The following is a 173,572-nucleotide window of genomic DNA, read 5'->3' as shown; positions in this document are numbered from 1 at the left end:
CTTCAACCGAGGCGCGTATTCTACGCTTTCCTCTAAGTCTGTCAAGCGTTTATTTTGAAGTTTTTTCAGAATTTCTCGTTCAACTTCAAACACTTGACTCGCTGCGATCTCTCGTTAGCGGGAGGCGAATTCTACAGCGTTACAACCTGCTGTCAACTGCCTTTTTCAACCGCCTTCGTCGATGACCGAAGCACTTCCGATACTACCTGAAACATCCAACCCATTGATTCTCAAGGAGTTTTCCGTTTCGACTGCGCCGGAAGTGGGGCGAATTATAGAGAGATAATACGGGGCGTCAAGCACTAATTTGAAAGACCTTCCAGGAAAGAAATTTTGCGCAATATATTGCTCACCCACCCCGAGGGTGCGCATCATAGGCCCCCGGTCCGAACCACCGCGCCTTCTTCTTATAAGGAATCCTCCCTCGCAATGAACACCCAGACCCGCAGCCTCGCCGCAACGCTGTTTCCCGTCGGCGTGCTGCTTATCGCAATGGCCTCGATCCAGTCTGGCGCCTCGCTGGCCAAGACCATGTTCCCGCTGATCGGCCCGGAAGGCACCACGACCCTGCGCCTGCTGTTCGCCAGTGTGATCATGCTGCTGTTGCTGCGGCCCTGGCGGGCGAAGCTGAGCGCCAGCACATTGAAGACCGTGATCATCTATGGCGCGGCGCTGGGCGGCATGAACTTCCTCTTCTATATGTCGCTGCAGACGGTACCTCTCGGCATTGCCGTGGCCCTCGAGTTCACCGGACCGCTGGCCGTGGCGCTGTATGCCTCGCGACGCCCGGTGGACTTCCTCTGGATAGGCCTGGCCATCGCCGGCCTGTTGCTGCTGATTCCGATGGGTGAAAGCAGTCAGGGTATCGAGCCGGTCGGTGCCGCTTATGCACTCGGCGCCGGGGTCTGCTGGGCGCTGTACATTCTCTATGGCCAGAAGGCAGGGGCCGAGAACGGTATCCAGACTGCCGCGCTGGGCGTGGTCATCGCCGCGCTGTTCGTCGCCCCCATCGGTATCGCCCAGGCCGGCAGTGCATTGCTCAATCCCGCGCTGATTCCGGTTGCCCTTGGGGTCGCCGTTCTTTCCACCGCACTCCCCTACAGCCTGGAAATGGTCGCCCTGACCCGCCTGCCAGCGCGTACCTTCGGCACATTAATGAGCATCGAACCGGCCTTTGGCGCGCTTTCCGGTCTACTGTTTCTCAATGAGGTACTGAGCCTGGCGCAATGGCTGGCGATCGGCGCGATCATTACCGCGTCGGTTGGCGCGACCCTGTCCATGCGCAAGGAAGGGCCACCCCCGATCGCCGCCGACTGATTGAGAAATATTTTCATTTAAATCTCTGCAAATGATTGTGCCGCCCCGTCTACCGTGTTTAAGCTGTGAACCGTGTTGTTATTTTGAATTTTTCACTCGACGCAGGGACGAACAAGCATCAGGAAGATGCAATTAGAACGAACACGGACACAGATCCGCGCAAGCGTTAAGGACAGGAATGAAACGAATTTTGCTCATCCTAGCTATCCTGGCAGTCGCTGGTTGCGCCGCGACCGCCAAGGACGAGGTCAAGCGTGGCAAGAAGGGGCTGCACATCAACTGCTCCGGCCTCTCTTCTTCCTGGAACAAGTGCTACAGCAAGGCGGCAAGTTCCTGCGGCACCAAGGGCTATAAGGTCATCGCCAAATCCGGGGATGGCGATGAAGAGCCAGGCGACTATCCGTTCGGCATCAACCCCGCCGGCTACACCAGTCGCAGCATGATCGTCATCTGCAAGTGAACAAGGGCAACCCGCGGGTTGCCCTTCTCGTCCGCGTCAACCGACAGCCTGTGTTCTCTCGCGCAGCCACGCCAGCGCCGGCCCCTCCAGCAATGGTTCGAGGCGTCGCCGCACTTCGTCGTGATAACCGTCCAGCCACGCACGTTCCTCACGGCCAAGCTGATCGACGAGCAGGCAGCGAGTATCGATGGGGCACAAGGTCAGCGTCTCGAACTCGAGGAAGTCGCCGAACGCGCTCTTGCCCGACTCACGATTGAACACCAGGTTCTCGATGCGCACTCCCCACTGGCCAGGACGATAGGTGCCCGGCTCGATCGAGGTGATCATGCCCTCCTGCATCGCCGTATGCGGCGCGGCGGCAGCCTGGTAGGCAATGGTCTGCGGCCCCTCATGGACATTCATGAAATAGCCGACGCCGTGCCCGGTGCCGTGTCCATAGTCGACATGCTCGGCCCATAGCGGCGCGCGGGCGATGGCGTCGAGCAGGGGCGAAGGAATACCGCGGGGAAATTTCGCTCGCGACAGTGCGATCACACCCTTGAGCACGCGCGTGCAATCCAGCTTCTGCTCATGGCTTGGCGTACCGATCGGCACCATCCGGGTAATGTCCGTGGTCCCCCCGAGGTACTGCCCACCGGAATCGATGAGCAACAGTCCATCGCCTTCGATGCGCGCATGAGCTTGCGCCGTGGCGTGGTAATGCGGCATGGCGCCGTTGCCATTGAACGCAGCGATGGTGGCGAAGCTCAAAGACACGAAACCCGGCCGTCGGGCCCGCGCCGCACTCAGTTGCTCGTCGATGTCGAGTTCGGTGACCACCCCGCTCGCCTGCGTCGCTTCGAGCCAGGCGAAGAACTCGCAGAGCGCGACGCCATCCTGTTCCATGACCTGGCGAATGTGCAGCAGGTCCGCACGGCTCTTGCGCGATTTGGCGAAGGTGCTCGGATTGATGCCTTCGACCAGGCGCACACCTTCACGCAGGTTGGCCAGCAGCCCGCTGGTAACCTTGGCCGGGTCGACCAGCAGCACGCTGCCGGCGTCGATCCCCGCCAGTCCGGCGGCCACTTCGCTGTAGTCGCGCAATTCGACCCCGTCGGCGGCCAGCGTCTGCCGCAGCCCGGCATCCACCTTGCCCTCGGCGACATAAAGGATTGCCGCGGCCTGGCTGATCAGGGCGAAGGATACGAACACCGGGTTATAGGAGACATCGCTGCCGCGCAGGTTGAACAACCAGGCGATATCGTCGAGGGTTGCGAGGAAATGCCAATCCGCGCCGCGCTCGGCCAGGGTCTGGCGCAGGCTGGCGAGCTTTTCGCCGCGGGTCAGCGTGGCCTGGGGTGGCAAGTGGGCATACACCGGATTGCCCGGCAGCGCGGGCCGGTCGTCCCAGACCTGTTCGAACAGATCCTTGTCCAGCAGCAGACGCACGTCGCGCGCACTCAGACGCTCGCCCAGCTGTCGCGCCGACGCCAGCGCCATCACCGCACCGTCCACCGCCACGGCACCGCCGGCGGGCGTGTTGTCCGCCAGCCAGTCCAGCGGCCCCGGCCGCCCGGGCTGCAGCTTGACCAGTTCGATACCGCTGCCGGCCAGTTCCTGCGCAGCTTGTTCCCAATAGCGGCTGTCGGCCCAAAGGCCGGCGAAGTCCGCGGTCAGTACCAGGGTCCCGACCGACCCCTGAAAGCCGGAAAGCCATTTGCGGCCCTGCCAGTAACCCGGCAGATACTCGGAAAGATGGGGATCGGCGGAAGGCACCAGCAGTGCATCGACCCCTTCGTTGCGCATCACCTGGCGCATTTGCGCCACACGTCTCCTGATCGCATCCTGCGTTGTCGGCTGACTGTTCATGCTTGCTCCTTTATCACCACGACCTTGTATTGCGGCCGCTGATAATGGAACAGGCCTCAGCCCCGGGCAACACCCCAGAACGGCGCCAGGCGCAGTGCTGCGCGGATGGCGGCGGCAGCCTGGTCGATGTCCGACACGCGGGTCAAACGTCCCAGGCTGAGGCGGATGGTCTGCCCGGCAAGGTACGCGTCATGCCCCAGCGCGAGGAGCACATGCGAAGGCGCGCTGCTCCCGGAATTGCAGGCCGAAGTGGACGAGAACGCCAGGCTTTCGCCCAGCGCGGCAAGGTCCGGCGAATCGCCGCTGAAGGTCAGGCTGAGGGTGTGCGGAATGGACTGTTCAGGGCTGCCGTTTAACACCAGACCGGAAATATCCCGCAGTTTTGTAAGAAGACGCTCACGCAAACATCGGATTCGATCCAGCTCTTCATGCTGCACCTCGCCCGCCAGGGCGAATGCCGCGCCCATCGCCGCGATCTGGTGGGTGGCCAGCGTACCGGAGCGCAAACCGCCTTCATGCCCGCCGCCGTGGATCTGCGCCTGCAGCAACGGCCGCGCGCGCTCGCCGACATACAAGGCGCCAATGCCCTTGGGGCCATAGACCTTGTGCGCGGAAAACGACACCACATCCACCGGCCAGCGCCCCAGGTCGATCGCCACCTTGCCCGCCGCCTGCGCCGCATCGACATGCAGCAGGGCGCCCTGCCCGCGCACGATCTCGCCGATCCGCCGAACGTCGGTCAGGGTGCCCAGTTCGTTGTTCACCAGCATCAGCGAAACCAGGAAGGTGTCCGCCCGCAGCGCCGCCGCGACCGCTTCGGGAGTGATCAGTCCCTGGGCATCCGGCGCCAGCCAGGTCACCTCGAAACCCGCGCCCTGCAACTGCCGGGCGGTATCGAGCACTGCCTTGTGCTCGATGCAACTGGTGATGATATGGCCACCACGCCGCCCCTGGGCCAGGCCCTTCAGCGCGAGGTTGTTGGACTCCGTGGCACCGGACGTCCAGACGATCTGCTCGGCGCGCGCCCCCACCAGCGCCGCCACCTGCGCGCGTGCCAGCTCCACGGCCTGGCGGGCCGCCTGACCATAGCGGTGCGAGCTGGAGGCCGGATTGCCGAAATTGCCGGTCGCCCCCAGGCACTTGACCATGACGTCGATGACTCGCTCGTCGATGGGCGTCGTGGCGGCATAGTCGAAATACAGCGGCAGGGTTTCCATGGTTCAAGGCTCTCTGGCAGTTGTCGCCCCGGAAAGCAGGACGCTTCCCGATTCCTTGAGAGATAGTGCCTCAAACAGTATAGAACCAATAATTATCAATTTTCATATTTATATAACTTTTATCTCATTTTATTCGCCACGGCTGGATCGGTATCCGCATCATTCGCCGTGGTATTCATCACCTGCCGCCGATAATCACTCGGCGCCAACCCGGTGACCTTGTGGAACACCTTGCGAAACGCGCCCGGGTCCTGATAGCCGACACCCCAGGCGATCTGGTCGATGCTGCGCCGGGTGAACTCGAGCATGCGACAGGCGCGTCCGACCCGCACCTGCTGGCAGTACTCGGTGGGCTTCAGCCCGGTGGCACCGCGAAAACGCCGCAGGAACGTGCGTTCCTCCAGCCCCGCGCATTCGGCCATCAGGGTCACACTGACCTCCCGCGCGCCGGTGCTCTGCAACCAGTGCTGAACCTTCAGCACGGCCTCGTCGCCGTGGTCCAGGCGCGGGCTGAAACTGCTCCCCGCCGGCTTCACCCACACCGGTTCGACCGCGAGAAAGCGCGCGGTTTCGGTGGCCAGGGTCTGGCCGAGAAAACGCTCGACCAGCTTCAGGCCGACATCGGTCCAGGCCATCAACCCGGCACTGGTGATCACATCGCCATCCTCCAGCAAGGGCAGGTTGGCTTCGACCCGTACCCGCGGAAAACGCTCGGCCAGGGATTGCGCGAAATTCCAGTGGGTAGTGGCCGAACGTCCGTCGAGCAGGCCGCTGGCGGCGATGAAGAACACCCCGACGCACACCGACACCAGCAAGGCGCCATCGCCGTGCCAGTCGCACAGGCGCTGGCGATAGCGTTCGAGCAGCTCGGCGTCGGGCTCCTGGGTCAGGCTCGGTGGCACGATCATCACCCGCGGCTGGTAGCTGTCGCGCGAATGGCTGTCGTGACTGACCTCGAGCACGCCATCAATGTCCTGCCAATGACACACCCGCAGCGGCGCGCGCTGCGCCATGCCGAGGTCGCCGGCCAGGCGGTTGGCCACGCTGAACAGGTCGGTCAGCCCGTAGACCGCGGCCATCTGCGCCCCGGGGTAGACCAGGATGCCGATTTCGGTGAAGTCGCCGTCGCAACTCATTGTCAGTTTTTCCCGTCAAATTGTCGGTCGTGCCAATCCGCAACGACGCCGGGCAAGCCTATAACTATCTGCCATCGCGTCACCACTCTCCGAAATGAGGAAACGTCATGAGCAAAAAGGCCCTGATCATCATCGATATCCAGAACGATTACTTCCCCGGCGGCAAATGGACCCTGGCCAATGCCGACGCCGCCGCCGACAACGCGGCCAAGGCACTGGCCGCGGCGCGGGCACGGGGCGACCTGGTGATCCATGTGCGGCATGAGTTCGAATCCGCCGATGCGCCGTTCTTCGCCCCCGGTTCCGAAGGCGCGCGGATCCATCCGAAACTGGCCCCGCAAGGCGACGAGGCAGTGGTGCTCAAACACAAGGTCAATGCCTTCCTCGACACCCCGCTGCAAAGCCTGCTGGAGCAACAGCGGGTCAGCGAACTAACTGTGGTCGGCAGCATGAGCCACATGTGCATCGACGCGGCGGTGCGCGCCGCCGCCGACCTCGGTTACCCGGTCAAGGTGCTGCACGATGCCTGCGCGACCCGCGACCTGGAGTTCGATGGCGTGACCATTGCGGCGGCCCAGGTGCATGCGTCCTACATGGCGTCGCTGGCGTTCGCCTATGCCGAGGTGCTTTCCACCGAGGCGTGGCTGGCCGCCTGAGTCAGATCACCACATTGCGCACGAAGCAGGCGGCGACCTCGCCGTCATTGCGATAGCCGTGGGTGCGGTTGCTGGCGTAGGTGAAGAACTCGCCGGCAACCAGCCGGCGCGGTTCGCCGTCGATCAGCAGGGTCAGGCAGCCGGCGAAGACGAACACCTGTTCGCTGAAGCCTTCCGGATCGGCGTTGGTCTGGTAGAACTCGCCAGGCTCCAGGCGCCACTCCCACAACTCCACCTCGCGTCGGGCCGGCGCACTGGCGAGCAACACCGCCTTGCTCCCGGGGTGCTCGCCGGCCCAGGCCAGTTCGTTGATGCGACTGGAGTCACGGTTGTCCGGCGCCTTGATCAGGTCGCTGAAGGCCACACCGAGGGCCTCGGCGATCAGGTCGAGGGTCGACAGGCTGACGTTCTTTTCCCCCGCCTCGATCGCCACCAGCATCCGCCGGCTGACCCCGGACGCCTGCGCCAGGGCGCTCTGACTCAGGCCGGCGTCGTGGCGCAGGCGGCGCACGTTCTGGCTGACATGCTGGAGCACCGAGGCGCGATTGGAATCTTTATCCACTGGAATGCTCACTGAAGAGAGTTTGCGCAGTATACTGCCCACTTTTGTCGCGCATTGTGCGTCGCCTTTTCCTACGTGTGCAAGCCATGACTACCGATACCACCACGCGCTCGTCCTCCACTTTCCGTCTGAGCAAGGCGGAACTGGTGCTGGTGTTCATCACCATGCTCTGGGGAGGCACCTTCCTCATCGTGCACAAGGTCATGACCGTCAGCGGTCCGATGTTCTTCGTCGGCCTGCGTTTCGCCGCCGCCGCGCTGTTCGTCGGCCTGACCTGCTGGCGCACTTTGCCCGGCCTGACCGCGCGTGAGCTCAAGGCGGGGCTGTTGATCGGCGTCTCGATCATGCTCGGCTACGGCTTGCAGACCGTCGGCCTGCAGACCATCAGCAGCAGCCAGTCAGCCTTCATCACGGCGTTGTACGTACCCTTCGTGCCGATTCTGCAGTGGCTGGTGCTGGGGCGCCGGCCCGGCCTGATGCCGAGCATCGGCATCGCCCTGGCCTTTACCGGGCTGATGTTGCTGGCCGGACCGAGCGGCGGCGCGGTGCATTTCAGTCCCGGTGAAATCGCCACCCTGGTCAGCGCCGTGGCCATCGCCGCGGAAATCATTCTGATCGGCAACTACGCTGGCACGGTCGACGTGCGCCGGGTCACCGTGGTGCAACTGGCAACCGCCTCGGCGCTGTCGTTCATGCTGGTGGTGCCGACCCAGGAACGCCTGCCGGACTTCTCCTGGCTGCTGCTGAGTGCCGCCATCGGCCTCGGCGCCATGAGCGCGGTGATCCAGGTGGCAATGAACTGGGCGCAGAAGTCAGTCTCGCCAACCCGCGCTACGCTGATCTACGCCGGTGAGCCGGTGTGGGCCGGGATTGTCGGACGGATCGCCGGCGACCGCCTGCCTGGCCTGGCCCTGTTCGGCGGCCTGCTGATCGTCATCGCGGTGATCGTCAGTGAATTGAAGTTCGGAAAACGCCAGGAACAGCCGGCGACGAGCCCCGCCGACGAGAAGGAAGCTGATACCGGCTTATAGGGAAACAGCACGCTCGTCATGCGGAAACTGTTATAAGAAAAACGCTTTTTCTTACAATTCTTGTAGGATCCTGCGACAGCTTGCTGGTTGGTGATCACCCGGACGGCACGTATGATCCCTTACAAATTTCCGCAGATCAGATATCTATGTCCTTGATAGTTCTACTGCTTCTGCCGTTCATTGGCAGTTGTCTGGCAGGTGTGCTGCCGCACAACGCACGCAACTCGGAGTCGCTGCTGGCCGGCATCGTCGCCCTCATCGGCACGGTGCAGGTGGCCATGCTCTATCCGCAGATCGCCGATGGCGGGGTGATCCGCGAGGAAATCCTCTGGCTGCCGAGCATGGGCCTCAACATCATCCTGCGCATGGATGGTTTCGCCTGGCTGTTCTCCCTGCTGGTCCTGGGCATCGGCACCCTGGTGTCGCTGTACGCACGCTACTACATGTCGCCGCAGGACCCGGTGCCACGCTTCTTCGCCTTCTTCCTCGCCTTCATGGGCGCGATGCTCGGCCTGGTGATCTCCGGCAACCTGATCCAGATCGTGTTCTTCTGGGAACTGACCAGCCTGTTCTCGTTCCTCCTGATCGGCTACTGGCACCACCGCGCCGATGCCCGCCGCGGTGCCTACATGGCGCTGATGGTGACCGGAGCCGGCGGCCTGTGCCTGCTGGCGGGGGTGATCCTGCTCGGCCATGTGGTCGGCAGCTACGACCTGGACAAGGTCCTCGCTGCCGGCGACACCATCCGCGGCCACGCCCTGTACCCGGTCCTGCTGCCGCTGATCCTGCTCGGCGCCCTGAGCAAGAGCGCGCAATTTCCCTTCCACTTCTGGCTGCCCCACGCCATGGCGGCGCCGACGCCGGTCTCGGCGTACCTGCACTCGGCGACCATGGTCAAGGCCGGGGTCTTCCTGCTCGCCCGCATGTGGCCGGTGCTGTCCGGCACCGAGGAATGGTTCTGGATCGTCGGCGGCGCCGGTGCCTGTACCCTGCTGCTGGGCGCCTACGCGGCGATGTTCCAGAACGACCTCAAGGGCCTGCTGGCCTACTCGACCATCAGCCACCTCGGCCTGATCACCCTGCTGCTCGGCCTGAACAGCCCACTGGCAGCCGTGGCCGCGGTGTTCCACATCCTCAACCACGCCACCTTCAAGGCCTCGCTGTTCATGGCCGCGGGGATCATCGACCACGAGAGCGGGACCCGCGATATCCGCAAGCTCAGCGGCCTGTTCCGGCTGATCCCGTTCACCGCGACCCTGGCCATGGTGGCCAGCGCCTCGATGGCCGGGGTACCGCTGATGAACGGCTTCCTGTCCAAGGAAATGTTCTTCGCCGAGACCGTGTTCATCAGCTCCACCGCGTGGGTCGAAATGGCCCTGCCGGTGATCGCCACCCTGGCGGGCACCTTCAGCGTCGCCTATGCCCTGCGCTTCACCGTCGATGTGTTCTTCGGCCCGGTCGCCACCGATCTGCCGCACACCCCGCACGAACCGCCGCGCTGGATGCGCGCGCCGGTCGAGCTGCTGGTGCTGACCTGCCTGGTGGTCGGTATCTTCCCCGCGCAATCGGTCGGTCCGCTGCTGGCCGCGGCGGCGCTGCCGGTGGTCGGCGGCGAGCTGCCGGAATACAGCCTCGCGGTCTGGCACGGCTGGAACGCGCCGCTGATCATGAGCCTGATCGCCATGAGCGGCGGCATCCTCCTCTACCTGGTGCTGCGCACCCAGTTCCAGCACGGGCGCTTCCGCTACCCGCCGCTGATCGAGCGGCTCAACGGCAAGCGCCTGTTCGAGCGCGGCCAGGTCCTGCTGATGCGCATCGCGCGTCGCGTGGAGCGCATCTTCACTACCCGTCGCCTGCAGAAACAGTTGTTCATGCTGGTGCTCGCCGCCTTCGTCGCCGGCCTGCTGCCGCTGCTGTTCCACGGCCTGAGCTGGGGCGACCGGCCGAAGATTCCCGGCTCGGGAGTGTTCGTCATGCTCTGGCTGATCGCCATTGCCTGCGCCATCGGTGCCGCCTGGCAGGCCAAGTACCACCGTCTGGCGGCGCTGATCATGGTCGGCGTGTGCGGCCTGATGACCTGCATCACCTTCGTCTGGTTCTCGGCGCCGGACCTGGCCCTGACCCAGCTGGTGGTGGAAGTGGTCACCACCGTGCTGATCCTCCTCGGCCTGCGCTGGCTGCCACGACGGATCGAGGGTGTGTCGCCGCTCGCCGGCTCCCAGGAGCGCGCGCGTCTGCGCCGTCTGCGCGACCTGGTCCTGGCGGTGCTGGTGGGTGGCGGCATGGCGCTGCTGTCCTACGCCATGCTGACCCGACCGACACCGAACGTGATTTCCTCCTTCTACCTGAGCCGGGCCCTGCCGGAAGGCGGCGGCACCAATGTGGTCAACGTCATGCTGGTGGACTTCCGCGGCTTCGATACCCTCGGTGAGATCACCGTGCTGGTGGCCGTGGCCCTGGCCGTGTTCGCCCTGCTGCGGCGCTTCCGGCCACCGCGGGAAAGCATCCAGTTGCCGGCGCAGCAACGCTCGCTGGCACCGGACATGGTCACCGACCTGATCAACCCGCGGCATGCCACCGACACCGCGCTGGGCTTCATGATGGTCCCGGCCGTGCTCGCCCGCCTGGTGCTGCCGATGGCCATGCTGGTGTCGATGTACCTGTTCATGCGCGGCCACAACCAGCCGGGCGGCGGCTTCGTCGCCGGTCTGGTGATGTCGGTGGCATTCATCCTCCAGTACATGGTCGCCGGCACCCAGTGGGTCGAGGCGCAGATGAGCCTGCGGCCGCTGCGCTGGATGGGCACCGGGCTGCTCTGCGCGACCCTGACCGGGGTCGGCGCGCTGGCCTTCGGCTACCCGTTCCTGACGACCCACACCGCGCACGTGCACCTGCCGCTGCTGGGTGACCTGCACATCGCCAGCGCGCTGTTCTTCGATATCGGCGTATTCACCGTGGTGGTCGGCTCGACCCTGCTGATTCTCACCGCCCTGGCGCACCAGTCGGTGCGTGCGCACCGTCCGCAGCCGAAAGCCAGCCTGCCATCCAGTGAAGAAGGAGCCGCCTGATGGAAGAAGTCATCGCAATCGCCATCGGTGTGCTAGCCGCCTCGGGGGTCTGGCTGATCCTGCGGCCGCGGACCTACCAGGTGATCATGGGCCTGTGCCTGCTGTCCTACGGCGTCAACCTGTTCATCTTCAGCATGGGCAGCCTGTTCATCGGCAAGGAGCCGATCATCAAGGACGGCGTGCCCCAGGACCTGCTCAACTACACCGACCCGCTGCCCCAGGCGCTGGTGCTCACCGCCATCGTCATCAGCTTCGCCATGACCGCGCTGTTCCTCGTGGTGCTCCTGGCGTCGCGCGGCTTCACCGGCACCGACCACGTTGACGGACGGGAGCCCCAGGAATGAGCGGGATGCAACAACTGATCGTCGCCCCTATCCTCCTGCCGCTGCTGACCGCGGCCCTGCTGCTGTTGCTCGGCGAGAAACGGCGGCCGCTGAAGGCGCGGATCAACCTGCTGTCGACCCTCACCGGTCTCGGCATCGCCATCAGCCTGCTGCTGTGGGTCAAGGACCAGGGCCAGGCCACCTCCATCGGCGTCTACCTGCCGGGCAACTGGGCGGCGCCGTTCGGTATCGTCCTGGTGCTGGACCGCCTGTCCGCGCTGATGCTGGTGCTGACCGGCGTCGTCGGCAGCAGCGCCCTGCTCTTCGCCCTGGCCCGCTGGGACCGGGCCGGCGCGAGCTTCCACGCACTGTTCCAGATCCAGTTGATGGGCCTCTACGGCGCCTTCCTCACCGGCGACCTGTTCAACCTGTTCGTGTTCTTCGAGGTGCTGCTGGCGGCCTCCTACGGCCTGCTTCTGCATGGGTCGGGCCGCTCGCGGGTCAAGGCCGGCCTGCACTACATCGCGATCAACCTGTTCGCTTCGTCGCTGTTCCTGATCGGCGCGGCGATGCTGTATGGCGTCACCGGCACCCTGAACATGGCCGACCTGGCGCTGAAGATCCCGCTGGTGCCGGAGGCCGACCGCGGCCTGCTGCATGCCGGCGCGGCAATCCTGGCCATCGCCTTCCTGGCCAAGGCCGGCATCTGGCCGCTGAACTTCTGGCTGGTGCCGGCCTACTCCTCGGCCAGCGCGCCGGTGGCGGCGCTGTTCGCGATCATGACCAAGGTCGGTTTCTATACCGTGCTGCGCCTGTGGACCCTGCTGTTTTCCGGGCAGGCCGGTGCCTCGGCGTTCTTCGGCGGACAGTGGCTGGTGTATGGCGGCCTGGCCACCCTGGCCTGCGCCGCGGTGTCGATCCTTGCCGCGCAGCGCCTGGAGCGCATGGCCAGCCTGAGCATCCTGGTTTCGGCCGGCACCCTGCTGGCGGCCATCGGCTTCGGCCAGACCGCGCTGACCTCGGCCGCGCTGTTCTACCTGGTCAGCTCGACCCTGGCACTGTGCGCGCTGTTCCTCCTCGCCGAACTGATCGAGCGCTCGCGCTCGGCCAACGAGCTGCCGCTGGACGATGACGGCGACGGCCTGCCCTCGCCGCTGGAATCCCTGCAGCCGCCCAAGGGCATCAACCTCGACGACGAGCAGAAGGCCGTGGTCGGGCAGATCATCCCGTGGACCATGGCCTTCCTCGGCTTCAGTTTCATCGCCTGCGCCCTGCTGATCATCGGCATGCCGCCGCTGTCCGGCTTCGTCGGCAAATTCAGCCTGATCACCGCGCTGTTCAATCCGCAGGGCATGGGCGTGCCGACGCAGCAACCGCTGTCGGTCGCCGGCTGGACCCTGCTGGCGCTGCTGATCCTGTCCGGCCTGGCCTCGCTGATCGCCCTGGTGCGCCTCGGCGTGCAGCGTTTCTGGAAGCCCCAGGAGCGGCCGTCGCCGCTGTTGCGGATGTACGAATGCGTGCCCATCGTCGCCCTGCTCGGCCTCTGCGTGGTCCTCAGCCTGTGGGCCGAACCGCTGATGCGCTATGCCCAGGACACCGCCGCCAGCCTCGACGATCCGGCGAGCTATATCGAAGCGGTGCTCGGCACACGATCGCTTCCCGGCCCCACCACCCTGGACAGCGTCGGGCAGGTGCAACCATGAAACGACTGTTCCCCGCGCCGCTGCTGTCGTTGTCGCTGTTCGTCCTGTGGCTGGTGCTGAACCTCTCGGTAAGCCCGGGCAACATCATCCTCGCCGTGCTCCTGGGCATTCTCGCGCCGCTGCTGATGGCGCCGCTGCGGCCCGTGCGGGCGCATATCCGCAACCCATGGGCGATCATCCGCCTGATCCTGCGGGTCGGCATCGATGTGGTGGTGTCCAACCTGGAGGTGTTGCGCAGTGTCTGGCGCCTTGATCGCAAGCCGCCGCGCTCGCGCTTCGTGCACATTCCCCTGGACCTGCGCGATGCCCATGGGCTGGCGGCGCTGTCGATGATCACCACGGTGATTCCCGGCACGGTGTGGTCGGAACTGGCCCTGGACCGCAGCGTCCTGCTCCTGCATGTGTTCGACCTCGACGACGAGGCGCGCTTCATCGAGCACTTCAAGAGCACTTACGAACGTCCGCTGATGGAGATTTTCGAATGACCGGCCTGCTCGCCAATGCCATCGTCGCCAGCCTGTTCATCTTCGTCATCGCCATGGCCCTGACCCTGGTCCGGGTGTTCCGCGGGCCCTCGGCCCAGGACCGGGTGCTGGCGCTGGACTACCTGTACATGCTGGGCATGCTGATGATGCTGGTGCTGGGTATCCGCTATGCCAGCGATACCTATTTCGAGGGGGCGTTGCTGATCGCCCTGTTCGGCTTCGTCGGCTCGTTCGCCCTGGCCAAGTTCCTTCTGCGCGGCGAGGTGATCGAATGAGCGCTCCGGTATTGCCCTTCTGGCTGGAAATCGTGGTGGCCGCGCTGATCCTCACCAGCAGCCTGTTCGCCCTCACCGGGGCCATCGGCATCCTGCGCCTGAAGGACTTCTTCCAGCGCATGCACCCGCCGGCGCTGGCCTCGACCTTCGGCGCGTGGTGCGTGGCGCTGGCGTCGATCCTGTATTTCTCGGGGCTCAAGCAAACGCCGGTGCTGCATGCCTGGCTGATTCCGGTGCTGCTGTCGATCACCGTGCCGGTGACCACCCTGCTGCTGGCCCGCACCGCGCTGTTTCGCAAGCGCATGGCGGGCGAGGATGTGCCGGGCGAAGTCAGCAGTCGCGAGCCGCGCGACTGAGAGCGCTCATTCGCCTTCGCTCAGGCGCTGCAGTTCGCGCCTGACCATCGCCGCATACTCCGCGGGTTCGAGCTGATACAGCTGCCCGGCGACCCAGGTCAGCCACTGCCCGCGCAGTTCCTCACGCCGCTCCAGCCACTGGCGGGCCTGCGCTTCGGCGCGGGCCTGGTGGCACTGGTGAAATTCGCGGCGGCCGCTCACTCGCTGGCCTTGAAGGTCAACTCGCCCTTGCGCCACTTCGCCGCCTTGGCGACAGCGGCCTTGAGGGTCTTGGACAGGCCTTCGCGCAGTTGCTCGTGGGCGGCGAACACCATGACCACGCCACGGCCTTCACGGAACACGATGCCCTCGCCTTCCGGCACGCTGACGAAGGCGTATTCGCCCAGGCCGTAGATGGTCAGCTTGATGTCACGAAAACGCACTTCGAACTTGCCGCCTTCGCGGCTCGGCAGGACGGCGGCGCGAAAGTGATCGCCGACTTTCAGTTCCAGACGCTGCTTGTCGTCCACCACCAGCGCCTCGGTGGTGTCGATCTCGGCCATGTACAGGCCATCGGGGCTTTGCTCGACGATATAGACGTACTGCGACTGGAACTGTTTGACCAGTTTGCCGCGAAGATCTCCCAGCACGAACAGGGCGTGCATATCCAGGTTGCTGACTGCCAAATGAAAAATCCTCAAAAACCGAAATCACACTGACGCCCGTGGTGAAAATCTCCCACGGGCATGCCGTACTTCACAAATACGAAGTCCGAAAGACTAATGAGTTGGAGCACATAAGTAGTGGCCTGAAGGCATTTCGCCCTGTGGGAAACAGCGAATTTCCCTGCCAGCCAATGTCCGGAGGCAAACGTCTGATCGACATTTCACAGTGAAAATTCCGTTTTCCACCGCCACTCGACGGCGCCGAGCGACCCGTGAACGGTAGCCCCGCTGCGTCGGAGAGGGAACGGCTCACCGCACAGGGAAAGGAATATGCACGAAAACACGGAATTCCGTCGAGGGTTCCGTGCTGTTTAGAGGTGAGAAATTTCTGTGGCAGGTGCCAATACCCACTGCAAGAGCACCGCAGTCGACGTAGGAGCGGATTTATCCGCGATCGGGCGCAAAGCGGCCGTAACCCCGAATGCACACTGTGTCAGGCAGATTCGGGACTTCGGCTTTACGGCCGCTGCGCGCCCGATCGCGGATGAATCCGCTCCTACAACTACCACGCAGCCAGGTTCAGCGAGTTCCCGGGATCTTCTCCGGCCGATAGCCCAGGCGCAGCCCGCCCCAGTGCCGGCCATCCACCTTGATCGGCACCGACAGGTCATGCATCAGCTCGCCGGTGTCGCGGGTGTAGGTCTGCAGCAGCAGCCGCTGCTGATGGCTGCCGCAACGAATCCCGGTACGGTCGTCGAACTTGCGCTTGCTGCGGTTGTGCGCGGTGTCGGTGGCTTCGTCGCCGGTCAGCGGCTGGTTGAAGACGTTGTTGTGGGTCGGCACGTACCCCTGCTGGGTGCAGGCGATGACGTAGACCAGGCCTTCATGCTCACGCAGCAACGGCTCCTGGATCCCCGGCAGGACCTGGTCGGTGTACTGGTCGAAACGCGTGCGATAACGCGCTGGACGGGTACCCGGCAGCATCTGGTACTGACGGTCGAACAGGTCGTCGTGGCTGACTCGACCGCTGCGGATATCCGCCTCGAAGCGCTCGGCGATCTGCTGCGCGCCACGCAGGGCCAGGTCGAAGACCCGCTGGTGATACTCGTCAAGGCCGACCTCGGCCAGGCGCTCGCTGATACCTTCGGCCTGCCCTTCCATCTGTACCGCGGCCAGGGCCAGGCGCTGGGTCTGCTGGTCGCTGACCGCCAGGTCGCCGCGCATCTGCTCGACCGCCTGGAACAGCTCGTCCAGTTGCGTGCGGGTGGTTTCGGTGCCGCCAGCGATCTCGCTGATCTGCTGCTCCACCGACGCCGCGAGACCGGCGATGCTGTCGAGCTGTTCGCCGGTGTGCTCGACCTGGCCGACACCGTTGTGCAGATCGGTCGACAGCGCGCGGATCTGTTCCACCACCTGGGCGGTGCGTTGCTGGATTTCCGCGACCATCAGGCCGACTTCCTCGGTGGCGCTGGCGGTGCGCCCGGCCAGGCCGCGGACCTCGTCGGCGACCACGGCGAAACCACGCCCGTGCTCGCCGGCGCGGGCCGCCTCGATGGCGGCATTGAGCGCCAGCAGGTTGGTCTGGCTGGCGATGGCCTGGATCACCAGGGTGACCCGGGCGATATCCTCGCTGCGCTGGTGCAGGGCCTCGATCAGTTCGCGGCTTTCGTTGGCGCGGGAACTGAGCAGGTGCATCAGCTGGATCGACTCGGCCAGCACCGTGCGCCCGGCGGCGCTGCTTTCATGGGCCTGCTGCGAGGCGACCAGGGCGTCGCGACTGAGCTGGGAGGTGACTTTCTCGGTGCCGATCATGACCTCGGCGCTCTGCACGATGCGCGCCGCCGAACCGAGCTGGGATTGCAGCTTTTCCGCCAGCTGCCGCACCGAATAAGACACACCGGCGGCCGACAGGGCGTTGTGGCTGGTGCTCTGGGCCAGGTCGCGGGTGAGCTCGGCCAGCGGGTCGCGCGTCACCTGCGGGGCCGGACGCGGGCGCGGGCGCAGGTAGGGCAGCCACAGGGCCAGCAGGACCAGCGGCAGGCAGAACCAGAACGAGATACCGGCAAAGGCCATGGCCGCCAGCAGCACCACCAGCACCAGGCTCTGCAGCACCAGGCCGGACCAGCCGCGCTCGACCCTGGGCGAGGTTTGCGCTTGTGCCAGGCTGGCTGGCAGAGATCCTTCTCGCATCATGACTCTGGCTCCGCGTCGTTATTGTCGGGCCATTAAACGCCACTACAACGCTATTAGCCATGCTTCCTTCGGCCTAGGCCGACCCGGCCTTGATGCAGGACAATTTCTTTCGCCCGCGCAAAAACGAAAGCCCCGGGTGCGTGGCCCGGGGCTTTGTCGATGCAGCGCTGGATCAGACCTGACGCAGGTGCTTGTCCAGTTGTTCGTGACGCTCCTGCGCCTCGATGCAGTACTTGGTGGTCGGGCTGATCAGCAGGCGCTTGAGGCCGATCGGCTCGCCGCTGTCGTCGCACCAGCCGAAGCTGTCGTCGGCGATCCGGCCCAGGGCCATTTCCAGCTGCGGCAGCAGGCGCTGGTCACGCTCGATGGCGTTGACCAGCCAGTGGCGCTCTTCTTCGACCGAGGCGGCGTCGGCAGGATCGGCCGGCGTGTCCAGGCTTTCGATGGTTACACGACTCGCCTCGATGCGCTCCTGGGTCTCGACTTTCATCGACTTCAGCAGCTCGGCGAAGAACCCCAGTTGCTCGGCGTTCATGTAGTCATCGGCCGGCATGGCCAGCAACTTTTCCTTTGTCATTGATATCTCTAATAAAAAATTACGTGCATTTAGACGAATCGAGGGCCGCGGCGACGGTGTCGCCCGCAGCGGAATTCTTCAAGCACCATCCGGCACTCAATTTACAGGGGGCGGCAGTCTAAGGCCGAGCCTCATGCCGGGCAACAGAAATGACTGCGGTTTTGTCCGAAAAGCCCCTTATCCCCGACCATCAGGGTACGGGGGCAGCGTTTATAGCAAAAAACGCGGGCTCGGGTGAAGCACGGCAAAGGCCGCTCATCCGAGCAACTGGCTCAATACCGCGCGCAACTTGCCGGGTTTGACCGGTTTGTTGAGCAGCGGCGCACCCAGACGCTGCATGGCCCGACGGCTCTGGTCGCTGCGGTCGGCGGTGATCATCACGGCGGGAATGGCACTGCCGAAGTGCTTGCGCAGGTCGCGCACCACCTCGCAGCCGGTGACCCCGTGATCGAGGTGGAAGTCCGCCAGCACCAGCTCCGGCGCCCGGCCCTGCAGTACCTGCAGGGCGGCTTCGCGATCGGTCGCGGTGAGCACTTCGCAGCCCCACTGGCCGAGCAGCGCGGCCATGCTCTGGAGGATGCTGGTTTCGTTGTCCAGCACCAGCAGGCGACGGCCCGGCAAGGGATCGCCGAGGGCCGGCAGCGGCACCGCGGGTGCGACCACGGGACGCGGGGCCTCGCTCGACAACGGCACGTCGATGCTGAACACCGAGCCGCGTCCCGGCCAGGAGCGTACTCGCACCGGGCAGTCGAGGATCCGCGCGATGCGCTCGACGATCGCCAGGCCCAGACCGACGCCCTTGCGGTCGGCGGCGCGGCCGACATCCAGCTGGTTGAATTCGAGGAAAATCGAGTGCAGGCGGTCGGCGGCGATGCCGCGTCCGCTGTCCCACACCTCCAGGCGCAGCACCTGGCCGCGCCGACGCGCGCCGAGGAGGATGCCGCCCTGTTCGGTATAGCGACAGGCATTGCTGAGGAAGTTGCGCAGGATCCGCGTCAGCAAGCGGATATCGCTGCGGATCATCCAGGCCCCTTGACGCACCCGCAGGTTCAGCCCGGCCGCTTCGGCCACCGGCTGGAACTCCGACGCCAGCGGGCCGAGCAGTTCGTCGAGGTGATAGAGGTCGAGGTCCGGCTTGATCGCCGCCTGGTCCAGGCGGGAAATGTCCAGCAGATCGGTGAGCAGGTCTTCGGCGCCTTCCAGGGCCTGATGGGCGCGCTCCACCAGCAACTGCTCGGCGGCCGGCAGGCTGCGCTCGCGCAGGGTCGAGATGAGCAGGCGCGCGGCATTCAGCGGCTGCAGCAGGTCGTGGCTGGCGGCGGCCAGGTATTTGTCCTTGCTGCGGTTGGCGGCCTGGGCGGCGTCACGGGCCTCGATCAACTGGTTGGTGCGTTCGGCGACGCGCTGTTCCAGTTCGTCGTTGAGCTGCTGCAGGCGCTCCTGGCTCAGCTTGCGCTCGGTGATGTCGGCGACGAAACCTTCCACCACGCCCTCCTCGTCCGGGCGCAGGAGCAGGTTCATCAGCACGTCCACGGCGCTGCCGTCCTTGCGCTGCAATTGTGTCTCGTAGCCCAGCAGCGCGCGCTCGCGCTGCAGTTCCTGGGCGATGGCCAGCAACTCCTGTTCGCCACCGACGAACAGGTGTCCGGCAAGATCGGTGCGGGCCAGCAACAGTTGTTGCGGATCGGCGTAGCCGAGCATCCGCGCCATGGCCGGGTTGGCCGCGCGCAGACCGTCTTCCAGGCTGGCCTGAAAGATCCCGTGGACGGCATGCTCGAACAGCCAGGTGTAGCGGTTGCGCTCGGTTTCCAGCTCGTCGAGACGCGCGGCCAGCTCCGGGTAGTGGCTCTTGCGCACGGTGTGGTTGCTCAGCCCGAGCAACCCGGCCAGGGCGTCGGAGTCGGGGTCAGAGAGCCTCGCCATAGACCACCTCGACATCACGCAGGCTCGAGGCACGCGGGTTGGTGAGGATGCACGGGTCGTCCATGGCGTGCTGCGAGAGGAACGGGATATCGCTGCCGCTGACGCCGTGCAGGCCGAGGGTTTCGTGGAAGCCGACGGCATGCTTGAGGGCGATCAGGTGTTCCACCAGGCGCTGGCGGATCTGGTTGTGATTGAGGCCTCGGCAATCGATGCCGAAGGTCTCGGCGATGACCTTGAAGCGGTCCGGCGCCGCGCTGTAGTTGAACGCCACCACATGCTCCACCAGCACCGCGTTGCACAGCCCGTGAGGCAGGTCGAGGAAACCGCCGAGGCTGTGGGACATGGCGTGCACCGCGCCCAGGATGGCGTTGGAGAAGGCCAGCCCGGCCTGCATGCTGCCGAGCATGATCGACTCGCGCAGGGCAATGTCATCGGGGTTGGCGATCATCTGCACCAGGTTGCCGTTGATCAGGCGCATGGCTTCCAGGGCATGGGTATCGGTCAGCGGACCGTGGCCGGTGGAGACGAACGCCTCGATGGCGTGGACCAGGGCATCGATGCCGGTGCAGGCGGAGAGGAACGGATCCATGCTCAGCGTGGTTTCCGGGTCGATCAGCGACACGTCGGGGACCACCGCCTTGCTGACGATGGAGAACTTCATGCGTTCCTGCTGGTTGGAGATGATCACGAACTGCGAGACATCCGCCGAGGTGCCGGCGGTGGTCGGGATCAGGATCAACGGCGGGCTCGGCACGCGGATGGTGTCGACCCCCTGGAATTCGAGAATGTGCCGGCCATGGGCGACCACGATGCCGATGCCCTTGGCGCAGTCCATCGGGCTGCCGCCGCCGACCGCGACGATGACGTCGCACTGTTCGCTGCGGTAGCGCTCGGCGCCATCCATCACTTCTTCGACACGGGGGTTTGGCGAAACCTGGCTGTACAGGGCGTAGTCGATGCCCTGGGCCTGCAGGCTGGCCTCGACATCGGCGACCCAGCCGGCGGCGATGACGCCCGGATCGCTGACCAGCAGGACCTTGCGCGCGCCGAAGGTGCGGGCGTAGTTGGCGACGTGATGACGGCAGCCGGCGCCAAAGATGATTTCGGGGGAAACGAACTTGCGCAACTGGCTCAGATTCGGGCTCATACAACGCCTTCTTGTTCTTTTGGGATAGCGCCAGCCTAAAGCAATGAGGAGGGAATGCAATGCGACCCTGGCAAAGGCAGCGCCGGTCGCAATGCGACCGGCGCCAGAGGGATCAACGGTTGGCGAAGTACATGGTCACTTCGAAACCGATACGCAGATCAGTGAACGCAGGTTTTTTCCACATAGGTCCATCCTCTTCTGGCACCGCGCTATAGCGGTGCGTCTAGTGATACACCGTTTCCGGTGCGGGGCGAATGCTACTTTGGAACGGTTTTACGACTACTGCACACATACCTCGCGCGGCCCCCGTAGGAGCTGGCTTGCCTGCGAAAGGACCGCGCAGCGGTCCCCGATAGCGGTGCAGCCTGGGACCGCTTTGCGGTCCTTTCGCGGGCAAGCCGCGCTCCTACAGGGGTTAGCGGAGTTAGAAGAAGCCCAGCGGGTTGATGTCGTAGCTCACCAGCAGGTTCTTGGTCTGCTGGTAGTGGTCGAGCATCATCTTGTGGGTTTCACGACCGACGCCGGACTTCTTGTAGCCACCGAACGCGGCATGCGCCGGGTACAGGTGGTAGCAGTTGGTCCACACACGACCGGCCTTGATCCCGCGGCCCATGCGATAGGCGCGGTTGATGTCGCGGGTCCAGACGCCGGCACCGAGACCGAACTCGGTGTCGTTGGCGATGGCCAGGGCCTCGGCTTCGTCCTTGAAGGTGGCCACGCCGACCACCGGGCCGAAGATTTCTTCCTGGAACACGCGCATGCCGTTGTGGCCCTTGAGCAGGGTCGGCTGGATGTAGTAGCCGCTGGACAGGTCGCCGGCCAGTTGCTCGGCGTTGCCGCCGCTGAGGATTTCCGCGCCCTCTTCACGGGCGATCTGCAGGTACGAGAGGATCTTGTCGTACTGCTGCTCGGACGCCTGGGCGCCGACCATGGTTTCGGTGTCCAGCGGGTTGCCGCGCTTGATCTGTTTGACCTTCTTCAGCACTTCCTGCATGAACTGCGGATAGATGGATTCCTGGACCAGCGCGCGGGACGGGCAGGTGCACACTTCGCCCTGGTTGAAGAACGCCAGGACCAGGCCTTCGGCCGCCTTCTCGATGAACGACGGCTCGGCCTGCATGATGTCTTCGAAGAAGATGTTCGGCGACTTGCCGCCCAGCTCGACGGTGGACGGAATGATGTTCTCCGCCGCGCATTTCATGATGTGCGAACCGACTGGGGTCGAGCCGGTGAAGGCGATCTTGGCGATGCGCTTGCTGGTGGCCAGGGCCTCGCCGGCTTCGCGACCGAAGCCCTGGACGATGTTCAGCACGCCCGGCGGCAGCAGGTCGCCGACCAGTTCGATGAACACGGTGATCGACAGCGGCGTCTGCTCGGCCGGCTTGAGCACGATGCAGTTGCCGGCGGCCAGGGCCGGGGCGAGTTTCCAGGCGGCCATCAGCAGCGGGAAGTTCCACGGGATGATCTGCCCGACCACGCCCAGTGGCTCATGGAAGTGATAGGCGGCGGTGTTGTCGTTGATCTCGGCGGCGCTGCCTTCCTGGGCGCGGATGCAGCCGGCGAAGTAGCGGAAATGGTCGGCGGCCAGCGGCACGTCGGCGTTGAGGGTTTCGCGGATGGCCTTGCCGTTGTCCCAGGTCTCGGCCAGGGCCAGGACTTCGAGGTTCTGTTCGATGCGGTCGGCGATCTTCAGCAGGATGTTCGAGCGATCCTGCACCGAGGTGCGGCCCCAGGCGTCGGCGGCGGCGTGGGCGGCATCCAGGGCCTTCTCGATGTCCTGGGCATTGGAACGCGGGAACTCGGCGATCGGCTGGCCGTTGACCGGAGAGGTGTTGCTGAAGTACTGGCCGCTCAGCGGCTGGACGAATTCGCCGCCGATGTAGTTGCCGTAACGGGGCTTGAACGAAACGATGGCATCCGGGCTGCCGGGAGCTGCGTAGATCATGGTGAGGGGCCTCTGCTGAGCGGCGCCCGTCGTGGATGACGGGCAGTGACTGGATCTTAGTCAGCCGCGCGGGCGCGACGAATCAGCCCTTGGCAGGGAACCGCTACTCATTTGGTAGTAGGGGAAAAGCCGGGGCCCGCGGGCCCCGGAACGGTGCATCAGAGGGTCAGGAACAGCTGTTGCGCGCTGCTCTTGTCGATGCGGCTGCGATACACCTCGATCAGCGCCTGGTTGCTCTGCGTGGCCATGGCCTGTGGCCCGCGGTCATAGCGCTGCTCGCGGGTCTTCAGATGCGCGGCGCTGAAGTCGCTGACCTGGGCGTCGGCGCTGGCATAGTGGAAATGCGCGTACCACAGCGGACTGCCGTCCTTGTCGCGGATCACGAATTCCTGCAGGTAGTCCTGAGCGAAGCCCTTGCGCTTGGCCAGGGCGACCCGTTCCCCTTCCTTGGCGATGACGACTTCATCCTGGCTGCGCAACCAGGCGATCTGTCCCACCGTGGGCGCCTGGCGCTTGAGGATCTCGACCCGCAGGCGCCGCCCCTCCTCGCGCATCTGCGTGGCCTTGGCATCGAGCAGCGCGCACTGGCGGGCGGCGTCGATGCCCGCGGCCGAATCATCGGTGGCGTTCTCCCGGGTCAGGGCTTCCTGGATCTGCTGCGCCAGGGCATCGAGGGGACGCGCCTGCTGGACCAGGATGTCCTCGATGTCGGCACCGACGGTGGCGGTCTTCGCCTGGCTGCGCACCTTGGCGATGCGCCGCTCGGCATTGTTGAGCAGCGGCGTCGAGCGGCGTACCAGGGTGGCCAGGGCCGCCGGCGTCGGTGTCGCCGGCTCGCCGCGCACGTCACCGACCGGTTGCCATACCCCCGGCTCCGAACTCTCTTCGTAGCGCGCCAGCTCACTGTTGTCGATCGGATCGATCACCACCACGGTTTCCGGCCGATCGCCCTCGGGCTTGCGCCGCGAACCGACCACCACCCCGCGGTTGCGCGTGCGGATCAGGACCTGCTTGCGCCGGCCCGGTGCGGGGACCGCCGACGCTTCGCTGTGCTCCGGCACCATCTGCAGGCGCCTGGCCAGTTCGTCCTGCGCCTCGCGCTGCAGCCGTTCGAGGATGCCGTTGAAGTCATCCAGAGCCTGCTTGTTCTCGGCCTTGCGCGGCAGGGCGCGGTACAGCCGGGTGCTCTCCAGGGAGAAGTCCAGGCGACTGACCACGCTGTCGAGAATTTCCAGTTGCTCCGACTCGCTGAAGGCATCCTTCAGGTCCAGGCTGTCGCGCATGCTCAGCGCGGTCCGTGCCGCCAGCAAGGCGCTGTAGAGCACGCCGTAGTCGCCGCTGCGCTCCACATCGAGAATCATCGCCGAACGCAGGCTGAGGTCCACCGACACCCAGGAACGCAGGCTCGGCTCGTTGTTCAACAGCTCCGCCGCCTTGTCCGCCAGCGCCGGCCCGCCGGGAAGAATCTCGCGCAGTTGCCTGCGCATGTCGGCGATCACCGCATGGCAGGCGAGCAGTTCGTCGACATCGCGGCGTGCCTGACGGCAGGCGTCCATCATTCGCCGCATCTTGTCCACCTGCTCCGGCACCTGCTCCTCCTCCGGCGAGGCCGCCGGGCGCAGATCGCGCATGACCGCGTGGCGTTCGCTGAACCAGGAGTGCAGCACGTAGGCCAGTTGCGCATGGGTGCCGGCGCGGTCGTAGAGGTTGCGCGCATGCATGCGCTTGAATTCCGGCTGCGCCTTCAACTGCTGCAGTTCGCTCAGGTTGGCGTCGAATTCGAGCAGCAGGCGGTCCTGTTCGCGCAGGTCCTCGGCATACTTTTCCAGGTGGGTGATCGACGGTTGTGCCTGGCGCGCGGCCTCCTCCAGATCGTCCTGCACCCGTACCGAGGACTCCAGGCGGCGCGAGAGCAGCGCGGTGTGTTTCTCCTCCAGTTGGAGAACGCGCTAGCGATTGCTCTCGCGCAGTTGCGCGATACGCCGGTTGACCGGCATGCCACCGCGCAGGCGCAGGCCGAAATCCAGCTGCCAGCGCCCGCCGCCGGTATCGCGAATCCAGGGCCCGAGGTTGCCGTCGACATCGACCAGGCGCGGCCCGTCGGCATCGATGGCCAACTGATACACCGCGCCGTCCAGCGCGGCCCACCAGCTCTGCTGATGGCGGTACAGCCCCTGGTAATCGCCGGCGTCCTGCGCTTCGCCGAGCTGCCCGGGCGCGACCTCGCGGCGAAAGCCCGCCAGGGCATCGCGCTGCGCCGCGCTGAGCACCGCGCTGCCCCAGCCGAATGTCGGCCACTTCGACGGTTGCGGCGAGGCCAGCAGCACCGCTTCGATGCGTGTCGTGTCGAGCGCACCCGGGGTCGGCAGCGGAGCGCTTTGCCGCTCCAGCGTGGAGACCGGCTCAGGCAGCAGCAACAACGCCAGGTTGAGCAGCAGCTGGCGCAGATCGCTGGCCTGCACGGCGCCGTCCGGCGCGGCCAGCAACTGGCGCAGGCTGGTGAACAACGGCAGCATCCAGGCTGCCTTGACCAGCGTGCCGTTGAAGAACGGCAGCACGGTATTGAACATCAGCCAGCCCAGTTCCTCGTAGCCGAGCCAGCGGCTGGCGCTGCTGGACAGGGTTTCGCGGCGCGCGCGCTCGATCAGCTCGCCCGCGCAGGACTGATAGAGCTGTTCGGCCAGGTTGCCCTGCAGCACCGCCTCGCCCAGCTTGGCCAGCGCCGGCACGCTGAGCAGGGAGAATTCGTCGCCGGGGAAGAAGCGCACCACATGCGGCTCGGCGAAGCCGCCATGGGCGTAGATCGGTTGGCGCGCCACGGGCAGGCGCTGGAGGATGTCGTCCTGCAGTTCACCGGCCTTGCACAAGGCCTGGAAGAAGGCCTCGCGACTGGCGAATTCGCACAGCGCCTGACGGTGCAGGGGGCGATAGAGCAGGCAGGGCCCCTTGCCCACCTCCGGCGCTTCGATCAGCCAGGCATTCTGCGCCACGTCGGGGCTCGCGCCGGAGCGGGCGATGAACGACAGCGGCCTGATCACGGCATCACGCGGGCTCCGGTTGATGGGCAGGAACAGCTCGTCGAGGCGGCGCAGGCTCTCGGCACCGAGGGCCGCGGGATCGCGCAGGCGGGTTTCCAGGGCCAGCAACGGCACCTGTTCGCAGAGCTGCTGGCTGAAGCGCCGCTGGCGCAGGTCGCGCTCGCTGCGCTCGTCGAGCAGCAGGCGCTGCAACAGCGGCGGATACTGGCCGCCCACATCGAGGCGGGCCACCAGGTCCTTCAGGTAATCCACCGTCAGCCAGTCCGGCAGGGAGGCACCGCTGAGGCTGTGCAGGCTGACCGAACCGGGGCGCAACACCGCCAGGTTGGCCAGGGCGAACTGCATCGGGCTCATGCGGACGATCTGCACTTCACCCTCCGCCACCACATCGCCGCCGTTGCCGCCGGCCACCGCGGTGACCTGGCGGTTGACCAGTTGCAGATCGTCGAGATTCGGCAGCGGCGCCTGCGGATGCTCCTTGCGCATCGCGTCCAGGAGCTTTTCCCGGGCGAACTCGAAGGCATCCGGGACACCGTCGAGAAACGACGTGCCGTTGCCATCCTCTTGCAGCGAGGCCAGGCGCAGCAGCCGTCCGGCGTAGTCGCGGCGCTGCGCCTCAGCGGCCTGGCCCAGCCAGCTCGGCAGTTGCAGGCGGAAGCGCTCGCGCATCTCGCGCTGGCTGGCCTGGCATACGCCCAGCAGCGAGCTAGCCTCGTCCAGGCGCTGGAGCAACGAATGCATCGCGCTCATCCCGGGCAAGGCCGGCAGCCGCGCCAGTTCGCCGATCAGTTCCTGCTGCTGCTCGCGCAACAGCAGGGCCTGCGCCAGGAACACCGGGCCAGGGGCCGGATACTCACGCAACAGCAGCCCATCGCCCTGCCCCGCGCAGCGATTGAGCAGCGCGGCGCCCAGGGCCTGGCGCGAGTCGAAGCGCTGCAGCGCACCGCTGAGGGTGAACAGCAGCGCCATGTTGCGCTGCAGTTGCGGCACCTCGCGCTCGATGAGGATCGCACTGGCCAGTTCCGGATCGAGGCCCTGCTCGACGCAGGTGGCCTGCCCCAGCAGGCTGATCTTCACCTCGACCAGGTTGTTGAGCAGGGCGCGGTCCTGCGCTTTCGGGAAACTGGCGATGACCCGCGCCGTCGCCGCTTCCAGGCTGTCCAGGGCGCCGTCGCGAAACTGCTGGTCGATCACGGCCGAGCATTGCTGATGCAGGTAGGTGGCCAGCCAGTGCAGCGGATTGCCCTCGCCGTGGCGCGCCACTTCCCAGTACTCGTAGAGCGCCTGCTGGTAGGTGGACAGCAGGTACGGCGCGCTTTCGTTGATCAGCGCCTGCACCGCGACCACGTCGACCTTGCTGCGAAACGGCGTTTCCGCGCCCTTGAAGAAACTCAGGTAGTCGCTGTCGACATCCACGGCCAGCGGCGTGTTTTCGCAGAAACACTCGATCAGCACATCGGCCAGCTCATCGACCCGCGGCGTGCCGCTGCCGTCGAAGCGGTAGAGCAGCAGCGCCGAGAGATCCTGTTCCTTGACACCGCGCAGGTGCCACTGTTCGAAGAGCAGGCACCAGGCCACGTCGCGCAACGACGGACGCCAGGCGAAACGATGGGCGATGGGGCCGCAGAACGGCGTGTTCAGGACCATTTGCCCGAAGGGCGATGGACTGAGGGTCATATGCGAGCTTCCTTGTGTCGAATGGAAGCGGCATTTCAATCGGCGGGAGATGAGGGGTGGCGGTACATCTTGCTGGGACAGGTGGCCCGAATACCCTCGTAGGAGCTGGCTTGTCGTGTGACGAACCACTGCGAAGGACCGCTTTGCGGTCCCTCGCGGGCAAGCCACGCCCCTACGGTGGTTTCCTCAGCGATCCTCGAACTGCGCCTCGCGCTTGGCGATGAACGCGGCCATGCCTTCCTTCTGGTCATGGGTCGCGAAGGCCGCATGGAACACCCGACGCTCGAAGCGCACGCCTTCGCTCAGGGTGACTTCGAAGGCACGGTTCACCGATTCCTTGACCATCATCGACACCGGAATCGACTTGCTGGCGATCACCGCCGCCACTTTCAGCGCTTCGTCGAGCAGTTCGGCCTGCGGCACGATGCGCGCCACCACGCCAGCCCGCTCGGCCTCCTCGGCGCCCATCAGGCGGCCGGTCAGGCACAGTTCCATGGCCTTGGCCTTGCCCACCGCGCGGGTCAGGCGCTGGGTGCCGCCCATGCCCGGCAGCACGCCGAGGTTGATTTCCGGCTGGCCGAACTTGGCATTGTCCGCGGCGAGGATGAAGTCGCACATCAGCGCCAGCTCGCAACCGCCGCCGAGGGCGAAACCGGACACCGCGGCGATCATCGGCTTGCGCCGGTTGGCCACGCGGTCGCAATCGCTGAACAGGTCGTCGGTGTAGATCTGCGGATAGGTCAGTTCGGCCATTTCCTTGATGTCGGCCCCGGCGGCGAAGGCCTTGGCCGAGCCGGTGATGACGATGCAACCGATGTTGGCATCGGCCTCGCAGGCATCCAGCACCTGGTTCAGTTCGCCGATGATCTGGCGGTTCAGGGCATTCAGCGCCTGCGGCCGGTTCAGGGTGACCAGGCAGACCCGGTCACGGTTTTCCACGAGGATGGTTTCGTACGTCATGAGCTGCTCCGTTCAGAGATTGCGCGCAATGACCATGCGCTGAATGTCGCTGGTACCTTCATAGATCTGGCAGACCCGCACATCGCGGTAGATCCGCTCCAGCGGAAAGTCGCTCAGATAGCCATATCCGCCGAGGGTCTGCAAGGCATCCGAACAGACCTTTTCGGCCATTTCCGAGGCGAAAAGCTTCGCCATCGAGGCTTCCACCAGGGCCGCGCGCCCGGCATCGCGCAGCGCCGCGGCGTGATGCACCATCTGCCGGGCCACGGCGATCTTCGTGGCCATGTCCGCCAGGCGGAAGGCCACGGCCTGGTGCTCGATCAGCGCCTTGCCGAAACTTTCGCGCTCGCGGGCGTAGTCGCGGGCCACTTCGAACGCGGCGCGGGCCATGCCCACCGACTGCGCGGCGATACCGATGCGCCCGCCTTCCAGGTTGGCCAGGGCGATCCTGTAACCCTCGCCCTCCTCGCCCAGGCGGTTGGCGACCGGCACGCGCACGTCGTCGAAGACGATCTGGCAGGTGTCGGAGGCATGCTGGCCGAGCTTGTCCTCGACCCGCGCGACCTGGTAGCCAGGGCTGTCGGTGGGCACCAGGAAGGCGCTGATGCCACGCTTGCCGGCCGCCGGATCGGTGACGGCGAAGACGATCACCAGCCCGGCATTGGCGCCGGAGGTGATGAACTGCTTGCAGCCATTGATCACGTAGTGGTCGCCGTCGCGCCGGGCACGGGTCTTCAGGCTGCTGGCATCGGAGCCGGCCTGGGGCTCGGTGAGGGCGAAGGCGCCGAGCATGGCGCCGCTGGCCAGCGGGGTGAGGAAGCGCGCCTTCTGCTCGTCGTTGCCGAACTTGAGGATCGGCACGCAGCCCACCGAGTTGTGCACGCTCATGATGGTGGAGCAGGCGCCATCACCGGCGGCGACTTCCTCCAGGGCCATGGCGTAGGCCAGGTAGCCGGTGTCGCAACCGCCCCACTGCTCCGGCACCAGCATGCCGAAGAAGCCCATGTCGGCCATCTCGGCCATGGCTTCCCGGGGGAAGCGATGCTCGCGGCTCCATTGCTCGGCGAACGGCCGCAGGCGCTCCTGGGCGAATTGCCGGGCGGCATCGGCGATCTGTTGTTGCTCATCGTTGACCAGCATGATTCACCTCAATCCACCAGCTCGACAGCCATGGCCGTGGCCTCGCCACCGCCGATGCAGATCGCCGCCACACCGCGGCGCTTGCCCTTCTGGCGCAGGGCCGACAGCAGGGTGACGAGGATCCGCGCCCCCGAGGCGCCGATCGGGTGCCCGAGGGCGCAGGCGCCACCGTGCACGTTGACCTTGTCGTGGGGCAGTTCCAGCTTGTGCATAGCCGCCAGGGTGACCACGGCGAAGGCTTCGTTGATCTCGAACAGGTCCACCTCGGCCAGGTTCCAGCCGGTGCGTTTCATCAGTTTCTCGATGGCGCCGATCGGCGCGGTGGGGAACAGCGCCGGGGTGTCGGCGAACGCTGAATGGCCATGGATCACCGCCAGCGGCTTGAGCCCCAACTGCGCGGCACGGGACTGGCGCATCAGCACCAGCGCCGCGGCGCCATCGGAGATCGAGCTGGCGTTGGCCGCGGTCACCGTACCGCCGTCGCGGAACGCCGGCTTGAGCTGCGGAATCTTGTCCAGGCGCGCTTTCGGCGGCTGTTCGTCATCGCTGATCAGGACCTTTTCCTTGCCCACGGTGACCTGCACCGGAACGATCTCGGCGGCGAAGCTGCCGTCCTTGATCGCCTGCTGGGCGCGGGTCAGCGAGGCGATGGCGAAGTCGTCCTGGGCCTGGCGGCTGAAGCCGTTGGCCTCGGCGCAGTCCTCAGCGAAGGTGCCCATCAGGCGGCCCTTGTCGTAGGCGTCCTCGAGACCGTCGAAGAACATGTGGTCGATGATCCTGCCGTGGCCCATGCGATAGCCGCTGCGGGCCTTGTCCAGCAGATACGGCGCGTTGGACATGCTTTCCATGCCGCCGGCCACCACCACCTCGGCGCTGCCGGCCAGCAGCAGGTCGTGGGCCATGATCGCCGCCTGCATGCCGGAACCGCACATCTTGTTCAGGGTGGTGCAGGTCGTGCCCTTGTCCAGGCCGGCACCCAGCGCCGCCTGGCGCGCCGGGGCCTGGCCGAGACCGGCGGGCAGCACGCAGCCGAACAGCACCTGCTCGACGCTGTCCGGGGCGACCCCGGCGCGCTCGACGGCGGCACGGATCGCCGCGGCGCCCAGTTGCGGCGCGGTCAGGCTCTTGAGGTCGCCCTGCAGGCCACCCATGGGGGTGCGCACGGCACTGACGATGACGATTGGATCGTTGACGAGGCTCATATCTGCAACTCCTTACTTGGCAGCCATGCGCAGGGCGCCATCGAGACGGATGGTTTCGCCGTTGAGCATGCTGTTTTCAATGATGTGGCGGGCCAGCGCGGCGTACTCGTCCGGGCGGCCAAGGCGTGGCGGGAACGGCACCCCGGCGGCCAGCGAGGCGCGTACTTCCTCGGTCATGCCGGCCATCATCGGGGTTTCGAAGATGCCCGGAGCGATGGTCATCACACGGATACCGAAGCGCGCCAGTTCACGAGCGGCCGGCAGGGTCAGGCTGGCGATGGCGCCCTTGGAGGCGGCATAGGCGGCCTGGCCGATCTGGCCGTCGAAGGCGGCGATGGACGCCGTGTTGATGATGATCCCGCGCTCGCCTTCCGCCGAGGCGGTGCCTTCGGCCATGGCCGCGGCGGCCAGGCGCAGCAGGTTGAAACTGCCGATCAGGTTGACGTTGATCACCCGGCTGAAGCTGGCCAGACCGTGCGGGCCGTTCTTGCCCAGGACCTTCTCGGCGCCGACGATGCCGGCGCAGTTGACCAGCCCGTGCAGGCTGCCGAAGGCGGCCACGGCGGCATCCACGGCGGCCTTGGCCGCGCCTTCGTCGCTGATGTCGGCGACCGCGTAGCGGGCCTGCTCGCCGAGGGCGGCGGCCTTGGCCGCGACGGCCTCGGCGTTGAGGTCCACCAGCATCACCCGGGCGCCGGCCTGGATGAGCATTTGCGCGGTGGCGGCACCGAGGCCGGAGGCCGCGCCGCTGACGATGAAGTTATGGTTGGCGATCTGCATGGTGAGGTTCCTCAGGCGCTGGCCTTGTGGGCGTGCGCGGCTTGTTGAAGGGCGATTTCCTGGTTGCGCAGGATGAAACGCTGCAGCTTGCCGCTCGGGGTCTTGGGCAGCTCGCTGACGAATTCGATTTCACGCGGGTAGGCGTGGGCATAGAGGCGCTGACGGACATGCTGGCGCAGGGTTTCGGCCAGTTCGTCGCTGCCGGTGTGGCCGGTGCCGAGAACGACGAAGGCCTTGATCAGTTCGGTGCGCTCCGGATCGGGCTTGCCGATCACCGCCGCCTCGACCACCGCCGGGTGCTCGATCAGCGCGCTTTCCACATCGAACGGGCCGACCCGGTAGCCGGAGGTGGTGATCACATCGTCGCTGCGTCCGACGAAGCTGATGCTGCCGTCCGGGTTCAGCTCGACGGTGTCGCCGCTGAGGTAGTACTTGCCGGCGAATGCCTTGGTCGGCAGGCCGTGATAACCGCCGAACCAGCACAGCGGCGACTGCTCGCGGTCGACCGCGAGAATCCCCGGCTGGCCGGCGGGCAGCTCCTGGTGCTGCTCGTCGAGCACGACGATGCGGTGACCGGGAATCGCGTAACCGGCCGAGCCCAGGTGCACCGGATGCTCCAGGCCATGGTGATTGCACAGGACCATGCCCAGTTCGGTCTGCCCGTAGTGGTCGTGGATGGTGACCTCCAGTTCCTCGCGGAACCAGCGGATCACTTCGGGGTTGAGCGGCTCGCCGGCGCTGCTGACCGCCCGCAGGCGGCCCTTGATCGGCGCCGAGAACGCTGCGCCGGCGGCGATCAGCATGCGGTAGGCGGTGGGCGAGCCGGCCAGGTTGGTGATGCGGTACTTGTCGATGACCCGGCAGGTGCTTTCCACACTGAACGGCCCGTCGAAGAAGGTGGTGGCGTGGCCCAGGGACAGCGGGCCGGTCACCGCGTAGTACAGGCCGTAGGCCCAGCCCGGATCGGCGAGGTTCCAGAAGGCGTCCTCGGGACGCAGGTCGATGGCATCGCGCATGTAGCCCTGGAAGGCGACGATCGCCCGCAGCGGCACTTCCAGCGGCTTGGCCGGGCCGGTGGTACCGGAGGTGAACATCAGCAGGAATGGCGCCTCGCCACTGAGCAGCACCGGCTCGCGATCGGCCGCGGCGGCATTCAGTACGGTATGGAAATCCAGATCGCCACTGCCCTGACGGGCGTTCACGCAGATGATGGTCGGGCAGTGCTCGACCTCGTCCAGCTTGACCCGGTTTTGCGCATCGGTGACCAGCACCTTGGCCCCGGAAGCATGCACACGGTGCTCGATGGCCTTGGGTCCGAAGGCGGTGAACAGCGGCTGGTACACGGCACCGAGACGCCAGGTGGCGAGGACCGTGACCAGCAGTTCGACGGTGCGCGGCAACAGGCCGGCGACCCGGTCGCCCGGGCCGACGCCCTGGGCGGCGAGAACGTTGGCGAAGCGCGTGGCGCGCTCGCGCAGCTCGCTGAAACGGTAAGCCGCGCTCTGCCCGTCACGGCCTTCCCAGTACAGGGCCACGGCCTCGCCGTCGGCATGCCGGTCGCAGCATTCGACGCAGGCGTTGAGCGCCTCCAGGCTGCCGGCCAGGGCCGCCTCGGCCGCCTGTGGATAGTTGAAGGTACGTGCCGCCGCGCTGTAATCACGCATTCGCCAGACTCCCCGGTTGTTATTGTTGGAAGGAATTCGAAGGTCTGGAAATAGTCACCCCGGTGCCGCCCGGCGGCAATGGTCAAAGCTGTCAATCTGGATGACTGGTTTGGCCATTGGCCGCCGGCGCGGGGCTTCTGGATCAAGGGTTTTCAGGGGGCTGCAAGGCCTCTTCGGTGAGGCGACGGGCCTGTTCGTGCAGGGCCGTCTCACGCTCGGCGCCAAGCTGGTTCATACGTTGCAGGTAATCGCCCTCGGCCAGTTGATCGCGTTGCTCGCACAGGCGTTCGAGACGGTCCCAGAATTGCCCTTCGACGCGCCTGAAGTCCACCGCATGCCGCTCGCGCAGATGCTCGAGCCAGAAGTCCTGGCGGGCGATGAAATCCGCCAGCGCGGGGCTGCCCTCCGCCGTTTCGACCGTGTCCTTCGCACGCTTCAGGTCCTGTTCGGACACCGCGGCGATATCGCCGAACTGCATGTGCCGGGGTTGCCCGGGCAAGGCCAGGGCGTCGGCCAGGCGCACGCGAAACGCCAGGCTCACCTCCACCTCGTCGACCGTCTGCCCGAGCGTCTGGCGCTGGGTGATGACCTGGCGGGCGAACTGTTCGACCCGGTCCAGGCGGAACAGGCGCCGGGCGAAGGCCAACAGCGCCGCGCCCTGCTCACCGTCCGGCACCCGGGTCCGGGCCAGGCTCACCTGCAGACGCACGTCCAGCACGCTGAAGGCGGACGACACGCTGTCGATGCAGGTAGTCGGTGCGTTCGCCAGTTCGAACAGCGACTCGCGCAGCACGCTGCTCTCCACCGCCGCGCCGATCATCTGCCATACCCGCTCCTGCAGATGCGCCGGCGCCAGGCGATAGTCGGCGGTGTCGAGAAGATTGCCGAGCAGGCTGAAGAACCCCTGCGAACCCGGCTCGCCACGCAGGCCCTGCCACTGTTCGTCACGCTCGCGCAGCAGGGTGTCGTGCATGCCGGCCAGCCATTGCTCGCGCACGCCGTCCGGCTCCAGTGCCGACGCCGCCAGGCCATCCGCCTCGCCGGCCTGCCACAGGCGCTCGCGCACCTCGTCGCGCAAGGGATTGCCGAACAGCACCGTGGCGCTGCGGATCCGCGCCGGGGCACTGAAGAACGCCTCCGGCAGCAGGCTCAACTGGTTGCCGCGCAGGTCGGCCAGTTCCAGGAACGGCCGGCTCGGCAGGCCCTCCGGCAAGGCCCGAATGCCCGTGCCACGCAGGCTCAGGCGGCGCAGGCGCGGCAAGTGGCTGACATCGGGCACGCGCCCCAGCGGATTGCGATCCAGGTTGAGCACCTCCAGCCGCGTCAGGGTGGACAGCGTGGCCTGGCCGGCATGGCTGAGGTGGATGTTGTTGCCGTCCAGGTACAACTCCCGCAACTGCGTCATGCTCGCCAGCGCCGACGGCATTTCGCTGCAACCATTCTGCCCGAGGTCAAGCCAGCGCAGACGCGTGAAACGGCGCAGGAAGCCGTCGAGCCGCCGCCACTGGCCGGAGCCGGACAGGACCAGATCGACCACATGGGCGAAATCGACCGAGTCCGGCAACTCGGGCAGATTACCGACCTGGGAACGGCCGAGGCGCAGCCGATAACCGATGATGCGGCCATCGACATCGCATACCGGAGGTGTCTGCCGGCACCAGCAGCGGCGTATTTCATCGGCGACCCGACGCCGTGCGGAACGCCCGGCCAGGGAGGTTTCCTGCTGCCAGCGCGCCAGGGTCCGATCGAGACTGCGCAAGCTGTCCTGCAGGCGCAGCAGTTCACTCATGGGGTCGCCATGCTGCTGGTGCAACTCGTCCAGCCAGACGCTGGCCTCCAGGTCGTTGAAGCCCGGATACAGGTTGCGCACCATGCCGGTCAGCGTGGTCCGGCCGGGCAGGCCGCGGCCGCTGAGGGGATAGCCCAGGCGTCCATCGGCGAAGCGCCGCGGCGCGCGGAAAGTACCCGGACGCACGCTCATGCCGAGCAAACCGGGCAAGCGCTCGCGATCGGCACTGGCCTGTTCGCGCAGCATTGCCCGCAGCGCGGTCGCGGGGTTGTCACCCGCGTACCCCAGGGTCGCGCAATGCGTCGCGCCGAGGCCGTCGACCAGTGCCTGGAACAGGCTGACCGAGGCGTCGCCCAACGCCCCGCCCTGCCCGTCGAATGCCGCGTAACGTCCCCGGGTGCCGACCAGCACCCGCATCTCGCGGGCGTCGGGCGTCGGCAACAGGCGCTCCAGCACCGGTCCCTCGAACGCGCCTTCGCGCAGTTCGAAGGACAATCCTCGCGGCCAGCGCGGCAGTTGCCGGAACAGGGAAAACACCATGCGCACCGTATCGCCGGCGCAGCGCGCGTCCAGATACAGGCCTTCCAGCGCGCGCAGGATGCGTACCTCGCGCACGCTGTCGCGGGCCTGCTCCTGAAGCGCCAGGGGAATCCGGCCATCCGCGCGCGCGCTGACCTCGGCCGCGTCGAGCAACGACTGGACGAAAGGCCCGGGCAGCGCGGGAAACGCGCGCTGCAGTTTCAGGCCCTGCGCGTCCAGGGACGGCGTCGTGGCGGCGGCGAAATGTTCGAACAACGCGCCGCCCAGGGACTGCTCGGCGGCTCGCCAGGCCAGCCGTTCGTCGCCCACCGCAGGCGCCTGCACCAGCAGTTGTCGCGCGGCGGTACACAGTTCCTGATCCAGCGCTGGCGCCGCCGTGCCGTCGGCCAGTTGCGTGAAAAAGCGGGTGATGCGCGCCTGCAGGCGGAAGTCGTCCAGCACCTGCACCAGCGCCACCGGCATCGGCCGGCGTTCCACCAGCAACCCGCGCAGGCGCGCCTGGTCATAGCCACAGATCAGCGCCGCCTGCTCGCACAACGTGGCGGACAGCCCTTCGCTGCGCGGACCGAGGCGACGCAGCAGATAGGCGCTGCCCTGCCATTGCAGCGGGTGCTCGCCGGCATGCCACCAGGCGCCATCGCCATTGCCCGTCAGCTCCGGCGTCCAGGCCCGCGGCCGGGACGGATGGACGATGCGCCAGCGCTCGCTGATGGACGCCTGGCGCACTTCGAAAAGCTGCTCGTCGCAGCGCCACCAGTGTCGCCCCTGCTCACTCAGCAGCCCGTCGGCACCGCTTGCCGAGGCCAGGGTCAGCGGCGCCCGGTAGCGCCCATGATCGGGCGCGCAGAGACGTGGCGCGGCGGCCTCGCGACTGACCGGCAGCAGGTTGTCGACGAACGCGCTGCGGCGCAGTTCGCGCAGGGCCAGCGTCGAGCCGCCCGCGACCACTGCGCTGAGGGTGAGATTGCCGACCACGCCGAGCAGGTGCCCGAGGGCCTCCTCACGCTGGCCGTGGCTCCAGTCGACAACCCCTTCGTAGACCTCCGACAGCAGGTCCTTGACCAGCCCCACCAGCATCAGCTCGCCCACCCCGGGGATGAACGAGGCCAGCACGCTGACCACGGTCAACCCGGCCGACTCCAGGGCCTGGACCCGCTGGCGGTGCACGACCTGGTCGATGCTGGCGGTGGGCACCAGCAACAGGGCGGCATCGCTCTTGATCCGCTCGATCTGCCGGCGGGCCAGACCCGCGAAGGAATCACCGGTACTGGCCAGCCCCTGGGCCTGCAACTGCGGTCGCACCTGCGTCATGGCGGAACGCAGCTTGCCGAGAAAGCTCAGGCGGTCGTCGCGCTCCAGTTGACGGGTGAAAAACTCCACGTAGCGCTCGTAGCGCAGGTCGGTGGCCAGTTCGTCGTTGAGCAGGCTCGACGACGGGAACTGGCGCACGGGCTTGAGCGGGTCGCCGGGCAGATGCAACAGGCGCTGCCCGGCCAGGGTCGGCGCCGTGCCGGCGATCTCCAGCAGCATCGCCCCGGGCACGCTGAAACCGAACAACTGCAAGGTGCAGCAGCGCACATGAGACGGCGTCGGGCCGTCGGCGGCGAAATCCAGCAACAGCTGCTGGGCATCGGCATCGATATCGCCCTTGAGATAGGCGCAGCGGGCCTGGGCCACCAGGGTCGCGCGGCGGTCGGCGGCGAGCAGGTCGAGGACCTCCTGGCGCGCTTGCGCATCGCGCGGCGTCAGCACCTCGTCCAGATGCCGCTGGTACTGGCCGCCCAGGTCCAGCGCGCGACACGCCGCAGCCAGCCGCGCGGGCGCGCAGGCAAGCAGCCGGCCATCCTCGACGACACCCGCACCCGGATAGTAGAAGCCCGCGCCGGCCTGTTCCGCGCTGAAGTTCTGCAACAGCCGTGGCAACAGCTCGGTGTCCACCGGGTAGTAACGGAACACCGGCAGATCGACTTCGGTGACGCGGAACGGGGAAAACTCCACGCGCAGACGCACTTCCCGCCATAGCGCCCGCGGCGTTTGCGGATCGCAGCCGAGCGGGCGCAGGGCAGCGGTCAGACGCGGCAACGCGAAGGCATCCGGCGCCTGCAGTGCGGCCAGCAGTGTGCCGACCCGGGCCTGGCAGCGCTGATGAGTGGCGAGGCTGCTTTTGAGCTCGTCCAGCTCCTCGATGGAAGCGTCCTTGAGCCAGTCGGGGGCATTGCCGGCGATGAAGCGATCGAGCGCCAGCCGGTCATCCAGCGGCGCGTTGGGGGTTGAATCGGTCATGAGCGAGGCTCCTCGGTGTGAAGAGCCGGCAGCCTAGGCAGGGCCGCGTACCGGTGAGCAGCGGGAAGCCGCGCCGCGCGCGGCCAGGCCTCCCGGTCCGGGGTTCAGGCGTTGGCCAGGACCAGCGTGCGGTAATGCCCCGGATTGCTCCCCGACCATTTGCGAAAGGCCTTGTGGAACGAGCTGACGTCGGCGAAGCCGAGGCGTTCGGCGATCTCGGCGAAGCTGAGCTCCGGCTGTGCCAGCCAGCCGATGGCCAGTTCCTTGCGCACGCTGTCCTTCAGCGCCTGGTAGGTCTGGCCTTCGTCGGCCAGGCGGCGGCGCAGGGTCGAGGCGGAAATGCACAGGCTCTGGGCCAGGGCCTCGGTTTCCGGCCACTGCGCCGCGGGACGCTGGCGCAGGTCGTCCTTGATCCGCCGCGCCAGGCTGTCCGGGTCGCGGTACTTGACCAGGATGTTGCCCGGCGCCTGAGCGAGAAAGCGTTGCAGCTCCTCGGTGCTGCGCCGCACCGGCAGGTCGAGGCAGTCGGCGGCGAAGATCATCCGCGTGCGCGGCCGGGCGAACTGCAGGTTCTGCGAGAACATCACCCGGTAGTCGTCGCAGAAATCCGGCTCGACGCAGCGCAGTTCGATGGCCAGGATCGGGATCCGCCGTCCGGCCAGCCAGCAGGCCACGCCGTGGACGATCATCCAGAAGGTGAAGTAGGTGAACGGTCGCCGCGGTTCCTCGCGCGGCTCGCCGATGACGATCTCGGCCAGGCTCTGCTGGCGCACCAAATGCGGCTGCAGGTCGTCGAACATCAGGCAGAGGAACTCCAGCGCCGAGGCCAGCGCCGCCCCCACCGTGGGCTGGGCCATGGACGAGCGGCAGAGGAAGGCCAGGCTGCCGCTGCGCAGACCGCGTGGATCCATGCGGAAGAATTCGTCGTTGCAGCGCCGCGCCAGCAGGCGCCAGAGCCGCGCGTAGGCACTGGCGGCAACGCGGGCCGCGGGCTGCTCCAGGTGCGCGGGGTCGATGCCGACGCGGGTCAGTACCTCGATCGTCGCCACGCCCGGCGGGCAACTCTGCAACAGCGCCTCGCGCACCAGTTGCATGGAGATGGTGTCTTTCGCCGTGTTCAACAGGGTTTCGCCTTGCAGTTCGCTGAGCGGCATCTTAGGCGGCGTCATGCCTGCGGCGCCAGATCGAGGAACGCCTGGATCAGGCGCAATTCGCGCCGTCGCTCCAGGCAGCCGAGCATGTGCTGGTTGACCAGCCCGCCGCCCGCGATGGGCCGCGCCAGTACCCGTGGGTCATGGCCCAGCTCGGCCGAGGAGACGATGCCGATGCCCAGTTGCGCCGCCACCGCCTCGGTCACCGCCTCGCGGCTGTCGAGCTCCAGCACCACCCGCGGCTGCACGCGGGCCTCGGCGCAGGCCAGGTCGAAGGTACGTCGGGTGATCGAGCTGGGTTCGCGCAGCACCATGATCTGCTTGTCCAGGTCGGCCAGGGACAACTCGCCGGCACTGGCGGCCCAGGGGTGCGCCACCGGCAGCAAGGCGCAGATCCGCGACGGCTGCAGGGCCTGCAGGTAGAGGCCCTTGCGCGGCTCGACCTCGGTCAGCACGGCCACGTCGGCATGCTCGGAGAGCAGCGCCGCCAGGGTTTCCTGGGCATTGCCCAGGCGCAGGTTGACGGTGATCCCCGGATAGCGCTCGCGCAGTTGCGCCAGCATCGGCATGACCCGGTGCGGACCGTCCGCGGCCACTTCCAGACGCCCGGTGAGCAACTGCCGGTTGGCTTCGAGCATGGCCTGGGCTTCCTCGGCGAGGCTGAACAGCGCGCGGGTGATCGCCGCCAGGCGCGTGCCCTCCTCGGTCAGTTCGACCCGCCGCGCGGTACGCCGCAACAGGGTGATCTGGTAGTGCTCCTCCAGCGCCTTGACATGCCCGGTCACCGCCGGCTGGCTGATGAACAGGCGCTCGGCGGCGCGGGTGAAGCTGCCTTCGCGGGCGACGGCATCGAAGGCACGGAGCTGGAACAGGTTCATATCTATCGGCCTGACTTATGGCTGGCATAACGACAAACAATTTGATTGATGGCTCACGGAATTGCAACGTAGCGGCCATAGATTCTGCCCACCGCCGTGAGGAACACCGCAATGAGTAATGCCCCGCTCCTGCTGACTCCAGGCCCCCTGACCACCTCGGCACGCACCCGCAACGCGATGCTGACCGACTGGGGCTCATGGGACCGCGACTTCAACCAGCTGACCGCGAGCCTGTGCGAGCAACTGCTGGGCATCGTCAACGGCCACGCCAGCCACCAGTGCGTGCCCCTGCAGGGCAGCGGCACCTTCGCCGTGGAAGCGGCGATCGGCACCCTGGTGCCGCGCGACGGCAAGGTCCTGGTGCTGATCAACGGTGCCTATGGCCAGCGCCTGGCGAAGATCTGCAAGGTGCTGGGCCGCGACTTCAGCACCTTCCAGACCGCCGAGGACCAACCGACCACCGCCGCCGCGGTCGACGACCTGCTGCGCGCCGACCCGCGCGTGACCCATGTCGCCCTGATCCACTGCGAAACCAGCACCGGCATCCTCAACCCGCTGGCGGAAATCGCCGAGGTCGTCGCTCGCCATGGCAAGCATCTGATCATCGACGCCATGAGCTCGTTCGGCGCCCTGCCGATCGATGCCGCCAAGGTGCCTTTCACGGCCCTGATCGCCGCCTCCGGCAAATGCCTGGAAGGCGTACCGGGCATGGGTTTCGTCTTCGCCGAAAAGCACGCCCTGGCCGCCGCCGAAGGCAACAGCCATTCGCTGGCCATGGACCTGCACGACCAGCACGCCTACATGAGCAAGACCGGGCAATGGCGCTTCACCCCGCCGACCCATGTGGTCGCCGCCCTGCATGAAGCCCTGCGGCAATACCACGAGGAAGGTGGCCTGGCCGCGCGCCAGCAGCGCTACGCCGAAAACTGCGTGGCCTTGCTGGAAGCCATGGCCGCGCTCGGTTTCCGCAGTTTCCTCGACGCCGGGATCCAGGCACCGATCATCGTCACCTTCCATGCCCCGCGGGACAGCCGCTACCAGTTCAAGGACTTCTACGAGCGGGTCAAGGCCAAGGGCTACATCCTCTATCCGGGCAAGCTGACCGAGGTCGAGACCTTCCGTGTCGGCTGCATCGGCTGCGTCGACCCGGACGGCATGCGCGCCGCGGTGGATGCGGTGGCCCAGGTGCTGGGCGAAATGAACGTCACGGAAATCTGAAGTCCCCCTCGAATTGCTACAGGAACGCTTTCACATGAACTACAACAACCCGAAACACCTGCAGGCGGCGATTCTCGACTGGGCCGGCACCATGGTCGACTTCGGCTCCTTCGCCCCGACCCAGATCTTCGTCGAGGCCTTCGCCGAGTTCGACGTCGAGGTCTCCATCGACGAGGCGCGCGGCCCGATGGGCATGGGCAAGTGGGACCATATCCGCACCCTGTGCGACCAGCCGCGGATCGCCGAGCGCTACCGCAAGGTCTTCGGCCGCGCGCCGAGCGACGCTGACGTCACCGCCATCTACGAACGTTTCATGCCGCTGCAGATCGAGAAGATCGCCACCCATTCGGCGCTGATTCCCGGTGCCCTGGACACCATCACCCGCCTGCGCGGCGACGGCCTGAAGATCGGCTCCTGCTCCGGCTACCCGAAAGTGGTGATGGACAAGGTGGTGGAGCTGGCCGAAAAGAACGGCTATGTCGCCGACCATGTGGTGGCCACCGACGAAACCCCGAACGGTCGCCCCTGGCCGGCCCAGGCCCTGGCCAACGTGATCGCCCTGGGCATCGACGACGTCGCCGCCTGCGTCAAGGTGGACGACACCGTTCCGGGGATCCTGGAAGGCCGTCGCGCCGGCATGTGGACCGTGGCGCTGGTCTGCTCGGGCAATGCCCTGGGCCTGACCTACGAGGGTTACCGGGCGCTGGATGCCGCGACCCTGGCCAGCGAGCGCCAGCGCATCCACGGGATGTTCGAAGGTTCGCGGCCGCACTACCTGATCGATACGATCAACGAGTTGCCGGAAGTGATCGCCGACATCAACCGGCGCCTGGCGGCGGGCGAGATGCCGCAGTCGGTGTAAGCCCCTCCGGGGCCGCTGCGCGGCCCCGGATACGGTTACCCCTGATGCCGCGCCACCCACGTCGCAAAGCTGTCGATGAACCCCTGCAGGAACGGCCGGGTCTTCTCCGACAGCCGGCCCTGTTCGTCGAAGAGGCTCCCCGCCCCACCCACATAGGCCTCCGGCTGCTGCATGCAGGGCACGTCGAGGAACACCAGCGACTGGCGCAGATGGTGGTTGGCGCCAAAGCCGCCCACCGCGCCGGGTGACACGCTGATCACCGCCCCCGGCTTGCCGCTGAAGACGCTTTGCCCGTAGGGACGCGACCCCACGTCGATGGCATTCTTCAACCCGCCCGGCACCGAACGGTTGTATTCCGGAGTGACGAACAGCAGCGCATCGCTACCCTTGACCTGCTCGCGGAACGCCTTGTAAGCGGCCGGTGGATCGCTGTCGATGTCTTCGTTGTACAGCGGCAGGTCGCCGATCTCGACGATCTTCAACTGGAGGCTCGACGGTGCCAGCTCGGCGAGCGCCTGGGCGACCTTGCGATTGAGGGATGCCTTGCGCAGACTGCCGACCAGCACCGCGACCGAATAGACCTGGCTCATGACACATGCACCTGTACGAATAAGGGAATTGGTAGTTATAGATGATGCCCCCCAGCCGTGAGGTTTTTTTCCGGGGCCTGTAAAACTTACCCCTTGGGGCTATGGTCTATGGACGACGAAGAACATTTTTCAGAGGCCTTGAACGAAAATGACAGCAGTACTGGTCGGGCAATTTCATGCGCGGGACGCTGAAGGACGCATTTATCCCGTGCATGAGTTTCAGGAAGCCACCCTGCAGGCCGATGGAAGCGCCGCCTCATTGCCGATCACCACTTACCGCCTGGCGATCGGCGACCGGGTCAACCACCTGGGCGAAGACCGCTTCGAGCTGGTGCGCAGCGGTGTGGAGATCATTCGCATTCCCTGAGTGCCGGGCGCGACACGCTCCCTGTGCCAAGGCGAAGAAAAAAGGGCGACCCGCAGGGGCCGCCCTTTTTCGTCCATCACGCAGCGCCAGCCCGCCAACGACGACACATCCTGACCACCCCCTCCCTCATCCTGTGCGCCGCACAACTTCGAGGAGACCGGTATGGGTCGTCACATCAGCCCCTTCGCCCATGGCAGCCACCGCGCTGTCGACACTTGCGCACTGTCCCTGAAGTGGAGCTACCAGCTGCTTCTGGACCTGGGCGGGCATCGCACCTTCATCTGCCGCCATGGCCTGAACGACGATGACCTGGCCCGTGAACTGGGCCTGGAAAAGTGGGTGGACGGCGACGACTACAATGCCACGCAGGCACTGGCGGCACTGCGCCGCAACGCCCGCAGCTTCGCCAGCGCACACCTGCGGGCGGAGTACCCGGACAACCTGGGCAACAACCTCGAAGCCCTGGGAAGCTTGCTCGGCCTGAGCGAAGCGGACCTGCAGATACTCGGCTTCTGCGTGCTGATGCACTGCGACCCGACCCTCAGCGATGCCACCGACCAGTTGGGCATGCTCGGCCTCAATCGCGCGATGAAAGCGCTCTCGGTCCTGCTCGGCCTGCCGCTGGCCAAGGTCGAGACCTGCCTCGGCCACGCCAGTCCACTGATGCGCAGCGGCCTGCTGGAGCTCTGCACCAGCAGCCGCGCGGCCATGGCCCTGAGCTCGATGCTGTCGGTGAGCAACCCGGAACTGCCCGGCCTGCTGCGCTTCAGCAAGGGCCGCCCGCTGGATCTGTTCGCCTACGCCTTTCGCCAGAGCCCGCCTGGCAGCCTGGGCGCGGAGCACTACGGGCATATCCGCCAGCCCCTGGCCATCGCCGAACGCTATCTGGAAAAATCCCTCGGCCAGGGTCGCCAAGGCGTCAACATCCTGCTCTACGGGCCGCCCGGCACCGGCAAGACCCAACTGAGCCGGCTGCTGGCGAAGAACCTCGGCTGCGCGCTGTATGAAGTGGCCTGCACCGACCGCCAGGGCGATCCGGTCCTGGCCATGCAGCGCCTCTGCTCCCTGCGCGCGGCCAACAGCGTGCTGCACTCGCAACGCGCCCTGCTGGTGCTCGACGAGATCGAAGACATCTTCCACACCGCCAGCAGCGAGGCCGGCAGCCGCACGCAAAAAGGCTGGATCAACCGCATGCTGGAAGAGAACAGCCTGCCGTGTTTCTGGCTGAGCAACAGCATCGAGGAAATCGACGCCGCCCACGTGCGCCGCTTCGACCTGGTCATCGAAGTGCCGAACCCGCCCCTGGCGCAGCGCCGGCAGATGCTGCGCGAATGCAGCGGCGACCGGCTGGGCGAGGACCTGGTGGAACACCTCTGCGCCCACGAACAGATGACCCCGGCCGTGCTCGCACGCGCCGTGCGGGTCGGACGCAGCGTCTCGCCCCGGGCCGGCAAGGCGCTGGACCAGACCATCCGCTGCATCGTCGACGGCACGCTGAAAGCCCAGGGCTTCGAGAAACTGCCGAGCCAGGAGCCCACGTTGCCGACGTTCTACTCGCCGCAGTGGATCAATGCCGACCTGGCCCTCGACGGTCTGGTGGACGGACTGCGCGCCTGGCCCCAGGCACGTCTGTGCTTCTATGGCCCGCCGGGCACCGGCAAGACCGCGTTCGGCCACTGGCTGGCGCAGGAACTGGACAAGCCGCTGATGGTGAAACGGGTGTCCGACCTGGTGTCGCCCTACGTGGGCAGCACGGAGAAGAACCTGGCGGACACCTTCGAACGGGCACGCCAGGAAGACGCCGTGCTCCTGCTCGACGAAGTCGACAGCTTTCTCCAGGACCGGCGCAAGGCCCGGCAGAGCTGGGAGGTCACCGCGGTCAACGAAATGCTCACGCAGATGGAGAGCTACCGGGGACTGTTCATTGCCTCGACCAACCTGATCGTCGATCTGGATGAAGCCTCCCTGCGCCGTTTCGACCTCAAGGTGCATTTCGGCTATCTGGCGCCCGCTCAGGTCCGCACCCTGTTCGACGCCCACCTCAAGGCGTTGGCCCTCAAGGATCCGCAAGAGCGCGCCGCCAGTCGCCTGCGCGGCGAAACCTGCCTGACCCCGGGGGATTTCGCCGCGGTGGCCCGTCGCGGACGCTTTCGCCCCTTCACCAGCGCCGACGAACTGGCCGCCGCGCTGCTCGCCGAATGCCGCCTGAAGCCCGGCGCGGAGCAACGCCCCATCGGCTTTCGCCAGTGGACCCACTAAAGATTGCCGGTCCGCCGCCGATAGGCTGGCGGGCCTTTTATTGCTAGCCAAAGGCCAGCCTTTTCTCAACAAGGATGATTCTTTTGCCTTCCGCCAAGACCCACAGCGCGTTGAATCGACAATGGGAACTGCTGCAACAGCTGCCCAAACGCGCCCCCGGCATCACCGTGACCGAACTGCTGACGCGCCTGATCGCCGCGGGCTACAACATCAGCCGGCGCAGCATCGAGCGCGACCTGCGCGACCTGTCGCTGGTCTTCCCGTTGCAGTGCAACGACAGCGGCACGCCGTTCGGCTGGTACTGGAAGCCCGGTGTCAACGTCGAGCTGCAGGGGATCACCCTGACCGAAGCGGTCAGCCTCGCCCTGGTCGAGGATGCGGTGCGCCCGCTGCTGCCCGGCAGCATGCTGAGCGTGCTGGAGCCGCGTTTCGAGCATGCCCGACGCAAACTCAAAGGGCTGGGCGACGGCAATCCGGCCGCGCGCTGGCCGGACAAGGTCGCCAGCGTGCGCCCGGATTTCAACCTGCGCGCCCCGGAAATCCAGGCCGAGCAGCTGGAAGCACTGCAGCACGCGCTGATCAGCGAGCGCCAGGTGCGCTGCCAGTATTATTCGGCGCACTTCGACAAGCTCAGTGAACTGACCCTCAACCCGCTGGCCATCGTCCAGCGCGGGCTGATCACCTACCTGATCGCCACCGCCGCCCCCTACACCGATGTCCGTCAGTTCGCGGTGCATCGCTTCCGTACCACCACGGTGCTCGATTCGCCTTGCCAGGGGCTGGAGTCTTTCGACTTGCAGGCGTACCTGGCGAGCGACGCCCTGCAGTTCGGCACACCGGAGAAGATTCGTCTGCAGGCCTGGGTCAGCGAGCGTCAGGCGCGCTTGATCCGCGAAACGCCCCTGAGCACCGACATGCTGCTGGAGCCCCTGGAACAGGGCTTCCAGCTCAGCGCGACGGTCACCAACTCGTGGCAACTGCACTGGTGGATCCTGTCCCTGGGCGATGCCTTCGTGGTCCGCGAGCCGGCGGCCCTGCGCGAGCAGATCGCCGATACCCTGCGCCGCGCGGCCAAGGCCTACGATCCGGCGTGAGCCGGCTCCACCCACGCATCGAGGCTGCCAGGGGCCGGCCTTGACGGTTGCAGTGCCTGCAACTCATCCAGCAGGCACTGCAATTGGTCCGCACGGGCCTTTTCGGCGTGCAGCGCCAGCTTCAGCTCGCGGTTTTCTTCGGTCTGCCACCAGGTCCGCCGCTGGCGCTCGCCGGTGACGGCCTGCCAGTGGTCCAGCACGCGCCACAGCTTGCTGCTTTGCAGATACTGCACCACCAGCACCAGCAGGATCAGCCCCTGCAGAGCGAGGAACAACCAACCCTGGTGCATCATGGGCGATGTCTCCAGCCGTTGGCTGGGCGTGGCGATAGCGCGTGGTCCGGGAACATCGAGACAGCCTCCTGGGGAACATTCGATATGCGCATTATCGAAATGGCCCACGTCACTTTACGTCGTGACGGGATCGGAGACGGCGTGGAAGGCGGGAATTAAAAAAGGGCGATCCTTGCGGATCGCCCTTCTTCACGATGTTTGGTAGGCACAATTGGACTCGAACCAACGACCCCCACCATGTCAAGGTGGTGCTCTAACCAACTGAGCTATGTGCCTGTCGTGGGGCGGCATTCTACGCACTTGGCTGTAGCTGTCAACCTTTGTCTTGCAGAAAATCTGCAAAAAAATCAGCGACTTCAAAAACCAGGGTGGTGCGCGGCGGGATCGCCGTGGAATGACGCCCCTGATCACCTACAGAGTGATACACGGTGCGCTTTTCCCGACATATCCCGGACAAGCACCGTTGACACCATGGCCTCCCGCGCGCCGCGCGCGGACTTCGTCCCCTCCACGAATCGCCAGCCGGCCTTGCCGTCGGCTGACACTCTTGCCTATGAGGTCACCATGAGCCTGTCTACCCCGAATCCGATCACCACCACCTTGCCCCTGCTCGACCGCCTCTCAGCCTGTGCCTGGGACATCCCGCTACGACTGTTCCTGGCCTGGGAGTTCTTCGAGTCAGGCCTGGAAAAATGGCATGGCGACAACTGGTTCGAACAGATCCACGCGAACTTCCCCTTCCCCTTCAACCACTTTTCGCCAGGCTTCGACTGGCAGGTGTCGATGTGGGCCGAGCTGATCGCGCCGCTGCTGCTGTTGCTGGGGCTGGGTGCCCGCCTGGCGTGCGCCGCCCTGGTCGTGCTGACCGTGGTCGCGATCGCCGCGGTCCACTGGCCGGCGCAATGGACGACCTTGAGCGAGCTGGCCCAGGGTTACACGATCACCGACCATGGCTTCGGCAACTACAAGCTGCCGCTGATCTACCTGGTGGCCTTGCTGCCGCTGGTCTTGAAGGGTGCCGGAACGCTCAGTGCGGATGCGCTGCTGCGCCGGAGGTTCGCGCGCAAGCAGTCATGAGAAGAACCTGAAAAGCCCGCACACCGGTCAGGGCGTGCGGGCGCGAACGACAGTCGGGGCGCCATGCAGGCTCGCTAGCCGTGTCCCGATGACCGCTCTTCTCCTTCGCAGGCAACCAGGGTGCCAAGCACCACGCCTTGCGCCTTGAGGCTGAGCAGCAAGGCGATGCCCTGGGACTCGAGGGCTGCCACTTCGACCCCGACGAGTTCAGCCAGCGCGGCAAGATGTTCGCGCCCGCTGCGTTGCCGCTCGCGCAGCGACACCAGCAGCGCATGGGCCATTGGCGCAAGACGCGAAAAATGAATGCGCAGGTCCGCTGCGCGACGCGCCAGCAACAACGTCGGCTCGGCTGGCGCCTGCGCTGGAACCTGATCGGGGCCTAGGTGGCTGACCGGCCAGGCATACGCGAGCGGCACGGCGAGGCTGGACAGCAGCGGCACACCGTCCAGCAGGTCACCCTGCGGGTCGTGGGCTGGCTCGCTACTGTCACTGAGCAACAGCACGGTCTCGATCCATTCGTAGTGAGCCAGCTCGGCAACCCAGCCAGGCAAGTCCGCGCGGCGTTCCAGATAGTCGACCCACTCGCCGGCCACTTCGCTGAACAGGGGCGTATAGCAGCGGTGGCGGGCGTAGAAGTCTTCGCTGAGCGTCTGCCACTGCTCATCCGCCAGGCTGGCACGCAGTACCGGGAAACTCCCGGCCAGCAGCGCCTGCACATTGCCGAGAAACAGTTGCCGGTACAGCGCCAGCCGCCTCGCCTCGATACCGGGCGGCGGCTCGTTGGCGCGCGGATCGCGAATGAAACGGCTCATGCGCAACTGCTGTTCGAGCAGGGTCTCAGTCATGGCGCGCCTCCAGCACTCGGGCGGCGGTTTGCAGATCGCGAATGCACTGCACTTCGCCGAGCAGCCCGGCGAGTGGCGGGAAATTGAAGTCTCGTTCCAGCAGGGTGGGCACCGCGCCCACATGCCGATAGACGCTGGCCAGCAGGTGCCAGACCTGGTCGCTCACCGAGGCGCCGTGGGTATCGATCTTCAGGTCCGGCGCTTCGTCGTAATGACCGGCCACATGCAGGCAGGCCACCCGCCCGGGCGGTACGCGAGCCAAAAACGCCGCCGCGTCATAACCGTGGTTGCAGGCATTGACCACCAGGTTGTTGACGTCCAGCAGCAGATCGCAGTCCGCCTCGTCGAGGACCGCGCAGAGGAAGTCGATCTCGCTCAGCGCCTGGTAGGGCGCCGCGTAATAGGAGATGTTTTCCACGGCGATGCGCCGGCCCAGGGCCTCCTGCACCTCACGGATGCGCCCGGCGACATGGCGCACGCCTTCGTCGGTGAAAGGCATGGGAATCAGGTCGTAGAGATGACCGTCATCGGAGCAATAGCTCAGGTGTTCGCTGAACAGCGGCACCTGGTAGCGCTCGAGAAAAGCGCCGATGCGCCGCAGGAAATCATGGTCCAGCGGCCCGGGGCCGCCGAGGGACAGCGACAGGCCATGACAGGCCAGCGGATAGCGCTCGGCCAGGCGGGCCAGGTCCGCACCGTAGGCGCCGCCGACGCCGATCCAGTTGTCCGGCGCGCATTCGAGAAAATCCACCGCGTCGACGTCCATCTCCAGCAATTCGGGGAGCAGCGAGCGGCGCAAGCCGAGCCCCGCCCCCTGCAAGGCAAGTGAAGCACTCATGGCTGTTCTCCTTGGGACCAGGGTCCCTCCCCGGCCAAGGGCGCGGGGAGGACATCGGCGCGGCTCAGTTCCTGGCCTGACTCAGCTTGCTGTACAGGTCGCTCGGGAACGGCTTGCCGTTGGCGTCGAACTGATGCTTGCGGAACTGGTAGACCTCGCCCTCGGAGAGAAAGCCGTCGTGATTGGCGTCGATGGCGTCGAACTCGGCATTCGCCTTGGGCGCTACCGCCAGCAGTTCGGCCCGGGAAACACGGCCATCGTGGTCGGCGTCGGTACGGGCGAAGGAGGCGTCGCCGCACTTGCCCTCACCGCACTTGCCTTCGGCCTGGGTGGCCTTGGCCCCGCCGGCACCACACTTGCCTTCGCCACACTTGCCCTCCCCGGCCTTTTCCGCCGAGGCGAGCTGGTAGCCTTGGGGCAGTGCTTCCACGGCAAAGGCAGCGGACGTCATGTTGATACCACCGACCAGGGCGATGCCGAGCAGGCCGAGACGGGTCTTGCTGGGGAACTGGGTACGAGACATGGTGCTTCTCCGGATTTCTGTGCGAGGCGCCCCAGGGGCGAAAGAGCCAGGGAACGGGGCCCGTGGGCCGCTGCGTTCAGGCAGGCTCATTTGACCCGTGGCATGTATCCGGGGCGTATCCGGGAGAAGGAGCGTTTGTAAGCGAAATGCGCGAAGCCTGCAGCCAGATACACAGGGATACAGGCGATACGTCGAAGTACGCGCGGCGCTCGCGACCCGATGACCGACAAGGCCGAAAACAGCTTTGCGCAGGCGGGAAATGCAAAAGCAAAAAGGGCGATCCTCTCGGATCGCCCTTTTCGTGCCCGGCAACCCGGGACTTTGTTTGGTAGGCACAATTGGACTCGAACCAACGACCCCCACCATGTCAAGGTGGTGCTCTAACCAACTGAGCTATGTGCCTGCTGTGAGGCGGCATTCTACGCATTCGACAAAGTGTGTCAACTGATTTTTCAGCTAAATCACTGAATAATAAAAATTTTTGCCCCCCTCCCCGGCTTTCGTCCGATTTCTGTCAGGCCGCTGGCGGGTGTTTATTATTATTGATAGGATTGGCGCATTCGTAAAAAATACAAAACACACAACTACAAAGTCACAGATTAGAGGTTCACCGCGCATGGCCACCATCGCCTACCCACAATCGTACTACGCTGCCTCGGCCAATCCGGTGCCACCGCGCCCCGCCCTGCAGGAAGAAGTGCAGACCGACGTCTGCGTCATCGGTGCCGGCTACACCGGCCTGTCCAGTGCCCTGTTCCTGCTCGAGAACGGCTTCAGCGTGACCGTGCTGGAAGCCGCCCGGGTCGGCTTCGGTGCTTCGGGTCGCAACGGTGGCCAGATCGTCAACAGCTACAGCCGCGACATCGACGTCATCGAACGCACCGTCAGCCCGCGCCAGGCGCAACTGCTGGGCCAGATGGCCTTCGAAGGCGGACGCATCATTCGCGAGCGCGTGGCCAAGTACAACATCCAGTGCGACCTCAAGGACGGCGGCGTGTTCGCGGCCATCACCAGCAAACAGATGGGCCACCTGGAATCGCAGAAGCGCCTGTGGGAGCGCTTCGGCCACACCCAGCTGGAACTGATGGACAAGAACCGCATCCGTGAAGTGGTGGCCTGCGACAACTATGTCGGCGGCATGCTGGACATGAGCGGCGGCCATATCCACCCGCTGAACCTGGCCCTGGGCGAAGCCGCCGCGGTGGAATCCCTGGGTGGCAAGATCTACGAACAGTCCCCGGCGGTGCGCATCGAGCGCGGCGCCAACCCAGTGGTGCACACCCCGAACGGTCGCGTGCGGGCCAAATTCATCATCGTCGCCGGCAACGCCTACCTGGGCGGCCTGGTGCCCGAGCTGGCGGCCAAGTCGATGCCTTGCGGCACCCAGGTGATCACCACCGAGCCGCTGAGCGAAGAGCTGGCCCGCACCCTGCTGCCGCAGGACTACTGCGTCGAGGACTGCAACTACCTGCTCGACTACTACCGCCTGACCAGCGACAAGCGCCTGATCTTCGGCGGCGGCGTGGTCTACGGTGCCCGTGACCCGGCGAACATCGAAGCGATCATCCGTCCGAAGATGCTCAAGGCCTTCCCGCAACTGAAGAACGTGAAGATCGACTTCGCCTGGACCGGCAACTTCCTGCTGACCCTGTCGCGCCTGCCGCAGGTCGGCCGGATCGGCGACAACATCTATTACTCCCAGGGCTGCAGCGGCCACGGCGTGACCTACACGCACCTGGCCGGCAAGGTCCTGGCCGAGGCCCTGCGCGGCCAGGCCGAGCGCTTCGACGCCTTCGCCGACCTGCCGCACTACCCGTTCCCGGGCGGCCACATGCTCCGCGTACCGTTCAGCGCCATCGGCGCCTGGTACTACTCGCTGCGCGACCGCCTGGGCGTGTAAGCACCACCAGGCCGTCAGCGCCCGATGGCGTCGACGGCCTGCCGCGCGGCCTGTTCCTGGCCCGCCTGGGCCAGATCATTGGCCGCCTTGAGCCAGCGCTGGCGGTCCACCCGGGCCGGCAGCTGCTTCGGTTGCTGGACCAGCACCGCCCATGCGCCTTCCTTCTTCCACGCCGATTCGAACGAGTCGAAGTCCATCAGCATCCGCCGACTGTTGCCGGCGCGCAGCAGCACCCGTTGCTTGTAGCGGTCGTAGCCGACCAGCAGGGCATAGCGTGGCTCGCTCCAGAACGCCGAGCCTTCCTGATAGCGCAGCAGTACCGGATACCCCGCGGCCACCTGGCCGAGCAGGGCCGGCAGGCTGCCGTCCAGCGGATACACCACCATGCCGTACTGGCGTGCCGAAAGCTGCACCGCGTCCGCGAGCTTTTCCGGTTGCGTCGGCAGGTTCAGCAGCCCTGGGGTGATGCGCACGCCCTGCTGCGAGAGAATCGCCGCCAGTGCCATCGGCGCGCTCTGGTTGGCATTGCCGCGGAAGAACGGCACCGCGCTGAGTTCGACACGTTGCGGCAGTTGCTTGAGTTCGGCCGGCGGCTGGCTGGCGCAACCGCCCAGGCTGGCGGCCAGGAGGCAGGCCAGCAGCAGGCGGCGCGGTGTTGCACAAAGGATCGGCATGGGTCCTCGCTTGAACGGTTGCCAGGCAGACAGCGCCCGGCCTCGAGCGGCGATCATAGGCCGACGGACGGCATCGGTATAGCCCGCCGCAGGCTTGGAACAAAGCGTTCTGAGCGCTGGACCATCGGTCAATACCTTGAAATGAACGAGCATATAGACTGAAGGGGTGTCTGAGTTACAGGTCCCGCCTGTACTGAAGAAGGAGGCACTCATGAGCCTGACCATGGCTATCTTCATGCTGATCGCAGCCTGGCTGAGCGTGGCCGCCGCCATGCTGTGGGGCGTGCTGCGCATTGCCCGCCGCCATCATCTGCACCACCAGGATCCACACCCGCAGGCCAAGGCCGCGGCGCCGGTCCATCGGCGCCCGGGGCGTCGCCACGCCAACGCGCACTGAGCATTCGTCAAGAATATCGAGCACGGAATTTCGGGGTTGCAGGGGGTCGAGTGGCGGGTGGCGCTGTCGCGAGCTTATCCATTGCGGGCGGTGACGCCACCGGCCCCTTCCGCCTCTACGGCGGGTCCATTTTGTCTTAGCAAAATGGACGAAAACCGCCCGCTCCCACAGCCGGCCCTACGCTTCGCTTCGGGTCCCCTCCTTCCGGTGCCTTGCGGGGGCTCCGCGGCCTACGACTTGCTGCGCAAGTCTTCACCTCGCGTCTTCGGCTCACGCCGAAGGGTGCTACGCACCTGCCCCCTCCAGACACCTCCACTCGGCCGGCTGAAGTCGCAATTGGCTGCGTCTGAACGTACGCGCACGCAGAGCAAGAGCAAGAGCGAAAGCAGATGGCGTGTATCGGATTACCGATGCCGATGTTGTTTTCGAAGATGAGTTCGTCGTGTCGCCACCCGTAACTCGCGACGTCAGGAGGCCGAACGGAGGTGTCTGCCGGGGCTGTGCGCAGCACCTTCGGCGTAGCCGAAGACGCGAGGTGAAGACTTGCGTAGCAAGTCGTAGGCCGCGGAGCCCTGGCAGGCGCCGGAGTGAGGGGACCCGGAGCGCAGCGTAGGGCCGGATGCAGGAGCAAGCGGTTTTCGTCCATTTTTGCCAAGACAAATCGGCATAGGGGGCGACCATCTGGCCGCGCCCCTGCCACACCACCCGGCATGCGGGTCCGCACCGGGCGGTTCGAGAACTCCAGATCAACAGAGCCTGGGAAGCCCCAACCGGTCAAACCATGCCACCGTAAAGACTCCATGAATGAAACCAGCACTGTTGTGCCAGATACGGTGGCTATCAGCCGCGATTTGTGCCGCGCGCTCAGGGGGCGCCCCTAGCTTGCGCAATTCGCGGTAGGTAGTTTTGCCGGTTCTCCACTGCTTGAGTTGCAAGGCCCTGAGTCGTCGGCGTATCCAGCCATCCAGTCGCTTCCACATCGCTGTGGTTTGCGACAGGCAGAAGTACGCTTTCCAACCCCGTAGATAAGGCCTCAGTCCTTCGATCACCTGCTCCAGACTCCGTCCGCTATTACGCGCTGTCAGTTTCCGGATTCGTTGTTTGAAGGCCTGTATGGCCTTGCTTGCGACCCATCTCCGTATCTTTCCGTCAGGAGTGAGCCAGAAGCCATACCCGAGAAATTTCCGGCCAAATGCGCTGGCGACCGCACTCTTGCTTTCGTTCACGCGCAACCCAAGACGGCTGTAGAGGCGTCGGAGCACTGCCATCACCCGCTGGCCGGCTTTGGGGCTGCGAACGTAAACGTTGCAGTCGTCTGCGTATCTGACAAAACAGTGACCTCGTTTCTCAAGTGCCTTGTCCACCTCATCCAACACCACATTCGCCAGCAAAGGTGAAAGCGGGCCACCTTGCGGTGTCCCCTGCCTGCTGACGACTATGTCCTGCCCGATCAGTGCCCCGCAGTTCAAGTAGGCCCTGATCAAACGCAGGACGCGCCGATCACTCACCTTCTTGCCCAGCCGGGCGATCAGCAGGTCGTGGTTCACACAGTCGAAGAATTGCTCCAGATCGACATCTACCACGACCTGACGCCCCGAGTGGATATGCTGCTGCGCTGCTAGAACCGCTTGCTGGGCGCTGCGTCCGGGGCGAAATCCATAGCTGTGATCGCTGAAACCGGGATCCAGCAATGGCTGGAGTACCTGCAACAACGCTTGTTGGATGAGTCTGTCCGTGACCGTAGGAATGCCGAGCTTGCGCTCGCCTCCGCCAGGTTTGGGAATAAGCACCCTGCGCACAGGCGCCGGCCGATAGTCACCCGCCAGAAGCTGGGCTCGTATTGCTGGCCACGTCGTTTTCAGGTGCTGCACTGTCTCGTCGATCGTCAGACCGTCTACACCGGCAACACCTTTGTTCGACCGCACCTGCTTGAGGGCAAGCAGTAGATTTCCTCTGTCGAGCGCTGCTTCCAGCAGCCTCGGACCTGTAGGGCTCGGGTCAGGACGCGGACAACTGGCTTCAACGCTGGAGGCGTGGCTTGGGGATTCACCCTTCGCCATTGCCTCCCGCTCCGGCTCACCGGACATCTGTTGCGGGGCCTGTTGTATCGTCATGTCGAACCACTTTCCTTCTCGTTCGGCCCTTCACCACAACCTCGTGGCTACTATGGCCTCTGCTGACTTCTCGCTCCGGTTCACACCGTCGTCCTTTCAGACATGAGGCGAGATCTCCCCGGGTAAGAACACCATCCTTCACCTCACAACCGCCGCATTTACGTATCCGGCCTCTAGGCCACAACGGCTTCGCAGGACATTGGCTGCTCGCCCTGACCGGATCCGCCTCGAATGCGATTCGTGTACCTCGGCTCGAGGTTTATGCTCCACGCTTCCTCCCCACAGTCGGTCGCCCTCCTGCAGTTGCGCTTCGCTCACTGTGGCCAGCTCACGAGGGGACTTTCACCCCTAGGATGGCGCCCATGCCGGGCGCACAATGGACCCGCCGTAGAGGCGGAAGGGGCCGGCGGCATCACCGCCCGCAATGGATAAGCTCGCGACACCGCCACCGCCACCGCCAAAAAAAGGGGGCTCCACACGGAGCCCCCAACTACAGCACGCAACAGAATCCTTTTGATCAGCCCTCGGCGACCTCACGGCGCTGCCGGGCCTTGCGCGAGAGGATGTTCAGCACCTCGATCGCGGTGGAGAACGCCATCGCCGCATACACATAGCCTTTCGGTACGTGGGCACCGAAGCCTTCGGCGATCAGGGTCATGCCGATCATGATCAGGAAGCCCAGGGCCAGCATCACCACAGTCGGGTTGTCATTGATGAACCTGGCCAGCGGGTCGGCCGCCACCAGCATCACGATCACGGCACTGATCACGGCGATGATCATGATCGGCAGGTGCTCGGTCATGCCCACCGCGGTGATGATGCTGTCGATGGAAAAGACGATGTCGAGCAGCAGGATCTGGCCAATGGCCGCCGCGAAACCCAGGGTAATGGTAGACGACGCGGCGGATTCTTCCTTGGCGCGCGGGTCCACGCTTTCATGGATTTCCTTGGTGGCTTTCCACAGCAGGAACAGACCACCGGCGATGAGGATCATGTCCTTCCACGAGAAGCTCTTGCCGAGGATGTCGATCACCGGCTCTGTGAGCTGGACGATCCAGGCCACGGTGCTGAGCAGCGCCAGACGCATCACCAGCGCCATGCTGATGCCGATGCGGCGAGCCTTGGAGCGGAACTCCACGGGCAGCTTGTTGGTGAGGATCGAGATGAAGATCAGGTTGTCGATACCAAGGACGATCTCCATGGCCACCAGGGTGGCCAGGGCGACCCAGGCGGTAGGGCTTGCAGCGAGTTCCAGCAGGTATTCCATGAATCAGGTCCTGATTTGTCGATTATTGAAAAAGTAGGTCAGATTTTCTGACCGTCAGCTTCCTTGGGGTCTTCTTTTTCCGCTTTCTGCGAACCGGCGGCCTCGCTCAGCGCCTGCTGGGCCGCTTCGTTGGTCTTGTCGATGGCCTGCTTGGCCGACTCGGCGGCCTGGTTGAGCACCTGCTGGGCGGATTTCTCGGCCTGCTCGCAACCGCTCATGGTGAACAGGGCGAGCAGCAGGACCAGGGGGGTACCGATGGATTTGATGTAGAGCATGTTGTCCTCACTGGAAATGGGATCGGCGTGGGAAAAGTCGCGCCGCAATGACGGAGCATTCTAGAGAGCGGGAAACTTCAGAAAAATTCGTATTTTCAGCGGGTATACTTCGGTTTTTCCGAATAGAGACTCAGCATGCTCAACTACCGCCAGATGCACTACTTCTGGGTCGTGGCCAAGACCGGCAGTATCGTGCGCGCCTGCGAACAACTGAACCTGACCCCACAGACCATCAGCGGGCAGATCAGCCTGCTGGAACAGACCTACGGCATCGAGCTGTTCCAGCGCGTCGGGCGCCAGCTGGAGCTGACCGAAACCGGACGCCAGGCGCTGTCCTACGCCGAGCAGATGTTCCAGATCGGTGGCGAGCTGGAGGCCATGCTGCGCGCCCAGCCCAATGAGCAGCAGGTGCTGTTTCGCGTCGGCGTCGCCGACGTGGTGCCGAAATCCATCGTCTACCGCCTGATCGCGCCGACCATGGAACTGGCCGAGCCGCTGCGCATCAGTTGCCGCGAAGACAAGCTGGAACGCCTGCTCGCCGACCTGGCGATCCAGCGCCTGGACCTGGTGATCTCCGACAGCCCGATGCCCGGCCACCTGGATATCAAGGGCTACAGCCAGAAGCTCGGCGAATGCGGTATCAGCTTCCTCGCCACCCCGGCGCTCGCCGCGGGTCAGCCGCTGCCCTTCCCCGCCTGCCTGCAACATGCACCGTTGCTGATTCCCGGCCAGGAAACCATGGTGCGCAACCGTCTGCTGCGCTGGTTCGCCGAGCAGCAGCTGCAGCCGCGGATCGTCGGCGAGTTCGACGACAGCGCGCTGATGCAGGCCTTCGGCAAGGCCGGCAGTGGCATCTTCATCGCCCCCAGCGTGATCGCCGAGGAGGTCTGCCGGCAGTACGACGTCGAGCTGATCGGACAGACCGACGCGGTCACCGAGTCGTTCTACGCCATCTCGGTGGAGCGCAAGGTCAAGCATCCCGGCATCGTGGCGATCACCGAGGGCGCGCGGCGCGAGTTGTTCAACTGGCCGCTGGCCTGAAGCGGCTCAGCCACAGCGCGAGGCCCACGGAAACGCCGATCAGCAGCGCGGCGACATAACCAACGCTGGCCAGGCCGAGATGCTCGATCACCCGCCCGCCGATCACCGCGCCCAGACCGATGCCGAGATTGCCACCGGCGACATTCAGCGAAGCGCCGAACGCCGGCGCCGTGGGCGCTGCCTTGATCACCCGGACATGGCTGACCAGGAACAACGCCGCCTGGGTGCACCCCCACAGCGCCAGGGCCAGGACCAGGCCGAGCGGCGAGTGGATCAGCGGCACCACCAGCAGCAGGGCGAGCAGCAGCAACGCGCAGAACGCCGCCGAGGCCAGCAGCGGGTGGCGATCCACCGCACGGCCGCCAAGGCTGTTGCCGATCAGGCCGACCGCGCCGAAGCCCATCAGGTACCAGCCGACCCGCTCGCCATCGAAACCGGCCAGGCGCTCCAGCAGGTCGGCCAGGTAGGTGTAGGCGGTGAACATGCCGCTGAACACCAGCACCGAGAGCAGCACATGCCCCTGCAGCAGCGGACTGCGCAGGATGGCGAACTGGCTGCGCAGCGAGGTGACCTGGCTCTGCCGCGGCGTGTGCGGCAGGTAGCGCCAGAGCAGCAGCGCCTTGGCCAGCGCCAGCAGGGCCAGCAGGGCGAAGGCCGCGCGCCAGCCCCAGGCATCGCCGAGCAGGGTGCCGAGGGGAATGCCGAAGACCATGGCGCAGACCACGCCGAAGCTGATCTTGCTGATCGCCCGGCCGGCATAGGCCGGGCCGACGATGTCCACCGCCGTCTCGCTGGCCAGTGACCAGAACACCGGCAGGCCGAGGGCCGGGACCAGGCGCGCCACGGCCATGACCGCATAGTTCGGCGCCAGCGCGGCCAGGGCGTTGGCGCCGGCGAACAGCAGCAACACCCCGACGAACAGGCGCTTGCGCTCCAGGCGCGCGCACCAGGCGGTGAGGAAGGGACCGAAGCAGGCCACGGTGAAAGCAAACATCGTCACCAGCAGGCCGGCCTGGGGCACGCTGACGCCAAGATCGCGAGCGATCCCCGGCAACAGGCCGACGATCAGGAACTCGGTGGTGAGGACAGTGAAGCCGGCCGCGGCCAGCAACAGAATGGGCAAGAACATCCAGACTCCAGATTCGCAACAGCCGCGCATGGTAACAGCGCCATCCACGCCGGCCTAACCATCGGGCGGACACTCTGGGTCACAGCCGCCGCGCTGTGCTAAAGTCCCGCCCTTTTTTCCGCACGGCCATGGCCGCGGAAGCCTTTCGTACGCACGCCGGCCGGCTAAACGCTGGCCCGAGCCGCTCGTTTACCTCGGTAAACCGTCCTGCGTCCGTATGAATCCTCGAACAAAAACCGAGAAAGCCCGCTTATGATCCCTGTTCTGAAACTGCTCAACCGCACCAGTCTGGTGCTGCAAATCCTCATCGGCCTGGTGGCCGGTATCGTTCTCGCCCTGGTCGCGCCGCAGGCCGCGGCCAGCCTGGCCTTCGTCGGCAAGCTGTTCGTCAGCGCATTGAAGGCGGTGGCGCCGATCCTGGTGTTCATCCTGGTCATGGCCTCGATCGCCAACCACAAGCACGGCCAGGAAACCCACATCCGTCCGATCCTCGTCCTGTACCTGTTCGGCACCTTCGGCGCGGCGGTGGTCGCGGTGGTGGCGAGCATGCTGTTCCCTTCCGAGCTGGTACTGAGCACCGGCGACGCGCAGATGAGCGCGCCGGGCGGCATCGGCGAAGTGCTCCAGGGCCTGCTGCTGAGCGTGGTGGACAACCCGGTCAAGGCACTGATCGAAGGCAACTTCATCGGCATCCTGGCCTGGGCCATCGGCCTCGGCGTCGCCGTGCGCCATGCCGGCGACACCACCCGCACCGTGCTCGACGACCTGTCCAACGGCGTGACCCTGATCGTCCGCGTGGTGATCCGCTTCGCCCCGCTGGGCATCTTCGGCCTGGTCGCCGCCACCCTGGCGCAATCCGGCCTCGACGCCCTGCTCGGCTACCTGCACCTGCTGCTGGTGCTGATCGGTTGCATGCTGTTCGTCGCCCTGGTGATGAACCCGCTGATCGTCTGGTGGAAGATCCGCCGCAATCCCTTCCCGCTGACCCTGCTGTGCCTGCGCGAAAGCGGCATCACCGCGTTCTTCACCCGCAGCTCGGCGGCCAACATTCCGGTCAACCTGGCCCTCAGCGAAAAGCTCGGCCTGCATGAAGACACCTACTCGGTCTCGATTCCGCTGGGCGCCACCATCAACATGGCCGGCGCGGCGATCACCATCACCGTGCTGACCCTGGCCGCCGTGCACACCCTGGGCATCGCCGTCGACCTGCCGACCGCCGTGCTGCTCAGCGTCGTCGCCGCGGTCTGCGCCTGTGGCGCTTCCGGCGTGGCCGGCGGTTCGCTGCTGCTGATCCCGCTGGCCTGCAGCCTGTTCGGCATTCCCAGCGAAATCGCCATGCAGGTGGTGGCGGTCGGGTTCATCATCGGCGTCCTGCAGGACTCGGCGGAAACCGCGCTGAACTCGTCCACCGACGTGCTCTTCACCGCCGCGGCCTGCCAGGCCGAGGCACGTCACGCCAGCCGCGCCTGATCCCTGGCGACCGCGGGCCCAGGCCAGCGGTCGCTTGTGTTTTCCCCCGTTGCGCACCTAGGCTAGTGGCCCTTTCCTTGTACCGAGACAGGGCCATGTCCGCCGAGCACGAAACCTCCACTGCCCGCTTCACCCCCGCCGAAGTCCGCATTCTCGGCTCGCTGATCGAGAAACAGGCGAGCAACCCGGAAACCTACCCGCTGACCCTCAACGCGCTGATGCTGGCCTGCAACCAGAAGACCAGCCGTGAGCCGGTGATGAACCTGACCCAGGGCCAGATCGGCCAGAGCCTGCGCAACCTCGAAGGCCAGGGCCTGGTGCGCCTGCAGATGGGCAGCCGCGCCGACCGCTGGGAACAGCGGGTGGACAAGACCCTGGAGCTGGTGCCGGCGCAGTTGATCCTGATGGGCCTGATGTTCCTGCGCGGGCCGCAGACCCTCAACGAACTGCTGACCCGCAGCCAGCGCATGCATGAGTTCAGCGATACCGACGAGGTGCTGCATCAGCTGGAACGCCTGATCGCCCGTGACTTAGCCCTGCACCTGCCGCGCCAGGCCGGGCAGCGGGAGGATCGCTACACCCATGCGCTGGGCGATCCGGAAGAAATCGAAGCGATCCTCGCGGCGCGCCAGCAGGGACCGGAGCGCGTGGCGAGCGGCGCAGTGTCGGCGGAACGGATCGAGGCGCTGGAAGCGAGGATCGCGGCGCTGGAAGAGCGCCTGGCTCGATTGGAGGAGTGACACACCCTCTTCGATTTGTGGGAGCGAGCTTGCTCGCTCCCACAACGACGCGACTCTTCACCCCCGCGCGTACGCCACCGCCCGCTCCACCTGCTCCCGCGTCGGCCGCACTCCGGTGTACAGCACGAACTGCTCCAGCGCCTGCAGGGCGATCACTTGCAACCCGCTGATCACCTGCCTGCCGCGCGCCTCGGCGGCCACGATCAGCGGTGTGCGCGCCGGCATCGCCACCACATCGAACACCACCCGCGCCGCCTCGATCGCCTCCTCGGCAAAGGCCAACTGCTGCGCCTCGGCACCACCGGCCATGCCGATCGGCGTGACGTTCACCAGTAACGCCGGACGCAGTTCGCCCAGCTCCGCGCGCCATTGATAACCACAGTTCGCGGCCAGACGCCGCCCTGCGTCCTCGTTGCGCGCAACGATGGTGCCATGGGCAAAGCCGGCATCCCTGAACGCACAGGCCACCGCCTTGGCCATCCCGCCGCTGCCGCGCAGGGCAAACGCCGCCTGGGGGTCCAGCCGCTGCTCGTCGATCAGCTGGCGCACCGCGAGGTAGTCGGTGTTGTAGGCCTTCAGGTGGCCATCGGTGTTGACGATGGTGTTCAGCGAATCGATCGCCGCCACCGACGGATCCAGTTCATCCACCAGGGCGATGCTGGCTTCCTTGTAGGGCATCGACACTCCGCAGCCGCGAATGCCCAGGGCGCGTATCCCGCCGACCGCGGCCGCCAGGTCGGCGGTGCTCATGGCCTTGTAGTAGTAGTCCAGCCCCAGTTGCGCGTAGAGGTGATTGTGGAAGCGCACGCCGAAGGTGCCGGGGCGCCCGGCCAGGGAGATGCACAGGACGGTGTCTTTGCTGGGGGTCATGACGGACTCCTGGAAACCACGAAAGCCCCCAGTATGCCCAAGCCTGCCGACGACCGCTGATCGACCCTTACAAAACCTTTACCCAGCGGCCTGGCGAAACCTTTTGAAATGCTGGTCATAGTGATATCCCCGCCCCGTCGTACGGGCGGTGTTATGCCCTGCAAGGAGTCCACATGAACCGTCATATCCCCGCTGTCGCTCTGCTGATCGGTGCCATGGCCCTGTCCGGACAAGCCAGCGCCCATGGTGGTGGCTGGGGCCCGGGTCCGGTGCTCGGCGCGGCCGTCGTGGGTGCCGTGGTCGGTGCCGCGGTGTCCGGTGGCCACGACCGGACCGTGGTCGTCGAACGCCAGCCCTACTACTACCCGCCACCCCCACCGCCGCCGGTGTATTACCAGCCGCCGCCGGCACCGGTGGTGTACTACCAGCCGTACCCCGTGGTGGAACGCTATGTGCCGGCGCCGCCACCGCACTACCGCCGCTACTACGGTCCGCCGCCGGTCTATTACGGACCGCCGCGCTGGTAGTGGATTTCATCAATGACGACTATCGAGAACACTGATTTCACGCAGGCCGCATCGACGATTAAGGTACGAGCCATGAGTCCCGCAGGAGTAATCGATATGGCCACCCTCAATACCATGTCCGTCGTCGGCAGCGCGGTTCCACCCGCCTTGAGAGAAGTCGGCCTGCTGGTCTGCTGGTATCTGGTGCGCGACGGCGAAAAGATCGGCGGCCCGATCACCTCGCTGCCGGATGCCCAGGCCCGGGCGCGCGATATCACCCCGGAACCCTTCGAAGCCTGACTCGACCTTCTTTCCTTGTGCGTTGCTCCGCACACCTCCCCTTGCCCCGCCTTCATGGCGGGGCTTTTTATTGGGTGCACGCAACGCAACGGCGGTTGTTTAGGCTCGCAGCGGTGAGCGGCAATTAAAGATTATTCATATTCGAACTAAGCCCCGGACGGCAATCGACAGGTTCCCAGCCATACTCCAGAATGTCACGCTTAGAAAAATAAAAATCCTTGCACTGCCAACGACATACCCTCTTTTAGTGAGCACCTACGTGAAAACCTCTCTTTCGATTCTCAGTCTGCTGCTGTTGCTCACTGGCACCGTCGGCGTCACCTCGACCGCGGTGGCCCAACCCGCGGCCCAGGCCCAACGCGACCCCTCCAAGCTCCACCTGGCCTCCGGCAGCGCCATGCTGGTCGACCTGCAGACCAACCAGGTGCTCTATTCCAGCCATCCCGACATGGTCCGGCCGATCGCTTCGGTGACCAAGCTGATGACCGCCATGGTGGTGCTCGACGCCAAGCAGTCGATGGACGAGACGCTGACCATGACCATCGCCCAGACCAAGGAAATGAAGGGTGTGTATTCGCGCGTGCGCCTGGGTAGCGAACTGAGCCGCCGCGAGACCCTGCTGATCACCCTGATGTCCTCGGAGAACCGTGCCGCGGCGACCCTGGCCCACCACTATCCGGGCGGCTACGGCGCGTTCATCAAGGCGATGAACGCCAAGGCCAGGGCGCTGGGCATGACCAGCACCCGCTACGTCGAGCCGACCGGCCTGTCGCCGAACAACGTGTCCACCGCCCGCGACCTGACCAAACTGCTCATGGCGGCGCGCAACTACCCGCTGCTGGGCGAGCTGAGCATTACCCGCGAGAAGACCGTGGCCTTCCGCAAGCCGAACTACAGCCTGGGCTTTCGCAACACCGATCACCTGGTGAACAAGCCGAACTGGGACATCAAGCTGACCAAGACCGGCTTCACCAACGATGCCGGGCACTGCCTGGTGCTGCTGACCCGGATGGACAACCGTCCGGTGGCGATGGTGATCCTCGACGCGTTCGGCAAGTACACCCACTTCGCCGATGCCTCGCGCATGCGCCAGTGGCTGGAGACCGGTGCCACCAAGCCGGCGCCGGCGGTGGCGGTGCGCTACAAGGCCGACCGCAGCCAGAACCGGCCGCAGGTGGATTGAGAAAAGCAAAAGGCCCGGCATGACAGCCGGGCCTTTTCTTTTGCCTGCGAAAAACTCAGGCGGTAGTGCTCACCGAACCGCCGGCGCTGCTGTTGCCGGCTTCGGTCAGGGCCTGGAGCAGGGCCGAGGTGGCCTGCAGCAACTGCCCGGTGACGGTCGACACGGCAGCCTGGGCCGCCGCCACGCGCACGGCCTTGGTCTGTTCGTCTTCCTTGCTCGCCATGGCGGCCTGCAACTGCTTCTGCTGCTCGGCCAGTTGCTGCTGCAACTGCTTGACCTGCTCGCGCAGTTGCTTGATTTCCTGGGACTCGCTGGACTCGGCGGTGGACGCCTTGGTCGCCGCCGGCGCGCCTTCGCTGCGCAGCTTCGACATATCGCCACGCACGGTGCCTTCCGGTACCGCCGAAGGGTCGGAGGCGACATTGGTCTTGTTGGTGACATTGCTGACGGTACCGGCCACCGACAGATTCGATGCCAGCGCCTTGAGGTAATCGGCCATGAGAGAAAGCGTCCTGAAATATGGGATCCAAAAAGATCATCGGCCATCAGCGATGGATCTTTAATCGCTCCGCACAAATCGCCTCCCTTGCTCGCGAAGCGGCCGCAAAGTCGCTGTCCCGGCTGCGCGCGCCGCCGTTCGCGAGCCAGCTCGCTCCCACAAGGGTCTCCACAAAGGCCGGACGACCGGTAAATTTCCCGCCGCCCACTTCGTCCTTCCCCTGACACCCGACCACTGCCCACCTGAATCGCGACCGAGATGGCAATGACCAGACCCCGCTCCCGCAAAGCCCTGTACTTCGGCCTGCCGCTGGCCCTCGCCGTGGGCATCGGCGCTGCCGCCGCCGGCTGGCTGTACTGGCAGGAAGACGCCGGCTACCCGCGCAAGATCGTCGAGCAGGCCAATGCCTTGCACGAGCACATGATTTCCTTCGACAGCCACATCACCGTGCCCCTGGACTTCGGCAGCGCCGGCCACGAGGCCGACAAGGACGGGCCGGGCCAGTTCGACCTGGTCAAGGCCGGCCGCGGGCGCCTGTCCGGCGCGGCACTGACCATCTTCGGCTGGCCGGAGCTGTGGAACGGCCCCAACGCCCCGCACCGGCCAACCCCGGGCTTCGTCGACGAGGCCCGCAAGCAGCAGGAAGTGCGCTACCAGATCATCAGCGGCATGGTCCGCGACTTCCCCAACCAGGTCGGCATCGCCTACACCCCGGACGATTTCCGCCGCCTGCACGGCGAAGGCAAGTTCGCCATCTTCATCAGCATGCTCAACGCCTACCCGCTGGGCAGCGACCTGTCCCAGCTGGACCTGTGGACCGCCCGCGGCATGCGCATGTTCGGCTTCAACTACGTGGGCAACAACGCCTGGTCGGACTCGTCGCGACCGCTGCCGTTCTTCAACGACACCGCCGACGCCCTCGGCGGCCTGTCGCCGATCGGCGAACAGGCGGTGACCCGGCTCAACGACCTTGGGGTGATCATCGACGTCTCGCAGATGTCGACGCTGGCCCTGGAAGAGGTCGCCCGCCTCAGCCGCGCACCGCTGGTGGCCTCGCATTCGGCACCGCGGGCGCTGGTGGATATCCCGCGCAACCTCAGCGACAAGGAACTGCAACTGATCAAGGACAGCGGCGGCGTGGTGCAGATCGTCGGCTTCCCCACCTACATCAAGCCCCTGAGCAAGCCGAGCCTGGAACAGCTCGAAGCCCTGCGCGCGCGCTTCGACCTGCAACCCCTGCAGGGCCTGGCCAACGCGCTGATGCCGGGCGACGCGGTGATCGCCATCTGGCCCGAGGCGCGCTTCGGCGAATACGCCAGCAGCCTGTACGGCATCGTCGAGGCCGAGCCCAAGGCCGGGCTCAAGGAGTTCGGCGACGCCATCGACTACGCGGTGAAGAAGGTCGGCATCGACCATGTCGGCATCGCCTCGGACTTCAACGACGGTGGCGGCCTGGCCGGCTGGAAGGATGTCAGCGAGATTCGCAACATCACCGCCGAGCTGCTGACCCGCGGCTACAGCGAGGCGGACATCGCCAAGCTGTGGGGCGGCAACTTCCTGCGGGTCTGGGAACAGGTGCAGAAAAGCGCCCGCCCCGTCGCCACCCTCACGCCTTGAACCGGACCGCTCGCCCCATGACCGACCGCCGTACCTTTCTCAAGCAGGCCGCCATTCTCGGTGCCGGCCTGCCCCTGGCCAGCACCCTGGCCAACGCCGTCGAAAACACCGCGCCGGCCGCCGCCGGCACGCCGTTCAGCGGCCCGGACAAGTGGCGCCAACTGCGCGCCCTGTTCCCGCTGGATCCCGACACCGCGCACTTCGCCAACTTCCTCGTCACCGCCCACCCGCGCCCGGTGCAGGACGCCATCGACCACTACCGCCGCGAACTGGACCGCAACCCCGCGGCGCTGATGGACTGGGAAAGCCAGTACGAATGGAATCGCGAAGGCGAGGTCCGCGAGTGGGCCGCGCGCTACCTGGCGGTGCGCCCGCGGCAGATCGCCCTGACCGGCAGCACCACCGAGGGCCTGGGCATGATCTACGGCGGCCTGAACGTCGCCGCCGACCAGGAAATCCTCACCACCGAGCACGAGCACTACTCCACCCACAGGAGCCTGGCGTTCCGCAGCCAGCGCCAGGGCACCCAGGTGCGCAAGCTGCGCCTGTTCGACAACCCCTGGGACATCTCCAGAGACCAGGTGCTGACCACCATCGACCAGGCCATTCGCCCCGAAACCCGCGTGCTGGGCATGACCTGGGTGCACTCCGGCAGCGGCGTCAAGCTGCCGGTGGGCGAGATCGGCGAGATCGTCCGCCGCCACAACCGCGACCGCGACGAAGCGCGGCGGATCATCTATGTGGTCGACGGCGTGCACGGCTTCGGCGTCGACGACATGAACTTCGCCGACTTCAACTGCGACTACTTCATTTCCGGCACCCACAAGTGGATGTTCGGCCCGCGCGGCACCGGGATCATCTGCGCCGCCTCGGAAAAGCTCGGCCCGCTGACCCCGACCATCGCCACCTTCTCCCAGGAAGAAGACTTCGCCACCATCATGACCCCCGGCGGCTACCACGCCTTCGAACACCGCTGGGCCGCCGGCAAGGCCTTCGAGCTGCACCTGCAGCTGGGCAAGGCCGAAGTGCAGGCGCGCATCCACCAGCTCAACGACCGGCTCAAGGAACGCCTGCTCGAACACAAGCGGATCCAGCTGGTCACCCCGCGCAGCGCTGAATTTTCCGCCGGCTTCACCTTCTTCCGGATCCAGGACCGCGACCCGGACGCCATCGCCGCCTACCTGGTGGACAACCGGGTCATGTCCGATGCCGTGGACCGCGATGTCGGCCCGGTGATCCGCCTGGCCCCGAGCCTGCTCAACGACGAGCAGGAAATCGATCGGGCCATGGCCCTGCTGATCAAGAAACTCTGAAATAAGGTCCCGCCCATGACGCTTACCCTTCCCCGCCTGACCCTGGCCGCGCTGCTGGCCGCCACCAGCTTGTCCGCCACGGCCGCCGAGCAGAAGCCCGGCACGGTGTTTCGCGACTGCAAGAGCGCTTGCCCGGAAATGGTCGTGCTGCCCGCCGGCACCTTCACCATGGGCACGCCGGACGACGAACTGGGCCGCCAGGCGGACGAAGGTCCGCTGCACCCGGTGACCTTCGCCAAGCCGTTCGCCATCAGCCGTTTCCAGGTCACCGCCGGCGAGTGGGACGCCTATGTCCGCGAATCCGCGGTGAAGATCGCCGACGGCGACACCCGCCCGGGCCGCGAGTGCAAGGCCAGCAAGCCGCGCTACAAGCAGGGGCCGAAGCAGCCGGCGGTGTGCATGAGCTGGTACGACGCCCAGGCGTATGCCGCCTGGCTGTCGAAGAAGACCGGCAAGCACTACCGCATGGTCAGCGAGGCGCAGCGCGAGTACGCCGCCCGCGCCGGCAGCAGCGGGCCGTTCCCGTTCCCGCTGGATCCGGACGCCGAGTACGAGATCAGCCGCAACGCCAACGTCTACGGGCCGAAGGATGGCTACAGCTACACCTCGCCGGCGGGCAGCTACCCGGCCAACGCCTTCGGCGTGCATGACATGCACGGCAACGTCTACGAGTGGGTTGCCGACTGCTACCACGACAGCTACGTCGGCGCCCCCGGCGACGGCAGCGCCTGGACCGAGGCCAGCTGCGAGAACGTCAGCATCCGCGGCAACGACTGGGGCGAGGCGCCGATCTTCTCGCGTTCGGGCAACCGCAACAATGCCGGGCCCGAGGCACGCGGAGACTGGCTGGGCTTCCGGGTGGCGCGGGAGCTCTGAGGGGCCTGGGTAAATTTTTTCCCGCAGGATTCGTTCGAACAGGAAATGGGGCCGCTTTGTGGCCTTTCGCGGTGGTTCGTCACACGACAAGCCACGCTCCTACGGAAGCAGACCGCATTTTCCCGTAGGAGCGTGGCTTGCCCGCGAAGGACCGCAAAGCGGTCCCGGCCATTGAAATCCGGAGGACCGCAGTTAGCACATCAGTCAGTCGGGAGCTGCCGGACGGCTCCGTAAATGAATATGAAAAACCGTCTCTGAAGCATTTTCTTACATTTTCCCTGACGGTTTTCCGTTTCTCATCCGTCCTTATAAGTGCAGCCACCAGGTTGAGCGTTGGCTCGACCCCACTTTTTACGAACAAGACTGATGCAATGGCCCAACAATCGAAAAAGTCCAAATCCAGGTTGTGGTTCCTGATCCACAGCTGGCTCGCCCTGCCGATCTGGTTCTTCGTGCTGATCGTCTGTGTCACCGGTACCCTCGCCGTGGTCAGCCAGGAAATCGTCTGGCTCGCCAACCCCGACGTGCGCGCCAGCCAGCCCGACGATGCCGCCGAACGCCTGAGCTTCCAGCAGGTGCTCGACGCACTGCACAAGGCCGAACCGGACATGGCGGTGCGCTACATCAGCCAGCCCGACGGTTCGCACTTCGCCCTCAACGTCGCCGTGACCTTCCCCGACGGCACCGCGCCGATCCTCTATGTCAACCCGTACACCGGGGCGATCCAGGGCAAGAGTCCGGACTTCAACTTCGAAGGCTTCACCCGCGCCCTGCACGGTTGGTGGCTGGTGCCGTTCACCAACGGCTACAGCTGGGGCTGGTACCTGGTGTCGCTGCTCGGCCTGCCGATGCTGGCCTCGCTGGTCACCGGCCTGGTGGTCTACAAGCGCTTCTGGAAAGGCTTCTTCAAGCCGACCCTGCGCTTCAACCATGGCCCGCGGATCTTCTGGGGCGACTTCCACCGCCTCAGCGGCATCTGGTCGATCTGGTTCATCGCGGTGATCTCGATCACCGGCACCTGGTTCCTGATCCAGGCGATCCTCGCCGACAACCACATCAGCATCTCCACCGAGCCCGTGGTGCCGGTGATCGCCCGCGAGGACGTACCGCGCTCCGAAAGCAGCGCGCCGGTGCCGCGGATCGATGTCGACGAGGCCACGCGCATCGCCACCTCGCAGATTTCCGGTCTGGACGTGAGCTTCGTGCAACTGCCCGGCAACGCCTACGGCCACCTCTACCTGGGCGGGCGCGGCTGGTATCCGCTGATGTTCCAGACGGTCAACGTCAACCCGTACACCCGGAACATCGACACCTCGTTCCTGGTCTCCGACCGCTCGGCCCTGGAGTTCGTCACCGAGTCCATGCGCCCCCTGCACACCGGTGACTTCGGCGGCCTGGCGATCAAGCTGATCTGGGCCTTCTTCGGCCTGGTCCTGTCGATGATGGTCCTCAGCGGCCTGCTCATCTGGAGCAAGCGCACCGCCCAGGCCACGGCCGCCGCGCTCAAGCGCGCGGACAGACCGGTACGGGCGCGCAAGCTCGGCCAGGACAGCGCCACGGAGGTGCAGCCATGAGCCAGGCACACAACGCTGTCGCCGCACCCTCGCCACTGAAGCAGTGGTGGCTGAAGTGGCGCTTCCACCTGAACATCCTGCTGTTGCTGATCCCGCTGGGCTTCATGCCCAAGTACTTCGCCGACGTGAAGATGTTCCGCGGCGAGGCCGGCCTCGGCGCCACACCGATCGACAACATCCAGGTCGGCCCGTGGCAGGTGAGCCTGGCCGAACTGCTCGACGAAGCACCGCGCCAGAACGGCCCGGCCGGGTATTTCAAGAGTTTCAACCTGGCGCTGTGCCAGGCCTGCATCGGCGAGGTCAAGGCCGCCTACCTGCGCATCGGCAAGCCGCGCAGCCTGCGCGCCGCCGGCACGATTTTCTTCGGCACGCCCTACCGCATGGGCACCAGCCTGCCGGTGCCGCCGCGCACCCGCGGCGACGCCGAACTGTGGATCACCCTCGAAGGCTGGGACGGCAGCATGCACCAGGCGGCGGTACCGCTGGCCAAGGCATCTCCCGCGACCCTCGCCTGGCTCGACAAACAAGGAGGCAAACCATGACGTTCAAGGCCGGCAGGCTCGCCCTGCCGCTGTTCCTGCTGTGCCTGGCCGGCCCGGCCCTGGCGCACAACCCGATGTGCCAGTGCGAGCCGCTGGCGGGCGACCAGATCAAGTGCACCGGCGGTTTCTCCGACGGCAGCGGCGCACCGGGGGTGACCCTCGACGTGATCGGCTACGACGAGACCATCCTGGTCCCGGGCAAGCTCGGCGAAGACTCGACCCTGACCTTCAAGCGCCCCACCAGCGAGTTCTACGTGCTGTTCGACGCCGGCCCCGGCCACGTCGTGGAAATCGACCATGCCGACATCGGTGAGCCATGAGCCGGGTCCAGGTCGTGCGCCCGGCCGGTGCCGGGCATGAAACCCTCTATGTGGCCCTGGTCGCCCTGCTGATCCTGGTGCTCGCCGCCACGGTGGTCAGCCTGCGCGGCGAACGCGAGGACGAACCGTCCATCGCGGCCCATCAACTGGATGCCCGGCGCGACCTGAATGCCGCCGAGCAAGGCATCTACACCGACCTGCGGGTGGCCTTCGACGAGATCCAGGCGCGCCGCGCCGAAGCACCCGGCCTGATCAGCGTCGAACTGCTCGCCGAGGAAGGCTTCGCGCCGTTTCTCGCCGACGCCAGCAGCGTGACCCGCGGCGGCCACCAGTGGCGCCAGGTCGACGCGGTCTACCTTGGCCTGAGCCCGCACCCGGAGGTCGCCGGCAGCTTCCTCCTGCTGGTGCCGGAGGCTCACGACGGCGTCGCCGAGGTCTGGCTCAATCGCGACGCCAGCGCCGCGCTCCCTACCGAACGCTCCGCCGACGCCCTGCAGGCCGCCGGCTGGAAGCAGATCGCCGCCCACTATGACGCCGGTGTGACCCGCCAGCATCAGCACTGACCCGCCAAGGAATGCCCATGCTCCGCTCCGCCCTCGTCCGTGTCCTCAGCCTGTTCATCGCCCTCGCCCTGCCCGCCCTGGCCAGCGCCGAAAGCGGCAAGCCGCTGCGCATCGGCATCACCCTGCACCCTTACTACAGCTACGTCAGCAATATCGTCGGCGACCGCGCCGAGGTGGTGCCGCTGATCCCGGCCGGCTTCAACCCGCACGCCTACGAGCCGCGCGCCGAGGACATCAAGCGCATCGGTTCGCTGGACGTGGTGGTGCTCAACGGCATCGGCCACGACGACTTCGCCGACCGCATGATCGCCGCCAGCGAGAAACCGGGCATCGCCACCATCGAGTCCAACGCCAACGTGCCGCTGCTGGCCGCCACCGGCATCGCCGCCCGTGGCGCCGGCAAGGTGGTCAACCCGCACACCTTCCTGTCGATCAGCGCCAGCATCGCGCAGATCAACAACATCGCCCGCGAACTGGGCAAGCTCGACCCGGACAACGCCAAGTACTACAGCCAGAACGCCCGCGAGTACGCCAAGCGCCTGCGCAAGCTGCGCGCCGATGCCCTGGCGCAGTTGACCGAGGCGCCGAATCCTTCGTTCAAGGTCGCCACCATCCACGCCGCCTACGACTACCTGGTGCGCGAGTTCGGCCTGGAAGTCACCGCCGTGGTGGAACCGGCCCACGGTATCGAACCGAGCCCGGCACAGTTGAAGAAGACCATCGACCAACTGCACGCGCTGAACGTGAAGGTGATCTTCTCCGAGATGGACTTCCCGTCCGCCTATGTCGAAACCATCCAGCGCGAAGCCGGGGTGAAGCTCTATCCGCTGACCCACATTTCCTACGGCGAATACACCCGGGAGAAATACGAGGTGGAAATGAAGCGCAACCTCGACACCGTGGTCCGCGCGATCAAGGAGAACCAGGCATGACCGTCGCCGAAGCCGTGGTCGCCGCGCCCTGCGGCCCGTCCATCGAGTTCGATGGCATCGACCTGACCCTCGGGCGCACGCGCATCCTCGACCAGGTGCGTTTCCAGGTCGCGGCCGGCAGCGTGCACGCGATCGTCGGGCCCAATGGCGGCGGCAAGAGTTCGCTGATCAAGACCCTGCTCGGGCAGATGCCGCACCAGGGCCGCCTGGCCCTGAGCTGGCCGGATGAACGCCAGGTGATCGGCTATGTGCCCCAGGCCCTGGAGTTCGACCGCGGCCTGCCGATGACCGTCGACGACTTCATGGCCGCCATGTGCCAGCAGCGCCCGGCCTTCCTCGGCCTGTCGCGCCACGCGGCGCCGGCCATCGACGCCGCGCTGGCGCGGGTCGGCATGCAGGACAAGCGCAAGCGGCGCATGGGCGCGCTGTCCGGCGGCGAGCGCCAGCGCGTGTTGCTGGCCCAGGGCCTGATCCCGGCGCCGCAGTTGCTGGTGCTCGACGAACCCATGTCGGCGCTGGACGAAGCCGGTGTCCAGGTGTTCGAACGGCTGCTCGGCGAATGGCGCCAGGCAGGGACCACGGTGCTGTGGATCGAGCACGACCTTGAAGCCGTGGCGCGCCTCGCCGACCGGGTCACCGGTCTCAGTCGCCGGGTGCTGTTCGACGCCACGCCGAAGGACGCGCTGACCCCCGAGCGCCTGCTCGGGCTGTTTTCCATCCACCCGCGCAGCGAGAGCACCGCCTGATGAACTACGAAGAATTCCGCCTGCTGATCCAGGGCTGGGCCGCCTCCGGCTACCTGCCCGAGGCCCTGGCCTACGGCTTCGTGATCAACGCCCTGCTCGCCGGCCTGATGATCGGCCCGGTGCTCGGCGGCCTCGGCACCCTGGTGGTGGTCAAGCGCTTCGCCTTCTTCTCCGAGGCGGTGGGCCACGCCGCGCTGACCGGCGTGGCCATCGGCATCCTCCTCGGCGAGCCCTACACCGGGCCCTATGGCAGCCTGTTCGGCTACTGCCTGCTGTTCGGCATCCTGCTCAACTACCTGCGCAATCGCACCGGGCTGTCGCCGGATACCCTGATCGGCGTGTTCCTCTCGGTGTCCCTGGCACTGGGCGCCAGCCTGCTGCTGATGCTCGCCGGCAAGATCAACGTGCACATCCTCGAGAACGTGCTGTTCGGCTCGGTGCTGACCGTCAGCGGCCATGACCTGGTGGTGCTGGGCATCGTCGGCACGCTGGTCCTGGGCCTGGCCCTGCCGCTGTACAACCGCATCATCCTGGCCAGCTTCAACCCGCAACTGGCGGCGGTGCGCGGCGTCGCGGTAAAGAGCCTGGACTACCTGTTCGTGGTCCTGGTGACCCTGGTCACGGTGGCCGCGGTGAAGGTGATCGGCGCGATCCTGGTCGGCGCCCTGCTGGTGATTCCGGCCGCCGCGGCGCGCCTGGTCAGCCAGTCGCTGAAGGGCTTCTTCTTCACCTCGGTGCTGATCGCCACCTGCAGCACCCTGATCGGCATCCTCCTGCCCATCGTCTTCGACCTGCCGGTGCCTTCGGGCGCTGCGATCATCCTGGTCGCCGGCAGCTTCTTCGCCCTCGCCGCGCTGGCCCGCGGCCTGGTTCCACGCCTGCAAGGAAACCCGGCATGAACCCGACCCTCAAGCACCTGAGCCTGGCCCTGCTGCTGGCTGGCCTGCCCCTCGCCGCGTCTGCCGCGCCCGCCGCGAAAGCGGCGGCGCAGCAAGGCGCCGACATCACCGTCCTGGCCTCGCTGCCGGTGACCTATGCCCTGGGCAGCCTGTTGCTGGACGGCACCTCGGTGAAGCTGCAGCGCGCAGCGCCGGACAACCTCCCGGCCAGCCGCCAGCCCTCCTACTTCAGCGGGCGTGGCGCGGCCAGCCTGCAGAAGGCCGCGGGCAAGGCCGACGCGGTGATCGGCCTGCGCTCGATCTGGAGCGACGACCCGCTGTACCCGGTGGCGCGGCGCAGCAATATCCGCATCGTCGAGATCGACGCCGCGCGCCCGGTGGACGGCGCCTTGCCGGGCATCGCGGTGCAGGGCAACAACGTCATCGCCGCCTATCCCTGGCTGAACCCGACCAACATGGGGCGCATGGCCGATGTCCTGGCCAGCGACCTCGGGCGCCTGGCGCCGGCCGACCAGGCGAAGATCCAGGCCAACCTGGCCGGGCTCAAGCGCCAGTTGCTCGACCTCAGCGCCGGCAGCGAAGCGAAACTGGCCGCGGCGGACAACCTCAGCGTGGTCAACCTGTCGGATCGCCTGGGCTACCTGATCGGCGGGCTGAACCTGGACCTGATCGACCATCCGCAGGTGGCGGACGAACAGTGGAGCGCCGAACAGCTCAAGCACCTGGGTGACGAGCTGAAGGGCCAGGACGTGGCGCTGGTGCTGCATCACAAGCAGCCGCCGCAGGCGGTGGCCGAGGTGATCGCGGCCTCCGGGGCGAAGCTGGTGGTGGTGGATACCGATACGGCGGACAGCGTGGCCGGGTTGAAGGCCGGGGTGGCGCAGGTGGTGGAAGCGCTGGTGGCTGGTCGTTCCTGATCCCGGCGCGGTCGGTGTGGGAGCGGCTTCAGCCGCGAATGGGCGCGAAGCGGCCATAACCGGCCAAGTCAACCCAAGACCTAGCGCTTCATGCAGCGCTGATAACGTTCATCGACCCGCTTGGCGAACCAGGCCGTGGTCAGTTGCCGGGTGATCTTCGGGCTTTCCAGCCTGATCCCCGGCAACGCTTCCCGCGGCACGCGCTTGCCAGCCGCCTTGTCCGCCAGGGCGAAGACCTGTTGGTACAACCGGGTCTCTTCGAAGTCCACGCCCTCGCCCTTCTCCAGCTGATCGCGAATCACCGGATTGCGCATGCCGAACCGCTCGCCCAGCAGCCGCGCGGCTTTCTCGGTACTGCCCGGCAGGATCGAACCATGGGCGATCAGGTCGCCATCCAGCGCCAGCTCTGCTCCGGTGACCCGACTCAAGGCACTCTGGAACGCCGCGTTGCGACTGGCGTACCAGCCGGCGTTGAAGTCGGCGAAGCGATACAGCGGCCGCGCATAGTTGGCCGGGTAACCCAGCAGGTGGGCGATGCCGAAATACATCCCGCCCCGCCGGCTGAACACCTCCTGGCGAATGCTGCCGTCGTGGGCGTAGGGGTAGTCGCGGGCGTTGGCCTCGGCGAAGTCGATGCTGACCTGCATCGGCCCGCCGGTGCGCACCGGATTGAAACCACCGAGCAGGGTCTTGCCCAGCGGCAGCGAGCCGATCAGCTCGCCATACAGCTCGCTCAGCTCACGCTCGCTGCGCACCGCGGCGAGACGCTGGTTCCAGGTCTTGCCATTGCCCGAACGGCTGTCGAGGGCGACATCCACCAGCATCCTGGGGACCAGGGCTTTCGCCGCGCGACGATCGATTTCCTCGCGGGCGATGCGCCCAAGGTTGGGCACTTGCGGATCGGCGCTGAAGGTGGACTCCTGCTCGGTCACCGCCAGCACCGCGCAGATATTGGACTGGCTGGGCACGAGCTTCTGCGCGGTGAACGCCGCCTGGATATCCCGCGCCCAGCCCTGGCGGTCAGCGACGCTGGCCGGCAGCAAGGCGGCGACCCGTGCCCGTACCTGCGCCTCGGACAACGCCGGCTCCTCGCCGCCGCGCGGGCCGACGCAGCCGGCGAGCAGCGCCAGCAGGCCGAGCCCCAGCCAGCGAGGCAAGCCGCTCAGGGCTGCTCCCCGACCAGGAAAGTCTTGCTGATCTGGCGGAATTTTTCATGGCTGGAACTGCGCATCAGCTCGAACAGGACCATCTCGCGGGTGACGATCTGCGCCCCGGCATCGCGCATGCGCGCAAGTCCTGCGGCCTTGCTCTCGGCCGTGCGGCTGTCGCAGGCATCGGCGACGACGTAGACCTGCTTGCCGCTCTCCAGCAGTTCCAGCACGGTCTGCAGCACGCAGACGTGGGTCTCCATGCCGCACACAATCACTTGCTCGCGCGCCAGCAGCGAGGCCGGCAGGCATTCGCCGGCGACACAGGAAAAGTGCAGTTTCTCCACCACCGTGGCCCCCGGCGCGGCTTCCAGCAGGCTGCCCACGGTATGCCCGAGGCCCTTGGGGTACTGCTCGGAAATCACCGTCGGCAGGCCCAGCTCGGTGGTGGCGGCGAGCAGCCAGCGGGTCCGCGCCAGGGTACCGGCGGGGTCGCTGACCGCGCCGATGAGTTTCTCCTGGACATCGATGACCAGCAGCGTGGCCCGGGAAGCGTCGATCAGCATTGCGCAAGCTCCTTGCAGTCGGAAATGCTCCCGACTATGCGGCGCTAGGCGCTGCGACGCAATGGTTCCAGCGCGCGGGCCAGCACGCCGAGAACGCGGTCTTCATGCTCGTGGATGAAGAAGTGACCACCGGGGAACATCTCCAGGGAGAATTCACCCCGACTCTCCTGGCGCCAGGCCAGCAACTGTTCTTCGCTGGCACGGTCGTCCTCGCCAGCGAACACATGCAGCGGGCAAGGCAACGGCGGACGCGGACGATACACATAGCGCCCGCACAGCAGGAAATCGGCACGCAGGATCGGCAGCATCAGCGCCATCAGTTCCTCGTTGGCCAGGACTTCCTCGGACGTGCCCTGCAGGTCGCGCAGGTCGCGGATCAGTTCGGCATCGCTCTTCGGCTCGCGCCACTCGGGGCCGTCGTAGCCTTCGCGGCGGCTGGGCGCCGCGGTACCGCAGGCGAACAGCGCCAGTGGCGGCGGACAGCCCAGTGCCCGCAGCTCATGGGCCAGTTCGCAGGCGAGCAAGGCGCCCAGGCTGTGACCGAGGATCGCGTAGGGGCGATGCGCGGCCAGGCTCTGCTCGCTGGCCAGTTGTCGGGCCAGGGCGGCAAGGTCGGTGCTCAGCGGCTCGGCCAGGCGCGCGCCGCGTCCGGGCAGTTCCACCGGACGCACCTCGATCCAGGCCGGCAGCTTGCGCCGCCAGCGGCTGTAGACCATGGCGCTGGCGCCGGAATACGGCAGGCACAGCAGCGTCAGCGACGGCATCAGGACGCCGCCGCCGCCATCTTCTGCCGCAGGCTCAGGGGACGCATGTCGGTCCACACTTCGTCGATGTAGGCCAGGCAGTCCTTCTTCAGGCCGCTCTTGCCCACCGCGCGCCAGCCCTCGGGAATGGCCTTGTAGTCGGGCCAGATCGAATATTGCTCCTCGTGGTTGATCACCACCTGGAAGACGATGTCGTCGCGATCGAAAACGGAAGTCATTGCCGGTCTCCTTCTGAGAAATGGGATTGTCCGTGACGCGGGACAACTCGCTGGATAACGAAACCGCGTCACGGAAAATTAGCCCTTTCGTTCAGGAGAAATGCACCAGATAGCTCACCGCCAGGTGATCGGACGGTCCGGGAGCCTCCACCACCCCCGGCTGGACCGGTTCGGTGGTGCCGTTGACCAGAGCGTAATCGAGCATGTGCTCGGGCGCCGTGGCCGGGTGGGTATTGCCATTGGCCGGATAGATGCGCGCAAGGCTTTCCGGCGAGACCCAGTTGCCCCCTCCGGTCGCCGGCGGGCGCGGGTCGCGGTTGAAGTCGCCGAGCACCACATAGGGCGTGTCGGTGTGCCAGCTGATCTCGCGGACCAGCCGCGGCGCATTGGAACCGCCACCGGACAGGGCATGGACGTTGTACACCGTCACCTCCTGGCGATTCACCGCACCCTCGCCACGCCGGCGCAGGCGCAGGCCCAGGGCCGGGCGGGCCACCGGCAGCGTGCCAGACTCCCACAGACCGTCGGCGACCACCCGCACATCGCGTACATCCAGCTGGGCGCTGGAGCGGACCACGATCGCCAGGTTCACGCGCAGACGCTGCACGTCGAGAAAGTACACCTGGTACGACTCCGGACGGGTGCTGGTACCAGCCTGCCACAGGTACTGGTCGACCTCCTGGACCATGCCGAACTGATCGGCCACCTGGCTGCGCAGCACCAGTTCGGCGGAACTGGGCGGGGCGCCGGCCTCCTGGATCACCACCACATCGTGACGCCTGGCCAGTTGCAGCACATAGGTGCGCCATTTGTTTTCGGCGCTGGCCGCGGTGCCCTGCATGTTCCAGGTGGCCAGGCGCAGTTCCAGGCCCGCCGAGTCGCTCCGCGCCCGCCCGATCTCGATCAGCGAGGCGCCATCGCGGTGACGGATGCGGCAGTGATAGTAGTCGCGCACACTGCCCTGGAGCTGGATCAGGCCCTGCCAGGGCCCATAGGCGGCGCCGATGATGAACTGCAGGGCGCGCAGCGGGTCGCCGATATCCAGGTCCAGTGGCCCGTCGTCCGCCAGCAGGCCGTTCATGGTCAGCACGTAGTGCATTCGGTAGAGCACCAGCAGCAGCTCGAAACCGCGCTCGCGGCGTGGTCGGGCCAGCAGCGCGGCGGTGGCCGGGTCGTTGTACAGGCGGCGCAGCAGCAAGGTCATGCGCTGGGCGAAACGGCATTGCTGCGCCTGGTTCGCACTGCGCATGTACTGGCGGGAAATCACGTACGCCAGATAGGACGCCGTGGGTTGCGCGTTGTAGGGCGCCGAGGCCAGCAGCTCGAAGATATCGAGCAGGATGACTTCGGTTTCATTGAAAAACGCATCGTCAGTCAGCCTGTCGACCAGGTGGCTGTCGATGTAGCGGCGTATCGTATTGTCGATGGGCATGGGCGGTTACCGTCGGCGAAGGCAAGGATGGACTAGGGTTTGCCGCGGTACAGGATATTGAGCACACCGTCCTGCACCGCGGCACCGACGCTGTTGGTCGCACCAAGGCCGGTGCTGACGATCGCCGGGCCGAGGACATTGCCGTCGTAGCCATACTGGTGGACGTCGTAGGAGGCATCGGCCTTGCTCGCCTCGCCGCGCGCTTCGTTGAAAAACAGCTTGAGCAGGCCGTTGTGCACCACCGCCGCCGGCGGATCCGGATAGTCGTTGCGCAACAGCAACTGCGCGCGAGTCCATTGCCTCGAACCGTCGTGCTTGAGCAGGTAGAAGCCACCGGCGGCGTCCTTGTAGATCAGGTGAATCAAGCGCTGATAGACGATCGCGGTGGAGTCCAGCCGGGTGGCAATGCTGTAGACGCCATCGCTTTTCACCACCTCCGCGCGATTCCACTCCTTCAGGTCGAGGGTGGAGCGGCACCAGAGGTTGGTGGGGCTGCCCATGACGTGATGGAACAGCTGCAGACGCCCCTCCAGCACGGCCACCGACGGCGTGCCGTCGAGGTTCAGGTCCAGAGTGCGGGTCAGCACGAACAGTCCCGATGCTTCGTCCAGGGTCAACAGCAAGGTCGATCCCTGGGTACTCGCATAGATCACATGCAACTGGTCCTTGAACACAAATATGCAGGGATCCGAACGCGCGGGGATGTCGCTGACCACCCCGGGCTCGCTCCACAGGCTGACATTCGATGTCCGACTGATGAACTTGACTCCGTCCAGGTCGCGCAGACCGTCGATATAGGCGCAATACAGGCGCCCCTTGAAGTGCACGGCGCGACAGCCCTCCTCGGTCTTCGCGGCGGTCTTGTAGCTGTGGTCGAAAATGGCGTGGGGACTCGACGTGGTCCATAGGTTGTGCATGCGGCGGGCTCCGTCTGTTTGAAGAGGGGCCCACTTCATCAACTTCGCCACGCGCGGTCTGTCACCCGCAGGACCGCCGGCTCCTGCGACACGTCCCGGCGCGCCACGGCAAAGCGCTGCCAGGCACCACGCGCTTTCCAGGGGAGTCGTGTCGATCGCGGCGCTGTCTACACTGAGCCGACCCACCTGCGAGCGCCCCCTCCATGAAACGCCTGGCCCTGCTGTTCTGCTCCGCCCTCCTCAGCCTGTCGACGCTGGCCGCTCCGCGCGCGCCGATCCACTTCGGCGAAATCACCTGGGAGAGTGGCAGCTTCACCACCGAAGTGCTGCGCCTGATCGTCGAGCACGGCTACGGCTATCCCACCGACACCCTGCCCGGCAGCACGGTGAGCATGGAGGTGGCCCTGGCGCGCAACGACATCCAGGTGATCGCCGAGGAATGGGCCGGGCGCAGCCCGGCCTGGGTCAAGGCCGAACAGGCCGGCCAGGTACTCGCCCTTGGCGACACGGTGAAGAATGCCGACGAAGGCTGGTGGGTGCCCGAATTCGTGATCAAGGGCGACGCCGAACGGGGTATCGCGCCACTGGCCCCGGACTTGCGCGACGTGAACGACCTCAAGCGCTACGCCGAGGTCTTCGCCGACCCCGAGGCCCCGGGCAAGGGCCGCTTTCTCAACAGCCCCAGCGGCTGGACCTCGGAAACGGTGAACAGCCAGAAGCTCAAGGCCTATGGCCTGGATGGCCTGTACACGAACTTCCGCAGCGGTTCGGGGGCGGCGCTGGATGCCGAGATCACGTCATCGATCCGCCGCGGCAAGCCGGTGCTGTTCTACTACTGGTCGCCGACCCCGCTGATGGGCCGCTTCAAGCTGGTGCGCCTGGAAGAGCCGGCGTTCGACGAACAGGCCTGGGCGACCCTCACCGATGCCGGCAACCCCGCGCCGAAGGGCAGCCGGTCGTTGCCGGCGAAACTGTCGATCGGCGTGTCGAAGGCCTTCCACACCCAGTACCCCGACCTGGTGGCCTTCTTCAGCAAGGTCGACCTGCCCATCGACCTGCTCAATGCCGTGCTCGGACGCATGAGCGAGCAACGCCAGGATCCAGCGCTGGCCGCCCGGGCGTTTCTCCAGGACAACCCGCAGGTCTGGCACGGCTGGTTGCCGCGGGAGCAGCGAGGCAAGGTCGAGGCCTACCTCGCCGGCCACTGAACCCGCACCGGCTCAGGGCCGGTCCGCCTGCAGCCCCTCCTTGTGGGTCAGCTCGCCGATCAGCGCGGCCTCGTCGAGCCGGCGCTGATCGATCAGCGACTGGATCCGCGCACTGGTCTGCACCGGCATGTCGTCCGGGTACAGATCGTCCAGCGCCAGCACCTGCGCCTCGAACGCCTCGCGGATGGCGGTGAACCGCGCGCCCTGCACATCGCGCAGGTAGGCCAGCCAGAAATCGCGCTGCGTCGCGTAGTCGAGCAGCGCCTGGCCGCTTTCGCCCTGGCGCACCCGTGCCGCTGCGCGGTCCAGCTCGCCGGTGCGCAGGTTGGCCGAGCCGGCATACAGCATCTGCGTCGGCGCCAACGGCAAATCCAGCGCGCTGGCGAGATTGAGCCGGTAGGCCAGGCGCACCTCCGCTTCATCGCGATCGCCGGCTTCCTCGCGCGCGATGCGGTCCAGCTCCTGCAGGCGGAACAGGCGGCACATCAGCCGGTACAGCGCCGGGCCACGCGGACCGTCGGCCGCCGTGCGCAGCGCCTGGCGGGTGAACACGAGGATTTCCATCTGGTTGAATTCCAGGCGCACGCCGTCCGGACAGGTGTCGAACTCACGCAGCAGGCGCAACGGTTCCTGTGCCATGCCATCGAGGAGCAGGCGCAGTTCGTCGTCCTGGCCGCTGATGGTCAGCACCTGCCAGACCCGCTCGAACATGTCCGGCCGGGTCAGGCCGTTGCGGTACTCGGCGGTATGCCGCAGGCGTCCGACCAGACGCAGCAGGTCGTCGGCATCGCCGGTCGATTCCAGGCGCTGCCAGATCTGGCGGCGCTCGTCGTTGATGCTGGCGCCCTGTTGCAGCCAGAAATCCACATTGATCAGGTCCGCCTCCGAGGTGCCGGCGGAACTGGCGCCACCGGAACTCGATCCGCGCCAGCTGCCGTCCAGGCGGCGCAGGTGCTCGGGCAGGTCGAGGCGGAAGCTGTAGGGCCGCGTCAGGCCCTCGGACAGGTGAGCGGAAAACAGCGTGTCTTCGTTCAGCGGGTTGCCCTCCAGGCAGATCTCGGTGCTGCCGCTGACGCTCTCGGCGTTTTCCAGCAGATGCGCCGGCAGCGTGGCCAGGCGATTGTGGTTCAGGTTCAGCCAGCGCACGCGCTCGGGCAGCAACGGGTCGAGCCAGGCCGGCCAACGGCTGATCTCCATGCGTTCGAGGCTGAGCAGGTTGAGCTGCAGGCGACTGAAGGCGGACACATCGCGAATCTCGCCCAGACGATTGCCCGCCAGGTCCAGCGAGGTGATGCCGGGCAGCCGCGCCAGCACATCGATCACCGCCTGGTCGACGACCAGACTGGCATCGGTCAGCGCCAGCTGACGCAGTTCGAGCAAGCCGCCCAGCGCAGGGGGCAGCCCCTCCAGCGGCATCTGTGTCAGGGTCAGGCGCTCCAGGCGGGGAAAGCGCGCGATCAACGTATCGAGGGCCTGCGCGGTGCCCTGGGCTCGGATCACCTCAAGCCGGCCGATCCGGCTGAAATAGAAGGCCGGCAAGGTCGGCGGGAAGTCGTCCAGGTGCAGGTCCTCGAGCACCAGCGAACGCACCGGGCCGCCGTCGACCTGGGTCAGCCAGCCGGCGAGCAGCGCATCGCCCAGGGAACGCCGGGCCGCCAGCCGCTGGGCAGCGCCCTGGCGGGAGGTTTCCAGCCAGCCGTCGATGGCGCTGGACAGCGCCTGATGCTCGATCATCATGCCCTCGACGATATTTTCCACGCTCTGCGGTACATCCAGTTCGAGCAGGAAGCGCCGCCCTCGCCAGGCGCTGGCACGAATCCCGATCAGCGCCTGCTGGGAAAACAGGTTGCCGCGCAGGGAGATCGAGGTACTGCGCGGCGCATCGGCGGGATTGACGCGCAAGTGCGCGGGCAGGTCGGTCAGGCGGTTGTCGCGCAGGGAGATCCGCTCGATACCGTCGAGCAGGTCGCTGTCCAGCCATTCGGGCCACTGCTCCAGGCCCAGGCGATCGAGACCGAGGAACTTCAGTTGCAGGCGACCGGCGAGGTGCACCGGCAGATGGCTGGGGCGATTGCCGCTGAGGTCGAGGTGGTTCAGCTCGCTCAGCCGACAGAGCTCCTCCAGCACCTCCTGCCCCAGCGGCAGGTGCAGGTTGAGCAGGCGCAGTTCGGCGAGCCGCGGGTAGGCACCGACGATGATCCGCGGCAGGTCGAACAGCGAGCGACCATCCACGGCATCGATTTCCAGCGAGGTGACCCGGGGAAAGCTGCGCAGCAAGTGCAACAGGCGATCGTCGAGGCGCATCAGCCCGTCGTCGCCCGGCGTCACCACCGCTACCGGCACCGAGACGCTGGACAGTTCCAGGGACTGCACGCGGGTACGGAAGAAATCCGGCAACTGCTCGGGGAAGGCTTCCAGCGAGACCGCGAACAGCCGCAAGGGCACGCCGCTGCGGCCGATTTCCGGCAACAGGTTGTCGCGCCAGTGTTGCCACAGGGCCAGCTCGATGAGGTGCCGGTCGCTGAGCGACGGCTGATCGCCCAGGGCCTGCCGTGGTGTTTCGCCCAACGGCAGCGAACGACGCAGCGCTTCGCGCTCGTCGAGCAGGCTGTCCAGGCGCGCATCGATGGCCGGGTCATCGAGGGCAGCGCCGCGCAGCTGCTGCAACAGATCGCCGGCGAACAGGTCCGGCAGTTCCAGCAGGCGGATCTTGTCCAGCAGGGTGTTCTCGCTGACCAGCGGCTCCAGCCTGCCCCCGCCACTGAGGGGGTAACCCCTGCGCCCGTTGGCCAGGCGCATCGGCGAGCGCATGGCCGGACGCACCGACTGCATGTGCAGCACCTTGCGCAGCGCCGGACGCCCCAGCGGACGGGCCATGACCTTGCCGCGCAGCGCTTCCCTGGTTGCCGTGGGCTCCAGCCCCAGCGCGCCGCGCTGAGCCACGGTGAGGGTACGCAGCACGACACTGAACAGGTCGGTGGCGGCCACCTCGGGCTCTTCCGCCGTGCGATAGCCCTCGAGGCTTTTCACCAGGACCCGGCGGTGCACCGCCGGGCTCGGTCCGATGCTGTCGAGCAACGGCCCGTTGACCCGCAGCCCGCGGATCTCGATGCGATACTGTTCGGCCCAGCCGGGCAGCGCCGCCAGGCTGTGCAGGATCAGCCGGGTACTGTCGTTGTTGCTCAGCGGCGGCAGGTACAGACCTTCGTAGGCCCGCGCCAGGCGCACGCTCTGCAGGTACAGGCGCGCTTCCTCGGCCAGGCGTTGCGGCACTCGTTGCCGCTCGCCGATCAACGCCCGCTCCGCCTCGCTGGCATGGGCCAGCAACTCCTGGACGATGCGCCGCGGCAGCCCCGCGAAGTCGCGCAGCAGGACCCTCTGCTCGAGGCTCGGCAGCGCCACCGGGGACTCATAGCGCATCTCGAACAGGCGGGCATGGTGCTCGGCACTCAGCACCTCTTCACCGCCCGCCAGGTCGCGATGGATCTTGTAGCGCTCCAGACAGTCGAGCAGCAACGCTGGCGGACGCTGGCCGTCGACCAGGGTCTGGCGCAACGCCGATTCGTGACAGCCGCTGATGACCAGCAGTTGCCTGGCCTCGGTTTCGTCGAGCCCGGCGGCCACCGCGCCGAAGCGCTGGAACAGTTGCAACCCCGACCATCCGCGCGGCTGGTCCAGCTCGTGCAGCCACACCCCGCCACCGTGGTAGCGCACGCTCGGCCGGTGGGCGTCGATGCGCCGCGGATGCTCCAGATATGCAGCGCCCCGCGCATCCGCGAGCACCGAATAATGCCGCCCGTCCAGCGCCAGCCACTGCCTGCCCTGATAGCGGTAGAGGCCGCGGACATCCGCTTTGAGGTTGCCAGGCAGGATGATGTCGTGGGCGAACGGCGCCAGGTTGCGCGACCACAGGCGCATGCCGCCATCGGCCTGGCGCAGTGGCTGCAGGACCGTGGGCAGGCGTGGCAGCTCGTGCGCCGCAATGCCTGGCCGCGCCTCCTGCGCGCCGCCCAGGGCAGCGACCAGGACGAGGTTTTCCACGACATCGAGCAGATAGCCCCAGGCCTGCTCGCGCTCGTCGCGGGTCCACTCGCCGATGCCCTCGTAGACCTCGTGCGCCAGCTGCGCGCTGCTGAACACCAGCATCGCCGCGCCCAGTACCGGTACCGAGAACGCCAGGGCATTGAGGGTGAACAGACCCGCCTGGGCGAAAAAGTCGAGCTTCTGCGCCAGGCTCTTGTGATCCTGGGTGGCGGTCGGCACCGCGAGAAACAGGCCGTCATCCTTGAGGCGGGCGATCTTGCGCCGCAACAGCGTCGGCATCAACGGCACCTCCAGCGATCCCTCGCGAAACGGCAGGCTGGCCTGGCGATCCAGCACTTCTTCGTACCAGCCACCCGGGTTCCACACCTTGGGGTGGAAGGCCTGGCGCAGCTTGTCGAGAAGCCGCGCGCGCTGGCGCAACGGGATGAAGCGCTGGAAGAACGCCTGATAGTCGGCCTGCAACAGGCGGTCACGCAGGTGGGCACGGAAGTCGAGGAACGAGGCGTGCTCGCGCAGCGGCTCGACCGGGTCGCCGGGGATGTACACGACGATGCGGTCAGGCGCCGTCCTTGCCGTGCGATCGCCGCCGAACACCACGATACCGCTCAGCTCGACGTTCCACAGAGTCAGGCTGCCGCTTTCGAACGCCACGCCGTCGAGCGTCGAGGCGAAGCCATGCACCAGCTTCAGCACGGCCTGGTAAGCCGTCTCGCCGATACGCCCCTGCATCCGCGCCAGGTGCAGCAGGACCAGCAGTCCGCTGCGCTCGTGGCACTGGAAGATATCCTCGCGCTCGGCCCGCGCCGAGGGTGCAGCGGCACCCGCATCGGCCGCGGGCGCGAAGGTCTGGCCAATCAGTTCCTGGTAACGCCGACCCAGGTCGAGTTCGCGGCACAACGCGGCGAACGCTTCGGGCTTGATGTCGAGGATCGCCCCATCCCAGAGCGCCTGCCCCGGCTCGACCGTGAAGATCCGTGCCTTGGTCACCGCCAGGTCCATGCCGCCCGGCGCGCTTTCCCAGGCTTCGAAATTCTGCAGAGCCATGCCGAGCAAGGGCTGGCACGCCACCCGGAAGGCCTTGAAGCTTTCCACCATCCAGTCCCGCGATGCGGTGAGGAACGAGTCGTCGGTCTGCATCCGCCGGGGGTGCAGCAGCCAGGTGCGGCGCACGTCCACATCGACGCCGAACCTGTCACGCAGCGCCGCCGCCAGCAAGGGCTCGGCGAAGCGCTGCGGGTCGGACAACGTGCCCAGCCAGGTGTCGACCTGCGCCTTCAGGGCCAGGTGCTCCAGGTAGTCCTGATGCAGGTGCGCGACCACCTGCGGCATGCTGGCCATGGCCGCCGAGACCCAGGGCAGCGCCTCCCGGCCCTGCTCGCCCATGGCCTTGCGCGCTTCGCCGGTCGCGTCGAGCAACCATGCCGGCACCCGGCTGCGTATCGCCTCGTAGCCCAGCCGATGACGGCTCGCCTCCTCGTCCCGAGGTGCCACGGTTCCATCTGATAGCGACATTCGAATCACCTGTCCTTGCTGATTTGGCGTTCCAGCCTAGCCAGCCGACGGGGCGGAAAACATCGCAAAATCCTTGTCGGATCGCCCCCTCAGCGATCAGCAATTCAGGCGCTTTTCGCATATAAATAACACCCTGTTTCAATCCTTCGGAGCACCCGCATGAATCTGCAACGCGCCATTCCCGTCCTGCGCATGTTCAGCGTCGAACACAGCAAGGCCTTCTACCTGGATTTCCTCGGTTTCACCCTGGAATGGGAGCACCGTTTCGCCGCGGACCTGCCGTTGTACGTGCAGATCCGCCGCGACGATGTGGTCCTGCACCTGACCGAGCACTATGGCGATGCCACCCCGGGCTCGACGGTGTTCCTGCCGGTCGCCGACATCGCCGCGCTGGAGCAGGAACTGGCCGCCAGACGCCATGGCTACGCCAGACCCTCCGCGGTCGATGTCGGCTGGGGCCGGCAGATGGAGGTGGCCGACCCGTGCGGCAATCGCCTGCGCTTCTGCCAGCTGGACGATTGAGCGCCGGAGCATCAACCCCGGCGCCCTGCCGGACTCAAGCGGTGCTCATCGCGTACTCGAGGGTCAGGTGTTCGAGCAGGGCCTGCTCGTCCTGCCCGAAGGTCTGCTCCAGCGCGGTGATCCTTGCCGATGACTGCTCGACGCTTTCATCCGGGTAGGCATCGGTGACGTTGAGCACCGCGGCTTCGTAGTTCCGCCTGAGGGCGTTGAAGCGCGCGGCGAAGGTCTCGCGCAGGTAACCCACCCAGAAATCGCACTGCCCGGCGAAGCGCTGCAGTTCGGGCCCGGCTTCCTCCAGTTGCAGACGGGTCATGGCCTGGTCCAGCTCGCCGGGCGCCAGGTTGGCCGCGCCGCGATACAGCATGCTGCGCGGCGGCATCGGCAACTGCAGGGTGTCGGCCCAACGCAGTCGATAGGCCAGACGCACTTCAGCCTCGTCACGCCCGTTGCTCTGCTCACGGGCGATGCGGTCCAGGGTCTGCGCGCGGAAAATGCCGCGCATCAGGCGAAACAGCGCCGGCCCGCGGTCGGCGTCGGTGACATCGAGCAGGGCCTGCCGGGTATGGACCTGGAATTCCATCTGGTTGAACTCCAGGCGAACGCCGTCCGGGCAGGTTTCATGGCTGTGCGCCTGCTGCAAGGGTTCCTCGGCCATGCCGTTGAGGGTCTGGCGCAGCTCGACGTCCCGTGCGACGGCGGTCAGCACGGTCCAGACCCGCTCGATCAGTTCGGGACGGGTGACCTGGGAGCGATAGTCGGCGCTGAACCGCAGCTGTGCCACCAGCCCCAGCAGCGATCCGGCGTCGCCACGGGCAGCCAGGCCACTCCAGATCAACTGGTTGCGCAGGTCCTGGTCAGCCCGGCCGGTCTGCCAGGTGCTGAATGGATCGTCGTCCGTCATCGGGTCGTCCGCCAGCGAATCGCTGTCGTCGGAGTCCGATGTGTGTACCTCGCGCTCCATCGCGGCGATGTCCTCGGGCAGGTCGAGGGTGAAGGAAAACGGCCGGTCGTAATGCTGCGAGGTGTGCGCGCGAATCAGCGTCTCCCGGGTCAGCGGGTTGTTGCGCAGGGAGATCTCGACCGCCCCGCTTGCCGTGCGCCGGTTCTCCAGTAGACGCTGCGGCAGCTCGCTGAGCTGGTTGTCATCCAGGCACAGCAGTTCGACCGCGTCGGGCAGCAGCGCGCTGAGCCAGTTCGGCCAGGTCTGGATCTGCATCCGCGCCAGACTGAGAAAACCGAAGAAGCGCTGGCTGAGCATGGACACATCGGTGATCTCGCCCAGGCGATTGCCGTCGAGCTGCAACGACGACAGCAGGGGCAGGCGGGCAAAGGACTCCATGGCGGCCTGATCGACGCTCAGGCCCATGTGCACCAGCGCCAGCTCGCGCAGTTCGGTGAAGCGTTCGAGGTAGACAGGCACGCTCGTCAGGGCCGGCTCGCCCCTGATCAGCGACAGTTCGCGCAACTGCGCGAACTGCCCGATGAAGCGCTCCAGGCTGGCCGCCCCGCCAAAGAAACGGGACAGGTCCAGGCGCTGCACCCGGGTATAGAAGAACGCGGGCAGGTTCCCCGGAAAATCGTCCAGCACGAGGCTGTCCAGGCTCAGTATGGCGCTGCTGCCGCCGCGTACTTCCTCGCGCCAGTAGTTCAGCAGCTCGCCGGCGACCCGGTGCCGATAGACCAGTTGATCGGGGTCACGCATGACCGGCGTCAGCGCCGGATCGATCCACAGTTCCAGGGCGGCCTGCAACTGCACGCGCTCCATGACCCGCTGGTGGAGCACGTCGGCCAGTGCCGGGGACAGGTTCAGGTCGAAGCTGAAACGGCCACGGAAGCGCTCGGCCAGGAGCATGTCGAGCAAGGCCTGGTGGCCGAACTGATTGCCCTGCGCGGCGATGCGCAGGGGCCTGGGCTGGGTGCCGATCTCGGTGAGGATGCGCAGCGGCATCTCGCTCAACTGGTTGCCGACCAGCGACAGCTCGCCGATCCGTGCCAGCGCCGGGCTGCCCAGCCACTGCGGCCATTCCTGCAGGTCGAGCCAGTCCAGGCCCAGGTAGTCGAGATTCGCCCCGTGCAGCGTCGCGGCCGGCATCTCGCGCAGACGGCTGCCGCGCAACTCCAGGCGGCGCAGTTGCGGCAAGGCGACCAGCCCACGCAAGTCCTGGTGCCCGAGCATGCCGGTCATCTCGCGCAGGCCCACGGCCTCGAGTTGCGGCCAGGCCTGCGTCAGCCACCGGACCAGGCCGGGGGCCCACTGCCCGGCGCGGATGTCCAGCGACGTCAGGTTGGCGAACTGCGCGGCGAAGGCGTGAAATTCGGCTTCGCCGATGACCCGCCCGGCCTCCCCGCCCTCGCGCAGGATGGCATCGTCCAGCAGCACCGAACGGACCCGCGTGCGCAGAAAGTCCGGCAGCGCCGGTGGCAGGTCGGCCAGTTGCACCTGCCACAGCACCAGCGGCGCCAGCGGCCGCTCGAACTCCGGCAGCAGCGTGCGGCGCCACTGGTCCCACAGGGCGCTGGCAATCCGCTCGCGACTGCGCTGACGGCTTTCGCTCAGCGCATCAGGCACGACTTCGCTCGCCCAGCGTTCGAGGTAGTGACGCAACGCTTCGCGCTCGTCGAACAACTGGTCGAGGCGCGCGCCGATCGCCTCCCGGTCCAGCCCGATGCGGTGCAGCGCCTGCAGCGCGGAGCCGGCAAAGCCCAGGTCCAGCTCCAGCAGGCTCAACCGGTCGAGCAACTCCTGCCAGGAGCTGACGGGCTCATCGTCCGACGGCAGGGTTTCCATTTCCGGTGTATTGGGCGGCCCCACTTCCATGGGTGGCGTGCCCCTGTCCATCGCGCTGATATCGCCGGGAAGATCGAGGATGAAGGTGTAGGGGCGCCCCGGAAACTGCGACAGGTGCGCCTGAAGCAAGACCTCCCGGGGCAACGGGTTGTTGCGCAGGGAGATTTCCACCGCGCCGGTGTCCAGCGCACGGTTTTCCAGAAGATGGGCAGGCAGCGCGGCGAGCTGGTTGTCGTCCAGGCACAGCAGGCCGACACCATTGGGCAACAGCGAATCGATCCACGCGGGCCAGCTGGTGATCTCCATCTGCGCCAGCCTGAGCGTGCTCAGGAAACGCTGGCCGAGCGCGGAGACGTCGCTGATCTGGCCAAGGCGGTTGCCATCCAGGTGCAGCGAGGACAGCGCCGGCATGCGCGCGAAGACCTGCATGGCGGCCTGGTCGATGGTCAGGTTCATGCGCAGCAGCGCCAGCTGGCGCAAGTACGTGAAGGACGCGAGGTATTCGGGGACACCGGCAAGGCTGGCGTCGCCCGCGACCAGGACCAGTTGACGCAACTGCGGCAACTGCCGGAGAAAGCGCTCCAGCGTTCCGGGTCCGGCGCGAAAGCGGCTCAGTTCCAGGCGCCGCACCCGTGGCGCGAAGAACGGCGGGAGGTCGTCGGGGAAGTCGTCCAGTTCGAAGTTGTCCAGGTTCAGCGCGGGTATGAACGTGCCGCGTGCGTCCTCGCGCCAGAAGTCGAGGAGGACCGCGGAAATGCGTTGCCGACAGGCCAGGCGACCGGGATCCGGCGCCCCCGAGACCTGCACCGGATCGGCCCATGCCTGCAGGGCCGCGTGCAGTTGCGCGCGCTCCAGGACGCGCTGGTACAGTGCATCGGTCATGTGCGCGGAGAGGTCCAGCTCGAAAATGAAGCGTCCCTGGAAGCGTTGTGCCAGGGCCATGTCGAGCAGGGCCTGGTGATTGAAGCGGTTGCCCTGCAGGAACATGCGCATGGGTCTGGCCACGTGGTCGCCGTCGGTGAGCACCGCGGGTGGCAGTTCGCGCAGCTGATTGCCGACCAGCGACAGCTCGCCGATGCGGTCCAGGGCCATGTTGTCCAGCCACTGCGGCCACTCCTCCAGACCGAGCAGGTCGAGCCCGAGGTACTCCAGGACCAGGCCGTTCAGCGCCGTCACCGGCATGTCGCCCAGGCGGCTGCCGCGCAACGAGAGCCGGCGCAACCAGGGCAAGGTGGCGACGGCGCGCAGGTCCTGATGGCTGATCAGGCCGCCGAGCTCGCGCAGGCCGAGTGCCGTCAGCCGCGGCCAGGTCCGGACCACCTGCTGCACCAGCCCCGCCCCCCAGTCGCCACTGCGGATGTCCAGCGCGGTCAGGTTGGGAAACAGCGTGGCGAAACCTTGCAAGCGGTCCTCGTCGACGACTTGCCCGGCGACGTCGCCAGCAGAGGACAGGACATCGTCCAGGAGCACCTCGCGCACCCGCTCACCGAGGAATCGCGGCAACTGCGACGGCAGGTCCGCCAGGTGCACCTGCCACAGCGTCAGGCGTGCCATCGGTCGTCCGAGTTCGGGCAGCAGACCGTGCCGCCAGAAGCTCCACAACGCCTCGCCGATCCGCTGGCGACTGCGCTGGCGCGCCTCGCCCAGCGCCTCGCCCGCCGACTCCAGGGCCCAGCGATCGAAACACTCGCGCAACACCAGCATTTCATTGAGCATGCGGTCCAGGCGCACACTGATGACCCCGCGATCCAGTCCGGCGCGATACAACGCCTGCAGGGCGTCCTCGGCGTACAGGTCGTCCAGCTCCAGCAGGCGCAGCTTGTCCAGCAGTTCGTCCTCGGTGAAGAACGGATCGCCGCGACCGCTGAGGGGATAGCCGATGCGCCCGTGTGCCAGGCGCATGGGCGAGCGAAACCCCGGCTTGAGCGGCTGCATCCCCAGCCACTGGCGCAGGCGCTGGCGCGCGGCCAGGGGTTGCTCCTGCAAGGCTTCACGCAGATTGGCGGCCGTGTCGAATCCGAGCGCGCGGCGGGTCGCGTCGGGGATGGCGTCGAACAAGGTCTGGCTGAAATCCCGCGGCCGCTGCCCACTCAAGACGATCCGCGTTTCCTCGCCAGGCCCGCGGCCGATGCCCGCCAGTCGCCGGCCACCAGGTGCGGGCTCGTACAGGCCGATGCGCAGGTCCGCCGGCCAGTCTCTCAGGCTCTCCAGGCCATGCAGCAACAGACAGGCCGTGTCCGGGCTGGCCTCGACATCCAGGTAAAGGCCCTCGCAGGCACGGGCAATGCGCACCTGCTGCTGGTAGCTGCGCGCTTCCTCCGCCAGGCGCAGGGGCAGCCGGTTGCTGATGGCCATTTCGTTGAGCTCGTGCCCTGTCGCACCAGCGATGATCTCCTCGATGACGGTGTGCGGCAGACTGGCGAACGAGTGCTGCAGCACCCGCCCCGCCGTCGACAGCGCTGGCTGGCGGGCCCGGTAGGTACTGTCGAAGACGCTGCTTTCCAGCCTGCCGGCGGCGCGCAGGCGATCGGCCAGTTCCAGCCGGCGCAGGGTATCGGTAAGCAGCGCCGGCGGCCGCCGGCTGTCCTTGAGGCTCTGGCGCAACTGCGCTTCGCTGACGCCACTGATACGCAGCGCACGCCGGGCCTGCTCGGCGCTGACCCTGGCCTCGCGATGCCCCTGGCGGCGGAACAGCTCCAGGCCGTGCCACTGTTCCGGGGTGTCCAGTTCGTGCAGCCAGCCGCCGTTGCCGTTGTGACGCAGCACCGGCTCGTAGGCCCAGGCCCGCTCGGGATGGATCAGGCTGTAGCTCTGCTCCGCGCCCATCAGGGTGCGCACCGAGTAATAACGCCCGTCCAGCGCCAGCCACTCGCTGCCCTGCCAACTGTACAGACCGTTCTCGCCCGGGCTCAGGTCAGGCGGCAGGCGCACTTCGTAGGCGAAGGGGGCCAGGTCCGGCTTCCACAGGCGCACGCTGCCATCGGCCAGGGTCACCGGACGCATGCTGCGCACGGCCAGCGGCAGGTTGACCTCGAAGCGACGCGCCGCCGCACCCGCGGCGCCCATCGCGGCCATGAGCGCGAGGTTTTCCCCGACGTCCATGAAATAGCCCCAGGCCTCTTCCCGCTCGCCCCTGGACAGACTGTCGAAGCCTTCGTAGACCTCGTAGCCGAGCATCGCCGCGTTCACCGCCAGCATCGCCTCGCCCAGCCCCGGAACCACGAACGCGGCCACGTTGAGGACGTTGAACAGGGTGCCGAGGTAATACTCGACCTTGGCCTGGGCCGACTTGTGGTCCTCTGCCGCGGTGGGGACGGCGTGGAACAGGCCATCGTCCTTGAGCACGGCGATCTTGCGTTGCAGCAGGTAGTCGAACAACGGCCCGGAAACCGCTTCCCGGCCCAGCCCCAGGATGGCCTGGGGATCGGCTCGTTCTTCGTACCAGCCGCCCGGGTTCCAGACTTTCGGATTGAGAGAACGGTGGATCCGCTGCAGCAGGCGGTCGCGATCGCGTGCCGGGACGAAACGCAGGAAGTACCTGCGCCACGCAGCATCGCGCAAGCGCTCGCAGAGCGAGCGGTTGAACGCGTGGATCGATTCGAATTCCTCGAACGGCTGGCGCGGTTCGTCGGGCATGTACACCAGCAGGCGGCCGGCCAGCGCGCCCTCGCTGCTCAGCCGGAAGAACAGCACGATGCCATTGAGCCGCACCTCCCAGAGTTTCAGCGCGGCACGCTTGAGCTCGCCCTCGGCCTTGCCATTGTTCGCCACCTCCAGCAGGTCGTCGTACAGCCCCTGGCCGACCCAGGACTGCAGCCAGGCCAGGTGCAGGTTGACACGGAAGGTCGACACCTCGAAGCGCTTGAAATAGTCCTGGCGCCGCGCCGTCGCTACCTGCTCGCTGTTGCCCGCCTCCGGCCGGGGGTGAAACAGCGCGTCGATCCGCCGCTGGTACTGGCCGCCAATGTCCAGTTCACGGCACAGGGCAGCGAAGCGCTCGGGCACCAGGTCGAGCTCGCGGGCGGGCTCCAGGGGCAGGCCGCTGTCGCTGATGAAGATCACCGAAGGGCGGTGCTCGTCACGCATGCCGTCCGTTTGCGCCTCGAACGCTTCGAAGTTCTGCAAGGCGGCGGCCAGCAACGACTGGGTGGCGGCCTTCACGACCTGGAAGGCCTTGACCACGGGGTCGCTGCTGTCCAGCAAGGCTTCGTCGGCACGGGCGCGGACTGCGTTGAACAGGAAGGTCCGGCGCACGTCCAGGTCGAGGCCGAAGCGCTCCTTGAGCGCCGCGCGCAGCAGCGGCTCGGCAAAGGCCTCGACACTCGGCAGTGCCTGCAGCACCGCCTCCACGGCGCGGCCGTGGATGTACTGGTGCTGCCCGTCTTCGCGCAAGGCGGCGACCGCCTCGGGCTGGTTCTGCCCGGCCTCGGCCAGCCAGGGCATCGCCTTCGGCACGCTGGCGCGCAGGGCCTGACGCTGTTGCGGGGTACTGTCGATCAACCAGCGCGGCACGCGCTGGCTGACCGTACGGTAGTGAAGGTCGCCAGGCGCGGCGCTTTCGTCAGGGGTATCGACAGCAGGTAGATCGGCCATGTTCAGCCCTCTCGTCCTTGAATGGGGCGTTCAGGCTAATCGGCGGATCCTGTTTTAAAAACGGCAAATTGTTCATGCAAAAAGCACGAATCCAATCGGAACTTCGAACATGAAAAAGGCATATCTACCACCCCGCCAGGGCACCGGGACCCGCAGCCCCGGTGCCGGCCGGGTTCAGGACGGCGGGTACATCTGTTCGAGGGTCAGTTGCTGCAGCAGGTTCTGTTCGTCCTGCTTGAACTTGTCCTCCAGGGCGCGGATGCGCGACGAGAACTGCTCGGGGGCTTCGTCGCCATGGCTGTCCGTGGCACTGAGTACCGCCGCCTCGTAGGTCTCCTTGAGCGCCTTGAAGCGCTCGTCGAACGTCTCGCGCAGGTAGGCGCTCCAGAAATCGCACTGCGCGGCGAATGTCAGCAAGCCGGAGCCGGCTTCCTCCAGGTGCAGCAGGGTCAGGGCCAGGTCCAGCTCACCAGGTGCCAATTGCGCCGTAGTGCGATAGAGCATGCCGCGCGGCGGCAACGGCAGTTGCAGTTCCGCGGCCCAGCGCAGGCGATAGGCCAGGCGCACCTCGGCTTCGTCACGACCATTGCTGTGCCGGCGGGCGATGCGGTCCAGCGCCTGGGTGCGGAAATTGCCCCGCATCAGACGGAACAGGGCCGGACCCCGGTTGGCCTCGGGGATCTCGCGCAGAGCCTGGCGGGTGTAGACGCGCAGCTCCATCTGGTTGAACTCCAGGCGCACCCCATCCGGGCAGGTGTCATGGCTGTCGATCTGCTGCAGCGGCTCCTCGGCCATGCCGTTGAGCAACTGCCCCAGTTCGGGGTCCTGCATCGCTGCCGAGAGCACGCTCCACACCCGCTGCACCAGTTCGCCGCGGGTGGCGAGCGTGCGGTAATCGGCGCTGTAGCGCAAGCGCGTCACCAGGCCCAGCAGGGCATCGGTACCGCCGCGGGCGGCCAGGCCATCCCACAGCTGCTGGTTCTGCTGGTCCTGCTGCGCGTCGCCGGTTTCCCAGGTGATGAGCGGGTCCTCGTCCGACAGCTCGGACGACTCGCCCTCAGAGTCGGAGCTGTGCGGTTGATGCTCCATCGCGGCGATATCGTCGGGCAGGTCCAGGGAGAAGGTATAGGGGCGGTTGTAGTGCTGCGAGGTGAATGCCTCGATCAGGGTTTCCCGAGACAGGGGATTGCTGTGCAGGGAAATTTCCGTTGCCCCGCTTTCCAGCCGGCGGTTTTCCAGGAGGCGCGCCGGCAACGTGGTCAGCTGGTTGTCGTCCAGGCACAGCAGTTCGATGCCGTCGGGCAACATCGGATCGAGCCAGGCCGGCCAGGTTTCGATGCCCATCTGCGAAAGCCCGAGGAAGCCCAGATAGCGATGGTTGAACATGGACATATCGGTGATCTCGCCAAGACGGTTGCCATCCAGTTGCAACGAAGACAGCACCGGCATCCGCGCGAAGGCCTCCATGGCCGCCTGGTCGATGGTCATGCCCATGCGCACCAGCGCCAGCTCGCGCAAGTGGGCAAAATTGGCGAGAAACGCCGGCACGCTCTCCAGCGCTGGCTGGCCGCTGATCAGCGACAGCTCGCGCAACTGGGGAAAGCGCCTGACGAACCGGTGGAGGCTGCCGGCGTCGGGCCCGGCATGGAAGCGGGTCAGGTCCAGGCGCCGCACCCGCTCGGCGAAGAACGGCGGGAGGAAGGTCGGAAAATCATTCAGCACCAGGTCGTCCAGCGCCAGCAACGCCATGCCCGAACCCCGCAGGTCCTCGCGCCAGAAGGCCAGCAGCAGGCGCGAGACACGCTGCCGGTAATCCAGGTGCTCGGGCGCCAGCGGCTCGCTCAGCGGTTCCGGCTCGGCCCAGAGCTGCAGCGCGGCCTGCAGGCTGGAACGCTCGCCGACCCGCTGCATGAGCAGTTGCTCCAGCGCCGGCGACAGATTGAGGTCGAAGGTGAAACGCCGGTGCAGGTGCTCCGCCAGCAGCAGGTCGAGCAGCGCCTGGTGGCCCAGCGGATTGTCCTGCAGGTCGATGCGCATCGGTCTGGCCACCGCCGTGACGTCACCCAGTATCACCGGCGGCACCTCGCTCAGTTGGTTGCCGCTCAGCGACACTTCGCCGATCCGCAGCAGTGCCGCGCTGTCCAGCCACACCGGCCACTCCCGCAGGTCGAGCGCGTCCAGGCCCAGGTAATCCAGGGTCAGGCCATGCAAGGTGGTGCTGGGCATTTCCGCCAGGCGGCTGCCACGCAACGACAGCCGGCGCAGTCGCGCCAGGCCGGCCAGTCCGCGCAGGTCGCGGTGGCCGAGCATGCCATTCAGTTCGCGCAGACCCAGGGTCATCAGCCGTGGCCAGGACTCGACGATCGACTGCGTCAGGCCCGCGCCCCAGGCACCGCTACGAATATCCAGTACGGTGAGGTTGGGGAACTGACGAGCGAGGGCCTGCACATGGCTCTTGCCGATGGTCTGCTGGTAGCTCTCGCCTTCCTGCTGGATGACATCGTCCAGCAGGACGTCACGCACCCGCTCGCGGAAGAAGGCCGGCAGGTCCGTCGGGATATCCGCCAGTTGCACCTGCCACAGGATCAGGCGCGGGGCCGGTCGGCCGAGTTCGGGCAGCAGGCCGCGCCGCCAGTAGTCCCACAGGCCATGACCGATGCGCTCGCGACTGCGCTGGCGCCTTTCGCTCAGACGCTCCCGGGACGACTCCAGCACCCAGCGATCCAGATGCTGGCGCAGCATCTGCATTTCATCGAGCAAGAGGTCGAGACGCTCGTTGATCGTGGCGCGGTCCATCCCGTGGCTGTACAGCGCATGCAACGCATCCTCGACATAGACGTCGTCCAGCTCCAGCATGCGCAACTTGTCGAGCAACTGGTCCTCGGTGAAGAACGGCCCGCCGCGACCGCTGAGGGGATAGCCGACACGTCCGTCCGCCAGGCGCATGGGCGAACGGAAGGCGGGCTTGACCGGCTCCATGCCGAGCCATTCGCGCAGGCGCTGACGCGGGGCCAGCGGTTGCGCCTGCAATTTCGTGCGTAACGTCGCCGCGTCGCCAAGATCGAGGCGCGTCCGGGTCTCGAGCGGGATCGCCTGGAACAGGCGCTGGCAGAAATCGTCGGGCCGTTCCGCGGTCCAGGCGACCGCCACTTCCTCGGCCTCGCCGCTGCCGATACGGGTGAGCAAGGCTCCATCGGGGCCGCCATCGTACAAGCCGATACGCACCTGCGCCGGCCAGCCCGGCAGACCGGTGAGCCCGTGCAGCGACAGGCGCGCGCTGTCGGGATTGGCCTCGCCGTCCAGGTACAGCCCTTCGCAGGCGCGGGCGATCCGCAGTTGCTGCTGGTAGATCCGCGCCTCCTCGGCCAGGCGCAGCGGCACCTTGCCCACCGCGCTCAGTTCGGCGAACTCGGCGCCGGTGGCGGCTGCGATGATTTCCTCGATGAGGCCGTTGGGCAGATCGAACTGGCGCTGGAGTACCCGCCCCGGTTCCGACAGGCGTGGCTGCAGGGCGCGGTAGCCCGCCTCGAAGGCCTTCGCATCGAACCCGTCGGCGTCCTCCAGGCCTTCCATCAGGCTCATGCGGCGCAGGGTATCGGTCAACAGCGCCGGGGGCCGACGGCACGTCACCAGGGTCTGGCGCAACTGCGCCTCGCTGATGCCGCTGATCCACAGGGCGCGCTGGGCCATCTCGGTGTTCACCCCGGCCTCGCGATAACCCTGGCGCCGGAACAGCTCCAGGCCTTGCCATTGCTCGGGGGTATCCAGTTCATGCAGCCAGCCGCCATTGCCGTTGTGGCGCACGCTCGGTTCGTAGGCGCCGGGTCTGCCGGGGTGTTCCAGGCGATAGCCCTGCTCCGCACCCAGCAGCGTGCGCACCGAGTAATAGCGCCCGTCCAGCGCCAGCCACTCACGGCCCTGCCAGCTGTACAGGCCGTTCTCGCCGGGAGTGAGGTCGGCCGGCAGGCGGATGTCGTAGGCAAAAGGGGTCAGGTCCGGCTTCCACAGGCGCACGCGGCCATCGGCCAGGGTTACCGGGCGCATGCTGCGCACGGTGAGCGGCAGGTTGCCCTCGAAACGAGGCGCCGCGGCGCCCACCACGCCCAGAGCAGCCATGATCGCCAGGTTCTCGCCGACATCCATGAAATAGCCCCAGGCCTCCTCCCGCTCGCCCTTGGCCAGGCTGTCGAAGCCTTCGTAGACCTCGTAGCCGAGCAACGCCGCGTTGACCGCCAGCATCACCAGGCCCAGCCCCGGCACGACGAACGCCGCCACGTTGGCCACGTTGAACGCGACGCCGAGAAAGTAATCGATCTTGTCCACGGTCGACTTGTGATCTTCCGCCGCCGTGGTCACTGCGTGGAACAGCCCGTCATCCTCCAGCACCGCCATCTTGCGCCGCAGGAGGCAGTCGAACAGCGGCTCGGTAAAGTCCTCCTTGCTCAGGCCGAGCACGGCTTTCTCGTCGAATTGTTCTTCGTACCAGCCCCCCGGGTTCCACACCTTCGGGTTCAGGGTGCGATGGATCCGCTGGAGCAGACGCTCGCGCTCGCGCGCCGGGACGAAGCGCAGGAAGTAATTGCGCCACGCGGCGTCGCGCAAGCGCTCGCACAGCGAGCCGTGAAACGCCTGGATCGAGCTGAACGCCTGGAACGGTCGCTGCGGTTCGTCCGGCATGTAGACCACCAGGTCGCGGGGCGAGCCATCGGCCGGCCGCGCGCGGAAGAACACCACGATGCCGTTGAGCTGCACCTCCCACAGTTTCAGGCCGGCACGACCGATGCCGGCCTTGGCCGTGCCGTTTTTCGCCGCTTCCAGCAGGTCGTGGTACCAGGCCTCGTCGATCCACGAACGCAGGTAGGCAAAATGCAGATTGAGACGGAACGTCGACTGCTCGAACAGCTTGAAGAACACCTGGCGATTGGCCGCCGCCGCCTCTTTGCTCTCCTGCGCCTTGGGCGGTGGCGCGAACGTCGCGCGGATCAGGCGCTGGTAGCGGCCGCCGAGATCCAGGGTGCGGCACAGCGCGGCGAAGCGCTCGGGCACCAGGTCGATATCGCTTTCAGGTTCCAGCGGCTGCCCGGTATCGCTGAGGAAGATCTTCGCCGTTCGGCGGCCATCCTGCATGCCGCCCGCCTCGGCCTCGAACGCCTCGAAGTTCTGCAAGGCCGATTGCAGCAACGAGCGGGTGGCAGCTTTCACCACCTGGAATGCCCTGACCACCGGGTCGACGCTCTGCAGGTGATCCTCGGCGATCCGTGCCCGGGCCGCGTTGAAAAGAAAGGTGCGGCGCACATCCAGATCGAGACCGAAGGTGTCCTTGATGGCCTGGCGCAGCAGCGGCTCGGCGAACGCCTCGGCGCTGGGCAACGTCTGCAGCGCCGCCCCCACCGAATGGGCGTGGCGCTGGTGGCGCTCATCCTCCTCGCGCAACGCCGCGACCACCTCCGGCAGGCGGGCGGCGGCCTCGGGCAGCCACGGCATCGCCCGGGGTGGCGTCGCGCGCAGTGCCTGGCGCTGTTGCGGGGTGGCCTTGAGCAGCCACTGCGGGACCTTGGTGCTGACTATCTGGTAGTGAAGATCGCTGTGGGTGGAAGTGTCGCCGGTGGTGTCGACGTCCTGTACATCGGCCATGTTGAAGCCTTCTCGTCCATGAATGGGCGTTCAGGCTAATGAAGGGATCGTGTTTTAAAAATGGCAAATTTCTTATGGAAAAAGCACGGATCCGATCAGTACTTCAAACCTGAAAAAGCCATATGTACCACCGCCCGCGAGTACCGGAAGAATGGCTTCCGGCACTCGCGGGGCGGTCAGTGGATGGACAGCGACTGCTCGACGGTCAGGCGCTCCAGCAAGGCCTGTTCATTGCGCTTGAAGGCATCCTCCAGCGCCGCGATGCGCGTGGCCGAGTGCTCGGGCGACTCGTCGGGATGAGCATCGGTGGCCCGCAGTACCGACGCCTGGTAGGCCTCTTCGAGCGGCTTGAAGCGCGAGGCGAAGGTTTCGCGCAGGTAAGCCACCCAGAAATCGCACTGCGTGGCGAAACTCAACAGGCCCTGCCCCTGCTCTTCCTGGCGCAGACGCAGCAAGGCCGCATCCAGCTCGCCTGCGGCGATATTGGCCGAGCCCTGGTACAGCATGCTGCGCGGCGGCAGCGGCAACTGCAGTTCAGCGGCCCAGCGCAAGCGATAGGCCAGGCGTACTTCCGCCTCGTCACGGCCTTTGGCGGCCTCGCGGGCGAGACGGTCGAGGGTGTGCGATCGGAAAATGCTGCGCATCAGGCGGTACAGCGCCGCACCGCGCTGCTCATCGCCGATCTCGCGCAGCGCCTGGCGCGTGTAGACCTTCATTTCCATCTGGTTGAACTCCAGGCGGATACCGTCTGGGCAGGTCTCGTGACTGTGCAACTGGCGCAGCGGCTCCTCGGCCATGCCGGCCAGCACCTGCCCCAGTTCGACGTCCTGGCGCGCCGCCGACAGCACGTTCCACACCCGTTGCACCAGTTCGCCACGGGTCGCGCTGGAACGATAGTCGGCACTGTGGCGCAGGCGCCCGACCAGATTCAGCAGGGCCTCGCTGTCGCCCCGCTGCATCAGCGCGTCCCAGGTTGCCTCGTTGCGGACATCCTCGCTGTCGTCGCCGGTCTGCCAAGGGCCGAGCAACTCGTCGTCGGACAGCGCCTCGTCCGGCGAGGCAGCCGCGGAGTCAAACTCGGAGTCCGACGAGTGCGCCTCGTTGTGCATCCCGGCGATATCCTCGGGCAAGTCCATGACGAACGAATACGGGCGGTTGTAATGCTGGGAAACATGCGCCCGCAGCAGGGTGTCGCGGGTCAGCGGATTGTTGCGCAGCGAGATCTCGGTGACGCCGTCGAGCGTGCGACGGTTTTCCAGGATGTAGGCCGGCAACTGCGTGAGCTGGTTTTCATCCAGCCCCAGACGTTCGACGCCACTGGGCAGCATCTCGTCGAGCCAGGTCGGCCAGGTGGCGATCTGCATCCGCAGCAGGCCCAGGTAGCTGAGGTAGCGCTGGCCGAACATGGACATATCGCTGATCGTACCCAGGCGATTGCCGTCCAGTTGCAGGGAGGACAGCATGGGGATGCGCGCCAGGGCATCCATGGCGGTCTGATCGATGCTCATGCCCATGTCCAGCAGCGACAGCTGGCGCAGATGGGTGAATTCCTCGAGCCATGCCGGTACCGCGGCCAACGCTGGCGTACCGGCCTCCAGCGACAGCTCGATCAGTTGCGGAAACTGCCTGGCGAGGCGTTCTATCGCAGCCACGTCGCCAGTGAAACGGATGAGTTTCAGGCGCTGCACGCGCGAGTAGAAAAACCCCGGCAGGTTCTCGGGGAACCCGGCGAGCACTACGTCCTCCAGGCTCAGCAGCGGGTTGCCGCTTTCCGGCAGGCTCTCGCGCCAGCACTTCAACAGCACCCTGGCGATCCGCTGGCGATAATCGACCTCCTCCAGGGTCAGGGCGGTGGGCGACGTCGCCGGATCGATCCAGGTGCCCAGCAGCCGCTGCAACTGGCGGCGCTCTTCGACGCGCCCGGCCAGTTCCTGTTCGAGGCCATCGGTCAGGCCCAGGTCGAAGCTGAAGCGCCTGAGCAGGCGCTCGGCCAGGCGCAGGTTGAGCAGGGCCTGGCGGGAAAAGCGGTTGCCGTGCAGGGAAATGCGCAACGGCGTGGCCACCGGCTCTTTGTTATCGAGGATCTCGACCGGGACCTCCGTCAGATGGTTGCCGGCCATCGACAACTCGCCGATACGCCCCAGGGCCGCATTGTCCAACCACTTTGGCCAGGTGTGCAGGTCGAGCCAGTCCAGTCCGAGAAAGTCCAGGGTCATGCCCTGCAACGCGGTCACGGGCATCTCCAGCACGCGCATTCCGCGCAGGTCGAGCCAGCGCAGTGCCGGCAGGGTAGCCAGGGCGCGCAGGTCCTGGTGACCGAGCATCACGTTCAGTTCACGCAAGCCCAGGGCTCTGAGCCGTGGCCAGAGACGGGCGATCATCTGGGGGACGCCCACGCTCCACTGGCCACCGCGGATATCCAGCGAGGTCAGTTGGGGGAACTGCCGGGCGAACGCCTGCAGGTCGCTTTCGCCGACCATCTGCTCGTAGACCGGCCCTTCGCGCTGGATCACCTCGCTGAGCAGCACGCCGCGCACCCGCGCGCCGAAGAACTCCGGCAAGCTCGGCAGGTCCGCCAATTGCACCTGCCACAGGATCAGGCGCGATCCTGGTTGGCCCAGTTCGGGCAGGATGCTGCGCCGCCAATGCTCCCAGAGGGCCAGGCCGATGCGTTCGCGACTCAACTGGCGCGCCTCGCTGAGCGCTTCCCTGGACGATTCCATCGCCCAGCGGTCGAGGCACTCGCGCAGCACCAGCATCTCGTCGAGCAGGCCGTTCAGGCGCGCATCGATGGCCACCCGGTCCAGCCCGCTGCGGTACAGCGCCTGCAGGGCGTCTTCGGCATGGATATCGTCCAGTTCGAGCAGGCGCAGCTTGTCCAGCAATTCGTCCTCGGTGAAGTAGGCCCGGCCGGTGCCGCTGAGGGGATGACCGATGCGCCCGTCGGCCAGGCGCATCGGCGAGCGGAACGCCGGCTTGAGCGCCTGCATCCCCAGCCATTGGCGCAGGCGATGGCGGGGCGCCAGCGGCTGCGCCTGGAGTTTCTCGCGCAGGCCGGCCGCATCGGCGACGCCGAGCTCGCTGCGCGACACGCCGGGGATGGCGTCGAACAGCGCCTGGCAAAAGGCGTGCGGCCGTTGTCCGCGCCACAGCACCGCGACTGCTGGCTCCTGCTCCGGCCCGATGCTGGCCAGCAGACGGCCGTCGAGGGTGCCTTCGTACAAGGCGATATGCAGGCTCGCCGGCCACTGCGGCAGGCTCTCCAGGGTATGCAGCAACAGGCGGGCGCTGTCGGCGCTGGCCCGCACGTCCAGGTAGAAGCCTTCGCACGCCCGCGCAATCCGCACCTGCTGCTGGTAGAGCCGCGCTTCCTCGGCCAGGCGCGCAGGCACCCTCATGGTGTGGGCCAGTTCGGCGATTTCCTGGGACGTCGCCGCGTCGATGATTTCATTGACCAGCCCGTTGGGCAGTTCGAACTGCCGGCCCAGCAACCGAGCGTGCACCGACAGGGGCGGCTGCAGATCGCGGTAGTCCATCTCGAAGGCCATGGGGTCGGGCAATCCGGACGCGTCGAGGCGCTCGGCCAGACGCAGGCGGTTGAGGGTATCGGTCAACAGGGCCGGGGGCCGGCGGCACGCCACCAGGGTCTGGCGCAACTGCGCCTCGCTGATGCCGCTGATCCGCAGGGCGCGCCGGGCCGTGTCCGCGCTCACCCCGGCTTCGCGATAGCCCTGGCGCCGGAACAGTTCCAGCCCGTGCCATTGTTCCGGCGTATCCAGTTCGTGCAGCCAGCCGCCATTGCCGTTGTGGCGCACGCTCGGTTCGTAGGCGCCGGGCCGGGTGGGGTGTTCCAGGCGATAGCCCTGCCCCTCGCCGAGCAGGGTGCGCACCGAGTAGTAGCGCCCTTCCAGCGCCAGCCACTCGCGGCCCTGCCAGTTGTACAGGCCGTTCTCGCCGGGCGTGAGGTCGGCCGGCAGGCGCACCTCGTAGGCGAAGGGGGTCAGGTCCGCCGTCCACAGGCGCACGCTGCCGTCGGCCAGGGTCACCGGGCGCATGCCTCGCACGGCCAGCGGCAGGTTGACCTCGAAGCGATGCGCCGCCGCACCCGCGGCACCCAGCGCGGCAATGAGTGCAAGGTTCTCCCCGACGTCCATGAGGTAGGCCCAGGCCTGCTCCTTTTCGCCCCTGGCCAGGCTGTCGAAGCCCTCGTAGACCTCATAGCCGAGCAAGCCCGCGTTGACCGCCAGCATCACCGGGCCCAGCCCCGGCACGACGAAGGCGGCCACATTGAGCACGTTGAACGCGACGCCGAGAAAGTAGTCGATCTTGTCCTCGGTCGACTTGTGATCTTCCGCCGCCGTGGTCACCGCGTGGAACAGCCCGTCGTCCTTGAGCACGGCCATCTTGCACTGCAGCAGGACGTTGAACAGCGGCGCGGAGAATGCCTGCTCGCTCAGGCGCAGCACGGCATCGGCGTCGTAGCGCTCCTCGTACCAGCCGCCCGGGTTCCACACCTTCGGATAGAGGGTGCGCTGGATCCGTTGCATCAGCTGTTCGCGCTCGCGGGCCGGGACGAAGCGCAGGAAGTAATTGCGCCATGCCGGGTCCTTCAGCCGGTCACGCAGCGCATCATGGAATTGCCGGGTGGAGGCGAATGCCTGGATCGGCTGCTGCGGCTCGTCCGGCATGTACACCACCACGCGCGGCGCTGCATCGCTGTCTGGCGACGGGCACAGGAACACGACGATGCCATTGAGCTGTACCTCCCACAGGCTCAGCGCACAGCGCTCCAACTGGCCCCTGGCCTTGCCGTTCCTGGCCTCTTCCAGCAACGCCTGGTACAGGGGCTGGTCGATGCACGCCTGCAGACGGGCCAGGTGCAGGGCGACGCGAAACGCCGACTGCTCGTACAGCTTGAACCAGGCCTGGCGGTTGGCCGCGCTGGCCTGGGCGCTTTCTCCCGCCACGGGCTCGGGCTGGAACAGGGCATCGATCAGCCGCTGGTAGCGGCCACCGAGGTCCAGTTGGCGGCACAGGGTGGCGAAACGCTCGGGGACCAGCTCCACCTCACTGCGCGACTCCAGGGTCTGGCCACTGTCACTGGTGAAGATCGACGAAGGACGCCGACCGTCGTGCATGCCTTCCGGCTCGGCCTCGAACGCCTCGAAGTTCTGCAAGGCGGCCAGCAGCAGCGGCTGGGTCGTAGCTTTCACCACCTGGAAGGCCCTGACCGCCGGATCGCTGCCGCCGATGCGCGATTCCGCGAGCCGCGCCCGGGCGGCATTGAACAGATAGGTGTGGCGCACATCGAGGTCCATGCCGAAGGTGTCCTTGATGGCATCGCGCAACAGCGGTTCGGCGAAGGCTTCGGCGCTCGGCATCTGCTCGAGGAATCCGGCAAGGGTACGGGCGTGGGCCTGATGGCGCTGGTAATCCTCGCGCAGCGCGCCGGTCACCTCGGGGTGTGCGGTGCCTGCCACGGCCTGCCACGGCATCGGCTGCGGCAGCTGGGCACGCAGCTCCTGTCGTTGCTGCGCGGTACTGTCCACCAGCCATGACGGCACGCGCCGGCTGACGGTCTGATAGTGGACATCCGTTGTCGTGGATGTCTGCTGGCGGTGTTCTGCATCCTGCATGTCGGCCATTGTCGGGGCCCTCTCGTCCGTGAATCGGACAGTCAGGCTAAAGGCGCGATCAGCTATTAAAAATGGCAAATTACTCATCGAAAAAGCGCAACTTCGATCAGAACTTCAAACCTGAAAAAGCCCTATGTACCACCACCGCGGAAAACCCCGCGAAAGCCTTGCCAGGCGTCTGCTGCAAATGGACGACGAGATGTTCCGGCGAATCTGCCGACAGGCGTTTCCGATCCGCACGGGATGTATTATCGTGACCCCCTTGCGCGCGATGCGTGGCCTGTACTGACACAGGCATTTGCCAAACCGATCGAGGGTGCCATGAGTAACGAAAGCATTAACTGGGACAAGCTGGGCTTCGACTACATCAAGACCGACAAACGCTACCTGTCCGTGTGGCGCAACGGCGAGTGGGACGCGGGCACCCTGACCGAAGACAACGTCCTGCACATCAGCGAAGGCTCCACCGCCCTGCACTACGGCCAGCAGTGCTTCGAAGGCATGAAGGCCTACCGTTGCAAGGATGGCTCGATCAACCTGTTCCGCCCCGACCAGAACGCCGCGCGCATGGCCCGCAGCTGCGCGCGCCTGCTGATGCCGCAGGTCCCGACCGACGTCTTCATCGACGCCTGCAAGCAGGTGGTCAAGGCCAACGAACGTTTCGTTCCGCCCTATGGCAAAGGCTCCCTGTACCTGCGTCCGTTCGTCATCGGCACCGGTGACAACGTCGGCGTGCGCACTGCGCCGGAGTTCATCTTCTCGATCTTCGCCATCCCGGTCGGCTCGTACTTCAAGGGCGGCATGACGCCGCACAACTTCATCATCTCCGACTACGATCGCGCGGCCCCGCAAGGCACCGGCGCGGCCAAGGTCGGCGGCAACTACGCGGCCAGCCTGATGCCAGGCTACGAAGCCAAGAAGGCCGGCTTCGCCGACGCCATCTACCTCGACCCGCTGACCCACAGCAAGATCGAGGAAGTCGGTTCGGCCAACTTCTTCGGCATCACCGCCGACAACGAATTCATCACCCCGAAATCCGCCTCCGTGCTGCCGGGCATCACCCGCCTGTCGCTGATGGAACTGGCCGCCTCGCGCCTGGGCCTGAAAGTGATCGAAGGCGACGTGAACATCGACGAGATCGGCAAGTTCAAGGAAGCCGGCGCCTGCGGCACCGCCGCGGTGATCACCCCGATCGGTGGCATCCACTACAACGGCAAGCTGCACGTGTTCCACAGCGAAACCGAAGTCGGCCCGGTCACCCAGAAGCTCTACGCCGAACTGACCGGCATCCAGAGCGGTGACGTCGAAGCCCCGGCGGGCTGGATCGTCAAGGTCGCCTGATGTCTCTTTGGGGCCGCTTCGCGGCCCCAATGGGTTTACCCCTTCCCAGATGAATTTCCTTTAACCCGGGCCTTGCCTATTCTTTGGCACAATCGAATCTCCAACCGCTGCCCAGGTAAGAGCATGCCCCGCGTACTGACAATCGAAGACGATGCCGTCACCGGCCAGGAAATCGTCGCCGAACTCTCCAGCCATGGTCTCGAGGTCGACTGGGTCGACAACGGCCGCGAAGGCCTGGCCCGCGCCATCGCCGGTGGCTACGACCTGATCACCGTCGACCGCATGCTGCCGGAAGTCGACGGTCTGACCATCGTCACCACCCTGCGCAACCTGAAGATCGCCACACCGATCCTGATGATCAGCGCCCTCTCCGACGTCGACGAGCGGGTCCGCGGCCTGCGTGCCGGCGGCGACGACTACCTGACCAAGCCGTTCGCGTCCGACGAGATGGCCGCCCGCGTCGAGGTGCTGCTGCGGCGCAACAGCGTGCCGATGACCCAGACCCGCCTGCAGGTGGCCGACCTCGAACTGGACCTGATCAGCCACGAGGCCCGGCGCGGCGAACAGACCCTCAACCTGCTGCCCACCGAGTACAAGCTGCTGGAATTCCTCATGCGCCATGCCGGCCAGGTCATCACCCGCATGATGATCTTCGAGGAAGTCTGGGGTTATCACTTCGACCCGGGGACCAACCTGATCGATGTGCATATCGGCCGCCTGCGCAAGAAGATCGACGCGCCCGGCCAGTCGCCGCTGATTCGCACCGTGCGAGGCTCCGGCTATGCCATTGCCGAACCCGCATAAAGGCTGGAGTTCGTCCACCAGCCGTCTGCTGGCGCTGTACAGTTTTCTCTTCGTGGCCTGGAGCAGCATCCTCATGGGGGTGCTGTACCTGGAGGTGTCCAGCTACCTGAACAAGCTGACCCGGCATTCCCTGCTGCAACGCCAGCACCTGTTCGCCCATATGAGCGGCAAGCAGCTGGACGATGCGCTGATCGCCAGCCAGGCCTTCGAGGAGCGCAGTTTCGACGCCTACGGCCTGTTCGACCGGCAATTCAACCCGCTGGGCGGGCAGATTCGCCAGATGCCCAACGGCCTGGGCCTGGACGGGCGCATCCATGAACTGAAGCGCTGCCTCGACGCCGACGACCCACGCCTGCCGGCGGACAGCTGCGACGGCGTGGCGCTGAAGGTGCCGGACGGGCGCTGGCTGGTGCTGGTGCGGGACAACGGCTCGCTGTTCGTGGTCACCCGGATCATCCTCCACGCCCTGCTCTGGGGCCTGTCGCTGACCATCATCCCCGGCATCGCCGGCTGGTACTGGCTCAGACGCCGACCGCTCAAGCGCATCCGCGCGATCCAGGCCACCGCCGAGCAGATCGTCGCCGGCGACCTGACCCGGCGCCTGCCGATGTCACAGCGGCGCGACGAACTGGACATGCTCGCCGCCATCGTCAACGCCATGCTCGACCGCATCGAGCGGCTGATGCACGAGGTCAAGGGTGTCTGCGACAACATCGCCCACGACCTGCGCACCCCGCTCACCCGCCTGCGCGCGCAGCTCTACCGCATCCGCCAGCAGGCCGGCGACGACGCCCCGCAGGCCGAGGCGATGGAACAGGCGATCGCCGAGACCGACACGCTGATGGCGCGCTTTCGCGGGTTGCTGCGGATCAGCGAGCTGGAAGACCGGCAGCGTCGGGCGGGCTTCGTCGAGCTGCAACCGCGGGAAATTCTGCTGGAGCTGCACGACTTCTACCTGCCCCTGGCCGAGGATGGCGAGATTGCCTTGAGCCTGGAGGTGGACGGTCCGCTACCGCAGGTGTTTGGTGACCATGAGCTGCTGTTCGAGGCACTGGCCAACCTGGTAGGCAATGCGATCAAGTTCACCCCTGCGGGTGGTCGTGTACGCATCACGGCCGTACCCGATGCGGATGGCGTGCAGGTCGCGGTGGAGGACAGTGGTCCGGGGATTCCGGCGGAAGAACGCGAGACGGTGTTGAAGCGCTTCTACCGCAGCGAGGAAGGACACAAGCATTCGGGGTTCGGGCTGGGCCTGTCGATCGTCGCGGCGATCGTCGATCTGCATGGCTTTGCGCTGGAGGTGGGGCAAAGCGAGCTGGGTGGCGCCCGACTGGTGGTGCATTGTCGGGGGCAGGTGTGAAAGGCTGATGGCCTCATCGCGGGCAACGCCCGCTCCCACAAGGTCCACGGTGTGGGAGCGGGCGTTGTCCGCGATGAGGCCATCAAGGGCGCTGCAGGATTTCAGTCAGCCAGACGCCAGGTGGTCTCGCCTTTCTTGTCTTCCAACACCACGCCCATGGCCGCGATCTGATCGCGAATGCGGTCGGACTCGGCCCAGTTCTTCTCGGCCCGCGCCTGCAGGCGCGCCTGGATCAGCGCTTCGACCTCGGCCGCATCGACCTTGCCCTCGGCACCGGCACGCAGGAAGTCATCGGCCTCCAGTTGCAGCACACCCAGCAACCCGCCCAGCTCACGCAGGCGCGCCGCCAGACCGGCCGCCGCCTGCGCATCACTGTCGCGCAGGCGGTTGATTTCGCGCACCAGGTCGAACAGCACGGCGCAGGCTTCCGGGGTACCGAAGTCGTCGTTCATCGCCGCGGTGAAACGCTCGACGTACGCCTCGCCGCCCTGCGGTGCCACCACCGGCAGGCCGCGCAGCGCGTGGTAGAAACGCTCCAGCGCGCCCTTGGACTCGCGCAGGCTGTCCTCGGAGTAGTTGATGGCGCTGCGGTAGTGACTCGACACCAGCAGGTAGCGCACCACCTCCGGGTGGTACTTGTCGAGCACGTCGCGGATGGTGAAGAAGTTGTTCAGCGACTTCGACATCTTCTCGCCGTTGATGCGGATCATCCCGCAGTGCATCCACGAATTGGCGTACTGCTTGCCGGTCGCGGCCTCGCTCTGGGCGATCTCGTTCTCGTGGTGCGGGAACTCCAGGTCGCTGCCGCCACCATGGATGTCGAAGCTCTCGCCCAGGCAGCAGGTGGACATCACCGAGCACTCGATGTGCCAGCCCGGACGGCCCGGACCCCATGGCGATTCCCAGCTCGGCTCGCCTGGTTTGACGCCTTTCCACAGGACGAAGTCCAGCGGGTCCTGCTTGGCCTCGTCCACTTCGATCCGCGCACCGATGCGCAGGTCTTCGATCTTCTTGCGCGACAGCTTGCCGTAGCCGACGAACTTGCCAACCCGGTAGTACACGTCGCCATTGCCCGGAGCGTAGGCATAGCCCTTGTCGATCAGGGTCTGGATCATCGCGTGCATGCCCGCGATGTGCTCGGTGGCACGCGGTTCCAGGTCCGGCTTGAGGATGTTCAGGCGACGCTCGTCCTCGTGCATGGCATCGATCATGCGCGCGGTCAGGGCGTCGAACGCCTCGCCGTTTTCATTGGCGCGGTTGATGATCTTGTCGTCGATGTCGGTGATGTTGCGCACGTAGGTCAGGTCGTAGCCGCTGTAACGCAGCCAGCGGGTGACCAGGTCGAAGGCGACCATGCTGCGGCCGTGGCCCAGGTGGCAGAAGTCGTACACGGTCATGCCGCAGACGTACATGCGCACCTTGTTGCCGTCCAGCGGTTTGAACGCTTCCTTGGTCTTGCTCAGGGTGTTGTAGATGGTAAGCACGAAATTTCCTCAGCTGCCCCAGGAATCACGCAGGGACACGGTGCGGTTGAATACCGGTTGGCCTGGACGGGAGTCTTTCAGGTCGGCGCAGAAGTAGCCTTCGCGCTCGAACTGGAAGCGGTCTTCAGGCTGGGCGTTGCCCAGCGACGGCTCGGCACGACAACCACGCAGCACCTGCAGCGAATCCGGGTTGATGTTGTCGAGGAAGGTGCCGCCATCGGCGGTCTTTTCCGGGTTCGCCGCCTTGAACAGACGGTCGTACAGACGCACTTCGCACTCGACGCTGCCGTCGGCCGGAACCCAGTGGATCACGCCCTTGACCTTGCGGCCCTCGGGGTTCTTGCCCAGGGTGTCCGGGTCGTAGGAGCAGCGCAGCTCGACGATGTTGCCGTCGGCGTCCTTGATCGCCTCGTCGGCGCGGATCACGTAGCTGCCGCGCAGGCGCACTTCACCGGCCGGCTCCAGGCGCTTGTAGCCCTTGGGTGGCTCTTCCATGAAGTCGTCGCGGTCGATGTACAGCTCGCGGGCGAACGGCAGGACGCGCACGCCCATGTCTTCCTTCGGATGGCGCGGCAGTTCCAGTTGCTCGACCTGGCCTTCCGGGTAGTTGCTGATCACCACCTTCAGCGGGCGCAGCACGCACATGGCGCGCGGGGCGTTGCGGTCGAGGTCGTCGCGGATGCTGAACTCGAGCATGGACATGTCGACCACGCCGTCGGAACGGTTGGTGCCGATCATCTCGCAGAAGTTGCGGATCGACGCCGGGGTGTAGCCGCGGCGACGGAAGCCGGACAGGGTCGACATGCGCGGGTCGTCCCAGCCCTCGACGTGCTGCTCGTCCACCAGTTGCTTGAGCTTGCGCTTGCTGGTGATGGTGTAGTTCAGGTTCAGCCGGCTGAACTCGTACTGGCGCGGCGTGGCCGGCACCGGCAGCTTGTCGAGGAACCATTCGTACAGCGGACGGTGGCTTTCGAACTCCAGGGTGCAGATGGAGTGGGTGATGCCCTCGATGGCGTCCGACTGGCCGTGGGTGAAGTCGTAGTTCGGGTAGATGCACCACTTGTCACCGGTCTGGTGGTGGTGGGCATGGCGGATGCGGTAGAGGATCGGGTCGCGCAGGTTCATGTTCGGCGACGCCATGTCGATCCTGGCGCGCAGGACGCGTTCGCCGTCCTTGAACTCGCCGGCCTTCATGCGTGCGAACAGGTCGAGGTTCTCCTCGACGCCGCGCTCGCGGAACGGGCTGTTGCGCCCCGGCTCGGTCAGGCTGCCGCGATATTCCCGGGCCTGCTCCGGCGTCAGGTCGCAGACGTAGGCATTGCCCGACTTGATCAGGTCCACGGCCCAGTCATGCAGCTGATCGAAGTATTCCGAGGCATAGCGCACCGGGCCGGTCCACTGGAAACCGAGCCACTTGACGTCTTCCTGGATGGCGTCGATGTACTCCTGGTCCTCTTTGGCCGGGTTGGTGTCATCGAAGCGCAGGTGACAGGCACCGCCGAATTCCTGGGCCAGGCCGAAGTTCACGCAGATCGACTTGGCGTGACCGATGTGCAGGTAACCGTTGGGCTCTGGGGGGAAACGGGTGACGATGCTGCTGTGCTTGCCCGAGTCCAGGTCGGCCTGCACGATCGGGCGCAGGAAGTTGACGGGGACGGCGGGCGCGCCTTTGGCGGCATTGGGAGCGGTGTCAGCAGTGGGCTTGCTCATAGGATCCTTGGAATTCCGGTGTCCGGCCCGGGTAGGCCGCGTGAAACAAAGCGCTTATCATAGCCGAAGCCGTCGCGCCGCCGACAGCACCGCGCCGACAAACCGGCGCTAATATCGGGGCCCGCGGCAAAAAAATCACCGCGATCGACGTATCGCCGGCGCCGGAACCGGCGTCAGGGTCTGTAACGCGCGTGCGCACCCTCCTTTTCCACATGCCTTGAGAGAGCGAATTCCAGCATGGCCAAAGTCAAACTGAGCACCAACCACGGCGATATCGTCCTGCAACTGGACAGCGAAAAAGCCCCGAAAACCGCGGAAAACTTCGTCCAGTACGTGAAAGACGGCCACTACGACGGCACCATCTTCCACCGTGTGATCAAGGGTTTCATGATCCAGGGCGGCGGTTTCGACCAGAACATGCAGCAGAAAGGCACCCGCGCCAGCATCCAGAACGAAGCCGACAACGGCCTGGAGAACAAGAAGTACTCCATCGCCATGGCGCGCACCCAGGAGCCGCATTCGGCCTCGGCGCAGTTCTTCATCAACGGCAACGACAACGACTTCCTCAACCACAGCGGCAAGAACATCCAGGGCTGGGGCTACGCGGTGTTCGGTGAAGTGATCGAGGGCAAGGAAGTGGTCGATGCCATCGAGAAGGTCGCCACCGGTTCCAAGTCCGGCCACCAGGACGTACCGAAGGACGACGTGATCATCGAGAAAGCCGAGATCATTGAGTGATACTGCTGATCTCCGATCTGCACCTGCAAGAAGAACGCCCGGACATCACCCGGGCGTTTCTTGATCTGCTGGCGACCCGCGCCCGGGATGCACAGGCCCTGTACATCCTCGGCGACTTCTTCGAAGCCTGGATCGGCGACGACGGCATGACGCCGTTCCAGGCCTCCATCTGCCAGGCCCTGCGCGCGCTCAGCGACAGCGGCACGCAGCTCTTCCTGATGCACGGCAACCGCGACTTCCTCATCGGCAAGGCCTTCTGCAAGGCCGCCGGCTGCACCCTGCTCAAGGACCCCAGCGTGGTCGAGATGCTCGGCGAGCCGGTGCTCCTGATGCATGGCGACAGCCTGTGCACCCGCGACGAAGCCTACATGAAGCTGCGGCGCACCCTGCGCAACCCGCTGAGCCTGTGGATCCTGCGCCACCTGCCGTTGTCCACGCGGCGCAAGCTGGCGCGCAAGCTGCGCAGCGAAAGCAAGGCGCAGACGCGCATGAAGGCCAACGACATCATCGATGTCACCACCGAGGAAGTGCCACGGCTCATGCAGCGCTACGGCGTGCGCACCCTGGTCCACGGCCACACTCACCGCCCGGCGATCCACAAGCTGACCCTCGACGATGGCAGTGCCGCGCGGCGTATCGTGCTCGGCGACTGGGACCGCCAGGGCTGGGCCCTGCAGGTGGACGAACAGGGCTTCCAACTGGCCCCGTTCGATTTCGTCTAGAGTCCCCGCCGCCTGAAGGTTTCCGACGGCAACTCGCCGAAGCGCTGGCGATAGCCCTCGGAAAACCGCCCCAGGTGCATGAATCCGTAGTCCATCGCCAATTCGGTGACGCTGCGCACCGCGCACGTCGGATCGCTCAGGCATTGCCGCAGGCGCTCGAACTTGCACTGCAGCACGTACTGCTTGGGCGTGGTGCCCAACTGCCGGTCGAACAGCGCATAGAACGAGCGCAGGCTCATGTTGGCCTGCTCGGCGAGGACCTCGGCCGGCAGCTCCAGCTTCAGGTTGCGCTCGATGTAGTCGAGGATCCGCTCCAGGCTCGCGCCGTGCGAACCCAGGCTTTCGCGGCGGATATTGGTGCTCAGCAGGGTCAGCAGCTTGCTTGCCAGGATCTGGCTGTAATGCCCCTGCACCCGTGGCAGCGGATCACTGGCTTCCGCCTCCTGGCAGAGCATGGCCAGCAGGCTGACGAAGCCTTCCAGCTCATCCAGCCGGTAATGATTGCGCAGGAAGCGCACCCCGGCGCTGGGCCGCTGCCAGCGTTGCTCGTCGCACAGGGTGTCGAGCAGGCGGGTCGGCACCTTGAGGATGAATTTCTCGCAGTCCTGCGAGTAGGTCAGGTCCACCGGTTCGTCCGGGTTGATCAGCAGCAGCTCGCCTGGCAGCAGGTAGCGCTCGTCCTGGCTGCCACGGCGCCACAGGCAGTTGCCATCGAGCAGGACCTGCAGGTGATAGATGCTCTCCAGGGCCGGCGAGGTGACCCGCACGCTGCCGCCGTAGCTGATGCGGCACAGGTCCAGCTCGGCGAATTTGCGGTGGCTCAGGCTGGCCTGGGGATGAGTGCTGCGGGACAGGCCGATGCAGTGCTGGCCCACGTGCCGGTTGACGTAGTCGGACACGGCGTAGGGGTCGGCGCGGTGGAACACGCTACTGCGCTCGCTCAGCAGGCGGTTTTCCATAGGCAAGGCACTCGTTGTCGTTATTGTTCTGGCGCCGCTGCCTGCCGCGCGCAAGGCGCGGCGGCGGCGGTCGTTCACGGTGGTTCGATTCTAGCGCGTGGCCGGTTTTTTCCGTCGGCAGGCGACCATCGGCGGACAGCCTCAACACTAAGCCCCACCCGCGGGTGGGGCAATGTCGGGCGACGAAAGTCGTGCGGATAACGGACAGCGCGATTAGCACCGCGTGCGATCAGCGCACAGTCTCAGAACAGTTGCCACGTATAGCTCAGGATCAACCGGTTTTCATCGATATCACTGCGGTAGTTCGAGCGCGCCATGGCATTGCGCAGGCGAATCCCCAAGCCCTTCAGCACCCCACTCTGCACCGCATACGTCAGGTCGAGGTCGCGTTCGCGGTCCTTGCCCTCGAAGCCCTGGCCGGTGGTGACGTTATCGCCGCTGATGTAGCGCACCGAGGCGGTCAGGCCGGGCATGCCGAGGGCGACGAAGTTGTAGTCGTAGCGCACCTGGTACGAGCGTTCGTCGGTGTAGGCGAACTCGTAGGTCGGTACTTCGTTGCCCAGCGGGGTGATATTGGCGAACACCCGCGGGAACGGGCTGTCACCGTACATCGCCTGGTAGCCGGCATACAGGGTATGACCGCCACGGCGGGCACTGAACATCGAGAACAACGCCTGGTTGTCGATGCGCCCGAGCAAGGCATCCCCCTCCTCCCGCGCGGTGAAGTAGCCGAGATTGGCACCCAGCACCCAGGCCCCCAACGGCTGGCTGTGCTTGAAACCGACGAAGCCCTGGCGGTAGATGTCCTGCAACTGCCCGTACCACAGGCTGGCACTGGTCTGCCCGCCGTTGAAGGCGTAGTCGCCGCCCAGGTAATCGAAGGCGTCGCTGGTGGCCTGGCGCTGCGGCACATGGCCGAGCATCGCCATCATCTTCTCGTCGCCGGCTTCGTTGCGCAGGTGGGTGGCGTTCAGGTGCCCGGCCTGCACGGTGAGGCCATCGATCTCGCTGGAGCTGAGGCTGACGCCCTGGTAGCTCGGCGGCAGCAGGCGGATATCACTGAAGGTCAGCACCGGCAGGTTGGGTTGCAGCTCGCCGACCCGCAGTTCGGTGTTCGACAGGCGCATCTTCAAGGTCGGCGCCAGACGGCTGTACTCGCTGGCGGCACGGCCGTCGCCGTGGACCGGCAGCAACCCGGTGTTGACCCGGTCGGGGCTGCTGTCCAGACGGATGCCCAGCAGGCCCAGCGCATCCACGCCGAAGCCGACCGGCCCGGGGGTGTAGCCGGACTTGAAATCAAGAATGAAGCCCTGGGCCCATTCCTCGGCCTTCGATTGCTGGCTGGCGCCGACGATGTCGGAGAAGTCGCGGCTGAAGTAGTAGTTGCGGGCGGCGAGGCTGGCCTTGGCATCCTCGAAGAAGCCGTGTTCGGCGGCCAGCAGGGGTTGGCTGAGCAGGCTGATGCCCAGCATGACGCAAGGGGTGTGGTTCATTCCGAAGCTCTCTTGATCTTGTTGTTATGGGGGCTCGCAAGGAATTGGCCGGTGCCCGGCTCTGGTTGTTGTGTCGCCTGATTCGCGAGCACGCTCGCGCCCACGTCCCCTGCGGGAGCGAGCTTGCTCGCGACGATCAGGCTTCCTGCAACGCCCGCGGCCGCTTGCTGCGCGCTTCGGCCTCACTGTCCGCGGCCTGCTGCAGATGGAAATCGAACACCAGCTCGGCATACCGCCCCGCCACGCCGCGCGCGCCGTCCTCGCGGAACACCACCTCGCCCACCAGCCCGTCGCGGGTGGCGTAGGCGAAGTCGTCCCACAGGTACTGATCGCCCGACAGGTTGATCTGGGTGGTCAGGTGCCGGTGCCCCGGCGCCGAGATGAAGAAGTGCACATGGGCCGGACGCTGGCCATGCCGGCCGAGCAGGTCCAGGCATTCCTGGGTCGGGCCCTGCGGATCGCAGCCATAGCCGGACGGCACGATGCTGCGCGCACGGTAGCGACCCTCGCTGTCGGTGACGATGCGCCGACGCAGGTTGAACGCCGACTGGCTCTGGTCGAAGAACGAATAGGTGCCACGGGTATTGGCATGCCACAGGTCCACCGTGGCACCCGCCAGCGGTCGCCCCTGGGGATCGAACACCCGGCCTTCGAGGAACATCGGGATGGCGACGTTTTCCTCGCTGCCGTCGTCCATGCGCACCTGGCCCTCGGCCAGTGGCGCGCCGGCCACGTACAGCGGCCCCTCGATGGTCCGCGGGGTGCCACCGCCGAGGCCGGCCTGGGCGTCCTTGGCGTCCTGCAGCAGGTCGAGGAAATGCTCGATGCCCAGCCCCGCCACCAGCAGCCCGGCCTCGCCCCGACCACCGAGGCGGTTGAGGTAATCGACGGCATGCCAGAACTCGTCCTCGCTGATCTCCAGGTCTTCGATCAGGCGCGCGGTGTCCTGCAGGATGCGCTGCACGATGCACTTCAGGCGCGGGCTGCCTGCGTCGTTGCGAAAGCCCGCGGCTTCTTCGAAGAACGCCTGGGTGGCGGGGGTCTGGGAAATCTTCACGGTCATGATTGCGGTCCTCTTTTGTTTTCTTGAAATGGGTAGCGCTCGACACACGTCAGGACGAAGCAGCCGGCAACACCACCGCGCGCCGGCCGCTGGCCAGGTGCACGGCCATGGCCAGCGCGGCGATCGCGCCAGGGATGGCGAACGCGAGGAAGTTCAGTTGCAGCGGCAGTTGCATGCCCATCAGCGCGCCGCCCAGCAGCGGGCCGACGATGGCGCCGTTGCGGCCGATGCCGGAGGCCCAGCCAAGGCCGGTGGAACGCACCGACAGGCCATACAGCTGGGCAGCGCCGGCATACAGGAGGATCTGCGTGCCGATGGTGGTGGCGCCGGCGATGAAGATCAGCAGGTACAGCACCGGCATCGGGCTGTTGACCCCGAGCAGGCTGATCGACAGCGCCGCGCCGAGGAAGAACGCCACCTTGACCTTGACCAGGTTGTAGCGGTCGCCCAGCCAGCCGCCGAGGATGGCCCCGGCCATGCCGCCGAAGTTCAGCGCGAGCAGGAACGACAGGCTCGAACCCAGGCTGTAGCCGGCGCTGGCCATCAGCTTGGGCAACCAGGAACTGAGGGCGTAGACCATCAGCAGGCAGCAGAAGAACGCCAGCCACAGGGCCAGGGTGCGCACCGCCAGGCCGTTGCGAAACAGCTCCAGCACCGAGGCGCCCTTGCCCTTGCGCTCGACGGCCTGGAGCTGATCGCCGGCCTGCACGTCGCAGTGCGGATCGAGGCGCTTGAGCAGCACCCGGGCCTCTTCCGTGCGGCCCTGGCGCACCAGGAAGCCGATGGACTCCGGCAGGTAATGCAGGATCACCGGCAACAGCAGCAACGGCAGCGCGGCGGCGAAGAACATCGACTCCCAGCCGAAACGCGGCAACAGAAAGATGCCGACCCCGGCGGAGAGCATGCCGCCCAGCGAGTAGCCGCTGAACATGATCGCCACCAGGGTGCTGCGCAAACGCTTGGGTGCGTACTCGTTCATCAGCGCCACGGCGTTGGGCATCAGGCCGCCGCAGCCGAGCCCGGCGACGAAGCGGTAGATGCCGAATTCACCGGGACTGCTGGCGAAGCCGTTGAGAATGGTCGCCCCGGAGAACAGTGCGAAACAGATGGCGATGCCTTTCTTGCGCCCGATGCGGTCGGCCAGGCTGCCGAAGGCCAGTGCGCCGAACATCATGCCGAACAGCGCGTAGCTGCCCAGGGCGCCGGCCTGCAGCGGCGTCAGGCTCCACTCCTTCATGATCACCGGCAACACCACGCCGTAGATGAACAGGTCGTAGCCGTCGAAGATCAGCAGCAGACCGCACCAGGCCATGACCCTCCAGTGGAAGGGAGAAAAGCGTGCGTTATCGATGATCGGGTGGATATCCAGGGTTCGCATGGCATCTGTCTCGGTTGTTTTTGTTGTTCGAGGAAAACCTTGCCGGGGGCGGCGCTCAGCCGAGGTCGCCACCGCCTACCGGCAGGGTCGTGCCGGTGATGTACGAAGCCTCGTCGGAGGCCAGGAAGAGGATTGCGCCGACCTGTTCGTCGATGCTGCCGTAGCGGTTCATCAGGCTGCTGGACAGGGTCTGGTCGACGATCTGCTGGTACCAGGCCTTCTCGTCCGCGCTCTGCTCGGCGGCGTTGCGCGGGATGCGCCGCGCTGGCGCCTCGGTGCCGCCGGGGGCGGTGGCGTTGACGCGGATGCCGCGCCCGGCGGTCTCGAAGGCCAGGCACGCGGTGAGTGCGTTGACGCCGCCCTTGGCCGCGCCGTAGGGCACGCGGTTGACGCCGCGGGTGGCGATGGACGAGACGTTGACGATGGCGCCGCTGCCGCGTTCGAGCATGTACGGCAGTGCCGCGTGGCAGCACCACAGGGTGGGGAACAGCGAGCGGCGCACCTCGGCCTCGATCTGCGCCACCTCGTAGTGCTCGAAGGGCTTGGCCCAGATAGTGCCGCCGACGTTGTTGACGAGGATGTCGAGCTGGCCGAAGGTCTGCACTGCCGTGGCCATGACCCGGGCGCAGTCGTCGTGGAGTTCGAGGTCGGCGGTGAGGGTCAGCATGCCCTCCCCGGCCAGCTCATGGACCAGTTCGGAACGGTCCACCGCCACCACTTTCGCGCCCTCGGCCTTGAGCCGCCAGCACACGCCGCGGCCGATGCCCTGGGCGGCACCGGTGACCAGGGCGACCTTGTCTTGGAATCTGTTGTTCATGTTCATCTCCTGAATCTGCTGTGTGGCTACTGGCCTGCACTCCCCTGTATGACCGCTGGCCTGCATCCCCCTGTAGGAGCTGGCTTGCCTGCGAAGGCCTGCAAAGCAGGCCCAATCCAGTCACCGCCATAATCAGGGACCGCTACGCGGTCCTTCGCAGGCAAGCCAGCTCCTACAAAAGCCGAGTGCCAAGCCAGACTGGCGTTAGGCGGCAGCCGCGAACTTCTCGAAGTAGAAATTCACCGGCTCGATCCCCTGCTCACCGAGGTACCGGCTCACCGCCTCGACCATCGGCGGCGGCCCGCACAGGTACACATCGACATCGCCGTCGTTCAGGTGGCCCGGCTCGATGTGCTGGGTGACGTAGCCCTTCTGCGGGTACTGGCTCTCGGGATTGGCCACGCAGGCGCTGAAGGTGAAGCCCGCAATGCGCGCGGCGAAATCCTGCAGGCGCTCCAGCTCGACCAGGTCGAAATCGTTGCTGACCCCGTAGATCAGGTGCAGCGGATGCGCGCTGCCCTGCTCGGCGATCTTCTCCAGCATCGCGGTGAACGGCGCCAGCCCGGTGCCCCCGGCCAGCAACAGCAGCGGCCGCTGGATCGGCCGCAGGTAGAAGCTGCCCAGCGGCCCGGCCAGGGTCATCGGGTCGCCGGCCTTGGCCAGCCCGGTGAGGAAGCTGCTCATCAGCCCACCTGGGACGTTGCGGATCAGGAAGCTGACCTCGCCGTCGCGCTGCAGCGAACTGAAGGAATACGCCCGGCTCTGCGCGCTGCCCGGCACCTGCAGATTGACGTACTGCCCCGGCAGGAAGGCCAGGCGATTCAGGGATTCGCCCTTGATCGACAGGGCGATGGTGCTGGCTGAGAGCTGGCGCACGTCGCTGATGGCCGCCTCGAAACTGGCCTGCTCGGTCTTGCACAACTGCGACGCCGCCGGGATGCGCACCACGCAATCGCTCTCGGCGCGCATCTGGCAGGTGAGCACGTAGCCACGGGCGATTTCGTCCGCGCTCAGGGCATCCTCGATGAAGTTGTCGCCGAGGTCGTAGCGCCCGGACTCGGCCTGGCACTTGCAGGTGCCGCAGGCGCCGTCGCGGCAGTCCAGGGGGATGTTGATGCCCTGGCGATAGGCGGCGTCAGCCACGGTTTCGTGACCTTCGGCATGGATGAAACGGGTGACCCCGTCCTCGAAATTCAGTGCGATCTGGAAGCTCATGTGGCACCTCGCGGGCGAAGCGCGGCACGGCGCGCCGCATGGCACACCGGGCGGTCCTCGCCGTGACGTCAGATGTGGTAGATGTCGATGACCTGGCGAACGTAGTCGTTCTTCAGCACCACCTTCTTCGCCAGGATCAGCGGCGTCTCGCCGCGCAGGTCGAGGGTGTAGAAACTGGTGCCGAAATAGCTGTCGGTGGTCTTGTAGCGAAAGCTCAGGGTGTGCCAGTTGAAGCGCACCCGGCACTGCCCGGCGTCCTGCTCGACGATCTCGATGTTGCTGAGGTTGTGCGAGGTGCGGGTGTCCGGCACCGTCGCGCTGGAGCGTTCGGTCTTGATGCGGAAGACCCGGTCTTCCAGACCGCCGCGGTTGCCGTACCAGATCAGCGAGATCTCGCTCTGCGGGTCTTCGGTCAGGCGGTCGTCGTCGTCCCACGACGGCATCCAGAAGGTCGCGTCGGCGGCGTACAGCTCCAGCCACTGGTCCCACTGGGCATCGTCCAGGTAGCGCGCTTCGCGGTAGAGGAAGTCACGCACGGTGTCATGCAGGCTCATTGCACGGCCTCCACGGGAATCAGTCGCTGTTCCTCCGCGAGGGCCTTGAGCAGGGTGTCCTGCCAGTACTTGTGCTGCAGCACGAACAGGCCTTCGTCCTCGGTGCGCACGCCCGACAGCAGCGGCGCCAGTTCGATCTCGCGGGCCGCCTCGTCGGCGCCCTCGACCCAGTGCTGCGCACCGCGGGACATGTCGTTCCAGCCGCTGCCGGCGCCGTAGCCGGTCTGGCAGGAACGGAATTCCTCCAGGTCGTCGGGGGTGGCCATGCCGCTGACGTTGAAGAAGTCCTCGTACTGGCGGATGCGCTGCGCGCGGGCCTCGGCGCTTTCACCCCTGGGCGCGATGCAGTAGATGGTGATCTCGGTCTTGTTCACCGAGATCGGCCGGGCGATGCGGATCTGCGAGCTGAACTGGTCCATCAGGTAGACGTTGGGGTACAGGCACAGGTTGCGCGAGTTCTCGATCATCCAGTCGGCGCGGGCCTGGCCGTGGTCGGCGGCCAGTTGCTCGCGACGCTCGTAGGCCGGGCGATCCTGCGGGTTGGCCCAGCGCGTCCACAGCAGCAGGTGGCCGTGGTCGAAGGAATAGAAGCCACCGCCCTGCTTGGCCCAGGAACCGGCGCTCATGGTCTTGATCTCCTCGCCTGCCTCGCGCTGCTTGCGCTGGTTCTGGGTGGCGGCGTAGTTCCAGTGCACGGAGCTGACGTGGTAGCCGTCGGCACCGTTTTCCGCGGTGAGCTTCCAGTTGCCTTCGTAGATGTAGGAACTGGAGCCGCGCAGCACTTCCAGGCCTTGCGGCGACTGGTCGACGATCATGTCGATGATCTTCGCCGACTCGCCCAGGTGCTCCACCAGCGGCTTGACGTCGGCGTTGAGGCTGCCGAACAGGAAGCCGCGATAGGACTCGAAGCGCGCCACCCGGGTCAGGTCATGGGAGCCGTCGCAGTTGAAGTTGTCGGGATAGCCGGCGTTGCTCGGGTCCTTGACCTTGAGCAGCTTGCCGCTGTTGTTGAAGGTCCAGCCATGGAACGGGCAGGTGTAGCTGGAGCGGTTGCCGCGCTTGTGCCGGCAGAGCATGGCGCCGCGGTGGCTGCAGGCGTTGAGGAAGGCATTCAGCTCGCCGTCCTTGTTGCGCGCGATGAAGATCGGCTGGCGGCCCATGGTCAGGCTGAGGAAGTCGTTGTTTTCGGGGATCTGGCTCTCGTGGGCCAGGTAGATCCAGTTGCCCTCGAAGATGTGCTTCATCTCCAGGTCGAACAGGCGCGGGTCGGTGAACATTTCCCGCTTGCAGCGGTAGACGCCGGATTCCCGGTCGTCCTCGAGCATGGCATTGAGGTAGTCGAATCCCAGGGACATGGCCAGGGCCTCCATTGTTATTGTTCAGGCCAGGTTAGGGGCGTGGGGAGCGCGGCAATATCCGGATCGTGCAGAGTGCTATCCAGTTTGTGCAGGCAGAAACGCCTGTCATCGAGCGGTCATACCAAATAGCCAAGCGCTTACATTTCTTATGGATTAATACCTACAGACAGTATGATTGCGAATGATATCGTATAGCCATTATGTGAACTGAATCACAGATGAACAACGCGAACATGGATGCCGGAAACCATTGAAATAGACGGGGCGCAGTCCGAAAAGCCAGACGAGTAGGAACATTTATAGGGAGATATACCGCATGACCGCTCAAGAGCAATTTGTAGGTGGATGGACCCCTTATCACCCACTGACCGCCCAGGACAAGGCAGTCTTCGAAGAAGCCCTTGCCGGGTACGTGGGTGTGAATTACGAGCCTCTCGAAGTCGCGACCCAGGTAGTCAACGGTACCAACTACCGCTACCAGGCCAATGCCAGTCTGCCAGGCGCCAGCCAGGTGGTGTGGAAGGCAATCGTGGAAATCTACGCGCCGATCAATGGCAAGCCGTACGTCACCCAGATCAACCGGGTCTGAGTGAACGCAACCCACGGGCGCGCAGCCACTGCGCCCCGGGGGTACCCGCGACACCCCCGCTCAATGCCCCGCCGATGAAGGCCCCGGTTTCGCCGCGAACGGCGGCTTCGCCAGCCACACCAGCAGAATCAACCCCGCGAACACCCAGCCCATCAGGGTGAAGTAGTCCACCGTCGACATCATGTACGCCTGGCTGCCGAGAATCTGCTCCAGTTGCCGGTACGACGCCCCACCTGCCCCGCCCAGTTGCTGCAACGCCTCGCGCGTCGCCGGCTCGTAGGTGCTGATGCTTTCGCTCAGGTAGGCATGGTGCTGGTCGGCGCGGCGGATCCAGATCCAGGTGGTCAGCGAGGCCGCGAAGCTGCCGCCCAGGGTGCGCAGGAAGGTCGCCAGGCCCGAGCCGTCGGCGATCTGCTGCGGCGGCAGGTCCGACAACAGGATGCTCAGGGTCGGCATGAAGAACAGCGCCACGCCGATGCCCATGAACAGCTGCACCAGGGCCACGTGCTGGAAGTCCACCTCATGGGTGAACTGCGCGCGCATGAAGCAGCTCAGGCCGATCGCCAGGAACGCCAGGCCGGCCAGCAGGCGCAGGTCGAAGCGGTGCGCGTACTTGCCGACGAAGGGTGACATCAACACCGGCAGCAGACCGATCGGCGCCACCGCCAGGCCGGCCCAGGTCGCGGTGTAGCCCATCTGCGTCTGCAGCCACTGCGGCAGGATCAGGTTGATGCCGAAGAAGCCGGCGTAGCCGCAGACCAGGACGATGGTGCCGATGCGGAAATTGCGGTGGACGAACAGGCGCAGGTTCACCACCGGGTGCTTGTCGGTCAGTTCCCAGATGATGAATACGGCGATGAACACCGCGGAAATCAGGCTGCCGACGATGATGAAGTTCGACTCGAACCAGTCCAGGTCATTGCCCTTGTCGAGGACGATCTGCAAGGCGCCGACCCCGATCACCAGGCTCAGCAGGCCGATATAGTCCATCGGCTGGCGGCTGGTGTGCACCGGCCGCGCGCGCATCTGCTGGCGCACCACGGCGGCGGCGAACAGGCCGATCGGCACGTTGATGAAGAAGATCCACGGCCAGCTGTAGCTGTCGGTGATCCAGCCGCCGAGGATCGGCCCGGCGATCGGCGCCACCACCGTGACCATGGCCAGCAGCGCCAGGGCCATGCCGCGTTTCGCCGGCGGGTAGACGGCGATCAGCAGGGTCTGGGTCATCGGGTACAGGGGCCCGGCGACCACGCCCTGGAGCACGCGGAAGCCCACCAGTTCCGGCATCGACTGGGAAATGCCGCAGAGGAACGACGCCAGGACGAACAGCAGGGTCGCCCAGATGAACAGCTTGACCTCGCCGAAGCGCCGGCTCAGCCAGCCGGTCAGCGGCAGGGCGATGGCGTTGCTCACGGCGAACGAGGTGATCACCCAGGTGCCCTGCTCCGAGCTGACCCCGAGGTTGCCGGAAATGGTCGGCAGGGCGACGTTGGCGATGGTGGTGTCGAGCACCTGCATGAAGGTCGCCAGGGACAGGCCGACCGTGGTCAGGACCAGGCTCGGCGGGGTGAACGAGGCCTGGTTGCTCATCGTTGCGCGGTCTTGTCGCTGGCGCTGTTGTCGTGGATCAGGCGGGCGATCAGGGTGTCGGCCTCGACCAGCTGGCGGTCATACACCTGGGTGGCGAAGCTCGCCTGCTGCGCCGGCTGCTGGGCCAGGACCGGACCGCTCTGGTCGTGCAGGTCGACGTCGACCGTGGTCGACAGGCCGATGCGCAGCGGATTCCGGGCCAGTTGCTCGGGGTTGATGTGCACCCGCACCGGCACGCGCTGGACGATCTTGATCCAGTTGCCGGTGGCGTTCTGCGCCGGCAGCAGGGCGAAGGCGCTGCCGGTACCGGCGCCGAGGCTGTCGATGGTGCCGCTGTACTTCACCTCGCTGCCGTACAGGTCGGTGCTGATCTCCACCGCCTGGCCGATGCGCATGTTGCGCAGTTGGGTTTCCTTGAAGTTGGCGTCGATCCACAGCTGGTCCAGCGGAATCACCGCCATGGTCGCGGTGCCCGGCTCCAGGCGCTGGCCCAGTTGCACGGTGCGTTTGGCGACGTAGCCGGTGACCGGCGCCACCAGGGTGGTGCGCGCGTTGCTCAGATAGGCCTGGCGCAGCTCGGCGGCGGCGGCCTGGACTTGCGGATGGGACGACACCACGGTGTCATCGACCAGCGCGGTGGTGGTATTGAGCTGCTGCCTGGCGTTGGCCAGGGCACCTTGCGCCGAGGTCAGGTCGTCGCGGGCGTGGGACAGCTCTTCCTGGGAAATCGCCCCGCCGGCGGCGAGGATCTTGCGACGGTTGAAGTTTTCCTGGGCTTTCTGCAGCTCGGCCTTGCGCGCCTCGACCTGGGCCTTCATGCCGTCGACATTGCTGTACAGCCCGCGGACCTGGCGCACGGCGCGGGCCAGCTTGGCCTCGGCGGCCTGCAGGCCGACCTCGGCGTCGCTCGGGTCGAAGCGGATCAGTTCCTGCCCGGCCTGCACCAGGTCGCCGTCGTCGGCGCCGATGCTGATCACGGTGCCGGTGATCAGCGGGGTGATTTCCACCACGTTGCCGTTGACGTAGGCATCGTCGGTGCTTTCGCTCCAGCGCCCGTAGCGTTCGTGCCAGAACCAGGTGCCGGCACCGAGGGCCACCACCACGAGCGCCAGGCCGACCAGCCAGGTCTTGCGCTTGCGCTGATTGTTTACGTCCTGCTCGTTGGCGGCAGTGTCCGAAGAAGTGGCCATGGCGAATACCTTATGGATGACGGGTGGCCGCCGACGTTGCCGCGGCCTGCTGTTGTTGGGTGGCGCGGATCATTCATGCCCCACCCGCAGCAGGGTCAGGGCATCGCCGGCGCTGAGCAGAACCTTGGTCAGGATGGCGGTGAGGGTCGCCAGTTCCTCGGGGTCGAGGACACCGAGCAACTCGTTCATCGCCGCCGCGCCGATATGCGGCAGGCGCTCGGCCAGGGCGCGGCCTTCGTCGGTGAGGCCGACGCGGACCTGGCGCCGGTCGTCCGGGCAGCGGCTGCGGGCGATCAGGTCTTTCTGTTCGAGGCGGTCGAGCATGCGGGTCATCGAACCACTATCCAGACCGAGGTGGCGGCACAGTTCCGCCGGGGTATCGACGGCGAACTGGGCGACGATGATCAGCACCTTGAACTGCGCGGCGGTGACGCCGAAGTCCTCCAGATGACTGTCGAGGATGCGGTCCTTGACCAGCGAGGCACGGCCCAGAAGCATGCCGATGGTGCAGCTCTGGAAGTTTTCCGGGGTGAAATGGGACATCGGTGAGAAACCTGCTCAGGCAGCAATGTAAACAAATATGTCTGCCCAGGCATTGATTGTCCAGGCATTTATTAGCTTGCTTTGTATTTTGCCGATGGAAGGCTGAGCAGATTGGTCGGGTTTACCTTTGGATGAGCGGCTTTGGCAGGCGCTGGCTTGGCGTGTGTCGAAGCACTGCGAAAGGACCGCAAAACGGTCCCAGGCCCTGTTCATTCCCGGGTATCCTGCGGCGCCTGTATCGAGGTTTACAACGCATGGAGCGAACCGTGTCCCCTTCCCCCGAACAACTGCTTTTCCTGCCCGGCGCCTCCGGTAACACACGGTTCTGGCAGCCGGCCGCCGAAGCCCTGAAGACACCGATCGAAACCCGCCACATGGGCTGGCCGGGGTTCGGTACGACACCGCCCGACCCACGGATCACTTGCCTGGAGCACCTGGCCGCCCTGGCCCTCGACAGAATCGACAGGCCCACGGCACTGGTCGCGCAATCCATGGGTGGCGTTGTCGCGGTCCGCATGGCCCTGGAGCGCCCGGAACTGATCACTCACCTGGTGTTGTCCGTGACCTCGGGCGGCCTGGACCTCTCCGGCTTCGGCGCCGAGGACTGGCGCGCGGAGTTCGCCGCGGAACACCCGGAGCTGCCGCGCTGGTTCCTCGAAGACCGCACCGACCTCGGCGCCCGCCTGCACGAACTGCGCATGCCGGTGTTGCTGCTGTGGGGCGGCGCCGATCCGATCAGCCCGGTGCGGGTGGGTGAACGGCTGGCGGAGTTGATCGCGGATGCCCGGCTGGTGGTGTTTCCCGAGGCCGGGCATGATCTGGGGCTGAGTCATGCCGAGGGGGTGGCGGGGTTGATCGATGAGCATCTACGAAGGTAAATGCGGATTTCGCTCACTGCGTAACATCAGCGTGCGGCGAAACTCCAGCTTTCTGGTTTGCCATATCTTCGAGACTCTGCCTCTGGTCGTCGGTAAAGAATCTGGCCCCTTTGCAGGCATTCGAATCACGGAAGCGCTCGATCAATCGATACGGGAGCGGGCTGTTTTTCAGAAAAGGAGAATGGCTTTCGATGTACTGCCCCTCCACTGCCATGCCCAAAGGCAGCAATACGGCCTGCAAGGCCAAACCGGGATACTTGCTGTCACATACCGCCGCAAGCCACACGCTGGCGACCTTCTTCTCACGCATCGTGGTATTTCGCGAAACCGGCCAGGATTTCTCCCAGGTCTCCGGGTCAACACCGTCAGCCTTTATGAAACTGGTGCCATCCAGATTGGCCGCTTTGAAAACTGCACCTTTGAGGTCAGCGCCCTCCATCCAGGCCAAGCCCAGCTTTGCGCCGGAGAAATCGACCCTCAGCGCGCTGATATATTGAAGATGAGCCCCGATAAGTTTCGCATGAGACATATTTGACATATCCACAACCGCATTCATTAAATTGGCACCGCTCAGGTCTGCATATGAGAAGTCCGTACCCGGCATGTTCGCGCCACTCAAACTGGCTTCCCGCAAATTCGCCCCTGCAAATTTCGTCTTGGAGAAAACTGCTTTTCCAATTGAGGTCTTTTGCAAAAAGGCAGCCGAAAGATCAGCATTCTGCAATTGCGTACAATCCGTACCCTTGACCACATACGTTCCGACAAAATTGCTTCCCGCACCGTTCAATTGGCTCGACGCACACCCCATCTTCGCGCCGCGCAGATCAGCACCAATCAACACGGCTCCGCGCAGGTTTGCCGCAGTAAAGTCAGCGCCTCTGAAATTGGCATTGATAAAAACCGCACCCTGAAGATTCCGTGCCCTCAGCGACAGAGTGGCATCAAGTTCTCCTGTGCTTCTTTCCTCGAAAAGGACTGCCCCCGGATTGTTGTGCGATGGCAGAACCAGCCGGTTCGAAAACAAACTCAACGGTTTGCCGGTTCTCAGATCGACGTCCCCTTCCAATAATAAAGTGCGCAGAGAAATCCACTTCATCGAGGCGATGAAATCTTCGGAAACACGCATGACCTTACTCAAAACCGAAGGACATGGAGCCGCGTTGAACTCGGTTTCGCAAAGTTTATCGCGTGGCTTTTCCTTCACGGCAGGCGACGCAGAATCGTCTGCCACACCATGAGGATTCGGCCAGGCGGTGGGAATGAAGCGTAGCTGATAGGAATGCTCATCGAGCCATTCGCCTGGAAACAAGGTGACTGTCACAGTCATCACGCCCAGTAAAACTGCCACTGCAATACTGATGAAACGACTTCTTTTCGACGTTCCCCCCTCGCTCATTGCAGCGAGGGGCCATAATTTAATCAACAGAACCAGATCGAGCATGATCAACAGTCGATGCCACCAGGTCAAACCTTCATGATGATAGGGCAAGAACTGCAGCAGAAATAAAAACAGAACAAACACTGGCCCCATCGCCAGGCTGACGAAGGAGATGATGAGCAACAACACTCTCTGGGTGCCTTTACGTATTTCGCGCGGACCCGCCAGCAATTGGATAAAAATGCTGTTTGGCAACTGCCGCCTTGCAAACTCTTGCGCTTCAATGTCCCAGGTTTTACTGAGCAGCTCGGTAGTAAACGCTTGCAGCTTCGATCTCATGATAGAGAAATGCAGAAGCACGTAAGCATGGCTGATCACCAATAGAAGAGGCGCGAGCCAGAAGAACCCCAGCAACGGCAGGTTCACATTCAGGACAGGCAAGGTCAGCGTTTTACTGGTCAGCAGGTCGGCGTGGGTCACTCCGGAGACGGCAATGAGCATGTACAGCATCAGGAACAGATAGCTGTACCACAGCCCCCCACCAGTGCTGGCCGCTTCTACCGTGGACGCTTTCATGGAGTCCAGCCTTGCTATATCAGTGTCAGACTGGGCCTTGGGTGCACCGCTTGCTTTGGAGCCTTTTATATCCATAACCGGGCTTTCCACTCAGTTGGGCTTGTGTGTGTGTGTGTGCGGAAATAGGCCAGCGCAGATCTCAGTAAAGTAACCGCATCGACTGCCTACGCAACATCATCGCCAGCTTCGCTTCTTTTAGGAGATGTCGGGTCATCGCTCATTCCCACTCTCCATCTAGAAGGTAGCAGGCTTCATCCACGTTGTTCCTGCATGCATGCGAGCTGTTTTCGGGGGGCAGGAAAATGCGCCATTTCCTTACTGATCCAGGTTGCCGTGCACAGGGGAAAACAGGTTGCTGCTCCCCACACATCCACACGGCCCCTTTACCTGTCTATAACTTCATAGTTTAGGGTCGCAGCCTACAAAGTGAGGGGAAGGCTCATGTATCGCATTTCCGAGCTGGCGGCGAAGGTGGGCTTGAGCCGCTCCACGCTGCTCTATTACGAAAAGATGGGGCTGATCTCATCGAGGCGGCAGGCCAACGGCTATCGCGCGTACTCGGATCAGGATCTACAGCAGCTGAAGTTGTTGCAGCAGCTTCAGGCTGGCGGTTTGACCTTGAGGGAGTGCCAGGCGTGCCTGGAAACGCGCATCGATAGAACGTTGCTGCTTGAGCGTCTCCAGACGCTGGAGCAGGAGATCACCGAAAAACAGCAATCCCGGGATCTGCTTGCGTCCATGCTGGGGATGGCCTCCATGCGCGGGGGCACCAGGCACTGGAAAGCCAGGCACCGGGAGCGCACCTGACCTGGCTGCTCAAGCAGGGCTTCAGTGAAAAACAGGCGCTGCGCTTGAAGTGGCTGTCGAAGGACATGAATGAGCACGAGCAGTACATGGCCGATTTCGAGCGGATTTTCGATGGCCTGGATCGCCTGGGGCCGGGATCTGCTGAAGATACCCTGCAAGCACTCCACGCGCTGCCGGCTGTACCGCACACACTGCTGGATATTGGCTGCGGCAGGGGTGTCAGCACCGTGCTGCTGGCTGAGCACACACCGGCACTGATTACTGCCCTGGACAATGATGAGTACAACCTGACCTGTTTACGCGAAACCCTCGGAGACAAAGCCTTGCAGGAACGGGTGAAGCTGGTTTGCGCCAGCATGACCGAGATGCCGTTCGCAAGACAGCAGTTTGATGCGATCTGGGCGGAAGGTAGTGCTTACATCATGGGTTTTGAAAAAGCCCTGAAAAGCTGGAGGCCGTTTATCAGACCGCAAGGGTTTCTGGTGGTCAGTGATCTGCTGTGGCTAACCGATAACCGTCACCGGGAAGCCTCGGCATTCTGGTGCCAAAGTTACCCGGATATGACAACAGAGGACGATCGCTTATCCACTATTGCCAAGCTGGACTATCAGGTATTGAACAGTTTCCCACTGAGCCAGCAGGCGTGGGAAAACTACCTGGCGCCACTGCGTGAAAAGATCGCCAGACTTTCCCCGCAAGAGTTTTCCTCAAAGGCACTTGCGGACATCACCAAGGAACTGGATATCCATCGGCAGTACCTTGGCGAATATGGCTACCAACTATTCATATTGCAGAAAAAAGGTGCATAGCACCGGCAAGCCTTTATTCAGAAACTCGCAGTTCATTATTTGAGAAGAGAAAATCGCTGTGAATATTAAAATCCGCAACGAACACGTCGAAGACATCGACACTATAACGCGACTGACCACGGCAGCATTCGAGCATGAAGAGCACTCAAGCCACACCGAGCAATTCATCGTCAATGCACTACGCCGCAGCGAGCAGCTCAGCATCTCCCTGGTGGCGGTAGAGAACGACAGGATTATCGGCCATGTCGCTATCTCCCCGGTTCGGGTTTCGTCTGGCGCAAGTGGTTGGTTCGGGCTCGGGCCGATCTCCGTATGGCCAGATCGTCAGGGCCAGGGCATTGGCTCAGCCTTGATGAAAGCCGCTCTGGCGGAGTTGCAACGCCTTGGCGGCATTGGTTGCGTAGTGCTGGGGGATCCTGGCTATTATGGGCGCTTCGGTTTCAAGGCCCACCCAGGTTTGGAATTACCTGGGATCCCTCACGAGTATTTCCAGGCGCAGGCATTTGCCGGTGAATTGGCAACCGGCATTGTGCAATATCACGAGGCGTTTGAAGCTATCGAGTAAACGACTTGCCACCCGCAGCGGGCACGAAACTGAGAGCGAGGTCAGGGAATGACAGTTGGTCGTAACAATGATCTTGCCTACTCCATCCTGCTGATCAGCCCTGTCCTCCTTTACGCAAACATGGGTGCCGATCCGCTGTACACAGGTACCTGGTACCTCCTGGGTATGCCTGTGGCGATGCTCCTGCCGGGCTTGATCCTGCGAGCTCCCGCGTTGTTTCTCACTGGAACGACAGCAGCGGCGATAGCGAGTCTATTGGTCTACGCGAAAATCATGTTGAGCCTGGCTCGCCCTGATGTATTGCGGTGCACTGTCGATGGGGAGGTAGCAATGACACAGCCCACCGGAGGGCTCGGCAAGCACGCCGGGAGTGTGAGCTGATCAGCGTTCCTGTGACGAACTGCTTGGCGCTGGCACAAGCGCGGCGTGCTCATGCATCATCGGCAAATCGATACCTCCTATTAGACGACACGCCAATGAAGACCGATCTCAAACATCAGTTAGTCGTAGTTGCTGACGATGTGGAGCACGCCAGGGAAAGCTCGGTGGCGCGCAACATACGCGAAGCGCGGGAAAAGCTTTTCGATGAAAAATATCCGTGGAACTGGACGAACGCTCTGACGTTACGTGGGCTGGAGAAACTCGCGAATACCCTTCAGTCCACCCCTGAAGAAATCGCAATAATCTCGACGAAGGAATCGGATTCGATCACGTTCCCGCCAGGTCACCCGAGACGAAAAGTGGTATACGCCCGACATCCCGCCTCCGCGACCCTCTACTACCCGGTTGCCAGCTTCCATAGAAAAGCCTTCGAACATAAATTTGCCGAAGTGCTTCGTCTCCTCACCTCGTTAGGCGCCAGAAAAGTCAGGGTCGAGCATGAAAAAGGCTGGGAACGCGATTTCGGCGTGGATTTCTCGGCGGTTGTTCCAGAAGCCAGTAACCAGGGCTCGGCAGGCTTTTCATCGTCAAGCAAAGCCGATGAGCGCCTGTTGTTCGAAGCCACATTGAAAGGGAACACCACCCCAAAAATTCCGGACAGCCTTGTGTGGTTTCCTCACGAACCGTTATGGCAGGAAATTGCCAGAAACCGGATCGATCACGGAATGGAGGCGTTCAACCTCACTATCAACTATGCGGATGACTATGGGGTGAACGCAAAGCTCATGGCGACTCTGACGCAAGCGTCATTCGAGCTGGGTGGGTCATTTGAAGAACACATAAGTACAACCTGGCGGATCACTGGAGAGTTCAACCACCCTCTTGACTGAGTCGCTTGTAGTTCAATATTGACTGCGTTGTGCCGTCTGCGCTTTGGGATTAGCCGTGGACGGTCAGCGGTTCTGATACATCGGTCCAAACCCACTACCTTTTTCGAGCGCCACGACCAATGAGAGTTATTCGAAGCAAGGAATTCACCGCCACTCGCGCCTGGGGGGCTGATGACATAGCCAACATGGACGGCACCACCGTTCGACTGCACTGGACCGACCAGCCGTACAAATGGCATGTCAACGATGGCGAGGAGGTATTCGCCGTCCTCGACGGCATTGTCGATATGCACTACCGCGAGTCAGGCATTGAACACGTCGTGACATTGTCGGTTGGCGATGTGTTTTTCGCGGGAGTTGGCTGTGAACACGTTGCACATCCTCGCGGAGAAGCGCGGATTCTGGTCATCGAACGTGAGGGCAGCGTTTAGGTTGCCTGGCTGAAGTTGAGCCCAACCACAAGCTGACACTGCTCAAAACACGAGTGATACCCTGCGTCGATCATTCTTCAGGGCCGTAGCATGGACATACCGCCTCGCTTCATCATCCATGAGTCATCGCACTGGGTGTTGAACCACCGCATTGACAGTGCGTTGCCTGGCTATCTGATACTCAGCGCAAAGCAGATCACCAACTCGTTGGCCGCGCTGGCCGAGCAAGCGCTCGCAGAGTTGGGGCCGTTACAGGCAAGAACCCAACAGGCCATCGAAGCGCACCTGCATCCACAACGTCTGTACATCAGCCGTTTTGGTCATGATGCCGGGCACTCCATCCATTTCCACTTCATCCCGATCTACCCCTGGATCGAGACCCTGTTCTGGCAAGACGACAGATACAGGTCGCTCCAGGCTTTTGGCTCGCTCGACAATACCGTGCCTCAAACAGACGGTGCAGAGCTGACCCTCTTTGTATGGCGAGAGTTTTGCGAGCGTCCTGATCCACCGGCGGTACAGGGCCCATCCATCGACCAGACCATTGACCTGATGCGCACGGTGTTTGCGAGCTCAGCGTCTCGCTGAACATCCACAGCACAGTGAGGCTGCCTGGCTCGAAAACAGCCCCTCAGCCCAAACCGCTCCATCAATCCCCCTGATGATCACTATCAAACCGCCCGTCTGTCGGACGCCCAGACCCGACTCCTATAATCGCCCCCCGATTTTCCCATCCCCTCGCCTGCTCCAGGCGCCCTTCTTGGAACCCAAGACCATGCCAAGCCCCAGCCAGGCCTCTCATAGCCTCGACGACCCAAACCAGCGCAGCCTCACCCAGCAATGGCTCGCCATCCTCTCCGTGGCCATCGGTGCCTTCGCCCTGGTCACCAGTGAATTCCTCCCGGTCGGTGTGCTCAACGATGTCGCCGCCGACCTCGGCATCAGCGCCGGCCAGGCCGGCCTGATGGTCACCCTGCCCGGCATCATGGCCGCCCTCGCCGCGCCGTTGCTCTCGGTGGGCATCGGTGCCCTGGACCGGCGCTACCTGCTGGTCGGCCTGACCCTGATCATGATCATCGCCAATATCGTGGTGGCCTTCGCCAGCGACTTCAGCCTGCTGCTGTTCGGCCGCGTGTTGCTGGGCATCAGCATCGGCGGCTTCTGGGCGACGGCGATTGCCCTCAGCGGGCGCCTGGCACCCAAGGGCGTCGGCGTGGCGCAGGCCACGTCGATCATCATGGTCGGGGTGACCCTGGCCACGGTGCTGGGCGTACCCGTGGGTACCTGGCTGAGCGGCCTGATGGGCTGGCGCATGACCTTCCTCGCCACCGCGCTGGTGGGCGTGCCGGTGCTGCTGGCGCAGGTCTTCCTGCTGCCACGGCTCAATCCGGAGAAGGCCATTCGCGTCAGTGACCTGCCGGCCCTGTTCATCAATCCGCAAGCGCGGATCGGTCTGATCGCGGTCTTGCTGATCGGCCTGGCGCACTTCGCCGCGTATACCTATGTCGCGCCGTTCTTCAAGGAACGGGCCGGCTTCGACGGTCCGACCATCGGTTCGCTGCTGCTGCTCTACGGCATCGCCGGGGTCGCGGGGAACATCTTCGCCGGCTTCGCCGCCAACCGCAGTGTGCGCCACACGCTGATGCTGGTGGCGCTGCTGATCGGCATCAGCACCTTCCTGTTCCCCTACTTCGCCACCAGCCTGACCGGCGCGGCGCTGCTGATCGCGCTGTGGGGCTTCGCCTTCGGGGCGTTCCCGGCCTGCGCCAGCATCTGGATGTTCGTGGTCGCGCCCAAGGATGTCGAACGCGGCATGCCGCTGTTCGTCGCAATGTTCCAGGTGATCATCGCGCTGGGCTCGTTCTTCGGCGGGCGCATCGTCGACCAGCTCGGCAGCGCGGTGCTGATGAGCCTGGCCACCGCCCTGGTGGGCTGCGGCTTCGTGACGGTACTGGTACTGGGGCGCAAGGTCAGCAACCGGCTGGCGGTGCAACCCTGCTGATTCAAGGGCGCGAAGAGACCTTCGCGCCGCGACGCTTCAGGCCGGGACGCCGCTGTGGAAGCGGAACTCCTCGTCCGGCGACTGGATCAGCTCGACTTCCACCTCGCGCACCTTGTCCACGGTGCGCTGGACATCCTCGGCATCGCCGTAGTGCAGGGCCAGCTTCAGGTAGCCCTGGTAGTGCCGCGCCTCGCTCTTGAGCAGGCCGTGGTAGAACTTGCCCAGTTCCTCGTCCAGGTGCGGTACCAGCGCGGCGAAACGCTCGCAACTGCGCGCCTCGATGAAGGCGCCGATCACCAGGGTGTCGACCAGCTTGGCCGGTTCATGGGCGCGGGCCACGCGGCGCAGGCCCGAGGCGTAGCGACCGGCGGACACCGGCCGCAGCGGGATCCTGCGGCGCTTCATCAGGCGCAGCACCTGCTCGTGATGGACCAGCTCCTCGCGGGCCAGGCGCGACATCATGTTGATCAGGTCGATGTGCGTGTTGTACTTGGCGATCAGGCTCAGGGCGGTGCTGGCGGCCTTGAACTCGCAGTTCTTGTGGTCGATCAGCAGGGTTTCCTGGTCGGCCAGCGCCGCGTGCACCCAGGCGTCGGGGGTGCGGCAACCGAGGAAGGCTTCGATTTCGGGGATGAGTTGCATGGATTCACGAACGGCATGAGGCGACAGGGGCGGCGATTATACCGGCGTCGGCGGCGATCACCAGTGACTATGCTTTGATATGCATCAAGCCGCGACGCGTCGGGCGCCGACTATAGTCAGTCATTGCTCGCCATTTCCCCAAGGGAGTTCACGCTCATGCAAGCCGTCCGCAGCATTCTGGTGGTCCTCGATCCCGACCACGCCCACAGCCGCGCCCTGACCCGGGCCAAACTCATCGCCGGCGCCACCGGCGCGCGCCTGCACCTGCTGATGTGCGACCGCAAGCACGATCACAGCGCGCTGCTCAGCCTGCTGAGCAGCCAGTTGCACGACGATGGCTACGACAACGTCACCTTCGAGCAGGCCTGGCACGACACCCTTCACGAGTCGATCATCGACGTGCAGCAGGCCGAGGGCTGCGAGCTGGTGATCAAGGAACACCGCCCGGACAACCCGCTGAAGAAGGCCCTGCTCACCCCCTCCGACTGGAAGCTCCTGCGCCTGTGCCCGGCCGCGGTGCTGATGGTCAAGACCGAGCGGCCGTGGAGTGGCGGGGTGATCCTCGCCGCGGTGGATGTCGGCAACCATGACCAGGACCACCGCGTCCTGCACGGCGACATCATCGACCACGGCTACGCGATCGCCGGCCTGGCCAAGGGCGACCTGCACGTGATCAGTGCCCATCCGTCGCCAATGCTGTCGGCGGCGGATCCGGTGTACCAGCTCAAGGAAACCATCGAGCAGCGCTACCGCGAGGAATGCGCGGCGTTCCAGGCCGAATTCGATATCAGCGACGAGCGCCTGCATGTCGCCGAAGGGCCGGCGGATGTGCTTATTCCCTACACCGCCAGCAAGCTGGACGCGGTGGTGACGGTGATCGGCACCGTGGCCCGCACCGGCATCACCGGGGCGCTGATCGGCAACACCGCGGAGGTGGTGCTGGATTCGCTGGAAAGCGATGTGCTGGTGCTGAAGACGGCGGCGGCGGCGTCGCAGTTGAACGAGCTGGCGCAGGGCTGAACGCTCGCGCTGGCCGGGCGGTCCCGGCCAGCGCGAGCGGCGGGTCAGCGCCGCGCGGCGATCGCGTTCGCGCCATGGGCAATGCTGTCAGCGTTCTTCATCGCTACCCGGGCTCGCAGCAACGGCCGGGTTTCGAACTCGTTGCGTGCCTGCCGGGGGGTCATGAACTGGAATTTCCGCTGGTGGGTGTAGGTCATGATCGTCTCGTCCACCTGCTGCACCGCGAAACCATCAAGCTCGGCGATCTCATTGAACAGGGCAGCGGTATCGGTGATGTCGCTGGCCGCCACCACGCCCCGGTTGACGATCTTGTCCGAGTCGTGTCGTGGATCACCTTCCGCCAGGTAGAAGAAATCCCGCGCCCCAGGCCCCTTCACACTGATCTTCGATATGTCGCGCAAATGGGAGAACTCGTGGATAAGCGTCACGGCCCGCTCCTGCAGTGACGTGCCACTGTCGAAGAAGGCGGTATCGACCAGCACCTTGCCTTCCGGATCGTCGCTGTTGACCGCGGCATATTGTTCTGGATCGGGCGACAGAATGCGTTGGAATTTCTCGTAGCCAGGATTGGGTGACCGGTAGATCGCCATCAGGTGCGCGATCCTGTCCCAGGTGAGTACCACGTTCCAGGTCTGCATCCCGTGGGCGGGGCCGAACCAGGTCTGCATTTCGGCGTCGGGCAGTGGCTCTGGCTGGGTCGCCTTGAGCATGATGCCGCTGGCCTCGTCCAGCGCTTCGAGCACCTGGTGTCGCTCCTGGGAGGGAAAACGGGTCAGACCGGTGGTCAGGATGGCGTAGGGGGGCGTGGCGGGTCGCTTGCCTGCGGCGTGCGGCGAGCGCTGCATCAGGCCGTCGCTGTCGAAGAAACTCACCGGGTTGTTGCCGACCATGACGTACGCATTGAGTCCGTCCGCGGTGCCCGCCGGATCCGCGCTCGACCAGCGGCCAACCCAGGGCTGGTAATAACGGTGGCCGAAATAGTAGAGGCCGCTGGCATCCAGCTCCTTGCCGGAATAGCGGCGCGTCTTGAATTCCACCTCGGTATGCGCCGCCCAGATCGCGGTGCCGCCGTAGGGATAGTATTCCTCGCGGCTGATGACGGCGCCCTGGCCGTCCAGCTCCAGCCCGCAACTGCCGGTCAGCGTGGTGTAGCTGTAGCACAGCCGGTCGTTGTCGATGTCCTGCGGCTTGTCTTGCGTCCAGCGCAGGACACGGGCCATGTCCACGCGAATGACCTGCAACTGCTCACCCGACGCATCGCCGCTGCCGGAACTGCGCAGTTCCAGGCCGGGCAGATAGAGCACCCGCTGCGTGCGGTTGGCTTGCCGGGTGAATTTCAGCACCCGCTGGCTGTCGGCGTCGTAGCGGTAGTGCTCGCGATCCGCCGTGCCGTCTTCCCGGGTCGCCAACGCGACACCGCGCAACTCGGCCCGCGGCGTCCACTGCAACGCCTGGCCCGGCTGCAGGCTGCGTTGTCCGCCGGCGCCCGAGAACAGAGCATCCACTTCCTCTGGCGTGGCGGCGAGGCTGCTGAGCACGGCGCGGCAACTGCGGTCGCTGACGGTGATATCGACGGTGTGACTGCTGGCCGCGGCGGGTGCGCTGTGACGGATCTGCGTGAGGTTGGCGCCGCTGTCGTAGCAGTAGCTGCGGGTGTAGCGGGTATAGGTCGCGTCATCCAGCGCAACGGGGCCCGAGACCTGACGCCCGCCCTGCCAGCGGACGCTGGCCATTTCCCGGCCCGTGGCCTGAACCAGGCGATAGAGGCTGTCATAGCGGTAGGTGCTCTCCGGTAGCACCTCCTGGTTGCGCCAGAAACGGCGGCTTTCGGCCAGGTTGTCGATGCGCGTGACGTTGCCGACCGGATCGTATTCGTAGCGCAGGTCCTGCAACAGTGCGGCGCCCAGCGGATGTCCGGCGGGACGCTCGACGCGGATCGCGGTCAGACGCCGGGTCTGCGCCTCATATGCCTGGCTGACCTGCACGCCATTGCCATGAACCTCGTGCAACAGGCCGCCAACGGCATCGTAGGTGCGGGCATCGGCGATCATGCGTTCGGCGCCGTCCTTCAGGGTCAGCCAGCGGCCCTTGACCTGGCCGACCACGTCATAGGCGATGCGCTGGCAATGACCGGCCGCATCCGTCGAGGTGAGCGGCGCGCCGCTGGCATCGGTGCGGCTCAGACTCGTATGGGACGGGCTGTCCGGGCGCGGAAAGGCCTCCGGCGCCTGCCAGTCGACCTCGGTGGCGAAGTCGTCGGCGGCATCGAGCGGAAACCGGGTCAGCGACAGCGGCACGCCTGTGAGCGCCACCTGGTCGGTCACCAGCAGGCCCGCCGGGTCGTAGTGCCTGACACAACGTCCGGCGAGATTCAGCGCCTGCTGCGCGGGGGTAGCCCCCGCATAGACGAAGCACTCGGTGACCCGCGCCGCCTGGCCGGCAGGCTGTTCGCTGATCTGCAGCGGGCGCCCCGGCAATTGCGCATCCTCGTAGACCCAGCGACGGGTGACGATCTCGGCCTGGTCCTCGCGGTCATCGGCGAGCAGGCGAATATGGTCGAAGCGCATCGCCGGCCGACGGGCGGCATCGTTGAGGACCAGGGAGACACCGGCATCGGCGCTGCGGGTACACAGCACCTGGCCGGCCAGGTCGGTGTGCTGGCGCAGGTTGCACAGGCCCGACTCCCGCAGGCGCGGATCGGCGCTCTGCGCCAGAAAACCACGGGCGTCCCATTGATGCTGGGTGATCAGGCTTCGGGACTGGGGATCGTCGGGATGACGCAGGTAGGCGACTTCGCGCACCACCAGGCCACGGCCATCGAAGGCCTGGATATCCGGCGTATGGCGGTGTACGGCGGCCGCGGCAGTGTTCATCGTCAGTCTCCCTGAAGCTGAAACCACTGCTGATCTGTTTCGCCAATGACCGGATCGTTTTCTTGAGCATAAGGGACAGGCGAGAAAATGCGGCGGCGCCGGACGAACTGCGACCTAGGCTCTGTACGAAATGCATCCGAGCTCGCCCATGCTGCGTTGAAAACGGGCTCGGAATGCTCATTTACTCCAGTAAACTCCGCTTCCTCGCCCGTTTTCGCCTTGCCTGGCCTTCGCTCGAATACATTTCGTACAGAGCCTAGCCCAGGGCGTCCTTGAGAAAGCCCGGGGCGATATAGCGCTGGTAGTGGGCCTCGGACAGCAGGAAGAACTCGGTGTCGATGGCATCGCGCAACTGCGGCAGCTCCCAGTCGCGAAACTCCGGCAGCAGCACCAGCCCGTAGGCTTCCAGCTCGCGAATCACCCGCGCGCCGCGGGCGATCAGTTGATAGGCCCAGCAGTATTCCGACTGGTGGGCCACGTAGCGGATCTTGCGCTGCTCCAGTTGCTGGCGCAGGCGCTCGACGTCGAACACCTCCAGCTTGGCCGTCATCACCTGCACCAGCAGTTGCTCCAGGCGCAGCCAGACGGCGCGTTTCTCGTCGTCGTTGTAGCCGTTCCAGTGGATCACTTCGTGGTGGAAACGCTTGCAGCCGCGGCACACCGTGTCCCCGTAAACCGTGGAACAGAGGCCGACGCAAGGCGTCTTGATGGACTGATTGGACATGAAGGATCGACAGCGTGGCAGCGAGACAAGCGGCCATGTTAGCCCTTTGTCTAACCAGGGTCACTCGTTAAAGTCTTCACCGTCGCCTTACCTTTATCTGGAAATTGCCGTAGAATCACACCGCCTTTTTAGGCACCAATGTCCGTTAGAAGCTGTTTTCAAAGCGTCACGAGCACAGTTCATCCGGTAGAACGGCGTTGGTTCGGAAAATTCAGCCCTGAATGTTCCGAACCAGCCCTCATCAGCCTCCGTTCTACAGGCGTAAAACTTTGAAAGCAGCTTCTGTAAGGATTTCCTGCAACTCTGGCTACGCGGCTCAAAAAGCCGTATTTGCGCATGAGTGCGGATTTTCTGGATGAGCGTCCCGGACACCCATTTGGGACCACTGATGAGGGTAAAAACTGTGCTTGAAGCCTACCGCAAACATATCGAAGAGCGTGCAGCCCTGGGTATCGTTCCCCAGCCGCTCAACGCCGAACAAACCGCAGGCCTGGTCGAGCTGCTGAAAAACCCGCCGGCCGGCGAAGAAGCCTTCCTCGTTGAACTGATCACCGACCGCGTCCCGCCGGGAGTTGACGAAGCCGCCTACGTCAAGGCCGCCTTCCTCTCCGCCATCGCCAAAAACGAAGCCAAATCCCCCCTGATCGACCGCAAGCGTGCCACCGAGCTGCTGGGCACCATGCAGGGCGGCTACAACATCGCCACCCTGGTCGAGCTGCTGGATGACGCCGAGCTGGGCGCCGTCGCGGCTGAACAGCTGAAAGGCACCCTGCTGATGTTCGATGCGTTCCACGACGTGGCCGAGAAAGCCAAGTCGGGCAACGCCCACGCCAAGGCCGTCCTGGACTCCTGGGCCGCCGGCGAGTGGTTCACCTCGCGCCCGGCCATCGCCGAGAAATACACCCTGACCGTGTTCAAGGTGCCTGGCGAAACCAACACCGACGACCTGTCCCCTGCTCCGGACGCCTGGTCGCGCCCTGACATCCCGCTGCACGCCCTGGCCATGCTGAAGATGGCCCGTGACGGCATCGAGCCTTCGCAGCCTGGTTCGGTCGGCCCGCTGGCACAGATCGAAGCGGTCAAGGCCAAGGGCTTCCCGGTCGCCTACGTCGGTGACGTGGTCGGTACCGGTTCCTCGCGCAAATCCGCAACCAACTCCGTGCTGTGGTTCTTCGGCGACGACATCCCGCACGTGCCGAACAAGCGCGGCGGTGGTTTCTGCTTCGGCACCAAGATCGCCCCGATCTTCTACAACACCATGGAAGACGCCGGCGCCCTGCCGATCGAATTCGACTGCACCAACCTGGCCATGGGCGACGTCATCGACGTGTACCCGTTCAAGGGTGAAGTCCGTCGTCACGGCAGCGACGAACTGGTCACCAGCTTCGAGCTGAAGACCGAAGTACTGCTCGACGAAGTCCGCGCTGGCGGCCGTATCCCGCTGATCGTCGGCCGCGGCCTGACCGAGAAGGCGCGTGCCGAACTGGGCCTGGGCGCTTCCGACCTGTTCAAGAAGCCAGAGCAGCCAGTCGACACCGGCAAGGGCTACACCCTGGCGCAGAAGATGGTCGGCAAGGCCTGCGGCGTGACCGGCGTACGTCCGGGCACCTACTGCGAGCCGAAGATGACCACCGTCGGTTCCCAGGACACCACTGGCCCGATGACCCGCGACGAGCTGAAAGACCTGGCCTGCCTGGGCTTCTCCGCCGACCTGGTCATGCAGTCGTTCTGCCACACCGCGGCCTATCCGAAGCCGATCGACGTCAACACCCACCACACCCTGCCGGATTTCATCCGCACCCGTGGCGGCGTGTCCCTGCGTCCAGGCGACGGCATCATCCACAGCTGGCTGAACCGCATGCTGATGCCTGACACCGTCGGCACCGGTGGCGACTCGCACACCCGCTTCCCGATCGGCATCTCCTTCCCGGCCGGTTCCGGCCTGGTGGCCTTCGCCGCCGCCACCGGCGTCATGCCGCTGGACATGCCGGAGTCGATCCTGGTTCGCTTCAAGGGCAAGCTGCAACCTGGCATCACCCTGCGCGACCTGGTTCACGCCATCCCTTACTACGCGATCCAGAAAGGCCTGCTGACCGTCGAGAAGAAAGGCAAGATCAACGCCTTCTCCGGCCGCATCCTGGAGATCGAAGGCCTGAACGACCTGACCGTCGAGCAAGCGTTCGAACTGTCCGACGCCTCGGCCGAGCGTTCCGCCGCCGGCTGCACCATCAAGCTGCCGGAAAAGGCCATCGCCGAGTACCTGCAGTCCAACATCACCCTGCTGCGCTGGATGATCGGTGAAGGCTACGGCGACGCCCGTACCCTGGAGCGCCGTGCACAGGCGATGGAAGCCTGGCTGGCCAACCCCGAGCTGCTGTCCGCCGATGCCGACGCCGAATACGCCGAGATCATCGAAATCGACCTGGCCGACGTCAAGGAGCCTGTGCTCTGCGCGCCGAACGACCCGGACGACGCCCGTCTGCTCTCGACCGTACAGGGCGAGAAGATCGACGAAGTGTTCATCGGTTCGTGCATGACCAACATCGGTCACTTCCGCGCTGCCGGCAAGCTGCTGGAGAAGGTCAAGGGTGGCATTCCGACCCGTCTGTGGCTGGCTCCGCCAACCAAGATGGACGCCCACCAGCTGACCGAGGAAGGCTACTACGGCATCTACGGCAAGGCTGGCGCGCGCATGGAAATGCCAGGCTGCTCGCTGTGCATGGGTAACCAGGCACGTGTGCAGACCGGTTCGACCGTGGTCTCCACTTCGACCCGTAACTTCCCGAACCGTCTGGGCGACGCTACCAACGTGTACCTGGCTTCGGCCGAGCTGGCCGCGGTCGCTTCGATCCTCGGCAAGCTGCCGACCATCGAGGAGTACATGGAGTACGCGAAGAACATCGACAGCATGGCTGCCGACGTTTACCGCTACCTGAGCTTCGACCAGATCGCCGAGTTCCGCGAAGCGGCTGAGAACGCCAAGATCCCGGCCGTTCAGGTTTAAGCTGGACCTGCGTTGAAGGAGCCCCGCCATCTGGTGGGGCTTTTTTATGCGCGGTGTTTTCGGGGACCGCGCTGCGGTCCTTCGCAGGCAAGCCAGCTCCTACAACAGTAGCGCGATGCCCTGTAGGAGCGTGGCTTGCCCGCGAAGGCCTGCGAAGCAGGCCCAGAAACAAAAAAGCGGTGTCCGCCTCACGACGGACACCGCTTCTCGAAGCCAGCGAAGAGGCGTTAGAACGAGTCTCCCGGCACCCTCACCCAGCCTTCCATCAACACCCGCGCACTACGGCTCATGATGGCCTTGGTCACCGTCCACTCACCATTCACCTGCTGCGCCTGCGCCCCAACGCGCAAGGTGCCGGACGGATGCCCGAAACGCACCGCCTCACGCTCGCCGCCACCGGCCGCCAGGTTCACCAGCGTGCCCGGAATCGCCGCGGCGGTGCCGATGGCCACTGCGGCGGTGCCCATCATCGCGTGGTGCAGCTTGCCCATGGACAACGCACGCACCAGCAGGTCGATATCCCCCGCCGAAACCTGCTTGCCACTGGACGACAGGTAGTCCGCCGGCGGCGCGACGAACGCCACCTTCGGCGTGTGCTGGCGCCCCGCCGCTTCGTCCACATGCTTGATCAGCCCCATGCGCACCGCGCCGTGAGCACGAATGGTCTCGAAACGCGCCAGCGCCTCGGCATCGCCGTTGATCGCTTCCTGCAGTTCGGTACCGGTGTAACCGATGGCCTGGGCATTGACGAAGATGGTCGGGATGCCGGCGTTGATCAGGGTCACGTCGAGGGTTCCGACACCCGGCACCTCCAGGCGATCCACCAGGTTGCCGGTGGGGAACATCGAACCGCCGTCGCCGTCTTCGTCGGCCGCCGGGTCGAGGAATTCCAGTTGCACCTCGGCCGCCGGGAAGGTCACACCGTCCAGTTCGAAGTCACCGGTTTCCTGGACTTCACCGTTGGTGATCGGTACGTGGGCGATGATGGTCTTGCCGATATTGGCCTGCCAGATGCGCACGGTGGCGATGCCGTTGTCCGGGATGCGACTGGCTTCGACCAGGCCGGCGCTGATGGCGAAGGAACCCACCGCCGCCGACAGGTTGCCGCAGTTGCCGCTCCAGTCGACGAAGGCCTTGTCGATGGAGACCTGACCGAACAGGTAGTCGACGTCATGTTCCGGCTTGATGCTGCGCGACAGGATCACCGTCTTGCTGGTGCTGGAGGTGGCTCCGCCCATGCCGTCGATCTGCTTGCCGTAGGGATCTGGGCTGCCGATCACCCGCAGCAGCAGGGCGTCGCGGGCGGCACCCGGGAGTTGCGCGGCTTCGGGCAGGTCCTGCAGGTTGAAGAACACACCCTTGCTGGTGCCACCACGGATGTAGGTGGCGGGGATCTTGATTTGCGGTACGTGGGGCATTTGAGTCTGTTCCTGTCATTCGATGTGTGGAAACCCCATCGCAGGCTGCGCCAGCTCCCACAAGGTCCTCGGCGACACGGACCCTGTGGGAGCTGGCGCAGCCTGCGATGAGGCCCGGACAGCCAACCTCACTGCCCGGGCCTTGCCGCTATCTGTCAGGCAGTCCCTTCCAGGAAGTCCTGGGCAAACCGCTGCAACACCCCGCCCGCTTCGTAGATCGACACCTCTTCGGCGGTATCCAGGCGGCAGGTCACCGGCACCTCGACGCGCTCGCCGTTGCGACGGGTCACCACCAGGGTCAGGGTCGCCCGCGGCGTGCGCTCGCCGACCACGTCGTACAGTTCGCTGCCATCCAGTTCGAGGGTGTTGCGGTTGGTCCCCGGCTTGAACTCCAGCGGCAGCACGCCCATGCCCACCAGGTTGGTGCGGTGGATACGCTCGAAGCCCTCGGCGACGATCGCCTCGACCCCCGCCAGACGCACGCCCTTGGCCGCCCAGTCACGGGACGAGCCCTGGCCGTAGTCGGCGCCGGCGACGATGATCAGCGGCTGCTTGCGCTCCATGTAGGTCTCGATGGCTTCCCACATGCGGGTGACCTTGCCTTCCGGCTCGATCCGCGCCAGCGAACCCTGCTTGACCTTGCCGTTTTCCTGGACCATTTCGTTGAACAGTTTCGGGTTGGCGAAGGTGGCGCGCTGGGCGGTCAGGTGATCGCCGCGGTGGGTCGCGTAGGAGTTGAAGTCCTCTTCCGGCAGGCCCATTTTCGCCAGGTATTCGCCGGCCGCGCTGTCCATCATGATGGCGTTGGACGGCGACAGGTGGTCGGTGGTGATGTTGTCCGGCAGCACCGCCAGCGGACGCATGCCCTTGAGCGTGCGCTCGCCGGCCAGGGCGCCTTCCCAGTAAGGCGGACGGCGGATGTAGGTGCTCATCGGCCGCCAGTCGTACAGCGGCGCGACTTTCGGGCCCTTGTCTTCCTCGATGGCGAACATCGGGATGTACACCTGGCGGAACTGCTCCGGTTTCACCGAAGCGCGCACCACCGCATCGATTTCCTCGTCGCTCGGCCAGATGTCCTTGAGGCGGATTTCCTTGCCGTCGACCACACCCAGCACATCCTTCTCGATATCGAAGCGGATGGTCCCGGCGATGGCGTAGGCCACCACCAGCGGCGGCGAGGCGAGGAAGGCCTGCTTGGCGTACGGGTGGATGCGGCCGTCGAAGTTGCGGTTACCCGACAGCACGGCGGTGGCGTACAGGTCGCGGTCGATGATTTCCTGCTGGATCTTCGGATCCAGCGCACCGGACATGCCGTTGCAGGTGGTGCAGGCGAACGCCACCACGCCGAAGCCCAGTTGCTCCAGGTCGTCGGTCAGACCGGCTTCGTCCAGGTACAGGGCGACGGTTTTCGAGCCCGGCGCCAGCGACGACTTGACCCATGGCTTGCGGGTCAGGCCCAGCTTGTTGGCGTTGCGCGCCAGCAGGCCGGCGGCGATGACGTTGCGCGGGTTGCTGGTGTTGGTGCAGCTGGTGATGGCGGCGATGATCACCGCGCCGTCCGGCATCTGCCCCGGGACTTCCTCCCAGGCGCCGGCGATGCCCTTGGCCGCCAGGTCGCTGGTAGCAACGCGAGCGTGCGGGTTGGACGGACCGGCCATGTTGCGCACGACGCTGGACAGGTCGAAGCTCAGCACGCGCTCGTAGACCGCGTTGGCCAGGCTGTCGGCCCACAGGCCCGCTGCTTTTGCGTAGGTTTCCACCAGCTTGACCTGCTGCTCTTCGCGGCCGGTCAGCTTGAGGTAGTCGATGGTCTGCTGGTCGATGGCGAACATCGCCGCGGTGGCGCCGTATTCCGGGGCCATGTTGGAGATGGTCGCGCGGTCGCCGAGGGTCAGGGCACGAGCGCCCTCGCCATGGAACTCCAGGTAGGCGCCGACCACCTTCTGCTTGCGCAGGAATTCGGTCAGGGCCAGGACCACGTCAGTGGCGGTGATGCCGGGTTGCGGCTTGCCGGTCAGCTCGACGCCGACGATTTCCGGCAGGCGCATCCACGAGGCACGACCGAGCATGACGTTCTCGGCTTCCAGGCCACCGACACCGATGGCGATCACGCCCAGGGCATCGACGTGAGGGGTGTGGCTGTCGGTGCCGACGCAGGTATCGGGATAGGCCACGCCACGTTCGGCATGGATCACCGGGGACATCTTCTCCAGGTTGATCTGGTGCATGATGCCGTTGCCCGGCTGGATCACGTCGACGTTCTTGAACGCCTTCTTGGTCCAGTTGATGAAGTGGAAACGGTCTTCGTTGCGGCGATCCTCGATGGCACGGTTCTTCTCGAACGCCTGCGGGTCGAAGCCGCCGCATTCCACCGCCAGCGAGTGGTCGACGATCAGCTGGACCGGCACCACCGGGTTGACCTGGGCCGGGTCGCCGCCCTTGTCGGCGATCGCGTCGCGCAGACCGGCGAGGTCGACCAGCGCGGTCTGGCCAAGGATGTCATGGCACACGACGCGGGCCGGGAACCAGGGGAAGTCGAGGTCGCGCTTGCGCTCGATCAACTGGCTCAGGGAGGCATTCAGGGTCGCCGGGGCGCAGCGGCGCACCAGGTTTTCCGCGAGGACGCGGGAGGTATAGGGCAGGCGGTCATAGGCGCCCGGCTCGATCGCATCGACCGCCGCGCGGGCGTCGAAATAGTCCAGGCCGGTGCCTGGCAGGGACTTGCGGAATTCGGTGTTCATGGTCAGGTCGGCTCGGTCACGGGTGTTCAATGGCGGGCCCTGTAAGCCCCCCACTGTAGGAGCGAGCTTGCTCGCGATAGCGATCTGGTCGGCGACGATGTCGGTCCTGCTGACGCCATCGCGAGCAAGCTCGCTCCTACAGGGAAAGGGCCATGGGCGGGCTTCTGTTTATCAGCGCTGCTCGATCGGCACGTACGCGCGCTGCTCGACGCCGGTGTACTCGGCGCTCGGGCGGATGATGCGGTTGTTGGCGCGCTGCTCGAAGACGTGCGCCGCCCAGCCGGTCAGGCGCGAGCAGACGAAGATCGGGGTGAACAGCTTGGTCGGGATGCCCATGAAGTGGTACGCCGAGGCATGGTAGAAGTCGGCGTTGGGGAACAGCTTCTTCTGCTCCCACATGGTCTTGTCGATGGCTTCCGAGACCGGGTACAGCACGGTGTCGCCCACTTCGTCGGCGAGCTTTTTCGACCAGCCCTTGATCACCTCGTTGCGCGGATCGGACTCTTTGTAGATCGCGTGGCCGAAGCCCATGATCTTGTCCTTGCGCTCCAGCATCTTCAACAGTTCGGCCACGGCGTCCTGCGGGCTCTGGAAGCGCTCGATCAGTTCCATCGCCGCCTCGTTGGCACCGCCGTGCAGCGGGCCGCGCAGCGAACCGATGGCCGCGGTGACGCAGGAGTACAGGTCGGACAGGGTCGAGGCACAGACCCGCGCGGTGAAGGTCGAAGCGTTGAATTCGTGCTCGGCGTAGAGGATCAGCGAGACGTTCATCACCTTGACGTGCAGCTCGCTCGGCTTCTTGCCGTGCAGCAGGTGCAGGAAGTGGCCGCCGATGGTGTCTTCGTCGCTGGTGCAGTCGATGCGCACACCGTGGTGGCTGAAGCGGTACCAGTAGCACATCACCGCCGGGAACAGCGCCAGCAGGCGGTCGGTCTTGTCACGCTGCTGGTCGAAGTCCAGCTCCGGCTCCAGGGTGCCGAGCACCGACGAACCGGTGCGCATGACGTCCATCGGATGAGCATCGGCGGGAATGCGCTCGAGCACTTCCTTCAGCGCCTGCGGCAGGTCGCGCAGGGTTTTCAGGCGGGCCTGGTACTCGGCCAGTTGCGCCTTGTTCGGCAGTTCTCCATAGAGCAGCAGGTAGGCGACTTCCTCGAACAGGGCATTGGCCGCCAGGTCGCGCACGTCGTAGCCGCGGTAGGTCAGGCCGGCGCCGGCCTGACCGACGGTCGACAGTGCGGTCTGCCCGGCCACCTGGCCACGCAGGCCGGCACCGCTGAGTACTTTTGCTTCGGCCATGGGATATCTCCTCTCTTGAATTTGTTATGCAAGCTTCTGGCTAATCGTTATCCGGTGTCTGTACCGGCCTCTTCGCGAGCAAGCTCGCACCCACAGAGACGCGGGACTCAGCCTTTCTTCTGTGCGAACAGGGCGTCGAGGCTCTGCTCGAAGGCGTGGTAGTTGATGGCGTCGTACAGCTCCATGCGGGTCTGCATGGTGTCGATCACGTTCTTCTGCGTGCCGTCGCGGCGCAGCGCGGCGTAGACGTTCTCGGCGGCCTTGTTCATGGCGCGGAACGCCGACAACGGGTACAGCGCCAGGGACACGTCGGCCGAAGCCAGTTCCTCGGTGGTGTACAGCGGGGTCGCGCCGAATTCGGTGATGTTGGCCAGGATCGGTGCGCGCACGCGGTCGGCGAAGGTCTTGTACATCGACAGTTCGGTGATGGCTTCCGGGAAGATCATGTCGGCGCCGGCCTCGATGCACGCGGCGGCGCGGTCCAGGGCGGCTTCCAGGCCTTCGACCGCCAGCGCGTCGGTGCGCGCCATGATCACGAAGCTGTCATCGGTACGGGCATCGACGGCGGCCTTGATGCGGTCGACCATCTCCTGCTGCGAGACGATTTCCTTGTTCGGACGGTGGCCACAGCGCTTGGCGCCGACCTGGTCCTCGATATGGATGGCGGCGGCGCCGAACTTGATCATCGACTTCACGGTGCGGGCGACGTTGAACGCCGAGGCGCCGAAGCCGGTGTCGACATCCACCAGCAGCGGCAGGTCGCAGACGTCGGTGATGCGGCGCACGTCGGTGAGCACGTCATCCAGACCGGTGATGCCCAGGTCCGGCAGGCCCAGGGAGCCGGCGGCGACACCGCCACCGGAGAGGTAGATGGCCTTGAACCCGGCGCGCTTGGCCAGCAGGGCGTGGTTGGCATTGATCGCACCGACGACCTGCAGCGGGTGCTCGGCGGCTACCGCGTCGCGAAAGCGCTGGCCGGGACTGCTTTTCTGACTCATGACTCACCTCGTGGGCTAGTGGCGTCCAGGTAATGACGCTCGATATTGCGTTTGGAAGCGCCGATGTGACGGCGCATCAGGAGTTCCGCCAGCTCGCCGTCACGGTCGGCGATGGCATCGAGAATCCGGTGGTGTTCGGCGAAGGCCTGGCGCGGCCGGTTGGGCGTCGCCGAGAACTGGATGCGGTACATGCGCACCAGCTGGTACAGCTCGCCGCAGAGCATCTTGACCAGGGTCTTGTTGCCGCTGCCCTGGATGATCCGGTAGTGGAAGTCGTAGTCGCCTTCCTGCTGGTAGTAGCCGACCCCGGCCTGGAACGCGGCGTCGCGCTCGTGGGTGTCGAGCACCCGGCGCAGTTCATCGATCTCCGCTACGCTCATGCGTTCAGCGGCCAGGCGACAGGCCATGCCTTCGAGGGATTCGCGGATTTCGTAGAGCTCGATCAGCTCGGCGTGGCTCAGGGATACCACCCGCGCCCCGACATGCGGTACGCGCACCAGCAGGCGCTGGCCTTCCAGGCGATGGATGGCCTCGCGCAGCGGGCCGCGGCTGATGCCGTAGGTGCGCGCCAGTTCAGGCTCGGAAATCTTGCTGCCCGGGGCGATCTCGCCCTTGACGATGGCCGCCTGGATGCGTCGGAAGACGTTTTCGGAGAGGGTCTCCGACTCGTCCTGGACGATTCCGGGCATTTGCACTGTGTCCAGCATGATTGTCGACACCTTTGGAAATCAATGCGACAAAACTAGCCAAATCACCCGGCGGAGTCAAAGACAAAATGAATATTGTCGACAATCGTCTAAGAGCGAACTTCAGGGGTCGCGGCGTTGTCAGAGTGGCGCGGCTGGCGTTGCACTATCACCGTGATAGAATGCCGCCGCCTCATTTTTTGTGGCATGGATAGTGTGTCTGTCATCAATTTGTGCCAGACGAACGAGGAGCTAGCGCAGAAACTGCCGGTGGCCTTGCCCGTACACCCCACAGCATTGCGCCAGGATCTATGAGACTTTCGCCACTTCTATTGTTGCTCAGCCTCTGTTTGTCGCCGCTCATGGCCCAGGCGACAGGCAAGACCGTCTATGGCCTGAACGAATACGCCCGGCTCGGCGGCATCGACCTGGAAGTCGCCGCCAAACTCGACACCGGGGCCAAGACCGCCTCTCTCAGTGCCCGCGACATCAAGCGCTTCAAGCGCAACGGCGAGTCCTGGGTACGTTTCTACCTGGCGATCGACGCCGCCCATTCCCACCCGATCGAACGCCCGCTGGCCCGCGTCAGCAAGATCAAGCGCCGCGCCGGCGACTACGACCCGGACGAAGGCAAGGCCTACACCGCCCGCCCGGTGATCGCCCTGAACATATGCATGGGCAACGCCCTGCGCGAAATCGAAGTCAACCTCACCGACCGCAGCGCCTTCCAGTATCCGCTGCTGATCGGCTCCGAGGCTCTCAAGCACTTCGACGCACTGGTCGACCCAAGCCTTAAATACGCTGCCGGCAAGCCCGCCTGCGCCACTGACGCTCACACCGCAGAGTAATTCCGATGCGCTCTCTTACCCTTCATCTGAAAGTCCTGATCACCGTGCTGGTGCTATTGGGCGTGCTGATCACGGCCTATCAGATCTTCTTCCTCGGCATCCCGGTGACCGAGGACGAAACCGACGACCTGTGGAACATCGACGCCAAGGTCGAGTTCGTCGCCAGTCCGAAAGACCCGGTGAAAGTGCAGATGTACGTGCCGCCGCTGAGCCATGACTACGTCAGCCTCAACGAGAGCTTCATCTCCAACAACTACGGGGTCAGCGTCAACCGTGTCGACGGCAACCGCAAGGTGACCTGGTCGGCCCGTCGCGCCAGCGGCAACCAGACGCTCTACTACCGCCTGGTCCTGACCAAGCGCTACAGCAGCGAGAAGCCCAAGATCAAGGGCCCGACCTTCCGCGACAGCCTGCCGGTGGAAGGCCCGGAAAAGATCGCCGCCGAAGCCCTGATGGCGCCGATCCGCCAGCACTCGGCGGACGTCGAGACCTTCGTCAGCGAGACCATCAAGCGCGTCAACAACCTCAACGACGACAACGTCAAGCTGCTCCTGGCCGGCGACACCTCGGTGCAGAAGAAGGCCAAGATCATCGACCTGCTGCTGTCCATCGCCCACGTGCCGCTGGAGCGCGTGCAGACCATCCGCCTGGTCGCCGACCAGCCGCAGACCCCGGAACTCTGGCTGCGCAGCTTCAACGGCAACGAGTGGCTGTACTTCAACCCGGACACCGGCGAACAGGGCCTGCCCAGTGACCGCCTGCTGTGGTGGACCGGTGACGACAACCTGATCACCGTCGACGGCGGCAAGAAGGTCAACGTCAGCTTCAGCCTGAACAACAGCGAGATGAACGCCATCCGCCTGGCCAAGCTGACCGACGAGAACACCGACGCCGACTTCCTCGAATACTCCCTCTACGGCCTGCCGCTGCAGACCCAGCAGACCTTCATGATCATGGTGATGATCCCGATCGGCGTGCTGGTGATCCTGATCCTGCGCAACCTGATCGGCCTGCAGACCCTCGGCACCTTCACCCCGGTACTGATCGCCCTGGCCTTCCGCGAGACCCAGCTGGGCTTCGGTATCGTCCTGTTCACCGTGATCACCGCCCTCGGCCTGTCGCTGCGCTCCTACCTTGAGCACCTCAAGCTGCAGATGCTGCCGCGCCTGTCGGTGGTGCTGACCTTCGTCGTGGTGCTGATCGCCGCGATCAGCCTGTTCAGCCACAAGCTGGGGCTGGAGCGCGGCCTGTCGGTGGCGCTGTTCCCGATGGTGATCCTGACCATGACCATCGAGCGCCTGTCCATCACCTGGGAAGAGCGCGGCGGCGGCCACGCCATGAAAGTCGCCATCGGCACCCTGTTCGCCGCCTCCCTGGCGCACCTGCTGATGAGCGTGCCGGAGCTGGTGTACTTCGTCTTCACCTTCCCGGCGGTGCTGCTGATCCTGGTGGGCTTCATGCTGGCGATGGGTCGCTACCGCGGCTACCGCCTGACGGAGCTGGTTCGTTTCAAGGCTTTCGTGAAGGCTGACGCCTGATGTTCGGACTCTGGAAAACCTGGAAGGCCCTGGAAGCCCGGGGCATCATGGGTATCAACCGGCGCAACGCGGACTACGTCCTGAAGTACAACAAGCGCCATCTGTACCCGATCGTCGACGACAAGATCATCACCAAGGAGCGGGCGATCCGGGCCGGCATCCACGTGCCGGAGATGTACGGGATCATCTCCACCGAAAAGGAGATCGAGAAACTCGACGAGATCATCGGCGGGCGCAGCGACTTCGTCATCAAGCCGGCCCAGGGCGCCGGCGGTGACGGCATCATGGTCATCGCCGACCGCTTCGAGGACCGCTACCGCACGGTCTCGGGCAAGATCATCAGCCACGAGGAAATCGAGCACCAGATCTCCAGCATCCTCACCGGCCTGTACTCCCTCGGCGGGCACCGCGACCGCGCGCTGATCGAGTACCGGGTGACCCCGGACCAGATCTTCAAGAGCATCAGCTACGAAGGCGTGCCGGACATCCGCATCATCGTGCTGATGGGCTACCCGGTGATGGCCATGCTGCGCCTGCCGACCCGCCAGTCCGGCGGCAAGGCCAACCTGCACCAGGGCGCCATCGGCGTCGGTGTCGACCTCGCCACCGGCGTGACCCTGCGCGGCACCTGGCTGAACAACATCATCAGCAAGCATCCGGACACCACCAACGCGGTGGACGGCGTGCAACTGCCGAACTGGGACGGCTTCATGAAGCTCGCCGCCGGCTGCTACGAGCTGTGCGGCCTGGGCTACATCGGCGTGGACATGGTCCTGGACCAGGACAAGGGCCCGCTGATCCTCGAACTCAACGCCCGCCCCGGCCTGAACATCCAGATCGCCAACGACTGCGGCCTGACCCAGCGCACCCATGCCATCGAGGCACACCTGGAGGCGCTGGCCAAGGACGGCAGGCAGGAAACCCCGGAGGAGCGCGTGCGCTTCGCCCAGCAGTTGTTCGGTCACGTCCCCTCGCGCCAGTAACCTCGACGCCCCGCCGCCCATGCGCGCGGGGCGCTGGTTTACCCCTAGGAGCAATCGTTTCGGGGGACTACAATGCCTGCCCCGCCTAGCGACCCGTCCAGACGAATGCCGACCTGCACCGTTGTTCCCCTGCCCTACCAGCCCGATCCGGCCGCCTATTTCGCCCGCGTGCGCCATGCCCCCGGTGCCGTGCTGCTCGACAGCGCCCGCCCCGGTGCCGAGCGCGGACGCTTCGACCTGCTCAGCGCCTGGCCGCTGCGCAGCCTGGTGGCGCAACCCGGCGAAAGCGGAACGGCGTATCTGCAGCGCCTGCGGGACGGTCTGGCCGAACTGGGTGAGGCGCAATTGCCAGCCGGGCTGGAACTGCCCTTCGCGGGCGGTCTCATCGGTTACCTGAGCTACGACTTCGGTCGGCGCCTGGAGCACCTGCCGCACATCGCCCGCGATGATCTCGGCCTGGCCGACGCCACCCTCGGGTTGTATGCCTGGGCACTGATCAGCGATCACCAGTTGGGCACCAGCCAGTTGCTGTTCCACCCGGCATTGCCGGCGGACGAACGCCAGCGCCTGAGCGATCTGTTCAGCCAGCCGGCGCCGCCCGATACCGGCGCCGGTTTCCGCCTCGACACCCCGATGCGCGGCGACCTCAGTGCCGACGACTATCGCCAGGCCTTCGAGCGCGTCCAGCAGTACATCCAGGCCGGCGACTGCTACCAGATCAACCTGACCCAGCGCTTCCGCGCGCCCTGCCAGGGCGATCCCTGGAGTGCCTACCTGGCCCTGCGCGCGGCCTGCCCTACGCCCTTCTCGGGGTTCCAGGTGCTGGACGATGGCAGCGCCCTGCTCAGCCTGTCACCGGAGCGCTTCATCCGGGTCAGCGCCGGCCAGGTGGAAACCCGCCCGATCAAGGGCACCCGGCCGCGCAGTGCCGATCCGATCGAGGATCGCGCCAACGGCGAAGCGCTGCTGGCCAGCACCAAGGACCGCGCCGAGAATCTGATGATCGTCGACCTCCTGCGCAACGACCTTGGCCGCACCTGCGAGATCGGCTCGGTGCGGGTGCCGGAGCTGTTCAGCCTGGAGAGTTATCCCAACGTGCACCACATGGTCAGCAGCGTCACCGGTCGCCTGGCGCCGGGCAAGGACGCGCTGGACCTGATCGCCGGCAGCTTCCCCGGCGGCTCGATCACCGGTGCGCCGAAGATCCGCGCGATGCAGATCATCGACGAGCTGGAACCGAGCCGGCGCGCGCTGTATTGCGGATCGTTGCTGTATGTGGACGTGCGCGGCGAGATGGACAGCTCGATCGCCATTCGCAGTTTGCTGGTGAAGGATGGCCAGGTGTGCTGCTGGGGTGGCGGCGCGGTGGTGGCGGACTCGGACTGGGAGGCGGAGTACCAGGAGTCGATCACCAAGGTGAAGGTGTTGCTGGAGACGCTGGCCTCACTGTGAATGGCACCCCTCACTCGTAGGAGCGCGGCTTGCCCGCGAAGGACCGCAACGCGGTCCCCATATCGGTGAGGCCTGGGACCGCTTTGCGGTCCTTCGCGGGCAAGCCACGCTCCTACGGTAACGCTATGGCCGCGCCGGTTTCAGAGACTCAAGGTCCGGTTGGAAGCCTTGATGAACTCCCGCTTCAACGCCTCGAAATCATGCACCGCCGGGAACTGCGGGAACTCGCGGATCACGTTGTCCGGCGCGTGGAACAGGATCCCCGCATCCGCCTCGCCGAGCATGGTGGTGTCGTTGTACGAGTCGCCCGCGGCGATCACCCGGTAGTACAGGCTCTTGAACGCCAGCACCGACTGACGCTTGGGATCCTTCTGGCGCAACTGGTAGCTGACCACGCGATCGGTCTCGTCGGTGATCAGGCGATGGCACAGCAGGGTCGGGAAGCCCAGTTGACGCATCAGCGGCTGGGAGAATTCGTAGAAGGTGTCGGAGAGGATCACCACCTGGAAGCGCTCGCGCAGCCAGTCGACGAACTCCACCGCACCGTCCAGCGGCTTGAGGGTGGCGATCACCGCCTGGATGTCGGACAGCTTCAGGCCGTGCTCATCGAGGATCCGCAGACGTTGCTTCATCAGTACGTCGTAGTCCGGAATGTCACGGGTGGTGGCCCGCAGCGATTCGATTCCGGTTTTCTCCGCGAAGGCGATCCAGATTTCCGGGACCAGTACGCCTTCCAGATCGAGACAGGCAATTTCCACAGCACACTCCTCGAACAACGCCAAAAATGGAAGGCGCACTCTAAGCGCAGCGATGCGACCCGTCTACCCGGCATTTTTTGGTAACATCTGCCTCATTACGAGCGCCAAGCGCCATTCAATGACCGGAAGCCGCCTGATGAGCCAACCCTTCGACGTCGCCGCCCTGGCCGCGACCTACGCCAACAAATCCCCGCAGGACATCCTCAAGCTCGCCTTCGAGCACTTCGGTGACGACCTGTGGATTTCCTTCAGCGGCGCCGAGGACGTGGTGCTGGTGGACATGGCCTGGAAGCTGAACAAGAACGTCAAGGTCTTCAGCCTCGACACCGGGCGCCTGCACCCGGAGACCTACCGCTTCATCGACCAAGTCCGCGAGCACTACAAGCTGCCGATCGAGATCCTCTCGCCGGATCGCGACAAGCTCGATCCGTTCGTCAAGGAAAAGGGCCTGTTCAGTTTCTACAAGGACGGCCACGGCGAGTGCTGCGGCGTGCGCAAGATCGAACCGCTGCGGCGCAAGCTGGCCACGGTCACCGCCTGGGCCACCGGCCAGCGCCGCGACCAGAGCCCGGGCACCCGCAGCCAGGTGGCGGCCCTGGAAATCGACAGCGCCTTCTCCACCCCGGAGCGCACCCTGTACAAGTTCAACCCGCTGGCGCAGATGACCAGCGAGGAAGTCTGGGGCTACATCCGCATGCTCGAACTGCCCTACAACAGCCTGCACGAACGCGGCTTCATCAGCATCGGCTGCGAACCCTGCACCCGCCCGGTACTGCCGAACCAGCACGAGCGCGAAGGGCGCTGGTGGTGGGAAGAGTCGACCCAGAAGGAATGCGGGCTGCATGCCGGCAACCTGATCAGCAAGGGCTGATCGACGGAAACGAAAAAACCGGCCGCGGCCGGTTTTTTTCTGGGTGCGAAACCTGTCTCAGTGCACAGGCAGCTCGACCCCTTCGAACAGCTCTTCCAGTTCCTGCTTGTTGTGGCACTGGATCGCCTTGGCCATCACTTCGCGGGTCAGGTGCGGGGCGAACTTCTCGATGAAGTCGCACATGAAACCACGCAGGAACGTACCGCGACGGAAGCCGATCTTGGTGATGCTGGACTCGAACAGCTCGCTGGCATCGAGCACCACCAGATCGCTGTCCAGCTTCGGATCCACCGCCATCTTGGCGACGATGCCGACACCCAGGCCGAGGCGTACGTAAGTCTTGATCACGTCGGCGTCGGCGGCGGTGAACACCACTTTCGGGGTCAGGCCGCGATGGCTGAAGGCTTCGTCCAGCTTGGAACGGCCGGTGAAACCGAAGACGTAGGTCACGATCGGGTATTCGGCGAGGACTTCCAGGGTCAGCTTCGGCAGCTTGGTCAGCGGATGGCCCTGGGGCACGACCACGCAACGGTTCCAGCGGTAGCACGGCATCATCACCAGGTCGCCGAACAGCTCCAGCGCTTCGGTGGCGATGGCGAAATCGACGGTGCCGTCGGCGGCCATCTCGGCGATCTGCATCGGCGAGCCCTGGTGCATGTGCAGGGCCACTTCCGGGTACTGCTTGATGAACGAACTGATCACCGGCGGCAGGGCATAGCGCGCCTGGGTGTGGGTGGTGGCGATGGACAGGGTGCCCTTCTTCTCGTTGGAGAATTCCTGGGCAATCTGCTTGATGCTCTCGACCTTGCGCAGGATTTCTCCGGCGGTGTTGATGATCCGCTCCCCCGCCGGGGTGACGCGGGTCAGGTGCTTGCCGCTGCGGGCGAACACTTCCACGCCCAGCTCGTCTTCCAACAGGCGAATCTGCTTGCTGATCCCCGGCTGGGAGGTGTACAGGCTTTGCGCTGTCGCGGAGACGTTGAGGTCGTGGTGCGCCACTTCCCAGATGTAGCGCAGTTGTTGAAGCTTCATAGGTATCCCTCAGATGCTGGGCGTCACCGGCAACAGCGACGAGTTATAACTATATTAGTGGTCAGGAGAATAAATCTAGAACAATTTCACCAGTTTTCTTACGCATGCAGCGGAAAGATCCCTCATTCCTTGCGCCGCCCCAGGTGCTGGGCGAGCGGCACCATGTACACCGGCACCGGAGACAGTTGCAGAATGCGCACCGCGGTACGGCCGATCGGGATCTCCACCCCCGCGCCGTGACTGTGACTGCCGACGATGAGCAGATCGACGTTCAGGCGCTGGGCCTGCTGCAGGATCACCTCGGCCGGATCGCCCTGGCGTACCCGCACCGCGCGGATCAGCGCCAGGTCATCCTGGTCACCGAGCTCATCGCGAAAATTTTCCAGGACCCGCTGCTCTATATTGGCCATGACGGTATTCACGCCCTGGCTGTGCAACTGGTCCAGCGTCTGTTCGTCCAGGTAACTCTGCAACAGCGATTCGGCGAATTGCCCCATCGGTTCCACGGCGTGGATCACGTAGAGCTCGGCATTGAAAGAACGCGCCATGGCCAGCGCGTGTTGCATGACATAGGGCGCGTAAACACCGAGGTCCGTGGCGTACAGCATCGAACGGATCATTTGACCTCCTCGACTGCCAGAGCGGCAGGGCAAGCTTCAGCTTAGCAGCGCCAATCCGCGGCGCAGGCCCCGTCCGGCGGGGCTCAGGCCGGGTCCTGGCGATTGCTGATGCCATGCGGCACATGGCCCGTGGCGACCACCTTGCCGGCACGCTCGCAGTGCCCGGCCTGGTCGTCGAAGAACACGTCGGCGGCGAAGGCTTCGAGGAATGCCGACTTGTCCAGGCCACCGAGGAACAGCGACTCGTCGAGACGGATATCCCATTCGCGCAAGGTACGGATCACCCGCTCGTGAGCCGGCGCCGAACGCGCGGTGACCAGCGCGGTGCGAATCGGGCAGGCGCCGGTGGAGAACTCGCTCTGCAACTGGTTCAGAGCGGCGAGGAAGGGTTTGAACGGCCCGCCGCGCAAGGCCTGGCGTGCCGCCTGACGCTCGTTGGCCTGGAAGGCCTCAAGTCCGCCCAACTGGTAAACCCGCTCGGACTCGTCGGAGAACAGCACGGCGTCGCCGTCGAAGGCGATGCGCAGTTCCTCGGTGGCTTCCCGCCGCGCCCCGCCGGAGAGGATGGTGGCCGCGGCGAAACCGGCATCCAGGGCGCTGCGCACATCATCGGCATCGGTGGAGAGGAACAGATGGCAACCGAATGCCGCCAGATAGGGATAGGGACTGCGCCCGCCGACGAACGCCGCGCGGGAGATGCCCAGGCCATAGTGTTCGATGGAATTGAACACGCGCAGGCCGGTATCGGCACTGTTGCGCGAGACCAGCACCACCTCGACCCGCGGCTGACCGAGCAGCGCATTGAGCCCCAGCAGTTTTTCCACCAGGAGAAAGGCATCGCCGGGCGCGAGATGTTCGTCTTCGTGTTCGATCTGGTACTGGCGATAGGCCTCGACACCCTCGCGCAGGAACAGTCGGTGGCTCTCGCTCAGATCGAACAGCGCCCGCGAGGAGATCGCCACCACCAGTTTGTCGCCCAGGCCTTTGCTCATGTTCTGCCCTCATGTTGGGGCTGCTTCGCAGCCCTTCGCGGTGGTTCGTCACACGACAAGCCACGCTCCAATTACGAGAATTGCGCATATTCTGTAGGAGCGTGGCTTGTCGTGTGACGAACCACCGCGAAGGGCCGCAAAGCGGCCCCCGACCCAAAAATCCAGCGCACGATTATGCACTCAGCCACTTTAGTCGCAAAAACCCGCGTGCAAAGGCCCAAACCGCCCTGCTATCAGGCGTTTGCCCATTGTCGAACAAAGGGATTACGCGCTAAGGTTCCGCTCCCCGCTGAGCTCAATCATGCTGCTCCGCCGCACGGGGATCGCTGGCGGCCGGCATCCGTGACCTGACGAGTAACACGATGGCTGATTTACCGATCGACGACCTAAACGTTGCCTCCAACGAGACACTGATCACGCCCGATCAGCTCAAGAAGGAGATTCCACTCAGCGCCACCGCGCTTCAGACCGTAACCGCGGGCCGTGAAGTGGTGCGCAATATCCTCGACGGCAAGGATCATCGCCTGTTCGTCGTGGTCGGCCCCTGCTCCATCCATGACGTCAAGGCCGCCCACGAATATGCCGAGCGCCTCAAGGTGCTCGCCGCGGAAGTGTCCGACACCCTGTACCTGGTGATGCGCGTCTACTTCGAGAAGCCGCGCACCACGGTCGGCTGGAAAGGCCTGATCAACGACCCGTACCTGGACGACTCGTTCAAGATCCAGGACGGCCTGCACATCGGTCGCCAGCTGCTCCTGGACCTGGCGGAAATGGGCCTGCCCACCGCCACCGAAGCCCTCGACCCGATCTCCCCGCAGTACCTGCAGGACCTGATCAGCTGGTCGGCCATCGGCGCCCGCACCACCGAATCCCAGACCCACCGTGAAATGGCTTCCGGCCTGTCCTCCGCGGTCGGCTTCAAGAACGGCACCGATGGCGGCCTGACCGTGGCCATCAACGCCCTGCAATCGGTCTCCAGCCCGCACCGTTTCCTCGGCATCAACCAGGAAGGCGGCGTGTCCATCGTCACCACCAAGGGCAATGCCTACGGTCACGTGGTCCTGCGCGGCGGCAACGGCAAGCCGAACTACGACTCGGTCAGCGTCGCCCTGTGCGAACAGGCGCTGAACAAGGCGAAGATCACGCCGAACATCATGGTCGACTGCAGCCACGCCAACTCCAACAAGGACCCAGCCCTGCAGCCGCTGGTGATGGAGAACGTCGCCAACCAGATCCTCGAAGGCAACCAGTCGATCATCGGCCTGATGGTGGAAAGCCACCTCAACTGGGGTTGCCAGGCAATTCCGAAAGACCTCGACCAACTGCAATACGGCGTGTCCATCACCGATGCCTGCATCGACTGGGAAACCACGGCCAACACCCTGCGCAACATGCGCACCAAGCTCAAGGATGTATTGCCGAAACGCCGCGGCTGATCGGCGCAAACGAAAACGCCGGGCAATGCCCGGCGTTTTCGTGTCTGGGAGGTCAGCGGCGATCGATGGCGCTGCGTCCTGGGGATTCAGACTTTGGAAGAATGCTTCTGGTGACGCTCCATGTAGCGTTCGACGTAGGAGCATGAAGGAATCACGGTGTAGCCGCGCTCTTCGGCATAGGCCAGTGCCCGCTCGGTGAGTGCCGCGGCGATGCCGCGACCGCGCAGGGCATTCGGCACGAAGGTGCGATAGATATCCAGGGTCTGTTTCCCCAGGTCCATGTAGGTCAGGTACGCACGATGACCGTCCACATTGGTCTCGAATTGATGACCAGCCTGGTCATGGTGGATGGACAACGCCTCGCTCATCACTACTCCTCGCGGGTCTTGTAACAAAACCCTACCTTAACCGATGTTTGTCCGGCGAAGGAACCTCTACGCCACCCCGTGCCCCGTTGGACAGCGAGAAAAGCCCGCTCGTTCTCTGGGCAACTGAGCACGTTACAAATAGTAGGCGCGCCCTGCGCGGATGCTCAAGGCACCGGCTGCAAAAAATTCCACGTCCGGGCTCCGCTCGACGGGTAACCCGGATCATCCGTTTGTTATGACGCAACATGACACTAAAAGTCACCATTAGTTCAACAAAAAGTACTTTTACAAGAACGTGTTACATCGCCAATGGCCGCTAATGCACGGTTTTCGGACGTTTTTGCTGTCAAGCAGGGTGGCAAGGCAATTTTTTTCCAATTCTTGCGCTCAGTCAGTTTACTTACTACAAGTAATGGGTACTATGTACGCCGGCCAGTTTCTCTTTGCTGAGAGATGGCTATTTAATAGAAAGTCCTTGAAGGGGAACACGATGAACAACGTTCTGAAATTCTCTGCTCTGGCCTTGGCCGCAGTTCTGGCTACCGGTTGCAGCAGCGTCTCCAAAGAAACCGAAGCTCGTCTGACTGCTACCGAAGACGCAGCAGCTCGTGCACAAGCTCGTGCTGACGAAGCGTATCGCAAAGCCGACGACGCTCTGGCTGCCGCTCAGAAAGCTCAGCAGACCGCTGACGAAGCTAACGAGCGCGCTCTGCGTATGCTGGAAAAAGCCAGCCGCAAGTAATAATCCCCCGGGATTGTTATTTGAAGCCGACCCACTTGTGGGTCGGCTTTTTTATTGCCCGCTAGAACCTCGGCCAACTAACCGAACGTTGCCCTGGATATCCGTTCGGCTATCCGACGCGGCAAAAAAAGGGACCGCATCGCGATCCCTGTGCTTCATCCAGCGAACAACTACTGCTGATACGGACTGCTCGAAACCATCGGCGCTGTGCCACCCGGTGCGAGCGGCACAGCGATTTCCACCGGCATGCCATCTTCCGCGGCAACCACATCGCGAACCATGTCCCAGTTCATCTGCACGTTGTTGGCCAGGTCTTCACGCTTGAGCAGGGCGTTGATCACCGCGGTGTGCTTGTCCACCACGGAAGGATCGCCCTTGTCGTCCAGCGGGGTATGCGCTTCCAGGTAAACCTTGCCCGCGCTGACACCGAACTTGTACGGCTCGTTGATGATCCGCACCGGCGTGCCGACCGGCGCCATCTTCGCCAGTTCCAGCACATTGTTGTTGAACATGCGGAAGCAGCCATGGCTGGTACGCATGCCGATGCCGAACTTCTTGTTCGAACCATGAATCAGGTAACCCGGTACGCCCAGGGTGAACTTGAACGGTCCCAGCGGGTTGTCCGGACCGGCCGGCACCACGTTCGGCAGCGGGTCGCCGTCGGCGGCGTGCTCGGCCTTGATCGAGGCCGGTGGCGTCCAGGTCGGGTTCGGCGTCTTGGCCGTCACCCGGGTCTGAGCGATCGGCGAGCCCCAGCCTTCGCGGCCGATACCCAGCGGGTAGGTGTGCACCACGTTCTCGCCTTTCGGGAAGTAGTACATGCGGTACTCGGCGAGGTTGATGACGATGCCCTCGCGCGGGCCCGGCGGCAGGATGAAGCGGGTCGGCAGCACGATCTCGGTGCCGGCGCCCGGCAGCCACGGATCGACGCCCGGGTTGGCGGCGACCATCTCCAGGTAACCCAGGTCACCGGCGGTACCGATGTCGGCGAAGGTATCCTCGTACTTGGCCTTGATCACCTGGACCTGACCGATGATGTCTTCGCCTGGCGGCGGCAGGGGAAACTCCAGCGCGGCAACAGGGCCGGCGGCGATCAGGGCAGCGGCCAGGGACAGGCAGCGGGTGACGGCGGGAAAGCGCGGCAACATCCGGGAAATCCTTCGCAAATTCGGGGTGAAGGCGACAATTGTACACCGCTGTAGGAATTTTCGGCATACAGGCCTGCCGGGCGGCCCGACAGACTCAGAGTTCAGGCCAGACTGGCCTTGTGCCTTTACGCTGGGCATCGAGAATCGCCCGGCACAGCGAGCACAGCCGACGGTCGCGGTACACCGTATTGGGCACGCCCGACCAGCGCGGCTGCGCCGGAAGCAGCGTGCCGCACAGCGTGCGATCCGCCGAGCCGCCCAGTTCGAGCTGACGGGCGATCAGATGCACGCGGATCTCCTGACAGGCGAACAGGTCAAGCTGTTCGTCGGGCTCGATCAATTGATAGGCATACAGGGACCAGGCGGGACGCGGCATCGGGGGCTCCAAATCGGGGGCGCAACATTAGCCGAAAGCCGGTCACTATAAAAGCGTCAAAGCAGCGGTTTGATGGCCGGCCAGGCATTTTCCAGCAACTGCGCCTGGGCCCCTTGCGCGGGATGGATACCGTCGGCCTGCATCAGCTCGGGATGGCCACCCACGCCTTCGAGGAAGAACGGCACCAGGGGAACGTTCTTCTGCGTGGCGAGATCGGAATAGACCTGGGCGAACGCTTTGGTATAGCGCGCACCGTAGTTCGGCGGCAGTTGCATGCCCAACAGCAGCACCCTGGCCCCGGCTTCCCGGGACTTGTCGATCATCGAGGCAAGATTTTGTTGCAATTGTGTAGGAAGCTGCCCACGCAGCCCGTCATTGCCGCCGAGCTCCAGCACCACCAGGCTCGGCTTGTGCTCGGAAAGCAGCGCCGGCAGCCGCGCCTGGCCACCCGCGCTGGTGTCGCCGCTGATCGAGGCATTGACCACCTTGTCGCTGAAACCCTCGTCCCTGAGCCGTTTTTCCAGGAGGGCGACCCAGCCCTGGCGGGTATCCAGGCCAAAAGCGGCGCTGATACTATCGCCGACGATCAACACAGTACCCGCCGCTGCGTTCTGCGCCATGCACAGCAAGGCCAGCCCAGCACTCAATAACCACACTCGCATCGGATTCTCCATGGGCCCCAGCATTCTCATTGCGCGGAACCTTAGCAAAGTGGTCCCCAGCGCGGAAGGCAGCCTCATCATCCTCCACCCGCTGTCCCTCGACCTGAGCGAAGGCGACAGCCTGGCCATCGTCGGCGCCTCGGGCTCCGGCAAGTCCACCCTCCTCGGCCTGCTCGCCGGCCTCGACCAGCCCAGCGCCGGCTCGGTGATCCTGGCCGGCCACGACCTCGCGCCGCTGGACGAAGACCAGCGCGCCCGAGTACGTGCCGAGCACGTCGGTTTCGTCTTCCAGTCATTCCAGTTGCTCGACAGTCTCAACGCCCTGGAAAACGTCATGCTGCCGCTGGAGCTGGACGGCCGCCGCGATGCCCGCGAACACGCGCGCACCCTGCTGGAGCGGGTCGGCCTGGGCCAGCGCCTGAGCCATTCGCCACGCCAGCTGTCCGGTGGCGAGCAGCAACGGGTGGCCATCGCCCGGGCCTTCGCCGCCGAACCGGCGGTGCTGTTCGCCGACGAACCCACCGGCAACCTCGACAGCCACACCGGTGAGCGCATCAGCGACCTGCTGTTCGAGCTGAACAAGGAACGCGGCACCACCCTGGTCCTGGTCACCCACGACGAGCGCCTGGCGCGCCGCTGCCACCGACAGATCCGCCTGGACGCGGGTCATATGGTCAGTCCGATGGAGCCCTAGATGGCACACCTGTCCCTGCTTCGCCTGTTCACCCTCGCCCTGCGCCAGTTGTTGCGCGACGCCCGCGCCGGCGAGTTGCGCGTGCTGTTCTTCGGCCTGCTGATCGCGGTGGCGGCGAGCACCGCCATCGGCTACTTCGGCGCCCGCCTGAACAGCGCCATGCTCTTGCGCGCCACCGAATTCCTCGGCGCCGACCTGGTGCTGCAGGGCAGCTCGCCGGCCAGCGCCGAACAGGTTCAACGGGGCAAGGATCTCGGCCTGGCCCATGCGCAGGTGGTCGAATTCTCCAGCGTGATCGCCACCGACAACGGCATCCAGCTGTCCAGCGTCAAGGCCGCCAACGCGGCCTACCCGCTACGCGGCGAACTGCGCAGCGCCAGCGAGCCGTTCGGCAGCGAAACCAGCGGTGGCGGTCCCGCCCCCGGCGAAGCCTGGGTCGAGCCGCGCCTGCTGGCGGCACTGAACCTGAAGATCGGCGACAGCATCGACGTCGGCCTGAAGACCCTGCGCCTGGGCCGGGTACTGACCTACGAGCCGGACCGCGCCGGCAATTTCTACAGCCTGACCCCGCGCGTGATGATCAACCTCGCCGACCTCGAGGCCACCGGCGTGGTCCAGCCCGGCAGCCGGGTGACCTACCGTGAACTGTGGCGCGGCGACAATCTGGTCCTCGCCGACTATCGCCAGTTCCTCGATAAAAGCCTCGCGCCGAACCAGCGCATCCGCGATGCCCGCGATGGCAACCAGCAGATCGGCGGCGCCCTGGGCAAGGCCGAGCGCTACCTGAACATGGCCAGCCTGGTCGCGGTGCTGCTCGCTGGCGTGGCGGTGGCCCTGTCCGCAAGCCGTTTCGCCGCGCGCCGCTTCGATGCCAGCGCGCTGTTGCGCTGCCTGGGACTGTCCCGGCGCCAGGCCCTGACCCTGTTCTGCCTGCAACTGGCGATCCTCGGCAGCCTCGCCGCGCTGGCCGGCGCCCTGCTCGGCTGGCTGGCGCAACTGGGCTTGTTCGCCCTGCTCGACGGCCTGCTGCCGGCGGAAATCCCCGAAGGCGGCGTGGCCCCGGCGCTGGCCGGGATCGCCACCGGTCTGGTGGCCCTGGCCGGCTTTGCCCTGCCGCCACTGGCCGCGCTCGGTCGGGTACCTCCGCTGCGGGTACTGCGCCGCGACCTGCTGCCGGTGCCCGCCAGCAGTTGGCTGGTGTACGGCGCGGCGATCTTCGCCCTTGGCCTGATCATGTGGCGCCTGAGCCTCGACCTGTTGCTGACCTTCGCCCTGCTCGGCGGCGGCCTGATCGCCGCCCTGCTGCTCGGCGGCCTGCTGCTGACGGGGCTGCGCAGCCTGCGTCGGCTGCTCGCCGGCGCGCCCCTGCCCTGGCGCCTCGGTCTCGGCCAGTTGTTGCGTCATCCGCTGGCCGCCGCCGGACAATCCCTGGCCTTCGGCCTGATCCTCCTGGCCATGGGCCTGATCACCCTGCTGCGCATCGAGTTGCTGGACACCTGGCACAACCAGTTGCCGGCGGATGCGCCGAACTATTTCGCGCTGAACATCCTCGCCGACGACAAGGCCAACTTCAGCAAGCAGCTGGACAGCTTCTCCAGCCACGCCGCGCCGCTGTACCCGGTGGTACCCGGACGCCTCACACAGATCAACGGCGAGGCGGTGCAGCAGATGGTCACCAAGGACTCCGCCGGCGACCGCGCGGTGCAACGCGACCTGAGCCTGACCTGGGCCGCCGAACTGCCGGAAGGCAATGCCCTCAGCACCGGCCAGTGGTGGCAGGGGCAGCCGCCAGGCGACGAAATTCCCGGCGTCTCGGTAGAGTCGCAACTGGCGGAAAGCCTCAAGCTCAAGGTCGGCGACCGCCTGACCTTCGTCATTGCCGGCGAGCAGCGCGAAGCCGTGGTCAGCAGCCTGCGCACGGTCAACTGGGACAGCTTCCAGCCGAACTTCTACATGATCTTCCAGCCCGGCACCCTGCAGGGGCTGCCCGCCACCTACCTGACCAGCTTCTATCTGGCGCCCGGCAACGACCAGCAGATCGTCGCGCTGTCGCGGGCCTTCCCGGCGGCGACCATCCTCCAGGTCGATGCCTTGCTGGAGCAACTGCGCAGCATCCTCGCCCAGGTCACCCTGGCGGTGCAGTACGTGCTGCTGTTCGTCCTCGCCGCCGGCCTGGCGGTGCTGTTCGCCGGGTTGCAGGCGACCCTCGACGAACGCATCCGCCAGGGTGCCCTGCTGCGCGCCCTCGGCGCCGGCCGGGCCTTGCTGGTCAAGGCGCGACGCATCGAGTTCGGCCTGCTCGGCGCGGCCAGTGGCGTGCTCGCCGCCATCGGTTGCGAGCTGATTACCTGGGTGCTCTACCGCTATGCTTTCGACCTCGACTGGCGCCCACATCCATGGCTGCTTCTGCTGCCGCTGGCCGGCGCGCTGCTGGTGGGTGGCGCCGGCGTGCTCGGCACCCGCCGCGCGCTCAATGCCAGCCCGCTGACAGTGCTGCGCGAAGGTTGAGCACGCGCTACTCTTTCGCCCCTGACGTAACGCCCGCCCAGGAGAAGGCATTGGCTACCAACATCATTACCCGCGAAGGCCACGAGGCCCTGAAGGCGGAACTCGATCACCTGTGGCGGGTTTACCGCCCGGAGATCACCCAGAAAGTCGCCTGGGCCGCCTCCCTCGGCGACCGCAGTGAAAACGCCGACTACCAGTACAACAAGAAGCTCCTGCGCGAGATCGACCGCCGCGTGCGCTACCTGCGCAAGCGTCTGGAAGACGTCAAGGTGGTGGACTACGGGCCGGAGCAGGAAGGCCGGGTGTTCTTCGGCGCCTGGGTGGAGATCGAGAACGAGGACGGCGAGGTGATGAAGTTTCGCATCGTCGGCTATGACGAGATCTACGGGCGCAACGACTATATCTCGGTGGACTCGCCCATGGCCCGGGCGCTGCTGAAGAAGGAGAAGGATGACGAGGTGGTGGTGCAGACGCCGGGGGGCGAGGCGACCTGGTATGTGAACAGCATCAGTTATCCGCATTGACTCGAGGGCCCATCGCTGGCAAGCCAGCGATGGGCCGGTCAGAACAGCGAAATGCTCAAGCCCGGGTAATCAGTCCCTGCCGCGCAATCCGGGTCAGTTGCCCGATCACTTCCGCCGCCTGCTCCCCCGCCGGCGCCTGGACCACCGCCAGATCGAAACGATCATCGGCAAATTCCGCCAGCGAGGTACCGAGATCGACGAACTGGATCAGCAAGGCCGTGGCGCGGCCCTTGCGACGAGGCCAGCCATCGAGGAAACGCACGAGGGTCGGTTGATGCGGGCCGCTCAGCAGCACGCGCGGGGTGCGCGCCGACTGGCTGGAAGGCAGGGGGGTCAGACAGACACTGGAACGTGGGCAACTCATGGAGTTCATATTCTCCGCCTCGCAGATCCCGCTGGGCTGCGGTGGGAGGCATCACCGAACCAGCGCTTTAGCGGTATTCGGATCACCTCGAAGGGCTCTCCCGCGCCCCGCAAGTAGCTGTTTAAATCGGCGCAGGTGGGCATCCTAGAGAAGCCGCTCATGGACTGTCAACACAACTGATGGCCTATTGGGCCTGCTTTGCAGGCCTTCGCGACGGTTCGGCGCCCCGACAAGCTCGCTCCCACAAAGAAGCCGGTCTGCATGCCTCTTGCTCGCGAAGCGGCCCCGGAAAACACCTCAGCTTTTCGAAATCGCCCCATCCAGCGAACCCCGGCCAGCGCCCTCGATCAGCACCGCCACCGCGCCACCCAGCAGCGCCAGGGCGAACTCATAACCGTTGTTCTGCATGAACAGCCCGTTGTCGATGTGCACCGAGAAGATCGCCACCACCAGCAGACCGATCAGCGCCAGCGCCGCGGGCCGCGCCAGCAGGCCGATGACCAGGGCCAGGCCGCCGAAGAATTCCGCGCCACCGGAAAGCATCGCCATGGGCATGGCCGGGGTCAGGCCGAGGCTTTCCATGAACTGCGCGGTGCCCGCCAGGCCGCCACCGCCGAACAGGCCGAAGAGCTTCTGCGAACCATGGGCCATGAAGATGATGCCAACGATGATGCGCAGGATAGTCATGCCCCAGCCGGCGCGGGTGGTCATTACGGAGTGAATGGCGTTCATGCTGTATGTCCTTGCAAGGTGTGATGTGTTGTTGGCGCCATGATAATCATATTATTGAATATGAAAATCGCAATTAATCCATCATAAACATCGAATATGTGGATTATTTCCGCCCTTTCACCTTGTCGCCGCGGGAGGACTCCAGTGCCTCCCGCTCCCGGTCGAAGGCCAGGAAGTATTTGTTGACGCTATTAACATAGCTGACCGGCCCCATTCCCACCTGCTCCAGGGCCACGCGCTCGACCTGGAAGAACCACTGGTTCGGATTCAGCCCGCGTCGCCGGGCTTCGCCGCGCATCGCCTGGACCCGTTCCGGGCCGATGTTGTACGCGGCGAGAACGAAGGCCATGCGCTCGCGCTCGTTGAGCTTGTCGCTGGCGAAGAACTTGCGCCGGATCAGCGCCAGGTAGCGGGCACTGGCCTCGACATTGCCGTCGAGGCTGTTGATATTGCCGACCCCAACCCGCTGCGCCGCGCTCGGCGTGATCTGCATCAGCCCATGGGCGCCACCGGCCCCACGGGCAGCCGGGTTCAGCGAGGACTCCTTGAAGGCCAGCGCGGCGAGGTTGAGCCAGTCGAGCTTCTGCGCCTCGGCATGCCGCTGCAGCACCGGGCGCAGCTTGTCCAGGCGCTGCCGGTTGGCCCTGGCCAGTGGATAGTGGACCTTGTACAGGCGCCGGTAGATGCGCTCGAACACCACGTCCTGGTCGGCCGGGGCACGGTAGTCCTGAAGGAAGCGATCGACGCTGGCATGCAGCATCACCGCCTCGCGACGCATGAACCAATGAGTCGACTGCGGCTCGGTCAGGCTGACCTTGCGCTGGATGTTCAGCTTGGGCATGACCTTGTGCCAGCGCTCGGCGATCGGTTGCTCCACCACCGTCAGCGGCAGGATCCCGCCCTGGACCATCTCCAGAACGTCCTCCACCGCCAGGCTCGGGTCGATCCATTCGAGCTTGATCGGCGCCTGCTTGCGCAGCGCCAGCTTCTGGTTGATCTCGTGCAGGGTATCGGCGGCGGCGCTGCCGGCGGCCAGGGCCAGGGTGTGGCCGGAGAGTTGCTCGACGCGGCTGAAGGTCCGTTCGCCACGGCGTCCCACCAGCACCAGCGGCACCCGTTCCACCACCGGGTCGCTGGCGCTGACGCCGCGGGTCGAGGTCGGATCGAGCAGTTCGCCCGGCGCCACCAGGTCGCCCTCGCCGCGTTGCAGGGCGGGGACCAGTTGCTCCTTGGCCTTGGGGATCAGCTTCAGGCGGATTTCCTGGCCGTCGCGGGCGCGGGCATTGAGGTAGTGCTCGAAGGCGCGCAGGCGGTAATACTCCACGCCGTAGGGCTGGCCCTTCACTTCGCCGGAACTGTTGCGGCTCTGATTGACCAGCACGCGCAGCTCGCGGCTGGCGCGAATCTGTGCCAGGTCGCGGTCCTTGCCGCTGCTGACCACCTGGGTCGGCCCGGCCAGGCGCGCGCTGGCCGGCCCCGCGCAGAGCAGCCCGGCGAACAGCAGGATCATCAGTAAAAGTCGAGGCATCCGGTCTCCAGGAACAGGCCGCGATGGCGTGCGTGGCGTCATACTCTGCAGCAGTCCCATGACAATTGACCGCAAATGACCACGGCAACTCATTGAAGTTCTTGTGTTTATTGTTATTTTCCAGCCCATCGAGGGCCTTTTGTCCGCGAATTTCGAGGTAGCACCATGCAACTCATCGACATCGGCGTCAATCTGACCAACGCCAGTTTCGCCGGCATCCACCAGGATGTCCTCGACCGCGCCGAGGCCGCCGGGGTGCGCCAGATGGTCCTGACCGGCACCAGCCTGGCGGGCAGCGAAGAAGCCCTGGAGCTGTGCCAGCGCCTGGACCCGGACGCCCGACGCCTGTTCGCCACCGCCGGCGTGCACCCCCACGATGCCAAGCAATGGCACGCCGACAGCCCGCGCCATCTGCGCCAGTTGCTCGAACAACCGCGGGTGCAGGCAGTGGGTGAATGCGGCCTGGACTTCAACCGCGACTTCTCGCCGCGCCCGCAACAGGAAAAAGCCCTGGAGGATCAGTTGGCCCTGGCCGTGGAGCTGCAGATGCCGGTGTTCCTCCACGAACGCGACGCCAGCGAGCGCCTGCTGCACATCCTCAAGGACTACCGCGACCACCTCGGCGCCGCCGTGGTGCATTGCTTCACCGGCGAGCGCGAAGCGCTGTTCGGCTATCTCGACCTCGACCTGCATATCGGCATCACCGGCTGGATCTGCGACGAACGCCGCGGCACCCACCTGCACGGCCTGGTCGGCAACATCCCCGAAGGCCGCCTGATGCTGGAAAGCGACGCACCCTACCTGCTGCCACGCAGCCTGCGACCGAAACCGAAGAACGGGCGCAACGAGCCGGCCTACCTGCCGGAGGTGTTGCGCGAAGTCGCCCGCCATCGTGGCGAGTCCGAAGCCCACCTGGCGGCACATACAACCCTGTGTGCACGGCGCTTCTTCAACCTCCCGGAGCTGGCTTGACACATATCAAGATTTACTGCTGATTAGTCGACCAGAATGCTGGCACCTTGCCAAAAAACTTTCCGCTTAAACGCTTAACTCAGAGAAGACCTACCATGGGTGCCTGGCTTAGCAACATTTCCCTGAAGTACAAGTTCTGGGCTGTCAACGCGGTGGCGTTCGTCACCACGCTGTTTCTGGTGCTGTACGCGGTGTTCCTCGAACAGCAGGCGCGGGTCGACGAGGCCCGCGACCGCGCCGCCGCCGAAGCCCGCCTGCTGGCCGCCTGGCCCGCCGGGCAGGCGTTGCCGCAAAGCCCGTACATCGTCGCCTTCACCCCGGGACAGACACCCAGCTACCAGGGCCAGCCCCTCGCCAGCCTGGCCAATGCCAGCGGCTGGGTCAGCCTCGAACCCTACGCGATCGTCGGTGAAGCGCCGCTGGCCGGTGCCCAGGTCATCAGCCGCGACGGTCAGCGGGTCGCGGTGCTGGCACCGTCGCCGAGCTTCTTCCAGGTCTACGGCGACCGTTTCGGCAACTACGCGGTGTGCGTGCTGATCCTCATGCTGGCGATGCTCTGCGCCTCGCAGTTGCTGATCCGCTTCCTCCTGGCCCAGCTCAATACCCTCAAGGATGTGATGCTCCACGTCGAGAAGACGGGCGACCTGTCCGCCCGCGTGCCGCTGTCCTGCGGCGACGAGGTCGGCCAGATGGCCAGTGCCTTCAACGCCATGCAGACCACCTACCACCGCGTGGTCAACACCGTCGCGGTCACCGCCGCGCAGCTCGACTCCGGCGCCGCGCGCCTGGCCTCGAACATGAGCGACGTGCGCCAGGGCATGCTCGGCCAGCAGAGCGAAACCGACCAGGCGGCCACGGCGATCAACGAGATGTCCGCCACCGTCTACCACATCGCCCAGCACGCCGGCGCCACCCGCGACCTGTCGCAGACCGCCGACAGCCTCGCCGGCAGCGGCAAGGACGTGGTCAACCGGGTGCAGACCTCGATCGCCGGGCTGTCCAGCGGCGTGCAGCAGACCGCCGAGATGATTCGCCAACTGGCCGAGGACAGCCAGAAGATCAATGGCGTGGTCAACGTCATCCACAGCATCGCCGAGCAGACCAACCTGCTCGCCCTCAACGCCGCCATCGAGGCGGCCCGCGCGGGCGACCTGGGGCGTGGTTTCGCGGTGGTCGCCGACGAAGTGCGCAACCTGGCCAAGCGGGTGCAGACCTCCACCGACGAGATCACCGAGATGGTCTCCGCCCTGCAGGCCGGAACCCGGGATGCGGTGGAGTTCATGACCGAGAGTTCGTTCAAGGCCGACGACTGCGTCAAGCAGGCCCAGGAAGCCGGCGAGGCGCTGGCCGAGATCACCGCGGCGGTTGCGCAGATGCGCGAGAGCAATACGCAGATTGCCGTGGCCGCGGAGCAGCAGAGCCAGGTGGCGGAAGAGATGAACCGGGCGGTGGTGAGCATTCGTGATGTCACCGAGGATACGGTGCAGCAGACGGTATCGTCGGCGAGCACCAGCAGTGAGCTGGCGACCTTGGCCGGAGAGCTGAACAAAGTGATCGGGCAGTTGAAGCTGTAAGGATCTTCAGGCCTCATCGCGGGCAACGCCCGCTCCCACAGAGGCTGTGTGAAAAACCAAATCCAGCAATCAGCCCTAGCAGTCTGATTGCTGGATTTGGTTTTTCACACAGCCTCCACAGGGTTCGGTGGTGCACGCGATCCTTGATTGGGTCGAGGTGACGGGACCAGCCCGTCACCCCTCCCACACCACCGGACGTGCGGTTTTCCGCATCCGGCGGTTGAATCGCTCAGCGTTGCA

The 173,572-nt window shown here is 65.4% G+C and carries 142 protein-coding genes and 2 tRNA genes; 65 read left to right on the top strand and 79 right to left on the bottom strand.

Annotation, left to right across the window (positions count from 1 at the left end; translation table 11 throughout):
* Positions 1 to 429 precede the first annotated feature (429 nt).
* Together rhtA and CHB99_RS19505 are read left to right on the top strand one after the other, a co-directional pair.
* The gene (rhtA, locus tag CHB99_RS19510; RefSeq protein ID WP_042128366.1) at positions 430 to 1,317 is read left to right on the top strand and encodes a threonine/homoserine exporter RhtA; all 888 of its coding nucleotides are present in this window, start codon (positions 430 to 432) and stop codon (positions 1,315 to 1,317) included.
* 178 nt (positions 1,318 to 1,495) lie between these two features.
* Positions 1,496 to 1,777, top strand: coding sequence for a hypothetical protein (locus CHB99_RS19505; protein WP_042128365.1), 282 nt, complete (start codon positions 1,496 to 1,498; stop codon positions 1,775 to 1,777).
* Positions 1,778 to 1,813: 36 nt separating this feature from the next.
* Here the strand turns inward: CHB99_RS19505 and CHB99_RS19500 are convergent, their stop codons facing one another.
* From CHB99_RS19500 to CHB99_RS19490, 3 genes are all read right to left on the bottom strand, one after another.
* Entirely contained in the window at positions 1,814 to 3,625 is a 1,812-nt protein-coding gene (locus CHB99_RS19500) for an aminopeptidase P family protein (RefSeq protein ID WP_042128362.1), read from the bottom strand.
* Positions 3,626 to 3,681: 56 nt separating this feature from the next.
* Positions 3,682 to 4,842, bottom strand: coding sequence for a cysteine desulfurase family protein (locus tag CHB99_RS19495; RefSeq protein ID WP_042128360.1), 1,161 nt, complete (start codon positions 4,840 to 4,842; stop codon positions 3,682 to 3,684).
* Between the two features lie 119 nt (positions 4,843 to 4,961).
* Positions 4,962 to 5,978, bottom strand: a complete 1,017-nt coding sequence (locus CHB99_RS19490; RefSeq protein WP_042128359.1) for a GlxA family transcriptional regulator — start codon at positions 5,976 to 5,978, stop codon at positions 4,962 to 4,964.
* Positions 5,979 to 6,085: 107 nt separating this feature from the next.
* On the opposite strand from CHB99_RS19490, the gene CHB99_RS19485 reads away from it, so the two are divergent.
* Positions 6,086 to 6,634, top strand: coding sequence for a cysteine hydrolase family protein (locus CHB99_RS19485; protein WP_042128356.1), 549 nt, complete (start codon positions 6,086 to 6,088; stop codon positions 6,632 to 6,634).
* 1 nt (position 6,635) lies between these two features.
* Here CHB99_RS19485 and CHB99_RS19480 read toward each other — a convergent pair whose 3' ends face one another.
* Entirely contained in the window at positions 6,636 to 7,196 is a 561-nt protein-coding gene (locus tag CHB99_RS19480) for a helix-turn-helix domain-containing protein (RefSeq protein WP_042128354.1), read from the bottom strand.
* An 86-nt stretch (positions 7,197 to 7,282) separates the two neighbouring features.
* Here CHB99_RS19480 and CHB99_RS19475 point away from each other — a divergent pair, with 86 nt between their 5' ends.
* The 7 genes from CHB99_RS19475 (at position 7,283) to CHB99_RS19445 (ending at position 14,437) form a co-directional block, all read left to right on the top strand.
* Positions 7,283 to 8,227, top strand: a complete 945-nt coding sequence (locus CHB99_RS19475; protein ID WP_042128353.1) for a DMT family transporter — start codon at positions 7,283 to 7,285, stop codon at positions 8,225 to 8,227.
* Positions 8,228 to 8,373: 146 nt separating this feature from the next.
* On the top strand, positions 8,374 to 11,295 hold the full coding sequence (locus CHB99_RS19470) for a monovalent cation/H+ antiporter subunit A (RefSeq protein ID WP_042128351.1): 2,922 nt from the start codon (positions 8,374 to 8,376) through the stop codon (positions 11,293 to 11,295).
* Positions 11,295 to 11,639, top strand: coding sequence for a Na+/H+ antiporter subunit C (locus CHB99_RS19465; RefSeq protein ID WP_042128349.1), 345 nt, complete (start codon positions 11,295 to 11,297; stop codon positions 11,637 to 11,639). The genes CHB99_RS19470 and CHB99_RS19465 overlap by 1 nt, the downstream gene beginning before the upstream one ends.
* Entirely contained in the window at positions 11,636 to 13,321 is a 1,686-nt protein-coding gene (locus CHB99_RS19460) for a monovalent cation/H+ antiporter subunit D (RefSeq protein ID WP_042128348.1), read from the top strand. The genes CHB99_RS19465 and CHB99_RS19460 overlap by 4 nt, the downstream gene beginning before the upstream one ends.
* Positions 13,318 to 13,806 (top strand): Na+/H+ antiporter subunit E, encoded by a 489-nt coding sequence (locus tag CHB99_RS19455; protein ID WP_042128346.1) that lies wholly within the window; start codon positions 13,318 to 13,320, stop codon positions 13,804 to 13,806. The genes CHB99_RS19460 and CHB99_RS19455 overlap by 4 nt, the downstream gene beginning before the upstream one ends.
* A complete protein-coding gene (locus CHB99_RS19450) occupies positions 13,803 to 14,081 on the top strand; it encodes a K+/H+ antiporter subunit F (protein WP_042128344.1) in 279 nt (92 codons plus the stop codon). Before CHB99_RS19455 ends, CHB99_RS19450 begins: the two co-directional genes overlap by 4 nt.
* Complete coding sequence (locus CHB99_RS19445) at positions 14,078 to 14,437, top strand: Na+/H+ antiporter subunit G (protein ID WP_042128342.1); 360 nt, start codon at positions 14,078 to 14,080, stop codon at positions 14,435 to 14,437. The genes CHB99_RS19450 and CHB99_RS19445 overlap by 4 nt, the downstream gene beginning before the upstream one ends.
* Positions 14,438 to 14,443: 6 nt before the next feature.
* Here the strand turns inward: CHB99_RS19445 and CHB99_RS19440 are convergent, their stop codons facing one another.
* From CHB99_RS19440 to CHB99_RS19355, 18 genes are all read right to left on the bottom strand, one after another.
* Positions 14,444 to 14,638 carry a hypothetical protein gene (locus tag CHB99_RS19440; RefSeq protein ID WP_042128340.1) on the bottom strand — a complete coding sequence of 65 codons (195 nt, stop codon included), beginning with the start codon at positions 14,636 to 14,638 and terminating at the stop codon, positions 14,444 to 14,446.
* A complete protein-coding gene (locus CHB99_RS19435) occupies positions 14,635 to 15,102 on the bottom strand; it encodes a hypothetical protein (RefSeq protein WP_042128338.1) in 468 nt (155 codons plus the stop codon). The genes CHB99_RS19440 and CHB99_RS19435 overlap by 4 nt, the downstream gene beginning before the upstream one ends.
* A 558-nt stretch (positions 15,103 to 15,660) precedes the next feature.
* A complete protein-coding gene (locus tag CHB99_RS19430; protein WP_428977848.1) occupies positions 15,661 to 16,776 on the bottom strand; it encodes a methyl-accepting chemotaxis protein in 1,116 nt (371 codons plus the stop codon).
* Positions 16,777 to 17,446: 670 nt separating this feature from the next.
* On the bottom strand, positions 17,447 to 17,851 hold the full coding sequence (locus CHB99_RS19425; RefSeq protein WP_042128333.1) for a TraR/DksA family transcriptional regulator: 405 nt from the start codon (positions 17,849 to 17,851) through the stop codon (positions 17,447 to 17,449).
* 255 nt (positions 17,852 to 18,106) lie between these two features.
* Complete coding sequence (locus CHB99_RS19420) at positions 18,107 to 19,774, bottom strand: hybrid sensor histidine kinase/response regulator (RefSeq protein WP_042128331.1); 1,668 nt, start codon at positions 19,772 to 19,774, stop codon at positions 18,107 to 18,109.
* On the bottom strand, positions 19,758 to 20,921 hold the full coding sequence (gene ercA / locus CHB99_RS19415; protein ID WP_042128329.1) for an alcohol dehydrogenase-like regulatory protein ErcA: 1,164 nt from the start codon (positions 20,919 to 20,921) through the stop codon (positions 19,758 to 19,760). Before ercA ends, CHB99_RS19420 begins: the two co-directional genes overlap by 17 nt.
* Before the next feature lie 112 nt (positions 20,922 to 21,033).
* Positions 21,034 to 21,105, bottom strand: a complete 72-nt coding sequence (gene pqqA, locus CHB99_RS19410) for a pyrroloquinoline quinone precursor peptide PqqA (RefSeq protein ID WP_009394664.1) — start codon at positions 21,103 to 21,105, stop codon at positions 21,034 to 21,036.
* A 240-nt stretch (positions 21,106 to 21,345) separates the two neighbouring features.
* Positions 21,346 to 22,866, bottom strand: coding sequence for an acetaldehyde dehydrogenase ExaC (gene exaC, locus CHB99_RS19405; protein ID WP_042128327.1), 1,521 nt, complete (start codon positions 22,864 to 22,866; stop codon positions 21,346 to 21,348).
* 158 nt (positions 22,867 to 23,024) lie between these two features.
* On the bottom strand, positions 23,025 to 24,749 hold the full coding sequence (locus tag CHB99_RS19400; protein WP_042128326.1) for a hypothetical protein: 1,725 nt from the start codon (positions 24,747 to 24,749) through the stop codon (positions 23,025 to 23,027).
* Between the two features lie 66 nt (positions 24,750 to 24,815).
* On the bottom strand, positions 24,816 to 27,581 hold the full coding sequence (locus CHB99_RS19395) for a dermonecrotic toxin domain-containing protein (protein ID WP_042128324.1): 2,766 nt from the start codon (positions 27,579 to 27,581) through the stop codon (positions 24,816 to 24,818).
* 186 nt (positions 27,582 to 27,767) lie between these two features.
* Complete coding sequence (locus tag CHB99_RS19390; protein WP_042128322.1) at positions 27,768 to 28,541, bottom strand: enoyl-CoA hydratase; 774 nt, start codon at positions 28,539 to 28,541, stop codon at positions 27,768 to 27,770.
* 12 nt (positions 28,542 to 28,553) lie between these two features.
* Entirely contained in the window at positions 28,554 to 29,681 is a 1,128-nt protein-coding gene (locus tag CHB99_RS19385; protein ID WP_042128320.1) for an acyl-CoA dehydrogenase, read from the bottom strand.
* A gap of 8 nt (positions 29,682 to 29,689) precedes the next feature.
* Positions 29,690 to 30,883 carry an acetyl-CoA C-acyltransferase gene (locus tag CHB99_RS19380; RefSeq protein WP_042128318.1) on the bottom strand — a complete coding sequence of 398 codons (1,194 nt, stop codon included), beginning with the start codon at positions 30,881 to 30,883 and terminating at the stop codon, positions 29,690 to 29,692.
* 12 nt (positions 30,884 to 30,895) lie between these two features.
* Entirely contained in the window at positions 30,896 to 31,663 is a 768-nt protein-coding gene (locus tag CHB99_RS19375) for an SDR family NAD(P)-dependent oxidoreductase (protein WP_042128317.1), read from the bottom strand.
* 11 nt (positions 31,664 to 31,674) lie between these two features.
* Entirely contained in the window at positions 31,675 to 33,327 is a 1,653-nt protein-coding gene (locus CHB99_RS19370) for an AMP-binding protein (protein WP_042128315.1), read from the bottom strand.
* 142 nt (positions 33,328 to 33,469) lie between these two features.
* Positions 33,470 to 37,939, bottom strand: a complete 4,470-nt coding sequence (locus CHB99_RS19365; protein WP_042128313.1) for an NEL-type E3 ubiquitin ligase domain-containing protein — start codon at positions 37,937 to 37,939, stop codon at positions 33,470 to 33,472.
* A gap of 104 nt (positions 37,940 to 38,043) precedes the next feature.
* Positions 38,044 to 39,108 carry an AraC family transcriptional regulator gene (locus CHB99_RS19360; RefSeq protein WP_245655652.1) on the bottom strand — a complete coding sequence of 355 codons (1,065 nt, stop codon included), beginning with the start codon at positions 39,106 to 39,108 and terminating at the stop codon, positions 38,044 to 38,046.
* The gene (locus tag CHB99_RS19355; RefSeq protein WP_042128308.1) at positions 39,105 to 39,968 is read right to left on the bottom strand and encodes a LysR substrate-binding domain-containing protein; all 864 of its coding nucleotides are present in this window, start codon (positions 39,966 to 39,968) and stop codon (positions 39,105 to 39,107) included. The genes CHB99_RS19360 and CHB99_RS19355 overlap by 4 nt, the downstream gene beginning before the upstream one ends.
* A 111-nt stretch (positions 39,969 to 40,079) precedes the next feature.
* Here CHB99_RS19355 and CHB99_RS19350 point away from each other — a divergent pair, with 111 nt between their 5' ends.
* Positions 40,080 to 41,186, top strand: a complete 1,107-nt coding sequence (locus CHB99_RS19350) for a 2-aminoethylphosphonate--pyruvate transaminase (RefSeq protein WP_042128307.1) — start codon at positions 40,080 to 40,082, stop codon at positions 41,184 to 41,186.
* A 34-nt stretch (positions 41,187 to 41,220) separates the two neighbouring features.
* Positions 41,221 to 42,048 (top strand): phosphonoacetaldehyde hydrolase, encoded by an 828-nt coding sequence (gene phnX, locus CHB99_RS19345; protein WP_042128305.1) that lies wholly within the window; start codon positions 41,221 to 41,223, stop codon positions 42,046 to 42,048.
* A 35-nt stretch (positions 42,049 to 42,083) separates the two neighbouring features.
* Here the strand turns inward: phnX and CHB99_RS19340 are convergent, their stop codons facing one another.
* Positions 42,084 to 42,638: an NADPH-dependent FMN reductase gene (locus CHB99_RS19340; protein ID WP_042128303.1), complete on the bottom strand. Its 555-nt coding sequence runs from the start codon at positions 42,636 to 42,638 to the stop codon at positions 42,084 to 42,086.
* A 148-nt stretch (positions 42,639 to 42,786) separates the two neighbouring features.
* Between CHB99_RS19340 and CHB99_RS19335 the strand changes: the two genes are divergently transcribed.
* The 3 genes from CHB99_RS19335 (at position 42,787) to CHB99_RS19325 (ending at position 46,358) form a co-directional block, all read left to right on the top strand.
* Complete coding sequence (locus CHB99_RS19335) at positions 42,787 to 43,005, top strand: hypothetical protein (RefSeq protein WP_042128300.1); 219 nt, start codon at positions 42,787 to 42,789, stop codon at positions 43,003 to 43,005.
* Between the two features lie 162 nt (positions 43,006 to 43,167).
* Complete coding sequence (locus CHB99_RS19330; RefSeq protein WP_042128298.1) at positions 43,168 to 45,264, top strand: AAA family ATPase; 2,097 nt, start codon at positions 43,168 to 43,170, stop codon at positions 45,262 to 45,264.
* Positions 45,265 to 45,347: 83 nt separating this feature from the next.
* Entirely contained in the window at positions 45,348 to 46,358 is a 1,011-nt protein-coding gene (locus tag CHB99_RS19325; protein WP_042128297.1) for a helix-turn-helix transcriptional regulator, read from the top strand.
* Here the strand turns inward: CHB99_RS19325 and CHB99_RS19320 are convergent.
* The gene (locus CHB99_RS19320; protein ID WP_042128295.1) at positions 46,343 to 46,651 is read right to left on the bottom strand and encodes a hypothetical protein; all 309 of its coding nucleotides are present in this window, start codon (positions 46,649 to 46,651) and stop codon (positions 46,343 to 46,345) included. The genes CHB99_RS19325 and CHB99_RS19320 overlap by 16 nt on opposite strands.
* A 199-nt stretch (positions 46,652 to 46,850) precedes the next feature.
* Positions 46,851 to 46,927, bottom strand: a tRNA-Val gene (locus CHB99_RS19315).
* Positions 46,928 to 47,215: 288 nt separating this feature from the next.
* Between CHB99_RS19315 and CHB99_RS29825 the strand changes: the two genes are divergently transcribed.
* The gene (locus CHB99_RS29825; RefSeq protein WP_042128293.1) at positions 47,216 to 47,728 is read left to right on the top strand and encodes an HvfX family Cu-binding RiPP maturation protein; all 513 of its coding nucleotides are present in this window, start codon (positions 47,216 to 47,218) and stop codon (positions 47,726 to 47,728) included.
* A 74-nt stretch (positions 47,729 to 47,802) separates the two neighbouring features.
* Here the strand turns inward: CHB99_RS29825 and CHB99_RS19305 are convergent, their stop codons facing one another.
* The 4 genes from CHB99_RS19305 to CHB99_RS19290 form a co-directional block, all read right to left on the bottom strand.
* Positions 47,803 to 48,573: an HvfC family RiPP maturation protein gene (locus tag CHB99_RS19305; RefSeq protein WP_042128291.1), complete on the bottom strand. Its 771-nt coding sequence runs from the start codon at positions 48,571 to 48,573 to the stop codon at positions 47,803 to 47,805.
* Entirely contained in the window at positions 48,566 to 49,411 is an 846-nt protein-coding gene (locus tag CHB99_RS19300; protein ID WP_042128289.1) for an HvfB family MNIO-type RiPP peptide maturase, read from the bottom strand. Before CHB99_RS19300 ends, CHB99_RS19305 begins: the two co-directional genes overlap by 8 nt.
* 64 nt (positions 49,412 to 49,475) lie before the next feature.
* The gene (locus CHB99_RS19295; protein WP_042128287.1) at positions 49,476 to 49,934 is read right to left on the bottom strand and encodes an HvfA family oxazolone/thioamide-modified RiPP metallophore; all 459 of its coding nucleotides are present in this window, start codon (positions 49,932 to 49,934) and stop codon (positions 49,476 to 49,478) included.
* A gap of 326 nt (positions 49,935 to 50,260) precedes the next feature.
* Positions 50,261 to 50,337 (bottom strand) — tRNA-Val (locus CHB99_RS19290).
* Between the two features lie 213 nt (positions 50,338 to 50,550).
* Here CHB99_RS19290 and CHB99_RS19285 point away from each other — a divergent pair.
* Positions 50,551 to 51,834 carry an NAD(P)/FAD-dependent oxidoreductase gene (locus CHB99_RS19285; protein WP_042128285.1) on the top strand — a complete coding sequence of 428 codons (1,284 nt, stop codon included), beginning with the start codon at positions 50,551 to 50,553 and terminating at the stop codon, positions 51,832 to 51,834.
* Positions 51,835 to 51,848: 14 nt separating this feature from the next.
* On the opposite strand, the gene CHB99_RS19280 is transcribed toward CHB99_RS19285, so the two are convergent.
* Positions 51,849 to 52,565 carry a peptidase C39 family protein gene (locus CHB99_RS19280; protein WP_042128283.1) on the bottom strand — a complete coding sequence of 239 codons (717 nt, stop codon included), beginning with the start codon at positions 52,563 to 52,565 and terminating at the stop codon, positions 51,849 to 51,851.
* Positions 52,566 to 52,719: 154 nt separating this feature from the next.
* On the opposite strand from CHB99_RS19280, the gene CHB99_RS19275 reads away from it, so the two are divergent.
* Positions 52,720 to 52,905 (top strand): hypothetical protein, encoded by a 186-nt coding sequence (locus CHB99_RS19275; protein ID WP_042128281.1) that lies wholly within the window; start codon positions 52,720 to 52,722, stop codon positions 52,903 to 52,905.
* Positions 52,906 to 53,651: 746 nt separating this feature from the next.
* On the opposite strand, the gene ltrA is transcribed toward CHB99_RS19275, so the two are convergent.
* The 3 genes from ltrA to CHB99_RS19255 all read right to left on the bottom strand — a co-directional run bounded on the left by ltrA (position 53,652) and on the right by CHB99_RS19255 (position 56,561).
* On the bottom strand, positions 53,652 to 55,019 hold the full coding sequence (ltrA, locus tag CHB99_RS19270; protein ID WP_042125210.1) for a group II intron reverse transcriptase/maturase: 1,368 nt from the start codon (positions 55,017 to 55,019) through the stop codon (positions 53,652 to 53,654).
* Positions 55,020 to 55,536: 517 nt separating this feature from the next.
* Positions 55,537 to 56,286 (bottom strand): TerC family protein, encoded by a 750-nt coding sequence (locus CHB99_RS19260; protein WP_042125212.1) that lies wholly within the window; start codon positions 56,284 to 56,286, stop codon positions 55,537 to 55,539.
* Between the two features lie 38 nt (positions 56,287 to 56,324).
* The gene (locus CHB99_RS19255; RefSeq protein WP_042125214.1) at positions 56,325 to 56,561 is read right to left on the bottom strand and encodes a hypothetical protein; all 237 of its coding nucleotides are present in this window, start codon (positions 56,559 to 56,561) and stop codon (positions 56,325 to 56,327) included.
* Between the two features lie 135 nt (positions 56,562 to 56,696).
* On the opposite strand from CHB99_RS19255, the gene nhaR reads away from it, so the two are divergent.
* Positions 56,697 to 57,602, top strand: a complete 906-nt coding sequence (nhaR, locus tag CHB99_RS19250) for a transcriptional activator NhaR (protein ID WP_042125216.1) — start codon at positions 56,697 to 56,699, stop codon at positions 57,600 to 57,602.
* Here nhaR and CHB99_RS19245 read toward each other — a convergent pair.
* On the bottom strand, positions 57,583 to 58,731 hold the full coding sequence (locus CHB99_RS19245) for an MFS transporter (protein ID WP_042125218.1): 1,149 nt from the start codon (positions 58,729 to 58,731) through the stop codon (positions 57,583 to 57,585). The genes nhaR and CHB99_RS19245 overlap by 20 nt on opposite strands.
* 252 nt (positions 58,732 to 58,983) lie before the next feature.
* Here CHB99_RS19245 and sstT point away from each other — a divergent pair, with 252 nt between their 5' ends.
* Together sstT and CHB99_RS19235 are read left to right on the top strand one after the other, a co-directional pair.
* Positions 58,984 to 60,201 carry a serine/threonine transporter SstT gene (gene sstT, locus CHB99_RS19240; protein ID WP_042125221.1) on the top strand — a complete coding sequence of 406 codons (1,218 nt, stop codon included), beginning with the start codon at positions 58,984 to 58,986 and terminating at the stop codon, positions 60,199 to 60,201.
* 95 nt (positions 60,202 to 60,296) lie between these two features.
* Positions 60,297 to 60,941, top strand: a complete 645-nt coding sequence (locus tag CHB99_RS19235; RefSeq protein ID WP_042125223.1) for a YceH family protein — start codon at positions 60,297 to 60,299, stop codon at positions 60,939 to 60,941.
* 57 nt (positions 60,942 to 60,998) lie between these two features.
* On the opposite strand, the gene CHB99_RS19230 is transcribed toward CHB99_RS19235, so the two are convergent.
* On the bottom strand, positions 60,999 to 61,811 hold the full coding sequence (locus CHB99_RS19230; protein WP_042125225.1) for a shikimate 5-dehydrogenase: 813 nt from the start codon (positions 61,809 to 61,811) through the stop codon (positions 60,999 to 61,001).
* Between the two features lie 173 nt (positions 61,812 to 61,984).
* Here CHB99_RS19230 and CHB99_RS19225 point away from each other — a divergent pair, with 173 nt between their 5' ends.
* The 3 genes from CHB99_RS19225 to pbpG all read left to right on the top strand — a co-directional run bounded on the left by CHB99_RS19225 (position 61,985) and on the right by pbpG (position 63,800).
* Positions 61,985 to 62,338 carry a hypothetical protein gene (locus CHB99_RS19225; RefSeq protein WP_042125227.1) on the top strand — a complete coding sequence of 118 codons (354 nt, stop codon included), beginning with the start codon at positions 61,985 to 61,987 and terminating at the stop codon, positions 62,336 to 62,338.
* Between the two features lie 96 nt (positions 62,339 to 62,434).
* The gene (locus tag CHB99_RS19220; protein ID WP_042125231.1) at positions 62,435 to 62,617 is read left to right on the top strand and encodes a hypothetical protein; all 183 of its coding nucleotides are present in this window, start codon (positions 62,435 to 62,437) and stop codon (positions 62,615 to 62,617) included.
* Between the two features lie 259 nt (positions 62,618 to 62,876).
* On the top strand, positions 62,877 to 63,800 hold the full coding sequence (gene pbpG, locus CHB99_RS19215; RefSeq protein ID WP_042125233.1) for a D-alanyl-D-alanine endopeptidase: 924 nt from the start codon (positions 62,877 to 62,879) through the stop codon (positions 63,798 to 63,800).
* Positions 63,801 to 63,855: 55 nt separating this feature from the next.
* On the opposite strand, the gene CHB99_RS19210 is transcribed toward pbpG, so the two are convergent.
* Positions 63,856 to 64,299 carry a hypothetical protein gene (locus CHB99_RS19210; protein WP_042125236.1) on the bottom strand — a complete coding sequence of 148 codons (444 nt, stop codon included), beginning with the start codon at positions 64,297 to 64,299 and terminating at the stop codon, positions 63,856 to 63,858.
* 264 nt (positions 64,300 to 64,563) lie between these two features.
* On the opposite strand from CHB99_RS19210, the gene pvdM reads away from it, so the two are divergent.
* The 11 genes from pvdM to CHB99_RS19155 all read left to right on the top strand — a co-directional run bounded on the left by pvdM (position 64,564) and on the right by CHB99_RS19155 (position 74,598).
* Complete coding sequence (pvdM, locus tag CHB99_RS19205) at positions 64,564 to 65,916, top strand: pyoverdine-tailoring dipeptidase-like protein PvdM (protein WP_042125237.1); 1,353 nt, start codon at positions 64,564 to 64,566, stop codon at positions 65,914 to 65,916.
* 17 nt (positions 65,917 to 65,933) lie between these two features.
* On the top strand, positions 65,934 to 67,229 hold the full coding sequence (gene pvdN / locus CHB99_RS19200) for a pyoverdine-tailoring periplasmic protein PvdN (RefSeq protein WP_042125238.1): 1,296 nt from the start codon (positions 65,934 to 65,936) through the stop codon (positions 67,227 to 67,229).
* Positions 67,230 to 67,244: 15 nt separating this feature from the next.
* Positions 67,245 to 68,105, top strand: coding sequence for a dihydropyoverdine dehydrogenase (gene pvdO, locus CHB99_RS19195; protein ID WP_042125240.1), 861 nt, complete (start codon positions 67,245 to 67,247; stop codon positions 68,103 to 68,105).
* 371 nt (positions 68,106 to 68,476) lie between these two features.
* A complete protein-coding gene (locus CHB99_RS19190; RefSeq protein WP_042125242.1) occupies positions 68,477 to 69,679 on the top strand; it encodes a PepSY-associated TM helix domain-containing protein in 1,203 nt (400 codons plus the stop codon).
* Positions 69,676 to 70,221, top strand: a complete 546-nt coding sequence (locus CHB99_RS19185) for a hypothetical protein (protein ID WP_042125244.1) — start codon at positions 69,676 to 69,678, stop codon at positions 70,219 to 70,221. The genes CHB99_RS19190 and CHB99_RS19185 overlap by 4 nt, the downstream gene beginning before the upstream one ends.
* A complete protein-coding gene (locus tag CHB99_RS19180; RefSeq protein WP_042125246.1) occupies positions 70,218 to 70,541 on the top strand; it encodes a hypothetical protein in 324 nt (107 codons plus the stop codon). Before CHB99_RS19185 ends, CHB99_RS19180 begins: the two co-directional genes overlap by 4 nt.
* The gene (locus CHB99_RS19175) at positions 70,538 to 71,104 is read left to right on the top strand and encodes a DUF6162 family protein (protein ID WP_042125248.1); all 567 of its coding nucleotides are present in this window, start codon (positions 70,538 to 70,540) and stop codon (positions 71,102 to 71,104) included. Before CHB99_RS19180 ends, CHB99_RS19175 begins: the two co-directional genes overlap by 4 nt.
* 17 nt (positions 71,105 to 71,121) lie before the next feature.
* A complete protein-coding gene (locus CHB99_RS19170) occupies positions 71,122 to 72,036 on the top strand; it encodes a metal ABC transporter solute-binding protein, Zn/Mn family (RefSeq protein ID WP_042125249.1) in 915 nt (304 codons plus the stop codon).
* Positions 72,033 to 72,782 carry a metal ABC transporter ATP-binding protein gene (locus tag CHB99_RS19165; protein WP_042125251.1) on the top strand — a complete coding sequence of 250 codons (750 nt, stop codon included), beginning with the start codon at positions 72,033 to 72,035 and terminating at the stop codon, positions 72,780 to 72,782. The genes CHB99_RS19170 and CHB99_RS19165 overlap by 4 nt, the downstream gene beginning before the upstream one ends.
* Positions 72,782 to 73,681, top strand: coding sequence for a metal ABC transporter permease (locus CHB99_RS19160; RefSeq protein ID WP_042125253.1), 900 nt, complete (start codon positions 72,782 to 72,784; stop codon positions 73,679 to 73,681). Before CHB99_RS19165 ends, CHB99_RS19160 begins: the two co-directional genes overlap by 1 nt.
* Complete coding sequence (locus tag CHB99_RS19155) at positions 73,678 to 74,598, top strand: metal ABC transporter solute-binding protein, Zn/Mn family (protein WP_042125255.1); 921 nt, start codon at positions 73,678 to 73,680, stop codon at positions 74,596 to 74,598. Before CHB99_RS19160 ends, CHB99_RS19155 begins: the two co-directional genes overlap by 4 nt.
* Positions 74,599 to 74,678: 80 nt before the next feature.
* Here the strand turns inward: CHB99_RS19155 and CHB99_RS19150 are convergent, their stop codons facing one another.
* The 6 genes from CHB99_RS19150 to CHB99_RS19125 all read right to left on the bottom strand — a co-directional run bounded on the left by CHB99_RS19150 (position 74,679) and on the right by CHB99_RS19125 (position 79,643).
* Positions 74,679 to 75,755 carry a DUF1615 domain-containing protein gene (locus CHB99_RS19150; protein ID WP_042125258.1) on the bottom strand — a complete coding sequence of 359 codons (1,077 nt, stop codon included), beginning with the start codon at positions 75,753 to 75,755 and terminating at the stop codon, positions 74,679 to 74,681.
* Positions 75,756 to 75,760: 5 nt separating this feature from the next.
* The gene (locus CHB99_RS19145) at positions 75,761 to 76,312 is read right to left on the bottom strand and encodes a hydrolase (RefSeq protein WP_042125260.1); all 552 of its coding nucleotides are present in this window, start codon (positions 76,310 to 76,312) and stop codon (positions 75,761 to 75,763) included.
* Positions 76,313 to 76,356: 44 nt separating this feature from the next.
* A complete protein-coding gene (locus CHB99_RS19140; RefSeq protein ID WP_042125262.1) occupies positions 76,357 to 77,076 on the bottom strand; it encodes a thioesterase II family protein in 720 nt (239 codons plus the stop codon).
* On the bottom strand, positions 77,076 to 77,294 hold the full coding sequence (locus CHB99_RS19135; protein ID WP_042125264.1) for an MbtH family protein: 219 nt from the start codon (positions 77,292 to 77,294) through the stop codon (positions 77,076 to 77,078). The genes CHB99_RS19140 and CHB99_RS19135 overlap by 1 nt, the downstream gene beginning before the upstream one ends.
* Positions 77,295 to 77,385: 91 nt before the next feature.
* On the bottom strand, positions 77,386 to 78,726 hold the full coding sequence (locus CHB99_RS19130; protein ID WP_042125266.1) for an endonuclease/exonuclease/phosphatase family protein: 1,341 nt from the start codon (positions 78,724 to 78,726) through the stop codon (positions 77,386 to 77,388).
* Between the two features lie 32 nt (positions 78,727 to 78,758).
* Positions 78,759 to 79,643, bottom strand: a complete 885-nt coding sequence (locus CHB99_RS19125) for a hypothetical protein (RefSeq protein ID WP_042125268.1) — start codon at positions 79,641 to 79,643, stop codon at positions 78,759 to 78,761.
* Between the two features lie 203 nt (positions 79,644 to 79,846).
* Here CHB99_RS19125 and CHB99_RS19120 point away from each other — a divergent pair, with 203 nt between their 5' ends.
* Positions 79,847 to 80,851, top strand: coding sequence for an ABC transporter substrate-binding protein (locus CHB99_RS19120; protein ID WP_042125270.1), 1,005 nt, complete (start codon positions 79,847 to 79,849; stop codon positions 80,849 to 80,851).
* 12 nt (positions 80,852 to 80,863) lie between these two features.
* On the opposite strand, the gene CHB99_RS19115 is transcribed toward CHB99_RS19120, so the two are convergent.
* Complete coding sequence (locus CHB99_RS19115; RefSeq protein ID WP_141137308.1) at positions 80,864 to 86,407, bottom strand: NEL-type E3 ubiquitin ligase domain-containing protein; 5,544 nt, start codon at positions 86,405 to 86,407, stop codon at positions 80,864 to 80,866.
* A 159-nt stretch (positions 86,408 to 86,566) separates the two neighbouring features.
* On the opposite strand from CHB99_RS19115, the gene CHB99_RS19110 reads away from it, so the two are divergent.
* Entirely contained in the window at positions 86,567 to 86,929 is a 363-nt protein-coding gene (locus tag CHB99_RS19110; protein WP_042125274.1) for a glyoxalase superfamily protein, read from the top strand.
* A gap of 34 nt (positions 86,930 to 86,963) precedes the next feature.
* Here CHB99_RS19110 and CHB99_RS30155 read toward each other — a convergent pair whose 3' ends face one another.
* The 3 genes from CHB99_RS30155 to CHB99_RS19095 form a co-directional block, all read right to left on the bottom strand.
* Positions 86,964 to 94,310, bottom strand: a complete 7,347-nt coding sequence (locus CHB99_RS30155) for a dermonecrotic toxin domain-containing protein (RefSeq protein WP_042125276.1) — start codon at positions 94,308 to 94,310, stop codon at positions 86,964 to 86,966.
* A 174-nt stretch (positions 94,311 to 94,484) separates the two neighbouring features.
* Positions 94,485 to 99,944 carry an NEL-type E3 ubiquitin ligase domain-containing protein gene (locus CHB99_RS19100; RefSeq protein ID WP_042125278.1) on the bottom strand — a complete coding sequence of 1,820 codons (5,460 nt, stop codon included), beginning with the start codon at positions 99,942 to 99,944 and terminating at the stop codon, positions 94,485 to 94,487.
* Between the two features lie 176 nt (positions 99,945 to 100,120).
* The gene (locus CHB99_RS19095; RefSeq protein WP_042125280.1) at positions 100,121 to 105,589 is read right to left on the bottom strand and encodes an NEL-type E3 ubiquitin ligase domain-containing protein; all 5,469 of its coding nucleotides are present in this window, start codon (positions 105,587 to 105,589) and stop codon (positions 100,121 to 100,123) included.
* Positions 105,590 to 105,901: 312 nt separating this feature from the next.
* Here CHB99_RS19095 and CHB99_RS19090 point away from each other — a divergent pair, with 312 nt between their 5' ends.
* The 3 genes from CHB99_RS19090 to CHB99_RS19080 all read left to right on the top strand — a co-directional run bounded on the left by CHB99_RS19090 (position 105,902) and on the right by CHB99_RS19080 (position 109,085).
* On the top strand, positions 105,902 to 106,921 hold the full coding sequence (locus CHB99_RS19090) for a branched-chain amino acid aminotransferase (protein ID WP_042125282.1): 1,020 nt from the start codon (positions 105,902 to 105,904) through the stop codon (positions 106,919 to 106,921).
* A gap of 123 nt (positions 106,922 to 107,044) precedes the next feature.
* Complete coding sequence (locus CHB99_RS19085; protein WP_042125285.1) at positions 107,045 to 107,725, top strand: response regulator transcription factor; 681 nt, start codon at positions 107,045 to 107,047, stop codon at positions 107,723 to 107,725.
* Positions 107,703 to 109,085, top strand: a complete 1,383-nt coding sequence (locus CHB99_RS19080; RefSeq protein WP_042125287.1) for a sensor histidine kinase — start codon at positions 107,703 to 107,705, stop codon at positions 109,083 to 109,085. Before CHB99_RS19085 ends, CHB99_RS19080 begins: the two co-directional genes overlap by 23 nt.
* A gap of 101 nt (positions 109,086 to 109,186) precedes the next feature.
* Here the strand turns inward: CHB99_RS19080 and cysS are convergent, their stop codons facing one another.
* Together cysS and CHB99_RS19070 are read right to left on the bottom strand one after the other, a co-directional pair.
* A complete protein-coding gene (gene cysS / locus CHB99_RS19075) occupies positions 109,187 to 110,569 on the bottom strand; it encodes a cysteine--tRNA ligase (RefSeq protein ID WP_042125288.1) in 1,383 nt (460 codons plus the stop codon).
* Between the two features lie 9 nt (positions 110,570 to 110,578).
* Complete coding sequence (locus CHB99_RS19070) at positions 110,579 to 112,279, bottom strand: glutamine--tRNA ligase/YqeY domain fusion protein (protein WP_042125290.1); 1,701 nt, start codon at positions 112,277 to 112,279, stop codon at positions 110,579 to 110,581.
* Between the two features lie 237 nt (positions 112,280 to 112,516).
* On the opposite strand from CHB99_RS19070, the gene CHB99_RS19065 reads away from it, so the two are divergent.
* Positions 112,517 to 113,017 carry a peptidylprolyl isomerase gene (locus tag CHB99_RS19065; RefSeq protein WP_042125292.1) on the top strand — a complete coding sequence of 167 codons (501 nt, stop codon included), beginning with the start codon at positions 112,517 to 112,519 and terminating at the stop codon, positions 113,015 to 113,017.
* On the top strand, positions 113,014 to 113,739 hold the full coding sequence (gene lpxH / locus CHB99_RS19060; protein WP_042125293.1) for a UDP-2,3-diacylglucosamine diphosphatase: 726 nt from the start codon (positions 113,014 to 113,016) through the stop codon (positions 113,737 to 113,739). Before CHB99_RS19065 ends, lpxH begins: the two co-directional genes overlap by 4 nt.
* Here lpxH and CHB99_RS19055 read toward each other — a convergent pair.
* The 8 genes from CHB99_RS19055 to benA form a co-directional block, all read right to left on the bottom strand.
* Complete coding sequence (locus tag CHB99_RS19055; RefSeq protein ID WP_042125296.1) at positions 113,736 to 114,698, bottom strand: AraC family transcriptional regulator; 963 nt, start codon at positions 114,696 to 114,698, stop codon at positions 113,736 to 113,738. The genes lpxH and CHB99_RS19055 overlap by 4 nt on opposite strands.
* Before the next feature lie 242 nt (positions 114,699 to 114,940).
* Positions 114,941 to 116,191 carry an OprD family porin gene (locus CHB99_RS19050; RefSeq protein WP_042125298.1) on the bottom strand — a complete coding sequence of 417 codons (1,251 nt, stop codon included), beginning with the start codon at positions 116,189 to 116,191 and terminating at the stop codon, positions 114,941 to 114,943.
* Between the two features lie 136 nt (positions 116,192 to 116,327).
* On the bottom strand, positions 116,328 to 117,254 hold the full coding sequence (gene catA, locus CHB99_RS19045; protein WP_042125300.1) for a catechol 1,2-dioxygenase: 927 nt from the start codon (positions 117,252 to 117,254) through the stop codon (positions 116,328 to 116,330).
* Positions 117,255 to 117,303: 49 nt separating this feature from the next.
* Positions 117,304 to 118,632 carry an MFS transporter gene (locus CHB99_RS19040; RefSeq protein ID WP_042125301.1) on the bottom strand — a complete coding sequence of 443 codons (1,329 nt, stop codon included), beginning with the start codon at positions 118,630 to 118,632 and terminating at the stop codon, positions 117,304 to 117,306.
* Between the two features lie 55 nt (positions 118,633 to 118,687).
* Positions 118,688 to 119,449 (bottom strand): 1,6-dihydroxycyclohexa-2,4-diene-1-carboxylate dehydrogenase, encoded by a 762-nt coding sequence (locus CHB99_RS19035; protein WP_042125303.1) that lies wholly within the window; start codon positions 119,447 to 119,449, stop codon positions 118,688 to 118,690.
* 204 nt (positions 119,450 to 119,653) lie between these two features.
* Entirely contained in the window at positions 119,654 to 120,664 is a 1,011-nt protein-coding gene (gene benC / locus CHB99_RS19030; protein WP_042125305.1) for a benzoate 1,2-dioxygenase electron transfer component BenC, read from the bottom strand.
* 68 nt (positions 120,665 to 120,732) lie between these two features.
* A complete protein-coding gene (gene benB, locus CHB99_RS19025; protein WP_042125308.1) occupies positions 120,733 to 121,218 on the bottom strand; it encodes a benzoate 1,2-dioxygenase small subunit in 486 nt (161 codons plus the stop codon).
* On the bottom strand, positions 121,215 to 122,573 hold the full coding sequence (gene benA, locus CHB99_RS19020; protein ID WP_042125390.1) for a benzoate 1,2-dioxygenase large subunit: 1,359 nt from the start codon (positions 122,571 to 122,573) through the stop codon (positions 121,215 to 121,217). Before benA ends, benB begins: the two co-directional genes overlap by 4 nt.
* A 319-nt stretch (positions 122,574 to 122,892) precedes the next feature.
* On the opposite strand from benA, the gene CHB99_RS19015 reads away from it, so the two are divergent.
* The gene (locus CHB99_RS19015) at positions 122,893 to 123,165 is read left to right on the top strand and encodes a hypothetical protein (protein WP_042125310.1); all 273 of its coding nucleotides are present in this window, start codon (positions 122,893 to 122,895) and stop codon (positions 123,163 to 123,165) included.
* A gap of 60 nt (positions 123,166 to 123,225) precedes the next feature.
* On the opposite strand, the gene CHB99_RS19010 is transcribed toward CHB99_RS19015, so the two are convergent.
* The 3 genes from CHB99_RS19010 to CHB99_RS19000 form a co-directional block, all read right to left on the bottom strand.
* A complete protein-coding gene (locus CHB99_RS19010; protein WP_042125312.1) occupies positions 123,226 to 124,755 on the bottom strand; it encodes a DHA2 family efflux MFS transporter permease subunit in 1,530 nt (509 codons plus the stop codon).
* Complete coding sequence (locus CHB99_RS19005) at positions 124,752 to 125,945, bottom strand: HlyD/EmrA/EmrK family protein (protein ID WP_042125314.1); 1,194 nt, start codon at positions 125,943 to 125,945, stop codon at positions 124,752 to 124,754. Before CHB99_RS19005 ends, CHB99_RS19010 begins: the two co-directional genes overlap by 4 nt.
* Before the next feature lie 69 nt (positions 125,946 to 126,014).
* A complete protein-coding gene (locus CHB99_RS19000) occupies positions 126,015 to 126,488 on the bottom strand; it encodes a MarR family winged helix-turn-helix transcriptional regulator (RefSeq protein ID WP_042125316.1) in 474 nt (157 codons plus the stop codon).
* Between the two features lie 266 nt (positions 126,489 to 126,754).
* Here CHB99_RS19000 and CHB99_RS18995 point away from each other — a divergent pair, with 266 nt between their 5' ends.
* On the top strand, positions 126,755 to 127,366 hold the full coding sequence (locus tag CHB99_RS18995) for an alpha/beta fold hydrolase (protein WP_084702739.1): 612 nt from the start codon (positions 126,755 to 126,757) through the stop codon (positions 127,364 to 127,366).
* A gap of 13 nt (positions 127,367 to 127,379) precedes the next feature.
* Here the strand turns inward: CHB99_RS18995 and CHB99_RS18990 are convergent, their stop codons facing one another.
* Entirely contained in the window at positions 127,380 to 129,320 is a 1,941-nt protein-coding gene (locus tag CHB99_RS18990) for a pentapeptide repeat-containing protein (protein WP_167335864.1), read from the bottom strand.
* Positions 129,321 to 129,761: 441 nt separating this feature from the next.
* Between CHB99_RS18990 and CHB99_RS29960 the strand changes: the two genes are divergently transcribed.
* From CHB99_RS29960 to CHB99_RS18955, 7 genes are all read left to right on the top strand, one after another.
* A complete protein-coding gene (locus CHB99_RS29960; RefSeq protein WP_212555917.1) occupies positions 129,762 to 130,127 on the top strand; it encodes a MerR family transcriptional regulator in 366 nt (121 codons plus the stop codon).
* Between the two features lie 86 nt (positions 130,128 to 130,213).
* Positions 130,214 to 130,936, top strand: coding sequence for a class I SAM-dependent methyltransferase (locus CHB99_RS29955; RefSeq protein ID WP_212555916.1), 723 nt, complete (start codon positions 130,214 to 130,216; stop codon positions 130,934 to 130,936).
* Between the two features lie 58 nt (positions 130,937 to 130,994).
* Positions 130,995 to 131,501, top strand: a complete 507-nt coding sequence (locus CHB99_RS18980; protein ID WP_042125320.1) for a GNAT family N-acetyltransferase — start codon at positions 130,995 to 130,997, stop codon at positions 131,499 to 131,501.
* Positions 131,502 to 131,977: 476 nt separating this feature from the next.
* Entirely contained in the window at positions 131,978 to 132,772 is a 795-nt protein-coding gene (locus tag CHB99_RS18970; RefSeq protein ID WP_042125324.1) for a hypothetical protein, read from the top strand.
* 119 nt (positions 132,773 to 132,891) lie between these two features.
* Positions 132,892 to 133,203, top strand: coding sequence for a cupin domain-containing protein (locus CHB99_RS18965; protein ID WP_042125326.1), 312 nt, complete (start codon positions 132,892 to 132,894; stop codon positions 133,201 to 133,203).
* Positions 133,204 to 133,293: 90 nt separating this feature from the next.
* A complete protein-coding gene (locus tag CHB99_RS18960) occupies positions 133,294 to 133,791 on the top strand; it encodes a hydrolase (RefSeq protein WP_042125328.1) in 498 nt (165 codons plus the stop codon).
* Between the two features lie 187 nt (positions 133,792 to 133,978).
* On the top strand, positions 133,979 to 135,205 hold the full coding sequence (locus CHB99_RS18955) for an MFS transporter (protein ID WP_042125395.1): 1,227 nt from the start codon (positions 133,979 to 133,981) through the stop codon (positions 135,203 to 135,205).
* Between the two features lie 36 nt (positions 135,206 to 135,241).
* Here CHB99_RS18955 and CHB99_RS18950 read toward each other — a convergent pair whose 3' ends face one another.
* On the bottom strand, positions 135,242 to 135,847 hold the full coding sequence (locus CHB99_RS18950; protein ID WP_042125330.1) for a MiaE family protein: 606 nt from the start codon (positions 135,845 to 135,847) through the stop codon (positions 135,242 to 135,244).
* A 156-nt stretch (positions 135,848 to 136,003) separates the two neighbouring features.
* Here CHB99_RS18950 and CHB99_RS18945 point away from each other — a divergent pair, with 156 nt between their 5' ends.
* Positions 136,004 to 136,867, top strand: coding sequence for a universal stress protein (locus CHB99_RS18945; RefSeq protein WP_042125332.1), 864 nt, complete (start codon positions 136,004 to 136,006; stop codon positions 136,865 to 136,867).
* A gap of 44 nt (positions 136,868 to 136,911) precedes the next feature.
* On the opposite strand, the gene CHB99_RS18940 is transcribed toward CHB99_RS18945, so the two are convergent.
* Positions 136,912 to 139,740 (bottom strand): RHS repeat-associated core domain-containing protein, encoded by a 2,829-nt coding sequence (locus tag CHB99_RS18940; RefSeq protein WP_042125334.1) that lies wholly within the window; start codon positions 139,738 to 139,740, stop codon positions 136,912 to 136,914.
* Positions 139,741 to 139,996: 256 nt separating this feature from the next.
* Positions 139,997 to 140,464 (bottom strand): DUF1289 domain-containing protein, encoded by a 468-nt coding sequence (locus CHB99_RS18935; RefSeq protein WP_042125336.1) that lies wholly within the window; start codon positions 140,462 to 140,464, stop codon positions 139,997 to 139,999.
* Between the two features lie 403 nt (positions 140,465 to 140,867).
* Here CHB99_RS18935 and acnB point away from each other — a divergent pair, with 403 nt between their 5' ends.
* A complete protein-coding gene (gene acnB, locus CHB99_RS18930; RefSeq protein ID WP_042125338.1) occupies positions 140,868 to 143,468 on the top strand; it encodes a bifunctional aconitate hydratase 2/2-methylisocitrate dehydratase in 2,601 nt (866 codons plus the stop codon).
* A gap of 227 nt (positions 143,469 to 143,695) precedes the next feature.
* Here acnB and prpF read toward each other — a convergent pair whose 3' ends face one another.
* From prpF to CHB99_RS18905, 5 genes are all read right to left on the bottom strand, one after another.
* Positions 143,696 to 144,886 (bottom strand): 2-methylaconitate cis-trans isomerase PrpF, encoded by a 1,191-nt coding sequence (gene prpF / locus CHB99_RS18925; protein WP_042125341.1) that lies wholly within the window; start codon positions 144,884 to 144,886, stop codon positions 143,696 to 143,698.
* A gap of 155 nt (positions 144,887 to 145,041) precedes the next feature.
* Positions 145,042 to 147,627 carry a Fe/S-dependent 2-methylisocitrate dehydratase AcnD gene (gene acnD / locus CHB99_RS18920; RefSeq protein ID WP_042125343.1) on the bottom strand — a complete coding sequence of 862 codons (2,586 nt, stop codon included), beginning with the start codon at positions 147,625 to 147,627 and terminating at the stop codon, positions 145,042 to 145,044.
* A gap of 171 nt (positions 147,628 to 147,798) precedes the next feature.
* Positions 147,799 to 148,926, bottom strand: coding sequence for a bifunctional 2-methylcitrate synthase/citrate synthase (gene prpC, locus CHB99_RS18915; protein WP_042125345.1), 1,128 nt, complete (start codon positions 148,924 to 148,926; stop codon positions 147,799 to 147,801).
* Positions 148,927 to 149,033: 107 nt separating this feature from the next.
* The gene (gene prpB / locus CHB99_RS18910) at positions 149,034 to 149,924 is read right to left on the bottom strand and encodes a methylisocitrate lyase (RefSeq protein WP_042125347.1); all 891 of its coding nucleotides are present in this window, start codon (positions 149,922 to 149,924) and stop codon (positions 149,034 to 149,036) included.
* Positions 149,921 to 150,631 carry a GntR family transcriptional regulator gene (locus CHB99_RS18905; RefSeq protein WP_042125349.1) on the bottom strand — a complete coding sequence of 237 codons (711 nt, stop codon included), beginning with the start codon at positions 150,629 to 150,631 and terminating at the stop codon, positions 149,921 to 149,923. The genes prpB and CHB99_RS18905 overlap by 4 nt, the downstream gene beginning before the upstream one ends.
* 290 nt (positions 150,632 to 150,921) lie before the next feature.
* Between CHB99_RS18905 and rloA the strand changes: the two genes are divergently transcribed.
* The 4 genes from rloA to pabB all read left to right on the top strand — a co-directional run bounded on the left by rloA (position 150,922) and on the right by pabB (position 155,431).
* Complete coding sequence (gene rloA, locus CHB99_RS18900) at positions 150,922 to 151,458, top strand: retropepsin-like aspartic peptidase RloA (protein ID WP_042125351.1); 537 nt, start codon at positions 150,922 to 150,924, stop codon at positions 151,456 to 151,458.
* A 5-nt stretch (positions 151,459 to 151,463) separates the two neighbouring features.
* Complete coding sequence (gene rloB, locus CHB99_RS18895) at positions 151,464 to 152,996, top strand: osmotic stress tolerance membrane protein RloB (RefSeq protein WP_042125354.1); 1,533 nt, start codon at positions 151,464 to 151,466, stop codon at positions 152,994 to 152,996.
* Positions 152,996 to 153,979, top strand: a complete 984-nt coding sequence (locus CHB99_RS18890; protein ID WP_042125356.1) for an alpha-L-glutamate ligase-like protein — start codon at positions 152,996 to 152,998, stop codon at positions 153,977 to 153,979. Before rloB ends, CHB99_RS18890 begins: the two co-directional genes overlap by 1 nt.
* Positions 153,980 to 154,084: 105 nt before the next feature.
* Positions 154,085 to 155,431, top strand: a complete 1,347-nt coding sequence (gene pabB, locus CHB99_RS18885; RefSeq protein ID WP_042125358.1) for an aminodeoxychorismate synthase component I — start codon at positions 154,085 to 154,087, stop codon at positions 155,429 to 155,431.
* A 140-nt stretch (positions 155,432 to 155,571) separates the two neighbouring features.
* Here the strand turns inward: pabB and thrH are convergent, their stop codons facing one another.
* The gene (gene thrH, locus CHB99_RS18880) at positions 155,572 to 156,189 is read right to left on the bottom strand and encodes a bifunctional phosphoserine phosphatase/homoserine phosphotransferase ThrH (protein ID WP_042125360.1); all 618 of its coding nucleotides are present in this window, start codon (positions 156,187 to 156,189) and stop codon (positions 155,572 to 155,574) included.
* A 136-nt stretch (positions 156,190 to 156,325) separates the two neighbouring features.
* On the opposite strand from thrH, the gene CHB99_RS18875 reads away from it, so the two are divergent.
* A complete protein-coding gene (locus CHB99_RS18875) occupies positions 156,326 to 157,060 on the top strand; it encodes a phosphoadenylyl-sulfate reductase (RefSeq protein WP_042125362.1) in 735 nt (244 codons plus the stop codon).
* Between the two features lie 57 nt (positions 157,061 to 157,117).
* On the opposite strand, the gene cysB is transcribed toward CHB99_RS18875, so the two are convergent.
* The 3 genes from cysB to CHB99_RS18860 form a co-directional block, all read right to left on the bottom strand.
* A complete protein-coding gene (cysB, locus tag CHB99_RS18870) occupies positions 157,118 to 158,092 on the bottom strand; it encodes an HTH-type transcriptional regulator CysB (RefSeq protein ID WP_009394496.1) in 975 nt (324 codons plus the stop codon).
* 122 nt (positions 158,093 to 158,214) lie between these two features.
* The gene (locus tag CHB99_RS18865) at positions 158,215 to 158,712 is read right to left on the bottom strand and encodes a universal stress protein (RefSeq protein ID WP_042125364.1); all 498 of its coding nucleotides are present in this window, start codon (positions 158,710 to 158,712) and stop codon (positions 158,215 to 158,217) included.
* Between the two features lie 83 nt (positions 158,713 to 158,795).
* Positions 158,796 to 159,704: a 5'-nucleotidase gene (locus tag CHB99_RS18860; protein WP_042125366.1), complete on the bottom strand. Its 909-nt coding sequence runs from the start codon at positions 159,702 to 159,704 to the stop codon at positions 158,796 to 158,798.
* A 362-nt stretch (positions 159,705 to 160,066) separates the two neighbouring features.
* Between CHB99_RS18860 and CHB99_RS18855 the strand changes: the two genes are divergently transcribed.
* A complete protein-coding gene (locus CHB99_RS18855) occupies positions 160,067 to 161,140 on the top strand; it encodes a 3-deoxy-7-phosphoheptulonate synthase (protein WP_042125368.1) in 1,074 nt (357 codons plus the stop codon).
* An 86-nt stretch (positions 161,141 to 161,226) separates the two neighbouring features.
* Here CHB99_RS18855 and CHB99_RS18850 read toward each other — a convergent pair whose 3' ends face one another.
* Positions 161,227 to 161,508, bottom strand: a complete 282-nt coding sequence (locus tag CHB99_RS18850; protein WP_042125370.1) for a GNAT family N-acetyltransferase — start codon at positions 161,506 to 161,508, stop codon at positions 161,227 to 161,229.
* A 490-nt stretch (positions 161,509 to 161,998) separates the two neighbouring features.
* Here CHB99_RS18850 and oprI point away from each other — a divergent pair, with 490 nt between their 5' ends.
* Positions 161,999 to 162,250, top strand: coding sequence for an outer membrane lipoprotei OprI (gene oprI / locus CHB99_RS18845; protein ID WP_037058464.1), 252 nt, complete (start codon positions 161,999 to 162,001; stop codon positions 162,248 to 162,250).
* 170 nt (positions 162,251 to 162,420) lie between these two features.
* Here oprI and CHB99_RS18840 read toward each other — a convergent pair whose 3' ends face one another.
* From CHB99_RS18840 to CHB99_RS18830, 3 genes are all read right to left on the bottom strand, one after another.
* Positions 162,421 to 163,398 (bottom strand): L,D-transpeptidase family protein, encoded by a 978-nt coding sequence (locus CHB99_RS18840; RefSeq protein ID WP_042125372.1) that lies wholly within the window; start codon positions 163,396 to 163,398, stop codon positions 162,421 to 162,423.
* 94 nt (positions 163,399 to 163,492) lie between these two features.
* Positions 163,493 to 163,774: a hypothetical protein gene (locus CHB99_RS18835; protein WP_042125374.1), complete on the bottom strand. Its 282-nt coding sequence runs from the start codon at positions 163,772 to 163,774 to the stop codon at positions 163,493 to 163,495.
* Between the two features lie 56 nt (positions 163,775 to 163,830).
* Entirely contained in the window at positions 163,831 to 164,436 is a 606-nt protein-coding gene (locus CHB99_RS18830) for an arylesterase (protein WP_042125398.1), read from the bottom strand.
* 10 nt (positions 164,437 to 164,446) lie between these two features.
* Here CHB99_RS18830 and CHB99_RS18825 point away from each other — a divergent pair, with 10 nt between their 5' ends.
* Genes CHB99_RS18825 through greB form a run of 3 tightly spaced genes read left to right on the top strand, consistent with a single transcriptional unit; the run spans position 164,447 to position 168,162 of the window.
* Complete coding sequence (locus tag CHB99_RS18825) at positions 164,447 to 165,130, top strand: ABC transporter ATP-binding protein (RefSeq protein ID WP_042125376.1); 684 nt, start codon at positions 164,447 to 164,449, stop codon at positions 165,128 to 165,130.
* Positions 165,131 to 167,638, top strand: coding sequence for an ABC transporter permease (locus CHB99_RS18820; protein WP_042125378.1), 2,508 nt, complete (start codon positions 165,131 to 165,133; stop codon positions 167,636 to 167,638).
* A gap of 50 nt (positions 167,639 to 167,688) precedes the next feature.
* Positions 167,689 to 168,162 (top strand): transcription elongation factor GreB, encoded by a 474-nt coding sequence (gene greB / locus CHB99_RS18815; RefSeq protein ID WP_042125380.1) that lies wholly within the window; start codon positions 167,689 to 167,691, stop codon positions 168,160 to 168,162.
* A 55-nt stretch (positions 168,163 to 168,217) separates the two neighbouring features.
* On the opposite strand, the gene CHB99_RS18810 is transcribed toward greB, so the two are convergent.
* The 3 genes from CHB99_RS18810 to CHB99_RS18800 form a co-directional block, all read right to left on the bottom strand.
* Positions 168,218 to 168,526 (bottom strand): hypothetical protein, encoded by a 309-nt coding sequence (locus CHB99_RS18810; RefSeq protein ID WP_042125400.1) that lies wholly within the window; start codon positions 168,524 to 168,526, stop codon positions 168,218 to 168,220.
* 297 nt (positions 168,527 to 168,823) lie between these two features.
* Positions 168,824 to 169,258, bottom strand: coding sequence for a DoxX family protein (locus CHB99_RS18805; protein WP_042125382.1), 435 nt, complete (start codon positions 169,256 to 169,258; stop codon positions 168,824 to 168,826).
* Positions 169,259 to 169,361: 103 nt separating this feature from the next.
* Entirely contained in the window at positions 169,362 to 170,786 is a 1,425-nt protein-coding gene (locus tag CHB99_RS18800) for an MltF family protein (protein ID WP_042125385.1), read from the bottom strand.
* A gap of 165 nt (positions 170,787 to 170,951) precedes the next feature.
* On the opposite strand from CHB99_RS18800, the gene CHB99_RS18795 reads away from it, so the two are divergent.
* Both CHB99_RS18795 and CHB99_RS18790 read left to right on the top strand, forming a co-directional pair.
* A complete protein-coding gene (locus CHB99_RS18795) occupies positions 170,952 to 171,758 on the top strand; it encodes a TatD family hydrolase (RefSeq protein WP_042125387.1) in 807 nt (268 codons plus the stop codon).
* A 95-nt stretch (positions 171,759 to 171,853) separates the two neighbouring features.
* The gene (locus CHB99_RS18790) at positions 171,854 to 173,332 is read left to right on the top strand and encodes a methyl-accepting chemotaxis protein (protein WP_042125388.1); all 1,479 of its coding nucleotides are present in this window, start codon (positions 171,854 to 171,856) and stop codon (positions 173,330 to 173,332) included.
* The last annotated feature ends 240 nt before the right edge of the window (positions 173,333 to 173,572 follow it).

The sequence above is a fragment of the Pseudomonas japonica genome (assembly GCF_900188455.1).
GTDB lineage: Bacteria > Pseudomonadota > Gammaproteobacteria > Pseudomonadales > Pseudomonadaceae > Aquipseudomonas > Aquipseudomonas japonica.
The sequence above is the reverse complement of the archived record's forward strand: the minus strand, read 5'-3'. Positions and strand labels throughout refer to the sequence as shown.

Coding starts and splice junctions, on each gene's coding strand:
- CHB99_RS19230 (WP_042125225.1), bottom strand. CDS start 61,811: ATGACCCCCAGCAAAGACACCGTCCTGTGCATCTCCCTGGCCGGGCGC.
- CHB99_RS19180 (WP_042125246.1), top strand. CDS start 70,218: ATGACGTTCAAGGCCGGCAGGCTCGCCCTGCCGCTGTTCCTGCTGTGC.
- sstT (WP_042125221.1), top strand. CDS start 58,984: ATGATCCCTGTTCTGAAACTGCTCAACCGCACCAGTCTGGTGCTGCAA.
- rloA (WP_042125351.1), top strand. CDS start 150,922: ATGAGACTTTCGCCACTTCTATTGTTGCTCAGCCTCTGTTTGTCGCCG.
- CHB99_RS18835 (WP_042125374.1), bottom strand. CDS start 163,774: ATGCCGCGTCCCGCCTGGTCCCTGTATGCCTATCAATTGATCGAGCCC.
- CHB99_RS29825 (WP_042128293.1), top strand. CDS start 47,216: ATGAGCCTGTCTACCCCGAATCCGATCACCACCACCTTGCCCCTGCTC.
- CHB99_RS19000 (WP_042125316.1), bottom strand. CDS start 126,488: ATGTCCCATTTCACCCCGGAAAACTTCCAGAGCTGCACCATCGGCATG.
- prpF (WP_042125341.1), bottom strand. CDS start 144,886: ATGCCCCACGTACCGCAAATCAAGATCCCCGCCACCTACATCCGTGGT.
- benC (WP_042125305.1), bottom strand. CDS start 120,664: ATGAGCTTCCAGATCGCACTGAATTTCGAGGACGGGGTCACCCGTTTC.
- CHB99_RS19135 (WP_042125264.1), bottom strand. CDS start 77,294: ATGACTTCCGTTTTCGATCGCGACGACATCGTCTTCCAGGTGGTGATC.
- CHB99_RS19455 (WP_042128346.1), top strand. CDS start 13,318: ATGAAACGACTGTTCCCCGCGCCGCTGCTGTCGTTGTCGCTGTTCGTC.
- CHB99_RS19145 (WP_042125260.1), bottom strand. CDS start 76,312: ATGCTGATCGACGCTTCCCGGGCCACGCTGCTGGTCATCGATGTCCAG.
- benA (WP_042125390.1), bottom strand. CDS start 122,573: ATGTCCCTGGGATTCGACTACCTCAATGCCATGCTCGAGGACGACCGG.
- CHB99_RS19220 (WP_042125231.1), top strand. CDS start 62,435: ATGGCCACCCTCAATACCATGTCCGTCGTCGGCAGCGCGGTTCCACCC.
- CHB99_RS18820 (WP_042125378.1), top strand. CDS start 165,131: ATGGCACACCTGTCCCTGCTTCGCCTGTTCACCCTCGCCCTGCGCCAG.
- CHB99_RS18795 (WP_042125387.1), top strand. CDS start 170,952: ATGCAACTCATCGACATCGGCGTCAATCTGACCAACGCCAGTTTCGCC.
- CHB99_RS18855 (WP_042125368.1), top strand. CDS start 160,067: ATGGCTGATTTACCGATCGACGACCTAAACGTTGCCTCCAACGAGACA.
- prpC (WP_042125345.1), bottom strand. CDS start 148,926: ATGGCCGAAGCAAAAGTACTCAGCGGTGCCGGCCTGCGTGGCCAGGTG.
- CHB99_RS19120 (WP_042125270.1), top strand. CDS start 79,847: ATGAAACGCCTGGCCCTGCTGTTCTGCTCCGCCCTCCTCAGCCTGTCG.
- CHB99_RS19065 (WP_042125292.1), top strand. CDS start 112,517: ATGGCCAAAGTCAAACTGAGCACCAACCACGGCGATATCGTCCTGCAA.
- pvdM (WP_042125237.1), top strand. CDS start 64,564: ATGACCAGACCCCGCTCCCGCAAAGCCCTGTACTTCGGCCTGCCGCTG.
- CHB99_RS19300 (WP_042128289.1), bottom strand. CDS start 49,411: ATGAGTGCTTCACTTGCCTTGCAGGGGGCGGGGCTCGGCTTGCGCCGC.
- CHB99_RS18840 (WP_042125372.1), bottom strand. CDS start 163,398: ATGTTGCCGCGCTTTCCCGCCGTCACCCGCTGCCTGTCCCTGGCCGCT.
- CHB99_RS19465 (WP_042128349.1), top strand. CDS start 11,295: ATGGAAGAAGTCATCGCAATCGCCATCGGTGTGCTAGCCGCCTCGGGG.
- CHB99_RS19395 (WP_042128324.1), bottom strand. CDS start 27,581: ATGACCCTCAGTCCATCGCCCTTCGGGCAAATGGTCCTGAACACGCCG.
- CHB99_RS18970 (WP_042125324.1), top strand. CDS start 131,978: ATGAAGACCGATCTCAAACATCAGTTAGTCGTAGTTGCTGACGATGTG.
- CHB99_RS19490 (WP_042128359.1), bottom strand. CDS start 5,978: ATGAGTTGCGACGGCGACTTCACCGAAATCGGCATCCTGGTCTACCCC.
- CHB99_RS19245 (WP_042125218.1), bottom strand. CDS start 58,731: ATGTTCTTGCCCATTCTGTTGCTGGCCGCGGCCGGCTTCACTGTCCTC.
- oprI (WP_037058464.1), top strand. CDS start 161,999: ATGAACAACGTTCTGAAATTCTCTGCTCTGGCCTTGGCCGCAGTTCTG.
- CHB99_RS18955 (WP_042125395.1), top strand. CDS start 133,979: ATGCCAAGCCCCAGCCAGGCCTCTCATAGCCTCGACGACCCAAACCAG.
- CHB99_RS30155 (WP_042125276.1), bottom strand. CDS start 94,310: ATGGCCGATCTACCTGCTGTCGATACCCCTGACGAAAGCGCCGCGCCT.
- CHB99_RS19015 (WP_042125310.1), top strand. CDS start 122,893: ATGACCGCTCAAGAGCAATTTGTAGGTGGATGGACCCCTTATCACCCA.
- CHB99_RS19385 (WP_042128320.1), bottom strand. CDS start 29,681: ATGCTGGTCAACGATGAGCAACAACAGATCGCCGATGCCGCCCGGCAA.
- CHB99_RS18805 (WP_042125382.1), bottom strand. CDS start 169,258: ATGAACGCCATTCACTCCGTAATGACCACCCGCGCCGGCTGGGGCATG.
- CHB99_RS19305 (WP_042128291.1), bottom strand. CDS start 48,573: ATGACTGAGACCCTGCTCGAACAGCAGTTGCGCATGAGCCGTTTCATT.
- CHB99_RS19485 (WP_042128356.1), top strand. CDS start 6,086: ATGAGCAAAAAGGCCCTGATCATCATCGATATCCAGAACGATTACTTC.
- CHB99_RS19375 (WP_042128317.1), bottom strand. CDS start 31,663: ATGCAGATCGCCAACCATAACTTCATCGTCAGCGGCGCGGCCTCCGGC.
- CHB99_RS29960 (WP_212555917.1), top strand. CDS start 129,762: ATGTATCGCATTTCCGAGCTGGCGGCGAAGGTGGGCTTGAGCCGCTCC.
- CHB99_RS19050 (WP_042125298.1), bottom strand. CDS start 116,191: ATGAACCACACCCCTTGCGTCATGCTGGGCATCAGCCTGCTCAGCCAA.
- CHB99_RS19010 (WP_042125312.1), bottom strand. CDS start 124,755: ATGAGCAACCAGGCCTCGTTCACCCCGCCGAGCCTGGTCCTGACCACG.
- CHB99_RS19125 (WP_042125268.1), bottom strand. CDS start 79,643: ATGCACAACCTATGGACCACGTCGAGTCCCCACGCCATTTTCGACCAC.
- CHB99_RS18830 (WP_042125398.1), bottom strand. CDS start 164,436: ATGCGAGTGTGGTTATTGAGTGCTGGGCTGGCCTTGCTGTGCATGGCG.
- CHB99_RS18790 (WP_042125388.1), top strand. CDS start 171,854: ATGGGTGCCTGGCTTAGCAACATTTCCCTGAAGTACAAGTTCTGGGCT.
- CHB99_RS19420 (WP_042128331.1), bottom strand. CDS start 19,774: ATGGCGAGGCTCTCTGACCCCGACTCCGACGCCCTGGCCGGGTTGCTC.
- CHB99_RS18850 (WP_042125370.1), bottom strand. CDS start 161,508: ATGAGCGAGGCGTTGTCCATCCACCATGACCAGGCTGGTCATCAATTC.
- CHB99_RS19280 (WP_042128283.1), bottom strand. CDS start 52,565: ATGATCGCCGCTCGAGGCCGGGCGCTGTCTGCCTGGCAACCGTTCAAG.
- pvdN (WP_042125238.1), top strand. CDS start 65,934: ATGACCGACCGCCGTACCTTTCTCAAGCAGGCCGCCATTCTCGGTGCC.
- cysB (WP_009394496.1), bottom strand. CDS start 158,092: ATGAAGCTTCAACAACTGCGCTACATCTGGGAAGTGGCGCACCACGAC.
- CHB99_RS18875 (WP_042125362.1), top strand. CDS start 156,326: ATGAGCCAACCCTTCGACGTCGCCGCCCTGGCCGCGACCTACGCCAAC.
- CHB99_RS19285 (WP_042128285.1), top strand. CDS start 50,551: ATGGCCACCATCGCCTACCCACAATCGTACTACGCTGCCTCGGCCAAT.
- CHB99_RS19185 (WP_042125244.1), top strand. CDS start 69,676: ATGAGCCAGGCACACAACGCTGTCGCCGCACCCTCGCCACTGAAGCAG.
- CHB99_RS18990 (WP_167335864.1), bottom strand. CDS start 129,320: ATGAAAGCGTCCACGGTAGAAGCGGCCAGCACTGGTGGGGGGCTGTGG.
- CHB99_RS19140 (WP_042125262.1), bottom strand. CDS start 77,076: ATGCCGTCGCTGACGCTGCTGTGCCTGCCGTATTCCGGCGCCAGCGCC.
- CHB99_RS19445 (WP_042128342.1), top strand. CDS start 14,078: ATGAGCGCTCCGGTATTGCCCTTCTGGCTGGAAATCGTGGTGGCCGCG.
- CHB99_RS19040 (WP_042125301.1), bottom strand. CDS start 118,632: ATGCGAACCCTGGATATCCACCCGATCATCGATAACGCACGCTTTTCT.
- CHB99_RS29955 (WP_212555916.1), top strand. CDS start 130,214: ATGGCCGATTTCGAGCGGATTTTCGATGGCCTGGATCGCCTGGGGCCG.
- CHB99_RS19080 (WP_042125287.1), top strand. CDS start 107,703: ATGCCATTGCCGAACCCGCATAAAGGCTGGAGTTCGTCCACCAGCCGT.
- CHB99_RS19095 (WP_042125280.1), bottom strand. CDS start 105,589: ATGGCCGACATGCAGGATGCAGAACACCGCCAGCAGACATCCACGACA.
- CHB99_RS18800 (WP_042125385.1), bottom strand. CDS start 170,786: ATGCCTCGACTTTTACTGATGATCCTGCTGTTCGCCGGGCTGCTCTGC.
- pvdO (WP_042125240.1), top strand. CDS start 67,245: ATGACGCTTACCCTTCCCCGCCTGACCCTGGCCGCGCTGCTGGCCGCC.
- rloB (WP_042125354.1), top strand. CDS start 151,464: ATGCGCTCTCTTACCCTTCATCTGAAAGTCCTGATCACCGTGCTGGTG.
- pabB (WP_042125358.1), top strand. CDS start 154,085: ATGCCGACCTGCACCGTTGTTCCCCTGCCCTACCAGCCCGATCCGGCC.
- CHB99_RS19350 (WP_042128307.1), top strand. CDS start 40,080: ATGAGTAATGCCCCGCTCCTGCTGACTCCAGGCCCCCTGACCACCTCG.
- CHB99_RS18940 (WP_042125334.1), bottom strand. CDS start 139,740: ATGAACACTGCCGCGGCCGCCGTACACCGCCATACGCCGGATATCCAG.
- catA (WP_042125300.1), bottom strand. CDS start 117,254: ATGACCGTGAAGATTTCCCAGACCCCCGCCACCCAGGCGTTCTTCGAA.
- CHB99_RS18810 (WP_042125400.1), bottom strand. CDS start 168,526: ATGAGTTGCCCACGTTCCAGTGTCTGTCTGACCCCCCTGCCTTCCAGC.
- ltrA (WP_042125210.1), bottom strand. CDS start 55,019: ATGACGATACAACAGGCCCCGCAACAGATGTCCGGTGAGCCGGAGCGG.
- CHB99_RS19505 (WP_042128365.1), top strand. CDS start 1,496: ATGAAACGAATTTTGCTCATCCTAGCTATCCTGGCAGTCGCTGGTTGC.
- CHB99_RS19295 (WP_042128287.1), bottom strand. CDS start 49,934: ATGTCTCGTACCCAGTTCCCCAGCAAGACCCGTCTCGGCCTGCTCGGC.
- CHB99_RS19210 (WP_042125236.1), bottom strand. CDS start 64,299: ATGGCCGATTACCTCAAGGCGCTGGCATCGAATCTGTCGGTGGCCGGT.
- CHB99_RS19190 (WP_042125242.1), top strand. CDS start 68,477: ATGGCCCAACAATCGAAAAAGTCCAAATCCAGGTTGTGGTTCCTGATC.
- CHB99_RS18950 (WP_042125330.1), bottom strand. CDS start 135,847: ATGCAACTCATCCCCGAAATCGAAGCCTTCCTCGGTTGCCGCACCCCC.
- CHB99_RS18945 (WP_042125332.1), top strand. CDS start 136,004: ATGCAAGCCGTCCGCAGCATTCTGGTGGTCCTCGATCCCGACCACGCC.
- CHB99_RS19500 (WP_042128362.1), bottom strand. CDS start 3,625: ATGAACAGTCAGCCGACAACGCAGGATGCGATCAGGAGACGTGTGGCG.
- CHB99_RS19130 (WP_042125266.1), bottom strand. CDS start 78,726: ATGCCCATCGACAATACGATACGCCGCTACATCGACAGCCACCTGGTC.
- prpB (WP_042125347.1), bottom strand. CDS start 149,924: ATGAGTCAGAAAAGCAGTCCCGGCCAGCGCTTTCGCGACGCGGTAGCC.
- CHB99_RS19110 (WP_042125274.1), top strand. CDS start 86,567: ATGAATCTGCAACGCGCCATTCCCGTCCTGCGCATGTTCAGCGTCGAA.
- CHB99_RS19115 (WP_141137308.1), bottom strand. CDS start 86,407: ATGTCGCTATCAGATGGAACCGTGGCACCTCGGGACGAGGAGGCGAGC.
- CHB99_RS19355 (WP_042128308.1), bottom strand. CDS start 39,968: ATGAACCTGTTCCAGCTCCGTGCCTTCGATGCCGTCGCCCGCGAAGGC.
- CHB99_RS19085 (WP_042125285.1), top strand. CDS start 107,045: ATGCCCCGCGTACTGACAATCGAAGACGATGCCGTCACCGGCCAGGAA.
- CHB99_RS19330 (WP_042128298.1), top strand. CDS start 43,168: ATGGGTCGTCACATCAGCCCCTTCGCCCATGGCAGCCACCGCGCTGTC.
- acnD (WP_042125343.1), bottom strand. CDS start 147,627: ATGAACACCGAATTCCGCAAGTCCCTGCCAGGCACCGGCCTGGACTAT.
- CHB99_RS19475 (WP_042128353.1), top strand. CDS start 7,283: ATGACTACCGATACCACCACGCGCTCGTCCTCCACTTTCCGTCTGAGC.
- CHB99_RS19320 (WP_042128295.1), bottom strand. CDS start 46,651: ATGATGCACCAGGGTTGGTTGTTCCTCGCTCTGCAGGGGCTGATCCTG.
- CHB99_RS19370 (WP_042128315.1), bottom strand. CDS start 33,327: ATGCGTGATTACAGCGCGGCGGCACGTACCTTCAACTATCCACAGGCG.
- ercA (WP_042128329.1), bottom strand. CDS start 20,921: ATGAGCCCGAATCTGAGCCAGTTGCGCAAGTTCGTTTCCCCCGAAATC.
- CHB99_RS18960 (WP_042125328.1), top strand. CDS start 133,294: ATGGACATACCGCCTCGCTTCATCATCCATGAGTCATCGCACTGGGTG.
- CHB99_RS19450 (WP_042128344.1), top strand. CDS start 13,803: ATGACCGGCCTGCTCGCCAATGCCATCGTCGCCAGCCTGTTCATCTTC.
- CHB99_RS19430 (WP_428977848.1), bottom strand. CDS start 16,776: ATGCACCTGCTCAGTTCCCGCGCCAACGAAAGCCGCGAACTGATCGAG.
- CHB99_RS19260 (WP_042125212.1), bottom strand. CDS start 56,286: ATGGAATACCTGCTGGAACTCGCTGCAAGCCCTACCGCCTGGGTCGCC.
- benB (WP_042125308.1), bottom strand. CDS start 121,218: ATGAGCCTGCATGACACCGTGCGTGACTTCCTCTACCGCGAAGCGCGC.
- CHB99_RS19160 (WP_042125253.1), top strand. CDS start 72,782: ATGAACTACGAAGAATTCCGCCTGCTGATCCAGGGCTGGGCCGCCTCC.
- CHB99_RS19225 (WP_042125227.1), top strand. CDS start 61,985: ATGAACCGTCATATCCCCGCTGTCGCTCTGCTGATCGGTGCCATGGCC.
- CHB99_RS19470 (WP_042128351.1), top strand. CDS start 8,374: ATGTCCTTGATAGTTCTACTGCTTCTGCCGTTCATTGGCAGTTGTCTG.
- CHB99_RS19360 (WP_245655652.1), bottom strand. CDS start 39,108: ATGACGCCGCCTAAGATGCCGCTCAGCGAACTGCAAGGCGAAACCCTG.
- CHB99_RS19100 (WP_042125278.1), bottom strand. CDS start 99,944: ATGGCCGATGTACAGGACGTCGACACCACCGGCGACACTTCCACCCAC.
- CHB99_RS19090 (WP_042125282.1), top strand. CDS start 105,902: ATGAGTAACGAAAGCATTAACTGGGACAAGCTGGGCTTCGACTACATC.
- CHB99_RS19340 (WP_042128303.1), bottom strand. CDS start 42,638: ATGAGCCAGGTCTATTCGGTCGCGGTGCTGGTCGGCAGTCTGCGCAAG.
- CHB99_RS19235 (WP_042125223.1), top strand. CDS start 60,297: ATGTCCGCCGAGCACGAAACCTCCACTGCCCGCTTCACCCCCGCCGAA.
- CHB99_RS19005 (WP_042125314.1), bottom strand. CDS start 125,945: ATGGCCACTTCTTCGGACACTGCCGCCAACGAGCAGGACGTAAACAAT.
- CHB99_RS19460 (WP_042128348.1), top strand. CDS start 11,636: ATGAGCGGGATGCAACAACTGATCGTCGCCCCTATCCTCCTGCCGCTG.
- nhaR (WP_042125216.1), top strand. CDS start 56,697: ATGCTCAACTACCGCCAGATGCACTACTTCTGGGTCGTGGCCAAGACC.
- CHB99_RS19175 (WP_042125248.1), top strand. CDS start 70,538: ATGAGCCGGGTCCAGGTCGTGCGCCCGGCCGGTGCCGGGCATGAAACC.
- CHB99_RS19365 (WP_042128313.1), bottom strand. CDS start 37,939: ATGACCGATTCAACCCCCAACGCGCCGCTGGATGACCGGCTGGCGCTC.
- CHB99_RS18825 (WP_042125376.1), top strand. CDS start 164,447: ATGGGCCCCAGCATTCTCATTGCGCGGAACCTTAGCAAAGTGGTCCCC.
- CHB99_RS18905 (WP_042125349.1), bottom strand. CDS start 150,631: ATGCTGGACACAGTGCAAATGCCCGGAATCGTCCAGGACGAGTCGGAG.
- CHB99_RS19170 (WP_042125249.1), top strand. CDS start 71,122: ATGCTCCGCTCCGCCCTCGTCCGTGTCCTCAGCCTGTTCATCGCCCTC.
- CHB99_RS18865 (WP_042125364.1), bottom strand. CDS start 158,712: ATGATCCGTTCGATGCTGTACGCCACGGACCTCGGTGTTTACGCGCCC.
- CHB99_RS18965 (WP_042125326.1), top strand. CDS start 132,892: ATGAGAGTTATTCGAAGCAAGGAATTCACCGCCACTCGCGCCTGGGGG.
- CHB99_RS19335 (WP_042128300.1), top strand. CDS start 42,787: ATGACAGCAGTACTGGTCGGGCAATTTCATGCGCGGGACGCTGAAGGA.
- CHB99_RS19390 (WP_042128322.1), bottom strand. CDS start 28,541: ATGACGTACGAAACCATCCTCGTGGAAAACCGTGACCGGGTCTGCCTG.
- CHB99_RS19275 (WP_042128281.1), top strand. CDS start 52,720: ATGAGCCTGACCATGGCTATCTTCATGCTGATCGCAGCCTGGCTGAGC.
- CHB99_RS19255 (WP_042125214.1), bottom strand. CDS start 56,561: ATGCTCTACATCAAATCCATCGGTACCCCCCTGGTCCTGCTGCTCGCC.
- CHB99_RS19155 (WP_042125255.1), top strand. CDS start 73,678: ATGAACCCGACCCTCAAGCACCTGAGCCTGGCCCTGCTGCTGGCTGGC.
- CHB99_RS18890 (WP_042125356.1), top strand. CDS start 152,996: ATGTTCGGACTCTGGAAAACCTGGAAGGCCCTGGAAGCCCGGGGCATC.
- CHB99_RS18935 (WP_042125336.1), bottom strand. CDS start 140,464: ATGTCCAATCAGTCCATCAAGACGCCTTGCGTCGGCCTCTGTTCCACG.
- CHB99_RS19165 (WP_042125251.1), top strand. CDS start 72,033: ATGACCGTCGCCGAAGCCGTGGTCGCCGCGCCCTGCGGCCCGTCCATC.
- CHB99_RS18860 (WP_042125366.1), bottom strand. CDS start 159,704: ATGAGCAAAGGCCTGGGCGACAAACTGGTGGTGGCGATCTCCTCGCGG.
- rhtA (WP_042128366.1), top strand. CDS start 430: ATGAACACCCAGACCCGCAGCCTCGCCGCAACGCTGTTTCCCGTCGGC.
- CHB99_RS19035 (WP_042125303.1), bottom strand. CDS start 119,449: ATGAACAACAGATTCCAAGACAAGGTCGCCCTGGTCACCGGTGCCGCC.
- exaC (WP_042128327.1), bottom strand. CDS start 22,866: ATGATCTACGCAGCTCCCGGCAGCCCGGATGCCATCGTTTCGTTCAAG.
- CHB99_RS19495 (WP_042128360.1), bottom strand. CDS start 4,842: ATGGAAACCCTGCCGCTGTATTTCGACTATGCCGCCACGACGCCCATC.
- CHB99_RS19055 (WP_042125296.1), bottom strand. CDS start 114,698: ATGGAAAACCGCCTGCTGAGCGAGCGCAGTAGCGTGTTCCACCGCGCC.
- CHB99_RS19070 (WP_042125290.1), bottom strand. CDS start 112,279: ATGAGCAAGCCCACTGCTGACACCGCTCCCAATGCCGCCAAAGGCGCG.
- phnX (WP_042128305.1), top strand. CDS start 41,221: ATGAACTACAACAACCCGAAACACCTGCAGGCGGCGATTCTCGACTGG.
- CHB99_RS19425 (WP_042128333.1), bottom strand. CDS start 17,851: ATGACAAAGGAAAAGTTGCTGGCCATGCCGGCCGATGACTACATGAAC.
- CHB99_RS19380 (WP_042128318.1), bottom strand. CDS start 30,883: ATGAGCCTCGTCAACGATCCAATCGTCATCGTCAGTGCCGTGCGCACC.